The sequence below is a fragment of the Amycolatopsis sp. DSM 110486 genome (assembly GCF_019468465.1).
Classification (GTDB): Bacteria; Actinomycetota; Actinomycetes; order Mycobacteriales; family Pseudonocardiaceae; genus Amycolatopsis.
The window spans coordinates 6,566,839-6,783,374 of record NZ_CP080519.1; the positions used below are offsets into that span (position 1 = coordinate 6,566,839).

General features: G+C 69.1%; 283 protein-coding genes, 1 tRNA gene and 2 pseudogenes (2 of these 286 only partly in view). 173 read left to right on the top strand and 113 right to left on the bottom strand.

Annotation, left to right across the window (positions count from 1 at the left end):
- The 7 genes in view from K1T34_RS31890 to K1T34_RS31920 are tightly spaced (at most 57 nt apart) and all read left to right on the top strand, a layout consistent with a single transcriptional unit that may run on beyond the window.
- Positions 1-99 carry the 3' end of an A24 family peptidase gene (locus tag K1T34_RS31890; protein WP_255637711.1) on the top strand. 732 nt of this gene lie to the left of the window's left edge, so only the last 99 of its 831 coding nucleotides appear in the window; its start codon lies off the left edge, out of view; the stop codon is at positions 97-99.
- Between the two features lie 45 nt (positions 100-144).
- On the top strand, positions 145-1,332 hold the full coding sequence (gene aroC / locus K1T34_RS31895) for a chorismate synthase (RefSeq protein ID WP_220238453.1): 1,188 nt from the start codon (positions 145-147) through the stop codon (positions 1,330-1,332).
- A complete protein-coding gene (locus K1T34_RS31900) occupies positions 1,329-1,853 on the top strand; it encodes a shikimate kinase (protein WP_220238454.1) in 525 nt (174 codons plus the stop codon). The genes aroC and K1T34_RS31900 overlap by 4 nt, the downstream gene beginning before the upstream one ends.
- Before the next feature lie 57 nt (positions 1,854-1,910).
- Positions 1,911-3,020: a 3-dehydroquinate synthase gene (aroB, locus tag K1T34_RS31905; protein ID WP_220238455.1), complete on the top strand. Its 1,110-nt coding sequence runs from the start codon at positions 1,911-1,913 to the stop codon at positions 3,018-3,020.
- Positions 3,017-3,448, top strand: coding sequence for a type II 3-dehydroquinate dehydratase (gene aroQ / locus K1T34_RS31910; protein ID WP_220238456.1), 432 nt, complete (start codon positions 3,017-3,019; stop codon positions 3,446-3,448). The genes aroB and aroQ overlap by 4 nt, the downstream gene beginning before the upstream one ends.
- Positions 3,445-4,368, top strand: coding sequence for a GNAT family N-acetyltransferase (locus tag K1T34_RS31915; RefSeq protein ID WP_255637712.1), 924 nt, complete (start codon positions 3,445-3,447; stop codon positions 4,366-4,368). The genes aroQ and K1T34_RS31915 overlap by 4 nt, the downstream gene beginning before the upstream one ends.
- 21 nt (positions 4,369-4,389) lie before the next feature.
- Positions 4,390-5,919, top strand: a complete 1,530-nt coding sequence (locus K1T34_RS31920; protein WP_255637713.1) for a beta-xylosidase — start codon at positions 4,390-4,392, stop codon at positions 5,917-5,919.
- Here K1T34_RS31920 and K1T34_RS31925 read toward each other — a convergent pair.
- The gene (locus tag K1T34_RS31925; protein WP_220238457.1) at positions 5,843-6,436 is read right to left on the bottom strand and encodes a B-4DMT family transporter; all 594 of its coding nucleotides are present in this window, start codon (positions 6,434-6,436) and stop codon (positions 5,843-5,845) included. The genes K1T34_RS31920 and K1T34_RS31925 overlap by 77 nt on opposite strands.
- Positions 6,437-6,572: 136 nt before the next feature.
- On the opposite strand from K1T34_RS31925, the gene K1T34_RS31930 reads away from it, so the two are divergent.
- The 3 genes from K1T34_RS31930 to nusB are packed head-to-tail and all read left to right on the top strand — an operon-like array spanning position 6,573 to position 8,736.
- A complete protein-coding gene (locus K1T34_RS31930; protein WP_220238458.1) occupies positions 6,573-7,670 on the top strand; it encodes a Xaa-Pro peptidase family protein in 1,098 nt (365 codons plus the stop codon).
- Between the two features lie 44 nt (positions 7,671-7,714).
- The gene (gene efp, locus K1T34_RS31935) at positions 7,715-8,278 is read left to right on the top strand and encodes an elongation factor P (RefSeq protein ID WP_220238459.1); all 564 of its coding nucleotides are present in this window, start codon (positions 7,715-7,717) and stop codon (positions 8,276-8,278) included.
- Positions 8,278-8,736 (top strand): transcription antitermination factor NusB, encoded by a 459-nt coding sequence (nusB, locus tag K1T34_RS31940; protein WP_220238460.1) that lies wholly within the window; start codon positions 8,278-8,280, stop codon positions 8,734-8,736. The genes efp and nusB overlap by 1 nt, the downstream gene beginning before the upstream one ends.
- A 381-nt stretch (positions 8,737-9,117) precedes the next feature.
- Here the strand turns inward: nusB and K1T34_RS31945 are convergent, their stop codons facing one another.
- Positions 9,118-9,606, bottom strand: coding sequence for a transcriptional regulator (locus K1T34_RS31945; RefSeq protein ID WP_003096372.1), 489 nt, complete (start codon positions 9,604-9,606; stop codon positions 9,118-9,120).
- A 261-nt stretch (positions 9,607-9,867) separates the two neighbouring features.
- Between K1T34_RS31945 and pyrR the strand changes: the two genes are divergently transcribed.
- The 14 genes from pyrR (at position 9,868) to K1T34_RS32015 (ending at position 25,735) form a co-directional block, all read left to right on the top strand.
- On the top strand, positions 9,868-10,485 hold the full coding sequence (gene pyrR, locus K1T34_RS31950) for a bifunctional pyr operon transcriptional regulator/uracil phosphoribosyltransferase PyrR (protein WP_220238461.1): 618 nt from the start codon (positions 9,868-9,870) through the stop codon (positions 10,483-10,485).
- Positions 10,482-11,414, top strand: a complete 933-nt coding sequence (locus K1T34_RS31955) for an aspartate carbamoyltransferase catalytic subunit (RefSeq protein WP_220238462.1) — start codon at positions 10,482-10,484, stop codon at positions 11,412-11,414. The genes pyrR and K1T34_RS31955 overlap by 4 nt, the downstream gene beginning before the upstream one ends.
- Positions 11,411-12,697 carry a dihydroorotase gene (locus tag K1T34_RS31960; RefSeq protein WP_220238463.1) on the top strand — a complete coding sequence of 429 codons (1,287 nt, stop codon included), beginning with the start codon at positions 11,411-11,413 and terminating at the stop codon, positions 12,695-12,697. The genes K1T34_RS31955 and K1T34_RS31960 overlap by 4 nt, the downstream gene beginning before the upstream one ends.
- On the top strand, positions 12,697-13,212 hold the full coding sequence (locus K1T34_RS31965) for a transporter (RefSeq protein WP_220238464.1): 516 nt from the start codon (positions 12,697-12,699) through the stop codon (positions 13,210-13,212). Before K1T34_RS31960 ends, K1T34_RS31965 begins: the two co-directional genes overlap by 1 nt.
- A complete protein-coding gene (gene carA, locus K1T34_RS31970) occupies positions 13,209-14,342 on the top strand; it encodes a glutamine-hydrolyzing carbamoyl-phosphate synthase small subunit (RefSeq protein WP_220238465.1) in 1,134 nt (377 codons plus the stop codon). Before K1T34_RS31965 ends, carA begins: the two co-directional genes overlap by 4 nt.
- Complete coding sequence (carB, locus tag K1T34_RS31975) at positions 14,342-17,656, top strand: carbamoyl-phosphate synthase large subunit (protein WP_220238466.1); 3,315 nt, start codon at positions 14,342-14,344, stop codon at positions 17,654-17,656. The genes carA and carB overlap by 1 nt, the downstream gene beginning before the upstream one ends.
- Complete coding sequence (pyrF, locus tag K1T34_RS31980; RefSeq protein ID WP_220238467.1) at positions 17,653-18,498, top strand: orotidine-5'-phosphate decarboxylase; 846 nt, start codon at positions 17,653-17,655, stop codon at positions 18,496-18,498. The genes carB and pyrF overlap by 4 nt, the downstream gene beginning before the upstream one ends.
- A 107-nt stretch (positions 18,499-18,605) precedes the next feature.
- Positions 18,606-18,923, top strand: a complete 318-nt coding sequence (gene mihF, locus K1T34_RS31985; RefSeq protein ID WP_003096398.1) for an integration host factor, actinobacterial type — start codon at positions 18,606-18,608, stop codon at positions 18,921-18,923.
- Positions 18,920-19,582: a guanylate kinase gene (gene gmk, locus K1T34_RS31990; protein WP_220238468.1), complete on the top strand. Its 663-nt coding sequence runs from the start codon at positions 18,920-18,922 to the stop codon at positions 19,580-19,582. The genes mihF (K1T34_RS31985) and gmk overlap by 4 nt, the downstream gene beginning before the upstream one ends.
- A gap of 23 nt (positions 19,583-19,605) precedes the next feature.
- Positions 19,606-19,857 (top strand): DNA-directed RNA polymerase subunit omega, encoded by a 252-nt coding sequence (gene rpoZ / locus K1T34_RS31995; protein ID WP_220247522.1) that lies wholly within the window; start codon positions 19,606-19,608, stop codon positions 19,855-19,857.
- Positions 19,850-21,088 (top strand): bifunctional phosphopantothenoylcysteine decarboxylase/phosphopantothenate--cysteine ligase CoaBC, encoded by a 1,239-nt coding sequence (gene coaBC, locus K1T34_RS32000; protein WP_220238469.1) that lies wholly within the window; start codon positions 19,850-19,852, stop codon positions 21,086-21,088. The genes rpoZ and coaBC overlap by 8 nt, the downstream gene beginning before the upstream one ends.
- Positions 21,089-21,169: 81 nt before the next feature.
- Positions 21,170-22,372 carry a methionine adenosyltransferase gene (gene metK, locus K1T34_RS32005; RefSeq protein WP_220238470.1) on the top strand — a complete coding sequence of 401 codons (1,203 nt, stop codon included), beginning with the start codon at positions 21,170-21,172 and terminating at the stop codon, positions 22,370-22,372.
- Positions 22,373-22,574: 202 nt separating this feature from the next.
- Positions 22,575-24,737: a primosomal protein N' gene (locus K1T34_RS32010; protein ID WP_220238471.1), complete on the top strand. Its 2,163-nt coding sequence runs from the start codon at positions 22,575-22,577 to the stop codon at positions 24,735-24,737.
- Between the two features lie 443 nt (positions 24,738-25,180).
- Positions 25,181-25,735: a GNAT family N-acetyltransferase gene (locus K1T34_RS32015; RefSeq protein ID WP_220238472.1), complete on the top strand. Its 555-nt coding sequence runs from the start codon at positions 25,181-25,183 to the stop codon at positions 25,733-25,735.
- A gap of 1 nt (position 25,736) precedes the next feature.
- Here K1T34_RS32015 and K1T34_RS32020 read toward each other — a convergent pair whose 3' ends face one another.
- Together K1T34_RS32020 and K1T34_RS32025 are read right to left on the bottom strand one after the other, a co-directional pair.
- Complete coding sequence (locus tag K1T34_RS32020; protein ID WP_220238473.1) at positions 25,737-26,864, bottom strand: hypothetical protein; 1,128 nt, start codon at positions 26,862-26,864, stop codon at positions 25,737-25,739.
- A 1-nt stretch (position 26,865) separates the two neighbouring features.
- Positions 26,866-27,930 carry a helix-turn-helix domain-containing protein gene (locus K1T34_RS32025; RefSeq protein WP_220238474.1) on the bottom strand — a complete coding sequence of 355 codons (1,065 nt, stop codon included), beginning with the start codon at positions 27,928-27,930 and terminating at the stop codon, positions 26,866-26,868.
- Positions 27,931-28,181: 251 nt separating this feature from the next.
- Between K1T34_RS32025 and K1T34_RS32030 the strand changes: the two genes are divergently transcribed.
- The 4 genes from K1T34_RS32030 (at position 28,182) to K1T34_RS32045 (ending at position 30,126) form a co-directional block, all read left to right on the top strand.
- Complete coding sequence (locus K1T34_RS32030; RefSeq protein WP_220238475.1) at positions 28,182-28,811, top strand: hypothetical protein; 630 nt, start codon at positions 28,182-28,184, stop codon at positions 28,809-28,811.
- Positions 28,812-28,831: 20 nt separating this feature from the next.
- The gene (locus K1T34_RS32035; RefSeq protein WP_220238476.1) at positions 28,832-29,494 is read left to right on the top strand and encodes a Crp/Fnr family transcriptional regulator; all 663 of its coding nucleotides are present in this window, start codon (positions 28,832-28,834) and stop codon (positions 29,492-29,494) included.
- 84 nt (positions 29,495-29,578) lie between these two features.
- Complete coding sequence (locus tag K1T34_RS32040; protein WP_255637717.1) at positions 29,579-29,908, top strand: hypothetical protein; 330 nt, start codon at positions 29,579-29,581, stop codon at positions 29,906-29,908.
- A complete protein-coding gene (locus K1T34_RS32045) occupies positions 29,905-30,126 on the top strand; it encodes a hypothetical protein (RefSeq protein WP_220238477.1) in 222 nt (73 codons plus the stop codon). Before K1T34_RS32040 ends, K1T34_RS32045 begins: the two co-directional genes overlap by 4 nt.
- Positions 30,127-30,274: 148 nt before the next feature.
- Here the strand turns inward: K1T34_RS32045 and K1T34_RS32050 are convergent, their stop codons facing one another.
- Complete coding sequence (locus tag K1T34_RS32050) at positions 30,275-30,730, bottom strand: GatB/YqeY domain-containing protein (protein WP_220238478.1); 456 nt, start codon at positions 30,728-30,730, stop codon at positions 30,275-30,277.
- A 95-nt stretch (positions 30,731-30,825) separates the two neighbouring features.
- On the opposite strand from K1T34_RS32050, the gene fmt reads away from it, so the two are divergent.
- From fmt to K1T34_RS32065, 3 genes are read left to right on the top strand one after another with little or no spacing between them, the layout of a single operon-like run.
- Positions 30,826-31,752 (top strand): methionyl-tRNA formyltransferase, encoded by a 927-nt coding sequence (gene fmt, locus K1T34_RS32055; RefSeq protein WP_220238479.1) that lies wholly within the window; start codon positions 30,826-30,828, stop codon positions 31,750-31,752.
- Entirely contained in the window at positions 31,749-33,173 is a 1,425-nt protein-coding gene (locus K1T34_RS32060; protein WP_220238480.1) for an RsmB/NOP family class I SAM-dependent RNA methyltransferase, read from the top strand. Before fmt ends, K1T34_RS32060 begins: the two co-directional genes overlap by 4 nt.
- Complete coding sequence (locus K1T34_RS32065) at positions 33,170-33,673, top strand: flavoprotein (RefSeq protein WP_220238481.1); 504 nt, start codon at positions 33,170-33,172, stop codon at positions 33,671-33,673. The genes K1T34_RS32060 and K1T34_RS32065 overlap by 4 nt, the downstream gene beginning before the upstream one ends.
- 54 nt (positions 33,674-33,727) lie before the next feature.
- Here K1T34_RS32065 and phoA read toward each other — a convergent pair whose 3' ends face one another.
- Positions 33,728-35,113 carry an alkaline phosphatase gene (gene phoA / locus K1T34_RS32070; RefSeq protein WP_220238482.1) on the bottom strand — a complete coding sequence of 462 codons (1,386 nt, stop codon included), beginning with the start codon at positions 35,111-35,113 and terminating at the stop codon, positions 33,728-33,730.
- A gap of 170 nt (positions 35,114-35,283) precedes the next feature.
- Between phoA and rpe the strand changes: the two genes are divergently transcribed.
- The 5 genes from rpe to K1T34_RS32095 all read left to right on the top strand — a co-directional run bounded on the left by rpe (position 35,284) and on the right by K1T34_RS32095 (position 38,990).
- A complete protein-coding gene (rpe, locus tag K1T34_RS32075) occupies positions 35,284-35,970 on the top strand; it encodes a ribulose-phosphate 3-epimerase (RefSeq protein ID WP_220238483.1) in 687 nt (228 codons plus the stop codon).
- A gap of 92 nt (positions 35,971-36,062) precedes the next feature.
- A complete protein-coding gene (locus K1T34_RS32080; protein ID WP_220247523.1) occupies positions 36,063-36,668 on the top strand; it encodes a riboflavin synthase in 606 nt (201 codons plus the stop codon).
- Positions 36,669-36,758: 90 nt separating this feature from the next.
- Positions 36,759-38,036, top strand: a complete 1,278-nt coding sequence (locus tag K1T34_RS32085; protein ID WP_220247524.1) for a bifunctional 3,4-dihydroxy-2-butanone-4-phosphate synthase/GTP cyclohydrolase II — start codon at positions 36,759-36,761, stop codon at positions 38,034-38,036.
- The gene (ribH, locus tag K1T34_RS32090) at positions 38,026-38,532 is read left to right on the top strand and encodes a 6,7-dimethyl-8-ribityllumazine synthase (protein ID WP_220238484.1); all 507 of its coding nucleotides are present in this window, start codon (positions 38,026-38,028) and stop codon (positions 38,530-38,532) included. The genes K1T34_RS32085 and ribH overlap by 11 nt, the downstream gene beginning before the upstream one ends.
- 62 nt (positions 38,533-38,594) lie before the next feature.
- Positions 38,595-38,990: a PH domain-containing protein gene (locus K1T34_RS32095; RefSeq protein ID WP_220247525.1), complete on the top strand. Its 396-nt coding sequence runs from the start codon at positions 38,595-38,597 to the stop codon at positions 38,988-38,990.
- Positions 38,991-38,998: 8 nt separating this feature from the next.
- On the opposite strand, the gene K1T34_RS32100 is transcribed toward K1T34_RS32095, so the two are convergent.
- Together K1T34_RS32100 and K1T34_RS32105 are read right to left on the bottom strand one after the other, a co-directional pair.
- Positions 38,999-39,775: an exodeoxyribonuclease III gene (locus K1T34_RS32100; protein ID WP_220238485.1), complete on the bottom strand. Its 777-nt coding sequence runs from the start codon at positions 39,773-39,775 to the stop codon at positions 38,999-39,001.
- Between the two features lie 77 nt (positions 39,776-39,852).
- Complete coding sequence (locus K1T34_RS32105; RefSeq protein ID WP_370643423.1) at positions 39,853-40,530, bottom strand: trypsin-like serine protease; 678 nt, start codon at positions 40,528-40,530, stop codon at positions 39,853-39,855.
- Positions 40,531-40,877: 347 nt separating this feature from the next.
- Here K1T34_RS32105 and uvrC point away from each other — a divergent pair, with 347 nt between their 5' ends.
- Genes uvrC through whiA form a run of 4 tightly spaced genes read left to right on the top strand, consistent with a single transcriptional unit; the run spans position 40,878 to position 45,839 of the window.
- Positions 40,878-42,929, top strand: a complete 2,052-nt coding sequence (uvrC, locus tag K1T34_RS32110) for an excinuclease ABC subunit UvrC (protein ID WP_220238487.1) — start codon at positions 40,878-40,880, stop codon at positions 42,927-42,929.
- 50 nt (positions 42,930-42,979) lie between these two features.
- Positions 42,980-43,837, top strand: a complete 858-nt coding sequence (gene rapZ, locus K1T34_RS32115) for an RNase adapter RapZ (RefSeq protein ID WP_220247526.1) — start codon at positions 42,980-42,982, stop codon at positions 43,835-43,837.
- Positions 43,824-44,810: a uridine diphosphate-N-acetylglucosamine-binding protein YvcK gene (yvcK, locus tag K1T34_RS32120; RefSeq protein WP_220238488.1), complete on the top strand. Its 987-nt coding sequence runs from the start codon at positions 43,824-43,826 to the stop codon at positions 44,808-44,810. Before rapZ ends, yvcK begins: the two co-directional genes overlap by 14 nt.
- 36 nt (positions 44,811-44,846) lie before the next feature.
- Positions 44,847-45,839, top strand: a complete 993-nt coding sequence (whiA, locus tag K1T34_RS32125) for a DNA-binding protein WhiA (protein ID WP_220238489.1) — start codon at positions 44,847-44,849, stop codon at positions 45,837-45,839.
- On the opposite strand, the gene K1T34_RS32130 is transcribed toward whiA, so the two are convergent.
- Positions 45,836-46,723: a hypothetical protein gene (locus K1T34_RS32130; RefSeq protein ID WP_220238490.1), complete on the bottom strand. Its 888-nt coding sequence runs from the start codon at positions 46,721-46,723 to the stop codon at positions 45,836-45,838. The genes whiA and K1T34_RS32130 overlap by 4 nt on opposite strands.
- An 85-nt stretch (positions 46,724-46,808) precedes the next feature.
- Between K1T34_RS32130 and K1T34_RS32135 the strand changes: the two genes are divergently transcribed.
- Both K1T34_RS32135 and K1T34_RS53600 read left to right on the top strand, forming a co-directional pair.
- Complete coding sequence (locus tag K1T34_RS32135; protein WP_220238491.1) at positions 46,809-47,435, top strand: hypothetical protein; 627 nt, start codon at positions 46,809-46,811, stop codon at positions 47,433-47,435.
- A gap of 226 nt (positions 47,436-47,661) precedes the next feature.
- A pseudogene (locus K1T34_RS53600) lies at positions 47,662-47,829 on the top strand (hypothetical protein); the annotation flags it as partial.
- A gap of 54 nt (positions 47,830-47,883) precedes the next feature.
- Here the strand turns inward: K1T34_RS53600 and K1T34_RS32145 are convergent.
- A complete protein-coding gene (locus K1T34_RS32145; protein WP_255637719.1) occupies positions 47,884-48,846 on the bottom strand; it encodes a sterol desaturase family protein in 963 nt (320 codons plus the stop codon).
- Between the two features lie 71 nt (positions 48,847-48,917).
- On the opposite strand from K1T34_RS32145, the gene K1T34_RS32150 reads away from it, so the two are divergent.
- Both K1T34_RS32150 and K1T34_RS32155 read left to right on the top strand, forming a co-directional pair.
- Positions 48,918-49,526, top strand: coding sequence for a TetR/AcrR family transcriptional regulator (locus K1T34_RS32150; protein ID WP_255637720.1), 609 nt, complete (start codon positions 48,918-48,920; stop codon positions 49,524-49,526).
- Positions 49,527-49,855: 329 nt separating this feature from the next.
- Positions 49,856-50,140: a hypothetical protein gene (locus tag K1T34_RS32155; protein WP_220238493.1), complete on the top strand. Its 285-nt coding sequence runs from the start codon at positions 49,856-49,858 to the stop codon at positions 50,138-50,140.
- A gap of 83 nt (positions 50,141-50,223) precedes the next feature.
- Here K1T34_RS32155 and K1T34_RS32160 read toward each other — a convergent pair whose 3' ends face one another.
- Entirely contained in the window at positions 50,224-50,406 is a 183-nt protein-coding gene (locus tag K1T34_RS32160; RefSeq protein ID WP_220238494.1) for a hypothetical protein, read from the bottom strand.
- A 1,101-nt stretch (positions 50,407-51,507) separates the two neighbouring features.
- Here K1T34_RS32160 and K1T34_RS32165 point away from each other — a divergent pair.
- The 22 genes from K1T34_RS32165 (at position 51,508) to K1T34_RS32265 (ending at position 64,082) form a co-directional block, all read left to right on the top strand.
- The gene (locus tag K1T34_RS32165) at positions 51,508-51,765 is read left to right on the top strand and encodes a hypothetical protein (RefSeq protein ID WP_220238495.1); all 258 of its coding nucleotides are present in this window, start codon (positions 51,508-51,510) and stop codon (positions 51,763-51,765) included.
- Complete coding sequence (locus tag K1T34_RS32170) at positions 51,762-52,790, top strand: YqaJ viral recombinase family protein (RefSeq protein WP_220238496.1); 1,029 nt, start codon at positions 51,762-51,764, stop codon at positions 52,788-52,790. Before K1T34_RS32165 ends, K1T34_RS32170 begins: the two co-directional genes overlap by 4 nt.
- On the top strand, positions 52,787-53,662 hold the full coding sequence (locus K1T34_RS32175; RefSeq protein WP_220238497.1) for a recombinase RecT: 876 nt from the start codon (positions 52,787-52,789) through the stop codon (positions 53,660-53,662). The genes K1T34_RS32170 and K1T34_RS32175 overlap by 4 nt, the downstream gene beginning before the upstream one ends.
- Before the next feature lie 72 nt (positions 53,663-53,734).
- Complete coding sequence (locus K1T34_RS32180) at positions 53,735-54,226, top strand: hypothetical protein (protein WP_220238498.1); 492 nt, start codon at positions 53,735-53,737, stop codon at positions 54,224-54,226.
- Positions 54,207-54,341 (top strand): hypothetical protein, encoded by a 135-nt coding sequence (locus tag K1T34_RS53605; protein ID WP_255637721.1) that lies wholly within the window; start codon positions 54,207-54,209, stop codon positions 54,339-54,341. Before K1T34_RS32180 ends, K1T34_RS53605 begins: the two co-directional genes overlap by 20 nt.
- A 208-nt stretch (positions 54,342-54,549) precedes the next feature.
- Entirely contained in the window at positions 54,550-54,744 is a 195-nt protein-coding gene (locus K1T34_RS32185) for a hypothetical protein (protein WP_220238499.1), read from the top strand.
- Between the two features lie 247 nt (positions 54,745-54,991).
- Complete coding sequence (locus K1T34_RS32190) at positions 54,992-55,489, top strand: hypothetical protein (RefSeq protein ID WP_220238500.1); 498 nt, start codon at positions 54,992-54,994, stop codon at positions 55,487-55,489.
- Positions 55,486-55,905: an ASCH domain-containing protein gene (locus tag K1T34_RS32195; protein ID WP_220238501.1), complete on the top strand. Its 420-nt coding sequence runs from the start codon at positions 55,486-55,488 to the stop codon at positions 55,903-55,905. Before K1T34_RS32190 ends, K1T34_RS32195 begins: the two co-directional genes overlap by 4 nt.
- A complete protein-coding gene (locus K1T34_RS32200; RefSeq protein WP_220238502.1) occupies positions 55,902-56,378 on the top strand; it encodes a hypothetical protein in 477 nt (158 codons plus the stop codon). Before K1T34_RS32195 ends, K1T34_RS32200 begins: the two co-directional genes overlap by 4 nt.
- A gap of 334 nt (positions 56,379-56,712) precedes the next feature.
- Entirely contained in the window at positions 56,713-57,078 is a 366-nt protein-coding gene (locus K1T34_RS32205) for an HNH endonuclease (protein WP_220238503.1), read from the top strand.
- Positions 57,075-57,503: an SsgA family sporulation/cell division regulator gene (locus tag K1T34_RS32210; RefSeq protein WP_220238504.1), complete on the top strand. Its 429-nt coding sequence runs from the start codon at positions 57,075-57,077 to the stop codon at positions 57,501-57,503. The genes K1T34_RS32205 and K1T34_RS32210 overlap by 4 nt, the downstream gene beginning before the upstream one ends.
- Positions 57,503-57,919 carry a hypothetical protein gene (locus K1T34_RS32215; protein WP_220238505.1) on the top strand — a complete coding sequence of 139 codons (417 nt, stop codon included), beginning with the start codon at positions 57,503-57,505 and terminating at the stop codon, positions 57,917-57,919. The genes K1T34_RS32210 and K1T34_RS32215 overlap by 1 nt, the downstream gene beginning before the upstream one ends.
- Complete coding sequence (locus K1T34_RS32220) at positions 57,916-58,380, top strand: hypothetical protein (protein WP_220238506.1); 465 nt, start codon at positions 57,916-57,918, stop codon at positions 58,378-58,380. The genes K1T34_RS32215 and K1T34_RS32220 overlap by 4 nt, the downstream gene beginning before the upstream one ends.
- Complete coding sequence (locus tag K1T34_RS32225) at positions 58,380-59,117, top strand: exonuclease domain-containing protein (protein WP_220238507.1); 738 nt, start codon at positions 58,380-58,382, stop codon at positions 59,115-59,117. The genes K1T34_RS32220 and K1T34_RS32225 overlap by 1 nt, the downstream gene beginning before the upstream one ends.
- Positions 59,118-59,170: 53 nt before the next feature.
- A complete protein-coding gene (locus K1T34_RS32230; protein ID WP_220238508.1) occupies positions 59,171-59,431 on the top strand; it encodes a hypothetical protein in 261 nt (86 codons plus the stop codon).
- A 37-nt stretch (positions 59,432-59,468) separates the two neighbouring features.
- Positions 59,469-59,876 carry a hypothetical protein gene (locus K1T34_RS32235; protein WP_220238509.1) on the top strand — a complete coding sequence of 136 codons (408 nt, stop codon included), beginning with the start codon at positions 59,469-59,471 and terminating at the stop codon, positions 59,874-59,876.
- A gap of 190 nt (positions 59,877-60,066) precedes the next feature.
- Positions 60,067-60,663, top strand: a complete 597-nt coding sequence (locus tag K1T34_RS32240; protein WP_220238510.1) for a TlpA disulfide reductase family protein — start codon at positions 60,067-60,069, stop codon at positions 60,661-60,663.
- Between the two features lie 808 nt (positions 60,664-61,471).
- Positions 61,472-62,920: a peroxidase family protein gene (locus tag K1T34_RS32245; protein ID WP_220238511.1), complete on the top strand. Its 1,449-nt coding sequence runs from the start codon at positions 61,472-61,474 to the stop codon at positions 62,918-62,920.
- A complete protein-coding gene (locus tag K1T34_RS32250; protein ID WP_220238512.1) occupies positions 62,917-63,201 on the top strand; it encodes a hypothetical protein in 285 nt (94 codons plus the stop codon). The genes K1T34_RS32245 and K1T34_RS32250 overlap by 4 nt, the downstream gene beginning before the upstream one ends.
- Positions 63,198-63,578: an HIT family protein gene (locus tag K1T34_RS32255; protein WP_220238513.1), complete on the top strand. Its 381-nt coding sequence runs from the start codon at positions 63,198-63,200 to the stop codon at positions 63,576-63,578. Before K1T34_RS32250 ends, K1T34_RS32255 begins: the two co-directional genes overlap by 4 nt.
- The gene (locus tag K1T34_RS32260) at positions 63,575-63,886 is read left to right on the top strand and encodes a hypothetical protein (RefSeq protein WP_220238514.1); all 312 of its coding nucleotides are present in this window, start codon (positions 63,575-63,577) and stop codon (positions 63,884-63,886) included. Before K1T34_RS32255 ends, K1T34_RS32260 begins: the two co-directional genes overlap by 4 nt.
- Positions 63,887-63,899: 13 nt before the next feature.
- Positions 63,900-64,082 (top strand): hypothetical protein, encoded by a 183-nt coding sequence (locus K1T34_RS32265; RefSeq protein WP_220238515.1) that lies wholly within the window; start codon positions 63,900-63,902, stop codon positions 64,080-64,082.
- Between the two features lie 108 nt (positions 64,083-64,190).
- On the opposite strand, the gene K1T34_RS32270 is transcribed toward K1T34_RS32265, so the two are convergent.
- Entirely contained in the window at positions 64,191-64,709 is a 519-nt protein-coding gene (locus K1T34_RS32270) for a hypothetical protein (protein ID WP_220238516.1), read from the bottom strand.
- A 15-nt stretch (positions 64,710-64,724) separates the two neighbouring features.
- Positions 64,725-64,895, bottom strand: a complete 171-nt coding sequence (locus K1T34_RS32275) for a hypothetical protein (protein ID WP_220238517.1) — start codon at positions 64,893-64,895, stop codon at positions 64,725-64,727.
- Positions 64,896-65,024: 129 nt separating this feature from the next.
- Here K1T34_RS32275 and K1T34_RS32280 point away from each other — a divergent pair, with 129 nt between their 5' ends.
- From K1T34_RS32280 to K1T34_RS32325, 10 genes are all read left to right on the top strand, one after another.
- Positions 65,025-65,237, top strand: a complete 213-nt coding sequence (locus K1T34_RS32280; protein WP_220238518.1) for a helix-turn-helix domain-containing protein — start codon at positions 65,025-65,027, stop codon at positions 65,235-65,237.
- A 77-nt stretch (positions 65,238-65,314) separates the two neighbouring features.
- On the top strand, positions 65,315-66,421 hold the full coding sequence (locus K1T34_RS32285) for a hypothetical protein (RefSeq protein ID WP_220238519.1): 1,107 nt from the start codon (positions 65,315-65,317) through the stop codon (positions 66,419-66,421).
- On the top strand, positions 66,421-66,804 hold the full coding sequence (locus K1T34_RS32290; protein WP_220238520.1) for a hypothetical protein: 384 nt from the start codon (positions 66,421-66,423) through the stop codon (positions 66,802-66,804). The genes K1T34_RS32285 and K1T34_RS32290 overlap by 1 nt, the downstream gene beginning before the upstream one ends.
- 142 nt (positions 66,805-66,946) lie before the next feature.
- Entirely contained in the window at positions 66,947-68,296 is a 1,350-nt protein-coding gene (locus K1T34_RS32295; RefSeq protein ID WP_220238521.1) for a DnaB-like helicase C-terminal domain-containing protein, read from the top strand.
- A 208-nt stretch (positions 68,297-68,504) separates the two neighbouring features.
- On the top strand, positions 68,505-69,404 hold the full coding sequence (locus K1T34_RS32300) for a hypothetical protein (RefSeq protein ID WP_220238522.1): 900 nt from the start codon (positions 68,505-68,507) through the stop codon (positions 69,402-69,404).
- Positions 69,405-69,492: 88 nt separating this feature from the next.
- Positions 69,493-70,677, top strand: a complete 1,185-nt coding sequence (locus tag K1T34_RS32305; RefSeq protein ID WP_255637722.1) for a S8 family serine peptidase — start codon at positions 69,493-69,495, stop codon at positions 70,675-70,677.
- Between the two features lie 345 nt (positions 70,678-71,022).
- A complete protein-coding gene (locus K1T34_RS32310; protein ID WP_220238523.1) occupies positions 71,023-71,925 on the top strand; it encodes a hypothetical protein in 903 nt (300 codons plus the stop codon).
- Between the two features lie 181 nt (positions 71,926-72,106).
- Positions 72,107-72,424, top strand: coding sequence for a hypothetical protein (locus tag K1T34_RS32315; RefSeq protein ID WP_220238524.1), 318 nt, complete (start codon positions 72,107-72,109; stop codon positions 72,422-72,424).
- A gap of 33 nt (positions 72,425-72,457) precedes the next feature.
- Positions 72,458-74,089: a hypothetical protein gene (locus K1T34_RS32320; RefSeq protein ID WP_220238525.1), complete on the top strand. Its 1,632-nt coding sequence runs from the start codon at positions 72,458-72,460 to the stop codon at positions 74,087-74,089.
- A gap of 167 nt (positions 74,090-74,256) precedes the next feature.
- A complete protein-coding gene (locus K1T34_RS32325) occupies positions 74,257-74,748 on the top strand; it encodes a hypothetical protein (protein ID WP_220238526.1) in 492 nt (163 codons plus the stop codon).
- A gap of 82 nt (positions 74,749-74,830) precedes the next feature.
- Here K1T34_RS32325 and K1T34_RS32330 read toward each other — a convergent pair whose 3' ends face one another.
- The 5 genes and pseudogenes from K1T34_RS32330 to K1T34_RS32350 all read right to left on the bottom strand — a co-directional run bounded on the left by K1T34_RS32330 (position 74,831) and on the right by K1T34_RS32350 (position 77,252).
- On the bottom strand, positions 74,831-75,325 hold the full coding sequence (locus K1T34_RS32330) for a hypothetical protein (protein WP_220238527.1): 495 nt from the start codon (positions 75,323-75,325) through the stop codon (positions 74,831-74,833).
- Positions 75,326-75,365: 40 nt separating this feature from the next.
- A pseudogene (locus K1T34_RS54760) lies at positions 75,366-76,498 on the bottom strand (methyltransferase domain-containing protein).
- A gap of 165 nt (positions 76,499-76,663) precedes the next feature.
- Positions 76,664-76,870, bottom strand: a complete 207-nt coding sequence (locus tag K1T34_RS32340) for a hypothetical protein (RefSeq protein WP_220238528.1) — start codon at positions 76,868-76,870, stop codon at positions 76,664-76,666.
- Positions 76,863-77,042 (bottom strand): hypothetical protein, encoded by a 180-nt coding sequence (locus K1T34_RS32345; RefSeq protein ID WP_220238529.1) that lies wholly within the window; start codon positions 77,040-77,042, stop codon positions 76,863-76,865. Before K1T34_RS32345 ends, K1T34_RS32340 begins: the two co-directional genes overlap by 8 nt.
- A 15-nt stretch (positions 77,043-77,057) precedes the next feature.
- Positions 77,058-77,252 carry a zinc finger protein gene (locus K1T34_RS32350; protein WP_220238530.1) on the bottom strand — a complete coding sequence of 65 codons (195 nt, stop codon included), beginning with the start codon at positions 77,250-77,252 and terminating at the stop codon, positions 77,058-77,060.
- A gap of 127 nt (positions 77,253-77,379) precedes the next feature.
- On the opposite strand from K1T34_RS32350, the gene K1T34_RS32355 reads away from it, so the two are divergent.
- A complete protein-coding gene (locus K1T34_RS32355; RefSeq protein WP_220238531.1) occupies positions 77,380-78,219 on the top strand; it encodes a helix-turn-helix transcriptional regulator in 840 nt (279 codons plus the stop codon).
- Entirely contained in the window at positions 78,219-78,386 is a 168-nt protein-coding gene (locus K1T34_RS32360; RefSeq protein ID WP_220238532.1) for a DUF397 domain-containing protein, read from the top strand. The genes K1T34_RS32355 and K1T34_RS32360 overlap by 1 nt, the downstream gene beginning before the upstream one ends.
- 62 nt (positions 78,387-78,448) lie before the next feature.
- Here K1T34_RS32360 and K1T34_RS32365 read toward each other — a convergent pair whose 3' ends face one another.
- From K1T34_RS32365 to K1T34_RS32540, 36 genes are all read right to left on the bottom strand, one after another.
- The gene (locus tag K1T34_RS32365; protein ID WP_220238533.1) at positions 78,449-78,697 is read right to left on the bottom strand and encodes a hypothetical protein; all 249 of its coding nucleotides are present in this window, start codon (positions 78,695-78,697) and stop codon (positions 78,449-78,451) included.
- Between the two features lie 76 nt (positions 78,698-78,773).
- Positions 78,774-79,172: a hypothetical protein gene (locus K1T34_RS32370; RefSeq protein ID WP_220238534.1), complete on the bottom strand. Its 399-nt coding sequence runs from the start codon at positions 79,170-79,172 to the stop codon at positions 78,774-78,776.
- A gap of 49 nt (positions 79,173-79,221) precedes the next feature.
- Positions 79,222-79,461, bottom strand: a complete 240-nt coding sequence (locus tag K1T34_RS32375; protein WP_220238535.1) for a hypothetical protein — start codon at positions 79,459-79,461, stop codon at positions 79,222-79,224.
- 167 nt (positions 79,462-79,628) lie between these two features.
- Entirely contained in the window at positions 79,629-79,835 is a 207-nt protein-coding gene (locus tag K1T34_RS32380; protein WP_220238536.1) for a hypothetical protein, read from the bottom strand.
- A 50-nt stretch (positions 79,836-79,885) separates the two neighbouring features.
- Positions 79,886-80,149, bottom strand: coding sequence for a hypothetical protein (locus tag K1T34_RS32385; RefSeq protein WP_220238537.1), 264 nt, complete (start codon positions 80,147-80,149; stop codon positions 79,886-79,888).
- Positions 80,150-80,205: 56 nt separating this feature from the next.
- Positions 80,206-80,718, bottom strand: a complete 513-nt coding sequence (locus tag K1T34_RS32390; RefSeq protein ID WP_220238538.1) for a hypothetical protein — start codon at positions 80,716-80,718, stop codon at positions 80,206-80,208.
- An 89-nt stretch (positions 80,719-80,807) separates the two neighbouring features.
- Positions 80,808-81,017, bottom strand: a complete 210-nt coding sequence (locus K1T34_RS32395; RefSeq protein ID WP_220238539.1) for a hypothetical protein — start codon at positions 81,015-81,017, stop codon at positions 80,808-80,810.
- Between the two features lie 75 nt (positions 81,018-81,092).
- Positions 81,093-81,344, bottom strand: coding sequence for a hypothetical protein (locus tag K1T34_RS32400; protein ID WP_220238540.1), 252 nt, complete (start codon positions 81,342-81,344; stop codon positions 81,093-81,095).
- 128 nt (positions 81,345-81,472) lie between these two features.
- A complete protein-coding gene (locus K1T34_RS32405) occupies positions 81,473-82,012 on the bottom strand; it encodes a zinc-ribbon domain-containing protein (protein ID WP_220238541.1) in 540 nt (179 codons plus the stop codon).
- Positions 82,013-82,089: 77 nt separating this feature from the next.
- Positions 82,090-82,365 carry a hypothetical protein gene (locus K1T34_RS32410; RefSeq protein ID WP_220238542.1) on the bottom strand — a complete coding sequence of 92 codons (276 nt, stop codon included), beginning with the start codon at positions 82,363-82,365 and terminating at the stop codon, positions 82,090-82,092.
- Between the two features lie 47 nt (positions 82,366-82,412).
- Positions 82,413-82,799 (bottom strand): hypothetical protein, encoded by a 387-nt coding sequence (locus K1T34_RS32415; RefSeq protein ID WP_220238543.1) that lies wholly within the window; start codon positions 82,797-82,799, stop codon positions 82,413-82,415.
- A 45-nt stretch (positions 82,800-82,844) separates the two neighbouring features.
- Positions 82,845-83,030, bottom strand: a complete 186-nt coding sequence (locus tag K1T34_RS32420) for a hypothetical protein (protein WP_220238544.1) — start codon at positions 83,028-83,030, stop codon at positions 82,845-82,847.
- A 56-nt stretch (positions 83,031-83,086) separates the two neighbouring features.
- Positions 83,087-83,449, bottom strand: a complete 363-nt coding sequence (locus K1T34_RS32425; protein ID WP_220238545.1) for a hypothetical protein — start codon at positions 83,447-83,449, stop codon at positions 83,087-83,089.
- Positions 83,450-83,687: 238 nt separating this feature from the next.
- The gene (locus K1T34_RS32430) at positions 83,688-83,861 is read right to left on the bottom strand and encodes a hypothetical protein (RefSeq protein ID WP_220238546.1); all 174 of its coding nucleotides are present in this window, start codon (positions 83,859-83,861) and stop codon (positions 83,688-83,690) included.
- A complete protein-coding gene (locus K1T34_RS32435) occupies positions 83,858-84,142 on the bottom strand; it encodes a hypothetical protein (protein ID WP_220238547.1) in 285 nt (94 codons plus the stop codon). Before K1T34_RS32435 ends, K1T34_RS32430 begins: the two co-directional genes overlap by 4 nt.
- 58 nt (positions 84,143-84,200) lie before the next feature.
- Complete coding sequence (locus K1T34_RS32440; RefSeq protein WP_220238548.1) at positions 84,201-84,632, bottom strand: hypothetical protein; 432 nt, start codon at positions 84,630-84,632, stop codon at positions 84,201-84,203.
- Between the two features lie 22 nt (positions 84,633-84,654).
- Positions 84,655-84,858, bottom strand: a complete 204-nt coding sequence (locus K1T34_RS32445) for a hypothetical protein (protein ID WP_220238549.1) — start codon at positions 84,856-84,858, stop codon at positions 84,655-84,657.
- A 209-nt stretch (positions 84,859-85,067) separates the two neighbouring features.
- Positions 85,068-85,304 (bottom strand): hypothetical protein, encoded by a 237-nt coding sequence (locus tag K1T34_RS32450; protein WP_220238550.1) that lies wholly within the window; start codon positions 85,302-85,304, stop codon positions 85,068-85,070.
- A gap of 62 nt (positions 85,305-85,366) precedes the next feature.
- Positions 85,367-85,546, bottom strand: a complete 180-nt coding sequence (locus tag K1T34_RS32455) for a hypothetical protein (protein WP_220238551.1) — start codon at positions 85,544-85,546, stop codon at positions 85,367-85,369.
- Positions 85,543-85,923, bottom strand: a complete 381-nt coding sequence (locus K1T34_RS32460; protein WP_220238552.1) for a hypothetical protein — start codon at positions 85,921-85,923, stop codon at positions 85,543-85,545. Before K1T34_RS32460 ends, K1T34_RS32455 begins: the two co-directional genes overlap by 4 nt.
- A 30-nt stretch (positions 85,924-85,953) precedes the next feature.
- Entirely contained in the window at positions 85,954-86,208 is a 255-nt protein-coding gene (locus K1T34_RS32465) for a hypothetical protein (RefSeq protein ID WP_220238553.1), read from the bottom strand.
- Positions 86,209-86,443: 235 nt separating this feature from the next.
- Positions 86,444-86,701: a hypothetical protein gene (locus tag K1T34_RS32470; protein WP_220238554.1), complete on the bottom strand. Its 258-nt coding sequence runs from the start codon at positions 86,699-86,701 to the stop codon at positions 86,444-86,446.
- The gene (locus tag K1T34_RS32475; RefSeq protein WP_220238555.1) at positions 86,698-86,958 is read right to left on the bottom strand and encodes a hypothetical protein; all 261 of its coding nucleotides are present in this window, start codon (positions 86,956-86,958) and stop codon (positions 86,698-86,700) included. Before K1T34_RS32475 ends, K1T34_RS32470 begins: the two co-directional genes overlap by 4 nt.
- Positions 86,958-87,338 (bottom strand): hypothetical protein, encoded by a 381-nt coding sequence (locus K1T34_RS32480; protein WP_220238556.1) that lies wholly within the window; start codon positions 87,336-87,338, stop codon positions 86,958-86,960. Before K1T34_RS32480 ends, K1T34_RS32475 begins: the two co-directional genes overlap by 1 nt.
- Complete coding sequence (locus tag K1T34_RS32485) at positions 87,335-87,610, bottom strand: hypothetical protein (RefSeq protein WP_220238557.1); 276 nt, start codon at positions 87,608-87,610, stop codon at positions 87,335-87,337. The genes K1T34_RS32480 and K1T34_RS32485 overlap by 4 nt, the downstream gene beginning before the upstream one ends.
- Positions 87,611-87,626: 16 nt before the next feature.
- The gene (locus K1T34_RS32490) at positions 87,627-87,881 is read right to left on the bottom strand and encodes a hypothetical protein (RefSeq protein WP_220238558.1); all 255 of its coding nucleotides are present in this window, start codon (positions 87,879-87,881) and stop codon (positions 87,627-87,629) included.
- Between the two features lie 67 nt (positions 87,882-87,948).
- Positions 87,949-88,251, bottom strand: coding sequence for a hypothetical protein (locus K1T34_RS32495; RefSeq protein WP_220238559.1), 303 nt, complete (start codon positions 88,249-88,251; stop codon positions 87,949-87,951).
- 136 nt (positions 88,252-88,387) lie between these two features.
- The gene (locus tag K1T34_RS32500) at positions 88,388-88,876 is read right to left on the bottom strand and encodes a M50 family metallopeptidase (protein WP_220238560.1); all 489 of its coding nucleotides are present in this window, start codon (positions 88,874-88,876) and stop codon (positions 88,388-88,390) included.
- Positions 88,873-89,133, bottom strand: coding sequence for a hypothetical protein (locus K1T34_RS32505; RefSeq protein ID WP_220238561.1), 261 nt, complete (start codon positions 89,131-89,133; stop codon positions 88,873-88,875). Before K1T34_RS32505 ends, K1T34_RS32500 begins: the two co-directional genes overlap by 4 nt.
- Positions 89,133-89,516 (bottom strand): hypothetical protein, encoded by a 384-nt coding sequence (locus K1T34_RS32510; RefSeq protein ID WP_220238562.1) that lies wholly within the window; start codon positions 89,514-89,516, stop codon positions 89,133-89,135. Before K1T34_RS32510 ends, K1T34_RS32505 begins: the two co-directional genes overlap by 1 nt.
- The gene (locus K1T34_RS32515) at positions 89,513-89,698 is read right to left on the bottom strand and encodes a hypothetical protein (protein WP_220238563.1); all 186 of its coding nucleotides are present in this window, start codon (positions 89,696-89,698) and stop codon (positions 89,513-89,515) included. Before K1T34_RS32515 ends, K1T34_RS32510 begins: the two co-directional genes overlap by 4 nt.
- Positions 89,695-89,943 (bottom strand): hypothetical protein, encoded by a 249-nt coding sequence (locus K1T34_RS32520; RefSeq protein ID WP_220238564.1) that lies wholly within the window; start codon positions 89,941-89,943, stop codon positions 89,695-89,697. Before K1T34_RS32520 ends, K1T34_RS32515 begins: the two co-directional genes overlap by 4 nt.
- Entirely contained in the window at positions 89,940-90,518 is a 579-nt protein-coding gene (locus K1T34_RS32525; protein ID WP_220238565.1) for a hypothetical protein, read from the bottom strand. Before K1T34_RS32525 ends, K1T34_RS32520 begins: the two co-directional genes overlap by 4 nt.
- A gap of 21 nt (positions 90,519-90,539) precedes the next feature.
- Entirely contained in the window at positions 90,540-90,860 is a 321-nt protein-coding gene (locus K1T34_RS32530) for a hypothetical protein (protein ID WP_220238566.1), read from the bottom strand.
- A complete protein-coding gene (locus tag K1T34_RS32535; RefSeq protein WP_220238567.1) occupies positions 90,857-91,048 on the bottom strand; it encodes a hypothetical protein in 192 nt (63 codons plus the stop codon). Before K1T34_RS32535 ends, K1T34_RS32530 begins: the two co-directional genes overlap by 4 nt.
- Positions 91,049-91,065: 17 nt before the next feature.
- The gene (locus K1T34_RS32540; RefSeq protein ID WP_220238568.1) at positions 91,066-91,323 is read right to left on the bottom strand and encodes a hypothetical protein; all 258 of its coding nucleotides are present in this window, start codon (positions 91,321-91,323) and stop codon (positions 91,066-91,068) included.
- Positions 91,324-91,457: 134 nt separating this feature from the next.
- Here K1T34_RS32540 and K1T34_RS32545 point away from each other — a divergent pair, with 134 nt between their 5' ends.
- From K1T34_RS32545 to K1T34_RS32590, 10 genes are all read left to right on the top strand, one after another.
- Positions 91,458-91,721 carry a hypothetical protein gene (locus tag K1T34_RS32545; protein WP_220238569.1) on the top strand — a complete coding sequence of 88 codons (264 nt, stop codon included), beginning with the start codon at positions 91,458-91,460 and terminating at the stop codon, positions 91,719-91,721.
- Between the two features lie 58 nt (positions 91,722-91,779).
- Positions 91,780-92,142, top strand: a complete 363-nt coding sequence (locus K1T34_RS32550) for a hypothetical protein (RefSeq protein WP_220238570.1) — start codon at positions 91,780-91,782, stop codon at positions 92,140-92,142.
- A 9-nt stretch (positions 92,143-92,151) separates the two neighbouring features.
- Positions 92,152-93,147, top strand: a complete 996-nt coding sequence (locus K1T34_RS32555) for a DUF3560 domain-containing protein (RefSeq protein WP_220238571.1) — start codon at positions 92,152-92,154, stop codon at positions 93,145-93,147.
- On the top strand, positions 93,134-93,553 hold the full coding sequence (locus K1T34_RS32560) for a hypothetical protein (RefSeq protein ID WP_220238572.1): 420 nt from the start codon (positions 93,134-93,136) through the stop codon (positions 93,551-93,553). Before K1T34_RS32555 ends, K1T34_RS32560 begins: the two co-directional genes overlap by 14 nt.
- A gap of 116 nt (positions 93,554-93,669) precedes the next feature.
- Positions 93,670-94,194, top strand: coding sequence for a hypothetical protein (locus K1T34_RS32565; protein WP_220238573.1), 525 nt, complete (start codon positions 93,670-93,672; stop codon positions 94,192-94,194).
- 55 nt (positions 94,195-94,249) lie between these two features.
- On the top strand, positions 94,250-94,450 hold the full coding sequence (locus tag K1T34_RS32570; protein ID WP_220238574.1) for a hypothetical protein: 201 nt from the start codon (positions 94,250-94,252) through the stop codon (positions 94,448-94,450).
- 41 nt (positions 94,451-94,491) lie between these two features.
- Positions 94,492-94,950 (top strand): hypothetical protein, encoded by a 459-nt coding sequence (locus K1T34_RS32575; protein WP_220238575.1) that lies wholly within the window; start codon positions 94,492-94,494, stop codon positions 94,948-94,950.
- A 68-nt stretch (positions 94,951-95,018) separates the two neighbouring features.
- Complete coding sequence (locus K1T34_RS32580; RefSeq protein ID WP_220238576.1) at positions 95,019-95,333, top strand: hypothetical protein; 315 nt, start codon at positions 95,019-95,021, stop codon at positions 95,331-95,333.
- Positions 95,334-95,459: 126 nt separating this feature from the next.
- Entirely contained in the window at positions 95,460-95,702 is a 243-nt protein-coding gene (locus tag K1T34_RS32585) for a hypothetical protein (protein WP_220238578.1), read from the top strand.
- A gap of 39 nt (positions 95,703-95,741) precedes the next feature.
- Positions 95,742-95,918, top strand: a complete 177-nt coding sequence (locus K1T34_RS32590) for a hypothetical protein (RefSeq protein ID WP_220238580.1) — start codon at positions 95,742-95,744, stop codon at positions 95,916-95,918.
- 62 nt (positions 95,919-95,980) lie between these two features.
- On the opposite strand, the gene K1T34_RS32595 is transcribed toward K1T34_RS32590, so the two are convergent.
- Positions 95,981-96,292, bottom strand: coding sequence for a hypothetical protein (locus K1T34_RS32595; protein ID WP_255637726.1), 312 nt, complete (start codon positions 96,290-96,292; stop codon positions 95,981-95,983).
- A gap of 126 nt (positions 96,293-96,418) precedes the next feature.
- Between K1T34_RS32595 and K1T34_RS32600 the strand changes: the two genes are divergently transcribed.
- From K1T34_RS32600 to K1T34_RS32615, 4 genes are all read left to right on the top strand, one after another.
- Complete coding sequence (locus K1T34_RS32600; RefSeq protein WP_220238581.1) at positions 96,419-96,754, top strand: hypothetical protein; 336 nt, start codon at positions 96,419-96,421, stop codon at positions 96,752-96,754.
- 63 nt (positions 96,755-96,817) lie between these two features.
- The gene (locus K1T34_RS32605; RefSeq protein WP_220238582.1) at positions 96,818-97,396 is read left to right on the top strand and encodes a hypothetical protein; all 579 of its coding nucleotides are present in this window, start codon (positions 96,818-96,820) and stop codon (positions 97,394-97,396) included.
- Positions 97,397-97,544: 148 nt separating this feature from the next.
- The gene (locus K1T34_RS32610; RefSeq protein ID WP_220238583.1) at positions 97,545-97,955 is read left to right on the top strand and encodes a hypothetical protein; all 411 of its coding nucleotides are present in this window, start codon (positions 97,545-97,547) and stop codon (positions 97,953-97,955) included.
- A 346-nt stretch (positions 97,956-98,301) separates the two neighbouring features.
- A complete protein-coding gene (locus K1T34_RS32615; protein WP_220238584.1) occupies positions 98,302-98,835 on the top strand; it encodes a hypothetical protein in 534 nt (177 codons plus the stop codon).
- Between the two features lie 166 nt (positions 98,836-99,001).
- Here the strand turns inward: K1T34_RS32615 and K1T34_RS32620 are convergent, their stop codons facing one another.
- The 23 genes from K1T34_RS32620 to K1T34_RS32730 all read right to left on the bottom strand — a co-directional run bounded on the left by K1T34_RS32620 (position 99,002) and on the right by K1T34_RS32730 (position 109,256).
- Complete coding sequence (locus tag K1T34_RS32620) at positions 99,002-99,880, bottom strand: hypothetical protein (RefSeq protein WP_220238585.1); 879 nt, start codon at positions 99,878-99,880, stop codon at positions 99,002-99,004.
- Positions 99,881-99,989: 109 nt separating this feature from the next.
- Positions 99,990-100,472: a hypothetical protein gene (locus tag K1T34_RS32625; protein ID WP_220238586.1), complete on the bottom strand. Its 483-nt coding sequence runs from the start codon at positions 100,470-100,472 to the stop codon at positions 99,990-99,992.
- A 17-nt stretch (positions 100,473-100,489) separates the two neighbouring features.
- Positions 100,490-100,978: a hypothetical protein gene (locus K1T34_RS32630; protein WP_220238587.1), complete on the bottom strand. Its 489-nt coding sequence runs from the start codon at positions 100,976-100,978 to the stop codon at positions 100,490-100,492.
- Between the two features lie 73 nt (positions 100,979-101,051).
- A complete protein-coding gene (locus K1T34_RS32635; protein WP_220238588.1) occupies positions 101,052-101,513 on the bottom strand; it encodes a hypothetical protein in 462 nt (153 codons plus the stop codon).
- 94 nt (positions 101,514-101,607) lie between these two features.
- Positions 101,608-102,501, bottom strand: a complete 894-nt coding sequence (locus tag K1T34_RS32640; RefSeq protein ID WP_220238589.1) for a hypothetical protein — start codon at positions 102,499-102,501, stop codon at positions 101,608-101,610.
- A 148-nt stretch (positions 102,502-102,649) separates the two neighbouring features.
- Entirely contained in the window at positions 102,650-103,030 is a 381-nt protein-coding gene (locus tag K1T34_RS32645; protein WP_220238590.1) for a hypothetical protein, read from the bottom strand.
- Entirely contained in the window at positions 103,027-103,344 is a 318-nt protein-coding gene (locus tag K1T34_RS32650; protein ID WP_220238591.1) for a hypothetical protein, read from the bottom strand. The genes K1T34_RS32645 and K1T34_RS32650 overlap by 4 nt, the downstream gene beginning before the upstream one ends.
- 462 nt (positions 103,345-103,806) lie before the next feature.
- Positions 103,807-104,031 (bottom strand): hypothetical protein, encoded by a 225-nt coding sequence (locus K1T34_RS32655; protein ID WP_220238592.1) that lies wholly within the window; start codon positions 104,029-104,031, stop codon positions 103,807-103,809.
- A 35-nt stretch (positions 104,032-104,066) separates the two neighbouring features.
- Positions 104,067-104,396: a hypothetical protein gene (locus K1T34_RS32660; protein WP_220238593.1), complete on the bottom strand. Its 330-nt coding sequence runs from the start codon at positions 104,394-104,396 to the stop codon at positions 104,067-104,069.
- Positions 104,389-104,586: a hypothetical protein gene (locus K1T34_RS32665; protein ID WP_220238594.1), complete on the bottom strand. Its 198-nt coding sequence runs from the start codon at positions 104,584-104,586 to the stop codon at positions 104,389-104,391. Before K1T34_RS32665 ends, K1T34_RS32660 begins: the two co-directional genes overlap by 8 nt.
- Positions 104,583-104,846, bottom strand: a complete 264-nt coding sequence (locus K1T34_RS32670; RefSeq protein WP_220238595.1) for a hypothetical protein — start codon at positions 104,844-104,846, stop codon at positions 104,583-104,585. The genes K1T34_RS32665 and K1T34_RS32670 overlap by 4 nt, the downstream gene beginning before the upstream one ends.
- The gene (locus tag K1T34_RS32675) at positions 104,843-105,148 is read right to left on the bottom strand and encodes a hypothetical protein (protein ID WP_220238596.1); all 306 of its coding nucleotides are present in this window, start codon (positions 105,146-105,148) and stop codon (positions 104,843-104,845) included. Before K1T34_RS32675 ends, K1T34_RS32670 begins: the two co-directional genes overlap by 4 nt.
- An 80-nt stretch (positions 105,149-105,228) precedes the next feature.
- Positions 105,229-105,453, bottom strand: coding sequence for a hypothetical protein (locus K1T34_RS32680; protein ID WP_220238597.1), 225 nt, complete (start codon positions 105,451-105,453; stop codon positions 105,229-105,231).
- A 187-nt stretch (positions 105,454-105,640) separates the two neighbouring features.
- On the bottom strand, positions 105,641-106,210 hold the full coding sequence (locus K1T34_RS32685; protein ID WP_220238598.1) for a hypothetical protein: 570 nt from the start codon (positions 106,208-106,210) through the stop codon (positions 105,641-105,643).
- Positions 106,207-106,425, bottom strand: a complete 219-nt coding sequence (locus K1T34_RS32690) for a hypothetical protein (protein WP_220238599.1) — start codon at positions 106,423-106,425, stop codon at positions 106,207-106,209. Before K1T34_RS32690 ends, K1T34_RS32685 begins: the two co-directional genes overlap by 4 nt.
- A complete protein-coding gene (locus K1T34_RS32695; protein WP_220238600.1) occupies positions 106,422-106,913 on the bottom strand; it encodes a hypothetical protein in 492 nt (163 codons plus the stop codon). Before K1T34_RS32695 ends, K1T34_RS32690 begins: the two co-directional genes overlap by 4 nt.
- A 105-nt stretch (positions 106,914-107,018) precedes the next feature.
- Positions 107,019-107,591 carry a hypothetical protein gene (locus K1T34_RS32700; protein WP_220238601.1) on the bottom strand — a complete coding sequence of 191 codons (573 nt, stop codon included), beginning with the start codon at positions 107,589-107,591 and terminating at the stop codon, positions 107,019-107,021.
- Positions 107,588-108,070, bottom strand: a complete 483-nt coding sequence (locus tag K1T34_RS32705; RefSeq protein WP_220238602.1) for a hypothetical protein — start codon at positions 108,068-108,070, stop codon at positions 107,588-107,590. Before K1T34_RS32705 ends, K1T34_RS32700 begins: the two co-directional genes overlap by 4 nt.
- 23 nt (positions 108,071-108,093) lie before the next feature.
- Positions 108,094-108,324, bottom strand: coding sequence for a hypothetical protein (locus tag K1T34_RS32710; protein WP_220238603.1), 231 nt, complete (start codon positions 108,322-108,324; stop codon positions 108,094-108,096).
- Entirely contained in the window at positions 108,321-108,518 is a 198-nt protein-coding gene (locus tag K1T34_RS32715; RefSeq protein WP_220238604.1) for a hypothetical protein, read from the bottom strand. Before K1T34_RS32715 ends, K1T34_RS32710 begins: the two co-directional genes overlap by 4 nt.
- Positions 108,518-108,691, bottom strand: coding sequence for a hypothetical protein (locus K1T34_RS32720; RefSeq protein WP_220238605.1), 174 nt, complete (start codon positions 108,689-108,691; stop codon positions 108,518-108,520). The genes K1T34_RS32715 and K1T34_RS32720 overlap by 1 nt, the downstream gene beginning before the upstream one ends.
- A gap of 211 nt (positions 108,692-108,902) precedes the next feature.
- Positions 108,903-109,070, bottom strand: a complete 168-nt coding sequence (locus K1T34_RS32725; protein ID WP_220238606.1) for a hypothetical protein — start codon at positions 109,068-109,070, stop codon at positions 108,903-108,905.
- Positions 109,071-109,100: 30 nt separating this feature from the next.
- Positions 109,101-109,256: a hypothetical protein gene (locus K1T34_RS32730; protein ID WP_220238607.1), complete on the bottom strand. Its 156-nt coding sequence runs from the start codon at positions 109,254-109,256 to the stop codon at positions 109,101-109,103.
- A gap of 181 nt (positions 109,257-109,437) precedes the next feature.
- On the opposite strand from K1T34_RS32730, the gene K1T34_RS32735 reads away from it, so the two are divergent.
- The 11 genes from K1T34_RS32735 to K1T34_RS32785 all read left to right on the top strand — a co-directional run bounded on the left by K1T34_RS32735 (position 109,438) and on the right by K1T34_RS32785 (position 114,151).
- Positions 109,438-109,665 carry a hypothetical protein gene (locus K1T34_RS32735; protein ID WP_220238608.1) on the top strand — a complete coding sequence of 76 codons (228 nt, stop codon included), beginning with the start codon at positions 109,438-109,440 and terminating at the stop codon, positions 109,663-109,665.
- A gap of 55 nt (positions 109,666-109,720) precedes the next feature.
- Entirely contained in the window at positions 109,721-109,966 is a 246-nt protein-coding gene (locus K1T34_RS32740; RefSeq protein WP_220238609.1) for a hypothetical protein, read from the top strand.
- 103 nt (positions 109,967-110,069) lie between these two features.
- A complete protein-coding gene (locus K1T34_RS32745; RefSeq protein WP_220238610.1) occupies positions 110,070-110,495 on the top strand; it encodes a hypothetical protein in 426 nt (141 codons plus the stop codon).
- 13 nt (positions 110,496-110,508) lie between these two features.
- A complete protein-coding gene (locus tag K1T34_RS32750) occupies positions 110,509-111,180 on the top strand; it encodes an HNH endonuclease family protein (RefSeq protein WP_255637728.1) in 672 nt (223 codons plus the stop codon).
- 29 nt (positions 111,181-111,209) lie between these two features.
- Positions 111,210-111,653, top strand: coding sequence for an NUDIX domain-containing protein (locus K1T34_RS32755; RefSeq protein ID WP_220238612.1), 444 nt, complete (start codon positions 111,210-111,212; stop codon positions 111,651-111,653).
- Positions 111,650-111,847: a hypothetical protein gene (locus K1T34_RS32760; protein ID WP_220238613.1), complete on the top strand. Its 198-nt coding sequence runs from the start codon at positions 111,650-111,652 to the stop codon at positions 111,845-111,847. Before K1T34_RS32755 ends, K1T34_RS32760 begins: the two co-directional genes overlap by 4 nt.
- 54 nt (positions 111,848-111,901) lie before the next feature.
- Positions 111,902-112,108: a hypothetical protein gene (locus K1T34_RS32765; protein WP_220238614.1), complete on the top strand. Its 207-nt coding sequence runs from the start codon at positions 111,902-111,904 to the stop codon at positions 112,106-112,108.
- A 105-nt stretch (positions 112,109-112,213) separates the two neighbouring features.
- Entirely contained in the window at positions 112,214-112,417 is a 204-nt protein-coding gene (locus K1T34_RS32770) for a hypothetical protein (protein ID WP_220238615.1), read from the top strand.
- A gap of 4 nt (positions 112,418-112,421) precedes the next feature.
- Positions 112,422-113,183 carry a metal-dependent hydrolase gene (locus K1T34_RS32775; RefSeq protein ID WP_220238616.1) on the top strand — a complete coding sequence of 254 codons (762 nt, stop codon included), beginning with the start codon at positions 112,422-112,424 and terminating at the stop codon, positions 113,181-113,183.
- Positions 113,184-113,419: 236 nt separating this feature from the next.
- On the top strand, positions 113,420-113,764 hold the full coding sequence (locus K1T34_RS32780; RefSeq protein ID WP_220238617.1) for a hydrophobin family protein: 345 nt from the start codon (positions 113,420-113,422) through the stop codon (positions 113,762-113,764).
- 156 nt (positions 113,765-113,920) lie between these two features.
- Positions 113,921-114,151 carry a hypothetical protein gene (locus K1T34_RS32785; protein WP_220238618.1) on the top strand — a complete coding sequence of 77 codons (231 nt, stop codon included), beginning with the start codon at positions 113,921-113,923 and terminating at the stop codon, positions 114,149-114,151.
- Positions 114,152-114,610: 459 nt separating this feature from the next.
- Here K1T34_RS32785 and K1T34_RS32790 read toward each other — a convergent pair whose 3' ends face one another.
- Positions 114,611-116,698, bottom strand: a complete 2,088-nt coding sequence (locus tag K1T34_RS32790; protein ID WP_220238619.1) for a hypothetical protein — start codon at positions 116,696-116,698, stop codon at positions 114,611-114,613.
- Here K1T34_RS32790 and K1T34_RS32795 point away from each other — a divergent pair.
- The 11 genes from K1T34_RS32795 to K1T34_RS32845 all read left to right on the top strand — a co-directional run bounded on the left by K1T34_RS32795 (position 116,688) and on the right by K1T34_RS32845 (position 123,055).
- Positions 116,688-116,987: a hypothetical protein gene (locus tag K1T34_RS32795; RefSeq protein ID WP_220238620.1), complete on the top strand. Its 300-nt coding sequence runs from the start codon at positions 116,688-116,690 to the stop codon at positions 116,985-116,987. The genes K1T34_RS32790 and K1T34_RS32795 overlap by 11 nt on opposite strands.
- Positions 116,984-119,590: a hypothetical protein gene (locus K1T34_RS32800; RefSeq protein WP_220238621.1), complete on the top strand. Its 2,607-nt coding sequence runs from the start codon at positions 116,984-116,986 to the stop codon at positions 119,588-119,590. Before K1T34_RS32795 ends, K1T34_RS32800 begins: the two co-directional genes overlap by 4 nt.
- A gap of 127 nt (positions 119,591-119,717) precedes the next feature.
- The gene (locus K1T34_RS32805) at positions 119,718-120,089 is read left to right on the top strand and encodes a hypothetical protein (RefSeq protein WP_220238622.1); all 372 of its coding nucleotides are present in this window, start codon (positions 119,718-119,720) and stop codon (positions 120,087-120,089) included.
- 138 nt (positions 120,090-120,227) lie between these two features.
- Positions 120,228-120,452 (top strand): WhiB family transcriptional regulator, encoded by a 225-nt coding sequence (locus K1T34_RS32810; protein ID WP_220238623.1) that lies wholly within the window; start codon positions 120,228-120,230, stop codon positions 120,450-120,452.
- Positions 120,453-120,482: 30 nt separating this feature from the next.
- Positions 120,483-120,582, top strand: a tRNA-OTHER gene (locus tag K1T34_RS32815).
- Positions 120,583-120,628: 46 nt separating this feature from the next.
- Positions 120,629-120,979, top strand: a complete 351-nt coding sequence (locus K1T34_RS32820; protein ID WP_220238624.1) for a hypothetical protein — start codon at positions 120,629-120,631, stop codon at positions 120,977-120,979.
- A gap of 72 nt (positions 120,980-121,051) precedes the next feature.
- Positions 121,052-121,360 carry a hypothetical protein gene (locus tag K1T34_RS32825; RefSeq protein ID WP_220238625.1) on the top strand — a complete coding sequence of 103 codons (309 nt, stop codon included), beginning with the start codon at positions 121,052-121,054 and terminating at the stop codon, positions 121,358-121,360.
- A complete protein-coding gene (locus K1T34_RS32830) occupies positions 121,357-121,497 on the top strand; it encodes a hypothetical protein (protein WP_220238626.1) in 141 nt (46 codons plus the stop codon). Before K1T34_RS32825 ends, K1T34_RS32830 begins: the two co-directional genes overlap by 4 nt.
- The gene (locus K1T34_RS54765; protein ID WP_220238627.1) at positions 121,497-121,868 is read left to right on the top strand and encodes a WhiB family transcriptional regulator; all 372 of its coding nucleotides are present in this window, start codon (positions 121,497-121,499) and stop codon (positions 121,866-121,868) included. The genes K1T34_RS32830 and K1T34_RS54765 overlap by 1 nt, the downstream gene beginning before the upstream one ends.
- Positions 121,865-122,035, top strand: a complete 171-nt coding sequence (locus K1T34_RS32840) for a hypothetical protein (protein WP_220238628.1) — start codon at positions 121,865-121,867, stop codon at positions 122,033-122,035. Before K1T34_RS54765 ends, K1T34_RS32840 begins: the two co-directional genes overlap by 4 nt.
- A 177-nt stretch (positions 122,036-122,212) precedes the next feature.
- Positions 122,213-123,055, top strand: coding sequence for a hypothetical protein (locus tag K1T34_RS32845; protein ID WP_220238629.1), 843 nt, complete (start codon positions 122,213-122,215; stop codon positions 123,053-123,055).
- Here K1T34_RS32845 and mihF (K1T34_RS32850) read toward each other — a convergent pair.
- On the bottom strand, positions 123,048-123,425 hold the full coding sequence (mihF, locus tag K1T34_RS32850; protein ID WP_220238630.1) for an integration host factor, actinobacterial type: 378 nt from the start codon (positions 123,423-123,425) through the stop codon (positions 123,048-123,050). The genes K1T34_RS32845 and mihF (K1T34_RS32850) overlap by 8 nt on opposite strands.
- A gap of 313 nt (positions 123,426-123,738) precedes the next feature.
- On the opposite strand from mihF (K1T34_RS32850), the gene K1T34_RS32855 reads away from it, so the two are divergent.
- Complete coding sequence (locus K1T34_RS32855) at positions 123,739-124,134, top strand: hypothetical protein (RefSeq protein ID WP_220238631.1); 396 nt, start codon at positions 123,739-123,741, stop codon at positions 124,132-124,134.
- A gap of 63 nt (positions 124,135-124,197) precedes the next feature.
- On the top strand, positions 124,198-124,380 hold the full coding sequence (locus K1T34_RS32860; protein WP_220238632.1) for a hypothetical protein: 183 nt from the start codon (positions 124,198-124,200) through the stop codon (positions 124,378-124,380).
- Positions 124,381-124,431: 51 nt separating this feature from the next.
- Here the strand turns inward: K1T34_RS32860 and K1T34_RS32865 are convergent, their stop codons facing one another.
- Entirely contained in the window at positions 124,432-125,451 is a 1,020-nt protein-coding gene (locus K1T34_RS32865) for a D-alanine--D-alanine ligase family protein (protein ID WP_220238633.1), read from the bottom strand.
- 222 nt (positions 125,452-125,673) lie between these two features.
- Here K1T34_RS32865 and K1T34_RS32870 point away from each other — a divergent pair, with 222 nt between their 5' ends.
- Positions 125,674-126,735 (top strand): cobalamin-independent methionine synthase II family protein, encoded by a 1,062-nt coding sequence (locus tag K1T34_RS32870; protein WP_255637729.1) that lies wholly within the window; start codon positions 125,674-125,676, stop codon positions 126,733-126,735.
- 143 nt (positions 126,736-126,878) lie between these two features.
- Here K1T34_RS32870 and K1T34_RS32875 read toward each other — a convergent pair whose 3' ends face one another.
- The 10 genes from K1T34_RS32875 to K1T34_RS32920 form a co-directional block, all read right to left on the bottom strand.
- Complete coding sequence (locus K1T34_RS32875; protein WP_220238635.1) at positions 126,879-129,050, bottom strand: TerD family protein; 2,172 nt, start codon at positions 129,048-129,050, stop codon at positions 126,879-126,881.
- Between the two features lie 64 nt (positions 129,051-129,114).
- Positions 129,115-129,744, bottom strand: coding sequence for a hypothetical protein (locus K1T34_RS32880; RefSeq protein WP_220238636.1), 630 nt, complete (start codon positions 129,742-129,744; stop codon positions 129,115-129,117).
- An 8-nt stretch (positions 129,745-129,752) separates the two neighbouring features.
- Positions 129,753-130,247 (bottom strand): hypothetical protein, encoded by a 495-nt coding sequence (locus K1T34_RS32885; protein WP_220238637.1) that lies wholly within the window; start codon positions 130,245-130,247, stop codon positions 129,753-129,755.
- Between the two features lie 51 nt (positions 130,248-130,298).
- Positions 130,299-130,610 (bottom strand): hypothetical protein, encoded by a 312-nt coding sequence (locus tag K1T34_RS32890; RefSeq protein WP_220238638.1) that lies wholly within the window; start codon positions 130,608-130,610, stop codon positions 130,299-130,301.
- 87 nt (positions 130,611-130,697) lie between these two features.
- On the bottom strand, positions 130,698-130,937 hold the full coding sequence (locus tag K1T34_RS32895) for a hypothetical protein (protein WP_220238639.1): 240 nt from the start codon (positions 130,935-130,937) through the stop codon (positions 130,698-130,700).
- 95 nt (positions 130,938-131,032) lie between these two features.
- Entirely contained in the window at positions 131,033-131,287 is a 255-nt protein-coding gene (locus tag K1T34_RS32900; RefSeq protein WP_220238640.1) for a hypothetical protein, read from the bottom strand.
- An 18-nt stretch (positions 131,288-131,305) separates the two neighbouring features.
- Positions 131,306-131,566 carry a hypothetical protein gene (locus K1T34_RS32905; RefSeq protein ID WP_220238641.1) on the bottom strand — a complete coding sequence of 87 codons (261 nt, stop codon included), beginning with the start codon at positions 131,564-131,566 and terminating at the stop codon, positions 131,306-131,308.
- 39 nt (positions 131,567-131,605) lie between these two features.
- Entirely contained in the window at positions 131,606-131,866 is a 261-nt protein-coding gene (locus tag K1T34_RS32910) for a hypothetical protein (protein WP_220238642.1), read from the bottom strand.
- A 71-nt stretch (positions 131,867-131,937) separates the two neighbouring features.
- A complete protein-coding gene (locus tag K1T34_RS32915; protein ID WP_220238643.1) occupies positions 131,938-132,846 on the bottom strand; it encodes a hypothetical protein in 909 nt (302 codons plus the stop codon).
- Positions 132,847-133,013: 167 nt separating this feature from the next.
- Positions 133,014-133,226: a hypothetical protein gene (locus K1T34_RS32920; RefSeq protein WP_220238644.1), complete on the bottom strand. Its 213-nt coding sequence runs from the start codon at positions 133,224-133,226 to the stop codon at positions 133,014-133,016.
- Positions 133,227-133,403: 177 nt separating this feature from the next.
- On the opposite strand from K1T34_RS32920, the gene K1T34_RS32925 reads away from it, so the two are divergent.
- The 36 genes from K1T34_RS32925 (at position 133,404) to K1T34_RS33100 (ending at position 168,664) form a co-directional block, all read left to right on the top strand.
- Positions 133,404-133,967 carry a hypothetical protein gene (locus K1T34_RS32925; RefSeq protein ID WP_220238645.1) on the top strand — a complete coding sequence of 188 codons (564 nt, stop codon included), beginning with the start codon at positions 133,404-133,406 and terminating at the stop codon, positions 133,965-133,967.
- Positions 133,968-134,045: 78 nt separating this feature from the next.
- Positions 134,046-135,065 carry a hypothetical protein gene (locus tag K1T34_RS32930; protein WP_220247879.1) on the top strand — a complete coding sequence of 340 codons (1,020 nt, stop codon included), beginning with the start codon at positions 134,046-134,048 and terminating at the stop codon, positions 135,063-135,065.
- 43 nt (positions 135,066-135,108) lie between these two features.
- Positions 135,109-135,861 carry a hypothetical protein gene (locus K1T34_RS32935; RefSeq protein ID WP_220238646.1) on the top strand — a complete coding sequence of 251 codons (753 nt, stop codon included), beginning with the start codon at positions 135,109-135,111 and terminating at the stop codon, positions 135,859-135,861.
- Positions 135,862-135,870: 9 nt separating this feature from the next.
- Positions 135,871-136,974 carry a GNAT family N-acetyltransferase gene (locus K1T34_RS32940; RefSeq protein ID WP_220238647.1) on the top strand — a complete coding sequence of 368 codons (1,104 nt, stop codon included), beginning with the start codon at positions 135,871-135,873 and terminating at the stop codon, positions 136,972-136,974.
- Positions 136,974-137,543 carry a hypothetical protein gene (locus K1T34_RS32945; protein ID WP_220238648.1) on the top strand — a complete coding sequence of 190 codons (570 nt, stop codon included), beginning with the start codon at positions 136,974-136,976 and terminating at the stop codon, positions 137,541-137,543. Before K1T34_RS32940 ends, K1T34_RS32945 begins: the two co-directional genes overlap by 1 nt.
- The gene (locus K1T34_RS32950; RefSeq protein ID WP_220238649.1) at positions 137,540-139,123 is read left to right on the top strand and encodes a terminase large subunit domain-containing protein; all 1,584 of its coding nucleotides are present in this window, start codon (positions 137,540-137,542) and stop codon (positions 139,121-139,123) included. Before K1T34_RS32945 ends, K1T34_RS32950 begins: the two co-directional genes overlap by 4 nt.
- A gap of 58 nt (positions 139,124-139,181) precedes the next feature.
- Positions 139,182-139,517 (top strand): DUF1360 domain-containing protein, encoded by a 336-nt coding sequence (locus K1T34_RS32955; protein ID WP_220238650.1) that lies wholly within the window; start codon positions 139,182-139,184, stop codon positions 139,515-139,517.
- Between the two features lie 24 nt (positions 139,518-139,541).
- The gene (locus K1T34_RS32960) at positions 139,542-141,578 is read left to right on the top strand and encodes a hypothetical protein (protein WP_220238651.1); all 2,037 of its coding nucleotides are present in this window, start codon (positions 139,542-139,544) and stop codon (positions 141,576-141,578) included.
- Positions 141,571-144,822, top strand: coding sequence for a 2'-5' RNA ligase family protein (locus K1T34_RS32965; RefSeq protein ID WP_220238652.1), 3,252 nt, complete (start codon positions 141,571-141,573; stop codon positions 144,820-144,822). The genes K1T34_RS32960 and K1T34_RS32965 overlap by 8 nt, the downstream gene beginning before the upstream one ends.
- A 55-nt stretch (positions 144,823-144,877) precedes the next feature.
- A complete protein-coding gene (locus tag K1T34_RS32970) occupies positions 144,878-145,141 on the top strand; it encodes a hypothetical protein (protein WP_220238653.1) in 264 nt (87 codons plus the stop codon).
- 3 nt (positions 145,142-145,144) lie between these two features.
- A complete protein-coding gene (locus tag K1T34_RS32975) occupies positions 145,145-145,363 on the top strand; it encodes a hypothetical protein (protein ID WP_220238654.1) in 219 nt (72 codons plus the stop codon).
- A gap of 224 nt (positions 145,364-145,587) precedes the next feature.
- Positions 145,588-150,204 carry a major capsid protein gene (locus K1T34_RS32980; protein ID WP_220238655.1) on the top strand — a complete coding sequence of 1,539 codons (4,617 nt, stop codon included), beginning with the start codon at positions 145,588-145,590 and terminating at the stop codon, positions 150,202-150,204.
- 99 nt (positions 150,205-150,303) lie between these two features.
- Positions 150,304-151,122 carry a hypothetical protein gene (locus K1T34_RS32985; protein WP_220238656.1) on the top strand — a complete coding sequence of 273 codons (819 nt, stop codon included), beginning with the start codon at positions 150,304-150,306 and terminating at the stop codon, positions 151,120-151,122.
- A gap of 45 nt (positions 151,123-151,167) precedes the next feature.
- Positions 151,168-151,911 carry a hypothetical protein gene (locus tag K1T34_RS32990; RefSeq protein ID WP_220238657.1) on the top strand — a complete coding sequence of 248 codons (744 nt, stop codon included), beginning with the start codon at positions 151,168-151,170 and terminating at the stop codon, positions 151,909-151,911.
- A gap of 153 nt (positions 151,912-152,064) precedes the next feature.
- On the top strand, positions 152,065-152,694 hold the full coding sequence (locus K1T34_RS32995; RefSeq protein WP_220238658.1) for a hypothetical protein: 630 nt from the start codon (positions 152,065-152,067) through the stop codon (positions 152,692-152,694).
- 68 nt (positions 152,695-152,762) lie between these two features.
- Complete coding sequence (locus tag K1T34_RS33000; protein WP_220238659.1) at positions 152,763-153,539, top strand: hypothetical protein; 777 nt, start codon at positions 152,763-152,765, stop codon at positions 153,537-153,539.
- A gap of 22 nt (positions 153,540-153,561) precedes the next feature.
- On the top strand, positions 153,562-154,338 hold the full coding sequence (locus tag K1T34_RS33005; protein ID WP_220238660.1) for a RimK family alpha-L-glutamate ligase: 777 nt from the start codon (positions 153,562-153,564) through the stop codon (positions 154,336-154,338).
- Positions 154,335-154,574 carry a hypothetical protein gene (locus K1T34_RS33010; protein WP_220238661.1) on the top strand — a complete coding sequence of 80 codons (240 nt, stop codon included), beginning with the start codon at positions 154,335-154,337 and terminating at the stop codon, positions 154,572-154,574. Before K1T34_RS33005 ends, K1T34_RS33010 begins: the two co-directional genes overlap by 4 nt.
- A 9-nt stretch (positions 154,575-154,583) precedes the next feature.
- Complete coding sequence (locus tag K1T34_RS33015) at positions 154,584-154,826, top strand: hypothetical protein (RefSeq protein WP_220238662.1); 243 nt, start codon at positions 154,584-154,586, stop codon at positions 154,824-154,826.
- Between the two features lie 257 nt (positions 154,827-155,083).
- A complete protein-coding gene (locus tag K1T34_RS33020) occupies positions 155,084-155,653 on the top strand; it encodes a hypothetical protein (RefSeq protein WP_220238663.1) in 570 nt (189 codons plus the stop codon).
- A gap of 13 nt (positions 155,654-155,666) precedes the next feature.
- Entirely contained in the window at positions 155,667-156,212 is a 546-nt protein-coding gene (locus K1T34_RS33025) for a hypothetical protein (protein WP_220238664.1), read from the top strand.
- A complete protein-coding gene (locus K1T34_RS33030) occupies positions 156,205-156,621 on the top strand; it encodes a hypothetical protein (protein WP_220238665.1) in 417 nt (138 codons plus the stop codon). The genes K1T34_RS33025 and K1T34_RS33030 overlap by 8 nt, the downstream gene beginning before the upstream one ends.
- 13 nt (positions 156,622-156,634) lie before the next feature.
- Entirely contained in the window at positions 156,635-156,994 is a 360-nt protein-coding gene (locus K1T34_RS33035; protein WP_220238666.1) for a hypothetical protein, read from the top strand.
- A 47-nt stretch (positions 156,995-157,041) separates the two neighbouring features.
- Positions 157,042-157,278 (top strand): hypothetical protein, encoded by a 237-nt coding sequence (locus K1T34_RS33040; protein ID WP_220238667.1) that lies wholly within the window; start codon positions 157,042-157,044, stop codon positions 157,276-157,278.
- A gap of 107 nt (positions 157,279-157,385) precedes the next feature.
- Positions 157,386-160,061, top strand: a complete 2,676-nt coding sequence (locus tag K1T34_RS33045; RefSeq protein ID WP_220238668.1) for a hypothetical protein — start codon at positions 157,386-157,388, stop codon at positions 160,059-160,061.
- 4 nt (positions 160,062-160,065) lie between these two features.
- Complete coding sequence (locus tag K1T34_RS33050; protein WP_220238669.1) at positions 160,066-161,439, top strand: hypothetical protein; 1,374 nt, start codon at positions 160,066-160,068, stop codon at positions 161,437-161,439.
- Positions 161,439-162,506, top strand: coding sequence for a hypothetical protein (locus K1T34_RS33055; RefSeq protein ID WP_220238670.1), 1,068 nt, complete (start codon positions 161,439-161,441; stop codon positions 162,504-162,506). The genes K1T34_RS33050 and K1T34_RS33055 overlap by 1 nt, the downstream gene beginning before the upstream one ends.
- Positions 162,507-162,717: 211 nt before the next feature.
- Complete coding sequence (locus tag K1T34_RS33060; RefSeq protein WP_220238671.1) at positions 162,718-162,933, top strand: hypothetical protein; 216 nt, start codon at positions 162,718-162,720, stop codon at positions 162,931-162,933.
- 83 nt (positions 162,934-163,016) lie between these two features.
- On the top strand, positions 163,017-164,753 hold the full coding sequence (locus K1T34_RS33065) for a hypothetical protein (protein WP_220238672.1): 1,737 nt from the start codon (positions 163,017-163,019) through the stop codon (positions 164,751-164,753).
- Complete coding sequence (locus K1T34_RS33070) at positions 164,753-165,145, top strand: hypothetical protein (protein WP_220238673.1); 393 nt, start codon at positions 164,753-164,755, stop codon at positions 165,143-165,145. The genes K1T34_RS33065 and K1T34_RS33070 overlap by 1 nt, the downstream gene beginning before the upstream one ends.
- 122 nt (positions 165,146-165,267) lie before the next feature.
- Positions 165,268-165,936, top strand: coding sequence for a hypothetical protein (locus tag K1T34_RS33075; RefSeq protein WP_220238674.1), 669 nt, complete (start codon positions 165,268-165,270; stop codon positions 165,934-165,936).
- 19 nt (positions 165,937-165,955) lie between these two features.
- On the top strand, positions 165,956-166,288 hold the full coding sequence (locus tag K1T34_RS33080; RefSeq protein WP_220238675.1) for a hypothetical protein: 333 nt from the start codon (positions 165,956-165,958) through the stop codon (positions 166,286-166,288).
- A complete protein-coding gene (locus tag K1T34_RS33085; RefSeq protein WP_220238676.1) occupies positions 166,288-166,851 on the top strand; it encodes a hypothetical protein in 564 nt (187 codons plus the stop codon). The genes K1T34_RS33080 and K1T34_RS33085 overlap by 1 nt, the downstream gene beginning before the upstream one ends.
- Positions 166,852-166,864: 13 nt before the next feature.
- Positions 166,865-167,194, top strand: a complete 330-nt coding sequence (locus K1T34_RS33090) for a hypothetical protein (protein ID WP_220238677.1) — start codon at positions 166,865-166,867, stop codon at positions 167,192-167,194.
- Positions 167,194-168,084 (top strand): peptidoglycan-binding protein, encoded by an 891-nt coding sequence (locus K1T34_RS33095; protein ID WP_220238678.1) that lies wholly within the window; start codon positions 167,194-167,196, stop codon positions 168,082-168,084. The genes K1T34_RS33090 and K1T34_RS33095 overlap by 1 nt, the downstream gene beginning before the upstream one ends.
- Before the next feature lie 4 nt (positions 168,085-168,088).
- A complete protein-coding gene (locus tag K1T34_RS33100) occupies positions 168,089-168,664 on the top strand; it encodes a hypothetical protein (protein WP_220238679.1) in 576 nt (191 codons plus the stop codon).
- Between the two features lie 151 nt (positions 168,665-168,815).
- Here the strand turns inward: K1T34_RS33100 and K1T34_RS33105 are convergent, their stop codons facing one another.
- Together K1T34_RS33105 and K1T34_RS33110 are read right to left on the bottom strand one after the other, a co-directional pair.
- Positions 168,816-169,700 carry a hypothetical protein gene (locus K1T34_RS33105; protein ID WP_220238680.1) on the bottom strand — a complete coding sequence of 295 codons (885 nt, stop codon included), beginning with the start codon at positions 169,698-169,700 and terminating at the stop codon, positions 168,816-168,818.
- Between the two features lie 47 nt (positions 169,701-169,747).
- A complete protein-coding gene (locus tag K1T34_RS33110) occupies positions 169,748-170,251 on the bottom strand; it encodes a DUF2505 domain-containing protein (RefSeq protein ID WP_220238681.1) in 504 nt (167 codons plus the stop codon).
- Positions 170,252-170,385: 134 nt separating this feature from the next.
- Here K1T34_RS33110 and K1T34_RS33115 point away from each other — a divergent pair, with 134 nt between their 5' ends.
- Positions 170,386-170,532: a hypothetical protein gene (locus tag K1T34_RS33115; protein WP_220238682.1), complete on the top strand. Its 147-nt coding sequence runs from the start codon at positions 170,386-170,388 to the stop codon at positions 170,530-170,532.
- A 73-nt stretch (positions 170,533-170,605) separates the two neighbouring features.
- On the top strand, positions 170,606-171,811 hold the full coding sequence (locus K1T34_RS33120) for a cupin domain-containing protein (RefSeq protein WP_255637733.1): 1,206 nt from the start codon (positions 170,606-170,608) through the stop codon (positions 171,809-171,811).
- 10 nt (positions 171,812-171,821) lie between these two features.
- Here the strand turns inward: K1T34_RS33120 and K1T34_RS33125 are convergent, their stop codons facing one another.
- From K1T34_RS33125 to K1T34_RS33140, 4 genes are all read right to left on the bottom strand, one after another.
- Positions 171,822-172,667 carry a hypothetical protein gene (locus tag K1T34_RS33125; protein WP_255637734.1) on the bottom strand — a complete coding sequence of 282 codons (846 nt, stop codon included), beginning with the start codon at positions 172,665-172,667 and terminating at the stop codon, positions 171,822-171,824.
- 45 nt (positions 172,668-172,712) lie between these two features.
- Positions 172,713-173,417 (bottom strand): GNAT family N-acetyltransferase, encoded by a 705-nt coding sequence (locus K1T34_RS33130; RefSeq protein ID WP_220238683.1) that lies wholly within the window; start codon positions 173,415-173,417, stop codon positions 172,713-172,715.
- Between the two features lie 27 nt (positions 173,418-173,444).
- A complete protein-coding gene (ligD, locus tag K1T34_RS33135) occupies positions 173,445-174,389 on the bottom strand; it encodes a non-homologous end-joining DNA ligase (RefSeq protein WP_220238684.1) in 945 nt (314 codons plus the stop codon).
- 99 nt (positions 174,390-174,488) lie between these two features.
- Positions 174,489-174,935: a hypothetical protein gene (locus tag K1T34_RS33140; RefSeq protein ID WP_220238685.1), complete on the bottom strand. Its 447-nt coding sequence runs from the start codon at positions 174,933-174,935 to the stop codon at positions 174,489-174,491.
- Positions 174,936-175,057: 122 nt separating this feature from the next.
- Between K1T34_RS33140 and K1T34_RS33145 the strand changes: the two genes are divergently transcribed.
- Together K1T34_RS33145 and K1T34_RS33150 are read left to right on the top strand one after the other, a co-directional pair.
- Positions 175,058-175,852: a GntR family transcriptional regulator gene (locus tag K1T34_RS33145; RefSeq protein ID WP_220238686.1), complete on the top strand. Its 795-nt coding sequence runs from the start codon at positions 175,058-175,060 to the stop codon at positions 175,850-175,852.
- Complete coding sequence (locus K1T34_RS33150; RefSeq protein WP_220238687.1) at positions 175,849-176,406, top strand: GNAT family N-acetyltransferase; 558 nt, start codon at positions 175,849-175,851, stop codon at positions 176,404-176,406. The genes K1T34_RS33145 and K1T34_RS33150 overlap by 4 nt, the downstream gene beginning before the upstream one ends.
- Before the next feature lie 290 nt (positions 176,407-176,696).
- On the opposite strand, the gene K1T34_RS33155 is transcribed toward K1T34_RS33150, so the two are convergent.
- Positions 176,697-177,920, bottom strand: coding sequence for a site-specific integrase (locus tag K1T34_RS33155; protein ID WP_220238688.1), 1,224 nt, complete (start codon positions 177,918-177,920; stop codon positions 176,697-176,699).
- Positions 177,921-178,652: 732 nt separating this feature from the next.
- Positions 178,653-179,090: a PPOX class F420-dependent oxidoreductase gene (locus tag K1T34_RS33160; RefSeq protein WP_220238689.1), complete on the bottom strand. Its 438-nt coding sequence runs from the start codon at positions 179,088-179,090 to the stop codon at positions 178,653-178,655.
- Between the two features lie 77 nt (positions 179,091-179,167).
- On the opposite strand from K1T34_RS33160, the gene K1T34_RS33165 reads away from it, so the two are divergent.
- From K1T34_RS33165 to K1T34_RS33180, 4 genes are read left to right on the top strand one after another with little or no spacing between them, the layout of a single operon-like run.
- A complete protein-coding gene (locus K1T34_RS33165; protein ID WP_220247532.1) occupies positions 179,168-180,640 on the top strand; it encodes a hypothetical protein in 1,473 nt (490 codons plus the stop codon).
- Positions 180,640-181,443 carry a hypothetical protein gene (locus K1T34_RS33170; RefSeq protein WP_220238690.1) on the top strand — a complete coding sequence of 268 codons (804 nt, stop codon included), beginning with the start codon at positions 180,640-180,642 and terminating at the stop codon, positions 181,441-181,443. The genes K1T34_RS33165 and K1T34_RS33170 overlap by 1 nt, the downstream gene beginning before the upstream one ends.
- A 10-nt stretch (positions 181,444-181,453) precedes the next feature.
- On the top strand, positions 181,454-185,932 hold the full coding sequence (locus tag K1T34_RS33175) for a hypothetical protein (RefSeq protein ID WP_220238691.1): 4,479 nt from the start codon (positions 181,454-181,456) through the stop codon (positions 185,930-185,932).
- A gap of 38 nt (positions 185,933-185,970) precedes the next feature.
- On the top strand, positions 185,971-186,780 hold the full coding sequence (locus tag K1T34_RS33180; protein ID WP_220238692.1) for a TIGR03620 family F420-dependent LLM class oxidoreductase: 810 nt from the start codon (positions 185,971-185,973) through the stop codon (positions 186,778-186,780).
- Here K1T34_RS33180 and K1T34_RS33185 read toward each other — a convergent pair.
- Entirely contained in the window at positions 186,777-187,421 is a 645-nt protein-coding gene (locus tag K1T34_RS33185; protein ID WP_220238693.1) for a LysE family translocator, read from the bottom strand. The genes K1T34_RS33180 and K1T34_RS33185 overlap by 4 nt on opposite strands.
- A 72-nt stretch (positions 187,422-187,493) precedes the next feature.
- On the opposite strand from K1T34_RS33185, the gene K1T34_RS33190 reads away from it, so the two are divergent.
- The 6 genes from K1T34_RS33190 (at position 187,494) to K1T34_RS33215 (ending at position 193,114) form a co-directional block, all read left to right on the top strand.
- Complete coding sequence (locus K1T34_RS33190) at positions 187,494-188,669, top strand: winged helix DNA-binding domain-containing protein (protein ID WP_220238694.1); 1,176 nt, start codon at positions 187,494-187,496, stop codon at positions 188,667-188,669.
- Between the two features lie 613 nt (positions 188,670-189,282).
- Complete coding sequence (gene gap / locus K1T34_RS33195; protein WP_220238695.1) at positions 189,283-190,287, top strand: type I glyceraldehyde-3-phosphate dehydrogenase; 1,005 nt, start codon at positions 189,283-189,285, stop codon at positions 190,285-190,287.
- Between the two features lie 5 nt (positions 190,288-190,292).
- Entirely contained in the window at positions 190,293-191,540 is a 1,248-nt protein-coding gene (gene pgk, locus K1T34_RS33200) for a phosphoglycerate kinase (RefSeq protein WP_220238696.1), read from the top strand.
- Positions 191,540-192,325 (top strand): triose-phosphate isomerase, encoded by a 786-nt coding sequence (gene tpiA, locus K1T34_RS33205; RefSeq protein WP_220238697.1) that lies wholly within the window; start codon positions 191,540-191,542, stop codon positions 192,323-192,325. Before pgk ends, tpiA begins: the two co-directional genes overlap by 1 nt.
- Before the next feature lie 118 nt (positions 192,326-192,443).
- The gene (gene secG, locus K1T34_RS33210; protein ID WP_220238698.1) at positions 192,444-192,674 is read left to right on the top strand and encodes a preprotein translocase subunit SecG; all 231 of its coding nucleotides are present in this window, start codon (positions 192,444-192,446) and stop codon (positions 192,672-192,674) included.
- A 95-nt stretch (positions 192,675-192,769) separates the two neighbouring features.
- The gene (locus tag K1T34_RS33215; protein WP_220238699.1) at positions 192,770-193,114 is read left to right on the top strand and encodes an RNA polymerase-binding protein RbpA; all 345 of its coding nucleotides are present in this window, start codon (positions 192,770-192,772) and stop codon (positions 193,112-193,114) included.
- 335 nt (positions 193,115-193,449) lie between these two features.
- Here K1T34_RS33215 and K1T34_RS33220 read toward each other — a convergent pair whose 3' ends face one another.
- From K1T34_RS33220 to tkt, 7 genes are all read right to left on the bottom strand, one after another.
- Positions 193,450-194,652 carry a sensor histidine kinase gene (locus K1T34_RS33220; RefSeq protein ID WP_220238700.1) on the bottom strand — a complete coding sequence of 401 codons (1,203 nt, stop codon included), beginning with the start codon at positions 194,650-194,652 and terminating at the stop codon, positions 193,450-193,452.
- A 439-nt stretch (positions 194,653-195,091) separates the two neighbouring features.
- Entirely contained in the window at positions 195,092-195,868 is a 777-nt protein-coding gene (gene pgl, locus K1T34_RS33225) for a 6-phosphogluconolactonase (RefSeq protein ID WP_220238701.1), read from the bottom strand.
- The gene (gene opcA / locus K1T34_RS33230) at positions 195,865-196,890 is read right to left on the bottom strand and encodes a glucose-6-phosphate dehydrogenase assembly protein OpcA (protein ID WP_220238702.1); all 1,026 of its coding nucleotides are present in this window, start codon (positions 196,888-196,890) and stop codon (positions 195,865-195,867) included. Before opcA ends, pgl begins: the two co-directional genes overlap by 4 nt.
- Complete coding sequence (gene zwf, locus K1T34_RS33235) at positions 196,887-198,413, bottom strand: glucose-6-phosphate dehydrogenase (protein ID WP_220238703.1); 1,527 nt, start codon at positions 198,411-198,413, stop codon at positions 196,887-196,889. Before zwf ends, opcA begins: the two co-directional genes overlap by 4 nt.
- Positions 198,410-200,044, bottom strand: coding sequence for a glucose-6-phosphate isomerase (locus K1T34_RS33240; protein ID WP_220238704.1), 1,635 nt, complete (start codon positions 200,042-200,044; stop codon positions 198,410-198,412). Before K1T34_RS33240 ends, zwf begins: the two co-directional genes overlap by 4 nt.
- Positions 200,045-200,053: 9 nt before the next feature.
- Entirely contained in the window at positions 200,054-201,169 is a 1,116-nt protein-coding gene (tal, locus tag K1T34_RS33245; protein WP_220238705.1) for a transaldolase, read from the bottom strand.
- Between the two features lie 29 nt (positions 201,170-201,198).
- Positions 201,199-203,301 (bottom strand): transketolase, encoded by a 2,103-nt coding sequence (gene tkt / locus K1T34_RS33250; protein ID WP_220238706.1) that lies wholly within the window; start codon positions 203,299-203,301, stop codon positions 201,199-201,201.
- A 523-nt stretch (positions 203,302-203,824) separates the two neighbouring features.
- On the opposite strand from tkt, the gene K1T34_RS33255 reads away from it, so the two are divergent.
- From K1T34_RS33255 to K1T34_RS33265, 3 genes are all read left to right on the top strand, one after another.
- Positions 203,825-204,805, top strand: a complete 981-nt coding sequence (locus K1T34_RS33255) for a heme o synthase (protein WP_220238707.1) — start codon at positions 203,825-203,827, stop codon at positions 204,803-204,805.
- Positions 204,806-205,225: 420 nt separating this feature from the next.
- Positions 205,226-207,496: an ATP-binding domain-containing protein gene (locus tag K1T34_RS33260; protein WP_370643849.1), complete on the top strand. Its 2,271-nt coding sequence runs from the start codon at positions 205,226-205,228 to the stop codon at positions 207,494-207,496.
- 10 nt (positions 207,497-207,506) lie between these two features.
- Entirely contained in the window at positions 207,507-208,094 is a 588-nt protein-coding gene (locus tag K1T34_RS33265; RefSeq protein ID WP_220238709.1) for an FKBP-type peptidyl-prolyl cis-trans isomerase, read from the top strand.
- Positions 208,095-208,243: 149 nt separating this feature from the next.
- Here the strand turns inward: K1T34_RS33265 and K1T34_RS33270 are convergent, their stop codons facing one another.
- The gene (locus K1T34_RS33270; RefSeq protein WP_220238710.1) at positions 208,244-209,215 is read right to left on the bottom strand and encodes a quinone oxidoreductase; all 972 of its coding nucleotides are present in this window, start codon (positions 209,213-209,215) and stop codon (positions 208,244-208,246) included.
- Positions 209,216-209,315: 100 nt separating this feature from the next.
- On the opposite strand from K1T34_RS33270, the gene K1T34_RS33275 reads away from it, so the two are divergent.
- Entirely contained in the window at positions 209,316-209,633 is a 318-nt protein-coding gene (locus tag K1T34_RS33275; protein ID WP_220238711.1) for a hypothetical protein, read from the top strand.
- A complete protein-coding gene (locus K1T34_RS33280; protein ID WP_220238712.1) occupies positions 209,630-210,496 on the top strand; it encodes a RimK family alpha-L-glutamate ligase in 867 nt (288 codons plus the stop codon). Before K1T34_RS33275 ends, K1T34_RS33280 begins: the two co-directional genes overlap by 4 nt.
- A gap of 15 nt (positions 210,497-210,511) precedes the next feature.
- Here K1T34_RS33280 and K1T34_RS33285 read toward each other — a convergent pair whose 3' ends face one another.
- From K1T34_RS33285 to K1T34_RS33305, 5 genes are all read right to left on the bottom strand, one after another.
- Entirely contained in the window at positions 210,512-211,342 is an 831-nt protein-coding gene (locus K1T34_RS33285; RefSeq protein ID WP_220238713.1) for a carbohydrate ABC transporter permease, read from the bottom strand.
- The gene (locus K1T34_RS33290) at positions 211,335-212,279 is read right to left on the bottom strand and encodes a carbohydrate ABC transporter permease (protein ID WP_220238714.1); all 945 of its coding nucleotides are present in this window, start codon (positions 212,277-212,279) and stop codon (positions 211,335-211,337) included. Before K1T34_RS33290 ends, K1T34_RS33285 begins: the two co-directional genes overlap by 8 nt.
- Before the next feature lie 5 nt (positions 212,280-212,284).
- The gene (locus K1T34_RS33295; protein WP_220238715.1) at positions 212,285-213,592 is read right to left on the bottom strand and encodes a sugar ABC transporter substrate-binding protein; all 1,308 of its coding nucleotides are present in this window, start codon (positions 213,590-213,592) and stop codon (positions 212,285-212,287) included.
- 37 nt (positions 213,593-213,629) lie between these two features.
- Positions 213,630-214,808, bottom strand: coding sequence for a Gfo/Idh/MocA family protein (locus K1T34_RS33300; protein WP_220238716.1), 1,179 nt, complete (start codon positions 214,806-214,808; stop codon positions 213,630-213,632).
- A 128-nt stretch (positions 214,809-214,936) separates the two neighbouring features.
- Positions 214,937-215,725, bottom strand: coding sequence for a DeoR/GlpR family DNA-binding transcription regulator (locus K1T34_RS33305; protein ID WP_220238717.1), 789 nt, complete (start codon positions 215,723-215,725; stop codon positions 214,937-214,939).
- A 165-nt stretch (positions 215,726-215,890) separates the two neighbouring features.
- Here K1T34_RS33305 and K1T34_RS33310 point away from each other — a divergent pair, with 165 nt between their 5' ends.
- On the top strand, positions 215,891-216,536 hold the 5' portion of the coding sequence (locus tag K1T34_RS33310; RefSeq protein ID WP_220238718.1) for an SIS domain-containing protein. The gene runs 233 nt beyond the window's last position; only the first 646 of its 879 coding nucleotides appear in the window; the start codon lies at positions 215,891-215,893; the stop codon falls past the right edge of the window.

Consider the following 216,536-nt stretch of genomic DNA (forward strand, 5'->3'; position numbering starts at 1 on the left):
GCGATTCGGTGTGGTGTGCCCCACGGGCCGGCGTTGGTGGTCGCGGCCTGGACGTGCGCCGTGTTCCCCGGGTTGGGTTCGGGGGTGGTGCCGAGCTGAGGGGCTGCTGGTCAGGCGCCCCGCGAGCCGTGACAGGATTGCCAGGTGTTGCGCTGGATCACCGCAGGAGAATCGCACGGACCCGCCCTCGCCGCTGTGCTCGAGGGCCTGCCCGCTGGTGTGGAGGTGACCACCGGAGACCTCACCGCGCAGCTCGCGCGGCGACGCCTCGGGTTCGGTCGCAGCCCGCGCATGGGGTTCGAGACCGACCACGTGCAGTTCCTGGGCGGCGTCCGCCACGGGATCTCGCAGGGCGGCCCCATCGCGGTGCAGATCGAGAACGCCGAGTGGCCAAAGTGGGAGCAGGTCATGGCGGCCGACCCCGTGGACCCCGAGGTGCTCGCCGGCCTGGCGCGCAACGAGCCGCTCACGCGGCCGCGCCCCGGCCACGCCGATCTGCCCGGCATGCAGAAGTACGGCTTCGACGAGGCCCGTCCCGTGCTGGAGCGCGCGAGCGCCCGCGAGACGGCGTCACGCACGGCGCTGGGCACGGTGGCGCGCAACTTCCTGCGCCAGCTGCTGGGTGTGGAGGTGCTGAGCCACGTCGTGTCGATCGGAGGTGCCGACGCGCCCGAGGGGCCGCTGCCGCAGCCGGGTGACCTGGCCGCGATCGACGAGAGCCCCGTGCGGGCGTTCTCGGCCGAGGGCACCGAGGCGATGGTCGCCGAGGTCGACGCCGTGCGTAAGGCGGGCGACACCGTCGGCGGCGTGATCGAGGTGCTCGCCTACGGGCTGCCGCCGGGCCTCGGCTCCCACGTGCACTGGGACCGCCGCCTCGACGCACGCCTCGCGGGCGCGCTCATGGGCGTGCAGGCCATGAAGGGCGTGGAGGTCGGCGACGGCTTCACCACCGCTCGGCGCTGGGGCAGCCAGGCCCACGACGAGATCGACCGCGGCACCGGCCCGGTCGGCGTCACGCGCCGCTCCAACCGCGCGGGCGGCCTCGAAGGCGGCATCACCAACGGCGAGCCCCTGCGCGTGCGCGTGGCGATGAAGCCGATCTCGACCGTGCCGAAGGCGCTGTCCACGGTGGACGTGCGCACGGGCGAGCCGGCCGTCGCGATCCACCAGCGCTCGGACGTGTGCGCCGTGCCGCGGGCGGGCGTTGTGCTCGAATCCGTGGTGGCGCTGGTGCTGGCCGACGCCGCGCTGGAGAAGTTCGGCGGCGACTCGCTGGCCGAGAGCAAGCGCAACGCCGAGGGCTACCTGAAGGCGCTCGAGGAGCGCTGGTGAGCCCCCGCGCCGTGGTCGTGGGACCGCCGGGCTCGGGCAAGAGCACGGTGGGCCCGCTGCTCGCCGAGGCGCTCGGGGTGGCGTTCCGCGACACCGACGACGACATTGTCGAGCGCACCGGCCGCGGGATCTCCGACATCTTCGCCGAGGACGGCGAGCCGGCGTTCCGCGCGCTCGAAGCGCAGGCCGTCGCCACCGCCCTCGACGAGCACGACGGTGTCCTCTCCCTCGGCGGCGGCGCTCCGCTGACCCTGGAGACGCGGGCGCTGCTGGCGAAGCACACCGTGGTGTTCCTGAGCGTCGGCCTCGCCGCCGGCGTGCAGCGCACCGGCCTGTCGAGCGCGCGTCCGCTGCTCGCGGGCGTGAACCCGCGCGCCACGTTCAAGTCCCTGCTCGACGCGCGCCTGCCGGTGTACCGGGAGGTGGCGACCGTCGAGATCGAGACCGACCAGCGCACGCCCGCCGAGGTGGTGGCCACCGCGGTCGCCGCGATCGAACCGGCCGAAGTCCGCAAGCAGTAGGACGCTGAGCAACACAGACCCGGAGTGCCACAACTCCAGGAGTAGTGAGGAAAACCCGTGTCCCAACCCGTCCGGATCCGCGTCGCGACCGCGCACCCGTACGACGTGCTCGTGGGCCGTGGCCTGCTCGCCGAGCTCACCGCGCAGCTCGCCGACGCGTCGAAGATCGCGCTGATCCACCCGCCCACGCTCACCGCCACGGCCGAGGCCGTGCGCGAGGAGCTCGCCGAAGCGGGCCTCGACGCGCACCGCGTGGAGATCCCGGACGCCGAGGACGGCAAGGCCTTCTCCGTCGCCAGCTTCTGCTGGGAGGTCCTCGGCCGGATCGGGCTCGACCGCCGCGGCGTGGTGGTGGGCCTCGGCGGCGGCGCCGTGACGGACCTGGCCGGCTTCGTCGCCGCCACCTGGATGCGCGGCGTGCGCCTGGTCAACGTGCCGACCACGCTGCTCGGCATGGTCGACGCGGCCGTCGGCGGCAAGACGGGCATCAACACCGAGGCCGGCAAGAACCTCGTGGGCGTGTTCCACGAGCCGAGTGCCGTTCTCGTCGACCTCGCGACGCTGGAAACCTTGCCCCGCAACGAACTCGTGGCCGGCATGGCCGAGGTCGTGAAGACCGGCTTCATCGCCGACCCGCGCATCCTGGAGCTGATCGAACAGGATCCCGAAGCCGCCCTCGACCCGACCGGAGACGTGCTGGCCGAGCTGGTCCGCCGCTCGATCCAGGTGAAGGCCGACGTCGTCGCCGCCGACCTGCGCGAGTCCGACCTGCGCGAGATCCTCAACTACGGCCACACCCTCGGCCACGCCATCGAGCGCCGCGAGCGCTACCGCTGGCGCCACGGCGCGGCCGTGAGCGTGGGCCTGGTGTTCGCCGCCGAGCTCGCCCGCCTCGCCGGGCGCCTCGACGACGAGACCGCCGCGCGCCACGCGTCCGTGCTGAAGCTGATCGGCCTGCCGACCACCTACGACGCCGACGCACTGGGCCAGCTCATGGAAAGCATGAAGGGCGACAAGAAGACCCGCTCCGGCGTGCTGCGGTTCGTGGTCCTCGACGCGCTCGCCAAGCCCGGCCGCCTCGAAGGCCCGGACCCGGCGCTGCTGGCCGCCGCGTACTCCGCGGTCGCGGCCGACGCCCCCAAGAGCGGCGGGAGCGTGCTGCTGTGAAGGTCTTCGTCTTCAACGGCCCCAACCTCGGCCGCCTCGGCAAGCGCGAGCCCGCCGTCTACGGCTCGACGACCCACGACGACCTCGCCGCCCTCTGCGTGAAGACGGGCACCGAGCTCGGCCTCGACGTCGAGGTGCGCCAGACCGACCACGAGGGCGAGCTCGTCGGCTGGCTCCACGAGGCCGCCGACGGCGGTCACCCGGTCGTGCTCAACGCCGGCGCCTGGACGCACTACTCGATCGCTGTGCGCGACGCCGCCGCGCAGCTGTCCGCGTCGCTGATCGAGCTGCACATCAGCAACGTCCACAAGCGGGAGCAGTTCCGCCACCACAGCGTGCTCTCCGACGTCGCCACCGGCGTGATCGTGGGTCTCGGCGTCGACGGCTATGGCCTCGCGCTGCGCTGGGTCGCAGCGAACGTGAAGTGACCCAGGAGCTCATCACCGACCGGCTCCGGCTGCGGGCCCTGACCGAGGCCGACACCGACGCCGTGGTGGCGGTGTTCACCGACCCGGAGATGAGCCGGTTCTTCGCCGCCGACTTCTCCGACCCCGACCACGCCCGCGCCATGGTGGCCCGCCGCCTCGCCTACGACGGGCCCGAAGGCCAGGGCCACTGGGTGGTCGAGCACGAGAGCGAAGTCGTCGGCGTCGCTCACCTGCGCCCGTCGTCCGAGCTGCCTGGCGACGGCGCCGAGGTGGGGTACTTCGTCGCCGCGAAGCACGCGGGGAAGGGCTTCGCCACCGAAGCCGCCCGCGCGCTCGTGGACCATGGCCTCACCACTCTCGGCCTGCCCGCCGTATGGGCGCTCGTCCACGAGGACAACGCGGCCAGCCTCGCGATCACCCGCCGGCTCGGCTTCCTCGACGTCGGCTCCGGCGTGCACTACGGCGACGTGCACCGCGTGCTCGTTGCGCTGCCCACCGCGCACGGCCGGCCCCACCACCTCGAGCTTTGGGTCCCCGACCTCGCGCGCGCCGAACGCAGCTGGGGTTGGCTGCTGGGCCGGCTGGGCTGGCGCGAGTACCAGCGCTGGCCCGACGGCGTCAGTTGGCGCCTCGGCCCCACGTACCTCGTGGTGGAGGCCTCGCCCGCCATGGCCGCCGGACCGCACGAACGCCTTCGCCCCGGCCTCAACCACCTCGCCCTGCACGTCGCCACCCGCGCCGAGGTCGACGAGCTCGCGGCCGGCGGGCCCGGCTGGCGGCCCCTGTTCGCGGACCGTTTTCCCTACGCGGGCGGGAAACCGCACTACGCGGCCTACCTCGAGAACGACGACGGCTTCGAGGTCGAGCTTGTTGCCCTCGAACACCCGCGAGACGGGGACGCGTTCACCCAACCGGGTTAGGACTGGTTAGACTCGACCATCATGCACCCGTTTCGTGGCGGGGTTCGGCGACCCGCGCGAGCCCTGTTCGCCCTGGCGTTGTCGGGGGTCGTCGTGGCGGGCTGCAGCGACAGCTACGCGCAGACCCAGGCCGACGGACCCGACCACGGCGGCATCGCGGGCGGCAAGCCGGCTCCGGCGAAGCCCCCGCGCGTGGCGAACGTCCCCCTGGAGACCGCGAAAGCCCGCCAGAGCAACGGAGTGGTCGCCGCCGGAGCCGCCGACGCGGTCTACAACTACGGCCCCACGGCGATGGTCGAAAACGGCAAGACCCGCCTGTGGTGGTGCAGCCAGTACGGCAGCGCGGCCCCGCCCGGCGACGACATTCTCTACGCCGAGGCGCCCTCCGCCGACGGTCCCTTCACCGGACCCGGTGGCGGCGCGCCGATCGCGGTCCTGTCCGGTTCGCCCGGTGCGTTCGACGGCGTGCACACGTGCGACCCGTCCGTGCTGCGCGTCGGCGGCACCTACTACCTGTACTACACCGGCGCGGCGGGCGACCACGCGCTCGGCAACGCCGTCGGCCTCGCGACGAGCCCCGACGGCGTCCACTGGACCCGCGCGGCGGGCGGGCGCCCGATCCTCGGGCCTTCGCACGACGTGCACCGCGACAACGTCTACGGCGCCGGCCAGCCCTCGGTCGTGTTCCTCGACGGCTGGTACTACCTCATGTTCACCGACACCACCGGCCGCGCCGCCGGCTGGAACGGTGCCGGCCAGTTCGTGATCCGCTCCCACGACCCGGCGTTCGGCAGCGGCGTGGAAGCGTTGGGGGACAAGGGTTTCGGGCCCGTATCGAGCACCTCGGCACCACGTGAGCGCTCGGTGGTCGACGGGTTCAGCGCCGACCTCGAATGGGTCGGCGCGCTCGACGCGTTCGTGATCGCCCACGAGACCGCGGACGGCACCACGCTCACCTTCTGGGACAAGGACTTCACCCTCCAGCCCTACACGCCGCTGGTGATCCCCGGCGCGTGGAAGGAAGGACCCGGCCTCATTCGCCGCCCGGACGGCCACGCTCCGACGTCGGTCACCGACCCGTGCGACACCGTCTCGTTCGACGTCGTGCGCGCGACCGCGATCGGTTCCGCGGGTGCGCCGACGGGCCTGAAGCACTTCGGGCTCGACGTGCAGGGCGCCGGCGGCTGCTCGAGCCCCGACCGCGTGACCACGACGTTCGACGGCGTCGCGATGCCGTCACCGGACCGCCGGATGGACCTGTTCCGCCGCGGCGTGCGCATCCGCGTCGACCGCCGCTCCGTCGCGACCGCGCTGGCCGGGGAAGTGGTGGACCGGCCGCTCACGCCGGTCGCCGGGCTGCCCGTGAAGACGACGCTGAAGTCCGGCATGAACGTGGTGCACTCGTACGGCCACGGGTACGGCGTGGTGCTCGGCAACGAGCTCTACGGCCTGCCCGACACCACGATCGTGGACCTCAACGGGGCCGAGGTGACGGAGATCGACCCGCGACAGTGGGACGCCTACGCGCCCGGGCTCCCGCTGGGCGGCTGACGGGCGACGGCTTCGGCCGCGGCGCGCCGGCCGGCTCGGCCTCCGGCAGCTCCAGCTGACCCGACTGGCTGCCTGACCCGTCGTCCTCGTCGTCCTCGGGTTCCGGCTCCTCGTCCTCCGGCGCGGGCCGCCGCACGCGCGAGCCGACGAACAGCCCCAGCCCGGCCGGCACCAGCACCAGCAGCGCCGAGAACGCGGCACCCCCGGTGAGCGCCGCGCCCAGCTCCGACGTCCCGGTCTGGTCGACGAACACCGCACGCCCGATCACATACAGGATGCCGGAGACGACGCCGGCCACCAGCGACGCGATGAACCAGGCCCGGCCGCGGTCCGGTTTGCCGCGCCAGCCGTCGACCGCGCTCCACAGCGCCGCGACGCCCACCAGCACGGCGAGGGTGACGGACGTGATCACAGTCTGGTCGGTCGGGTGGAACACGGACCACTTGGCGAGCAGCGTCATGGCGGCGGCGTGGACGACGGCCATGACCAGCCCGCGAGTCAACCAGGCACCCAGCATGGACGGAGTGTAGGTGCCACCGGGTGAACGCCGTGTGGTCCACCCGGAGCAGCGGCTCCGGGTGCCCGGCCGCTTGCGGACGGTGACCGCCGCGAGCGTCCCCGAACCGGGCGATCCGCGTGGCTAAGCTGGCCGGGTGCCTGAAACCCACGCTCACCGTCGCGGCGCGCTGCGGTCCCTGATCACCGATTCCGGGGTCGACGCGCTGCTGGTCACCGACCTGCTCAACATCCGCTACCTCACCGGGTTCACCGGGTCGAACGCCGCGCTGCTCGTGCACGCCGGCGGCGAGGCGCAGACCGTGTTCTGCACCGACGGCCGCTACACGACCCAGTCGGCGTCCGAGGTGCCCGATCTCGAACGCGTGATGGGCCGCGCCAGCGACCGTGTGCTCGCCGACTTCGCGGCCCGCGCCCACGCGACCTACGGGCGTACCGGGTTCGAGAGCCAGCACGTGAGCGTGGAAGACCACGAGGCGCTCAAGGTGCGCTTCGACAAGGTGGCGCTGGTCCGGACGCCCGGGCTGATCGAGCAGCTGCGCGCCGTGAAGGACGAGGTCGAGGTCGCGGCCCTGCGCTCGGCCTGCGCGGCGGCCGACCGCGCGCTCGCCGACCTGCTGGCGTCCGGCGGCCTGCGCGCCGGGCGCACCGAGCTGGAAGTGGCACGCGACCTGGAGAACCGCATGCTGGAGCACGGTTCGTCGGAGCCGTCGTTCGCCACGATCGTGGCCGCCGGGCCCAACTCGGCGATCCCGCACCACCAGCCCACCGGCGCACAGCTGCGCGAAGGTGACTTCGTGAAGCTCGACTTCGGCGCGACCGTCGACGGCTACCACTCCGACATGACCCGCACGTTCGTGCTCGGCAAGGCCGCCGACTGGCAGCGCGAGCTCTACGACCTGGTCCACCGCGCCCAGGCGGCCGGTACCGCGGCCGTGTTCCCGGGCGCCGACGTGTCCGAAGTGGACGCCGCGGCCCGCTCCGTGATCGCCGCCGCGGGCCGCGCGGACGAGTTCGCGCACGGCCTCGGCCACGGCGTCGGGCTCGAGGTGCACGAGGCGCCCAGCCTCGCTACCACGGGCGTCGGTACACTGTCCGCCGGTATGGCGGTCACCGTCGAGCCCGGCGTCTACCTCGCGGGGCGCGGTGGCGTGCGCATCGAGGACACGCTCGTCGTGCGGGACTCCGGGCCCGAACTCCTCACCCTGAGCACCAAGGACCTCGTGGCCGTCTGAGACGGGCCGCGGACGAAGAGATCGACACAGGAGACCGAAAGCTCGTGGCCACCACCAACGACCTGAAGAACGGGCTCGTCCTCAACCTCGAGGGCCAGCTCTGGACCGTCACCGCGTTCCAGCACGTCAAGCCGGGCAAGGGCGGTGCGTTCGTGCGCACCACGCTCAAGCACGTGCTGACGGGGAAGGTCGTCGACAAGACCTTCAACGCCGGCACGAAGGTCGAAACGGCCACCGTGGACCGCCGGAACATGACCTACCTGTACAAGGACGGTCAGGACTTCGTGTTCATGGACGGCGACACCTACGACCAGATCACGGTTCCGGCCGAGGTCGTGTCGGACAACGCCAACTACATGCTCGAGAACACCGAGGTCCAGGTCGCGGTGCACGAGAACGAGGCGCTCTACATCGAGCTCCCGACCTCGGTCGAGATCGTCATCCAGCACACCGACCCGGGCCTGCAGGGCGACCGCTCCACCGGCGGCACCAAGCCGGCGACGCTCGAGACCGGCGCGGAGATCCAGGTCCCGCTGTTCGTCTCGACCGGCGAGAAGATCAAGGTCGACACGCGTGACGGCCGGTACCTCGGCCGCGTCTCCAGCTGATGGCGGACAAACAGAAGCCGCACCCGAACCGCGGCGGCGCGATCAGCAGGCGGCAGGCCCGCCGGCGTGCCGTCGAGATGCTGTACGAAGCTTCGCAACGCGGCACCGACCCGGTCACGCTGCTGGCCGACCGGGTCGGGTCCACCGACGTCGACCCGGTCGCCGACTACACGATCACCGTCGTGGAGGGCGTCACGACCCACCGCGAGCAGGTCGACGAGCTGCTGGCCGAGCACTCGCAGGGCTGGACACTGGACCGCATGCCGCCGGTCGACCTGGCGGTGCTGCGCGTGGGCGTCTACGAGATGCTCTGGTCCTCCGACGTGCCCGACCCCGTCGCGATCGACGAGGCCGTGGGCCTGGCGAAGGAGCTCTCGACCGACGACTCGCCGCGCTTCGTCAACGGCGTGCTCGGGCGCATCGGGACGATCGCCGACCGCCTGCGGGCCGTGCTCTGACCCGCTGACTTCGTAGTCGAAAACAGCCGAAGGCCGCGAGCTCCGTACTGGAGCCGCGGCCTTCGGCGTTGTGCTGGTGTCCCCAGGAAGCCTCACGAGTGGGGTCCGGAAGAGGTCTTCGTCACACCGAGCGTGTCAGAGCCGGCTCCGGGCCGTGCTCGAGCCCGCCCGGGCGTCGCTCGGTGAACCGGGTTCACCGTCACAGCAACCCGGAAGCGCTAGCCCGAACGGGTCACGCGCCGGAACGGCAGACGCGGGTGCGAGGGGACGGCCGGGGTGGTGTTGATCACCGTCCGCAGCCGGTCCGGCGGTGTCCGAAGCTCGGTGGGTGTTTCCGGTGCCCCGCCGAAAACACCCACCGCGTCGGGCAACCGCCGCCCATCAGTCTTCTTTGGACGGACGGGCCTCGGGCGGCAGGACGCCCCAGTCGATGAGCTGTTCGGTGAGCTCACCGGGGGTCATGTCGTAGATGATCGCAAGCGAGCGCAGGTCCTCGGTGCGGATGGAGAGTACCTTGCCGTTGTAGTCGCCGCGCTGGCTCTGGATCGTGGCCGCGTACCGCGCGAGCGGGCCGACCTTCTCCGCAGGCAACTGCTGGAGCCGCTCGAGGTTGATCACGATCTTCGTGGCGGGCTCGGCACCCGAGGGCACACGGCCCTCCGGCAGCAGTTCGACCACCGGTACACCGTAGAAGTCGGCCAGTTCGGCGAGCTTTTGGACGGTGACGGCGCGGTCGCCACGCTCGTACGAGCCGACGACGACGGCCTTCCAGCGGCCGCCCGACTTCTGCTCGACGCCGTGCAGGGACAGGCCCTGTTGCTGACGGATCCCGCGGAGCTTGGCCCCGAGCGCCTTGGCGTAATCGCCCATCTGGTGGTTCTCCGTTTCCTCACCCCCACGCCGGTCGTGGTGACCGGTCAGGGGACTCCTCGAGTCGAATACTCAGAGTAATGGTTACGCATAGTTGTCACCAGGTCAAGCAGAAGGTCTCCGTACCTGGTCGCGGACGTGGGCACACCACCCGGAAGGATGATTGACCTCGCCTGCTACTGTCGGTGCGATTTCCCGGCACGAGCTGGGAGTCGACGTCCTTTAAGGACCCGTCCAGAGAGGCGGGGAAGGAGGTCCGCCTTGTCGTCACGTCCGCGTGGCGCGGCGGAACCGGTCGGGGAGCGCGAGCTTCTTTCGGCCGGCGATGTCGCGCGCACCATCGCCCGGATGGCCCATCAGGTCATCGAGAAGACCGCACTCGGTGCGAGTACTTCGGGCGATGCCTCATCCGCACCACTCGCCCCACCCGTGTTGCTGGGGATCCCCACCCGCGGTACTCCGCTGGCGACCCGGCTCGCCGGGAAGATCGGCGAGTTCTCCGGCGTCGTCCCCCCGACGGGGGCCCTCGACGTCACCCTGTACCGCGACGACCTGCGTCGCCGTCCACCGCGCGCGCTCGAGCAGACGCAGCTGCCGCCCGGCGGCATCGACGACCGGGTGGTGATCCTGGTCGACGACGTGCTGTTCTCCGGCCGCACCATCCGCGCCGCCCTCGACGCCCTGCGCGACCACGGCCGCCCGCGCGCCGTGCAGCTGGCCGTGCTCGTCGACCGCGGCCACCGCGAGCTGCCGATCCGCGCCGACTACGTCGGCAAGAACGTGCCCACCGCGCGGGCCGAGGGCGTGTCCGTGCTGCTGTCCGAAACGGATGGGCGCGACGCGGTCCTGCTCCGCGCACCGGAAGGAGAGTCCCGGTGAAGCACCTGCTCGCCACCGACGGTCTGGACGCCGACACCGCCACGGCCGTCCTCGACACCGCAGACGAGCTGAAGCACACGCTGCTCGGCCGGGAGGTCCGCAAGCTGCCGACGCTGCGCGGCCGCACGGTGATCACCCTGTTCTACGAGAACTCGACCCGCACGCGCGTGTCGTTCGAGATCGCCGGGAAGTGGATGAGCGCCGACGTGATCAACGTCTCGGCGTCGAGCTCCTCGGTGAACAAGGGCGAGTCGCTGCGGGACACCGCGCTCACGCTCGCCGCCGCGGGCGCCGACTGCGTGATCGTCCGGCACCCCGCCTCGGGCGCCGCGCACCGGCTGTCGGGCTGGCTCGCCGAGGCCGGCACCGCTGTGGTCAACGCGGGCGACGGCACCCACGAGCACCCCACGCAGGCGCTGCTCGACGCCGCGACCCTGCGCGAACGGCTCGGCTCGCTGAAGGACCGCCGGGTGGCGATCGTCGGCGACGTGCTGCACAGCCGCGTCGCCCGGTCGAACATCCACCTGCTGAGCACCCTCGGCGCGGAGGTGGTGCTCGTCGCGCCGCCGACGCTGCTGCCGGTCGGGGTGGAGACACTGCCGGTCACGGTCTCCCACGACCTCGACGCCGAACTGCCGGCCGTCGACGCCGTGATGATGCTGCGAGTGCAGGCCGAACGTATGCACGGGGGCTTCTTCCCGTCTTCGCGCGAGTACTCGATCTCCTACGGCCTGTCCGAGCGGCGCCAGCGGCTGCTGCCGGACCACGCCGTGGTGCTGCACCCCGGCCCGATGCTGCGCGGGATGGAGATCGCCTCGGCGGTCGCCGACTCCCCGGCCTCGGCCATCACCGAACAGGTCCGCAACGGCGTCCACGTGCGCATGGCGGTCCTCTACCACCTCTTGGCCAGTGAAGGAGCCGCAGCGTGAGCTTGGTGATCAAGGGCGCCCGCCCCTACGGGGAGGGCGAACCGGTCGACGTCCTGATCGAGGACGGCGTGATCACGGCCATCGGTGCCGTCGAGGTCCCCGAAGACGCCGAGGTGGTCGAAGCCGAGGGCCAGGTGCTGCTGCCCGGGTTCGTCGACCTGCACACCCACCTGCGCGAGCCCGGCCGGGAGGACATCGAGACCATCGAGACCGGCTCGGCCGCCGCGGCACTGGGCGGCTACACGGCCGTGTTCGCCATGGCCAACACCGACCCGGTGGCCGACAACGCGCTCGTGACCGACCACGTGTGGCGCCGCGGGCAGGAGGCCGGCCTGGTCGACGTGCACCCGGTCGGCGCCGTCACGGTGGGGCTCAAGGGCGAGAAGCTCGCCGAGCTCGGCACGATGGCCAAGGGCACCGCCGCCGTGCGCGTGTTCTCCGACGACGGCGTCTGCGTGGCCGACCCGCTGCTGATGCGCCGCGCGCTGGAGTACTCGACCGCACTCGACGTCGTGATCGCGCAGCACGCCGAGGAGCCGCGGCTTACGGTCGGCGCGCAGGCCAACGAGGGCGAGAACTCCGCCCGCCTGGGCTACCCGGGCTGGCCGGCTTCGGCCGAGGAGTCGATCGTCGCGCGCGACTGCCTGCTCGCGTTGCACGCCAAGGCGCGCCTGCACGTCTGCCACGTGTCCACCTCGGGCACGGTCGACGTCCTGCGCTGGGCAAAGGACCGCGGGACCAAGGTGTCGGCCGAGGTCACGCCGCACCACCTGCTGCTCACCGACGAGCGCCTGGCCACCTACGACCCGGTGAACAAGGTGAACCCGCCGCTGCGCACGGGCGGCGACGTCGAGAAGCTGCGCACCGCGCTGGCCGAGGGCGTGATCGACTGCGTCGCCACCGACCACGCGCCCCACGCCGTGCAAGACAAGGACACCGAGTGGAGCGCCGCGCGCCCGGGAATGCTGGGCCTGCAGACCGCGCTCTCGGTCGTCGTCCGCGCGATGGTGGAGCCGGGCCTGCTCGACTGGCGCGGCGTCGCCCGCGTGATGAGCGAGCGGCCCGCCGCGATCGGCAACCTGCCCGACCACGGCCGCCCGCTCGAGGTCGGCGAGCCCGCCAACCTGACCCTCGTGGACTCCGGTGCGGAGTGGACGGTGCGCGGGGCTGAGCTCGCGAGCATCTCCGCGAACACCCCGTACGAGGGAATGCGGCTGCCCGCCGTGGTGACGGCCACCGTGCTGCGCGGGCGGATCACCGCGCGCGAAGGGAAGATCTGCTGATGGACCGGTTCCTCCTCGTTCTGGGGATCGTCGCCTTCTTCCTCCTGTGCCTGTGGGGCATGTGGGTGGGCTGGCGGCGCAAGTCGCGCTCGCAGAGCGCGCAGGTGCCGCCGTTCCCGGGAATTCCCGGGGATCCCGGTGAGATCCTGCTGGAGTCGACCGGGCTCTACGTCAGCACCACCACCGCCGGCCACTGGCAGGACCGCGTCGTGACGCGGGGCGCGGGATTGCGCACCGGCGCGGTCTGGCGCCTGTACCCGGGCGGCATCGCGGTGGAACGCGGCGGCGCGCCCGACTTCTGGATCCCGCGCGAGGCGGTCACCGGGATCCGCCGCGACTCGAAGATCGCCGGGAAGGTGATGGGCACCGACGCGCTGCTCGTCATCACCTGGCGCCTGGGAGACGCCGACCTCGACACCGGCTTCCGCGGTGACGAGCTCGACGACTATCCACAGTGGATCGAACAGCTTTCCCCCGACAACTCGGATCACGACATCAAGGGAGGTGCCCAGTGAGCACCGCGAACGGCACTCGCGTCCCCGCCGCCCTGGTTCTGGAGGACGGCCGGGTCTTCCGCGGCGCGGCCTACGGCGCGCGCGGGCGGACGCTCGGCGAGGCGGTGTTCTGCACCGGCATGACCGGCTACCAGGAGACGCTGACCGACCCGTCCTACCACCGGCAGATCGTGGTGCAGACCGCGCCGCAGATCGGCAACACCGGCTGGAACGACGAGGACGACGAGTCGGCCCGCATCTGGGTCTCGGGCTACGTGGTGCGCGACCCGGCCCGCACGCCGTCCAACTGGCGCAGCAAGCGCGGCCTCGACGAGGAGCTGGTCCGCCAGGGCATCGTCGGTATCTCCGAGGTCGACACGCGCACGCTCACCCGCCACCTGCGCGAGCAGGGCGCGATGCGCGCGGGCGTGTTCTCCGGCGACGCGCTGGGCAGCGAAGAGCAGATGGTGGCCGAGGTCCTGGCGAGCCCGCAGATGAAGGGCGCCGACCTCGCGGGCGAGGTCTCCACGGACAAGCCCTACGTCGTCGAGGCGCAAGGCGAACGGCGCTTCCGCGTCGCCGCGCTCGACCTGGGCATCAAGTCCAACACCCCGCGCCTGATGACGCAGCGCGGCATCGAGGTCCACGTGCTGCCGTCCGCGACCACAGTCGAGGAGCTGCTCGCGGTCGAGGCTGACGGCGTCTTCCTCTCCAACGGCCCCGGCGACCCCGCGACCACCACGCACGCCACCGCGCTGACGAAAGCCGTGCTGGAGCACGAGATCCCGCTGTTCGGCATCTGCTTCGGCAACCAGATCCTCGGCCGCGCGCTGGGGCTGGGCACGTACAAGATGCGCTACGGCCACCGCGGCATCAACATCCCGGTGATCGACGTGGCCACCGGCCGCGTCGCGATCACGGCGCAGAACCACGGCTTCGCGCTCGAAGGCGAACCGGGCCAGCGGTTCGAGTCGCCCTACGGCGCCGCGCAGATCAGCCACTACTGCCCGAACGACGACACCGTCGAGGGTGTGCGCGCCTTCGACGTGCCGGCGTTCTCGGTGCAGTACCACCCCGAAGCCGCGGCCGGTCCGCACGACGCGGCGCCCCTGTTCGACGAATTCGTGACCCTGATGGAGAAGAAGGCCTGATGCCGAAGAGGACGGACATCCAGCACGTGCTGGTGATCGGCTCCGGGCCGATCGTGATCGGGCAGGCCGCCGAGTTCGACTACTCGGGCACGCAGGCCTGCCGGGTGCTGCGGGCCGAGGGCCTGCGCGTGAGCCTGGTGAACTCGAACCCGGCCACCATCATGACCGACCCCGAGTTCGCCGACGCCACCTACATCGAGCCGGTGACGCCGGACTTCGTGGAGAAGGTCATCGCGCAGGAGCGGCCCGACGCCATCCTCGCGACGCTGGGCGGGCAGACGGCGCTCAACTGCGCGGTCGCGCTGCACGAGCGCGGCGTGCTCGAGAAGTACGGCGTGGAGCTGATCGGCGCCGACATCGACGCCATCCAGCGCGGCGAGGACCGGCAGAAGTTCAAGGACATCGTGCGCACGATCGGCGCCGAGGTCCCGCGCAGCCGCGTCTGCAACACCATGGAGGACGTGCGCGCCACCGTCGCCGAGCTCGGCCTGCCGGTCGTGATCCGGCCGTCGTTCACCATGGGCGGCCTGGGTTCCGGCCTGGCCTACACGCCCGAGGAGCTGGAGCGCCTGGCGTCCACCGGCCTGAGCGAGTCGCCGGTCACCGAGGTGCTCATCGAGGAGAGCGTGCTCGGCTGGAAGGAGTACGAGCTCGAGCTGATGCGCGACAAGAGCGACAACGTCGTGGTCGTCTGCTCGATCGAGAACGTCGACGCGATGGGCGTCCACACGGGCGACTCCGTCACCGTCGCGCCCACGATGACGCTCACCGACCGCGAGTACCAGGTGATGCGCGACGTCGGCATCGCCGTGCTGCGCGAGGTCGGCGTGGACACCGGCGGCTGCAACATCCAGTTCGCGATCAACCCGGACGACGGGCGCATGGTCGTGATCGAGATGAACCCGCGTGTGTCCCGTTCGTCGGCGCTCGCGTCGAAGGCCACCGGCTTCCCGATCGCCAAGATCGCCGCGAAGCTCGCCATCGGCTACACGCTCGACGAGATCCAGAACGACATCACCGGCGAGACCCCGGCGGCCTTCGAGCCGACGCTCGACTACGTCGTGGTGAAGATCCCGCGCTTCGCCTTCGAGAAGTTCCCGGGCGCCGACCCGACGCTCACGACCACCATGAAGAGCGTCGGCGAGGCGATGTCCTTCGGCCGCAGCTTCCCCGAGGCGCTCGGCAAGGCCATGCGGTCGATCGAGACCAAGGCCACCGGCTTCTGGACGCTGCCGGATCCCGAGGGCGTGACCATGGAGTCCACTTTGGACTCGCTGCGCGTGCCGCACGAGGGCCGGCTGTACGAGGTGGAGCGGGCGCTGCGCCTGGGCGCCACCGTCGAGCAGGTGCACGAGGCCAGCGGCATCGACCCGTGGTTCGTGGACCAGATCGCGCTGATCGGCGAGGTCGGCTCCGAGGTGCGCGATGCGCCGGTGCTCGACGGCGAGCTGCTGCGCCGCGCCAAGCGCACGGGCCTGTCCGACCGCCAGGTCGCCGCGCTGCGCCCGGAGCTGGCGGGGGAGGACGGCGTGCGCACGCTGCGCCACCGTCTCGGTGTGCGGCCGGTGTTCAAGACCGTGGACACGTGCGCGGCCGAGTTCAAGGCGGACACGCCCTACCACTACTCGGCCTACGAGACCGACCCGGCGGCGCAGTCGGAGGTCGTGGCGCAGGGTGACAAGCCGAAGGTGCTCATCCTCGGCTCCGGTCCGAACCGGATCGGGCAGGGCATCGAGTTCGACTACTCCTGCGTGCACGCCGCGATCGCGCTGCGCGAGGCCGGGTTCGAGGCCGTCATGGTCAACTGCAACCCCGAGACCGTCTCCACCGATTACGACACCTCCGACCGCCTGTACTTCGAGCCGCTGTCCTTCGAAGACGTGCTCGAGGTCGTGCACGCGGAGCAGCAGTCGGGCACCGTCGCGGGCGTGATCGTGCAGCTCGGCGGCCAGACCCCGCTGGGGCTCGCGAAGCGCCTGGCCGACGCCGGTGTGCCGGTGGTCGGCACGCCGCCGGAGGCCATCAACCTGGCCGAGGACCGCGGCGCGTTCGGCGAGGTGCTCGGCGATGCCGGGCTGCCGGCGCCGAAGTACGGCACGGCGACGTCGTTCGAGGGCGCCAAGCGGATCGCCGACGAGATCGGCTACCCGGTGCTCGTGCGCCCGTCCTACGTGCTCGGCGGGCGCGGCATGGAGATCGTCTACGACGAGGAGACCCTCGCCGGCTACATCCGCCGCGCCACCGAGGTCACGCCCGAGCACCCGGTGCTCGTGGACCGCTTCCTCGACGACGCGATCGAGATCGACGTCGACGCGCTGTTCGACGGCGAGGAGCTTTACCTCGGCGGCGTGATGGAGCACATCGAGGAGGCCGGCATCCACTCCGGTGACTCCTCGTGCGCGCTGCCGCCGATCACGCTCGGTGCCACCGACCTCGAAGAGGTGCGCCGCTCCACGGAGGCGATCGCCCGCGGCGTGGGTGTGCGCGGCCTGCTGAACGTGCAGTACGCGCTCAAGGACGACGTGCTGTACGTGCTGGAGGCCAACCCGCGCGCCTCGCGCACGGTGCCGTTCGTCTCGAAGGCCACCGCGGTGCCGCTCGCGAAGGCGGCGGCGCTGGTGATGACCGGCTCGACGATCAAGGACCTGCGCGCTTCGGGTGTGCTGCCTGCTGAGGGCGACGGCGGCCGGATGCCGGCCGACTCGCCGGTGGCGGTCAAGGAGGCCGTGCTGCCGTTCCACCGGTTCCGCACGCCGGAGGGCCACGGCGTGGATTCCTTGCTGGGCCCGGAGATGAAGTCCACGGGCGAGGTGATGGGTGTGGACGTGTCCTTCGGGAAGGCGTTCGCGAAGTCCCAGAGCGGCGCGTACGGCTCGCTGCCGACGTCCGGGCGCGTGTTCGTCTCGGTGGCCAACCGCGACAAGCGCTCGATGGTCTTCCCGGTGAAGCGGCTGGCGGACCTCGGGTTCGAGATCCTGGCGACGTCCGGCACCGCCGAAGTGTTGCGGCGCAACGGAGTCGACTGCACGGTGGTGCGCAAGCACTACGAAGGTTCCACCGAAGCCGAGCCGAACATCGTCGACGTGATCCTCGCGGGTGGCGTCGAGATGGTCATCAACACGCCGTACGGGAACAGCGGCCCGCGCATCGACGGCTACGAGATCCGCACCGCGGCGGTGTCGCGCGACATCCCCTGCATCACCACCGTGCAGGGCGCGGCGGCGGCCGTGCACGGCATCGAAGCGCTCATCCGGGGTGACATCGGGGTGCGCAGCCTCCAGAGTCTCCAGGCGGCGCTGAAGGCCACGAAGTGAGCGGGCAGCGGTTCGGGGCCCGGCTGGCGAAGGCGGTCGCGGAACGCGGGCCGCTGTGCGCCGGCATCGACCCGCATCCGGGCCTGATCGAGTCCTGGGGCCTGCCCCTGGACGTCAGTGGTCTGGAACGGTTCGCGCTGGGCGCCACGGAGGTCCTGGCGGCCGCCACGGCGATCGTGAAGCCGCAGTCGGCGTTCTTCGAGGCGTTCGGCCCGCCCGGCGTGGCGGTGCTCGAACGCGTCGTGGACGCGGCCCACGACGCCGGTGCCCTCGTGCTGCTCGACGTCAAGCGCGGCGACATCGGCTCCACGATGGCGGCCTACACGGCCGCCTACGTGGCCGAGGGGGCAGCGTTCAAGGCCGACGCGGCCACCGTTTCGCCCTACCTCGGGTTCGGCGCGCTGGATCCAGCCGTGGCGGCCGCCACGGCGGCGGGCAACGGCCTGTTCGTGCTCGCGCGCACGTCGAACCCGGAGGCCCACGCGCTGCAGAGCGCGCGGCTGGCGGACGGCCGCACGGTGGCCCAGAGCATCGTCGACGCGGCCGCGGACCACAACGCCGGTGCCGAGCCCCTCGGCGACGTCGGCGTGGTCGTGGGCGCCACGATCAGCCCCGGTGAGCTGGACCTTTCCCGGCTCGCCGGGCCCGTGCTCGCGCCCGGGTTCGGCGCCCAGGGGGCAACTGTGGCGGACTTAAGGGCAGTCTTCGGGCCCGATCTGCCGGGGGTGCTGCCGGCGTCTTCGCGCGACCTGCTGCGCCACGGTCCGGACCCCGAGGCCATGCGCCGCGAGGTCGTCCGGGTCACGGCGCTGCTGGGCCACACAGCCGAAAAAGACCAATAGCAGGCCCCGGAATCGGCCTCCACCAGCCACCCCCGCATTGTGGCGCCTGCTCAAGGGTGGGTACCGTCGCGTCACCCACCCAGATTTGAGAACTACCGGAGGAAAACGTGGCACTTCCCCAGCTGACAGAGGAACAGCGTGCTGCGGCGCTGGAGAAGGCCGCCGCCGCCCGCCGCATCCGTGCTGAGCTGAAGGAGCGGCTGAAGCGGGGCGGTACCACTCTGGTCGACGTGCTGAAGCAGGCCGAGGAGAACGAAGTCCTCGGCAAGATGAAGGTTTCGGCCCTGCTCGAGGCTCTCCCCGGCGTCGGCAAGGTTCGTGCCCAGCAGACCATGGAACGACTGGAGATCGCGCCCAGCCGCAGGCTCCGCGGACTCGGCGACCGGCAGCGCAAGGCGCTGCTGGCCGAGTTCAGCGGAGAGTGAGCGGCGTCGGTCAGGACTACCCGGTGATCCGGGGCACCGACCGCGACGGTGAGCCGGTGGCGGGGGATACCTCCCGACACCGGCTCACCGTCGTCTCGGGGCCTTCCGGGGTCGGGAAGTCGAGCGTGGTGGGGGAGCTGCGCAAGCTCGAACCGGACATCTACTTCAGCGTCTCGGTCACGACGCGGAAGCCGAGGCCCGGAGAAGTCGACGGAAGCCACTACCACTTCGTGGAGCGGGCCGAGTTCGACCGGATGGTCGCAGACGGGCAGCTGCTGGAGTGGGCGGAGTTCGCGGGCAACCGCTACGGCACGCCGCGCGAGCCCGTGGAGCGGGCCCTGGCGGCCGGCCGGCCCGCCGTGCTGGAGATCGAGCTGCAGGGCGCGCGGCAGGTCCGGGCGGCCATGCCGGAGGCCCGGCTCGTGATGCTGATGCCGCCGTCGTGGGACGAGCTGGTCGGCAGGCTCACCGGGCGCGGCACCGAATCCGAGGCGGCGGTCGCCGCCCGGCTCGCCGAGGCGGAACGCGAACTGGCGGCCGCGGGCGAGTTCGACGTCCGGCTCGTGAACGCCGACGTGAGGACCGCCGCGGCGCGGTTGCTAGACTTGATTACCGGTGGCGATTCCTCTGCCGCCGATATCCTGGACGATACGGAGTAGCACGAGTGGCTGTTCAACAGGCGATGCTGGAAGAGCTCGAGGGCATCACCAACCCGCCGATCGACGACCTGCTCGAAAAGGTCTCCTCGAAGTACGCGCTGGTGATCTACTCGGCCAAGCGCGCGCGTCAGATCAACGACTACTACGCCCAGCTGGGCGAGGGTCTGCTGGAGTACGTCGGCCCCCTCGTGGAGCCGGGCCCCCGCGAGAAGCCGCTGTCGATCGCGCTGCGCGAGATCCACGGTGGCCTGCTCGAGCACACCGAGGGTGAGTGACACCAAGCCCAGGATCGTCCTGGGCGTAGGCGGCGGCATCGCCGCCTACAAGGCCTGTGAGGTCCTGCGAGGCCTCACCGAGTCCGGGCACGACGTTCGCGTGGTGCCCACCGAGGCCGCGCTGAACTTCATCGGCGCGGCCACCTTCGAGGCCCTCTCGGGACACCCGGTGCACACCGGGGTGTTCACAGAGGTGCCCGAGGTGCAGCACGTGCGCGTCGGCAAGGAAGCCGACCTCGTGCTGATCGTCCCGGCGACCGCCAACCTGCTGGCCAAGGCCGCGCACGGCATCGCCGACGACCTCCTCACCACGACCCTGCTCACCGCCCGGTGCCCGGTCGCCTTCTTCCCGGCGATGCACACGGAGATGTGGGAGCACCAGGCCACGCAGGACAACGTGGCGCTGCTGCGGTCGCGCGGCATGGTCGTGACCGAGCCCGCAGCCGGACGCCTCACGGGCGTCGACACCGGCAAGGGCCGGCTGGCCGACCCTGCCGAGATCGTGGACCTGGCCCGCCTGCTGCTCGACGAGCCCCGCGCGTTGCCGCGCGACCTCGAGGGCCTGCGCGTGGTCGTCTCCGCGGGCGGCACGCGCGAGCCGCTGGACCCGGTCCGCTACCTGGGCAACCGTTCGTCGGGCAAGCAGGGTTTCGCGCTCGCTCGCGTCGCCGCCCAGCGCGGTGCCGACGTGACGTTGATCGCCGCCCACACCGTCGAGTTGCCCCAGCCCGCCGGTGCGCACCTGGAGCGCGTGTCGAGCGCGGAGGAGCTGCGCAAGGCCGTGCACGCGGCCGCCGCCGACGCCGACGTGGTCGTGATGGCCGCCGCCGTCGCCGACTTCCGGCCGGCCATGCGGGCCGAATACAAGATCAAGAAGTCCGACGACTCGCCCGACCCCGTGATCACCCTCGACCGCAACGCCGACATCCTCGCCGAGCTGGTCCAGGGCCGTCGCGAGGGCCAGACGGTGGTCGGGTTCGCCGCCGAGACGGGCGACGAGCACGGCAGCGTGCTCGACCACGCGCGCACGAAGCTGCGGCGCAAGGGCGCCGACCTGCTGGTGGTCAACGCGGTGGGCGACGGCAAGGCGTTCGGCACGGAGGACAACTCCGGCTGGCTGCTGGCCGCCGACGGCACCGAGCAGGCGATCCCGCTCGGCGCGAAGGCGCGGCTCGCGGCCACAGTGTGGGACGCTGTAACAAGCTTGCGCGAACGTCGACTCCAGCACTAGGCCTTCTGGGTAATGTAGGGCTGTCTAAGGGGTACCTAAGTTCACGGGTACCGAGCCGAAATCGAGGGAAGTGACGAGGTCGTGACTGCGTCCACCAAAAGGCTGTTCACGTCGGAATCGGTGACCGAGGGCCATCCCGACAAGATCTGTGACGCCATCAGCGACTCGATCCTCGACGGCCTGCTCACCAAGGACCCGCGCAGCCGGGTCGCCGTGGAGACGCTCATCACCACGGGCCAGGTGCACGTGGCCGGCGAGGTGACCACCGAGGCCTACGCCGACATCCCGACCATCGTGCGGGACGTGATCCTGCGGATCGGCTACGACTCGTCGGCCAAGGGCTTCGACGGCAACTCGTGCGGCGTGAACGTGGCGATCGGCTCCCAGTCGCCGGACATCGCGCAGGGCGTCGACACCGCGTACGAGTCGCGGGTGGAAAGCGACGAGGACGAGATCAACCGTCAGGGCGCGGGCGACCAGGGCCTGATGTTCGGCTACGCCTGCTCGGACACCCCCGAGCTGATGCCGCTGCCGATCGCGCTGGCCCACCGGCTGTCGCGCCGGCTGACCGCGGTTCGCAAGGACGGCGTGCTGCCGTACCTGCGCCCGGACGGCAAGACCCAGGTCACCATCGAGTACGCGGGTGAGCAGCCCGTGCGCCTCGACACGGTGGTCGTGTCCACGCAGCACGCCGACGGAATCGACCTGGAGCAGATGCTCGGCGTCGACGTCAAGCAGCACGTGGTCGAGCCGGAGCTGGCCGAGCTGGGTCTCGACACGGCCGGCACCCGCCTGCTGGTCAACCCGACCGGCCGCTTCGTGATCGGCGGCCCGATGGGCGACGCCGGCCTGACCGGCCGCAAGATCATCGTCGACACCTACGGCGGCATGGCCCGCCACGGCGGTGGTGCCTTCTCGGGCAAGGACCCGTCCAAGGTCGACCGCTCCGCGGCGTACGCGATGCGCTGGGTGGCGAAGAACGTGGTCGCCGCCGGGCTGGCCGGGCGCGTCGAGGTGCAGGTGGCCTACGCGATCGGCAAGGCCGCTCCGGTGGGCCTGTTCGTGGAGACGTTCGGCACCGAGACGGTGGACCCGACGAAGATCCAGGACGCGATCAGCGAGGTCTTCGACCTCCGTCCGGCCGCGATCATCCGCGACCTCGACCTGCTGCGCCCGATCTACGCGCCGACCGCCGCGTACGGCCACTTCGGCCGCACGGATCTCGACCTGCCGTGGGAGAGCACCGCGCGGGCCGACGCGCTGCGTTCGCTCGCGGGCGCCTGAGTTTCTCGGTAGCTCTGACTGCCGGTGAAGGGCTCCTTGGGGAATTCCCTCAAGGAGCCCTTCACTGCTTTCCGGCGGCGGCACGCTCGAACCACCTGCCCACCGCACCCCGATGCAGCATGGGGTGCGGTGAGCGCACCGAACGCCGCGTTGGGGCGTTCTGGCGGTGGGACCGTCGGTGGGGTCTGGTAGAGATCTCGGGGTGAGCAGCTCCGAACCCGCCCCGCTGTGGGACCTCCCGGAGCCTTCGCGCTCCGCCTCGGAGCCGAAGGCTTCTTCGTCGCGTGCCGGTGCGGCCAAAGCTGCTGTGCCGAAGTCTGGTGCTGCGTCCGGTGCTGCGGCGAAGAAGGCCGCCGCGAAGAAGGCTCCGTCGCGCAAGGGGGCGCAGCAGCCGGCGCCCGAGCTGCCCGTCGCGAAGATCGTGGTGGACATCCCGCTGGCGCACCTGGACCGGACGTTCGACTACCAGGTGCCCGACAAGCTGCATGACGCCGCGGTGCCGGGTTGCCGCGTGCGGGTGCGGTTCGCGGGGCAGCTCGTGGACGGCTACCTCGTGGAGCGCACGGACACCACGGAGTACGAGCGGAAGCTGGCGTACCTGGAGCGCGTCACGTCGAGTGAGCCGGTGTTGCCGCCTTCGCTGCACGCCGTGTGCCGGTCGGTGGCCGACCGCTACGGCGGCACCCTGTCCGACGTGCTGCGGCTGGCTTTGCCGCCGCGGCACGCCAAAGCCGAGGCCGAGCCCGCTTCGGAACCGGCGCCGTCGCCGGACGTGCCGGACGTGTCGGCGTGGTCGCGGTACCAGTGGGGTCCGGCGTTCCTGGACGCCGTGGCCGACGGCAAGCCGGCCAACGCGGTGTGGCAGGCCCTGCCGGGCGAAGACTGGCCGCGCCGGCTCGCGGAGGCCGCGGCGGTGGCGGCGTCGTGCGGCCGGGGCGCGGTGCTCGTCGTGCCGGACCATCGGGACCTCACGCGGGTGCACGAGGCGTGCGCGGCGCTGATGGGCGAGGACGCCGTGGTGGCGCTGATCGCCGGGCTCGGGCCCGCGGAGCGGTACCGGCGCTGGCTCGCCGTGCTGCGCGGCGGCGTCCGGGTCGTGGTGGGCACGCGCGCGGCGATGTTCGCACCGGTGGCCGACCCGGGCCTGTTCGTCGTGTGGGACGACGGCGACGACTTGCACCTCGACCCGCACGCGCCTTACCCGCACGTGCGCGACGTGCTCATGGACCGCGCGCACGCCACGAAGTCGTCGCTGCTGGTCGGCGGTTTCGCGCGCACGGCGGAGGCGCAGCTGCTCGTGGAGTCGGGCTGGGCGCAGGCCGTGCTGGCCGACCGCGCCGAGCTGCGCGCGGCCGCCCCGCGGGTGACGCCGGTGGGGGAGGACTTCGACGTCGCCCGCGACGAGGCCGCGCGCGTCGCCCGCCTGCCCGCGGTGGCCTTCGAGGCGGCGCGCCAGGCGTTCGCCGCCGGGCTCCCGGCGCTGATCCAGGTGCCCCGGCGCGGCTACGTCCCGGGCCTGGCCTGTGGCAACTGCCGCACGCCCGCGCACTGCCGCCGTTGCGCCGGTCCGCTGGCGCTGCCCGGCGGCTCGGTGGACGGCGCGCCGAAGCCGCCCGCGTGCCGCTGGTGCGGCGTGCCGGAGACCGCGTTCCATTGCCAGGCTTGCGGTTCCGTGCGGCTGCGCGCGGTGATCGTGGGCGCGAAGCGCACCGCGGAGGAATTGGGCCGGGCCTTCCCGGGCGTTCCCGTGCGTACTTCCGGCGCGGCCGAGGTGCTGGCAACGGTGCCGGGAGGCCCCGCGCTGGTGGTCTGCACCCCCGGCGCCGAACCGGTCGCCGAGGGCGGCTACGGCGCCGCCCTGCTCCTCGACGGCTGGGCCCTGCTCGGCCGCCAGGACCTGCGTGCCGCCGAGGAAACCCTGCGCCGCTGGATGGCCGCGGGCGCCTTGGTGCGCCCGGCCGCTTCGGGCGGCCGGATCGTGGTGGGCGCCGAGGCCGGCCTGTCCGTGGTCCAGGCCCTGGTCCGCTGGGACCCGGCCTGGCACGCCGCCTTGGAGCTCGGCCAGCGCCGCGAACTGGGCTTCCCGCCCGCCATGCGCATGGCCAGCGTCGAAGGCACGCCCGACGCCGTCGCCTCCGTCCTCGACGACCTGCCCCTGCCCGACACCGGCGAAGTCCTCGGCCCCGTCCCCCTGGGCGACTTCGACGCCGACGGCAACGCCTCCCGCGAACGCGCTCTGGTCCGTGTGGCGCGTCCGGAGGGCAAAACGCTGGCCGCTCTGCTCCACGACGCCGCGGCCCGCCGCGACGCCCGAAAGGCGGCCGAGCCGGTGCGGATTCAGCTGGATCCGCTGGAGCTGATCTAGCACCGTTTCAGCCGACGGGCAGGTAGTTCCGCCCAGTCTCTTGGCTGCGCGGTCCGGCGGGTGTGGCGCGCCGGAGGGCTAACCGGGGTCTGCCGGGCTACGAGACGCCGCGGCCCGCTGGGACGCTCGCAAGGCGGCCGAGCCGGCGCGGATTCAGCTGGATCCGCCAGCACCTTCCGAGCCGGCCGTGGTGGTGCAGTCCTCTCCCACACCCCCGGGCGAGGGGCGCCGGACGACGGTCGAAAGGTCGGGTTCGCGAACGTTGTCCGGACCACTGTCCGGCCCACCCCGTTTCGTTTCGGCCTTGATCGGGCATGTGGAAGGCGGTCGGGGGAGGGCCCGGCGGGATGAAGCACGCCCGCGGCGCTGCTCCGTGCGCGCGCCGGGACTGCTCCTTTCGCTGGCTGCGCGCTTTCACCGGGTCCCCCTACGCTGGAGGCGCGATGTTCAGGACCGATCCGCGCGACGCCGACGGCTGCCCGTCCGGCGAAGGGGAGCCCGCGGCCGAGGCGACGATCCGGGCCGCCGAACCGACCGACGTCACCGCGCTGAGCACCGCGCTCGGCGCGGAAGAGTACTTCGCCGACCGGCTCGGGAGGCAGGCCGAGGGGCTGGGCGTCCTGCTCACCGCGTGGTGGGCGGATCGGCCGGTCGGGGCCTTGTACCTGTGGCTCGAGGACGCCGAGGAGCCGCCCATCCGCAGCCGGCTGCCGGGCGTCCCGCTGCTGACGCACGTGGAAGTCCTGCCGGCCACGCGCAATCGCGGCGTCGGCCGGGCGCTGGTCGACGCGGCCGAGGGGCGGCTGGCGAGTCTCGGGCACCGGCGCGCCGCGCTGGCCGTGCGCACGGACAACGCGGACGCGGCCCGGCTGTACCGGAGGCTCGGTTACCGGGACTGGGGGCACGGCACGGTTGTCTGCTACGCCGAGCACTTCCTCCCGGACGGCCGCACCGTGTCCGAAGCCGAGCTGTGCCACGTGCTGGTGAAGACCCTCTGAGTCAGCTCCGCAGCACCAGCTCGGCGATGCCGAGGGTCTGGAAAGCGGCATCCACGCCGCCGGTCACGTGCTGGTCGTGCAGGCCGGCCACGTGCGCGCACCACGTCACCCGGTCTTCCTGCCACGCTCGCAGGAAATCCGCGCACAGCTTCGGCGTGATCATTTCCTCGTTGCGGTGCAAGGCGGTGCGCAGCGCCTCGACCATGTTGTCGCGACGGTCGGGATCCAGCCCGGCCGCGACCTGAACCTGGAGCATGGCGGCGCGGATGAAGTTCCGGCGGACCTCAAGGAAGCTCGTCCAATACCCCTCCGTCGCGGCTTCGAGGCCGAGGCCCTGGTCGAGCAGGCCGTAGACGCCCTCGGCGAGCGTGTCGCCCAGTTCCTCGGACTCGGCCCGGATCTGGTTGTACGGGTCGTACTCCGCCTGGTGCGCGGTCCCGGTGAGCGCGGTCGGCCGCAACCTTCTGTCGCCCAGCAGGAAGAACCAGTCCTCGTTGTAGAGGTCCGGGAAGAACGAGTCGAAACACCGCTCGCCCACGACCAGCGCACCGCCGCCGACGAACGTGTCCTGCCGCCCGCCCGACTCGCGGTAGGCGTGGCACACCACGGAGTTGTCGGGCATGCCGGTGTTCGTCAGGCCGACGGCCGCGTGGGCACCGAGCAGACCCGAGGCCTCGCGCAGGTCGGCCGGGCGGGGCAGCGTGATGTCGTCGTCGAGGAACAGCACGCGCTGCCAGTTCGCGAGGCCGGCGACGAGCAGGCCCAGGTTGCGTTTGAGGCTGGTGTCGGCGCCGCGGAGCAGCTCGTGCTCCCACAACAGCTGAGACGCGGCGAAGCGGGGCATGACGCCCGGCGGGAGACCGTCGGTGTCGATCGCGAAGGCCCGCACCCCGGCCTTCTTCGCCGCCAGCGCGACCCGGTCGGCGCTCGCCTTCTGGCTGCAGAGCAGCAGCACCGGCGCGTCGAGCTCCCGGGCGATGGTCCAGGTGTGGTCCAGAGCGTGCTCGTCGCGGCCGTTGGGCACGACGATCGCGTCCAGCTCGGCCTCGGGAGTCCTCCCGGCGCCGACCTCGGCCAACAGGCGCCGGTGGGTGGTGTGCTGCGCCGGCGCTCCGACGGCAGTGGTCATCTCAGCTCGTTTCTGGCCATTCGTGCAGCCGGTGCTCCGCCAGCGTCCAGTCGGGCGTGAGCCCCTGGTTGTTGAAGATCGGCACGCGGCTGATGATGCTGAAGGAGTCCGCGTGGGCGAATCGGGCGTCCAGGTGGGCCTGGTTGCGATCGCGGAAACGCGGGTCGGTCAGCGCTCGCACGGCTCCGAGGGTTCCCCGGCCGTACATCCCGTTGCACACGGTGACGGTGCGTTTGCGGTTGAGCGGGTTGACTCCGTGGTAGAAGAGCGCGACATCGGCGACGAGGGTGTCGGCGTCTGACGTCTGGGCTTTGAAGCGTTCGGTCGTGCCGTCCGTGCGGGTCACCTCGAAGCTGCCCGGCACGTCCTGGCCAGGGCCCCCGCGGCCGATCTGCCGCACCGGCGCGTCGATCAGGTTGAGCAGCTCGCGGGTCTGCGGGTTGAAGTCGACGCCGCCAAGTAGCACGAGGTGCGCCGTGTAGTCCTTGGGGCGCAGGGGGACCCGGGGGTTCGCGGTGCGGAAGGAGACGTTGCTGGTGGGGTTGCAGGCCCGGATGTGGCCGTACAGCTCGATCAGCGCGTCCGGGTCGGCATAGCTGAAGAGCCGGGAGTAGTCGGGACTGGCCGGATCCGCGTAGCCGATCCGCATGTCTTCGGGCAGCTGCGCGTCGACGATCACGACGTCTTCGTTCGGCGGGAACCGCCAGACGTTGCCCGGCGCGAAATCGGCCGAGCCCGTCGCCTCGTGGGAGCCGCCGCGCAGCTCGGTCAGCTCGGCGAGCAGGTCCTCGCGCCCGCGCTGCTCCTGCTCGGTGAGCTGCTCGGCCGCCAGCAGGCGGAACGACTGCCCCTCGATCGACCGCCGGGTGGCGAAGAACGTGGCGTACGCGTCGAGCCGGAGCATGGGGGGCGACACCGGGTTGCTGGTGTTCTCCCACGACGAGAGCAGGGTGTTGCTCACCCCGAACACGTCGGCGAGCTGGCGTTGGGTGATCTGCACCCCGGACCAGGTCTCCTTCCGCAGCGCGCGGAGGCGTCCGGCGAGGGCGGGGCTCGGCTGGGACACGACTTCAGACCTTTCAGTGAAGTCCACTGGAACGCGAGTGACGAAGATTGTACACGGAGAGTACGGGGTCGGCTTGAGAGGCTCGCCGGGAGGGTCAGGCAGGAGATTGAGGGGTTGTTCAGTCCGTCTGTCGGCAAAACTCTTAGGGAGAACTTAAGTCTAAGGCTCTGTTCAGGTTCAGTCGCAGCCTTTATAGTTCGATCTATGGAAGTCTACTGGATTTCAGGAACCACCTGAACAGGGGGTCGGCCATGGACACCAGCGTTCTGCACGTGCCACTGCATCGAGCGATCGTGGTGGTCGACATCGAGGGGTCGACCACCCGCACCAACCCCGCTCGGGCCCGGCTGCGCGCGATTCTGTTCGACCTGCTCGACGAGGCGTTCCGCGCCGGGGGGATCGCGGAGGGGTTCCGGGACCCCTTCGTGGACCGCGGCGATGGCGCGTTGTGCCTGGTCCGGCCGGTCGACGAGGCGCCGAAGACGGTCCTGCTCGCCGAGGTGGTGCCCGCCCTGGCGGAGCTGCTCGCGCGGCACAACGCCGAGAGACCCGACGAGGCCTTCCGGCTCCGGGTGGCGATCCACGCCGGCGAGGTGCACTACGACCTCCACGGCCCCTACGGCGAGGACGTCGACCTCGCCTGCCGGCTGCTCGACGCCACCGAGCTGCGGCGCCGGCTGCGCACCGCCGACGGGCCGCTCGCGCTGGCCGTCTCCGAGGCCATCCACTGGTCGGTGGTCCGCCACGACTACGACGGGATAGACCGCACCGCGTTCACCGACGCATTCCACGTGCGGGTGGGCGGGAGACGGATGCGGGGCTGGCTCCGCACCGCCGACTGGGCCGGGGCCGGCAGCCCCAGGACGGGGCTCACCGCCTGACGAGCCGGGAGGTGACCGGCGTGGAGACGACCGGATTCTGGCCGGCGCTGGGCGAGGCCGACCGCGGCAAGGTGGCGGAGCTGGCGGTCCGCCGCACCTACCGCCGGGGCGACGTGGTGTGCCGCGAAGGCGACCGCGCCGCGGTGGTGGTGCTCCTGCTGTCGGGCCACGTCCGGATCACCAACGCGACTTCCGACGGCCGCGAGGTCGTGATCGCCGTGCGCGGCGCGGGCGACGTGGTCGGCGAGCTCGGCGCCATCGACGGCGGCCCGCGCTCGGCGACCGTGTCGGCGCTGGACGACCTCGACGCGCTCGTCGTTCCCGCCGCCCGCTTCGCCGCGCTGTGCCGGCGCGAAGCGGCGATCTCCTGGGCGTTGCTGCTGGTCCTGGCCGACCGCATGCGCGACATCGGCCGGCAGCGGCTCGACGTCGGCGGCGGCACGATCACCCGGCGCGTCGCGGCGCAGCTTATGCAGCTGGCCGTGCAGCACGGGGTGCGCCGGGGCGACGACATCGTCATCGCGATCCCCGGCACCCAGGCCGAACTCGCGACCACCGCGGCGGTTTCGCGCGAATCGTGGGCCCGGGTGACGCGGGAACTGCGCCGGCTCGGCGTGCTCAGCACCGCGCGCGGGCAGGTCGTGATCCACCGGCTCGCGGAACTGGGCCGGCTCGCTCGCTGAACTTTGCCCGAACGTGTCTGCAGACACAGATTTCCCTGCGCCACAGGGGAATCCTGGTAGCACACACTCACGACGGAGGCAGCCATGGACCCGTTTCTTCCCGCCCCGCAACCGATTCGATGGCGCCGAGGGGTCTACGCGGCGGCGCTGGTGATCCCGTTCACCGTGATGCAGCTGTGGGCGCTGCTGGTGCTCCTGAGTCTCGCCGACTTCAGCGGCCTTGTCGTACAAGCGGTTCTGGTGCTCGTGCTCGGCTCGGCGGTCTCGCTCGCCGTCGGCTGGCGGTGGGCCTGGCGCCTGGGTTCCGAACGCCGGCGCGCTCTCGAAACCCGCCGCGAGTTCGAGGCCTGGCGTGATGCCGCACGCGAAACCCCGCCGGCCGAACGGATCGGCGCCGGGCGAGGCCGTCGATGAGCGCGCTGGCGGCCGCCGCCACCGAGAGCGGCCCCGACACGTCGACGGTCGTGCTGGTTGTCGCTCTCGTCGCGTTCATCGTCGCGGTCCGGATCGTGCGGCGGATCGTCGGCTTCGTCGTGAAGACCGCCGCGTCGGCCGCCGCGCTCGCCGGCGTCGTCATGGCGGTCGGCGGACTCGGCGGACTGACGACGCTGGCCGTGCTCGCCCTTCAGTAGGCCGCCCTCGTTCTCCTTGCCACGCCACGATTCCCGGGCGGCCGGGAACCCGGTCCCGCACGCGGCGGGCACCGGGTTTTCTCTTTTTGGCGAAGGAATCTGCTCGACCAGCTCGCCGACGCACGAACCTTTCGCCGATGGCAGCCGCTCAGCCGGCCAGCTGCCGCTTCACCTCCGCCGCGACCCGGCCGCCCTCCGCGCGCCCCGCGATCTTCGGCTGTACCGCCTTCATCACCGCGCCCATCCCCGCCATCCCGGACGCGCCGGTGCTCGCCACGGCGTCCGTCACCAAGGCCGTCAGCTCCTCGTCCGAAAGCTGCGCCGGCAGGTAGCTCGTGAGGACCTCCGCTTCGGCGCGTTCGCGGTCGGCAGATTCGGCGCGGCCGGCGCCCGCGAAGGCCTCGGCGGCATCGCGGCGTTTTTTCACCTCGCGGGTGATGATCTTCTGAACCTCGTCGTCGGAGAGCTCGCGGTGGGTGTCGCCCGCGGTTTCCTCGTAGCCGATGGCCGAGAGCGTGAGCCGCAGCGTCGCGGAGCGAAGCTGGTCGCGCGCCTTGATGGCGGTGGTGAGGTCGTCGTGGAGGGTCTGCTTGAGCGTGGTCATCCCCCGATCCTGGCACCACCGCCGCGGCGACGCGCGGGTCTTCTAGACTCGACCGTGATGTCCAACCAGTACGAATCGCTTCCGGAGGTGCGGTGATGAGGCTCGTTTTCGCCGGTACCCCCGAACCCGCGGTGCCCTCGCTGCGCGCTCTGCTCGAATCCGGCCGCCACGAGGTCGTCGCGGTGGTGACGCGCCCCGACGCCCAGGCCGGTCGCGGCCGCCGCGTCGTGCGCTCGCCCGTCGGGGCGCTCGCCGACGAGCACGGCATCGAGGTGCTCACGCCCGCGCGCGCCGGGGACCCCGCGTTCCTCGCGCGCCTCACGGAGCTGGCGCCCGACGCGTGCCCCGTCGTCGCGTACGGGGCGCTGTTGCCGCAGTCCGCGCTCGACATCCCGGTCCACGGCTGGGTGAACCTGCACTTCTCGCTGCTGCCCGCGTGGCGCGGCGCCGCGCCGGTGCAGTCGGCGATCCGCGCGGGTGACGAGATCACCGGCGCCAGCACGTTCCGCATCGTCAAGGAGCTCGACGCCGGGCCCGTCTTCGGCGTCGTCACCGAGAAGATCGGCCCGGCGGACACCTCGGGTGTGCTGCTGGGCCGGCTCGCCGAGTCGGGCGCGCACCTGCTGCTGTCCACCATGGACGGCATCGAGGACGGCACGCTGCGGGCCGTCGAGCAGTCCGCCGACGGCATGACCTACGCGCCGAAGGTGACGGTCGAAGACGCTCGCGTATCGTTCGCTGACCCGGCCGCGGCGGTCGACCGGCAGATCCGCGCGGTGACGCCGGAGCCGGGCGCGTGGGCGGAGTTCCGCGGCGAGCGCTTCAAGCTGGGGCCCGTCACGGTGGTCGACGAACCGGGCCCGGCGCCGGGCGAGCTCGTGGTCGAGCGCAAGCGCGTGCTCGTGGGCACGGCGACGAAACCGGTGCGGCTGGGCGAGGTCCAGGCATCGGGCAAGAAACGGATGGCGGCCACCGACTGGGCGCGCGGTACACGGATCGAAGAGGGAGAGCGCCTGCGGTGAACGAGCGTGGGGAACGGCGGCCGTCCAGGCCGCAGCGGGGCCGGCCGGCTCCGCGCAAAGAGGGACCGCGCCGTCCGCCGGAGGTCGATCCGGCCCGCCAGGCCGCGTTCGACGTGCTGCGCGCGGTGCGCGAGAAGGACGCGTACGCGAACCTCGTGCTGCCGCAGCTGCTTCGCGAACGTCGCATCACCGGCCGCGACGCGGCGCTGGCCACCGAGCTCACGTACGGCGCTTCACGCGCCCAGGGCCTGCTCGACGCCGTGATCGGCGCTTGCGCCGAGCGGCCGATCGAGAAGACGGACCCGATGGTGCTCGACGCGCTGCGCCTCGGCGTCTACCAGCTGCTGCGCACGCGCATCCCGGAGCATGCGGCCGTCGGGTCCACTGTAGACCTCGTGCGCGCCGAAGCCGGTTCGTGGGCAACGGGGTTCGCCAACGCGATCCTGCGCTCGGTGTCCGCAAAGGACGAACAGGCCTGGCTCGACGAGCTGGCACCCGACGAGTCGGCCGACCCGATCGGCTCGTACGCACTGCGCACGGCGCACCCGCGCTGGGTCGCGCGCTCCTTCGCGGAAGCGCTGGGCGACAAGGGTGCGGAGCTGAAGGCGGCGCTCGAAGCCGACGACGCCCGCCCCGAGGTGCACCTGGTCGCGCGCCCCGGCGAGATCAGCGCCGACGAGCTGGCCGCGATCACGGGCGGCGACGTCGCCCCGTACTCGCCCTACGGCGTGCGCCTGCCCGCCGGCGCCGGTGACCCGGCCGACGTCGAGCCGGTGCGCGAACGCCTCGCCGCCGTGCAGGACGAGGGCAGCCAGCTGTGCGCGATCGCCGCCACGAAGGTGCCGCTCGAAGGTTCCGACGAACGCTGGCTCGACCTGTGCGCCGGCCCCGGTGGCAAGGCCGCGCTGCTCGGCGCGCTCGCGGCGATCAGCGGCGCCCGCGTGGATGCCGTCGAGAAGGCCCCGCACCGCGCCAAGCTCGTGGAGAACGCCACCCGCGGCCTGCCGGTCAAGGTGCACGTCGCCGACGGCCGCGAGTCCGGCCTCGAACCGGGCTACGACCGCGTGCTCGTCGACGCGCCGTGCAGCGGCCTCGGCGCCCTGCGGCGGCGGCCGGAAGCCCGCTGGCGCCGCAAGCCCAGCGACGTCTCCGACCTGACGAAGCTGCAGGCCGAGCTGCTCACGGCCGCGCTGGACCTGGTCCGGCCGGGCGGTGTGGTCACCTACGTCGTGTGTTCGCCGCACCTCGCCGAGACCGAGGGCGTCGTCGGCGAGATCGCTCGCCGCACCAAGTCGGAGGTCCTCGACGCACGCGAGTTCTTCCCGGGCGTGCCGCAGCTTGGCGACGGCCCGTACGTGCAGCTGTGGCCCCACCGCCACGGCACCGACGCGATGTTCTGCGCCACCCTGCGCAAACCGTGAGAGACCTCGGCCTGGTCGCGAGCTCGTGCGGTGGGCTGGACACCCGGTTCACCGCCGAGCTGGCCCGCCCCGCCGCCACGCGCGGCTGGCGCCTCGCGGTCACGCTGACGCCCGTCGCCCACCGCTGGCTGGAGGCGACGGGCGGGCTGACCGAGCTGGCCGCCACCACCGACCTGCCGGTCCGCAGCGTCTCGCGCCTGCCCGGCGAGCCGCGCCCGCACCCGGACCCGTCGGTGTTCCTCTTCGCCCCCGCGTCGGCCAACTCCCTGGCCAAGCTCGCCCTGGGCATCGCCGACAACCAGGCGCTGACCCTGCTCGGCGACGTCCTCGGGGCGCCCGGGATCACGATCGTGGTGGCCTATCAGATCCAGGACACGCGGGTGCACCACCCGGCCTGGCAGCGTCACCTGGACACGCTGAAGTCGGCGGGTGTCCGCCTTCACCGCCTCGACCCCCGGCGGCCGTGGTCGGAAGTCCTCGACCTCCTGCCTGGCGCGTAAGAACGAAAAACGGGTGTGTCCCCGGAAACCGAGGACACACCCGTCAGCAGAACGTCAGCGCAGGTGCAGCGCACGCTTCAGCGTCGAGAACACGTCGGTCTGGTTGGTCAACCCGACGATGTTCGCGGCCTGCGGCCCGTAGCCCGCGATGCGGACCTGGGTGCCGGTGTGCGACTGCGAGCCGCCCGTCTCGGCGGTGCCGTAGGCGATCGTCATGTTCGAGCCCTCGTTGGTGACCAGCGTGGCGGTGAGGCCCGGGGTGGCGGTGGGCTCCACGATCTGGCTGCTGTGGCCGTGGTCGGCCGTCACGAGCACGAGGGTGTCGCGGTGGCTGCGGGCGTACGCCAGGCCCGCGGCGATCGCGGAGTCGAAGTCGACCGTCTCGCCGATCTGGCCGCACGGGTCGGCCGCGTGGTCCTGCTTGTCGATGCTGGCGCCCTCGACCTGCAGGAAGAAGCCCTTGTCGCTGTGGCGGTCGTCGAGCAGCTCGATCGCCTTGCGGGTCTGGTCGGCCAGCTTCGGCTGGGTCTTCGGCAGCGCCGGGTTCGGGGTGCAGCGGGCCGGCTGGGTGCCACCGTGGACCGCGGCCGGGCCGGTCCAGTTCACCGGCATGTTGTTCGCGGCGAACAGGCCGAGAACCGGCTTGTCCTTCTTCGCCTTCGCCAGGTCGGCGGCGGTATTGACGACGTTGTAGCCGGCCGCCTTCGCCTGGTCCAGCACGGTCTTGCCCTTGAACTTGCCGGCCGTCACCTTCTGGTCGAAGAAGGCCGCGCCGCCGCCGAGCAGGACGTCGGGGCGGGTCTGCACCAGCTGCTCGGAGATCGAGCCGGCACCACCGTTCTCCTTGGCGTTCTGCGCGCACTTGGCGGTCGTCTCGACCGGGCCCTTGCAGTCGCGGCTGACGACGTGCGAGCCGAGCACGGCCGGGGTCGCGTCCTGGACCTCGGCGGTCGTGACGTCACCGGTGCGCAGGCCGCCGCGCTTGGCCAGCTCGAGGATCGTCGGCACGGGGTTGCCGTACGCGTCGACCGAGATCGCGCCGTTGTAGGTCTTGGTGCCGGTGGCCCAGCCGGTGCCGGACGCGGCCGAGTCGGTCACGTAGTTCGGCTTGCCGGGGTTGTTCTGCTCCACGGCGTACGTGGTGTAGTCGCCGGTCAGCGGGAGCTCGTCCATCGCGAGCCGCCCGGCCGCGCCGCGCTCGTAGTTGCGCGCCGCCGTGATCTCCGACTGGCCCATGCCGTCGCCGATGAACAGGATCACGTTGCGCGCGGTGCCGCCCTGGATCGCGTTGCGGACGTCCTGCGTGCGGTCACCCGCGGAGGCCGTGCGCGACGTCGCGGTGTCCGAAGTCGCCAGGGCGACCGGGGCCGCGGCGATCAGCGCGGCGCCGAGCGCGCCCGCGGTCAGCCACTTGCGGCGGCCGGCGAAGAGCGTTCTCATGCAGTTTCTCCTCGGATGGGGATTAATCCGGAAACTCCGGCTCGGGCTATTAGTCCGCGTGCATGTGTTCCGCGCGCATCATCCGGATGATCGTTGGATGTCCGAAAAGAGAACAGCGGGCCGCCGCAGCCGGTTCACGACGGTTAACAGGCCCGACCTAGACTCGGGGCGTGGCCGATCGACCCCTCATCGCACCCAGCATCCTGTCCGCGGACTTCGCCCGGCTCGGCGAGGAGATCGCGGCGATCGCGCACCCCGGGGAGACCCGCGCCGACTGGGTCCACGTGGACGTGATGGACGCGCACTTCGTGCCCAACCTGACGCTCGGGCTGCCCGTGGTCGAGGCGCTGCTGAAGTCCACCGACGTGCCGATCGACTGCCACCTGATGATCGACGACCCGGACCGCTGGGCGATCGGGTACGCCGAGGCCGGCGCCTACAACGTCACGGTCCACGTGGAAGCCGCGAACGACCCGGTCAAGCTCGCGAAGGACCTGCGCGCGGCCGGGGCGAAGGCAGGCCTGTCGGTGAAGCCCGGCACCCCGATCGAGCCCTACCTCGAGACCCTCAAGCACTACGACACGCTGCTCGTGATGTCCGTGGAGCCCGGGTTCGGCGGCCAGTCGTTCATCCCCGACGTGCTGGAGAAGGTGCGCACCGCGCGCCGCCTCGTCGACACCGGCCACCTCAAGCTCGTGGTCGAGATCGACGGCGGGATCAACGCCGAGACCATCGAGCAGGCCGCCGAAGCCGGCGTCGACTGCTTCGTCGCCGGGTCCGCCGTCTACGGAGCGGACAACCCGGGCCTGGCGGTCGCGGCGCTGCGTGAACAGGCCGCGCGCCACCGCGCGAACTGACCCCGCGCCCGGGGAAGCACCGGGGTACGGGCGGGTGTTGGATGGAGGGATCACCGGGTTCGGACGGTGACGGCGGCGAGGAGGCAGCAGCAGTGTTCACCGGGATAGTCGAGGAGATCGGCGAAGTCACCGCGGTCGAGCAGGACACCAACATGGCGCGGCTCACGGTGCGTGGCCCCTTGGTCACGTCCGACGCGAACCACGGCGACTCGATCGCCGTCAGCGGGGTGTGCCTGACGGTCGTGGCCGTCTCGGAGGGTGGGTTCACCGTCGATGTGGTGAACGAGACACTCGCGCGCTCCAGCCTCGCCAAGGTGGCCGTGGGCGACGCCGTGAACCTCGAGCGCGCCACCCCCGCGGGCGGCCGCCTCGGAGGGCACATCATGCAGGGTCACGTCGACGGCACGGGCGTCTTCCTGTCCCGCGACGACACGGGCGTGACCACGTTCGCCCTGCCCACGGGCCTGGGGAAGTACGTCGTCGAGAAGGGCTCGATCGCCGTCGACGGTGTGTCGCTGACTGTGGCTTCGATCACCGACGAGCAGTTCTCCGTGGCGCTGATCCCCACCACGCTCGAGGCCACGACGCTCGGCCGGCGTGAGGCGGGCGACCTCGTGAACCTCGAAGTGGACGTCGTCGCGAAGTACGTCGAGAAGCTCGCGATCCCACATCTGGCCGCGAGCGCGCACAATGTCTGACGTTCGGTCCGACGGTACGAAGGAGCAGCCGTGAGCGAGACGAAGGCGGCCGAGCCGCGGACGGGCTGGACGCCCTGCGGTGCCGGCGCGGTGTTCGACGCGGACGCCATCGAGGCGGCGGTCGCGGACATCGCGGCGGGCAAAGCCGTGGTGGTGGTCGATGACGAGGATCGTGAGAACGAGGGCGATCTGATCTTCGCGGCGGAGAAGGCGACGCCGGAGTTGCTGGCGTTCATGGTCCGCTACACCTCAGGCTATGTGTGTGTCGCGTTGACGGAGGCCGAGGCCGACCGGCTGGATCTGCCGCCGATGTATCACACGAACCAGGATGTGCGCGGCACCGCGTACAGCGTCACGGTGGACGCGGCGGAGGGCATCACGACGGGCATTTCGGCGGCGGATCGTGCGCACACGATGCGGTTGCTGGCTGACCCGGCCGCGTCGGCGAAGGACTTCCGCCGCCCGGGGCATGTGGTGCCGTTGCGTGCGAAGGAGGGTGGCGTGCTGCGCCGCCCGGGTCACACCGAGGCCGCGGTCGACCTGGCCCGCATGGCCGGGCTCAACCCGGCCGGTGTGCTGTGTGAGATCGTGTCGCAGAAGGACGAGGGCGACATGGCTCGCCGCGACGAGCTTGAGGTTTTCGCCGCGGATCATGACCTTCGGGTGATCACGATCGCTGACCTGATCGCTTACCGCCGTCGGACCGAGAAGCAGGTGGAGCGGGTCGCCGAGGCCCGGATCCCGCTGGCGGCGGGCACGTTCCGCGCGGTGGGGTATGACAGTCTGCTGGACGGGATCGAGCACATCGCGTTCGTCTACGGCGAGATCGGCGATGGCGAGGACATCCTCGTGCGGGTGCACTCCGAATGCCTGACCGGTGACGTCTTCGGCTCCCTGCGCTGCGACTGCGGTCCCCAGCTCGAAGCCGCGCTGCAGGCCGTGGCCGACGAAGGCCGCGGCGTCGTGCTCTACATCCGCGGCCACGAGGGCCGCGGGATCGGGCTGCTGCACAAGCTGCAGGCCTACCAGCTGCAGGACGCCGGCGCCGACACCGTCGACGCGAACCTCGCGCTCGGCGTCCCGGCCGACGCCCGCGACTACGGCACCGGCGCGCAGATCCTGTGCGACCTGGGCGTGCGGTCGATGCGGCTGCTCACGAACAACCCGGCCAAGCGCGTCGGTCTCGAGGGGTACGGCCTGCGGGTCACCGGCCGTGTGCCGCTGCCCATCTCGCCCAACCCCGAGAACCTGCGGTACCTGCGCACCAAGCGCGACCGCATGGGGCACGACCTCGCGCAGCTGGAGCACTACGAACAGGTGGGTGCCGCCGACCAGGCGGAGAAGGGGACAGCACCCGATGAGCGGTGAGGGACGGCCCGAGTTCGAGCTCGACCTGAGCGACTGCAAGGCGCTGAAGCTCGGCATCGTGGCCACGCGGTGGAACGCGAACATCACCGAAAAGCTCCTGGAGCGGGCGCTGGCGGCCGCGAAGGCGGCGGAGCTCGAAGAGGAGCCGACCGTCGTGCACGTCGCCGGCGCCGTCGAGCTGCCGGTGGTCGCGCAGGCGCTGGCCCGCCACCACGACGCGGTCGTGGCGCTCGGCGTGGTGATCCGCGGCGAGACCCCGCACTTCGACTACGTGTGCGACTCGGTCACGGCCGGCCTCACGCGCGTGGCGCTCGACGAGAGCACTCCCGTCGGCAACGGCGTGCTGACGGTCAACGACGAGCAGCAGGCGCTCGACCGCTCCGGCCTGCCGGGCTCGAAGGAAGACAAGGGCTACGAGGCCACGGTCGCGGCGCTCGACTCCGCCCACGTGCTGCGCGGCCTGCGCCAGCCGTGGACCGAGCGGGGATTCGTGTGAGCCCCGCCGTGAGCGAGCAGCAGGAGACGACCTTGGTGATCCGCCCCCGGCGGGCGCTGGTGATGTGCAGCGTGCTGGCCGTGCTGCTGCTCGCCGTGTTCATCGTCGTGGCGATCCTGCTGCGCAACTCCCACACCGGCGTCGTGTTCGAGAAGTCGGACCAGGCCGCGATGATCGGCATCGGCGTGCTGCTGGCGCTGGGCACGATGCTGTTCGCCAACGCCCGCGTGCGCGCGGACGCGACCGGCATCGAGGTCCGCAACGTGATCACGACCCGCCGGTTCCTGTGGAGCGACGTCCTGTCGGTCAGCTTCCCCGACGGTGCTTCGTGGGCCCGGCTGGAGCTGCCCGACGACGAGTACTTCTCCGTGATGGCCGTGCAGGCCGTCGACCGTGATCGCGCGGTCGCCGCCGTGCGTGCGCTGCGCAAGCTGCACAAGGCGGCCACGGGTTCCTGACCGGCGGACTACGGCTCCAGGTCGACGACGATCGGAGCGTGGTCCGACGGGCCCTTGCCCTTGCGGGCTTCACGGTCCACATAGGAATCGTGTACGGCCTTGGTGAACGGCTCGTTGCCGTACACGAGGTCGATGCGCATGCCGCGGTTGTTGGGGAAGTTCCCGGCGCGGTAGTCCCAGTACGTGAACGGGTGGTCGTACTTCAGCGGGCGCGGGAACACGTCCGCCAGCCCGAGGTCGCGCAGGCGGGCCAGCGCCGCGCGTTCGGGTTCGGTCACGTGGGTGGAGCCGTCGAACAGCGACCGGTCCCACACGTCGGAGTCGGTGGGGGCGACGTTGAAGTCGCCGAGCACGGCGAACGGTGTCTCCGACAGCTCTGCCGCGACGGTCGTACGCAAGGCTTCGAGCCATTCGAGTTTGTACGCGTAATGCGGGTTGTCGGGCTCCCGGCCGTTGGGCACATACACCGACCACACCCGCACGCCGCCGCAGGTGGCGCCGACGGCGCGGGCTTCCGAGGCGCCTTCGAACCGCGGTTCGCCCGTGAGGCCGCGGACCACGTCGTCGAGGCCCACGCGCGAGACGATCGCGACGCCGTTCCACCGGCCGAGTCCGTAGGCGGCGACGTCGTAGCCGAGCGCCTTCACCTCGTCGGCCGGGAACGCTTCGGTGGTGTTCTTGAGCTCCTGCAAGCAGAGCACGTCGGGTGCCGAGTGCTCGAGCCAGTCGAGCACGCGGGGCAGCCGCGGCACGATCGAGTTGACGTTCCAGGTCGCGATCCTCACGACCGCCAGGATAGGGGTGCGTGGCCCGGGGCACCCGGCCACGCACCCCCGCTCGGGGTGTCTCGAACAAGCCCGGCTCAAACTCCCGCGGTGGTGCGGATCCACGAGCGGCTGGTGGCGACGCTCGCGTAGTTGTTGGTGCCGCGGGTGTTCGTGCCGCTCTGGTTCTGCACGGTCGACGCGACGCCGACCTGTACGCCGTTCGAGACCTCGGGGCCGCCCGAGTCGCCCTTCCACGCGGCGCCGTTGATCCCGACGCTCTGGATCGCGCGGCCGCCGTACGCGTCGGTGGAGCGGCCGGTGACCTGCACGTTGGTGACCTTCAGCGCCGACGCAGGCGGGCCGGTCGGGGTCGTGCGGCCCCAGCCGTAGAGCTGGTTGGTGCTGCCGGTGGCCGGGTCGGCGCTGCCGAGGGTGATCGGCTTGGCCGTGGTGGCCTGCGCGAGGTGCAGGAGGGCGATGTCGCCGTTGGGTGACTCTTCCTCGCGGTCGACGGCGATCTTGGTGCCGCCGAAGAGCGTGTTGGTGCCCACGCGCACGTACATGCCGCTGCCGTCTTCGTCGAGGCAGTGCACGGCCGTCATCACCCAGCGCGACGCGACGACCGTGCCAGAGCAGTTGAAGCCCTGGAAGTCGCGGCCCGGGGTGTTGACGTAGACCTGGGCGCCCCAGCTGACGGCGGGCGCGGTGCCGCCGCCCACGATGTTCGTCTGCGCGGTGGCGGCGGTGCCGCCGGCCAAGGTCAACGCGGCCACTGCGGCTGTAACCGCGCCGGCGAAACGGATGCTTCTCAAGGGAGGATCCTTTCGGTGGGGACCGGAAGAGCCGGGTCTCGGCTGGGACGGACCGTAATCAGCGCGTCACCCGGCGGGGAACCGACGAAGGTCGCGCGTGTCCGAATCACCCGACTTCCGTCGGGCCGGGGGAGCGCGGTGGGCCCGGGATCGGGCATCGGGCGGGCAAGGGTTGCGCCCTAGCCGTGCACTGGATGGCTCCCGTGTACCGGGGCCTCGCAAATCTGTCGGGGCCGCGCCATAGTCCATCCATGCCCCCGCCTCCACCCTCAACGGAGGCGCTACGCGCCACTGCGTAGATTTGGGAGGTGGCTGACCCGACCACCTACCGTCCCTCGCCGGGGAGCATCCCGGACGCCCCTGGCGTGTACAAGTTCCGCGACGCCGCCAAGCGGGTCATCTACGTCGGCAAGGCCAAGAGCCTGCGCAGCAGGCTGAACTCCTACTTCGCCGACCTCATGGGCCTGCACCCGCGCACGCGCCAGATGGTCACCACGGCCGCGAGCGTCGAGTGGACCGTGGTCACCACCGAGGTCGAGGCACTGCAGCTCGAGTACAACTGGATCAAGGAGTTCGACCCGCGGTTCAACGTCCGCTACCGCGACGACAAGAGCTATCCGGTGCTCGCGGTGACGTTGAACGAGGAGTACCCGCGCCTGCACGTCTACCGCGGGGCGCGCAAGAAGGGCGTGCGCTACTTCGGGCCGTACTCCCACGCGTGGGCCATCCGCGAGACGCTCGACCTGCTGCTGCGCGTGTTCCCGGCGCGCACGTGCTCGGCCGGCGTGTTCCGCCGCCACGGCCAGATCGGGCGGCCGTGCCTGCTCGGCTACATCGACAAGTGCTCGGCGCCGTGCGTCGGGCGGGTCAGCGCCGACGAACACCGCGGGATCGTCGAGGACTTCTGCGACTTCCTCGCCGGCCGCACCGACGCGATGATCCGCCGCCTGGAGCAGGAGATGTCCGCGGCGTCCGACGAGCTCGAGTTCGAACGCGCCGCGCGGCTGCGCGACGACCTCGGCGCCCTGCGCCGTGCGATGGAGAAGCAGGCGGTCGTGTTCGGCGACGGCACCGACGCCGACGTGGTCGCCTTCGCCCACGACGAGCTGGAAGCGGCCGTGCAGGTGTTCCACGTGCGCGGCGGACGCGTGCGCGGGCAGCGCGGGTGGGTCATCGACAAGGCCGAGGAAATGGGCGTCCCGGACCTGGTCGACCACTTCATCACGCAGTTCTACGGCGAGGAGTCCGAGCGGGCCGCGCGCGATGGCGTCGACACCGGTCCCGTCGTGCCGCGCGAAGTGATCGTGCCGGAGCTGCCCGCCGACGCCGAAGCGCTGGGGGAGTGGCTCTCGGGGATGCGCGGCTCGCGGGTGCGCGTACGCGTCGCCCAGCGCGGCGACAAGAAGGCGCTCGCCGAGACGGTGGAGCGCAACGCGGCCGAAGCGTTCACCCAGCACAAGCTGCGCCGCGCCGGCGACCTCACCGCGCGCTCGGCGGCGCTGCAGGAGCTGCAGGACTTCCTCGCGCTCGACAGCGCGCCGCTGCGCATCGAGTGCATCGACATCAGCCACATCCAGGGCAGTGACGTAGTCGCGTCGCTCGTGGTCTTCGAAGACGGTCTCGCACGCAAGTCCGAGTACCGCCGTTTCGCGTTGCGCGAGGCCGCGGAAGAGGGCGACGTCGCGTCGATCGCGGAGGTCGTGCGCCGCCGGTTCCACCGCTACCTCAAGGAAACCGCCGAGGACAGCCCGGCCGAGACCGGCGAAATCAGTACCGAAATCATTCCCGAAATCAGTGGCGAAACGAACGGCGACAGTGCCGTTGACGGCGAGGCGATCGAACCCGCCCGTCCGGGCATCGACCCGGACACGGGCCGCCCGCGCAAGTTCGCCTACCCGCCCAACCTGCTCGTGGTCGACGGCGCGGGCCCGCAGGCCACGGCGGCGGCCGACGTGCTGGCGGAGCTGGGGATCACCGACATCGCGGTGGTGGGGCTCGCGAAGCGGCTGGAGGAAGTCTGGCTGCCCGCGGACCCCGACCCGGTGATCCTGCCGCGCACGTCCGAAGGGCTGTACCTGTTGCAGCGCCTGCGTGACGAGGCCCACCGGTTCGCCATCCGCTACCACCGCGAGAAGCGGTCCAAGCGGCTGTCGGCGTCCGAATTGGACAGTGTGCCCGGGCTGGGGCAGGCTCGGCGCACCGCGCTGATCAAGCACTTCGGCTCGGTGAAGAAGCTCAAGCAAGCCAGGGTCGAGGAGATCGAGGCGGTGCCCGGCTTCGGCAGGCGCACCGCGGAGGCCGTGGTGGCGGCATTGGCCGGGGAGACCGGTGCCGGCTCGGGAGGGGACAAGGGGTCGTGATCGGGGAAGGAACCATCGTGAGTGCGCAAGAGGACAACCGGGGAACCGGGATGGAGGTCGCCGTCGTCAGCGGCCTCTCGGGAGCGGGCCGCTCCACCGCGGCGAAGTGCCTGGAGGACCTGGGCTGGTTCGTCGTGGACAACCTGCCGCCGGAGCTGATCGCCACCATGGTCGAGCTCGGCGCGCAGGCGCGCGGCGCGATCACCAAGGTGGCCGTCGTGATGGACGTGCGTTCGCGCGCGTTCACCGACGACCTGGCCTCGGTGATCAAGGACCTCGACGCGCGCGGGTACAAGCCGCGTGTGCTGTTCCTGGAGGCCACCGACGCGGTGCTGGTGCGCCGCTTCGAGGCCGTCCGCCGCGGCCACCCGATGCAGGGCGACGGCCGGCTCGCCGACGGCATCACCGCCGAGCGCAGGCTGCTCGCGCCGCTGCGCGAGGAAGCGGACCTGGTGCTCGACACCTCCGCGCTGTCGGTGCACGACCTGCGGGCGAAAATAGAGGACGCCTTCGGCTCCGAGGCGAGCACGCAGACGCGCGTGACCGTGCTGTCGTTCGGTTACAAGTACGGCCTGCCGATGGACTCCGACCTGGTGATGGACGTGCGGTTCCTGCCGAACCCGTTCTGGATTCCGGAGCTGCGCGAGCACACCGGGCTCGACGGCGAGGTCCGCAACTACGTGCTGTCGCAGGAAGGCGCGGAGGAGTTCCTCGACCGCTACCACCAGCTGCTGCGCCTGATCGGCGCCGGCTACAAGCGCGAGGGCAAGCGGTACCTCACGCTCGCCGTCGGCTGCACGGGCGGGAAGCACCGCAGCGTCGCGATCTCGGAAGAGCTCGCGCACCGACTGTCCAAGGAGGACGGAATGGCCGTGAAGGTGGTGCACCGCGACCTTGGCCGTGAGTGACGTACGCGCGGTCGCGCTCGGCGGCGGACACGGCCTGCACGCGACGCTCACCGCGTTGCGGCGGGTCACCCGGGAAGTCACGGCGGTGGTCACCGTCGCCGACGACGGGGGCTCGTCCGGGCGCCTGCGGCGTGAGCTGGGCCTCCTGCCGCCGGGCGACCTGCGGCAGGCCTTCGCGGCGTTCGCGGCCGAAGACGGCGGCACGCTGTGGGCCGAGGTGTTCCAGCACCGCTTCGGCGGCGACGGCGCGCTGGCCGGCCACGCGGTGGGCAACCTGCTGCTGGCCGGCCTGTTCGAGGTGCTCGGCGATCCCGTGGCGGCGCTCGACGAAGCGAGCCGCCTGACGGGGATTTCCGGACGGGTGCTGCCGATGTCGCCGGAGCCGCTGGAGATCGAGGCCGAGGTGAGCGGCCTCGACAGCGAGGACCCGGGGGCCGTCCGCCGGATCCGCGGGCAGGTCGCGGTGGCGAGCACACCCGGGCAGGTGCACCGCATCAGCCTGCACCCGGTCGGGCGCCAGGCGCGGCCGCCGCAGGGCTGCCCGCAAGCGATCGAGGCCGTACTCGGCGCCGACGTGGTGTTCCTCGGGCCGGGCTCGTGGTTCACCAGCGTCTTGCCGCACGTGCTCGTGCCGGATCTGTACGACGCGCTCGTGCGCACGAGGGCCACCAAGGTCGTGGTCCTCAACCTTGTCCCCCAGCCGGGGGAAACTGCCGGGTTCTCACCGGAGCGGCATCTCGACGTACTCTTCGAACACGCCCCCGCGCTGCGGGTCGACGCCGTGATCGCGGACCGCGATTCGGTGCCGGACCCGGCAAGTCTGCGCCGGGCGGCGCAGCGGCTGGGTGGTCGCGCCCATTTGGGGGCGGTGGCCGACCCGGTCGTGGAGGGACGGCATGATCCTGATGCGCTCGCCCGGTGCATGCGAGAGGCTCTCGGCCTCGATGGGGGACACAGCGGGCACCGTGGCTGACGGCGGGCGCGCAGCGGAAGGCAGGAGGGGCAGTACATGGCGATGACCGCCGCGGTGAAGGACGAACTGAGCAGGCTCGAGATCACGAAGATCGGGCCACGCCGGGCGGAGGTCGCGTCGCTGCTTCGCTTCGCTGGCGGGCTGCACATCGTGGCCGGCCGCGTGGTGGTGGAGGCCGAGCTCGACACGGGTTCCGTGGCCCGGCGGCTGCGCAAGGAGATCCACGAGCTCTACGGCCACCAGTCCGACGTGCACGTGATCACCGCCAGCGGTGGCCTGCGCAAGGGCACGCGGTACGTCGTGCGCGTCGTGAAGGACGGCGAAGGCCTCGCCCGCCAGACCGGGCTGATCGACCAGCGCGGGCGGCCGGTGCGCGGCCTGCCCGCAGCCGTGGTGTCCGGCGGAGTCGCCGACGCGGAAGCCGCGTGGCGCGGCGCGTTCCTCGCACACGGTTCGCTTACGGAACCGGGCCGCTCGTCGTCGCTGGAGGTCACGTGCCCGGGCCCGGAAGCGGCGCTGGCTCTGGTCGGCGCGGCCCGGCGCATGGGCATCCAGGCGAAGTCGCGTGAGGTCCGCGGCGCCGACCGGGTCGTGGTGCGCGACGGGGACGCCATCGGCGCGCTGCTGACGCGCCTCGGCGCCCACTCGAGCGTGCTGCAGTGGGAGGAACGGCGGATGCGCCGTGAGGTGCGCGCCACCGCCAACCGCCTCGCCAACTTCGACGACGCCAACCTCCGCCGCTCGGCCCGCGCGGCCGTCGCGGCGGCCGCCCGCGTCGAACGCGCCCTGGACATCCTCGGCGACACCGCCCCCGACCACCTCCTGGCGGCCGGCAAGCTGCGGCTGTCCAACCGGCAGGCGTCGCTGGAGGAGCTCGGCCAGCTGTCCGACCCGCAGATGACGAAGGACGCGGTCGCCGGCCGGATCCGGCGCTTGCTCGCGATGGCGGACAAGCGGGCGAAGGACCTGAACATCCCGGACACGGAGTCCGCGGTGACGCCGGAGATGCTGGAGGACGAGGAAGCCTAGGTCGTTCCCGGCGGCGGTGGGGTTCGGAGTCGGGGCCGGGGCAGCTTGAGTTCGGTCACCAGCGCGCGCAGCCACGGCTGCGCGATCGCCGGTTCCTTCACGATCTCGCGCACCATCCGGTCCCGCACCTCGGCCGTCCGTCCCGCCGCGACGACCGCCAGCGCTTCGGCAAGGGCTTCGCGCGCTTTGTCGTCGTGCTGCGGCGCGCGGGCGTCCTCGGCGCCCCAGCGCTCGCGCGTGAACGAGCGCGTGAGTTTCGGTTGCCAGTTGCCGAAGTAGCTCCAGACGTTGGCGTCGAGGGAGACGTTGCTGACGGCGCCGGCGGGCAGGCCGGCGGTCCAGCCCGCGTGCTGGTGCCAGCGCCAGGTTTTGGGACTCGTCGCGCGGCGCAACGTGATGCCGAGGAACCGCAGGCGCCGCCGGACTTCCGGCCACGCGGCTCCGTCGTCTTCCGCCCACTGCCGAAGGATGCCGGTCAAACACCCGAACGTGCCACCGGACGAGACGAGGTCCGTGAGCACCACCGGCGGCCCACCACCCGCGAGCGCCGCGGGGGAGAGCCCGGCTTCGGTGAGGTTGGCGCGCAGCTGGGCCGTTTCACCGCGCCGCATCGGTCCGAGCAAGGGATTGTCGATTATCCCCAACGACAACGGCAGCAGGTGCAGCCGGCTCCGGTCGGTGAGGGCGCCGCTCAACAGGTCGTACACGCTGTCCCCGGACCGCCCGACGAAGTACAGATCCCCGTCCTCGCTGCGCGCCAGCACCTTCGCCGCACACGCCGTGAGCTCGTCCAGGAACCACAACACGGGCGCCCCGGCGGGCAGGCTCCCGAGCTGGTCCGGGCGCACGAGATCCCAGCGATGCGGGCGATTCGGTTCGGTCACCCCTCCAGAACACCATGCGGCGCAACCGAATTCGCCCGCGAAAACCGGTTGCGAGTCGACAGTGGACTGCGAGATCCTTACACCTGTGTCGCTGTACGACTACTATCCGGCCGGCTTGACCTGGGCCGAGGTCGACCCCGCCAAGCACGCGTTCGACGCCGAAGCGGCGGCCGGGATCATCGCGTCGGTTCCGTGGGCGGAGGGCGACGACTGGACCGAAGGCGTGCTGGCCGCCCTCGACCGGCAGCTCGGCTCGTGGACCCGCGGCTGGGCGTGGGCCCGCGACGAAGGGGATTTCGGCGGCGGGCCGGTCGCTTCGTGGTGCTGTGGCGCGCATTCCGTGACCACGCCGGCCGAAACGTCCGCGCGAGCTCTCGCCGCGCTGCGCGAATGGCGCGGCTGGCTGGAGCGGCTCGCCGAGCTGTTCGCCACGCACGCACTCCCGGCCGGTTCCCCCGAAGCGCGGCTGGCCGCGTGGGAGCGGGCCGTGCCGGTGCTCGTGGAAGAAGTCGTGGACCGGACCGGCGCGGGTGACGCGTGGTACCGGCACTGTGCGCAGGTGCTGGAGTGGTTCCTGGCCTACCACGGGATCGCCGACGCGCGGCTCGTCGAAGAAGCCGTCGGCGGCCGGTTCCAGTCCTGGACTGCGCCCGAGGATTCCGAGGTCGCCGACCTCGCGCGGCGGATCGCGGCCGCCGACCCGGGTGCGTGACGATCTGCGGGCCTGGCTCACGGTCCGCTCCGGCGTCGCCTGGGACGAGGTCCCCGAAGTCACGCCGCGGACCGGGACGGTTGACGGCGTGGTCGCGTTCGTCGACACGATCGTTCGCCGTCGCGACAAGCAGCGGGCCGAGCGGCTGCTGGCCGCGCTCACCCAGGTGCGGGCCGACACCGGCCGCCCCCTCACGTTCGAACTCCTCGCCGGCTGGCAGGAGCTCGTGCTCGGTGAGCCGGCCGCGTTCCGCACCACCGCCGCGTTCGCCAAGGGCGGCCGGGAACGCTACGGCCCCACCACCCCCGCGGAGTTCGGCGCGCACCTCGCCGACGCCCACGGCACGGCTCCGTTGCCGGCGCGCGTGGCGCTGGCGTACCTCGACGTCTGCTTCTTCCACCCGTTTCCCGACGGCAATGGCCGAGCGGCGATGCTCGCCGCGTACCACCTACTGACGAGCGACGGCGTGACCCTCGACCGGGCCGGTCCGCTGTTCGTGATCAGCCGCCGCGCGGACGACGCGGCCGCGGCGGCCGGGCTCGCCCGGCTCGTCGGCAAGCTCGTGGCGAGGTGACCAGCCCGGCGGGCCGACCACGTACCCCACCCGGTCCCGCCAACCCTGCGCACCACGAAGGTCGCGCAGGATCGAGCCGTACTCGTGGAACCCGACCTTCAGCAGGTTGTGCGTGTCGATGTTCGTGGTCAGCCCGTAGGTCGGCCGCTTGCCTTCGGGGACGAAGCTGCGGAACAGCCGGTCCCAGACGATCAGGATCCCGCCGTAGTTCGCGTCGAGGTACTCGGCGTCGCTGCCGTGGTGGACGCGGTGGTGCGACGGGGTGTTGAAGACGTACTCGAACCAGCGCGGCAGCTTCCGCACCTTCTCCGTGTGCACGAAGAACTGGTACACGAGGTCGATCGACAGGCCGGTGAGGATCATCCACGGCGGAATCCCGCACAGCGCCAGCACGGACCAGAACGGCAGCTGGAAGTACGGGGTCCACTTCTGCCGCAGCGCCGTCGAGAAGTTGTAGTGCTCGCTGGAATGGTGGACCTGGTGCCCGGCCCACAGCAGCCGCACGCGGTGGCTCGCGCGGTGGTAGGCGTAGAACACAAGCTCCTGGCCCAGCAGCATGAGCGCCCACGTCCACCAGTCGCGCGGGTCGAACTTCACCGGCGCCAGCTCGAAGAGCACGGCGAAGACCACCAGCATCACGAGCCGGAACAGCGCGTTCACGCCGAGCGCGACCGCGCCCATCAGCATGCTCGTGCGAGTGTCGGCGGGGCGGTAGCCGACCACGTCGTCGTCGTGGCCGAGCACGTGCACCGCGACGATCTCGACGGCCACGAACAGCAGGAACACCGGGATCGCGTACAGCACCGGGTCACGCAGGTGCGCCAGGAAGTCGGCCACGTCGTCTCCTCCCGAACTGAACTAACTCCGAGGTAACTTACCTGAGGGTCACTTACGGTAGGCTCAACCCTGTGACAGGGTCAAGGGCCGTCGGGACGAAGGGTGTGCCGCGCGGCGAGCGCGAGTCGCAGATCCTCGTGGCGGGCACCGAGGAGTTCGGCCGGGCGGGGTACGCGGGCGCGTCGATGGTGGAGATCGCGCGCCGCGTGGGTGTCACGAAACCCTTGCTGTACCAGTACTTCGGCTCGAAGGACGGGCTGTACCTCGCGTGCCTGCACCGTGCGGGGGACCGGCTGACGGACGGCGTGGCCGAGACCATGGCGGCCGGCAGCGACCCGGAGCGCATGCCGCTCGCGGTGCTGGCGGCGATCTTCGCGACGTTCGACCACGACCGCTACGCGTGGAAGCTCCTGCGCGACCCGACGGTGCCGGCGACGGGTGACATCGCCGCCACGGCCGGCGACTACCGCGAACGCCTCGACGCGTTCGCCCTCGTCGGCGCCGGTCAGCTGCTGGGTTCGCGCGGGCCGTCGGACGCGCTGGACGTCGAGGCTCTCGCCCACGTCTGGACCGGTGTCGTGGACTCGCTGATCAGCTGGTGGATCGACCGGCCCGGCGAAACCGCCGCGGCGATGACCGACCGCTGCGCCCGCGTGATGGCCGCGCTCTTCGGCTGGTGACCAGTCCGCTGTGGACACCAGCGGACACCGGCGCGACCGGGACGACCGGCGCCGCTTCGGCCACCCACGCCAGGTGGATGGGGTGTTCTCGCTGGTGACCCGTTCAGACCCGTTCGTTCCGATCCCGTCCAGAGCGGTCCGAAACAGCGTCAGATCCCCCGGGGGGACAGCTCCGGGGGACGCCATTCGGCCAGATCGAGCCTGCCGATTCCGGGTTGGCGGGCGGTCGCCGTGACGTCCCCCCGAGGGGATTGGCACCTGGCGAACGGTTCTGAAGACGTTCTGCGCTGTTATGGAGAGTTGCGCACGGGTTTGCTAGAGTTGCGCCCGTGACCGCAACCGAGCTGATGCCCCTCACCGCGTACACGCCGAAGGAAGTGGCCGGCATGTTCGGCATGGCGTCGGATCGCTGGCTGCGTGATGGCGTCCGTGCCGGGAAGTACCCTTGTCTGCGGATGGCCAAGAACGCGATCCGATTTACCGCTGAGCACGTGCAAGAGATCAGGAAGATGCATGAGGAAATGCAACGGCAGAAGCCCGCGCTGAAGCATGACCCCTACGATCTTTTCGGCGCCGTGAAGTCCAAGACGGGAAATCGGACAAAGAAATCCTGAATTCTCGCCAGGCAACTTTCTGCGGGCAAGAAAAACCCCCGACAGCCGCGGTCCAGGGCTGCCGGGGGTTTTGTTTACGCTGTTCAGGAGGCTGTGGCGTAGCTCAATCTCTCCTCGCGCATCGCTTCCATGTCCTTCCGTAATCTGCGCACTGTGACAGCCTCGGCCTTACTGTCCAGTAGGGCGCCAATTCGGCGGTCGATGATGTAGATCGCAGCAGCAACAGCCAGGGTCGATGCGGCGAGAAGAGTGCCGACTGTGCGCACCCCTGCTCCCCTCGAAGGTGGGTTCGATTTCTTTAGCCGCCGAAACAATACGACCACATCTGGTAATCGAACAGGCCAACTTGCACCACTGCGCGTACTAGCGAGTAGTGAAACTACCCTGGGTGGAGCTAGCTGTCGTCGCCGTCGGACTGTAGGTCTCCGTTTGAGTGAAGATGGCCGCTGGCGTGTGTTGATTGCCCCCGAGCTTCGAAGATGTCAGTGATCAACTGACCGAGGTCGGCGTGGGTAAACGTTTGGCCTACCCGGCTTGACCAGTACTTAATCTTCGAGAGCTCAAGATCACCCTCGGGCGCGCTAGCCCGGCTGGGTGATCTTGGCGCGGAGCTTGCCGGCGGGGGAGTAGGCGGGGCCGCTGTTGAGACGGACTGTGATTGAGACTGAGCCTCCACGGGAGTTGGCTCTCCGCCGCCGAGGACCGCTTGGACGCTGCCCTTCCGCCACTTCAGCGCTTGCTCGAACCCGCGCGCGGTCGGTGGTGTGACGCCTTGCGCTTGGCCGGACATGATGCGACGTCGGAGGGTGCCGGAGATGCCGGCTGCCTTCTCGACGTCTTTCCACTGCAAATCAAGATCCACACGGCGTTCGCCCATGTGGTGAGAGAGGTTCTCCCAGTCAAGTTCGCCCATGCGGGCGTAGCGTACTCAAGGTAACAGGGTGCGGCACACCGACAGTTCATCTTTCACGATTCAGAACCCGGTTGGGTGTGCGGTTGTTGCGGGCAAACCGCGCAAAATTAGCACGTTTAGTAATCGGCCGTTAGGTCGTCGAGTTGTGGCCAGTTGCGGCGTGTAGCGCAACTTTGGCAGAGTTTCGCGCGACCACGTCCGCGCCCATTGAGCGCCGGCTGGCCGCAACGCGAACGCGTGTTCCGCACGGCGTGGACTGTGTTTCCGCAGGTGAAGTTGGTTTCCGTCATGCGGTTGGCCTCGCTGTGCGGACGAGGTTGCAGTGGCAGGCGCCCGGTTCGCGTGATGGCGCTGACCTGATTGTGTGTGGACTGGTTGCGCAACTAGTGTTGCCTTGTTGCGATGGCGAGCTGTATAGTCGACTACAACAGCGAGCGACAACAAGGAGCACACCGTGAACCACACAGTCACCTTCATCCAGAAGCCCTCCGACCAGCACGGCGAGCCCTGCACCTGGTGCAACCTGGACTACACGGACTGCTCCACCAACATCTACGTCGACGACTACGACGGCAACGAGTACGTCGTCCACAGCTGCCTTCCCTGCATCAAGGACGTCATCAAGGACGCCCACTTCGGCGACCGTGACGCCATCGTCGAGATCAGCCTCTTCCCCCGCTACCAGACCGAGAACGACAAGGTCGCAGCGTGACCCCGTACCAAGTCGACCCCGACATCGCGCGGGTCGTGCTTCCCGCCGGTGCCCCTGAGGACGTTTGGCTCGCCGAACGCCTCAAGGGCATCGGCGGGTCGGACATCGCCCAGGCGGCCGGGATCGCGAAGTACGGCTCCCCGTTCCAGCTCTGGATGGTCAAGACCGGTCGGATCGACCCCGAAGACCTACTCACCGACGAGGACCGGGAGCGGTTCTACTGGGGTCACGCCCTGGAGCCCGTTGTAGTGGCCCGGTTCGCCAAGAACCACCCCGAGTACGACGTAACCCCCGGTGCAGGCACCTACGCCCGCGTTGAGGCCGAATGGCAGCGCGTCAACGTCGACTCCCTCGCCTGGAACCCCGATGGCTCGCTCGCTGCCGTCATCGAGGCCAAAACCGGCAACCACCGCGTCCTGGCCGACTGGAACGGCGAGGAAATCCCCCTCTCCTACTACTACCAATGCCAGTGGGCCATGTGGATCACCGGCGCACCGCTCACGTTCATCTGCGCCCTGATCGACACCCACAACTACATCGAGAAGGTCATCGAGCGCGACGACGAGATGATCGCCGACCTCGTCGATTTCGGCGCCGAGTTCTGGCGGCAGGTTGTCGACGACGTCATGCCCGAGGTCGACGGGCACGACGACACCAGCTCGATGCTCGCGACCACCCACTACGAACCGGGCTCCATGGTGGAACTCGACCTCGGATGGCTGAAGGACCTCACCCTCCGCGGCGAGCTGGTCCAGCAGATCAAGGACCTCACGGAGAAGAAGACCCAGATCGACAACCGGATGCGCGTCGCGATCGGCGACGCAGAGACCGCGTGGGTGGGTGACGACAAGGTCGCGACGTTCAAGGCCTCGTCCAAGCCGACCCGCAAGGTCGATCCGGAGCTGCTCGACATCCTCGGCGAGGACTTCCCCGAGGTCTACGCCGCAGTCGTCACCGAGAAACCCGCCTCGCGTCGCCTGACCTACGCGAACCACACCACCACCCCTGAAAGGAACCACGAGTGAGCAACGAATCCGCACGCAACGCCATCGCCCAGCGAAAGGAGGCGAACAACGGCGGGGGACAGGTCGTCAAGGCGAAGGACCCGTGGCGCGACCTGATCGACAAGCAGAAGACCGAGATCGGGCGCGCACTGACCGGCACCGCGCTCGACCCGGAGCGGTTCACCCGGGTTGCGCTGACCGTCATCAAGAAGACGCCGAAGCTGATGCTGTGCGACGCGGTGTCGGTCCTGGGCGCCCTGATGACCTCGGCGCAGCTCGGGCTGGAGCCCGGTCCACTGGGTGAGGCGTACCTGGTGCCTTACGGCAAAAGCTGCCAGTTCATCGTTGGCTACCAGGGCTATATCAAGCTCGCCTGGAACTCCGGGCAGATCAGGCACATCGACGCCGATGTAGTGCGGGAGAACGACTACTTCCTGTACGAGAAGGGCGCCGAGCCGAAGTTGGTGCACCGGCCCGCGCGGAAGAACCGTGGCGACGCCGTCTGCTACTACGCGGTGGCGTCGTTCAAGAGCGGCGGTCACGTTGCCGTCGTCCTGTCGCCGGAGGACGTCAATCAGTACCGCGCCCGCTCGGCGTCGGTGAAGTCCTCCAAGGAGTCGCCGTGGGACACCGACTATGACGCGATGGCGAAGAAGACCTGCCTTCGGCGCCTGTCGACGTTCCTGCCGAAGTCGACCGGGTTGGCGCGTGCGCTCAGCGCTGACGAGTCGGTGCGCAGTGACCTTGGGGCGAGTATCGACGAGATCACCAGCGACGTGATCGACGCCGAGTTGGTCGAAGAGCCCAGCGGGCAGGACGAGGCGCCGGCCACGGCCGGTGCGCCGGCCGAGGGCCCGTGGGGTTCGGCCTACGAGGACGGCGAAGGCGAATAGCGGTTTCGGTGGGCCCGGTGCGTGGCTGGGCCCACCTCTCGTTTTGGTTCAGCACTAGCAGAGGGAGTCATCGTGAATGCACCGAACCTGAAGGGTCCGGCCGAGGCTTTCATGATCGCAGCGTCCAAATTGCAGGACATCAGCGACGGCGAGTTGCGCGCGTTCGGGGAGGACGTGGTGTGGCTGATGTCGCAGTACTTCGAGGAAATGGAGCGTCGAAAGTACCTGTCGATGTCGGATCGGCCGATCACGGCGCTGGACAAGCAGGACACGATCTTCGGCGACATCATCGCCGAGTTCGGAGTGGCGCCGGACTGGTGGTATGAGCCGCCGGCCTACGTCACGGACCAGTTCGGCGATGGGGAAGGAGAGGGCGACGGTGAGGATGACGATGAGGTTGTTCCGGAGGCGCCGGTGGTGCCGGTTGTCGTTGGTGAGGCAACCGTTCAGGCTCCGCCGCTGTTCGTTCCTGGTCCGGAGGACACGCAGCTGATGCCGCGGATCATCGACGTCTCCGGCGGCGTGGAGATGGAAGGGGACGCTGGTGAAGGCCCGGCCGCGTGACCTCGGTGATGTCCTGGTGGACGTCGCCGAGTGGGCCACCACGGTGGGCGTGATCCTGATCGTCGCGTTCGTGATCGGTTCGGTGGCCGAGGGTCTCGTTTCTCTCGTGTGGTGAGGGGTCCGGCGGGCCGGTAGGTGCGGCTGGTCCGCCGGATTTAAATGGGGTTGAACCCTGAGGGTTCAACGAGGGGGCTTCTACTGTGCGGCGCCGTATTGCCGTGTTTCTTGATCGCGTTGAGGTTTTCTCGCGCCGTTTTTTCATCGAATGCGTCGTCGGCGCGTTCGTATTGGTAGCCATCCAATTCATCGTGAGGTGATTCGTCATGCCTATCAACACATCTTCCAAGTTGTCGATCGAAGTGCGTCCAAGCCGGGCCGGGTTCCAGGTCATTCTCTGCCGTGGCGGTAAGGCAATGGAGATGCTCGACGTCGACGCGGTGCAGTCCCGCGCGGCCGAGCTGGCGCAGAAGTGGGCCGAGAAGTTCGGCTGCTCCTTATCGCACGGCGGTACCGCGTGAGCACGCCGCGCGGGGTCGACAAGGAGTATCAGCCGCTGGTCGCAGCCGCTATGAGGGAGGGCTGGGAGCTGAAGAGGGGCACCAAGCACTGGAAGCTGCTGTCCCCGAACGGGTCGGACATGGTCGTGTTCCCGATGTCCCCGAGTGAACCGCGCGGGGTGGCGAACATGCGGTCTCTGCTGCGCCAGAAGGGCGTTAACGTGTGACTCTGTTGCGCTGAGTTGCGCAACGTATGTATAGTCAATGGATGGAGGTGATCGCGCGCCACAGACACCCAGCCAACCACGTGGACGCACCCAACACCGTGACCACCCGAACCCAGAGCAGGACGCCTGACCAGGCACGGGGCGGCAGCAACACCGCTGCCGCCCCGTCCGAGGACCACCCCCGCGACCCCGACCAGATCGACATGTTCCCGGCCCTCACGCCGGTCGAACCCGAACCCCTCACCCCGGGTGCCAAGCGAACCCAGCGCAACTCTCAGCTGGCCGCCGCGTTCCTGCACCCGCTCACCGTCATCCTGCGCGGCGCGCTGAAGTTGCACGCCGACGCTGCACCCCACGACGACCGTGACGCCCCGGGCCTTCGCTGCGGCACCTGCCGCTTCCGGCGCCCTGTCCACGGCGGCGCCCGCAACTACCCGAAGTGCACGCGAACCCGTCTGCTCATGACCCACTCCGACGCGTCCGACTGCCGCGCCTTCTGGCCCGCCTGCACCTTCCACGAGCAGGAGGCCAACGCGTGAGGGCGCTCTCGATCCGTCAGCCGTGGGCGTCGCTGATCCTCGCCGGCATCAAGACCGTCGAGAACCGGTCGTGGCCCACGAAGTACCTCGGGTCGCTGGTGATCCACGCCAGCCGCAAGATCGACCGCCACGCGCTCCAGCTGGCCCGGATGCACGGCATCCACGAGTTCCCCACCGGCGGCTACCTCGGCGCCGTCGACCTCACCGGATGCCACCACGACGAGGACTGCCGCGGCTGCACCGACTTCAGCGAGCACAACCAATTCCACTGGGACATGCAGCGCCCGCGTTCCCTGCCCGACCTCATCCCCGGTCACGGGCAGCTCCAGTTCTGGACCCCACCGCCCGAGGTGCTCGACGCCGTCGCCCGGCTCGACGCCGCCCGCCTCATCGAACAGCACGGAGGAACCGAATGACCGTGGACGACACGGCCACCCTGGCGACGTTCGCGGCGAGCGGGTTTGTCCTGCTCGTCGTGCACAACCTCGCCGACCACGTCACCGGCCAAACCGACTGGCAGGCCGACAACAAGGCCGCCCCCAAGCCCGACGAGGTCGCGGCCGGCGCGAACCCCCACCAGGGGTGGTCGGCGATCCTGGCCCACGTCGCCATGTACCACCTGACCATGGTCGTGCTGGGCCTGCTCGCGTGGCTCGTGCTCCCGTTGCACTGGTCCGTGCTGGGCGTGGTCCTCGCGCTCGTCTGGTCGGCCGCAACCCACGCCCTGCTCGACCGGCGCTGGCCGGTGCGGTGCCTGCTCGAGAAGACACGTTCGCCCAAGTTCGCGAAGCTCAACGCCGGCGGCCTCAACGGCATGTACGCCGCCGATCAGGCCCTGCACTGGCTGGCGCTCGCCGTCTCGGCGGTCCTGCTGGCGGTGGTTCAGTGACCACCACAGTGAAGGCCCTCACCGCCCGCCTTCCGCACTTGTGCGACAGCTGCCACTGGACTTCGCGCCGTGGGACACCGTCAATTGCCCCTGGTCATCGTTACCTGCGGCACGTGGCGTTCCCCGGTGATGAGGTCAACCAGACGGACCGTCCCTTCAGCAACGTCGAGTGCGTGGCGTGTGCCTGCGAGCACGACCCGTCGGCCGGTCTGCTGATCGCGGGTGCCTGCTCAACCTTCTGCTGTGGCGATGTGCCCTGTGCACGACCGGTCCAGCACGACGGCGACCACTCATGTCACCGCTGCATGGCCGCCGTGTCGCTGGCGGTGGTTCGGTGACCGCCACCCAGATCACCGACGCGACCCGCCGCCTACTCGCTCAGCGTTCCCAGGGCAAGTGCGAGCGGTGCAACGAGGCCGACGCCGTCCAGGCCCACCACCGCAAGCCCCGCGGCATGGGCGGAACCATGCTCAAGACCTCCCACCTGCTCTCGTGCCTCCTGCACGTGTGCGTGCCCTGCCATCTGGCGATCGAAGGCAACCGCGCTCGCGCCATCGTTCATGGATGGCTGGTCGAGCACCCGGGCGAGCCGACCGACGTGCCGGTGCTGATGCACAACGTCAACTACGTCGGCCCCGGTAAGTACCTGTTGCGCGACGACGGCGGCGTCACCCGCGTCTGGGATGAGGAGGCGGCGTGACCCCGCGCGGCGCGTTCGTGAGCTTCCGAGGACACGAACACCACCACACACTTGGGCGACGCTTCGAGTGCATGGGCGGCTGCTCGATCGACCTGAGCTACCTCGCGTCGAGCCCGTACATCGTGGAGCTGGAAGTCATCCGCGACGGCACCTACCGCCGATGGGAGATCTCGCGGGAACTGCTGGTCGAGGGCATGACCGAACCGGCCGGGCCCGGAAAGATGCACGTGTGCCCGACCGGCGGAATGCCGGGACGGGTCTCGGTGATCAAGCGGGTCGGCCTCGCCACGAACGACGAGCTGATCCTCCCGCGCCGCCGGCTTCAAGAGCTGCTCGACCAGTCACACGACATCGTCCCCACCGGAACGGAGTCCGACCACTACGGGTGGGACGCGGTGTTCGCCGCGCTGGGCGGTGGCTGCTGATGGCGTCGAAGGTCGTGTACGCGCAGGGCCGCAAACCCGCCGCGCCCGCGAAGACCGGGAAGAAACCGCGCAACCGGATCGCGCCCCTTACCGAGGACCAGTTCCAGACCAGGGTGATGCAGACCGCGAAGGCGTACGGCTGGATGGTGGTGCACTTCCGCAAGGCCATGCGTCAGTCCGGCAAGTACTCCACGCCCGTGCAGGGCGACAACGGCTCACCAGACCTGCTCCTCGCCCGGGGCGGGGTCGTCTTGTGGGCGGAGTTGAAGTCCGACACGGGGAGGCTGAGCCCAGAACAGAAGGAGTGGCGGGACGCGATCGGCGACGGCTGCTGGCGGCTTTGGCGCCCGCGCGACTGGGACACGCTCGTGCTGCCCGAGCTGGCCGGCGGCCGGGTGCGGGCGGTGGTCTCGTGACTCGCCGCTGGGGAAAGGCCGGTGTGCCGCTCACCGACGCCGAGACGCGCCGGAACGACGCCCGCCGCAACAAGACAGCAGCGGAGCGCGTGCTTGCCGATCAACGGACGTACCGAGAGTGGCGGGCCGGGAAGGTCGTTCCGTGGCGAATCACGCTCGCGCTCGACTCACACGCCCTCTACGGGCCCGAGGTCGACGAGGCGTGCGGCGCCGCAGAGCCAGACGTGGACATGTGGGAAGCGGGCACCCGATACCCGACGTGGGAGCAGCTGAAGAAGCTCGCGAAGTTGACCATGGTCACCCCCGGGTTCTTCATGATCCGCCCCGCTGAGCTGTTGCCGGCGCAGACGTCGATGCAGTTCCACCGGATCGGCGGCGAACGCGCGGAGTGGCGCCAGCCGCCGCCGGTCCTGCTGTTCACCCCCGAAGCCATCGCCGAGACCGTGAGGGGCGCCGACTGATGTCCTGGCACACGGGCCCGTTGGCGGCGTTCGACCTGGAGACAACCGGCCCCAAGCCGACGGACGACCTGATCGTGACCGGCACCGTCTGGCGGTACAGCCCAGGGGAGCAGGCCAGCGACACGACGTTGCTGATGGACCCGGGCGTGCCGATCCCCGAGCAGGCCACGAACATCCACGGCATCACCACCGAACACGCGCAGCGGGACGGGATCCCCGCCGGCGAGGCAGTGCCGGTGCTCGCTGCATTGCTGGCCGACCACGTCGCCGACGGCGCCCCGATCGTCATCTACAACGCACCGTTCGACCTGACAATGCTCGAGCGCGAGTGCCGCCGCCACGGGGTGCCGACCCTGTTCGACCTGTGCGCCCGCGACCAGCTGACGCCCTACTTCATCGACCCGCTCGTTCTCGACCGGCTGATCGACCCCCGCCGCACCGGATCGCGCAAGCTCGCGGCGGTGTGCGCGCACTACGGCGTCGACCTGTCGGACGAGGACGCGCACACCAGCAACGGCGATTGCCTCGCCGCCGCGCGGCTCGCCTATCGGATGGCGTCCCGCTTCCCGAAGCTCGCCGCGATGCCGCTGCCGGAGCTCCAAGCACGCCAGACCGCCGCGTACCGGGAGCAGGCGCACCAGTTCGCCGCCCGCGCGCAGGGGATGGGCATCGTCCGCGACGTCCCCACCGAATGGCCGTACGTGCCGGCCCGGCCCGTGCAGGAATCCCTCATCTAGCCCCCACACGAGGGCTGTTGCAACAGAACACACAACCCACGAAAGGAACCACAATGCCCGGAGTTGAAGAGGTCCGCGCTGGTATCGCTCTCGCGAACGAGAAGGCGTCCACGAGCATCGCCTCCTTGCAGCAGGCCGCGATGGCCCTCGAAGAAGCCCAGCTGGCGCTGTCGCAGGCGACGCAGGGCAGCCAGCAGCACGAGATCAACCAGGCCCACGGCTTGCTCGCGGAAGCGCTGAACGGAATCACCGGGATGCAGAGCACCATCCAGGCCAGCATCTCGTCCGCCGACGGCTACTCGGCACGGCTCTGACCGTCGACACGCGACCCAGAGAAAGGAACCCAACACCTTGACCATCCGCATCGACACCACCAGCGACGAGACCCAGCTGACGGCCGCCATCGACAAGGCCAACCTCGGGCCCGCCCGTGTCACCATGCTCTCGCCGGGCAGCGACCGCGAGACGGCGCTGGTTGTGCTCGAACCGACCTCGCCGGCGAAGGCGCAGACCCTTTTGCGGTGGCTCGACGTCATCGACCTGATCGACGCCACATCCGGCAAGTGGAAGAAGCGCGACCCGCGTGTGCGGCTCAACCTCCGCGGCCGGTTCCCCAGCGGCATGTACCTCATCGTCGCCTGCGAGTTCGACGAGCGCACCGAGGCTGCGCAGACCGACTTGATTAGCGAGCTGATCGAGCCGCAGCAGATCGTGAAGCTTGTCCGCGCGCTCGCCGACATGGAATATCGGGCCAAGTAGCCCCCGCGCCTGCCTGGACCAGGCGACTCAGGTCCAGGCAGGCGCACCGGGGCAGGACGCTCGCGTGTGAGGATCCCGCGCCAATCATCCTTGGACAGCGCAAAGTCGTCGCTGGCATGCCACCAGATCACCCATTCCGGCTACCGTACTAAGCTCCCTCTCGCGAAGGGTTACCACACCGGAGGTGAGTGTGAGCACTATCACCAAAGTAGCACTCACGGTAGGGCTATTAGTCATCGCGACCATCATCGCAGTGTTGCCACGGAAGGCGAGCACAGATGAAGGTGCCGGCTCCACGGAGAATCTATCCGCCTTGCGTGCGGCGACCTCGCTTGCAGCATGCCCTTCGGGCGACGGGCAGGACGTTCACACACTTGAGGGTGTGCTCACTACCTGTCTCGGCGACGGCAGTCGCGTTGAACTAGGCCAGGCGATCGCGGGGCGCGACACCCTCATCAACGTTTGGGCGCCGTGGTGCCAACCATGCAAGACGGAGTTGCCCGTCCTAGCAAAATACGCAACCGAGCAACACTCTGTGCAAGTACTGCTGGTGGAGGTGGCCGGCTCGGAAGCTGACGGCCTTGCTCTCCTCCAGAGCCTGGGAGTGCATTTGCCGTCTGTGTTCGACGGCGAAGGTGCGACCGGCCCGGTTCGAGAGAAGCTCACTGTGGCTCTCTTACCTTCGTCCTACTTGATTACCGCCGACGGCCGAGTCCGTTATATACACAATCCGCCCGTTTTTACGAATTCGGACGCTATTCGGGCAGCTATCGACCACGTTCGGTAAGAGACAAGTACTCTACGCGTCGCCCTGTTGGCGGTAAATCACGCCTCGGATTACTGACATGATCTTCCCTCGAAGGGTGATTCCGATTTCAGTAGGTCGAGGAGATGTACGTGAAAAGATCCATTGCGACCATTGCCTGCGCATTGACCCTGGCGGCAGGATGTTCCTTCGCTATACAAGAGTCAGCTTCAGCGTCGCCAAACGCAAACTGCGCAGTTGGCCGGGACGCCAATCTCGCGGGCGGCTTTTCCCAATGCTGGGAAACGAGTGGAACCCAGCAGGTAGTGCTGACTTGCAGCAATGGTGCGTTGGTTTTCGGCCCGATGGTATCCGCGGTAGGAGGGGTAGTGTCTCACGCGGTTTGCCCCAGCGGTTCCTTGGTGAGCACAGTGGGCTTTCGCTTCGACGTGTTACGTTAGCCGTAAATCAATCCGGACATTGAATAGTCCAAAAGAAGCGTAAGTCTTTCCTTGTGTCGTGATTCTTCTTTTGCTACTTGCCTGCTCTTGAAAGCGGGCCTGCGCGAGTCGACCTGGCTGCGTCTGCAAAAAAGAAGCAGAAGTGGTCAGGTCGATTCCGGCACCGTCTTCCCAATGATCAGCAGTTGGTCCCAACTCACCCGAGCCAGGCGACAGTCAGGAGCCGGGCTTTGTCGTGTAACCGGGCTAGCCTCCTTCGGCCGCAGGCAGTCATGGGGTCACCCGGATCGGGTACACAAACCACTCCGTTGGCATCGCTGCGAAACTCGTACTCACTCACCGCATACAGTTGCGGTGCGTTTCGTTACGAGTTTCGAGGGGTTTTCGGGATGACTGCTGTATCGGTGGCTGCCGGGGTCAGCCAGTTCAACGACCAGCCGGCCGCGATGTACAACCGCATGTTCCCCCGGCTCACCCCGGCAACACCGCGCGGCGTCCGCGAAGCCGAAAAGCTCGGACTACCTGGCGGCCGGATGGACGGCGGCCCCACCACCGACAAGCAGGACAACAAAAACGTCCCAGCCGGGTTCGCCGTCTTCGGACAGTTCGTCACCCACGACGTCGCCGCGGACATGACCCCGATGCCGGACCACGCGATCCTCCCGGAGGGGCTCACGTCGTTCCGGTCGCCGCGGTTCGACCTGGACAACGTCTACGGCGGCGGCCCCGGGGTGATGCCGGCCCTGTACGCCAAGGCCGATCACCGCACCAAGTTCCTGATCCCCGACGGCGGGCACGACATGCCCCGTGGTCTCGACGGCGCCATCGTCGCCCCGGACGCGCGCGACGACAACAACATGCCGCTGGCGCAACTGCATCTGGCATTCATGCGGTTCCACAACGCCGTCGTGGACGCCCTGACCGCTGGGGAGATCACCACCAGCGCCGGCGACGGGCTCGCCGCGTTCCCAGGGAACGACGGCGCCACCGCGGACCCCAACGCCTCGCTCGGCGGGCTCCTGCGCACCGACGCCTACTGGAACCGGCTGTTCGAGCAGGCACAGCGGATCGTGGTGTGGCACTACCAGTGGATCGTCCTGCACGAATACCTGCCGCTCGTGTGCGGTCAGGACCTCGTCGACGACGTGCTCACCAACGGGCCCCGCCACTACAAGCCCGGCCGGCACCCCTACATCCCCGTCGAGTTCGCTACCGGCGCGTTCCGCTATGCGCACGCGGTGATCCGCAGCGAGTACCAGGTCAACGACGGCCACACGTTCCCGATGTTCAGCACCGCCCCGGACGTGCCCGGCATGGAACGCGTGGACCTGCGCGGCGGGCCGGTGAAACCGGAGCACGCGATCGACTGGCGGTACTTCTTCCACGTCGACCGCGATCACAAGCCGCAGTACGAACGGCTCATCGGCACGACGATGTCCGGTCCGATCCTCGAGCTCCCGGTGTCGTCGGTCCCGGGCGCGAAGGCCGACGCGCTGTCCAAGCCGATGTCGTCGATGGCAATGCGGGACCTGTGCCGCTCGGAGGTGCACCAGCTCCCCAGCGGGCAGGACATCGCCCGCGCGATGGCGGTCGAGCCGCTCACCGACGAGCAGCTCGGGTTCGACGGTCCGTGCCCGCTGTTGTGGTACGTCCTGCGGGAGGCGGAAGTCCTCGCTGACGGCCACCACCTCGGGCCCGTGGGCGGCCGGATCGTCGCCGAGACGATCATCGGTCTGCTGCGCGCTGACCCGTTCTCGATCCGGCCGAGCTGGAAACCGACGCTGGCCGGCGACGACGGCGACTTCACCATGGCGCACCTGCTCAGATTCGCCGCATGAACGGGCTACCGCAGGCCGCGCGCAATGTCATCGAGGATCGGGCCGAAAGTGGTTCGCAGCGTGCGCACCGGATGGCGCACCAGGTCGACGCACGCGCGCCCAAGTTCGGTGTCGGCTACGGCTCGCGCGATCTCGACGTTGGCCCGGACCGGGTGGCGCACAAGGTGGCGGAGTTCCTCGAACAGGTCATCATCCATGCTCGTCATCCTGTCAGTGCGGCCGTGGATCAGCGTGAACCGCGATCAGCTCTCGCGGCCGCCCTCGTGAGGTTCGCGGCGTGACCGCGGGGGCCGTGGCGTTTGAACACGGCATGACCGAGTGCGTGTTCTGCTCCCGCATCGAGCACGGCCTGTTCGGACGCCACGACAAGTGGGCGGTGGCGTTCGAGCCGCTGAAGCCCGTCATCCGCGGCCGGCACATCCTGGTCGTCCCGCGCCGGCACGCCCCGCACGCGGGTGCCGACCCCGACGGCGCTGCCGTGGCCATGCGGTTCGCCGCCACGCTGGCGGCCGAGATGGGCATGGACTTCAACATCATCACCAGCGCGGGCCCGGCCGCGACCCAGACCATCGAGCACACCCATCTGCACGTGCTGCTGAGGGAACCCGGCGACGGAATCACGCTGCCGTGGACAGTCCAGGATCGGAGCGACCCATGAGCGACACGTACACCCTGCTGTGCCAAGGAGTGGGCGCCAACCCGAGGATTCCCGTCGCGGCGCGGCCGTGCGCCAGCTGCGGAACTGGCCTGTGGGTCAGCAGCTCGATGGTGGCGCGCGTTGACGCCGGCGAGATCAAGACGTCGTGCTTCAACTGTACTCCCGGCCGGCTGTCCGAGGACGCCGTCGCGACGATCCACCCCGACCAGGTCAATGAACTCCGCGGTGCCGGCGTGCTCGACGCGGCTCGCGACCTGCTGATCGCGCTGAACACCGGCTACGAGCGGCCCGGCACACGGCCGCGTTGAGAAACGAGGGCACATGTACGAATACGGTCTCGCCCCGGCAAGCACGAAGCGGTTCAACGACCACTCGCCGTGGGCGTCGTTCGGTTCCGGCGATGAGGGCCGCGCAGCCGCGTTGCGCCATCTCGAGCACGACCCTGCGAACCGCCTGGTGCGGAAGGCCAGTGAGGGCACCACGTGGGAAGAGTGCGACCGCTGAGCACCAGCACCAGGTGCAGGACAATCGCTGCGTGAGCAGCCATATCGCCGCGATGGCGCCACGACCCCGGGTTCCCGCTGGGTCGTGGCGCCATCGTTCTTGTTGGTGCTAGGCGATGACGAGCGACGCCGCGCCCATCGCGCGCGTCAAGCCACTGGGGGAGTTGCACTCCCGAGCGTCGTACGGGGCGAAGTTCAGCGTCAGCGAGTAGGAGTGTCCGGCGAACCGGCCGTCGAGGACGATGCCGGTCTCGACCGCGACGCCACCGATACCGCGGGCGGTCGCAGCCCCAGGCGTTTCAAGCTCGCTGGTGGTCTCGTCACCCCACACGACCCAGTAACGCGCGCCAGTGACGGCACCAGGGTCCAGACAGGACGTGTTCTCGGCGGTGGTGGACACCGTCGACACTGAGTAGGCGCCCGGGTCGGCCGCGTTGCACGACAGGTCGGTCTCGACGCGCGTGGTCGTGTCGCCCGCCCAGTCGTGGATGCCGGGGGAGTAGTCGACGGTCGTGAGGCCGTTGCACGTCGCGGACGCGGCCGTGGTCGTGGTGGCGGCGCTGGCGGCCGGCTCGGCACACGCGAGGCACGCGGCGACGACGGTGAGGGCGAAAGCGGTACGGCGCAAGGGTTGACTCCCTGGTCAGTTCGCGGTCTTGAGATGGCTGTAGACCCACAACGCCAGGCGCGCGATCGAGACATCCAGCTCTGACGCGATCCGCACGATGGCTTCCAGCTCGGTGCGGTACTGGTGCCTGCGCTCGACGTAGGCGGCGACGGCGTAGGCGCGGATCCGGCCCGGGGAGGGTGTCACGTTGTGCTCCGTTGCGGTGGCGTTGCGGTCACATTGGGCGACAACGTAGCAGGTCAAGGCCACTTTCGCGCTTGGGACAGTTGCGGTGGGTTTTGCCAGTTGCGCAACAGTGTGTGTATAGTCAGTTTCATGAACACGCGAACCGCCACCAACGACACCCCCAACGACCCCCTGCTGACACCCGCACAGGTCGCCAAGATCTGCGGCGTCAGCCACACCACCGTGCAGAACTGGATCAACAAAGGCCAGCTGGCGTTCGTCCCCATGCCCAGCGGACGCAAGAAAGTCCGCCGCAGCGACCTCCCCAAGGCCCAGTACGCCGACGGCCGCACCACCGACTGACCACACCACCAGAAACGCTGAGGGGAAATCAGCACCATGAACAGCAACAACGCGGCCGTACCTGGGGAGGCGGCCCGATGAGCTTCCAATCAGTGCAGTGGGCGCTGGAGTTCTCTCCGGTCGCCGACACCTACGAGCGGCTGATCCTCGCCGCCATGGCCACGGCATCCGACGACCTGGGCTGCGGCACCTGGCTGGGCTGGAAGAAGCTGTCCACGGCCGCCATGTGCGACCGGACCACCCTCTACAAGCGCTTGAAGGCGATGGAAGAGCGCGGCGTGATCGCGCGCGGAGACCAGCGTCTCGCCGAGTACATCAACGCAGCCACGCGGCCTGTCGTGTGGGACATCATGATCCCTCGTTCGTGGTACTCGGACGCCCAGTGGGCGGAGTTCCAGCGGACCCGGACCGGGCGCGGCCTGGCGCCGGTCGACCCGGAAACCCGACCGGACATCGCCGCGCCGGAACAGGTTGGCCGACGCAAGCGCAGCGATGCCGGCAAGAGCCGGGAGAACCGCGAGGACGTTGCTACTAGCAACGGGGTTGCTAACAGCAACGGGTCACCCGAGGCGCCTGAAGGCGTTGCTAACAGCAACGGGGTTGCTAGTAGTGACCCGGAGACGTTGCTAATAGCGACAGAGGACGTCGCTAGTAGCAACCCGAATAAGTCATTTAAACCAATCATGTTTAACCAGTTAGAGAAAGAAGACTCGCGCCTCGGCGCGAGCGCGTCGACGACGCCTGTCGTTCGGGACTTGAACGAGGGCAGGGACGACGTCGAGCGCCTGTGCGAGCACCTGGCCAAGCGGATCGAGGAGCACGGCTCGAAGCGGCCGACGATCACGAAGGCGTGGCGTGACGCCGCCCGGCTGCTGCTGGATGCGGACGGCCGCACTGAGGAGCAGGTGCACACGGCGATCGACTGGTGCCAGGACGACGAGTTCTGGCGGGCGAACATCCTGTCGCTGCCGAAGCTGCGCACCCGCTACGACCAGTTGCGGCTCCAGGCGCAGCGGTCCGGGTTGCGGGTCGTCAACGGCGGTAAGCCATCGACGGACGACAAGGTGGGCGGTCTGCTGGCCCGTGCCGGTATGGATCTCGGGGCGCTCATGTCGGGCGACTCGACGGCTCGTGTCATCCCGGGCGGCGAGCCGAGGCAGATTGCGGGAGGTGATATGCGGTGATGACCAAGGAGGAGACGGCCGCGCTGCTGGCGATCGTGACGTCGTTCGACCACCGCAATGCGGGCGAGAGCGACATCTGGGCCTGGACCAAGGCCGCCGAGGTCGCTGGTTGGTCGTTCGAGGAGGCGGCGGCCGTAGTGGTCGAACACCTCTCGGTCGGCACGCCGGGCAAGTTCCTGGAGCCTCGGTACGTCACCCAGCTCATTCGGGAGCGCCGAACGAAGCGGCTGCTTCCGGGGTGGTGTGGCGAGTGCGGGTCGGAGTTCCCGGACGAGCGAGCGAAGAAGAACCCGCGGTTTCGCTATCACACGAACCCGAAGACCGAGGAGCGTGTGATGTGCGCCTGCCACCCGAACCACCCGCAGCAGAAGCGTTTGCCCTGATACGAAAAGCGCCCCCGCCTAACTGGTCAGAGCTAGGCGGGGGCAGCGAACACACGCGATCCCACGGAAAGGAACCATTCAAACCGTGACACCGGAAGAGAGCATCGCACAGGACGGGTCGAGTGTCGACCCGGAGGGGTGGATGCCGAACGAAGCTGAGCGCGAGGCCGAGCAGATGGTGCTCGGCGCGATGATGAGCGCGTGGAGCCGCAAGACCAGCGACGGTGATTCGGTGCCGATGAACTCGGCCGCGATCTCCGAAGTCCAGCGGATCATCACAGCGGAGCAGATGTTCTCCGGCGCACATCAGGCGATCTTCACCGCCGTTGTGCGACTGGAGCAGGCCGGGGAGACCGGCATCGACCCGGTGATGGTTATGGGCGAGCTCCAGCGGGTCGGGTTGCTCGGCAAGATCGAAGGCGCCTACCTGCACACGCTGTTCGCGCGGGTGACGACGGCGACGAACGCGACCTACTACGCCGAGAAGGTCAAGGGCGCCGCGGACCGGCGGGCGGCGTTCCAGTTCGCCGAGCGGGTGCGGCAGTTCGCGATCGGTGACCCGGAGCGGCTGCAACAGGCGACCGATACCGCGTACACGGCGTTCATGCAGGAGATCGCAGGCTCGGCTGCGGATTCGTTGAAGTCAGTATCGGACGACTCGTGGCTGCTCACGGACATCCTCGACACGTGGGGCCAGCAATCGCCGTCGGCCATGACCACGGGCCTGATCGACGTCGACGACCTGCTGAACGTCAACGTCGGTGGCCTGGTCGTCGTCGGTGCCCGCTCGGGTGTCGGCAAGAGCGTGTTCGCCGCGCAGCTCGCCCGGCACTACGTCTTCGACAAGGCGTTGCCGGCCGTGTTCTTCTCGCTCGAGATGACCCGTCGCCAGCTCTACGAGCGTGACCTTGCGGCGCTGGCCGGGGTGCCGCTCGGCTCGGCCGAGGGCAAGGTGTCATTGGACGACTTCCAACGCCACAAGCTCGTCAAGGCCGCCGCCAAGTACGAGGCGGAGGGGGCGCTGCTGTTCTACGACGACACCCCGCACATCAGCCTGGCGCACATCCGCTCGACGCTGTCGCAGATGCGCCACCAGTGGGGGAACCCTGGTCTGGTTGTCGTCGACTACATCCAACTGATGGACCTGCCGCGCCGCGATCGTGAGGACCAGGCCATCGGCGAGGTCACCACAGCGCTGAAGGAGATGGCGAACGAGTTCCAGTGCATCATCATCGCCGTCGCCCAGCTCAACCGTAAGGCTGAGGAACGCCCCGGCGGCGTGCCGCAGTCGTCCGACCTGCGCGGCTCCGGCCAGATCGAGCAGGACGCCGACGTCATCTTCCTGCTGCACGACGCCGGGAAGTACGACGAGGCGCGCACGGGCGAGGTGGACATCTGGCTGGCCAAACAGCGTAAGGGCCAATCCGGTGTTCCGGTGACGGTGGCGGACTACCGCAACCAGGCGCAGTTCAAGAGCATGGCGAAGGAATGACCGGCGAGCAGTGGGTTCATCCGCCTCGTGCCCACATGGACCCGGAGGACGCCATCGCCGAATACTTGGCGTCCTCCGCGGTTCCCCGCCCGCGGCCGGCCGGTGACGACAAGTTGCGTTCCGCAACATCCGGTTTCACCCAGTGGCGCAACCGGGCGCCCCGCACGGCGGCTGAAACCGCAACCGGGTTGTGGAACCTTCGGACCACGTGACCGAAACCCTGACTGCCGAGGCAGCCACTTTTCCCCGTATCTGTGTCCGCAAGCCCTACTACGCGTTGCGTGATCTCCGGATCGACGAACCCGGCACCGCGACCTGTGAGCTCCCGGTTGAGCAGCCGGTGACTGGTGTGGTGTCGCCGATCGGGTTGGGCGAGGCCGGGCGGCACATGGCCATTCTCGGGCTGTGTGCCGCCGCGTCCCTCGCACCGGACGACGCCCGCCGCTACTACCTCGCCCGCCGCGCCGAGATCACGTGGCTGCACCCCAAGCCGGCCGCCGCGGGCGGAGCGCTCACCGGCCGCCTCACCGCCGCCCTGCCCACGTCCAGGAAAGCGACCGCCGCAGGCCTCCTGCGCGCCGGCAGCGTCGCGCTCGCCGCGTTCTCCCTCTCCTACGACGTGCTCAAGGCGCCGGTGTTCGAGCGGATGTTCTCCCACATGCACCACCCCGACACCGGGACTGAAACCGGGACTGAAACTGGTTCTAGTCCCTACGCGCGCGGACTGGAGCTGACCAGCGTGAACATCGGCGCCCAGTCGATCACCGCGACCGTCACCGCCAGCCCCGCGGACTGTGCCGGGCACTTCCCCGGCTACCCCGCGCTGCCAGTCGCCGTACTCGGCACCGCAATGGTCGACGCCACGAGCCGCCTGATCGAGGCCACCACGCACCGGCCGATGATGCGGTGGGTCCCGAAGGGCCGGCTGGTGTTCGAGGCCCACCGCCTCATCCAGGCCGGCACACCGGTCGAGATCGACGCGCGGATCGTGTCGAGCAATGGACCGCGGCGGACCATCCTCGTCACCGCATCCACCGGCGAGGAGACGGCCGCGTCGCTGTCGGTCAACGTCGTCACCGTCCACCCTGAGATGCTCCGCACCCCCTGACGCTGTGTGCGCGCCCGCCTGCGGGGCGCAACTGAGCGCAACCGATACTGACCCGGTGAGTCGTGAGGGGAAAACACCTGCTCCTGCCGTGCCAGCCCGGCATCTGGTGCTGATGCACCCGTTCGCCGGGGTCGACGGGGTCCGGGAGCTGAACCAGCGGGCCGGGATCCGCGTCGGCAACGACGCCGACGTGTCCGGCCCGATCACCGCCCGCCGCTCCTACCGGGCGTCACGCGGGTTCTACCTGTCCGATCTGGACGTCGCCGTCGTCAACGCCGACCCGGACCAGGCCGCCGCGCTCGCCCGCGGCGCCCGGGAACCCGGGCCGATCGCGTTCATCGAGCCGGAACGCACCCTGCGCGTGCGCCCGGTCACGCCGCCAGCCACGGGGGCGGGGGAGGACAGCGGAGAGTTCCAGGTGCCGCACCTGCCCTTCACGTGGGGGTTGCAGGCCGTCGGCGCCGCCGCGACGCGCGCGACCGGCAAGGGCGTGCGGCTGGCCGTGCTGGACACCGGCATCGACATGGAGCACCCGGATTTCGTGCACAAGCTCGGGATCGCGCAGTCGTTCGTGGCGGACGAGACCACGCAGGACGTCATCGGCCACGGCACTCACTGTGCCGGCATCGCGACCGGCCCCCGGACGCTCGAGGTTTTCCCCGGCTACGGGGTCGCGCCGGAGGCCAACCTGTACGTCGCGAAGACCGTCGACAAGGCAGGGGAGGGGCAGGACGGTGCGGTGCTGTCGGCGATCGCGTGGGCGGTGCGGCACAAGTGCGCCGTGGTGTCGATCTCCCTCGGGTCGCCTGTGCGGCCGGACGAGTTCTACTCCGTGGTGTTCGAGCAAGTCGCCGCGCGCGCCTTGCGGGCCGGAACGCTGATCGTCGCCGCGGCGGGGAACGACTCGGACCGGGTGAAGAACCTCGCCGCGCCGGTCGACCATCCGGCGAACTGCCCCAGCGTGCTCGCCGTCGGCGCGATCGGCCAAGACGACACGGTGGCGCCGTTCAGCAACATGACGGTGAACCTGTCCGGCGGCGCCGTGGACGTCGCCGCGCCCGGTGTAGACGTGTTCTCGGCCTGGATCGGCGGGTACCGGACGCTGTCGGGCACGTCGATGGCGACACCGCACGTCGCCGGGGTCGCGGCACTGCTGTCGCAGGCGACCGGCGCACGGGGTTGGGAGCTGTGGGCGCGGCTGCAAGGGTTCGCGCGCCGGCTGGAGGCGCCGTCTCGCGACGTCGGCGCCGGCCTGGTCCAGGCGCCCCGGTGACCGCAACCTGGACGCCCTCGGCCGGGTGAGGCGGTTGCGGCGCGCACGGTAGAGTTGCGGTGCGTTCCAGTGAGCGCGGACGTGAGGTGTTTCGGGTTCGTCCGTGTGGGGACAGCTATAGCTGGTGGAGCTGTGAAGTGGGCCCGCATCCCTGGTGGGGGGTGTGGGCCTTTCCCATGCGTGCAGTGTCGATGAGCTGCACGTAGTAGGCGGCGATCCAGATGGTCACGGTGATGATGGTGTTGGCGACGGTTCACATGGGTTCCCCTCAATCGTTGCAACAAAACGCAACACGTGCGTATAGTCAGATGTCGCGAGGTGAACACCGCCACCGAAAGGACCCCCATGCCCACCACACACCACCTGGCGTCCAACGCCGCACCCGTCCGCTTCGAGCTCGACTCCGGCACTGCCGAAGTCCAGATCATCACTTCGGATGCCCTCGACATCGCCGCCATCCGCATCGAGGCCGAGGGCCCGCAGGCCGAAGCCGCCGCGAAGAACGCCACCCTCATCGAGATCGGCGGCACCGTCCGTCTCCAGATCCCCGCTATGTCCGTAGTGACCTCGGGGAACAGCACCACCGTGATGTCCGGGAACGGCAATATCTACGTCAGGCAGACCGCCGATGTCGTCGACGGCGAGCTGACCGGCGTCACCATCGATGGCGACGGCAACGTGGCGATCGGCGGCATGGTTGGCGGCGGCGCGTCGAACCGCATGCGCATCTCCGTCGCGCTGCCCAAGAACGCCGACGGCATCGGTCCCGTGGTGGGCGTCAAGTCCGCTACCGGCCCCGTGGCCATTTTTGGCGAGTACGCCCACGTCGTCGTGGAATCCCGCACCGGCAGTGTGTTCGTCGAGTCATCGGAACACGTCGAGATCACCACGCAGACCGGCAGTGCCGAGATCGACAACGCGGGCTTCGCGAAGGTCGAAACCCGCACCGGCCGCGTGTCGCTCGGGACGGTGACTGGCAAGGCCGTCGTGCGCACACAGGTCGGAGCAGTGCGCGTGCGCTTGGCCGCTGACGCGCGCATCGAAACCAGGACCGGGCCGATCGACGTCGACATGGTCACCGTGGCCGGCAGCCTGGAAACCCAGACCGGTTCGATCCATGCCTGCACCTCCACGGCGAAGCTCTCGGCGAAGTCGCGGACGGGGCGGATCAGCGTGATCGCCGACGCGGGCGTGGACAAGTCCCTCATCGTCGCGTCCTCGCGCACGGGCGGCGTCACCGTCCAGTAGTCGAGTTGCGCTGTGTTGCGCGTAGTTCGCGTGACTGTGTATAGTCATGAACAGTGCCGCTGAAAGCCCCCCGACAGCGACACCCACCACCAACACACGCGAGAGGAGAGCACCAGCGGGGCGGGCACCAACGCCCGCCCCGCCGCTCACCTCTCCACACCGCGAAGGAACCAGCAACCCCATGACCCAGCCCAAGGAAATGACCCCGCACGAGGCACTCGCCGCGTGGGTCAAGTTCGCCGACCTCTTCGACCAACTGGTCAACAACCTCGACGGGTACCTCCCCGCGATCGACGGCAAGCCCGCCATCGACAACGGCACCGGCGACGACGGCGAAGACGACAACGACCGCAAGACCGTGCTCGCCGCCATGAAGGACGCCCGCGCCGCCGCCGACTTCGTCGCCGGCCGCTACGCGCGCTACGCCTTCAACTCCCAGCCCCAGCCCGCTCAGCAGCCCGTCCACCAGCCCGCCCAGTACACCTACCCGCAGCAGTAACCCAGGAGCACCACCACGCCCCCAAGGAACCCGATGTCCGACACCGCCAAGACCGGCGCCAACAGCAAGAACACCAAGCCCGAACCGAAGATCCCCACCCCGGACCAGCCCACCACCCCGGCCAAGCCGAAGATCTGGAAGTCCCCGCGCGCGCTCGCCGTCGCCGTCCCCGCCACCGTCGCCGGGGGCGCCACCATCGGCACCCAGTTCGGCCCCACCGGGCTCCTCGCGGCCGGAGCCATCACCGCCGGAACCGTCGGCGGCACCTACGCCGTCAAGAAGTTCGGCCCCGGCATCTCCGCCCGCCTCGGCCTCCGCCGGGCCGCCAACGCGCTCGGCAAGGCCGCCGACCGCTCCAAGGGCGGACGCGAACGCGACAAGATCCTCGGCTCGCGCCCCGGCAGCTCCCGCACCACCACCCGCCGCACCACCAGCAGCGGCGGAGGCGGGGGCGCGCGTCGCGGGGGACTGTCCGGCCTCGTCGGCAAGGGCAAGGGCGGCGGCATCGGCGGATCACGCGGACGCGCTGGAGGCTCCCTGTCCCGCATGCTCGGCGGCGGCCGTGGTGGCGGCAAGAAGACCGGCCTCGGCACTCGCCGTGCCGCAGCAGCCGCGATGCAGCGCTCCCGTGGCGGCGGCATCGCCTCCCAGCTCCGCTCCAAGCGCTCCGCCAACCCCCGCACGGCCGGAAGCACCAAGAGCAGCTCCCGCCCCGGCAGCGGCGCACCCAAGGGCCGCACCACCGGCAGCAAGAACAGCAAGAGCCGAAGCGGCGGCCTCGCCGGGCTCATGGGACGCAGCACGAAAGGCCGCAGCACCGGCAGCGGCGCGGGACGCGGGACCGGACGCACCAACGGCCGCGGCAGCGGCGCCGGCCGCACCGGCGGCAAAGGCCTCCTCGGCGGCCTCGGCCGCAACCGCAACAACGGCACCGGACGCAACACCAAACGACGAGACACCAACACCACCGGCAAGAAGAACCCGAACAGCCAGAACACCAGCCGCAACCTCGGAGACCTCGCCGACAAACTCCGCAACCTCCACAACCCCCGCCAGCCCAAGTGGACAAACGGCGACCCAGCCCGCCAACAGCACCCCAGCGCCAAGGCACTCCGCGACCTCGACAAGCTCGAACAAAACACCGGAAAACATGGACAAACCGACAATGCAACTGAGTCGGACCGTCCTGATATCATGGTCACCAGGCCAAACGACACCAATTCCGCAGGAGCAACAGGAGAAACGACCATGGCCAGCAACTCCGGCAAGCACCGCGCATCCATCGTCCGCGCCAGCGACACCGCCGCCACCGGCACCGCAACCCGAGGCAACCGGTTCAACGGCATCATCGAGGCAACCGGCGCGCCGATGGACCACTTCGAGTCCGCGACCGAGCTGCACGACGGCATGGGTGACGCCGCGGTGGCCGTCGAGAACGTCGGCGGCATGCTCAAGCGGTTCGCCGACGCCGGCAAGGGCTCCGTCCGGCTCGCCCCGGGCATGAGCGACGTCCTCGACGAGTTCAACACCGCCGCGAACGGTGTTGCCGAGTCCCTGCGTGAGGGTCAGACCACGTTCAAGCGGGTCCACGAGCAGGACTTCGAGCGGATCGAGCGTGGCGGCCAGCAGGAATTGGCGTGGGACGTCGGTCGCAACGCTCGGTAGAGGCTCTCCGGTTCTTCCGGGGATCGAGGCCCCCGCACCCCAGTCCACGGGGTGCGGGGGTTTTCGTTTGTCGTGATCTTGGGAAACGTCTGCCCTGCACGGGATCCGGGCTGTGATGTGGTGCTCCGGTGGAGGGTGTCCACTGTGGGCGGTGTTCAATATGGCGCGTGAGGTTCGTTCGTCTGGCCCTGGTTGTCGGGGCGTGTGTCGCGCTCTCCGCGTGTAGCTCGGCGTTGCCGAGCCTGCCGGGGCTGCCGAGTGTCCCGCAGTTGCCTGTCCCGTCGTCGCTGCCCGGTCTGCCTGTGCCGGGCCTGCCGGGTGCTCCTGCCTCCTCGGGCGCACCCGCACCGGCGACGACGAGTGCCGCACCGTCCGCGCCGGCCGCGGGGGATCACCTCGCCGAGCTGAAGACGATGCTGGACAAGGCCGGCTGCAAGACGGCGCCGGCCGCGAAAGACGGAACCGCGGGCGCGGCGCGCTGCCAGGTTGGGGATGGCCTGGTGTACGTCGCGGTGTTCACCGATGCGGCGCAGAGGGACGCGTGGGTGAAGCAGTATCAGGCCGTTGGGCCGACGCGGACGGGGGACGCCCCGGTGTTGTGGGGAGTTGCGGGGCTCGATGAAGGGTCTGTCGACACGTTCGCGAAGGCGCTGGGGTAGACCGGCGGTCACAAAGGAACGGCCCACCATCCAGTCGGATGGTGGGCCGTTGTGTTTGAGGCACGGCAGGAGTCGGCCGGACTCACCGTGTAGGGGTGACCTCCGTGAACGGGCCTTCGGCGTCGAGCAGGAACGGCCAGACCTGGACGCCCGCGTAATCGTGGATGCTGTCCGCGTTCCTGCGGCGATCCTTCGAGCTCATGCGGTAGCACCCGTTCCCGGCCTGCTGGTGCATCCACACATCCCAGTCGAGGTCGGCCATTTTCGCGGGCGGCGGCGTCGGCAGCTCGTCGCCGGGCGCCCAGGTCCGGCGATGCGGTTCCCGTACGCGTCGCAGGATCGCGATCAGCTGCCGCGCCACGATCGGCGGCTGCTCATCCGGCAACGACGTGCTCAGCGCGGACACAGTCGCGCCCCACAGCTGCGCGTCGTTGTCCGCTGGGGTGTTCGCTCGGCCGGCCTGCACCCGCTCGACGAAGTCCGCGGCCTGTTGCTCGGCATCAACCACGCCTGCGGTCCGCAGGTGCTCAAGAGCAAGTTCGCGCAGTCGGTCGTCGTAGGCGTTTGGTGTGGTCAACGTGAGCCTCCCGGGTTGTCCTGAGGAATTCGAGGTGGGTCTACAGTGCCGCGACCGCCGTCGATGGTTCGTCCAGCCACAGGGTGTGCTGTCCGTCGGCGGTGACGGTGAGGCCGTACCGGTCGGGATTGGGGCGGCCGTGCTGGTCCCACTCGGCCACGATGGCGCCCAGCTCGGCGTAGAGCCGACGCGGGCCATGCTCCACGAGTTCCGCGCCACCGTCGGCGCGTCGAGCACGAGCCCAGGAGTCCGTGTTGGGATCGACGAGGAGCAGCTGCTCTCCGTCGGGGGCGTGGAGGGTCACGACCTTCACCGAGGGCATCTGGAGCTTCCGCAGGAACGCCACGGGTTCGGCGGTCGCGTGCTCGTGCCACGGGGCCAGCCACGCCGTCTCCGAGCTGTCGTCGAGGCAGGTGGCGAGGACATCGGCGGTGTTCGCGGCGACGTCGGTCGGGTCGTCGCGCATGGCCATGAACGCGGCGGTCTCCCCGAACTGTCCGGTGGCGGTTCCGTCGTCGGCGACGGTGAGGAGGATCAGCGCGAACGACAGGTTGACCAGGATCTTGCCGCCGGTCTGTACCTGCTGGAGCCACGCGGCGGGGACACGGTCGAGACCGCAGGTCGCGATGATCCGGTCGTACGGTGCTCGAGACGGGTATCCGAGGCGCCCGTCGGCGACGTCCACGTGCGGCCGGTGCCCGGCGGCGTCCAGCGCGGCGCGCGCGGTTGCGATGAGGTCCGGGTGGATGTCGATGCTGGTGACGTTCCCGCGCCGATGAAGTGCGACAGCAGGGCCGCGTTGTAGCCCGTGCCAGTGCCGACCTCCAGCACGGTGTGCCCGCCTTTGAGGTCGAGCTGGTGAAGCATGAGCGCCATCAGCGACGGTGCGGTGGAGGAGCTGGTGGCGGTGCCCCCGGCGTCGACCTGGGTGATGAGCGTGTTGTCGGTGTAGACGGCGGAGAGCGCGGTGCCGGCCTCGGCGGGGTCGGTCAGGTCGTAGTGGTGGAGCTGGCCGCCGCGGTGGGGGACGGTGAACGCTGTCACGAACGCTTCGCGCGGCACGGTGCGGAACGCGTCGAACCAGCGCGGGTTGTCGAGGTAGCCAGCGCGGGCGAGCCGGTCGGCGAACTCGCGCCGGAGGTAGTCGGCCTGGTTGCTGGTGGCTGTGGTCATGCCTGTCCTTCGGTGAGTTCGTCGGCGAGCGCCGTGGATTCCCTTGGTGGGTGTCGCGTTTCTGGAGGTCGCATCAGTCCCGCTCGGGTGATGGGACTGATGCGACCTCGTCCAGCCCCAGGAGGGGGAGAGCGGGGCTGGACCGCCGCGCAGGTCCGGCAGGACTTACGCGGACGCCTTCTTCGCCTCGGCGTGGGCGCTCGTGAGCGCCTTCTTGAGGCGGTCTGTGCGGTTCAGCAGGTCGTCGATGTCGCCCGGGGCGACGCCGCGCTTCGCACGCAGCTCACCGACCAGCTGCGCGACGGCGACGGTGAGGCCGTAGACGATCGCTTCGGCGTCGTCGAGCAGGTCACGCAGCTTCTTGTCAGCCATGGAATGCCTCCAAGTGCGGGGTAGTCGGGACACCCGCACCCGGAGGCAGCTCGGGGCCGGCCTCCGGCCAGAACGAGACGAGCAGCCGCGGGGCTCGGGGGAGCCAGCGCGTGAGCTGGTCGTCGCACGTGTCGCGGGTGGTCTGGTCGGGGACGAGCAGTAATCGGGTCATGAGGTCACCGTGTGGTCAGTCGACGAGGCCGCTGGCCTGGAACCTGGCCATGCGGATGTCGCAGTTCGGGCAGATGCTGCCGGTGGGGACCGAGACCGCGGTGACGCGCCGGCCGCACACGGTGCTGAACGCGGTGCCGGCCGGAAGCGGCTTGGAGTCGCGGCTGGCGCGTCCGTGGCGGCTCGGTTCGGCGTCCTGCCAGACGTACATCCGGAGCCCCCTCGTGAATGCATCAACGCTACGATTTGCGTGCATCACACTTGCCGATGCATGCATTCGGCGCAAGGGGTGCGTGCAGTCGTCACCTGAACGGGCCAAATACTCTAGGATCTGATGCATGTCCAGCACACGGGATACGCCTCGTCTCGTCGAACTCGGCCTGCTGTTGGCGAAGTTGCGGAAAGCCGCAGGTCTCGACCAGCGCGAAGCCGCCGAGCCGCTCGGGCGCGCTTCGTCGCACATCTCCCGATGGGAGAACGCGAAGCTGCGCCCCGAAGAGGAAGAGCTCGCGGACTACCTGCGGATGCTCGGCGCCACGAGCGAACAGACCGTCCTCGCGTTGAAGTTGTGGCGGGACGCAGCGGACCCCAACTTCCTCACACCCGGGATCGGGCGCGAATACGCCGTCGTCACGGAGTACGAACGGCTCGCCGAGCACATCACCAACTTCCAGCCGACGATGATCCCCGGCCCGTTGCAGACATGGGCGTACGCCCGATCCGTCATCGCCGCTGCTGGTGCAACAAGCGAACAGCAGGTCGAGGACTGGACGAACGTGCGAATGAAGCGTCGCGAGGCGGTGTTGGCAGGCCCCGTGCGGTACGAGGCGATCATCGGCGAGCACGCCCTGCGTTACCCCGCCTGCTCACGCGAAATCGCCATCCCGCAGTTGCACGACCTCATGCAGACGGCGGAGTTGCCGCACATGACGATCCGTGTGCTGCGATTCGGGTTCGGCTACGACCCTGGGCGCGAGGGCTCGTTCGTCTTGATTGAGGGCGACGAGTCCAAGCCGGTCGTGCATCTCGAGCAGTACCGGTCAGCCTCCACGCTCACGAACGCGCGAGACGTGAAGGACTACACAGACGCGGCGGAACGACTCCGCCGTGCCTCGATGAGCCCTGTGGCAGCAGTGAAGCTCATCGGGGAGATTGTCGATGAGATGGAGCGTACCTAATGACGGAACCGCAGTGGCGAAAATCGTCCTACAGCGGTGGGCAAGGCGAGTGTGTCGAGGTGAAACCGGACCCCGAACTGGTCGAGGTCCGCGACACGAAGGACCGCGCCGGCGGGACACTCGCAGTAGACGGCGACGCGTGGACGGCGTTCCTCGCCCGCATCTGACGATCGACACAACGGTGCCCCAACACCCGCTCGGGGGTGTTGGGGCACCCGTGTTTCCAGGGTCAGTTCGCGGCCGGCATCGGCCAATCAGCCAGCTCCGTCTTCGTGGCCGGCCGCCACGTCGGGTTCTCGCGCATCGTCTGCGGGTCGCGGATCACCGACGCCGTCGGCTGGTCGTCGCGGCTCTTCTGCCACCACACTCCGGCCTTGTCGGCCGGCACGAGCCACCGCCCACCCGCGACCGGACGCTCAGCGACCTCCACGAACACCGACGCCTTGCTGAAGTCCGGCACTGCCTGTTCCTCGGCCATCGCGCTCCTCCCTCGCTGTTTCGCCTTGTCACGCTGCCACAGTGGGCACGGCCACTCGCCCTCGGGGCACTGCCGATCAGTCGGTGACGGTGACCGACACAAACACCTGCTTCTCCACCCCCCGGTGTCCGCCGTCGACGAGGAAACCCGGGGAGCAGGGGCACATGCCGCACCCGGCGAAGCGCGAGAACGTCCAGCCAAGCTCAGCGCTCCGGCCGCCGGCCTCGACGATCGCCGCGTTCACCTCGGCCTCGATCGCGAGGACGGCGGCACGGGTCGTCGCGTTGGCATCCAAGATGGCGTGCTTGCCGTCCAGGGCGGTGGGCTCGAGGTGGATGCGGTGGCCACAGTGGGTGTAGTACGCGTGCGAAGCCGGGTCGAACTCGTCGTTGACGGCCTTGCGTTCGCGGTACTCGTTGTTGAGCTCGAACCGGTCGAGGTCGAGCGCCTTGACATCGGTGACGGTGAGCTTCATCGGCAGTCGTCCCTTCGCGTGGGTGATGGATGGCAGGGCGGGCTTGCGGTCATTTCCAGTCGGTGATCTCGAACGGGAAGCCGACGACGCCTTTGCACGCTCGACATTCGTAATGGTCGGTCTCGAAGTGGGCGTCTCCGCCGCCCACAGAGATCACGTCACCCTGCTCGTCAACGTGGAGCTCGTTCCAACGGATGGCGGAATCTACTTCGCGGATCTGGTCCACTGCCTGGCATCGCGGACAGACCAACGATCCGTCGCGCATCTGGACGGCGGGCAACTTGGACATGCTGACGGCCTTTCGTCGTGGTCGGTGGGGGGCGGGCTTCTCCGCGCCTGTGCGGCGCTGCGCCAGAGGCATCCGGGATACCGTCCCCGGCCTGCCTACCCGCCTGCTGGTCTCCTACGTGGGCGCCGGGGCCTCGAACCCCGGGTGGCTTCCTGTCGCCCGCCTTGCTACTTGTCGTTCTTGTGCAGCCAGCGTTGGGCCGCGTGCCGCACGTCGATGGGCGCGTGTCCCGCCGCGAGCATGTCCGTGATCGCGGCGACGCTCGCGTTGAGCGGCTTCATTCGGTCGCCGTAGAGGTAGTGGTTGGCGGCGCCGGTGAACAGGTTGTTCAGTTCCCAGGTCTCGGTGTTGACGGGCGGGAAGTCGATCTGCACGGGTTCTCCTTGGTTGATGGGGTTGGGCTTCGACGTGCCGCGAGCCCGGCTCAGCCCAGGGGGACGGTGTCCGGCGCCTGCGCCTCCCGCAAATGCCTCTCCATCCGTTCGAACGCCTCGTCCCAGTCGGCGAACAAACCCGCGATGACCGGGTCGTACTTGCCGTCGGTGTCGCCGTCGAAGTCGTGCACCTCGACCACGATCACCTCACGGGCAGGGGTGTCGAACGCGTAGATGCGGCCAACCAGGTCACCGAGGTCGTTGACGTACTCGCTCACGGAGCCGGAGAAACCTTGGATCTTGTCGAACTTCATGTGCTGCTCCCGGGTTTCGGGCCGGGCCGCCGCGGCTGGCGGCCCGGCCGGTGTGGTCAGCGGGTGACGGTGGCCGCGTGGCCGTTCTCGATGTGCTGGGCGCTCGTGCTGCCCGTCGCCTTGGCCATGCCGTAGGCGGCGCCGATCAGGGCGAGACACTCGGCGCAGTCGTCGTGCTCGGCGGTGTGCGTGACGGGGGCGAAGTAGGGGTTGTAGCCGCGGCGGTCGTCCTTGAGGACCATCGGCTGGCCGTTGAAGGTGACGATGTCGCCCTCGTTGAGCTCGATGACCTTCACCGGCCGCTTCTGCGAGTAAGCCGAGATCACCGGCGGGTGGGAGATGACGGCGACGTAGGGGCCGGGGAGGATGGGGCCACCGGACTCGTGACGGGCTTCGCCGTCGGGGCCGACGTACATCAGGTCGGCGTTGAGGGTGCGGCGTTGGTAGCGGCTGTAGATGCGGTAGGTGACCCAGGTGCCGTCCGCGGCGGGGTTGTACTGACTGGGGGTGTCCCAGTAGTCGGCTTCGTTGTAGTGGCTGGCGACGAGGGTGGCGGTGTGGGTGGTCACTGGGTTCCTCCTGGTGTCCCGTCCTGCTGTTGTTTGTGACTATACACATAGACTGTAACCCGTGGCAACAGCGCGTACGGGGCTTTGCGTCAGTGGAAGGAGTGCACGTAAGCCGTCATCGCGGCCTGCGCGGTGTTGGCCTTGCGCGCCTTGCCGATGGTGAGGTCGATCTCCCAGTCGCCCATCTCGTGGTGGACGTATTCCCAGTTGGCACGGTGGGCGTCGTCGTGGAAGGCCTGCCCGAGGGCGTAGTCACGCACGGCGTCGATCAGCTTCTGGCGGGCGGCGGTGGGCGCCATGGTGGCCTCCGGGGGGTCGAGGGGTTGCGGGCCTTTCTGGCCGCGCCCCGGGGCTTCCGGGGCGCGGCCGGCGGATCACTTGCCGAGTTCGGCGAGGGCGGCCTTCTCGCAGCTCTTGCAGAGCTTCCGTCCGCCGCGCAGGCGGGCGGTCTCGAGGATCTCGGTGAGGTTGTCGCTGGTGGGGCCGATGGCCCAGCGGACGGTGCGGGAGAGGGCCGAGCAGGCGTTGAGGGAGTAGTTGAGGCTGTCGTCCGAGCTGTGGGTCCGGATCTGGAGGCCGTCGATGTGGTTGGTGGTCCGGTTGTACTTGAGGGTGTAGGTGGCCATTTCGGTTCCTCTCTCGCGCTGTTGTTAATGACTATACACAACACCAGCGCAACAGGGCAACGCGGGTGCGCACAGCAAAACGCCCTCGACCCAAACGGGTGAGGGCGTATGTGCGAGAACTCGACCGGCTACCAGACGTTCACACGCAACGGGTACGCACGATCACCCACCCGCCAGCGCACACCACACCGAGGGCAACTCAACCGCGTACGCGGCGCATACCGTGTGCGATCCCACGTCCGCACCGCATGACACTCCGGGCACCGCTGCGGCTTGTCGACGTTCCGCTGCACCCACCGGAACTCACGCCCCACCGCCGGCGCAGCAGGCGCCGGCACGTCACGCACCACGCACGGACCCACCGCATCCACCATCAACGCCACAGCCTCCGCGTGCCCACAGCGCGCCTCGTCCAATGACCCGTACAGCCGCCGATCCAACCCGAAACCCTGGCCGAAGCGGGTCGCCACCGTGTCGAAGATCGTCGGATCGTCGCCGTGGAACGGGTTCGGGTCCGCGCCCAGCCACGACGTCCACACCTCCGCCATGGGCACGTTGCCGGCCACGGGCGTCACCGTCGTGTGCTGCACGATCCGATACGCGTCGTCGTTCTGCAGCTCCAGCCACTCGGTACGGCCGATCGCCCTGCCCTCGCGGTCGTAGTACATGCCACCGTCCCCGTCCGGCGCCGAAACTCGCTGTTGCGGAAAGTGTGCATCACCGGTTGCGGTCGTGCGCGCCGAGCTCATCCGGCCGACGTGTCGTCCTTCGCGTGGGTGTCGAAGTTCCCCGCGGCGCGGATCAGGCCATCCAGCGCCATGCCGGCCAAGCCGTTGTGGACCGCATGCACAACGCGCGCGGCGATCGAGCCGGCGGTAGGAACGCCGGGCGTGCCGATGCGGGCCACCGAGGCGCCGTCGCGTTCGATCTGGTCGGCCAGCTCGCGCAGCTGCGCGGCAGTCCTGTTGATGTTGCGCACGATCTCGTCGCCGAGGGCTTCGCGCATGGTCGGGCGGGGCATGACGGGCTCCTGTTCGGGGTGGTGGGTTCTGCTGGCGGGTGGGAGCGTCAGGGCTGGTCGGGGAGGGCCTGGAGTGCGGCGATCGCCGCGGCGCGGTTGGTGGCGGTCTTCTCGCGCTTCCACAGGTCGACAGCGTGCTCGGCACGGATCACGGCCTTGCGGTATTCGACGCCCGCGAGCGCGGCGCGGCCGGCTTCAGAGTCGAACGGGATGCAGTGGCGCGTCGCGCCCCACCGGCTCTTGCGGTTGGCGTAGATCTGGCCGTCGATCGAGAACCGCGGCTCGTTGGCGCTCTCGACGTTGAACGACTGCTTGTTGACCTTGGTGATGGTCGTGACGACGACGCTGCCGGGTTCGCGGTGTCCGGGGTGGCTGCTGTAGAGGACGACCTTGGTGCCGGGGGTGATCCAGGCCGGGGGGCTGCTCTGGGACATGGTGTTCCTTCCTGGACGGATGATTTCGTGGTGTCGCCCGCCTTGCTACTTGCGGATGGTCTTCAGCCCGTCGGTCAGCGCCTGGATCAGCTTGCGCGTCTGGGCGGGGTCCATCGGCAGCGCCTGGCCGGTGCCAGGGGTGAGAACCGTGACGGTGGCGTTGAGCTTGTCGACGCGGACGTCGATCCATTTGCCGTTGGTGGTCTTGGCGGCGGGGATCAAGTCGGACATGGTCGGGTCCTTTCGTTGTGTCGGACGGGGGGCGCCGGTCTGGCGCCCCCAGGGAGTCAGGCGGCCCGCTTGTGCTTGCGGAGGTTCATGGTCTTGGTCATCGAGACCTTGGTGGCGCCGCAGTCGCGGCAGGTGCCTCGGGGGTAGAGGAGGCGCGGGTTGTAGCTGCCGCGCACCGCGGACTTGTTCTCGCAGTAGACGTTGTCGCTGGCGGCCTTGGCCGACGCCTTGAGCTCCTGGTACGCCTTCATGGCTTCGGGGGTGCAGCACGCTTCACAGGGGGCCCAGTCGTTGACCTCGTTGGCGGGGATCGTGGTGATGTCGCCGGTGAAGATCGAGCGGCGGTAGTTGGCGCAGTGGGGGTTGGCGTGGCGGTGGCTGCCCTTGCCGGTGCGGTAGTAGGTGGTGGTGTCGGTCATCGTGTGCCCCTCCGTCGCTGTTGTAAACGACTATACATCACGCGTCGCAACAGTGGCAACCAGGTCTCTTGCCCCGTCATTTGCACCACCGAGCGACCCGCGCCACAACACCGCCAGCCGCCCGCCCACGACAAGCCCAAACGCCCCCGACCCTCATTTGCACACAAACCCTCACCCCGGACACGAAAAGGCCCCCTGGACGCAACCAGGGGGCCAAACGCACACCTACAGCGGACACTCAGTCGAACGGCCGTCGAAGCATCGCCAACGCGTGCGCGCGGCCAGCCGCAGTCACCTGCTCCCGGGCATCCATCCGCAACGCCCGCAACTCCCAGAACCGATCCGCCGCCGCCTGATCACCCTCGGCCGCGCGACGGAACAGCTCCGTCATCTCCTGGTCCAGCTCGGTCACGCCGCCACCGCCGACATGAAGAAGAACATCTCCTGCGGGTCCGTCATCTGCTCGACGTCGATCGGCATACCGCGCACCCACGTCATCCCGTTCACCTTGGCGATCGTGCGGATCGTGCGCTGCTCGTCCTCGGTGAATGTCACCTCGTAGGCGGGTGCCGTGATCCGGATCGCGCCGTCGAGCGTGCCGCCGAACATGACCCGGCAGTGAGCCTTGATCTTGTGGTGCTTGAGACGGCCACGGAAGTGCTTGGCCATCTCGGTTGGCGTGTTGATCGCCATGGTTGGTTCCTTTCGCGTGTGTGTCAGCAGAACTCGTGGCCCCGCGCCCAGCTCGCTCCTACGCGGCCGACGCCGGCCGCGGGACCTGGAACGCGTCGAACCGCTCGGACGACCCGTGGGACCAGCTGAACCGGTCGGTTACGTCCTCAGGCGAACAATCCGTACGATCCCCAACGTGAAGCTGCTGGTCTGGGAACTTGTTCGGGTCCTCCTCATGCCCCTCCGCGAGCAAACACCGGTACGTCGCCGCCGCAACCTCAGGGCGCTTCGTCCTAGGGTTCGGCCGCACAGCCCAACGGCACCGCGACGCGGCCGGCTCAACCCACTCGCCCGGCTCGTCCTGGAAGTCCGCCGGCCAGAACGCCTCGCACTGCTCGCAGTGCCAGCCGTCCTCCCACACCGTCGTTTCGCCGCACAGCGAGCAGTCGGGCGCGAGCGGTTCCAGCGGCGGGGGAGCCGGCCGCGACGCCGTGGCCTGATTCTCGTTCAACAGGGTTCCTTTCGGTCTGGGGTCACAGGTGGCGGTTCCACGGTGCGTGCGCGATCTGCTCGCCGTTCAGCACCAGCCGGAGCGCGGTAACCGGGATCTCGCCGGGTGCCGAGTAGTACCCGGTCATCCGGGCCAGCTCTGAGCGCAACTGAAGGTGTGCATTGCGTTCGTTGCTCAGCGACTCTTCGAGCGCCGCAACGCGCCGCGCCAACTCGGTTTGGTTCACCCGGGCAAGTTAGCTCAACCACTGCAACCACGCTCGGGTGATGGGTTGCGGTTGCAGGGTGTTACGAGGTTGCGGTCTCGTCGCCGTCCGGGTCCGACTCGGGCGCGTCCTGCCAGTCGCAGAACTCCGGGGCACAGGCGCACTCGTCGGGGCAGCACAACCCCGCGCAGCAGTGTTCGAGACAGCCGCAGTCGGGCACGTCCGCTCCCTCAGTCGTCGGTGCCACAGTTGGGGCAGCCGTCGGTCAGGTTGTAGCCGTGGCCGCAGTCCGTCGTGCTCGCGACGGCCTGGCCGGGCCCGAGGATGAAGTAATCCGGGTAGGCCTGGACGTCGGCGTAGGTGATCGTGCGGGCGAGAACGTCAGCCGGCGGGACGGGGGCGTTTGCGCCGCGGGCGTCGAGGAACTTGCTGAGGCGGCTGGCGCCGTCGCGGAGGTTCTTGTCCATCGTCCTGGGCCTTTCTAGGCGGGGCCGGAGTTGACCGGCCCCGCCCGGTTGGTGTTGGCGGGTCAGATGGCCTCTGCGATCTGTTCCACGCAGCTCGGGCAGAGCCACCGCATGACCGTGGTGTTGTAGACGTCTGCGTCGTAGGGATCTTCGACGAGGTCGACGTCGGTGTTGGTGCAGCTGCTGGTGCCGCCCTCACAGTTCGAGGCGGCGACGAACAGTTCTTTCCCGTGCCCGGTCATCGTGTCTGCGCCCTCAGCGCGCGCAGCTTGTCCTCGGCGTCCAGTGCGCGGGCCTTCCACGCCTCCATGTCGGTGGTGAGCTTGTCGATCTGCGTGGCCGTCTCGAGCAGGTTCGCGAGCGTCATGTTGGCGGCCGAGGGCACGTGCGCCGAGTGAGGGCGACGGCGGTTGTGCTTCATGAGGTGCGGCCGGACGCTGTACTGGTTCGGGCTCGTGTAGTCGCAGTGCTGGCAGCCGTACACGGTGCGGCCGTCCTCCAGCCGCAGCGTGCGGGTCTGTTCCCAGACGACCGTCTTCTTGCCGCTGTTGGTCTTCATCGGGGTCACGGTCGGCTCGTCGCCGACGACGAGTACTCCATCGACGTGGGTCGCGGTCATGGTTCTCCTTGTTTCGTGGGGAAGGGGTGGTCAGGCGGTGGTGGTGGGCTGGGGCAGGAGGTCGGCTTCGTACTTGGCGATGATCAGGGACTGCCATGCCTGGCGGGGGTTGGTGGGGGAGAGCTGGGTGGTGTGATCGGTGTCGAAGATGGCCCAGAGGCTGCGGTTCGGGTTGACCTTGCGGATCTGGCGGCCGTCGAAGTTCTCGTAGACGCCCTTGGCGACGCGGGTCCATTTGCCGGTGGCGTTGTCGAGGGTGTGCTGCTGGTTGGCGAGGACGGTCATGTGGGTCATGGTCTGGCCTGGCTCCCGTGTTCGTCGTTGTTGTTATCGACTATACACGTTGAGCAAAACAGAAGGCAACACGACCTGGGCAACGTTGAGGACGCCACCCCGAAGGGTGAACCCAACCCCACGCCCACCCGCTACAGTCAGCCCACGGGTGACCCGGGACAGAAGACTGGACAACCCAAAAAGACCCCGCAGGCAACCACACCGCCTGCGGGGGTCTTTCACACTCTCAGCAATGCCAGCTAGCCACCGCCACGGCACCGAACGTCCCCGCCGGCACAACCGCGAAGAGGTGCTCCTCGGCCCTCGCGTCGAACTTCGGCACAGACCACCACAGCCGTGGCTCATCCGCGAGATCCGGGCCCCAGTCACCGAAGTCCTCGGCCAGCGCGTACCGCTCGGCCGTATCGCGAGCCCGCGCGACGTCATGCGTCCCGACCACGTACACGTCACCGTCATCGTCCTGGAACACGTCGATGCCGATCACGCCCGCACCTCCAAGCTGTTCGCGAACTCGGCTGCGATCCGCAAGTCAGCCCGCGACGTCTGCTCGTCCCACCACTCCGGCGAACGCGGCCACGGGTTCGACGTCGGGAAGTTCCACATTCGCGCCGCCCAGTAGTGGGCCGGCCGGCGCGACGGCGTAGGACGCGCACATTCGGAGCACAGCACGTCCGTACGCGGCAGCATCGTCACACCCCACGAATGGCCGCACTCGCGGCACTTCTCCCGCATGCCCGCCATCAGCGCTCGTCCGGGTTCGGGGAGTGGTCGCCGCCCCAGATCTCGGCACCATCGATGTGGTACCAGTCCCCTTCGTCGTCGCGTCGCAACGGACGGCCGCACGAACACAACGTGTCGCCCTCGGCCAGCGCATAGCGGATGGTCACGTCCACCCACGACGGCGCGGCCACCGTCACCTCGTCGTCGGTATGGATAGTGACCACCACGGGGACTGGCTTCGATCCAGCTACCTCCGGTGCGCCGAGGTCACGGAGCATGTCCCGGATGGCCTCGGCAGCCGCCGGCGTAACCCACGACAGCCGCTCGAACCGATCCAACCGCTCCAGCGCGGTCCCAAGCCTCTGCGTCGGGCTCGTGTGCTGGATCGTCTCTTCCTTCACTGCTGGTTCTCCTTCGCGTGTTCGGCGATGTGGGCCTCGAAGCGGGCGCGGACGTGGTCGATGAAGCACCGGCGGCACAACCGGTCGGTGGTGGTGAAGCCGGCCTTCTCCAGCGCGGCGAAGAGGTCCGCCTCTGTGTGGCTGTTGACGTCGGCAAGATGGGTGGTGACGCGGGCGCGGGCGCAGTGGGACAAGCCGCTGGGCTCGAAGGCGCTGTGCACCCTCCCCGTGCTGGACGTGCCGATGATGGTCTTGATGCGGAAGTTGGGCACGGAACCCCTCTCGTGGTCAGCGGTTGTAGGTGGCCCGGTAGATGGCCCGCAACCGCGGGTAGAAGCACTTGCCGCACAGTCGGGTCGGTGCGACCTTCGCGGCCAGTAGCGCGGCGATGGTGGTCTCTTGGCCATCGGCGAGGTCCCCGAGCGAGTCGGTGACCACGATCCCGCCGCCGCAGAGCGCGTTGCCGTTGTGGCCCCACGCCATGTGGACCTTGCGGGTGGTGGCGGTGCCGATGACGGTCCACGCGTCGCTGAGGCGTGCCATGGCGGGGCTCCTTGTCGTGGTTGTGGTCGAGGGGTGGACGCGCTCGGTGCGTGTCCACCCCGGCGGGTCAGCTGAAGGTGACGTCGTTGCGGCCGAGCTGGTCGCGGCACCAGTCGCGGATGGCGTTGTGGACGTCGTCGAGGGTGGTCGGGTCGACCACGACGATGCCGACGTTGTCGGTCATGGGCTGGTAGCCGCGGGACACGGCGGGGCTGTCGGGGGTCCAGGTGTCGAGGGGGATGCTGGCGATCTGGCCGTCGCCGTTGTAGGCGCGGAGGTTGCCGTCGTCCCCGCGGTGCGGCTCGAAGACGGTGTGGCGGGTCCAGGTGATGCGGTCGACGGTCTTGAAGGGGGTGAGGTCGAGGGCCATTGTGTTCTCCTGGTGTCGGTCCCGGTGTTCCGTTGTTGCTTACGACTATACACACATGGGTTGCGGTGTGGCAACGGGAGACGACACAAAAACGGGGGCCACCAAACGGCAGCCCCCGAACACCCACCACGGCCCGTCAAACGTCCCGGTCGCCGAGACGTCCACGCTCGTACAGATCGCAAGCCACACGCTCGATACGGCCCCAACTGCGCGACACAACCAGCGCCGCCTCGTCGCGGGCCTCGGCCTCGCTGTACCGGGTAAGCTTCCGCAACTTGCGGAAGTCCGCGCGATCGCGAGTACCGCCCACGCTCGCCCAGCGCCGAGCCTCGCGGCTGCCGTAACCGATGCCAGTCAGGAACCGGTACTGCGCTTCCTCTCCAGCGAGCAGCATGGCCACGAACCCCAGCTCCGACAGGCGTCCACCCGGTGACAGCTCCACGGTGTAGGTCACGCCATGGCCGCGGGCATCGAGAACGACCTTCCGGATCGTGCCCCCCGCGGCCTTGTGGGCGACCGCATGCCCGGCCTCGTGGTGCGCGGACACCGCCCGGGTCAACGCGGTATCCGCCGAGCGCTTCTCCCTCCCGGACAGCTGCCCGGCCGACAACTGGAACCAGCTCACGTCAGGACCTCGACGTCGTCGTCCTCGCCCATCTCCAGCTGCTCAGCCGTCCACTTCAGCGACAACGCCGACCCGTCGGCCGACTTCCAGTCCAGCTCCACGTACGGGCCCACGCACGAGTCCGCCCACTCCAGCGCCTCACTCACCGTGAGGTTCTGTTCTCGCCACACCTTAGGCTCCTCGCCCGGCGTATGCGCGGTGAGCTTCCATTCGGAGTGGATCATGCTTTCCTTGCCCTGCAAGACGTAACGGATCATCAGTCGCTCTCCTTGGGTGTGTGCTGGCGGGTCAACTCGGTGTCGATGTCCTGGCGCAGGTCCAACGGCAGCTGAGGCATCGCGGAGTCGGTGGCCTGGACGCGGAACAACAGCAGCGACATGCGCGCGTGCGCGTCGCTGTCGGGCAGTGCAGGCCGGCTGGTAGCCAGCAGCCCGTGCGCGCGCTTCAACTCGGCGCCGCGGGCCTTCAGCTGCCGGCGCAGATCCTTGTTCTCGGCCGTGAGTTTCCGGCGCTCGGCTAAGACCACGATGAGGCTGCTGAAGCCCCGGCCGAAGAACTCGGCGATGCCCTCACCGAAGAAGAACAGGGCCACGAGCAGCAAGGCCCAGTTCTCGCCCAGGAAGTGCCAGAACTCGTTCACGAGACGCTCCTTGCCGCCCGGCGCGCGAGCATGCGCCGCTTGCGCTGCTCGTTGCTGGGCTCAATCCAGGTGTGCAGGCCGGTCCGCGTCACGCGGGTGAAGTGGGACTGCTGCTCGATGCCGCAGTCGGCGCAGCTGTTCGGCGGGTCGAGGTCCCGGTTGCGCGCAGTCGTGTCGCTCACCAGTCCTTCACCACCGCAGTGCCGGCCTCGGTCAGCTCCACCCGGTGCAACGGCACGCCGTCGGTGTCCGCACCCACCCAGTTCAGCCAGATCAAGCCCTGCTCGTAGAGCTCGTCCAACGCGGACGCATCGAGCATGTCCACCGCGGCGCCCTGGTCGGTCTTCCAGCCCCTCACGTAGCGGCGGCGGCCAGCCGCGACCTCCAGTAGCTGCAAGTTCTGGATCTTCGCCCAATCCACGGTCACCGCTCCTCGTGCTCGACAACCACACCGGTGGCCGCGAACACCGCCAACATCCGCTGCCCCGACTCAAGAAGGCGGGCCACCAGCTCCAGCGCGTGCGCCGGCGATTCGGCGCGTGTGGTCATGTACGTGTAGTTCCCGCCACTGTCGCCGGGCGACAACGTCACCAGGTATTCGCACTCGGGGGCGGGAGCCTCGTCCGGACGTTCGGACGCAACCCCGCCCGTCGTCACGTCGGGTTCGCCGACGCGCAACGTCTCCGGCAGGACCGGGTACGGGCTATCTGGGTCGTTGATGGGCGCCACCCAGTGCTCCCCGTCGCTGTACTCGTACCGGCCGGTCAAAATGCGGCCGGAACCCACATGGCCGGTGATGACCTCGCCGTGCACGATCGGGGCGTCGGCGTAGCGGATCGCCATGAGGTCGGCGAGCGCCTGTTCCCCGCCGCGCGCCTCGACGTCGAGCAGCAGCTCCGACTTGCGGTAGCGGATCACGGGCCCCTGATTCGGGGCACAGCGCTCGAACAGTTGCAGGGCCTCGGCCTCGGTGACCGGGAAGTGCCGTTTGGTTGTCAGCACGATTGGTGTCTCGCTCTCTCGTCAGGCCAGGTCTTCGGCGGGGATGTTCGCGATCAGGACGGCGTCAAAGTCGAAGTCGAACTGTGCGGGGTCCGTGCCGTCCGGCGCCGCCTCGACCGCCGTCTCAAATTCGGCGAAAGCCGTGTCGAGAGCCTCGGACGCCTTGGGGTATCGCTCCTCCAGTGCCTCGCAGACCCAGGCGTGCACCAGCCGCTCCTCAGCACTGAGACTGTCGTCGGGCTTCGTCCTCAGCTCAAGCAGCGTGCCGACGAGGATTCTCGTGGGCTGGGCCGCGATGAGCGCCTTGCCCTTGGCGATCTTCTGCTCGCGGGTGGTGGTCATCGCGGGTCCTCCAGTTTCTTGACGGTGATGCGGAAGGCGTGTCCGTTGCCGTCGTAGTTGCGCAGGGTCAGGGTGTTGTCATCGACGTCCGCGAGGCCGTCGTGGAGGTCCTTCAGGCGCTCGTAGATCAGCCACAAGAGTTCTTCTTCGTGGAGGAACTCGCTGAGGTTGCGGTGTTTGGCCGCCATGGTTTCTCCGTTCGTCGTCAGGCGGCGTCGGCGAGGACGTTCCGGGCGGTGTGGGTCCAGTCCTTGACGGCCCAGTGGGGGCGCATCTCGGTGCGAAGCTTCTTGGCCTCGTCAAGGCGGAAGTCGTCGAGGGCCTCAGCGATCTGGGTCTGGTAGCGGTCGATGTGTGCGGCGGCTTCGGCCCAGATGGCGTCGACGCGGGCAGCGAACGTGGGGAAGACCCCGTGGTGGGCGGCGGTGTAGGTGGCGATGGTGGTTTCGACGGTGTCAGGCATGTGGTGTGTCTCCCTCAGGCGTGTTGTGATCGACTATACGCAACGGAGCGCAACAGAGCAACACACGTTCGGGTCAGCGACTGACTCGCGACCTCTGTGTATAGTCAAATACAACAACGCGAGAGAGGCCCCGCATGAACATCAACGCCCACCTCAAAGGCCAGCGAGTCGCCACCCTGCCCACCGCTCGCGGCCGGCGCCTCGCCAAGGACTTCCCCGGCTGGGGCGCCGACAACGCCACCGACTTCCTCCTCCCGCAGGAACCCGGACTCGAAGGCGAAATCACCTCCGTCACCTCACATGGCAGCCACCCCTACACCCGCTACGTCGTCCGCTTCGACGACGGCAGCCGCAACATCGAAGCCGTCCTCGGCGAGGACATCGAACTCACCTACTGACCACCCGGGGCCTGGCGGAACCCCCGCCGGGTCCCGTCGAAGGGAAGGGCAGCAACCGATGGTCACCGCCGCAACTGTCGCCAACGCGGCCGGAATCGCACCCCGCACCAAGCACTACGTCCTCCGCGACGAGTACGGGATCGCCTACGACGGCAACCGATCCACACACGTTCTCGCAGCCCTCCAGCGCTCCGACCGGACACCCGATCTCGACCACGCCGTCCGTATCGCCGCTATGGGCCTCTACAAGGCGTTCACGACCGGCCGGATGAACATCCACCTCGCCCGCCGCGTCCGCGAGCAGTACAGCCCGTACCAGCTGTGCGCGCTGGTCGCGCGGATCGCGAACGAAGCCGGACCCGACGCCACGATCGGCTACCTCGCCGACCACTGGATCAACCAGCACGCCGACAACCTGTAAGGAACCACCTTGTCCATCGCGATCACCCACACCTACGCCGAAGGCACCCTCCTTGACGGCACCACCCGCGCGGAAGGCGTCAAGGGCACGCCCACGCGCGCCGTGCTCGACCGCTACGGCTGGAAGTGGGGCCGCTCCATCGACTGCTGGTTCCGGCGCAACAGCCGCGACCAGCCGGCCGTGCGCGCCACCATCGACGCCACCGCCGAGGCGCTGCGCGAGCTGGGCCACGACGTCACGGTGAACATCGACAACACCCCGCGCGACATGGCCACCGCCGAGGCTGAACGCGCTGCCCACATGGACGATCGCGTCGAGGCGATCAGCGACAAGGCTCAGCGGCGCGCCCGGGAAGCCGAGGGGCACCAGAAAGCCGCGGACCAGTTCTTCGACAACATTCCGCTTGGGCAGCCTGATCTGGTCGACCACTACTCCTACCCGAAGATCAAGCGCCAGCGCGAGCGTGCGACGGGGCACGACGACAAGGCGCGGGAGCTGCGCAGCGCTGCGGAGTATCACGCCACCCGCGCCGACACTGCCTCGCAGCACATGGACCGCCGCTACGCACCAATCACGGTCGCGAACCGCATCGAGAAGCTGGAGGCCGATCTGCGGCAGCGGTCGCTGGCCCCTGAGTGGCGCGCGAAGTACGAGACCGACCTGACGTACTGGCGTGGTGTTCGTGAGCAGCAGATCGCCGACGGTGTGGCCACGAACTACAGCCGCGACACCATCGGCAAGGGCGACTTCGTGCGGTACGGCGGCACTTGGTACCCGGTGATGCGGGTCAACGACAAGTCGGTGTCGATCCCGTCCATTGTGGGCGGTACGTGGTCGGACACGGCGAAGTATCACGAGCTGCGCGACCACGCGCCGCGCGACACGGAGCGCTGGCGGCAGGCGGTGGCGTTGCTGCGGGTGCAGATGGAGAAGGTGGTGGCGTCGGGGAGGAAGGAGCACCCGGGGATCGTGAAGTTTCTGGAGCTGCACGATGGCACGCCGTAATCCCAAGGATCGTGGCCAGCAGCGCGCGGCGTGGCACGAGCTCGGCCACGCGCTGGTTGACGACGAGCTGGGCCTGCGTGTCGTCAAGATCGTGCTGGAGATCGACTTCGGTTACACCCGCGTACACGCGGATGACCATCAGTGGCGCGAGTATGCGATCGCCTGCATGGCTGGGTGGGAGGCTGAAAAGCTCTGGGAGAAGCACCACAACGGTTGGTTTGGCTGCAAGAGCCCCAGCCAGCGTGACTACGAGCTTTTCCGTGAGGCGGTGCAGGGTCGTCGTTTCTCCGAAGAGCAGGCGCAGGCGGCGGCGCGGAAGATCCTTCGACGGAAGCGTGACGTACTGGAGGAGCTTGCGCCGCGACTGATCGTGGAGGGGGGCCTCATGGGCAGGGATCTGCGGTGAGGTTCCTGGCGGAGGTGGCGTGACGCGACACCCTCGTGTTGCCCTGGGTTGTGGTGATGTGTATAGTCGTAAACAACAGGACGACGAGCCCAACACCACAACCCCAGGAGGACCCCATGGCCACCACGACCACCCACGAGGCCACCACCTTCGTCGTCCGCGACTACTTCAACGAGCGCGACACCAGCACCGGCTTCTCCACCATCCACCACTACAACTGCGACATCCTTTCCACACCGGCACGCACCGCGTCCTACAACCTCGGCAGCTGCTGGTACGTCATGGACACCACCTACCCCCGCTTCCCTGGCACTACCGGAAGCCTCGACCAGATCGAGCGCAACTACCGCGCCCGCTGGACCGTGCCCATCACCATCAACCGCTGCACCTGCCTCGACCACTTCACCGAACCGTTCGTCGTCATCCCGGACGGGGCGACCGTCGAATACCGGGGGAGCCTCGACGCCCTGCACGGCACCTACCGGGTGTTTGAGCAGTGCGAGTGCGAAGGGTGCGACGTCGAAGACGACGAGCGCCGCCGCCTCGGCCTCTACCCGACCACCGCGGACATCCGCTACGTCCTCGTCGGAAACGGCAAGCGCATCCACCACGTGCGGCGCTCCTCCATCATCGCCGCCTGACCCACCACGGCGGGGGCGGCCACCACAGCCGCCCCCGCCAGAAAGGACCACCACTGTGGACTTCCGCCCAGGGATCATCTCCCGCCACCCGGTCATCGCAGCCGCCCAACGCGCCGCCGCAGCAGCCGACGCGGAGGTCTACCAGCTCCGCTGCGCCTGGGCCGACCGCGAATCGATCATGGCCGCCGAAGACCGAGCCGACGTGCTCCGAGCCAAGGCCAACACCCTGCTCTCCACCCCTCGCGCCACCTACTGACGACCGACCCCAACCACCCCAATAACGAAGGGATCCTCGCCATGTGGATCGAGTACAAGTCCGGCGGCCCCAAGGCGAAACCCACCGGCCGCACCCTGCCTGACAGCGGCATTGCCGCCCGCCTGAAGCTCTGGGACGTCGAGCCCGGGAACCTGTGGTACCGGGACCGCGAGACCGGCGACGTCATCTGCATGAGCCGCGACGGCCGTCCCCTCGCCGTGTACCGCCACGACGGCACCAGCGACAGCGACGACAGCTCGGCGGAGATGGCCGGCGGGACCGTCGTCCACGTCCGGGAAGCCCTCGCGCACGTCGAGCAGTGGCAGAACCGCCACCTCAACGTCGCCGACTACAGGGTGACCGGCGCGATGCAGTACCTGCGTGCCGCCGCGCACATGCTCAGCTACCTGACCGGCGAGGAGACCGACCGGGCCTTCGAGAGCGCCATGAAGGCGTTCCGCGAGGCGCACCCCGCCGAGGAGACGGACGCCCGCGCGTGACATCGGCGCGGCACGGTCCCACGGGAGCGTGCCGACGCCGTGACCGCACGGACATGAAAGGACCAGCCATGGACTTCGTTCCCGGCAACGAGCTGTACCCCGGCGTCGTCATCAAGAGCGTCTCGCCGTTGACACCCGACGAGCGGATGGCGCAGTGCTTCACCTGTGACGTGTTCCAGGACAAAGGGGAGATGACCGTTCGGGCGTACGCCGTCGGCGACGACCCGAACTCACTCCAGTACTTCCACCTCCGCTGCGCGGAGTCGGAGGTGGTCCACGTCCAGGGCCGCAAGGTCACGGTGTTCGTGGGCGCCGACGGAAACGTCCGCGTCGAGGCACCCGAGGACGTGACGGTGAACGTGGTCCGCGAGGACCTCGGTTAGCCCGCGTGGTCGCGGTCGTCTCCGCCCCTTGGCTGGACGGCGGCGGCCGGGACCGCGCGGACAACCCGAGCGGCACAAGCACCACCAACCGAGAACAACCCAGCGACACACGCCCGAAAGGAACCCATGCCCGCCCTCACCTACGACGACAAGCTCTTCGCCGAGTTCTACTCCGCCAACCACGACGTCCTGTACGTGACGCGCTCTGGGCGCTACCCCGGGATGCTCGACGCCTTCGCCGACAAGGAGGGGGCTGACAAGGTCGACGCCATCAACGAGAACATCCTTGCCCACCTGGCCCGCAGTCGTGAGGTCAAGGTGTTGCGCCTGGACAACGGCAAGTCGTGGAGCCCCGGGAAGAAGTGCTGAGACCCGTTCGGTAGAGACCTACACCCTGGAAGGAAACTGATGGCAAAGAAGGACCACAAGGTCGCGACCTGGAACATGCTCGGCCAGAAGACCGGCGACAGCTGGGCTACCGCTGAAGAGGCTCGCAAGGCCGAAGACCTGACGTTCGTCGACGACGAAGACGTGCCGTTTGACGACAGGGTGAGCATCACCCGCGTGACTCCGCCTCGTCGGTAAGGAACCGCGGCAAGGTACGAACGAAGCCCCCCAGCCAGCCTGGCTGGGGGGCTTCGTTGTCGTCAGAAGATGAACAGGACCTGCTGGTCGTCGTCGATGTAGGTCAGGCCGCGGGCTCGCCGGCACTTCATGCACGTGACGGGGAAGCGGGTGGGTAGCAGCTCCCCGTGTGCGCCGGTGCCTGAGTAGCCCTGGTGACAGGCGGGGGAGGGGAGTTCCAGGTTGTCGAGCCAGGGAACCCACCCGACCGCGTGGACGACGCCGGAGCGCCCGACGTGCAGGTTGCTGTCGGAGAAGAGGGTGTGTTGCGCCGCGGCGAATCGCGCGGCGTCGATCGTGGGGCCGCGTGGGATGGGGATGGTTGCGGTGGTCACGGAGCCATCGTTCGTCGCTGTTTGCCTGGTGTCAAGTTCTGATTGCCCAGGTCATGCCGCGAGTTGCCAGGCCTCGCGCGTGTTGTGTATAGTCAGAAACAACAGCGACGAGACAGGGGAAACACCATGACCGACCTCAACACCTACCTCCAGGAACTCCAGATCACCGACGACCCCGCCACTGTCCGCAAGGACAAGGTCGGCTCCCTGCTCATCTCCGCCATCTACGAACTGGACAGCCTGCGCAAGTCGATCGACGCCGAAGGCCGAGCCCTCACCGAGGAACTCCAGCGCGTCGACAACGGATTCACCCGCACCGCCCTGCCCGTGCTCAACCACGCCGGCGAACTCCAGGCCAAGGCACACCGCTACGACCTCGCGTGCGCCCGGTTCGCCTCGATGTCCAACCACCTGCGCAACATCGCCGTCGTCTACACCCTCACCCGCACGACCACGGCCTGACCACCCGGTCCCCGGGCGTCACCACGACGCCCGGGGAACCCCACCTCCGAAAGGACGCCGAACATGCTGAATCCGACCAGCACCAAGGATCTGCCGGCCGACGTGCACCGGGCCGTCGCCACGTTCCTCGACGCTCAGCCCAGCGTCCGCATCTGGCAGGCCTTTCCCGACGTCACCGAAGCCGAGTACGACCAGCTCGACAGCTGGGAATGCCTGCACGTGGCAGAGGAGTTCGCCCGCCACCTCGCGGCAGCGGGCGTCTGGCGCGTCGAGCTGGTCAAGGCCGAGCACAGCGAACACCCTCTCGCCGGCTTCCACGCCTGGACCCGCGCCGTCACCGACAACGCCACGCACATCAACATCGACTGGACCGCGCGGCAGTTCTACAACCTGGAGACCCCGACCGCGCCGCGACACCTGGACATCCCTGCCCCGCTGCTGTGGGAGACCGGATACCAGTTCGGGCGCCACGTCCACCCCGTCGCGGGCAGGTTCGGAGAAGTCACCACGCACGCGGCCGTTCCGTGCGCCTACTGCCGGACGCTCATCGTCGAACCCAAAATCCGCCGCCGGGTGTGGCGCTGGCAGGGAAAGGGCATCGTCTCCACCTGCACCAGCTGCGCCCACACGCAAGCCGCCTGACGCCGGCCGGGCCGACACGCTCACGCGACCAGCCAACCACGCACCCAGCGTGACGGCTGGTCGCGCGTTGTGCAGGATGATCTCCGGTTGCGCAACCGAGCCACACACGCGGCTCCGGTCACGACGCGCACCGGAAAGGACTCCACCGATGACCGCGGTCGACCCCAGCCCCATCGCCGACATGCTCACCGAGGCCGAGATCGCCGACGTCGCCGAACTCGCCCACAAGCTCCACCAGTCCGAAGAGACCGCCCGAGTGTGGCGGGCCCGCGGCGACGAAGCCCACGAGGAACACGTCTCGTCCCCGTCTCTGCCGGAGATCCACGGCGAGGACACCGAGATCTACGCCGGTGGCTCCCCGGTCCCGTGGCGCATCAAAGAGCTCGTGCTGGAGACCATGCGGGGCCTGTCGGACGTCTCCTACATCGTCTCCGGCCACTACGCCCGCCAGGCCGAGCACATCGCGGCCCAGATCGCGACCCGCTACGGGCAGCGCTGGCGCGAAGTCATCGAGATCGCCCTCCAGCTGCACGTCCCCCACAACGGCGAAGGCGAATAGCCCCCCGGTCACTGCGGGCCGGCGCAGTTGCGGGTACGTCCCCGCTTGTCGCGCGGTTCCATGTGCCGCTCCGGGCCGTCCACGTACCAGCGCACCCCCTTGCCGCACACGGGACACGGCACCCGATCACCCGCTGTTGCGCTCGCAGTGACCGCGGCGACGTGCCAACCCGCTCGGCGAGACTCCCACCCCCGTGAACCCATGCGGCCGGACGCTACCCAACCGGCCGCGACAAGCCCATACGGCGGACACACGAACCCGCCGGATGGGCCAACCCGATCACACGACCGCCGTACAACCCACCACAACCGGCCGGCGACCGGATCCACCACCGAAAGGGAACCCCGTGACCGAGTCATCGTTCCTGAAAGCCCTCGAAACGGGCCTGAGTTGGCTGTACCGCACCGAACAGCCCCCGGGCGGTGTCATCACCCACCACGGCATCATCACCGGCGCCCTGAACGACCGCCGATACACCTTCGTCCCCTGCGGCCCGAAAGACCTCCCGCTGGTGATCGTGAACGTCGTGCGCCGCGAGTACGACGAGAACGGGTTCCTCCTCTCCGCCCTGGATGAGAACGAGCTGGAGGAGCTGACCGCGATCCTGCGGATGATGGGATCCTTCTACGGCTACCCCGTCGTCGAACGCTGGAACGGGCACCCCTTCGAGACCGGCACCGTGCAGCTCGGCAGCCCCGTCCACCCGACCCTGCTCGCCGCGGTCAACACCTACCGCGCCGGATGCCCCGCCCACCCCGACGCCGGCGTCCTGTGTGCCTGCGGCTGGTACCGCGACGGCTACCAGCGCATGACCATCCCCGACTTCGGCGGCTTCGACTCGGCCAGCACCCACCACCGCGTCCCCGTCGCCGCGCACTGACCCCCTGACACGCGACAGCGGCCCCCACCCCTTCCCGGGTGAGGGCCGCTGTCGTTTCCGCGCCCAGTGAGGTCATTCGGTCGGCAGGACCAGCCACGCGACCCACAACGCGAAGAACACCCCCGCAGACATCGTGCCGACGATCCAACGCGCCAGCGGCACGCCGTCAATCCACCTCATGCAGTGCTCCCACAAGCTCCTCGGCGTCATCGTCGGCCACCTCCTCGCGGGCGGCGAACAACGCCTTCTCGAGCACGGTCACCAGTCCGTCGCCGCGGCGGTCATGCCCGACCACCGTGCCGGTCACCTCGACGCGGTCGCCCGCGCGCAGCAAACACGCTCCGAGCGTCGCCGAGACCGTCGCCACCGTCACCCCGTCATCACGCCCGCTGCCGGCGATCGTGAGCGCCACCTGACGCGGTTTGCCCGCGCGCCCGTACTTCAACGGCTTCGACGACGTCACCACGCCGAGCATCGTCACCGGGAACCCGACGGTGCCCGCGTGCCGGCGCCCGGACATCATCGACCGTTCCTCGTCATGGTCGACCAGCAGCCGCGCCGCTTCGGTGGTCTCGACGTGCGTCAACGCCTGCCCCGCCGCGACCTTCAGCGCGTACCCGTACAGGCGCAGGTTGACGTCGGGATCGACACCGGCGGCGAGGGGGTAGAGCTTGAGGGCAAGGTGCGGGTGCAGCTCGCGCCAGTGCTCGCCGGTGTTGAGGCGAGTGGTCGAGCGGACCGACGCGAGCGCCGCGAGGCGCTGCGACGAGGCCCAGTTCGCGCGCTCCAGCACGATCGCCTTCTCCAAGCGCCCCACGCGGTACCCGAGGCCGGTGCCGGCGCAGCGGTCACAGTCCGGCAGCGTGCGCGACCGTTTCCCACAGCCGGTGCACGGGCGGAACAGGTCATCGTCGGAGAGCTCGTAGAACAGGCGCTCGCGGTCCCCGATGGTGATGGTGACGAGCCGGACAGACCGGCGCGCGTGGTTCACGCCGATGGTCATCCATCCGCGGTCGTCGACGACTGGATCGGGCTGGTTGGGCATAGGCGGGACTCCGTCACGTTCGGGCTGGTTCCTTCCAGCCCGCACGGTACGAACGCCACCACGGTTGCGCAACTCAACGCAACCGCACGTTCGGGTGCAGTGTGGACAGTCACCCACGCGCGGTCGCGCGGTAGAACTCGCCGGCCTCGTCAGCCAGCACCTGCCACCCGAGGAACCGCGGCTCTGCCATCACGAGCGCCAGGCGCGGGAACTCCAGGCGCGCCGGCCGTCCCTGCACATCGCAGTCCACGAGCAGCCGGATCACACGGCCGCTCCACTGCGACATGAGCTCCAGCGCGGCCGGCGGCGCGTTGTCCAGATCGGCGAAAACATCGTTAGCCACCACGGAAAACCGCGTCTCCGGCTCGATGCTCGGCACCTCGGGGAACTCGTGATCGAGCGAAAGCACCGTCCCGCCCGCCTCCTGCCACCCGACCTTCGCCACGCGCGCCGGGTCCGGAGCTGGGCACGCGACGGGAAACCTCGACAGCATCGGATGGCTGAGCAACGGATCGAACACCAGGCCGGTGACAGGCATGACGAAAGGCGGCATGGCCGCCAGCATCCCCCACGGGCCGGCAACGGCTGTCACGACCCGTCGATCTGTCGCTACGCTCCGAGGTCAGCCCTGATCAGGTCGAGGAGCTTCTGGTGGGTCTTGCTGTACTCCTTCACCACCGCAACCAGCGCTGGCTCGTCCCATACCGTGTAGGGATCCAAGCCGGTAGCCAACAATGTGAGCGTGCGCTTGTTTCCGACGTCCGTAATCAGTTCGATGAGCTGGTTGACCGTCCTCTGAACTGCCATGGGCGCTTGAACTTGTAGGTCGAAGTACCAGGGAACAAACGTCTTGTGCCGTCCAAACTTCTCCGGGTCCTTCGCGAAAGCTGACATGGTCGGGCTGCCTGCCTTCTGGGATACATTCAGCTCGTCGAGGTGTTCGAGAAGCGCCGCATACATCTTGGCCTTGGCCTCGTAGTTCCGGGCTGTACGTTCACGCCGGCCGGTCATCCACCCGGTTACCATCGTGCCCAGCAACGTGCCCGTGCCACCGAGCACCGCGCCGATGAAAGCCGCCAACGTCGTGTTCATGTTCATGCCCGCTCACCCCTCCACACACCGCTGATCGTTTCACCAGTTGGCGGGGGAGAGGTAAGCGGACCCCGGGGTTTCAGCTCCCGGCGCTGCCTCCGCTGGACTTGGCGCCGATGCCCGACGTCGACCCGGACTTGATGCCAAACCCACCGCGCTGAACGGTCTTCATCGACTGCCCACCCTTCGGCGGAACGCCCTTCGAGATCGGTGTCCCGGCCGGAACGGTGCGAGTGCCGGCCTTCGTGTCGACGCGCTGCCCCACCGACGGGACCGAATACCGGTCGTTGTCGGTTGGCATCCACATCCAGTACGACCCGACGCCCGAGCCGATGCCGCGGTCGTCGAAGTCGCCGCACCGGTCATCGGGCAGGCGCTGCTGTGTCCGTTGGTCCACGCAGACACCGCCGTAGGTGGCGTCCGGGCTGTCGAACACGTCGCAACCTGCCAACGCGCCGCCGGCGATGAACGCGGCTGCGATCAGCGGCACGTACGTCAGGATCGGCGGGCGCCCGATCTTCGAGCTCGACTCTGTGGTCATCGGTTCTCCTCGGTGGTGTCGTCACGGGTGGGGTGTTCGAAGGCGCGGGCGGTGGTTGGGTGGGGGCGCCCGCTGTGGGCGCCCCCACCCGGGGTCACTTGGCGGGCTCGGTCTCGACCTTGCTGACGGTCACGAACGTGCAGCGCCCGCCGAGCTTGGTCTGGGGGACGTCGTCGCGGGTGTCGTGCTTCTTCACCGCGCCAGTGATGGTCATGACGTCGCCGCGCTGGGCATCAAACGCGGCCTTCGCGGAGGAGCTGACCGTCACGACCACGCCTTCGTCGGCGCCGGTTCCCTCGACGACCAGGAACATGCTGGCGCTGCGGGGGCCGTAGGGGCCGTAGCCGCCTTCGTTGAAGCTGGTGACGACGACCTTGCCGGTCACGGTGACCCTGTCGCCGATCACCCCGGCGTAGCGGCAGGTGGCGGCGTAGGCGGCGTGCGCCTTCTCCTCGTCGATCAGGCGCTGCGCGTAAGCGGCCTGCTTGGCGGTGAGCGGCTGGCGCTGCGACTTGTAGGCCAGTTCGTAGAGGTGCCCGTCCACGGCGGAGGGGTCGTTCTGGGTGGCTTCGACGATGGCGTCCAGCTCGCGGGCGAGCTCCGGGTTGGCGGCCTTCCAGGTGACGAGCTCGGCGGCAGCGGCGGCGGCTTGCTCGGCGACCTTCTGCTCGCGGCGGCGGTCGGCCTTCCAGTTGGTGCGTTCGCGCTTCTTGGCCTGCTCGATACCGTCCTTGAAGGCGAGGCGAACGGCGGTGCCGTGGCAGTAGTAGCAGATGCCGCCGTGGATGCCCATGTACTCCCAGCGGGTGCCGTTCTCGCAGCGGTCACACCCGTCGTAGATGACGCCGTTGCGGCCTTCGAACAGGACGCGCTTGCGGGTGCCGGTGGTGAGGGTGATCGGCCGGGCGGTGCGCTGGCATTCGATGCGGCCGATGGTGGTCCACTCGCCGGTCTCGATGGTCTGGGTGGGGGTGGCGGTGGTGTTCATCGGGCTCCTCCTGCGTCGCTGTTGTAAATGACTATACATACGCGATCGCAACACGGCAACACTGGGCGGAACCCGCCGCAACTCACCCCTGAGTACAACAAAGGCCCCGCCGGTGTCACGCACCGACGGGGCCCCACGGTTGCCCGACCTACAGGTGATTGCTCCCATGGTTTGCCCCACCACACGAGCATTCGCACGACGGGCCCGACGCGGACATGCACACCCCGTTGCACACCCTCTCCGGGTTGAACGTGAACCGGCCGCCGACGAACCACACGATCCGGTCGTGCTCCGGGCACACAAGTCCCGCCGCGCGCATCGCCGTGTTGTGGTCCCGGTCGCCCATCTCGTAGAGCGGCCAGTCTCGCCCGGCCTCGGCCATCAGTACCAGAACCTCGCCGCGCCCAAACCCGTGCGGCACACGCGCAACCTGGGGGTGGCTTCCCTGCTCGACCACGCGCCGGTGCTTGCACCCCTTCGTGGGGCAGCGGCCGAAGTAACGCAGGACCTTCGCCTCAGTGCTCGTCATCGCGCGACGTTCTTGAGCAGGCGCACGATCAGCGCGGCGACCTCGGCGTCCGTGGTTGCGCCCAGTGTGGCGACTGCCTCGCAGTCGGCTCCGCTGGTGGACTCGGGGTAGGCGTAGAAGTCGCCCGGGTTGCCGAACGGCACGTCATCGATCCACTCTCCGGGACCGGCGACGATGGCGTAGTAGCCGTCCTCGTCGACCGGACCGGCGGCGATGATCGGTTCACGCGTGGCGTCGGCCATCTCCGCAGGAAAGCCTTGTTCTCGAACGAGCTCGACGACCTTGATCATGCTGATGGTGTAGGGCTCGGCCATGGTTCCTCCGGGTGTCTCGCGTGCTGTTGTGAACGACTATACGAACCGTCGCGCACGCTGGCAACGGGACCGGTTGCGATGGCTCATGCGACACCCGTCAACCCGATCGCGGCGCGCAGTCGTGCGACCTCGCTCTCCGAGAGGGGCGTTGGGCGCGGTGCCGGGTGGACATCGTCACGATGTGTGCGACGGATCCGGCCCGCTTCGATCCGGTCATCAGATCGCCCCACCTCGCCGCACGTATCGCAGACAACGACGTGCACGGTTACGACTCGCGGCCGGCGGGGCTTCAACGGTGGGAGGGTCCCGTTCGCTCGAGCGTGCTGGCCACACGTGAGGCACATGCCGCGTCCGCCGTGCCGCACGAACCCCTGGTTTCGCAGATGCGGGTGTCGGTCGTAGGCGCCCGAAGTGACCATGCGGCGCTGGCAGTCGCGGCAGGGGCCCCGGTGGTAGGTGACGTCAGTCATCGTGGTGTGCACCGTCCTGTTCCTGACTACGCCGACGGTCGGCCTCGACCAGCACTTCGGGGTGTTCCTCACCGGGATCGATGGACCGGTACAGCAGCTCGGCAACCGAGTAGAGCGACTCGGAGAAGCTGAACTCGCTCCAGTTGAAGCGTTCCCCGTCGGTGTGAATGTCGCCGGGGTGGCCGGCGCTCAAGACGCACAGAGCGTCGGCGTCCACGGAGAAGCCTCCGCAGGTTTTCCTCGGTGGTTCGGTCATGACTGTTGCTCCTTGGGCTCAGCGGTGAACAGGACGCCTTCACGTCCCTTTTCGGGGTCGTTCAGCCACGCCAGGACGCCGGAGCATTCGCCGAAGAGCCACCAACCTCGCTCCGGACGGCGCGCGGCCAGATCGGAACCGAACCAGGCGCAGATCGCCTGGTTCGCAAGGTGCCGGGCCTGCTCTACGTCGTGGGTGCCCATCACGATGGCGCCGCGGCCGGCATCGAGCAGATCTTCGTTGTCCCAACGGCTGGCGATCAACCCGTCGTCTACGTAGGCGGTGTCCGCCGACGGGACGCGTGGCGGTAGTCGCGTCTCAGCCACGGGTCTGCTCCTCGTCCGGGCCCCGCCGCGTCAGGTTCTGTGCGTCGGAGACCCGGTAGTGGCAAACCCAGCCATCCGCGTCCGTGAGGTGACCGAGTGGGTTGAAGTCGAAACGGCCGCCCATTTCCGCCGCCTCGGCGAAGATCTCCGCATCAGTGTCGTCGTCGAACTCGACCACGAACCGCTTCATCGCTGCTCCTTACTGTCCGTCTGGGTGGCCACGGTGTCGAGTTCGTCCGCCATGCGATCCAATGGGATGCCGGCCCAGTGGTTGGCGTTACCGTCCGTTTCGGACGCGTGTCGGGCGGCGTGGAGTTGAGCGAGTCGGAGCGCTACGGGTTCACCGGCGGACCGGGCGAAGCCGAAGACCTTCGCCCACCCGCATTCGCAGGATGCGGACGCGACCCGCGCGGCAGCGTCAGACCCGACCTCGGTGGCGTGCATGGTCATGACCCGCCTTCCGTCTGGGTGGTCACAGGGGCGGTGAGTGCGGCCCTCAGCCGGTCGCGTGCGTAGCCGGGGATCGGGTGTTCACGGATCGATGTCGGCTGCGGGTGGAACAGCTCGACGCCTTCGGGGCCGCACAGTGCGAGTGCCGCGTCGATTCGGGCCTGCTGCTCTTCGCATCGCCTCCACAGGGCGTCGCGCTCGCGCTGCACCTCAGCCGGGAAGTGCGTGAGAACCTTCTCGAACATCGACCAGGACATGCGGAGACGTTCATCGATCTGTCCAAAGACGACGCCGCGGACCACCTCGCGGAACCTTTTCTCAGCGTCCACCGGGAGGTAGTACGCCTGGCCCTCTTCGTGCTGGGTTGTCTGGTCCTGCTCAGTCACAAGATCACGACCTCTCGTGTCATGTCACCGTTGCGCAGCAACACCTCGCTACCGTCGACCTTCACCGCGTGCATCACGACGTCACCGATTCCGATGAGGCGACGTACTGCCTCGGTCACGCTCACCTTGTCGCGGCCAACGGTGCGAAGGATGGCCTCCACGGTCTCGGGGTTCACCGCAACGTTGATCCGTTTGGGCAATGCCGGCTCCTGTCCGGTCACGAGGCCCCCTCCGGCTGGTGCGGTTCAGGCCGGCTCATCACTTGCGACCACACCACCGCGTGACCGGACCGCACCTGACAGAAGCACTCTTCGTCTGCCGACACGTCTTCCGACCGTGCACAGCCGATATCCCACTTCAGGGACACGATCAGCTGCAAGGCGGCGCCTCGTGGACCTTGCGGCATGCTCACGATTCGCTGCCCGGCTGGTGCTCCACGACGCGGCCGTGACGGTGGCGGGTCAAGAACGCGCCAGCGGCGTGCATCGCGTTCGGGTAGTCGATGTCGTCGCGGAAATGGACGTTGCACGTGATGCACAGCGCCCAGGACCGGTTCCCATTGATCTCGAACTCGATGTGCTCGGGCACGGTCCAGCCGAGCAGGGTGCGGGGCGCGGACGTCTCAATCATCCCCCGGGGGTAGTGCTTCGCTCGGCATGAGTCGCACACCGCGTAGCCCTTCGCGCAGTCGCACGGATTCGGCTCCTCGCGGGGTGTTTCCCGTCCCACGATGGCGCGGACCGACTCCACGATGAAGAAGTTCGCGTCGTCGATCGAGCCTTCCCGCTTCGTGGCCAGCACCTCGCGGATCTGGCGCTTCAGCGCGTCCAGCTCGGCGCGTGCGGCGTCGCGTTCACGTCCGCGCCGCTCCACCAGCCTTTGCGCCATGCCGAGGTAGTCGCGAAATTTCTCGACATCGGCACGAGCCTCGTCGAGCTCTTCGCTCGGGACCACGATGCGGGGCGTCTGGTCGCTCACAGGTCGTATCCCTTCGGCTTGGGGATCTCGTGGTTAGTGCCCTTCAGCTCCTCGTAGCACCAGGAGCAGTCCTTGACCTGGTCGACCATGTGCCAGAAGTGAGTGTTGGCTTCGAGGTCCATGTAGCGGCTGTTCAACAGCCAGTCGATGGCGTCGTTCCAACCCTCGCCGTCGCCGGCGTCGCGGGCATCCTGGTGGTGCTTCTCGATGCTCACCAGTCCTCCCCTGCGGATTCGATCAACGAGGCCGGGTCTTCGCCGCCGTCGACGATCGTGCGGATTCGGTCAAGCTGGCCGATGGACTTGTATCGCTCGGCGAGCACCTCGCGGATCCCGTCGAGTTGTCGCACTACACCGAGCCCGGACTTGATTGCTTCGTCGCGCTGTGACTGCATGGCGCGCAGGTTCGCGCGGAGCCGTTCGATCTCGCGCACGTCGTGGAGGTTGTGCGTCATGCCGTGCAGTGGCACGGCGTCGTCGGGCAACTCGTCCTCGTAGAGGTCTTCGCCGTCGGCGCGCTCGAAGGCAGTCCACAGGCCGTTCACGGCGTCGTGGACGTAGGCGCTGTCCGTCGATTCGGCGTACAGGTCGCCGTAGTGGCTGCCATTCGGCCGCTCGTCGGCGGAGAGAGTCGGCAGGTCGGCCGCGGGGGCCCGGTGGTGGTCCATTCCGAGGATGTCCCGGTCAAACTCGGCCAGGTTCATCGCTGCCCCGCCTTGGGCGGTCCGTCGCGGCGGATGAGTTCTTCCAGGATCTCTTCATCAGTTCGGGTGTCGGGGTCGGCCATGATCGGTTCCTTTCTCTGTGGGTCAGGTGTTCCGTTGCTCGGGTGAGTCGTCGGTGTGGTCGTTGTTGCAGCCGACGTCGGCGCAGCCGTAGTCGGGGTGGGCGACGATGTGGCCGACCGAGCAGCAGTCCTCGCAGTGCCCGGGGTCGCCGACGCTCTGGCGTTCGGAGTTGCTGCCGCAGTACGGGTGCGGATGCTGGCGGTAGGGGAACCCGCCGGGGCCGGGCAGTTCCGGCTCCTCGTCAGCGTCCGGCGTATAGCGCGCCGGGCCGCTGGCGTACGGCACCAGCTCCCGAACCCGCCGACACCGGGATCCCTCGTCCTGGCCACCCTCGTAAATCACGGTGCGGACCGCCGCGAGCTTGGCCAGTGCCGCGTCACGCTCGACCGCCAACCGCGCCACGGTCGCGTTGAGCTGCCGTGCCCAATCCGCAGCGTTCGCCCACGGGTTGTTGCCATTGGAGTGCTCGCCTCGCACAAAGGCGGGAGCGATCGCAGCGGCGAGCCGGTCGGACCACGCCTCGGCCTCGTCGCGTTCCTGGATTACGCCGAGTATTTCCTGCTCATGCCTGTCGTAGGGCACTTGCGCAGTCACGGCTGGGCCTCCGTCCACCGGCCATTCGCACGCGTCAGCGCGAGCTTCTCGAATGCTTCGGTGTTGCCCGGCCACCGCGTATCCCGAGGCCGCCCGATCGCGTGGAGGATCGCGCCGTGCAGCGCCTCGATCTGTCGCGTGTTGAAGTCGAGGGTCTGGACTGCCATCTTCTCCATGCCCGCCAGTTCCTTACGCAGGCGCACAACCTCGGCCTCCAGCTCGTTCCGCTCGTCCCGGAGTTCGGGGTCAGCGAGCAGGCCGGCGTCCGTGATGGCTTCAACGGTGGCGCGTACCGAGTTGCGGTCGAGGTCCTTGGCGGCTTCGGACAGCTGGCCGTAGGGGACCATCAGCTCCTCGCCGGTTTCCGAGAAGCGCGAGGCGATGCCCTGGGAACGCTTGGTCTCCATCCAGCGCTCGTGTACCCGGGACGACGCGAGTTCTACAGCCCGCTCAATCAGTTGCTCGTTCTGCTTGGTCATCTCTCGTTTCCTGGTTGGTTGGGTCATGCGGGTGTCAGGGTGTCGAGGTCGAACAGTGCGAGGGGTTCGGGTTCGCGGCGCCCGGGGGTGAGGGGGCCATCGACGCGCAGCAGCTCGGGCCAGTGATAAATAAGGCCTCCGCTGGCGGGGTACCAGAAGTAGCCGTACTGGCTGAGCTTGTAGTGGGTTCCGCTGCGGCCGGTGCATTCGCGGAGCCCCTTTGGTTCAGGCGATCCGCTGCTGTACAGGGTCATCGATCGGTGTCTCCGTCGTCGTGGACCGGGATCACGGTGTTGGTGGGGATGAGGCGTCGCGTCGCGCCGGTCTCCGGGCGTCGGAGGGTGAGCCACTCGCCGTAGTTGCCGTTGAGGCCAACCACGTTCCACACGGCGCCGTGTTCGGTGAGGCGCACGCGGTCGCCGTAGGCAGCCATGTAGTCGTCGCTCATCAGAGGTTCTGGTTGATGACGTTGCCGATGAAGGCGGCGATGGCCTCGGCGCCGTCGCGGAGGAAGTCGATGATGTTGGTGACGAGGTGGGATGCGCCTGCGGGGTTGTCGATGACGTAGATGAGCGCGATGGCGATGGGGGCGAAGACGAAGAAGATGCGGCGCCAGTTCATGGGGTTGCTCCTGGTGGTTGCGTGCGTTGTTTCGGACTATACGGCCGCGATGCAACGAAGCGCAACACCGGGGGTTGGCGTCCACCGGTCGGGTCACGGTTCGCGCAACATCACCACAACCCCGATACGCTGACGTCGGTCCTGGGGATCCGGGATGACGAAGGCCCCGCCGAAGTCGCACACTCCCGGCGGGGCCTTTTTGCGTCCCGGGCTAGCTCATGTTCCGGGCCACGCCCCGGAAGAACAGCATGAGCTGCTCCGCCCACCGTGTCGCCGCCGTGAGCAGGTGCGAGACCGTGTCTGCCGCGCTGTTCGGGCTCTTCACGATGTAGATCAGCAGCGCGAGCAGCACGATGATGGCGATCGCTTTCGCGTTCACGTCACCCCCTCAGGTTGCAGCCCGGCCGGCTCACCGTGCCGGCGGCGGCGCGGTCACCGTCACGGTTGCGGGCGGGTCGTCGTGGAACAGCTTGCCGATCTCGTGTACGCCGCACGCGGCCATGGTCAGGAACAGCAGTACGACGACCAGGACGCCGATACCCAGGATCCGCAGGATTGCGGCCATGTCTTACCCCTCAGCCCCGGTTCCCCCACTCGGCCGCTGTGGTGCCTCGATTATCTCACCCGCGTGAGCGCGGTTCGGGTGCGCGACGCACCGGAACACAACTTCGTGTTGCGCAGTGTTGCGTCAAGTGCGTATAGTCGAGAACAACGGAAGGAACCACAGACCTGAAGGAGCCGCACCGATGGCCATCACCCGGACCGAGAACACCGACGACGCGGACACCGTCGTCACCACCATCGGCCTCGTGACCATCCACCGCACCTACCACCGCAACGGCACCGGCAGCGTCCACGCCTACGACAACACTCCCGGCACCAAGAGCCCGTACATCGCCTTCAAGGGCCTCCAACGGGGCGCCGCCGACCGCAAGTTCCAGCAGCTCGCCGAACGCGCTGCGCACGCCAAATAGCCCCACAACCGGCCGGGGCGGCACACCTCCGCCCCGGCCAGAAAGGACACCAACGATGTCGTCCCTCACCGCATCCGGACGCTACGTCGAAACCCTCGTCGACGCCGGGCGCTGCCTGTTCACCATCCCGTTCCGCGTCGTCCCGAACGCCGCCCCGCGCCGCGTCATCGGCGAGGTCAAGAGCCGCAGCGGCGACTACGACAACCAGTGGAACCTCCTGATCACCCACCCCGACACCAAGCGCCCCGAGTGGGTCAAGGCGTGGGCCGACGAGATGGAACCCGTCGGCCAGCCGAAGTAGCCCACCCCCTGATCTTCCGGGCGGCACGGGATCGAGCCCCGACCTCTCCCGCGCCGCCCGGACACCACCCGCCACCCGCCACGCACAGCCCAGGAGCCCCGGAATGACCAGCAAGCGCACCCCCGTCCGCTACGGCGACACCACCGTCTCCTACAAGATGACCGCCTACGCCCCGAACGACCGCGTCATGGCCGACGGGCAGGCATGGGCCAACGCCGACACCGTCGAAGGCGCCCGCGAGACGGCCAACCGGTGGCTGGCCAAGGGCTACATGGGGCGCCCGGTCGCGTACGTGGAGATCTCCGGCGGCGAATACGTCTTCAAGGGCTCCGGCTGGGCGATGACCCACAACCGCGAGCACAACTTCTTCGAGCGGATCGAGCGCACCACGCCGCTCCCGTTCACCGCCGCCGACCGTGCGAGGACCTGCTACGACACGATGGTCTTCGACGTCTTCGAGACCGTGCACGAGCGCCGTTCCGATGGCTCGTGCCGCTGCGGCAAGCACGCCAGCCGGTTCGGGAACTGACGGGGTGGCCGCCGTGACCACTCGCGTCCACAGGACTGTCCTGGCCGTCGTGCTCGCGCTCGCCGTCGCTGTCGTCGCGACCGCCTGCAACCCGGGCCACGCGACCACAACCGCCACCGACGTCTGGGCGGCCCCGACCTCCGCGAGCACCGCACGCGCCCAGCTCGAGAAGCTCACCGTCGCCGTCGAGGACACCGGCAACCACTACAACCGCGAAGCCGACTGGCCCCACTGGGACACCGCGCGCGACGCCGGCCGCGGCTGCGACATCCGCGACAAGGTCCTCCAGCAGCAGGGCCACAACATCCACACCAGCACCGACGGCAGCTGCACCATCACCGGCACCTGGACCAGCCCCTACGACGGACTCAACGCCACCCGCACCTCGCAGATCCAGATCGACCACATGGTCCCGCTCAAGGAAGCCGCCCAGTCCGGCACCCGCAGCTGGTCGCGCGCCGACCGGGAACGGTTCGCGAACGACACCCGCTTCCTCGTCGCCGCCAGCGTCCACAGCAACGAGCAGAAGTCCGACGGCGACCCGGCCGACTGGCAGCCGCTGCTGCGCACCAGCTGGTGCACCTACGCCGTGCTGTGGATCACCGACAAGACCACCTATCACCTGACTGTCGACCGCGCCGAGAAAAGCGCGCTCGTCTCCATGCTCGCGACCTGCACGCGATGAACCGCCACACCACAACGAAGGAGAACACCATGCCTGAACGGATCACCCTCGCCTCCGACGTCGCCCTGTTCGCACCCAACAAGGCCGGCACCCTCCACGTGCTGCTCGTGCGCCGCGGCTGGGACCCCGACAAGGGGAAGTTCGCGCTGCCCGGCGGGAAGGTGGAACCGGGGGAGTGGAGCCTGGACGCCGCCGTCCGCGAACTCGCCGAAGAGACCACCGTGGAGGTGCCAGCCAAGTCGCTCACCCAGGTCGGCGCGTGGGACAAGCCCGGCCGTGACGCCCGCGGGCGCTTCGTCGCCATCGTCTACACCGCGACGCTGCCGCGCATGGTCCCCGCGACCGCCGCCGACGACGCCGTGGAAGCCGTGTGGGTCCCGGTCAAGGTCGCGATCGGCATGGACCTGGCGTTCGACCACAAGGACATCCTGCTGGCCACCCTCCGCCTGCTCGGCCTCGGAGGCACGCGATGAGCAGCCGCACCACCGGCATCAAGAAGCGCCTGCGCGGCGACTGCCGCTGCCGCGAGTACGCGGGCGGGCGCGCCAAAACCCACCTGTACGGCGTCAGCGGCTGCGTGAACGAGCAGCGCGCCGCGGCGCAGCTGGCCGCCGAGAGCGACGACGTCCCCGTCGGCTACGTGCCGTGGGCGTTCGCCGGCCGCTGACCCAGCCCAGCTCGACGTTCCAACACCACACAACCCGAGGGAGAACACCCGATCATGCACCTCACCCGCGCCGTCAAGATCGTCGCCGACCACACCCGCGAGTGCACCGACCCCAAGATGGACGACCGCGCCGCGATCACCTGCGCTCGTACTCAGATGTCCAGGTCGGACCTCAGCGTCGTCGACAGCCGGCAGGTACGCCAGGCGTACGTGACCGTCCTGGACGCCAGCGACGACGACATCGCCGCCGCCCTGCACTGACCACCACAACCGGCAGCTCCCCGCCACGCACGGCGGGGAGCTGCCGTATCTCGACCGCTCAAACCACCCGACGACAACCCCGTCCACCTCTGAAGGAGACACACGATGTCGAAGTACCTCGCCAAGGCCGCCGAACTGCTGGAGCGCGCCGCCGACAGCAACGAGAAGACGAACCGGGACTACTCCAGCACCCTGTACAACCAGCGGATGGCGATCGCAGACGCGTACGCCAAGCTCGCCGCGGTCGACAAGGGCCTGATGCCCGCCGAGATCGCCGAGCAGGTCTACCGCCAGTTCGGGGGCGAGTAGCCCCATGATGGGACGCACCCACGCACTGTCCGGCTGGTGTATCGGCCTCGCCACCGCGCCGGTTGTCGGGCTGACGTCGATCGGGGACGCCCTGCTGTACGCCACCGTCACGACCGGTGCCGCGCTGCTGCCGGACTTCGACCACCCCAACGCCCGCGCCACGAAGTTCCTCGGCAGGATCACTGGCGCCGTCTCTAAGCGGCTGCGTGGCCTGTCCCGCTTCGCCTACAACCACACCGCGAGCGTCCACGACTCGAACCGGCGCGACGCGCACCGCACCCTCACCCACACGATCGCCTTCGCGATCGTCCTCGGCCTGATCGTCGGCGGGTGCGCGTCGGCGTTCGACTGGCCGGTGACGCTGGGGATCGTCGTCTTCCTCATCGCGCTCGGCAGCGACGCGCTCGGCCGGTGGATGCTGCTCGTCGCCGCGGCCGGCGCGATCGGCTGGGCGATTGGCGACGAGGGGTTGAGCGGGGTGTCGTGGCGCCTCGGTGTCGCGGTCACCATCGGGTGCGTCACGCACATCCTGGGGGACTGGGTGACCGAAGCGCCGGTGCCGATGCTGTGGCCCATCCCCATCAACGGCCGACGCTGGTACCCGACCCACGCGCCGGAGTACCTGCGGTTCCCCGTGGACGGGTGGATCGAGCACAAGATCGTGTGGCGCCTGTTCAAGGTGCTGGCCGTGGCCTTGATCCCCGGTGTGCTGCCGCTGGTGATCGGTGCTGTTGGCGCGCTGTCACAGGTCGGGTCGTCCAGCTGATTTATCGACGCAAGACAGGAGAGGCCCCGTCGGATCGCTCGACGGGGCCTCTCGCACTTTCAGGTGTGCTCTCTGCCGTGTTGCGGCCGGGTGTTTGGCCTGTTGCGGTACGCACCGTCGACACCCCGTCGCCCACACGGGTTGATCAACTGGTCCGGCCGTGTCACGCGCGCTCCATCCCAACCCGCCGCCGATACCGTGTCCTGCGGCACAACCGAACGAAAGGAACCGCAACCATGCGTCGAACAATCGCCGGCATCGCGTCTGCTGCACTCGCCGTGGCTGGCCTCGCCATCGCCGGCACCACGATCACCACTGGCAGCGCGAACGCGGCACCTGGCCAGGCCTCCGGCCAGCCGTACGCGTGTGACGCTGTGGTGGCCACCAACGACCCAAAGGTGGTCCAGATCGCAGAAAAGCTTGGCATCGCGCTGCCCGAGATCGGTCTTGCGGGCCTCAATTGCTCGAACCCGACCGGCGAAGGCGGCGAACATCCCCTCGCGAACGTGCTGTGCACCGGCAATAACAACTTCGGCGGTTTGATCATCCTGGGCTGCGAGCACATCGACCCGGTTGGGTAACAAGCTGTCGTGCCTGACCAGGTATGGAAGGGGCGCTACCGATGCCGGTGGCGCCCCTTCTGCATGTGCTGATCCCGGTTGCGGCTTCAGCGTGACGACGGGTTGCGCCCGGTTACGCTCACCAGGTTTGGCTCGACGACGAGAGGGAGTCTCGACATGGGCTATCTGGTGTTGTTCGGCCTGTTCGCGTTGGCCGGCTACCTCGTCCACTGCGCACGGTTCAAGAAGAAGACGTGCGGACGCTGCAAGGGCACGGGCCAGCGGCCTCGGAAGTTCCGCCGGGGCTCGCTGGTGTGCTCGAAGTGCGGCGGCGAGGGCAACCACGACCGGGCCGGGACCCGGCTGGTCGCGGCCTACCGGGCAGGGCGCGCGCGCCGGCACCCGTGACGTGGGCTCCGATGGGTGTGCAACCTAGTGCAACCTGTGCAACCGCGCGGGTTACATCCGCTGGTGGGAGGGGGTGCCGGGGTGCGACCTGCGGAAACGATCGGCCGGCGGGGTCCGGCATCCCGGGGGTAGCACAGGGTTGCACTGGTAGCACTGCGAGCTGTTTCCGCAGGTGGCGGCTTGCACGGGGGTTGCACGAGGGGTAGCAGAGGGGGTTGCACGGCCGTTTTGGCAGTGCAACCAGGGCCTCTCGAAGCCCCTTTCGGGGTTGCACTGGGGTTGCACGAGGTTGCATTTCCGCAGGTCAGACGTTGCATAGAGGTAGCACTGGCGCACATATCGCCACAATCACCACACGAAGAAGGGGCCCGCCTCGCGACTGCGAGACGGGCCCCTTCGTTTTCGCCCCAACACCGGCCCGGCTACCACACCGGACCCACTCACCTCAGCTCGAGAACCTCACCGACCGGCCGCGTGCGGGTCCGGGTGCTTGCCTTTCTCGCACTCCCTCCATACCCGGCGAACAGTGCCCGGCGCGAGATCCAGATGGCGAGCGACGTCGGCCAGGTTGACGTCTTTGAAGACGATCTCAGGGGTCTTCTTCAGCGCCCAGTAGTGCTCCACGACCCGGTCCGTTTTCGACCGTTCGTCGACACCGTTCGCGGACGCCGTGCGGGTGCTCGCCCGGTGTTCGCTCGACTGTTCGCGCGGGGTGTTCGCTGGGCGCTGGGCGCCCCGCCCGCGAGTGTTCGCCGGACCATTCGCGGCAGTGTTCGCGCGAGCGTTCGCGGGGTGTTCGCCGGACCGTTCGCGAGCGTTCGCGGCCGAGTGTTCGCTGGTGTTCGTCGAGTGTTCGCCCCCAGTGTTCGCGGGGGTGTTCGCACCGTTCGTCGAGTGTTCGTCCGAGTGTTCGCGGGGGTGTTCGCCCCGAGTGTTCGCACCGTTCGCGAGTGTTCGCCCGGGGTGTTCGCCCCCAGTGTTCGCGGTGTTCGCCTCCGGGTGTTCGGAGTGTTCGCCGCTGGTCAGAGGGTGCGAACGGTCCCCGGTGAACGCTTCCTCCATCTGCTTGTTGAGGAGCGCGAACAGTTCGGTGATCTCCGGGTCGAACGCCGGGTCAGGGAACACCGACGAACGCTTCGGCGAACGCTCGGGCGAACGGTCCTGCTCGTCGGGCGAACGCTCCTCGGCGACCTCCGGCGAACGGTCCGAACGGTCCTCCGAACGCTCCTGTGAACGGTCTTCGTCGAGCTCCTGTGAACGCTCGGACGAACGCTCCTCGGAGGCCTCCGGCGAACGCTCCGGACCCTTCGCCTCGGACGCCATCTCGGGGTCGGTGTTCGTCCCGGGAGCGCCGCTCTCGGCGGCGTCGTCTGGACCGTTCGCCGGCGCGCCGCCTTCGTGGGTCGCCCCCTTGCCCGCGGCCTTCTTCTTCGGCTCCTCGTCGGCCCCCTTCGTCGCCTTCTTCTTCGGCTCCTCGTCGGCCCCCTTCGTCGCCTTCTTCTTCGGCTCGTCGGTGGCGTACAGCTTCGCCGTCAGCTTCATCCGCCACCGGCGGGACGCGACGATCCGCGCCTGCCGGTAGGTGGCGCCGGTGAGGCCCTGCCGGATGGACAGGGCGGTGAACGAGATCACCGGGTGGAACACGAACTGGGCGATCACGTCGAGCACGGCCACCGCGGTCGCGCCGAGCGTGCGCCAGCGGACAGCGATCTCCAGGCGCGCTTCGGTGAGCGTCTTGCCGGTGCGGACGTGGCGGACCCACAAGATGAACAGGTGGACCATGAACGGTCCGGCGATGGACAGGCCGCCCTTGACGACGCCGCCGAGGAAGTCGCCGTCGTCCTGGATCGCGTGGAAGGTGTTGACGAACGCGGCGATCCCGGAGAACAGCCACATCGCGCGGGTCCACATCGCCGAGGAGCGGTTGAGCAGGACCAGCACGACGGCCATCAGGGTGCAGGCCCACACGACGCCTTCGGTGGCGATCGGGGTGAACGTCGGCAGGTCAAGCGTCTGCTGGATGCCGAGACCCGAGAAGTCGACGGTGGGGACCTTCATCTGGGCGCGGTAGAACGCGATCTGAGTGCCGATGACGACGGTGGCGATCACGGCGGCGACGCCGAGCACGACGACAGCGGTGAAGCTGATCAGCAGCCGCGTGGCGAGCGGGAGCGCGTCGTCGTCGGTAGTGGCCGGCGTGGGCGGCTCATCCTTCGCGAGGTAGGCGCGCAGCACGTGCCGGTTGCGCTGGGCTTCGGTGTCGAGGTTCATCGCGTGGGCGCCTTCGGCCTTGCGCTGGGCTCGCCGGCTGCGCCACTTCGCAGGGTCTGGGTCGACCTGGGGCGGGTCGGGTGCGTGGTGTTTGGCCATTTCGGGTTCCTGGTTCATGGGGTGGTGGGTCCTCGCCGGTGAGTGTGTCGGGTTGCGGTGGGTTGCGCTAAGCCTAGCGCAACAACGGCGAACATGGTGAAGATATCGCCACCAGTTGCGCAACATGGCTAGCGTGAGTTGCGGTGAGTGTGGCAATATCCTCGCCATGCCGACCATGTACCTCGCGCAATGGGCGAAAGCGCAGAACCCGCCTGTTGCGACCTCCACCGCCTACCGGTGGTTCCGGGAGGGCAAGTTGCCTCCTGGTGTCAACGCACGCAAACAGCAGTCGGGAACCATCGTCGTCGAGCCCGTAGACCCGCTCGCCGAAATCGACCCCGAAGCGCTCGTGCGTCGCCTCGCCGAAGCCGGGTACGTGGTCCTCACCCGAGAGCAAGTAAGGAGCATCGACGAGTCCCTGTGCGTCGATCGCAACGACGCCCACCAGGAGACCCCACCGTCATGAGCGCCCCCACCGAACCCGACATCATCGACGCCGAGATCGTCGACGAACACACCACCGAAGCGTGGAACCCAGACATCCGGTGGTTCCACCCCGCCGTCACCGGCCTGTGCGTGTACGGCATGGGTTTCATCCCCCACTGGATGAACCTCTCCGGCCTCGTCATGCTCCCCACCGGCCTCGCCCTCACCGCCGCCGGCATGGTCGCCACACGGTGGGCCATCGACGAAGGCACCTACGGCGCCCGGCACGAGAAGCACGGCATCTACCTCGCCGCCGCGGCCGGCGCGAGCGCCACCGCGTGGCTCGTGTGGCTCAACGGCGAGAAGCCGTTCACCCCGACCGCCCTGGGCGCCCTCGTCATGTGGATCATGACCTTCGGCGTCCTCTACGCCCTGTTCCGCTCCAAGGAGCCGCAGCGCAAGGCCGCGCGCGCGATGAAGGACGAGGAAACCCGAGTCCAGACAGAGGAGTACATCGCCGAGGTCGCCCGGGAACGGCGCGTCAGCGGCTACCTCGAACTGTGGGAGCCGTGGCTGCGCAAGGCCGGGGTCAAGGGCATCGACGTCGAGGACGGTATCGAGACCAAGGCCGGGTACACGCTCACCCTGGCCGCTGACCTGGTCGAGGACACCAAGGGCAACACCACCATCCCCACGACGGCAACCCTCCTCAACGCCATCGAACCTCTCGCGATCCTTGCGTCGAAGCACTACAAGAAGGAGGGAATCGAGGTCGGTGTGAACCAGCTCCGCCTCGAAGAGACCACGACCGCGCACGAATGGCTGCTGCACGTCTCGACGAAGCAGCCGCTGAAGAAGTCGATCCCGCACCCGGGGCCGCGTGAGCCACGGTCGATCAACGAAGAGGCTGAGCCGGGCATCTTCGAGGACGGTCATCCGATCAAGCTGTCGCTGCTCGGCCGGCACGTGTTCCTGCTCGGCGGGACGGGTTCGGGCAAGTCGGTGTGGGCGCACAACCTGATCGACAACGTCTTGGCGCCTGTCGACAGCTTGGCGTGGTTGTGCGGGGTGAAGAAGATCCTCCCGCTGGTGGGCCCGTGGCTGTACCCGTGGCTGACGGGGCAGACCGACCGGCCGGTGATCGACCGTATCGGCGGCGAGAACGTCGACGAGGTTCTGCTGATGCTGGCGGACTTCTACATGATCTGCTCGTTGCAGAACAAGCGGAACGGGTTCGAGTCGAAACGGAAGGTCGGCCGCGAGGAACCGGCGATCACGCTGTTCATCGACGAGTCGTCGTCGTTGTGCCGCATCAAGGAACCGAAGGTCACGACCTTCGACGGGCAGACGTGGACCGCGTCGGAGCTGATCAACGCGATCTGCGAGGTGGCTCGTTCATCGGGGAACGGGGTGGTGCTGATCAGTCAGCACGGGCTGGTCGACGCGCTGGGCGAGCAGGGCACGAAGATCCTGCGAAACGTGACGATCCGCATCGTGGGCAAGACCAACACGGCCCACGACGGCCAGTACACGCTGAACGGGATCCGGAACGTCGACACCACTCAGCTGTACAACAACACCGCGTACGTGCAGCCCGACCAGGAGAGGCCGCGGGCGATCCCGTCGAAGGCTTTGTACTTGGACGAGCCGGAGCAGATCGCTCCGTTGGCTGTGGCGTACACCGCTCGGCGGCCGTCGATGCCGAAGTGGCTTGTCGAGGAGATGGGCGAGTCGTACACGGGCCGGTGGGACAAGGACCGGCAGCAGGACCTCGCCGACTTCCTGGAATTCAAGGGCCTGTCGTACCCGCACGTGCGTGCGGACGTGTCGGGTGTTGCGCTGCTCGGTGAGGGTGGTTCTGGCGCGGTTGCGGCCAGTGATTCCCCAGGTGAGTTGACCGGTTCCGCTGATCGGGGGACACTGCCGGTTGTGCGAACCAATACGGCCGGGCAGGTCAACCCTCCTGCCGGGGTCGCTCACCAGGAGGTTTCGATGGGTAGCGCCATTGTGCATGGCAACCCCGTGAAGGACAGTCTCGCTCGGTTGAAGGAGAAGGCCGAGGCCGCGCGGGAGCAGCAGCAGCGGTTCTTGGACCTGCGCTCGAAAGTTCTGCACGCCATCACCGCGTCGAACGCGCCCGCGTGGATGCCGGCAGGGATGCTGGCGATCGCGTCGAAGCTCGCGGCTCCGGACGTGTCCGACGAGGAGTTGGATGCTGTCGTGCAGGAACTGGTGGAGTACTACTCCGACGAGGCTTTCGACGCGCCACCGGAGACGCGAGACGGCAAGCTGGGCTGGGACCGTGAGGTGCTGAAGGCGGCGATCCGCCGGCAGCTCGAGGAGGAGCGCGACGGCGTGCCGGAGCAGCGCACCGGCGACGACGTCGAGGCCACGCCGGTGGTCGTCGCTGACGTGCTGGGCGCGATCGGCGAGTACGGCGAGGACGATTGGGTTCTGGTCGGCGAGCTGGGCGGCATGGTCGGCGCGGTGCAGGCCGGGGAGGACCCGCGTCTGGCGGCGGCTCGGTTCGGCCAGTCGCTTCGCGTGGCGCCGTGGGACCTGCCGGAGGAGGCGTTCAAGCGCTCGGCCAACGGCAAGATGGTGTCGGTGCGCGAGCTGCGGAAGGCGGCGCTCACGCGCTGAGGTAGAGCTCGACTGCTTTTCGGAGGCCGTCCCGGTGTTACGCCGGGGCGGCCTCTTGCTGTGTCCGGTTCGGGTACGATTTGCCTGCGCGGTTTGGGGGAACCGGCGTTGTGGAGGAGATTGCCCGGTGGGCATCGCGAAGAAGGTTGCGGCTGTGGCCGCGCTCGGTGCGGCTGCTGTGGTCGTGACCGCGGGTACGGCGTCGGCGGCCGAGGTTGGCCAGTCCGGCAGCTACACCCAGTCAGTCGTCAAGGAGACCAGCTCGTACACCAAGACGGTGGAGCAGGAGACCGCGACGTACACGAAGGTGCTGGTGCGCGAGGGTAAGTGCTACCTGGTGCAGCCGGCTGGTGGTCTGCTCTACGTGGGCGACTTCCAGGATGGCCACATCGTGCACCCGGGCGGCAAGGGCACGCTGCTGGACCTGAACCTGGGTCTGGACCTGCGTGTGCTCCAGCAGCCGAACGGCGACAGTCTGATCAAGGTGGCGACGCACTGATCGGGTAGCGCCTGGATAACCCCCGTCCTTCATGGGCGGGGGTTTTCTTATGCCTTCACGTGTTGCGCTGAGTTGCGCAACTCGCGTATAGTCACATGTGACGAACACGCACGGAACCACTGAAAAGGAGGGAACACCATGACGCACTGGATGGAAAGGACCAACTGCGGGGGCACCGACCCGGAGGTGTTTCACCCGCTGGCCGAGATCGGCACCCGCGCCTACCGCAACCAGGTCGCCAAGGCCAAGAGCATCTGCAAGCCCTGCCCCGTCAAGCCCGAGTGCATCGAGTTCCGGCGCGACGACCCGCACTCCATCGCCGGCGGCCTCACCGCCGAAGAGCGGCGCGCCCACGCCCACTGACCACCCACAACACCAGGAAGGAACCAGGCCGGCGCTGTCGTCCAATCGGCAGGACACCCACTTTGCTCAGGCCACTGTTCGCCCATCGGCCTGGAGTGGGAGATGCAGGGTTCGAATCCCGCCAGCGCCCCGCAGAAGGCCACATGAGCACCCACTCAGCACCCGAAAGGACTCTCATGGTTTCCCTGTATGACCTGATCCTCGGCGAGGCCGAGGTTCCGGCCGACCTGGACAGGACGTTCCTGCTCGACCTGCACACTGCGCTCCTGACCCGCGCCGAAGCGCATTCCGCCTACGACACGGCCAAGCGGGCACTGGACGCCTCCGTCATCATCGCTCGCGCCGAAAGGGCCGCGCGCCGGCAGGACGATCCCGGCGCGATCACGGAACCCCTGCGCATGGCGGTCAAGGCAGTCATCGCAGGCCTGCAAGACGAGTACAAGCCCCAGCAAGAAATCGACCGCGACTTCAAGCGCGCTAACGCCTGGCTCGACAACGCCAACATGCAGCTCAACCACCAGAGCTGACCCGCACACCCCGCTGACTTCCCCTTCCCTTCACGGAACTCGAGAACACACCGCAACCACTGGAGCCACACCGTGAACCACACCACCAGCCCCACCATCGATCACCAGCCCACCGTCACCCGCTGCCGGTTCGACGACCACCCGATCCTCGACAACGAGACCTGCCCGTTCGGGCCGCACGACGCCCATACCGTCACCCTCTCGGCCCGTCGTCTCACCCTGATCGGCGAGGAGATCAACGGCGCCTTGAACATCCTCGACGGCAAAGAGTCCCGCACCTTCGATCTGCCCGACGGCGGCGAGGTCGACCTCCTGATCCTCCAGCTGGAGGCAGCGCAGCACTTGCTCCGCAAGGCCCTGACGGGGCAGGTCGCACAGTGACCACCACCGAACCCACCCTGACCGACATCAACACGATCGTCGTGGCCGACCTGATCAGCCGCTGCAACGCCCACCTCGCGCAGGTCCGCAAGCCCAAGAAGGTCGCCAAGCCCGCCGCCAAGAAGGACGGCAAGTGATGGGCAAACCTGCGTTGTCGCTCGACCGGGATGCCGCGTGCAGCGACGAGGACCCTGAGCTGTTCTTCGCCGGCATCGACTCCGACGCGGAGGCCGAGGCGAAAGCGGTCTGCGCCCGCTGCCCGGTCCAGGACCTCTGCCTTGAGGAGGCGAACAGCCTCGACGTGCCCCCCGGCGTGTGGGGCGGCCTGAACTACCGCGAACGGCGAAACGGTCATGCCCCGTATCAGGCCTCGTGGCCCCTGGTCAACCGCATCGCCCGGCTCACGGCGGCCGGGTGGACGGCCCGGGAGATCGCCCAGGAGGTCGAAGTCGCGGAGCGGACCGTGCAGCGCCACCGCGCGAAGGCCCGTGGAAAGGCTACGGCGTGAGCGCGGCAATCGTGGTCGTCGGTTGGATCTGCATGATCTTCGCCGCGCTGGTCGTGTTCGTTGCGATCGTGGCCGGAGCGCTGTACTTGTCCCTGCGGGGCTGGTATCGGCGGCGCGCGGAGCAGTCGAGGGTCCGGATCCGGGTTCGGTACGGCCGGCACCCCTGACAGTCCAACGACATCGGCGCAACGGCGCTCCAGCGGTCTGCTGGAGCGCCGTTTTCGTGCGCGCGGCCAGGCTCTGTTTCGGCAGGCATCCGCACGTAACGACGTGTGCGCTCGGAACGACATAGGCGTGCCGGCCCGTGACACCGCGGGGATGCCAGAGACGAGGTGCCACCAGCTGTGCTGTTCGATTTTGGGGACTTCACACAAATCTCCGCGGGTCTTGGAACGCTGCTATCTGCCACCGCCGTAGCGGCGTCCACTACTTACCTCGTTCGTTCAAAGAGAACCAGTGACGAGATCAAGTCCGGGACCGCCAACGAGCTTCGCAAGGAAGCCGAGCAAGTCGAAGCCGAGGCGAAGGCCGCGGCCCACCCGGAGCCTCAGGACGAAGGGGACACCGAAGAAGGCGGCCCGAAGGCCGAACGCGACCCCGTCGCTGCGCGTGGCCGGGTCATTGACCTCACTGACGTCCAGAACGTCGCCGAGGACGGGTTGCTCAGTGAGTTGCTTCGCCGGAATGGGCTCGCACGTGCGCGGGAGGCCCGACTTAGCTCGCAGATCTCCGCGTCGCGTGACGCCAAGCTCTATGTGAAGTACGCCGAAGAGGCGATCAAGCGCTCGCAGAGGTCCTTCTACACCGCTGTGGTTCTCGGTGCCGTCGGGTTCGTCGCAGTGATCCTCACGGTGGTGTTTGCAGTCGCCGGCGGTGTCAGCGAAGCCGTCGCGTCGGGGTTTGCCACGATGATCACAGGCTCGGCATCCGGGCTGCTCTACCGCGCATCGGACAGCGCCGATAAGCGCTCCACCCACTGGTTTGGCCAGGCGGCAACGAACCTGGACAAGGCTGACAGCCTAGGACGGGCACTGGACGTGCTCGCGTCAGTGGACGGGAGAGCTGCGCGAGATCGTCTTCGGTCCATCGCCAGCATGAAGCAGCTCTTCCCTGAGGAAGGGATCGAGACGATCGCTCGCGCGCTCGAAGGGAACACCTCGACAGGTGCGGCGGATGCCGTCAGCTGACGCCCGCCGGCACGTCGGTGTCCGGTGAGGTCATCGGTTCTGTCCGGCACACGGATGTTGCGTTGATGAGGGTGCGCCACTGTTTGTAGCCGAGCCCTCGGAGCCGTCGCTGTGGCCGGATGCGCGCGGTCGCGATAATCTCGCGGGCCTTGACCTCGCCAATGCCGGGGAGCGCGGTGAGCAGGTCGATGGGGCGCATGCGCGCGGCGGGGCTGTCGGGGAGGGTCTGGACGACGTCGCGGACGGTGGAGATGGTGGCGGCGCCGCAGCGGAGCTGCCGGCGGAGCTCGGCCCGGTCGACGCGGTACTGCACGGCCTTCTGGATGGCCTCGCGTCGCTGGTCGTTGGTCAGTGCCGGAACGGTACCCATTGAAACCCCCTCAACCCCGAGAACAAGATCATCACTCACTGTTGCGCCATGGTGCCAAACAGTGGCGCAACAGGGCGCAACGCCCATACTGACCGACATGGGTAAACAAGCCGTCGACCAGGGGGAACCTGGCACAACCGTCGGTAGCACCGGTCCTCACCTTGGAGTGCCACCCACTCGGGTGAACCTGCGTAACAGCTTCGTCGCGGGGGTGATTGTGCTCGCCGGCGCGGTCGTCGCGGGCTGCTCCGCTCCAGCGCCCACGATGGGCACTGGCCAGATGGCCGGTACTGGCCCGGGACCATCTCCGCAGGTGGCCGCCAGTACGCCACAACCCAAGAGCTACCAGTGGGGCCAGAAGCACGACGACGCGATCACCACAACCGTCGCCGCGCCGACCGCGTTCACCACGGGCCTGGCGGCGTCGCCGAAGTCGAACGCCGCGGCGTGGAGGACCGAGATCACCTTCACCAACACCACCACACAGCCGTTCCCGCTGGTGGTCCTCCAGATCTCGGCCGCCGTCGACGGGCACTCGGCGGAAGAGGTGTTCGACGACGGGCTCCAGTTCGACCGGCCCACCCTCACGCCCGGCCAGAGCGTCACGATCAGCAGCGGGTGGATCGGCAAGGGTTCCAAGTACGAGGTGACCGTGGCGTCGGCCGACGGGTCGCAGGCGTACACGTGGAGCGGCCAACTGGGCAAATAGCTCGAACACGTGGGCTAGACTGCGGAAACGCTGAGGGGTCGGCACAGGCAAGGAGCGTCGCCGATGTACCCCAACATCCCCATTCAGCGTGGTTCCGAAGACAGTCAGGGCGAGTGCCAGATCTGCGGCGACGTCGAGCCCCTCGTCGAGTGGGACATCTGCGCCAGTTGCGCCAGCGGGGTTTGGGAGGAAGACCCGCCCCAGGCCGCGGCGTTCGACGAGTTCGACTTCACCGACCTCTGCTGAACATCCGGGTGCCGGCCTCCTCGGGGGAAGCCGGCACCCGGATGCGCGTGGTCAGTAGGGCTGCCCGAGTTCTCGGTGGATGAGGATGTCCAGCAGCTTCGGGAACTCCAGGCCGGTCGCGGCCCACATCTGCGGGTACATCGACGCGGCCGACAGGCCAGGCATGGCGTTGATCTCGTTCACCACGGGGTCGCCGTGCTCGCTGACGAAGAAGTCCACGCGGGCCAGGCCCCGGCAGCCCAGCGCGACGAACGCGCCGGCCGCGAACTCCCGCACCAGCCGCACCGTGTCCAGGTCGAGGTGCGCGGGCACCTGCCGCAGCTCGTCGTGGCGGAAGTACTTGCTGTCGAAGTCGTACCAACCACCGTCGCTCGGAGCGCGGATCTCTGCCGGCAGCGACGTCGCGAGGATCCCGTCCGGGTATTCCAGCACCCCGACTTCGATCTCCCGGCCGGTCGCGGCGGTTTCGACGATGACCTTCGGGTCGATCGTGCGGGCGTAGATGATCGCCTCGGGCAGGTTGTCCCAGTCCTCCACGCGGGTGATGCCGATCGACGAGCCGCCGCGTGCTGGCTTGACGAATACCGGGAGCCCGAGCCGGTCCTGATCGCCCGGGGTGAGGGTGTCGACGGTGGGGCCGAGCACGGCGTACGGGACGACGGCGAACCCTTCGGCGGCGAGGAGTTTCTTGCTGTACTCCTTGTCCATCGCCGCGGCGGAGGCGAACACGCCGCACCCGACGTAGGGGACGTTCGCGAGTTCGAGCATCCCTTGGACGGTGCCGTCCTCGCCGTTGACGCCGTGCAGCAGCGGCAGCACCACATCGACGGGTGGCAGCGTGGTGACTCGCTCGCCGGCCTCGACCTCCGGCAGGGAACCGTCGGCGCCCGGCCGCAAATCCTCGAGCGTCGTTGTGCCGGTGGTCCACTGGCCGCGTTTGGTGATCGCGATCGGGACCGCGGTGTAGCGGTCGGGGTCGAGGTTGGCGAGGACGTTCGCGGCCGACATGCACGACACGGCGTGCTCGCTGCTCCTGCCGCCGTAGATCACGGCAACCCGGGTTGTGCTCACGGGCGTAACAGTAGCGTCACCGTGTGTTGCTGGATGTGGGTGCTCGCTGTCGGTGTTAGGCTCGCCCGCACGAACCCCTCTCGGCTGTGGTTCGGACTTGAGAAACGCCCCCGCGAGTGGTTGACCAGCAGCTTTACCCTTTTGGCTCGCGGGGGCACCTCAATCCCTGTTTCCCCCGTTCGGGACGGTTACAGCGGTTGCGCAACCTGGAATGCTGTTGCGGTGATTCCAACCGAACCCATCGGCAGCATCCCCCGACCAACCCACCTTGCGCACGCGGTCGACGAGTTCGAACGCGGCCTGATCGACCGGTCGCAGCTGGCCAACGTGCACAACGAAGCGATCGCCGCGACGATCGCGATGCTGGCCTCCACCGGGTCCCCGGTCCTCACGGACGGGGAGCAGAGCAAGCCCAGTTTCGTCGGCTACCCCTTGGCGGGGCTCGAGAACCTCGATCCCGAAGGTGCGCAGATCCCGTTCGCCGACGGCCACACCCGGCAGCTTCCGGTGCTGACGCACGGCCCGTTCCGCTACGCCACCAACGCCGTCACCTACATGCGCGCCGCCCGCGAGTACACCGCCCGGCCGCTCAAGCAGGCGGTGATCGCACCGTCCGCGTTGTCGCTGATCTACCCGCCGGCGGGGATCCCGGACTACCCGCGTCAGGCGTTCCTGGCGGACCTGCGCAACGAAGCGGAGAACGACATCCGGCTCTGTCTGGACCGCGGCGCGTCGGTCGTGCAGCTCGACTTCACCGAAGCTCGCCTGTCGCTGAAGCTCGACCCCAGCGGCGGCCTCCTGCGGGACATGATCGAGCTCAACAACAGCGTCCTCCTGCGCTTCTCGCCCGAGGAACGGGCACGCATCGGAGTCCACACCTGCCCCGGCGCCGACCAGGGCGCCACGCACAGCGCGGACGTCGACTACACCGAGCTGCTGCCCCTGCTGTTCACGATGCAGGCCGGCAACTTCTACATCCAGCTCGCCAGCGAGCCGGACCGGGCGAAGGTGCTGAACGTGATCCGCGAGCACTCACGCGACGAGCAGCGGATCTTCGTCGGCGTGACCGACCCGAACAGCGAGGAGATCGAGACCGCCGAAGAAGTGCGGGACCGGGTGCTGGAGGCGGCCGAGTACATCCCGGTCGAGCGGTTGGGCACCTGCGACGACTGCGGGTTCTCCCCGTTCGCCGATGATCGCTCGATGGCGCGCGAGGTCGCGTTCGCGAAGATCAAGGCACGCGTGGACGGAACGAGGATGGCTGAGCAGCTGCTCGGCGTCTGACCATACGAAAACGGGCCCGGAAGCAGTGTCTGCTCCGGGCCCGTTTCGGTGTCCTCGTGAGGGAGTGGAAGCCGCTAAATCTCATCCAGTTGAAGTAGAAGGAAGCTGCCTCAATGCCTCACGAGTGAGTCTACACGGGACGATCACTCCGGGACAAGGTTGTTCAGGCTGTTCAGGGTGATCACCTTCGTTTCCTCGGGCAGGTGCTCGGGCGCGTCGAGACCGACGAACGTCACCGGGCCCTCATGCGGTGTCCCGTCGCCGATCGCACCGACCTTCACGCCGTTGCCGGCCATGAGGAACGCCAGGTACTCGACATCGAGGTAGTCACGGCCGACGATCGAGCGCGCGAGCAGCGTTGTCGAGAGCCGGTTGTTCTCGACCTGGTTGAAGCGCAGGAAACCGGCAAGGTTCAGGTTCATCCACTTCGCCCGCCAGCTGCCGTCATCGCGGCGCATGAACACCATCGGCAGCGCCACCCGGCCGGCGCCGTTCAGCGCCGACTTCGCGCGCACCGTACGGGGTTCATACGGCTGGCCCATCTGCGCACGGTCCCGCGTCATGTACCCGAAGAACGCTTCCTTGACCTCGGCGAAGTCCTCGCCGGAGTACACATTCACCTGCGGCACGACGTAGCGGACGTCACTGCTCACCACCTTCAGGTCGAGGTCGATGAACTCGCTCGCGCCATCAGGTGCCTCGGTGATGTCGCCGGAGTGCACCACGCCGCGGTCTCGCAGGTTCGTGTACGACACCTGACCAGCGGGCAGGAAATCCTTGTCGAGGTACAGCACGCTGAGGTCGTAGTCGGTGCGCTGCTGGTCCTGGTGCCAGTGGATGAAGAAGCTCACGACATTCCCGTGAATCTGCTGCACCGACCCGCGCGGCATGACACCCATGCCGGTCGGGGTGGTCTTGCTCGACAGCGGCAGCGCGGTGCGCAGCATCGCCGGGTCGATCAGCAACGTGCCCTCGGTGGGCAGGCGCCGGGCGATGGCGGCGTCGAGCGTCGCCACGGCCCGGCCGGCGACGGCGGTTGACAGCGTCGGGCGCGTGTCCGGGGTGACCCACGCGCGACCCTTGCGGTTGACGAACAGCCGCACCGTGTCGGCGTTCGCCTGGTTGGCCAGGTGCTCGCGCACCGACAGCAGCACGCGCCCGGACACCTTGTCGGCGACGGTGGCCGCCGAGCGCAGAACTTCGGTGGTGTCGGCGATCGTGTCGGCCGCGCGGAGCAACCGGTCCAGGCTTCGCATGAGCCGGCCGGGAGCGTTCTCCAGCAGGCGCGCGGCGCCCACGATGTCCCCGGCGGCGAACGCGGTCTCGAACCGGGCGGTCAGCGGCGTGACGCTCATGTCGCCGCGCGCGACGGCAAACACGTCGCACGCTTTCGGGTACAGGTCGGCGTACTCGTCGGGGTGCAGCGCACCCGCCAGCCGAGTCCAGGCACGGGCGTGCTGCTTGACGTCACCGAGGCTCGTGGAGTTGACGGCCACGACTCCACCGAGCCGCCCAAGCAGTGCGCGCCGCTCACGCCGGGTGAAGTTCCGAAACCGGGTCGGGGTTTCAAGGGTGACGTCACCGTCGGACATGAGGCATGCCAGGCGAAGGACGTCGGTGACGGTGTCGACGATCAGGGGGCGACCGGCGGCGAGGAACACGCGGTTGATCACGGCACGGTTCTCCCGGACCGGGATCTCGTCGGCGCCGATTCCTTCGGTGTTGGCGAGCAATGCCAGATCACCGAGCAGGTCGAGATCGTCAGCGGACAGCGGGATCCGGCTGCTGGCCATGTCCCGGAACAGGAGGTCGATCTCCATCTCCGGCGTGCCGCCCAGGTGCAGCACCGTGACGCGGTCGGTGGTGGCGGGGATCAGGTCGTCGTGTGCGGCGAGCATCTCGGCGTAGGTGTGCTGGTAACGCCCGTAGGCGGGCAGGTCGAGCAGGCTGACGAGGCCCTCGGCGAGGCGGACGCTCGTGGATCGCGTGGCCTCGGGGGTGGCCAGGGCGTCGACGAGGCAGGTCAGCCAGAACTCGACGGTGTCGGGGATGTTGCGCGGGAAGTCCCGGAAGTACACGTTGTGCTGCACGTGGTCGCCAACCAGTTCACGCACCGCGGCGAGGACCCGGACGCCGGTGTCGAGGACCGTGCCCGTGTCGAGCACGGACAGCTGCTCGAGAAGCTCGCCGGAGAGCTTGAACCCGACCTGCATGAGTGCGGCGTCGAGCTGGCGGGCGGCGGCAGCGCCGTCGCCGGCCGGTCCGGTGGGCCGGGGCACGCGGCGGGTCCGCTTGATGATCTGGGCTTCCAGCATCGTTCTTCCTATTCGGTTTCGAGGGGTGGAGCGTACGGCGACTGTGATGGTGTGGGCGCCCTGTTTACCGGCCCATGAGCGCCATGGACGGTCCGCGGCCGGTGATCCGGTAGGCGAGGCCCAAGCACTGCTTGCAGGTCGGCACACGGTCTTCTGGGCCGCCGAAGTGGCGGAGGTTGTGGGCGTTCGACGGGACGAAACACAACGGTTCGTTCGCCGGTCGGTACAGACGCCCGAGACGCAGACTGTCGCGCAGGAGGATGTGGTCCACGCCCTGCACGTAGCCGTCAATGTGACGGTGGCTGGTGTAGTTGTGCTCCACGGTGACGTCCACGGGCAGTTCGTTGCGGAGCGCGACCCACTCGGCGGCGGCAGCCTGGCGGCGCGAGATGATGGCGCGCTCGGCGTCGGTGGGTTGGTAGCCGGGATCCCACGGGGCGGGTTCACGCGGCGGTGTGGGCGGGTTCGGTTCGGCGGTGGCGGCGAGGTCCAGCAGCGTGAGCTCGACGCCGGTCATCGTGCGCACGGTCACCCCGTGCCCGATGATCGCGCGTACCCAGGCGGGTCGACCGGCGATGAACTTCTCGACGCGGGTGAGCTGGCGGGGGTCGACGAACCGGCTGGTCTCGCGCTCGGCCTGCTCGCGGAGCGCGGCGAGCTGCTCGGCGGTGAGGTTGGTGGCGGGTTTGGTCACGATGGCTGCTACTTGCCGAAAATCTTGGGGCGGGCGGCTTTCCAGTCGACCCAGCGCGGCATCGGTTCGTTGCCGATCGTGTGGTGGCGGTCCAGCACCGCGAGGAGCGACATCGGCTTGTCGTTGCGCATCGGTCGGGGACCGTGCTCCCAGGTCCGAACCTTGAGTGCCCACCCGCCGTGCTCGTACTTGCACAGGAACCGGCCGTTCGCGCCGCCGTCGAGGTCGAACGGGGTGCGCTTCCGCATCCGGTTGAACCAGCCGCTGCCTCCGTAGTAGTGCTCCGTGTACTCGTCGTGGAAGCTCGCGACCATGGCGAGCTCGTCATCGGAGGGGGAGACGTAGCACCCGCCGAAGTCGCCGAGTGAGACCACGACTGAGGTGATGTAGTTGAAGCTCGGCCACTCGTTGGACACGATCGGGATGTGCCGGTCGAGCAGGCGCAAGTCCTTGTCGGCGCCGTCTTTGGCGAAGTCGGAGAGATCGTAGGTTCGTTCGCTCATGGCGGGTTCCGTTCGATGTGGTGGGTGGTCCAGGTGGAATGCGCTCACTGCTCAGGAGAAGAACCGGGCCCTGGCGGTTGCGCTCACGCTGGCGTGGCCGAAGACCAGCGTGCCCGCGGCGTCTCCGAGCTTGCGGGCGAACTCGATGCGGCAGTCGACGTCACCAACGATGTCGACTGACTGGCCGGTGCGGACGAGACGACCGATCGTGTCGGCCTGGAACCCTGAGACGATGGGTCCGACCTCGGTGATGGCCACGATCGGGAATCCCGCCTCGTATTTGGCCGCGTAGGCGATGTAGCCAGCTGCGGGGTTCGTTGCGCGCGCCTTGTCGATCGCGCCGGCGGTGATCGTGGTGCTCATGGTGGCTTCGTCCTTCGATGTGAGGGCGGGGCCATCGCACTGACCTGCGATGGCCCCGCTGGGGTGTTGAGGTGGGCCGTTGCCCAGTTACATGCGGGCGGCGGCTTTGGCGACGCAGGCGGGCTTGTTGCAGTAGCTGAACTTCCCGCCGTACGGGTAGGTCGTCAGCTTGCGGTGGGTGCCGCAGCCGATGCACTGGCCGACCGGCGGTGTCGCTGCCGCAACGACCTTGGCTTTCGGGGTGGCCCGCTCGATCATCCGGTCAGTGGCGTCGATGGCCTTCTGGGTGGTCTTGACGGCCTTGCCGATGGACTTGATGACGCTCATGTTCGGGTGGTTCCTTCCGGGTTGCGTGTCGACGATCCAACGTCGTTGTTCTCGACTATACGTACCGTCGAAACAGAACGCAACAGGGGGAAACCCTACCGATCCTCGTCGATGATCTTCTTCAGTGCGGTGACCGTGATCGACTTGCGCGGCTTGGCTTCCAGCTCGCGACGCAGCTCACGCATGCGCTCCGCCTCGTCGCGATCCTCCTCGCCGTACACCTCGGCGACCTCGCCCAAGAACTCGTCCGCCCAGTCGTTCAGCGTGACGTTGCGACCAAGGTCGTCGACGACCCAAGCGCCCAGTCCGTTCGCGCGCATGAAGCTGATCAGCTTGTCGGTGGCGTCCACGATGGACTCCTCTCAGCGCTAGCGGTTCGCGAGGACGTGGAGGGTCCAGTTCAGGTCATCAAGGTCGGCCTGGCTGGTGCCCCAGCCAAACGCGGACCCGTTGTCGGCCCGCTGGCCGGTCATGGTCACCTTCGTGAGTGACCCGGTGGTGGTGAAGCCGACCACGATGACCGCGCCATCCTTGCGGTACACGTTGGCCAGGGCGTCGCCGTGATGGTCGGCGGTCCAACCGTGACGGTCGGCGGCGTTGGTAATCAGTTCTCGGGCGGAGCTACTCATGGGGTTCCTTTCGGGTTGCGGCGTGTGTTACGGCCAGAGCTACTTCTTGGCGAGGGTCGCGAGGGTCTCGTTCAAGTCCTCACGGTCGGCGTGGCTGACTCCCCAGCCGAACGGGGTGCCATGGGGGGCCTTCTGGTCGGTCACGGTCACCTGCGTGAGCGAGCCCGTGAAGCTGAAGCCGACCACGACGATCACGTGACCCTTGCGGTACTCGTTGGTCAGGGAGTGCGACGGGTGCTTGGCGGTCCAGCCGTTACGGCCGGCGGCCTCGGTGATCTGCTGCTGTGCGCTGGTGGCCATGGGGTCCTCTCGGGTTGCGGTTGTTGTGTCTGACTATACGTCACGAACGCAACTTAGGGCAACGGTGAGGATCAAGACGCAAGCGGAACCAAGTCCCCGACGTCGACCGGGCCCCCGTCCCACATCCGGCCCAGAAGGCTGCACACCCAACCGCCGCGCTCGACGTCTTGCTCCAGCAGGATGTTCAGCCGCCCGACCATCAACCGGGCACGGTCGAAGGTCTTCGGCAGCCCCTCCGTCAGCACCCGATACAGCGCCTCCGGGTCCCAGCCAGCAGCCAGCAGGCGATCGACCCGCACGGCCGCGACCTGGGCCGTCTTCGCCGGGAAGCTCGCGAACCACACCTCGCCCACGGAGAACTGCTGCGTCGTCTCGGCATCGACAGGCTTCGTCGATCGACTCGCGCCGGCCTCGCGCCCGCGGCGGGAGGCCAAACCATCTGTGGGCTTCACTGAGGGTTTCTCTAAGGGTTTGCTCGTCAGATTGACGTGTTCATCCGGTCGATCTGACGTGTCCAACACGTCAGATCGACGTGTTCGCTGGTCAGCGCGTTTTTTCGCGCGGTGCCGGGCTGTGCTTCGGCCCTTGACCTGCGGTTTCAGGATCTTCGACAGGTCCTCGCCCTCGAACTCCATCCCCTGGAGGTGCTCGGCCATGAACACCGCGCGCGGCGCGGCACGTTCCTCCTGGTGGGCGGCGAGTTTCGCCACGTTGAGGCGGTACAGGTTCGAGGTCCCGGGGCGGCGCTTCTTGGTGATCCAGCTCTTCTTCGCGAGCAGCGTGGTCGTGCGCACGATGACGGACTCGCTGCCGCCGGTCTCCAGCATCAGCAGCTCGACGCCGGGCCACGCGAGGTCGGCTTCGGCCTCATTTGCGTGGTTGGCGATGGCGTGCAGGACGGCCTTGCAGGCAAGCCATTTGGTCGACTCGATGTCGAACAGGTGCACTCGGTCGACGAGTGACAGGTGGAAGTTGCTCAAGGTGGGTGCCCTCCGCTGTGAGGGGACCCTCTCCGATGCCGGGGGTGCTGTTCGCCCTGTTGGGTGCTAAAATTCCCGTGAGTGATGGAGCCTTGGAGAGGGTTCCCAGAATCGATATCCCCGTCGCGATCCGGCCAGAACGCGGCGGGGTTTTCTTTTGCCCTGGGTCAGGCAGCAGTCGCTTCGAGCTCGCGCATGCGCGTCTTGAGCTCTTCCAGCTCCTGCGCCTTCTGGGTCAATTCGCGCCACAACCGGGGCGGGACGATGAGGGCCCGGACGCGCTTGTCGGTGTTGGAGTCGAACACGGGGCGTGGGGTGTTGTCCGCGTTCACTTCGTTGATGACGTCGCGAAGGTTCGCGCGGAGATACGAGATGTACATGGTGGGTGTCCATTTCGGCTGGCTGTGCGCTGTTGTTGTACAACCATACCTCAGATGTTGCGCTGAGTGTGCCTAAGGTAGCCCTGGGTTGCGCAACCCGATCGAGCGCGGTCCCGTACCATTCGCGGCGGGGGAATCGTGTCGTGTTGCTAGCACACACGAATAGAGGTTGTACCCATGGCGCGTTATCCGACGCCGACCACCAGCCGCGAAACCGGCCACCACGAGACCGTCAACCGTGACGAACTCGAGCGGGTCGTCAACGCCGTCAAGACTCAGCTCGCTGTCGAGAAGGCCGCAGTCACGTCCGTCGTCAACGACATCTCGGCCAAGATCATCGACACCCTGCGGGACAACGAGACCATCCGCAAGGCTGTGACCGACGCCGTGGACTCGGTGACCGAATCCATCGTGACCGAGCTGGCCACCTCGGACGTCATCGTGAAGGCGCTGAAGGAAGCTGCCGCCGAGGCGAAGGCCGACAAGCTCGCCGCCGTCGACCACGTTTCCGAGCTGCTGGAGGACATGCTGCCCTCCGGCGCCGGTGATGTGCAGCCGCGCCCCGACCTCCCGCAGAGCGTCACGCCGCGCCACGAGCCGATCCCGATCCCGCTTCCCGCGCCGATCGAGGACGACGGCGGCGCCGGCGAGGGCGAGAGCCTGGGCGAGGTCGTGCCCGAGAACGAGCCGGCCAGCGTGCGCCGGATGATGCGGGCCCTCACAGGCAACCGCAACAACTGACCAACTGACCGGGGACGCTCCACTGCACGATTCGAGGGGGGCCGTGGAGCGTCCCCACCCTTGGGGGAGTGATCGCCGATGGCGGGTGGACGTTACGACGACGAGCCGCAGCGGTGGGATCCGCGCTCATACCGACCGGACGAGACCGTCGAGATCGACCTGCCGAACGGGTACGTCGCGCGGCTGACCGAAACCGTCGAGACGGTGGAGGTGACTGCGGTCGCGGCAACGGATCCGCAGGACCGGCGAGTCATCGCCGAGCAGGACCTTTCCGAGCTGAACGATCAGACCGGGCCGATCCTCGAGGACACCGACGACGCGGGGACGTTCCGTGGCTCTCTCGGTGCGTCGACGGTTGCGGACGACTGCGAGACCGACACCGGCCACGGGGGCATCGCCGGCCGGGTACCGCCTTCGCCGCCCATCGGCCCTATCGGCGACGTGGACGACGATGACGAGGACGACGACGATGGTTGCCGTCCGGGGTGGCTGGCGCGGAACTGGTTGTGGCTGCTGCTGCTTCTGCTCGCGCTGCTTACCGGAGCATGGTTCGCGCTGTTCGGACCGGGCGGTGCATGCGTGGTCACGGCACCCCCGGCGCCGCCCCAGGACACGGTCATCCTGGTCCCGCCCGACACCGGACAGCCCACCACCACGATCCCGGAAACGTCGTCCACGGCACAGGTTCCTGCCGCGCCGGGTGACGGCACCGAGGACAAGCAGGGCGTGGGCGGCAAGGACTGGCAAGAAGCCGGCGGCGTGGCTGGCGGTGTCTCCGGCGGCCATCACAACGCGGCGCCCGGCAATACGGGTGTGGCGACGCCTGGAACCAAACCCACCGGAGGAGTGACACCCACCCCGCCGGTGCCCGGATCGGGGCCGTCGACCACGAGCGTGCCGCCCAGCACAACCACCGGGAGCGTTCCGCCTGATCGCCCCGCGCCCGGTCCCGGTTGCGGCGCCTGCCACGACACGTGCGTCCCGTGTGGACAGCCCGCGCCGAACGGCGATGACGGCGAAAATCGTTCACTCGCATGGTGGTTGCAGATCCTCGTCGCACTCACTGGCCCGGTTGGTGGGCTCATCAAGATCGGTTAGGCTCCCTGCCGCGCGACTCTCGCGTTACCTCAACTGATGCCCCTTGGTCACCCCCGAGACCAAGGGGCATCGTTGCGTCCGGGTTACGCAGGGTGTGCATAGAATCACCGGAAGTACCGCAACGTGCCGCAACACCACAGGGGGAAACGTGGGGAATCCGACCGTGCCCGACGACTTCGGACAGGGCGAAGGAGCGGACGAGACGGCCGCGCAGATCTACCTCGGCACGCTGAACATCCCGATCGACAAGCTCCGCGGCTACCCCGGGAACCCGCGGCGCGGTGACCTCCCCGCCATCAAAGAGTCCCTGGCGAACAACGACCAGTACCGCTCCATCGTCGTGCAGGCCGATGACCCCGAACACCCTGAAGAGGGTGGGACCGTCTTGGCCGGGAATCACGTGTACCTGGGGGCGAAAGACCTCGGCTGGACCGAGCTGCGCTCCGACATGCTGCACGTCGATGACGAACGCGCGCGCCGCATCGTTGCGGTCGACAACCGTGCTTCTCAGCTCGGGTCGATGGATGAGCGGCTGCTCGCCGAGCTGCTGGGGGAACTGCCGGACCTGACCGGCACCGGCTACGACGAAGCCGAGTTCGACAAGCTCGTTCGGATGCTCGACGAAGACGCCGCCGACACCGGCATGGGGCCGTTGCCAGAACCGGGCGACGCCGACACCGACGAGATGCCGCAGGTGTGGGGTGTGATCGTCACCTGCCGCGACGAGGCCGAGCAGGTCGAGATGCTGCGCAGGTTCGGGGAAGACGGCCTCAATGTCCGCGCGATCGTGTCGTGAGCGTGTGCCGTGAACGTTGATATCGAGCTGGAATCCAGCGTCACCAAGACGCCGCGCGTCATGCAGATGGCGTCGCTGTTCGACGTGCCGATCGAGGAGAAGACCCGATCGTCGTGGAGCCACAACCTGCCGATCGAAGCCAAGCCGTGGAACGTCGGCCTGATCGTCGGCCCATCCGGTGCCGGGAAGTCGGTGCTCGCGAACCGGCTGTGGCCGGAGAGCGTGGTGTCGGACTTCCCCTGGAACCGAGACGGCGCGCTGCTCGACGACTTCCCGGCGGGTGCGTCGATCCGCGACATCACGAACATGCTGACCTCAGTCGGACTCGGGACGGCCCCGACGTGGATGCGGCCGTTCCACACCCTGTCGAACGGTGAGGCGTTCCGCGCGTCGATCGCGCGTGCCCTGCTAGAGACCAAAGAGCTGGTCGTGATCGACGAGTTCACGTCCGTTGTGGACCGACAGGTGGCGCAAGTGGCGTCCCACACCGTGCAGAAGGCCATCCGGCGCGCCGGGCGGCAGATGGTCGCGGTGTCCTGCCACTACGACATCGAAGAGTGGCTCCAGGCCGACTGGGTGTACCACGTTGCCAGCGGCGAGTTCCAGTGGAGGTCGGTTCAACCCCACCCGCCGCTCGAGCTCCGGATCCACCCCATTCCTCGCTCCGCATGGCGAGTGTTTAGCAAGTATCACTATCTGAGCGCGGTGCTCGCGTCGTCGGCGAAGTGCTTCGGCGCCTACATCGGCGATCAGTGCGTCGCGTTCGCCTCCTACCGGCACTTCCCCCACCCGCGTGCGCGCAACATCAAGATGGCGCACCGGGTCGTCGTGCTGCCCGACTACCAGGGTCTGGGGATCGCCGGTCGTCTCAGCGACTGGATGGGGCAGCGCCTGTACCAGCAGGGCTACCGGTTCCGGTACTCCGTGTCGCACCCGGCGATGATCGCGATGTTCACGAAGTCGCCCCGCTGGCGGAACGTCGGCGACAAGAAGACCAGCCTGAGGCTGGCCAGCACGTCGAAGAGCAAGAGCCTGCGCGCGGCCATGCTGAACCCGCGGCAGTTCATCATGCAGTCCTTCGAGTACGCGCCGCCGGCCATCGCGGAGCCCTGATGTCCGAACGCCTCACTGGACCGTACGAGGGTGACCCATGGGAGCGGCAGCCCGGGGAGACGGAGAAGCAGTTCGGCCGCTTCACCGTGTACATCGAGACCCCGGCCGGGCAGCGGTCGTTCGCTGCGATCGCGCGCGCGCATGACGTCGAGCGCTCGACCATCCAGACCGTCGCCGAGGCGTTCCGGTGGCGCGACCGGGCCGCCCTGTACGACAACCATCGCAACAAGGTGCGTCGCGACGCGGTCATGCAGCGGGACATCGCGCTCGCCGAGCGGGTCATGGTCCTGGCCGAGGCCGCCGCTGGGGTGCTGCAACGCACCATCGGCGCCGTGCTGTCCTCGGGGGAGCCGTTGGATCCGAAGCTGGCTCCGGCGTGGGCGAAGATGCTGGAGACGTTCCGCGACATCGCGTTGAACCGGCCGGACCAGATCATCGAAGTCGCCGCAGTGAACGGCGGGGGCGAGATCCGTGAGTTGGAAGGGCTTTCGCCTGAGCAGCGCCGAGACCGGGTGTCGGAGATGGCGCGCTCGGTGTTGCGGGTGATCGAGGGCGGCAAGGCGTCATGACCGCCGTGGCCTATTACTCGCCCGAGGACGAGGCCGCGATCGCCGAAGAGCACGAACGACTGGCAGAGCGGTCGCTGGTCGAGCCGGCGGGCGTGGCGGAGTTCTGTGACCAGCGGTTTGTGCGGCGCCCGCACACGAACCTCATCTCGCGGGAGATGGCGCGCATCGGGTGGGGCGAGTTCAACCGGCTCATCGTGATGGTGCCCCCGCAGACGGGGAAGACGACGCTGGCCGCGGTGTGGGGCAGCTTCTGGTGGCTGGCTCGCAACCCTGCGCATCGCCTGATCATCGGGTCGTACGGCAGCAACTTGGCGACGAGCCGCGGTAAGCAGGTCCGCAAGCTGGTGCACATTCACGGTTGGCGGTACAACCTCGCGGTCGAGTGGGGCTCCGGCACCGTCAACGATTGGCAGTTGGAGACCGGGGGAGGTGTTCGGTCGGTCGGTGTCGGCTCCGGTGTGACCGGTAATCCGGCGGACTGCCTGGTCATCGACGACCCGCACAAATCCCGTGCCGAGGCCGAATCCTCGACCGTGCGCGAGGGTGTGTGGGACTGGTACTCCTCGGACCTTCAGTCCCGGTTGGCGCCGGGCGCTCCGGTCATCCTGATCATGACCCCGTGGCACCACGACGACCTTGCGCACCGGGTGATGAAGCAGGACGGCACCACCGACGAGGGCGGCGCGTGGCGGGTCGTGAAGCTGCCCGCGTTCGCCGGCGGCGGCGATCCGCTCGGCCGCGAGCCCGGCGAGCCGCTGAGCCACCCGAAGATCGCCGAGGATGACACCGAGGCGCTGCGCGCGTTCTGGGAAGGCCGTCGCCGGTCGATCTCGGCGCGTGACTGGGTGAGCCTCTACCTGTGCGACCCGAAGCCCACCACGACTGCGCTGGTATCGGAGACACTGCTTCAGGAGCGCACTCACCGGCCGCCGCCGGCCGCTCCCCGCAAGTCGGCGGTCGCGATTGACCCGTCGGGCGGTGGCCGCGACGTCGCCGGTGTCGTTGGAGGGTTCCTCGGCGACGACGACCGGGTGTACATCACCCACGACGTCAGTTTGGTTGGCCCGTCCGCGCAGTGGGGGAAGGCCGCGGCCTATCTCGCGGCCGAGATCGACGCGGAGTTCATTGTGTTCGAGTCCAATTTCGGCGGGGATCAGGGCGAGGTGGTCATCAAGACGTCGTGGGAGACGGCCCAGCGGACGCATCCGAACGACGAGCGGTTCCAGCGGCTGATGCCTCAGATCAAGTCGGTGCGGGCGAAGAAGGGGAAGCTGTTGCGCGCGGAGCCGATCGCGCAGCAGTTCGTCGACGACCGGTTGCGGCTCGGCGCGCATCTGCCGGAGCTGTTCGACGAGTGGCACACGTGGCGGCCGACGGACATCGAGTCACCGGGCCGGATCGACGCGTCGGTGTACCTCGCCTACGAGCTGCTCGCGATGCGGAATCAGCCGTCGGTCGTGTCACCACATCCGGCGATGGCGAACGCGGCGGACCCCGCTTTGGCTTTGGCAAACAGGTTTTCCCGACCTGGCGGGCCGTTTCCGTTGGGGGGCAATAGGCCGTCGCGCCCGCTGGGGTGAGAAGGCCGCGCGTAAGATCATCGCCAGCCATCTGTATCGATTCATGTGGGGGTTGGCCATGAAGCTCGAAACCGCGATCCGTGCCGCAGGAGCCGCCGCGCGACTGACGCGTCTGGTCGCTTTGGACAGTCTCCTCGACGTCCCTCGCTCCAAGGTCGAGATCTGGGCAAACACCCGCAAGCACGGGGAGAACTACTCCGCCGAGCAGGCCGAGAACGACCCGCACCCGATCGCGAAGCTCATCACCTGCACCTGGTGTTCCGGGTTCTGGGTGTCGGCCGCCGTCGCCGCCTCCGCGCACGCCTTCGGTGACCGTCGCATGTGGAAGGTCGCCGCAGACGCCTTCGGACTTTCGTTCCTGGCATCCGTTCTGGTGAACCGAACCAACGACTGATCCGACCGGGCGAGGGGGTGAAGCGTGGCTCGCCAGAAGCCACCAGAGAACGCGTGGGCCAACGGCGAGCTTGACCGCGCTGCACGGGTAGCGTCCGAGATCAACGCCGACGCCGAGACGCAGGGACGCGTTACCGAGATGTGGCGCGACGCCGCGAACAAGGCGCTGATCTCGACCGCCGCGGCGTACCGCATCGGCGACCCCCCGACTGGACGGCTGATCAGGCCGAACAACGCCGAAGGCTGGGAATCCGAGTGCTGGCAGTACTACGACACCGTCGGTGAGCTGCACTACGTCGCGGGCCAGAACGGGCGCGCGGTCGCGCTCGCCCGCATGTTCATTGCTCAGTACGACGACGAAGGCATCCCCCGCGAAGTTGAGACCGGCAACGCTGCCGCCTTGTCGCGTGACCTCCTCGGCGGCGAGACCATGTCTTCCGAGTTGAAGTTCGCGCTCGGGGTACAGGGCATGATCGCCGGCCAGTCGTTGATCACCGTGTCCGACACCGACGGGTGGGCGGTGTACTCGGACCAGGACTTCAAGATCGACAACGCCGAGCTGCGCCGCGCCGCATCCGGCGGTGGCAAGAAGGGCGTATCGCCGTACCTGGTCGACCGCGGCGGGGCACGCAAGGAACGCTTGCAGAACGGGACCCTGGTCATCCACATGTGGGACCGGCACCCCGGCCGCGCATGGCAAGTCGACTCCTCCACGCGCCCGGCAATGCCCTACCTGCGGGAGCTGTGCCGCCTCGACGAGTACGTCCAGTCCACGCTTCTGTCCCGCATCGCGTCGGCCGGAATCCTCCAGGTCCCGCAGGGAGCTTCAACCGCCGCGCCGCCCGGAATGGACGTCCCGGAGGGCATGGACCCGCTGATGCACGTCCTCGCCACCGTCGGGCAGGCCAACATCACCGACCCCGGCACCGCAGCCGCGGTGCTTCCGGTGCTGCTCACGATGCCGCCCGGGGAGGCGCTGCAACACCTCACGCTGGACTACCCCCTGACCGGGGTGATCAACGAGTTCCGCAACTTGAACCTCAAACGGGTCGCGATGTCGATGGACCTCGCGCCCGAGGTCATGACCGGCTTCTCCGGGGTGAAGTACAGCAACGCCGAGTTCATCCAGGACGAATCGACCCGCACCCACATCGTCCGCCGCGTCGCCGCGATCGCCTCTGCCCTGACCCGCGCCTACGTGGTCCCGGCCCTGGGCGAAGAGTTCCTGGTCCGATGGGACCTGGCGGAGCTCGAAGCCAAGCCGGACCGGTCGGAGAACGCGATCCAGCTCTACGACCGCGGCGAGATCGACGGCGACACCCTTCGCGAGGCGACCGGGCTCCGCGACGGGCAGGCGCCCGAGGGTGACGAGCTGTTGCGCCAGATCGCGTACCGGGCGGTCACGGTCAACCCCGCGCTGCTGCCCGCGATGGCGGAGCTTCTCGGAGTCACGGTGCCCGACTCGGTCACGCAGATCACCGAGCAGCTGACCCACCCTGCCGGCCAGGCCGACGACGCCACGGATTCGCGTGAGCAGCCGGCCGGGACGCACCCGGCCGACACCGGCGGCGCCGAGGCAGCGGCGCAGCGCACCGACAAGCGTCACGCCGACGCCCCACCGGTGCCCGACTTGCAGCCCCGGACGCCAACGGACAACAACGCCAAGACGCTCGCCCCACGCAAGCCACAGCCTCTCGTGTCCGATGCGCTCGTGGCGGCGTGCGACGTCGTGGTGTCCGGCGCGCTCGGCCGCGCGGGCGCGGCGTGGCGCAAACGCAAGCGGTCCCGCGTCAACGCCACCCGCAGCCTGGAGACCCAGGCGATCTACCTCGAACACCCCATCTGCGGCGACCGGAAGCAGCACGAGACGCCGCAGGAACACGCCATCGCCGCGTTCGGGGGGCGGTTCAGCGCCGTTCAGCGCATCGCCGCCCTGCACGACTGCAACCCCGAATGCTTGCAAGCGACGCTGGTCAACTACACGGCCGAGCTGATCGTGGAACGCAAGCCGCACTGCACGAACCGGCTGACCGAAACGCTCGGGGAATGCGTCCATGCCTGACCCCGACGACCTTCAGCGCCTCCACGCCCGCAACGAAGCCGCCATCGCGAAGCTCGAGAAGCAGATCGCCGATGTGGTCCGGCGCGCGGTCACCGCGATGCTCCGCGCAGCCACGGCCGCGGTCAACGGAGCGGCCGGCAACCCGAACGCCGACGATGTCCGGGCCGCGGCGCGCAGCGCATGGGAACGCGCGCTCGCGAAGGTCATCACCTGGTTGACCGGTGCGGTGAAGCGGCTCGCGATCGACCGGCTTGGGAACCTGCCCCGCGAGGACGACAAGCCGCAGTGGCGCACGGTCGCCATGTCCCGGCGCCGCCAGGTGCGGGAGATGGCGCAGGAGTACACCCGCGACGCCTCCAACCGGCTGAAGAACGTGCCGGACAACGTGTGGGACGTCGTGAAGCACGAGCTCGACGCCGGGTACAGGCTGAACGAGTCTCCGGCCGACCTGCGGGACCGGGTCGCCGGCGCGCTCGGGATCGATCGGTGGGCGCCGCGCGCGTCGGTGATCGCCCGGACCGAAACCACCGCGTCGTGGAACGCGGCCCAGGACGCTTCGATCAGCATCGCCGAGCACGAGCTGGGGGAGCCGTTGCAGCGGATGTGGCTGGCCACAATGGACGACCGCACCCGCGAATCCCACCGCGCCGCCCACCGCCAGACCGTCAAATCGGGGGAGCGGTTCACCGTCGGCGGCGCGCATCTGCGCTACCCGGGAGACCCGACTGGTCCCGCAGAAGAGGTCATCTCGTGCCGCTGCACCGTGGTCCCGGTGTTCGCCGACCAGCCCGTGGACATCTCGGATCACCTGATCGAACAGGAGCGTCAAGCGATGGAACGCGAGTTCCGCGGCGACACGCAGACCGCGTCCGCCGACACCACCGACATGGATGCGCTGGTCGCGCTGACGCGGCTCCCTGCCCAGTTGGTGCGCTATTGGACCAAGGGGGAGGGCGCCGCCAAGATCCGCTGGGGCGAGCCCAAGGACTTCTACCGGTGCGAACGCCAGCTCCGGAAGTACGTGAAGAAGCCCAACGAACTCGCCGGGCTGTGCGCGAATCTGCACAAGATCGCTCTCGGCGTGTCTCCAGGGCAGGAGGACAAAGGAAGGACCGCCGACGTGGGATGCCCGTGCGAGACGACCGAGGACGACGCCGCCGAGATCGTTGCGGCGGTCATCGGCGATGATCTGCCGCTCGCTGCCCGAGACCACCCGTGGGACCCGGAGGCCGCGGCGCAGCGTGTGGCCGACTGGGCAGCAGGAGACGCCGAGCAGGAGAACCGGGGCTACTTCAGGCGCGACGGCGACGAGCCGGCCGTCGGATACGCCGACGTCGTCGATGGCGATCTCGTCGCGGTTCCGGAGGCCGTGTTCGCCGCCGCGGACGCCCTGCACGCGGTCGAGGGAGACGACGCCGCGGCTCTGCGGGAACGCCTGACGGCCTGGTACGCGAAGATGGCGCGCGAGTTCGGCGACGACTCCATGGAGCCGCCGTGGAACCGTGCGAGCCACACCGCGGCCTTCAACGTCGGCAGTGACCCGGCCAGCGGTGACCAGCCGGCCCAGACCGACACTGTGGACAGCCCGGACGCGAGCGACGACCCCGCCGGCGACTCGATGAACAAGGCGCGCCAAGGAGCGATGGTCGCGCTCGTGCCCTCGGAGCAGGACGCGGCCCGGCTCGCGGTCGACGGCGGGATCCCCGCCGACGAGCTGCACGTGACGCTGGCGTTTCTGGGCGACGGCGCCGACTGGTCCGACGAGGAACGTCAGGCGGTCGCGCAGATCGTGCAGCAGATCGCATCGCAGGCCCAGCCGGTCGATGCGAACGCGTGGGCGCCGTCGGCGTTCAACCCGACCGGCGACTCCCCGTGCGTCACGTACCTGATCGGCGACAACAGCGGCGGCCTGGTCGACCTCCACGACGCCGTCATGGACGCCCTCGCCGGCGCGAACATGGCCCTGCCTGAGCAGCACTCGCCGTGGATCCCGCACGTGACGGCCGCCTACGACAGCAGCGACACCAGCGCCCTGGACCAGACCGGGCCGATGACGCTCGACCGGCTCCGCGTCTCCTTCACCAGCGACACCGCGGACTACCCCCTTGGCGGGGCCGCAACCGACACGACCGATCCCGCTGAGAACGAGGACAGCACGATGGACGACACCAACACCCCAGTGACCACGGCATCCGCCGACGCCGATGCCGAGGCGGTGACCGCCGCCGTCGCGGTGGCCGAACCAGACACCGACACCGCTGAGAAGCCCGACACCGAGACCGAAAACGACGCCGAGACAGAAGGCAACACCGCGCCGCCCGTGGACCCGGACGTGGCCGCCGAAGCGACCGCCTACCTGCGCGCGAAGGCGACCGACCGAGAAGCCGGCCCGCAGACCACGCTCGCCGCGGCGGCCGAAGCCGCGAACATCATCTCGAGCGCGATCGCCAACGCCCCCGAACGGCCGGACCTGTCGGTGTTCGACAAGCGGAACCTGACCAAGCCGACTCCGATCACCGTCACCCCCGACGGGCAGCTGTACGGCAACATCGCCCTGTGGGCGTCGTGCCACCGGGGCATCGGCGGCGAATGTGTCCGCCCGCCGCGGTCCCGCATCGACTACGCCGCCTTCCACCAGTACGACCACGCGGTTTCGGCAAGCACGGACGGCGCCAACCCGGGCGTCGTGAAGGTCGGATACCTGCTGGCCGGCTGCGACCACGCCCCGATCGACGTCAGCGAGGACCAGGCCCGCGACTACCACGAGAAGGCCTGCACTCGCGTCGCTGCCGTGCGCGCCTACGAGGATGACCACGGCATCCAGGTCGCCGGGCACCTCATGCCGGGTGTCACGGAGCAGCAGGTGGCCGATCTGCGGCACATCTCCGGCGAGTGGCGGACGGTGTCGCTGGAGCTGATGGCCGCGGTCGGCGTCGACGACCCCGGTTACCCCGTCGCCCCGCTCGACGCCACCAACGTCGCCGTGACCGCCTCCGCCGACGTCGAGGTGTACTCCGAGGGCGAGTCACGGGCGCTGGCGCTCGTGGCGCACATCCCGCTGGTCGACGAGAACGGTGCGCGCTCGCTCGACGTCAAGGCCACGGCGAAGGAACTGTTTGCCGAGTTGAAAGCGGAAATGGCGGCGGACAAAAACCGTTCCGACGCGATCGCGGCCGTGACGGCTGCGAAGCGTGACGCATTCGTGCGCAAGGTTCGCCGGTACAAGGAAGTTCGAACCGGATAAATCCGGGGTATCTACCCTGGGGGTGTGGGGGAGCCATGATTTCGAGGGATGAACGATGTTGGATGACCTGATTGAAAAGGCGAAAGACGCCTACAAGAAGGGTCTGCTCTGGCTGGTGAAGAAGACCGCAGGGGACATTCTGCCAGCCAAGCCTGACCTGCCGGACGTGCACGTGCCGAAGCTGCCGCACGTCGAGCCGCCCAAGGTGAACGTGCCGCACCCGCACCTGCCGAAGGCGCCGGACGTGCACCTGCCGCACGTGCCCAGCCCGGGACACGACCGGCACAACCCGTTGCCGGGTAAGGATGAGAGGAACTAAGCAGTGGGATGCAACTGCGGTGGCCGCAAGAAGGCCGCGCCCGCCACGACGGCCGGCGCCGCCGCCGCCAGCACCGGCGCCAGCGATGACCCGTACTTCGAGGTCAAGCGCGGCGGCGTCGTGCGCTACCGCTCCAAGAGCCAGACGGACGCCGACACCAAGGCTCGGCTCATGAAGGCCGAACTGTGGAACGGTGGCCGGGTGGTCTCCAGCTACGCCTGATCGAAAACGCCGCATACAGCCCGGTTGCGCATTCCCGCGCAACCGGGCTGTATGCTTTCCGCAGTCTTCCAGCAACCCTGATGGTCGCAGGTCAAGACAGCGCTGCTGGACTCTCTATGGAGCCGGGCGCACAGCAAGAAGTGTTGTTGTTCTTGCGTGCCCAGGCTCCTATTTGCCCTCGTGAAACTCGGGTTTGGGTACGCGCCCCGACGTGTGAGGGAAAAATGCCCCCCGAGATTCCAGAGAATCTCAGCGCGCTCACACGTGACCAGCTGGTCGCACTCGAAGACCAGCTCCTGTCACGGTTCGAGCAGCTGACGAAGCAAGACCCGACGCCGGAGATCAACGCCGAGATGGCGAAGATCGCCGAGTCGCTCCCGCAGGTTGGCACCATCATCCAGGAAGGCGACGACGCCCAGGCCCAACGTGCCTCGTCGATCAACGCTTTCGAGGATGCCCAGCGGCGCCGCGCCGAAGTGCAGCAGCGGCAGACCGAGCAGGCCCAGCAGGCACCGGTCATCGAGACCGACACCGCCCAGGGCGAACCGCAGGTCGCTGCCGACATCACCACCGCACCCGACGCCTCCGCCGTGGTCGAACCGGCCATGCCTCAGACGCCCGCCGCTCCGGGCCAGGGATTCACACTGACCACGACCACACCCGGCCCGACAAGCGTCACCGTCGCCGCATCGGCTGACCGCCCGTCGGTCGCGCAGATCGCCGCCAACGCCCCGGCCCCGACCGCCCCGGCAGTCGCGCAGCGTGGCGAGTGGTACCGCGTCCTCACCGCTGGCGCGGAGATCTCCGGCCTCTCGGCCGGTGCCCGCTTCGGCTCCGGCTCCGAGGTCGCCGACGCCCTGATCCGCCGCACCGAGTCGATCGCCGTCGTCGAGGGCGAACGGTCCGCGATGGTCGCCCGCGCGCACATCGAGGCATTCGACGCCCCGGTGACCCGTTCCGACTCGTCGGCCGCAGTGACGCGCCGCATGCTGGAGGCGGTCCGCCAGTACCAGGACAACCGCGAGCAGCCGCGCGACGTGCTCACCGCCGCCGGCGGATGGTGCGCCCCGTCGGAGACGATCTACGACCTGTGCGAGCCCGAGGTCGCTGACCAGCTCGTCAGCCTCCCGGAGATCCCGATCACCCGCGGCGGTATCCAGTTCTTCCCGTCGCCGGACATGTCGGCGTTCGACCCGTTCATCTGGGGCTTCTGCGAGCAGGAGCTGATGCGCGGCGTCGACAAGCCGTGCCCGGAAATCCCGTGCCCGGACCCGATCGAGGAACGCGCCTGCGTCGAAGGTGCCTGCATCCAGGCCGGCATCCTCATGGCCAAGGCCTTCCCGGAATGGGTCGAGCGGTTCGTCCGCGGTGTCCTCGTGGCACACGCGGTCCGGATCTCCGCCGTGACCCTGGCCCGCATGGAAGCCGGTTCGACGCCGGTCGTGTACAACCACGACCTGCTGGCCGGCTCCGGCTTCACCGCGGCCCTGCTCAACAGCATCGAGTACCAGGTCGAAGACCTGCGCGGGGACTACTTCCTCGGGCAGAGCGACCGGCTGGTGATCATCCTGCCCCGGTGGGTGCGAGGGATCATCCGCGCCGACCTGGCCAACCGCACCGGTGTCGACCTGCTCAACGTCACCGACCAGTACATCGACGGCCTGTTCGCCGAGCGCGGCATCGCCCAGATCCAGTGGGTCAAGGGCTGGCAGACCGACCACGTCGGCGCCCCCGGCGTCTCCCAGGCATGGCCGTCCGACATCCGGTACCTGCTCTACCGCGATGGCTCGTGGGTCCGGGGTCTCGAGCCGGTCATCGAGCTGGACACCCTCTACGACTCGGTGACGATCAAGCGGAACAAGTTCACGCGCCTGTTCACGGAGCAGGCCATGCTCGTCGCGAACCTGTGCACCAACTCGCGCGTGGTGACGCTGCCGGTGTGCCCGAGCGGTGCGACGCACTGCGGCAACCCGATCGCATGCTTCACCGAGCTGCCTGCGGGAGGCTCAAACCCTCCTAAGCCCTCGCCTCCGGACGGAAACGGGGATGGCGAGGGCGAAGACGGTGGGGACGGCGACGGGCGGATTGACCCGCCGGCTGGTGACCCGAAGCCCGACTGCCCATACGCGCAGATCGCGGCCTTCAACGCGGCCGTGGGGGGTGTCGAGCTGTCGTCTGGCCCGTTCTGGCAGGCGACCGCCGACAACCCCCGCGTATCCGCGGCACACGCCGAAGCGAGCTTCGGCACCGCAGGTTTGGTGACATCGGAGGTTGACGTGACCGCCGGAATGGCGACGGCCGCGTGCAAGGACATGCGGCTGTCGTTCGCGGACGGGTTCTTCACGATCTCGGCCACGAGCATCGACGTCGACTGCACGCAGCAGGAGATGACGACCAGCCTCGTCGATCTCAAGATCGAGGTGGGCTGGCACGAGGTCGAGTTGCCGGCGAACCCGGCACCGAACACCACGGTCGACCTGACCTCGGGTGGGCAGGTCGTCGGGCGGGCGATCCTGAACTATCAGGACGCCATGAAGACCACGGCTGTTGTGGTCGAGTTCGACGACGACGTGGCGGGCTACCCGGTTGCCGGGCGGTTCGAGTTCGTCACCGCGTCGTGCTGCCCGGACAGCCCGCAGGGCCCGCATGACGGCGGTGGTGATGGAGAAGGCGAAGGGGAGTCCCCTGAGCCGGTCCCGCCGCACCCGACTCCGCGCCCTCCGGTTCCTGTGCCGCCCAAGCCGACGCCGCCGCCTCCGCCGGTTCCGGACCCTCCGGCCCCGACTCCGGAGCCGACCCCGGAGCCTCCGAAGCCGCCCAAGCCTGTTCCGCCGAAGCCGAAGCCCCCGAAGCCGAAGCCGCCGAAGCCCACGCCGAAGCCGCCGACCCCGGAGCCTGACCCGGCACCGGTCGACTCGTGCTTGTCCGCGTTTGGCGTCCACGCCCAGATGAAGGTGCTGGGGAAGACGATCAACCTCGGGCCGACGTACGAGGCGACGCCGGACAACCCGCGCCAGGACGGTCCGCACATGGACATCCCGGACATCGGGACCGTGGGCAGCTGGCGCAACGAGGTCGACCCGAAGGCGGGTACGGCCGTCTCGACGTGCGACCTGATCGACTGGAACATCGGCGACGGGTTCATCAAGGTCAAGGCCGACTTCCTGAAGGCTCACTGTGGGCCGGACGGACGTAACGGTGACTTCGGTGGGCTCACGTTCACCGTGGCCGGCAAGGACATCGAGATCCCGGGCAACCCGGACCCGAACACCGAGATCGCCCTGACACTGCCTGGTCCGCTGCCGATCACCATCGGCAAGCTGATCATGAACTACCAGGACGACTCGCATGTTGCGGTGTTCCGGTGGGAGCTGCTGGAAGGTGTTCCGGCGTCGCCGATCTCCGGGTCCTACGAGGCGGTTGCGGTGTCGTGCTGCTCGCCGCGGAACGACACAGGGACCGGCGAAGGCGAGGACGGCGACACGCCGGCCCCGACTCCGCCGCCGAAGCCGACGCCTGAGCCCAAGCCGACGCCGCCCCCGGCACCCAAGCCGGAGCCGAAGCCCGAGCCGAAGCCAGAGCCCAAGCCGGAACCGAAGCCTGAGCCGGAACCCAAGCCTGAGCCCAAGCCTGAGCCGACTCCTCCGCCAGCCCCGAAGCCCGAACCGAAGCCCGAGCCCAAGCCGACACCGGAGCCACCGGCGCCCGGCGGCGACAACTCGTGCTTGTCGGCGTCGATGCTGTCGGCGGACGTCACGATCGGTGGCAAGAAGATCGAGCTGCCGGTGTTGCCGCGCGCCACTGCGGACAACCCGGACGCCAGCGCGATCAACATCAACGTGCCCGGGTTCGGGTCCGTCGGTGAAGAGAAGGCCACTGTGGACGTCAAGGCCGGCACCGCCGAGGCGTCGTGCCTCGACGTGTCGTTCGAGATCGGCGGGCTCAAGCTCTCCGCTGACGTGTGGAAGGCGTCGTGCACGCCCACCGAGAAGAACGCGAGCTTCGGTGGGTTCAAGGCCGAGTTCCTGGGCCAGGCGCTGGAAATCCCGGCCGAGGTCCTGCCCAACACCACGATTCCGCTGATCACGCCGCTCGGGATCATCGGGAAGATGGTGCTGAACTACCAGACCTACGATCGGGTGACCCTCATCCACATCGAGGCTGGTAAGGACCTGCCGATCGAGTCGCCGATTCAGGGCGAGATCGACATCGTCACCGCGGCGTGCTGCGAGAAGAACCGGCCCGACCCGGCTCCGTGCCTGGACCAGAAGAAGCCCATCTCCTATGGCCTCGAAATGGAGATGAAGGTCGGCGGCAAGGACATGCGAATGGACCCGGTGGGGATGTTCGCGGCCCAGCCAACCGAGGACGGGCACCTGGACTTGGTGCGCGGCCCCCGGATGGTGCTGCCTGGCGTCGGTTCGATCGGGACGTTCCGCAACGAGATCGCGCCGCTTCGGCCGTACGCGATCACGACCTGCGACAACATCGACGTCAACATCGGCGACGGCGCCTTCGTGATGAAGCTCGACACCGTCAAGACCGAATGCGGTGTCGACGAGAACGGCAAGGACGTCACCGGCTCCAAGCTCGGTGGCCTCTACGTCAAGATCGCCGGTCACGAGATCGACATCCCGGTCGAGCTGCCCGAGAACACCAAGGTGCCGCTCACGCTGCCGATTCCGGGACCGCTTCCCGACATTGAGCTCGGCTCGATGACGCTCAACTACGTCTCCGAGGACCGCAAGGTCTCGCAGGCGTTCCGCCTGGAGGTCGCGGAGGGAATCCCCGCGTCTCCCGTCAGTGGCCACTTCGCCTTCTCCGGGGCGAACTGCTGCTGACCCACAACGTGACCCGGTGGGGGTCGGCCGCCCGACACGGTTCCCCCACAGACCCCCACCGGGTCACCCCACTTTTCTTACCAGCGAACGGATAGCGACATGGCCAGCGTCACGGTGCCGCCGTTGCCTCGGACACCGCACTTGTTTGGGCTGTTCAGCGTGGCGTCCGTTGTGGACGTGGCTGACCCGCACATGTTCATGGGCGTGCAGTGGCAGCCCTACCCGTGCGACAACCCATCGCTGTGGCGGCACGACTGCCCGCCGCCGGACAAGCCGCGCGAGAAGCGACTCACCGAGCAGCCGGCCACCGTCACCGCCACACCGATCAACGTGTACGGCTCGTTCGACTGCAAGCTCGTCGGCTACAACATGCCCGAGGCGACCGCCCGCGCCCGCGAACACCTGCTGCTGGGGGAGCAGCACGCCGTCGAGTACGGGGTGTGGACCGGGGCCAGCGACAACGTGCCGCGGCTCGCCGACACCAACACGCCAAGCCTCGGGACCGTCCACGACGCGGCATCGCTGCTGTCGGAGCTGTACCAGGCAAGCGATATCCACCTGGCCGGCGATCCGGTGTTGCACATCCCCAGAGCGGCCGCGCCGCACATGCGGCTGCACCTGATGCATGCCCAGGGCGGGCGGGTCGTCACCGCCGAAGGAATCCCCGTCGCGATCGGAACTGGCTACACCGAAGCCAACACCGGCCCCGACGGTTCAAAGGCACCGGCCGGAGCGTTCTGGGTGTACGCAACCGGCCCGGTGACGGTGTGGCGAGGCCCCGTGATGGACGTGCCGGATCCCGCGGAACAGGGCTTCAACACCCGGACAAACGACTATGTGGCGCTCGCTGAGCGGCAATTCCTCGTGGGGTGGGACTGCCTGACGTTGGCTGCGCTTTTCGCGCCCGCACGCGGGTAGAAGGGTACGAGGGGAATGGTTTGCTTCACACCGATCCGCGGCAGGATGATGCGGATCACCAAGGTCAACGAGTGCGGCGCACCCATCTACGGCGACTGCTCGCAGGTCGTCTCGAAGGGGTTCGTGTCCGTGGAGTTCCAGCCGCAGACCGACGACGGTGACGACATCACCGTCCGGAACGCGGCTGGCGACATCTGCGTGTCGGTGCCGTCGTGTAAGCGCGTGACCGGCATCGACGTGACGATCAACTTCTGCTCGGTCGACACCGACATGTTCGCGATGATGACCGGCCGCGACCCGATCACCAACGACCAGGGCGAGAACATCGGCTTCGACATCGGCGACATGCCGTGTGCCGCCGGGTTCGCGCTCGAGCTGTGGACCGGGGTGTTTTCCGAGACCGCGTGCGACGGGACCACGGGTAAGGCCCGGTACGGGTATCTCGTGCTGCCGTGGATCTCCGGTGGCGTGCTCAACGACTTCACGGTGGAGAACGACGCGTTGACGTTCGGCGTGACCGGCACCGCGCGTACCGGCAGCGGGTGGGGTGAGGGCCCGTACGACGTGCAGGACCACGCCGGCGGCGCGGCGCCGCTGCACCCGGGGCTGGACCCGGACATGTTCGGCCGGATGCTGCTGACGACGGTTCCGCCGCCGGAGGACGAGTGCGGTTGCCAGCCGCTCGGCGACCGCCAGCACAGCGGCGGCGAACACGGCGAGGACGACGGCGAGCACCACGGCGCCCCCGGCGGCGGCGAAGGCGAGGACGCACTCCCGATCGCTGCCTGACCTCAACAGACGTGCTCCCCAAGCCCACGAACGAAACGGGCTGGGGAGCACGTCTGTTTGTGACCCAGTTGATCTAGAATGGACGGTGCGTGACAACAGGGTGGGGGCGCGGTTTTCCGCGTTCTGGGGGAGCCCTGGCTGAGGGGAAATACCGTGGCTGAGAAGCCCGCTCTGTTGATGCTGTCTGGCGGCATCGACTCCACTTACGTTGCGTACAAGACCCTTGCTGAGGGTCGGCCGCTGCACATCCACCACATCCACCTGATCAACCGCGAGGGGCGCGTTGAGGCGGAGAAGCGTGCCGTGCAGCGTGTCCTGGCGTGGCTGCGCCGCAACGGCCTGACGAACTTCACCTACACCGAGAACACCTTCGATTACGGGTCGATCCGGTTCCTGGTCAAGGACTACTGGATCTACTCGTTCATCGCCGGTGTGATCCTGTCCGACCCGCGCAACAAGGAGATCGGTTCGATGCTGCACCCGCGGCACTCGGACGCGTTCAACCTGCGCCCGGGGCAGTCGTTCGAGCAGGCCGCGCAGCGTGCGAGCTCGGCGCTGGAGGGTCTTCCGTCGTTGCTGTCGCGGCGTGACATCAAGATCGAGTACCCGATCTTGGAGCTCGACAAGGCCGGCGTGATCGACGCCTGCCCGGGTGAGCTGCTCAAGCTGGCCTGGTACTGCCGCCGTCCGATCCGGATGGGCTCGACGTACCAGACCTGCAACGAGTGCTTCACCTGCCGCCAGGTCTCCGACGGTCTGGCGCGGAAGCGCCGCAACCGCTGAGTGATCCCGGGGTGGCGCGCATCGTTCGTCGGTGCGCGCCGCCCGGGGCGCTCCGGAGGGAGGCAGATTTGTCGATTCGAGACCCGCACACCGAGTTCATCGCCGTCGAGTTCGCTCGCCGCGGCTACCCGGTGACGTGGCTGAACAAGTGGTGCTTCGTCGCCGTGATCGGTTCTCGAGCTGTGCCGTTCTGGGCGACCCGTTCGGTACTCAACACGCAGGTCGCGTCTCATCTGGCCAAACGCAAGGACATGACCGATCGGCTGTTGCGCGTCGCGGGGGTATCGGTACCGGAAGGACGCGTGTACTCGCGTCGACAGGCCGCCGATGCCCTGGTGTACGCGCGCCAGCGCTGGCCAGTCGTGGTGAAGCCGGCCGTGTCGCCGGGACGCATGGCCGGCGCGTCGATCGGCGTGACCGGACCGGGCGAGTTTGCTGCCGCGTTCGAGAAGGCACTGGGGGTGTCTTCTCGGGTGATGGTGCAGCAGACCGCCCGGGGCCACGAACTTCGGATGCTCGCGGTCGGTGGCCGGTGCGTGTCGGTGATGCGGAAGCTTCCCGACCCCGCGACCGGGCTGCCGCTGCCTGGGAGCGGCTACGAGGGCATCACACCGCAGGTGCACCCGTTCTACCTCGCCATGGTCGAACGGGCCGTAGCCGCGTTCCCAGGACTCGGGTTCGCCGGCCTGGACGTGATCGTCCGGGACTGGACCGTGCCCGGCCCGTACGCGGTGCTGGAGGTCAACTCCGCACCCGGCATCCGCGGCCACCACACCGCGCAACTCGGCGAACGAGTCAACGTCGCGAAACACATCGTGGACGAAGTAGAAGCCGTGGTCGCGTGACCACGGCACGAGGGGGTTCGAAGTGACTGCAAGGGATCCGAAGGCGAAACTCATCGCCGACGAGATGGAACGCCGGGGCTACCCGGTCGACTGGCTTTCGTGGGGGTCGTTCACGACCGACGTGAAGGGCCGCAAGGTGATGTTCCGCGGCGTGACGTCGGAGCTGACGACCCAGGTCGCCGCGTCGATCGCGTTCCGCAAGGGGGAGACGAACCGGCTGCTCGCCGCGGCCGGCCTGTCGATCCCCGAGTTCAAGACGTTCACCGCGACCATGGGTGAGCAGGCGATGAAGTACGCCGCCGAGACGATCGGTTGGCCCGTCGTCGTCAAGCCCGACCTGTCCCCGGGCGCTGGGGCGGGGGTGATGGTCAACGTCGGCGAGGGCGAGTTCACCGAGGCATTCCGCGTCGCACTGTCGATGTCGCACCGCGCGCTTGTCCAGGCCATGGTGAGCGGGCAGGAAGCGCGGTTCCTGGTGATCGGCGACAAGTGCGTCTCGGTGCTGCGCAAGACCATCGACCCCGTCACCGGCAAGCCGATCGACGAGTCCCACGAGGGGATCACCTCGCAGGTCCACCCGTTCTACAAGCGCGAGGCGGAGCGCGCGGTCGCGGCGTTCCCGGGCCTCGGCGTTGCGGGGCTCGACATCATCGCCCCGGACTTCACCACCAAGGGCGATTACTGGATCTTGGAGGCCAACTCCACTCCGGACATCATCGCCCACCACGACGCGAAAGACGGCGAACGGTTCGACATGGCTGGTGCCATCGCCGACGCCCTGGAGAAGGAGATCCGATGAAGAACAGCAACCCTCTGGCCGGTTTCAAGCACCGGTCGATCTGGGAGAACACCATCCACGCGCAGGCGGTGATGCTCGACGGGCAGAAGAAGCAGGTCTCGGCCGGCGGGTTCGAGTACATCTGCGACGAGACCCACGGCGACCACGACGGTGAGGCGCCGTCGCCGCTGGCGTACCTCACGGGCGCGGTTGCGTCGTGTGTGCTGACGATGGTCCGCAAGGTGTCGGAGGAGTAGAACGTCACGGTGACCGGTGCTCGCTGCTCGGTCGCGCTCGACGTGCACACCGAGTGGGTGCAGGCCAAGGCGGACGCGATCCGCGTGGACCTCGAAGTGGACTCGCCCATGCCGGCCAGCCGCGTTGCTGGGCTGGTGCGTGAGGCCCTGTCGCGCAGCTACGCTCTCGCTTCGGTGGTGTCGGACGTGCCGGTGGTTGCGGCCGGTTCGGTCAACGGCATGCCTGTTGCGGTCGGTGGCGCAACAGCCTGAATCGGTTCAGCTAGACTCCCGCCATGGGTTGCGGTGAGGGGCAAATTCCCTGCGAGTGGGACGTTTGCGACCCCGCCTGCTGCCCCGCGTGGGACGAAGCGACCGACGAGGAACGCGACCGGGCCAAACGGCTCGCGGTGTTCCTGCTGTGGTCGGCGTCCGGACGCCAGTTCGGGCGCTGCCCACAGATCATCCGCCCCTGCCGCAAATCCTGCGTCTCCACCCAGGTTCGCGGCAGCTGGAGCGGTAACCGGTGGATGCCCATCCTCGACGGCGGCCGGTGGTACAACCTCGACTGCCTCTGCGGCAACACTCACCGCTGCTCGTGCACCGAAGTGTGCGAGATCGAGCTCCCCGGCTGGCTCCCGGAGCCCGTGCGGGTCGAGATCGACGGCCGCGACATCCCGCTCATCGAGTTCCGTGTGGACAATGGCCGGCGCCTCGTATGGGAAGGCGGCGACTGTTTCCCCCTGTGCCAGGACCTCTCGAAGCGGCTGGGGGAGCCCGGGACGTGGGCGGTCGAGTTCAAGAGCGGCCTGCCGGTCCCGGCCGGCGGCGACACCGCGGCCAGTGACCTCGCGTGCGAGCTGCTGAAGGCGTGCAACCCCGCGCACTCCGAGGGCTGCAAGCTGCCCGACAACGTGCGTTCCGTGACGCGCCAGGGCGTGACGATCGACTTCGACACCACCGTGGCCGCATCCGGGAAGTTCAACGTCCCGAGCGTGGACCTATGGGTGCAGGCCGCGAACCCGACCGGACTGTTGCGCCCGGTTGAGGTGTACAGCCCGGACGTGCCGCACCCGGTTGTGACGACGTGGGGCCGGTAGTGGGGGAGCGACGATGACGCAGGTGGCCGACCCGATCGCGTGGCCCATCGTGAATGGGCTCGCCGAGTGCCTGTGCGAGATCCTCGACAAAGAGGCGCCGGTGAAGTGCTGTTGCGTGCAGTACGGGTCCGAGGTGTCGCTCGACGACTGCTCGCGCGAGGGCGACCGCGAGGGCATGGCGTGGGCGCGGCTCGTCTCGGTCTACCCGACGCGCGTGTTTCCCCAGGCGGACGCAACCCGGATCGGGAACTGCGGCGGCGAGAACGGCTGGGCCGTGATGGTCGAGCTCGGCGTCGTGCGCTGCGCCCCGTCGATCGACGAGCGCGGCAACCTCCCGAAGTGCTGGGACATCACCAACGCCGCGGAGAAGGCCGCCAACGATGCGCACGCGATGCGCCGGGCAATCATGTGCTGCGGCTGGGGCCAGAACAACGACCCGCTCGGCGACGATCCCGAGTACGTGATCGGCGCGTGGCACCCGCTCGGCGGCGAGGGCGGCTGCCAGGGCGGCACGATGACCGTCACCGTGCACGCCTGGGGATGCGTGTGCAATGGCTAACTCGGTGAAGGTCGGGCGGTTCAAGGTGAACCGGGCCGGCATGGCACGGCTGGTGAACGACCCGTCGACGACGACGTATCGGCAGATGGCGCGGATCGGCAGCACCGTGCAGAGCGTCGCGGCACAGCTCGCGCCGGTCGACACCGGCCGGCTGCGCCAGTCCGGCAGCGTCGAGATGCGGGGGAGGTATCCGCGCCTCGCCGCGCGGATCCGGTTCAGCGCCCGCTACGCGCGCTGGGTCCATGAGGGCCGCGGCCCCATCGTGCCGCGGCGGAAGAAGTTCCTGGCCTGGAAAGACAAGTCGGGAAAGTGGATCTTCGCCAAGCGTGTCCGGGCGATGAAGGGCCGCCCATTCCTGACGCGCGCTGCGGAGCTGGTCACGGGCAAGAAGCCCTCGGGCGGAAAGTAGAGAAGGGGAACCCATGGCAGTGAAGACGTTCAAGGTCGCCGCAAGGCGCGCCGGGTCGGGCGCGAAGAAGAAGACGAACGAGCCGTTCAAGCTCACCGGCGACACCACCGTCTACCACCTCAACAGCAGCACATCGGAGGATGCGCTCGCGATCCTGTCCGCCGAGTTCGCGCAGGCCGAGGACAGCAAGGACGGCGTCAAGCTCACCGCGACGTTCCTGGAGCTGATTCAGGCGATGTTCACCGAGGACACCTACCGGGCGCTCACGGCGAAGATCCGCGCCGGGCAGCTGACGTTCGACGAGCTCACGCCAGTGATCGAGTGGGGCATCGAGGAGCTGTCGGGCCGCCCTACCACGTCGCAATCCGCCTGATCGCGTGGGTTGCGACGACCTGGGATGAGCTTGACGGAACGCTGCTGTTGCAAGGGATCGACTTCTTCAGCCTGCCCATGGATCGGGCGCTGAACGTCGTCTACTCGGTGCTGATGTCCTCGGCGCACGAGGAGAAGGACCGGTTCCGGATCGAGTCGCAGCTGAACCAGCCGATCCCCGGCCAGGTGGCGCGGGATCGGGATGACTTCTGGTCCACGGCAGAGGAAGACAGCCGCGCGTTCATGGCGGCGATGCAGCAGAAACCGTCGGGTATGTCCAAGTAGGACGATCTTGATCGGTACAGTTGTGGTGGTTGCGCTGGGGGGCGCAACCGACGCAACGCCGGCGAACACTCGCCGGCGCGCTATTGCGGCGGTTGTGAAGGGGTGCAGTGACCACACCAAACCTGGGCAGTGTCCGGGTCGACGTCGAGCTCAACGTCAACGACATCTCCTCACGCCTGCGCAGCGCCATCCGCAAACCTGCCGAGCAGGCCGGCAAGGACCTGGAGAAGGAGTTCGCGAAGAGCGGCGACAACGCGGGCCGTAGCTTCTCCGACCGACTCGGCCGCGCCATCGGCAGCGGCGCCAGCCGCATCACCTCGTTCGCCGCATCGTTCATCAAAACCATCAGCGTCGTCACTGCCCTGACCGGCGCCATCTCGGTGCTCGGCACAGGACTCGGCGCGATCGTCGGGGTGGTCGCGCAAGCGTCCGGGGCGATCGCGCTGCTCCCCGCCGTGCTCGCCGCGGCAGGAGTCGCCGCCGCGACGCTCGCGGTCGGGTTCCACGGCGTGAGTGACGCGCTCAAGGCCGGCATGACCGGCGACGCCGACAAGCTCGCCCAGGCCCTCGCGAAGCTCGCACCGTCCGCGCGCTCGGCGGTGCAGTCGTTCCTCGCGCTGCGACCCGCACTCACGTCGATCCGGACGGCCGTCCAACAGAACCTGTTCGCCGGGATCGACCAGCAGATCATCCGCCTGTCGAAAGTCCTGCTGCCTCAGCTGACGTCCGGGCTCTCGCAGGTGGCCACGAGCCTCAACCGGCAGTTCCAGGCCCTGTTCCAGGGGATCACGCAACAGGCCAACAGCGGCAACTTCGCGACGCTGTTCACCAACATCGCCCAAGCCGCCGACGCGCTCGTGCCCGCCATCGCGCCGGTGATCGCCGCGTTCGGCGACCTCGCCACCGTCGGCTCCAGCTTCCTTCCCGCGCTCGCGGCCGGCCTGGCCGGCGCCGCGCAACGCTTCGGCGCCTTCATCGCAACCGCGCGCGAGACCGGCAGCCTCCAGAACTTCATCGAGGGCGCGCTCGGCGCGTTGCGGCAGCTCGGCGAACTCGCCGTGCAGGTCGGCGGCATCATCGGCGCCGTCTTCAAGGGCGCGTCCGCCAGCGGCGGCGGACTGTTCGGCGGCCTGCTCGACGGGCTGCGACAGGTCAACGCGGCCCTGTCGGGGGTGGCTGGGCAGCAGGCGCTGGGATCGTTCTTCTCCTCGATCCGAGACGCGGCCTCGGCGGCGATGCCCGTCATCCTCGCGATCGCCAAGGCCATCGGCACCGTGCTCGCGCCGGCCGCATCGCAACTGGTGCAAACCCTCGGTCCGGCGCTCGTGCCGGTCGTCGACGCACTCGCGTCCGCGCTCCAGGCCGCCTCACCCGGGATTCAGGCGCTCGGCGCTGGGCTCGCCCTGGCCCTACGGGGGATCACCCCGGCGCTCGGCCCGCTGGGGCAGCTCGTCGGGATCCTCGGCGGCTCCCTGGGGCAGGTGCTGGCCAGCCTGGGCCCGGTGTTGGGTCAGTTCGCGTCCGTGTTCGCCTCGACCCTCGCGCCGATCCTGCCGCAGGTCGCGCAGATCTTGAGCCGGCTCGTGGTCTCGGCCGGGCAGCTGCTCACGGCGGTGACGCCGCTGCTGGGGCCGCTGCTTCAGCTCGGCGTGGACATCCTCCAGCCGCTGACGTCGATCATTCAGGCGCTGGTCCCGCCGCTGGCGCAGGTCGCGCAGCAGCTGCTCCCGCCGCTCCAGCAGGTCACCGCGGCCCTGGCGCCGGTGTGGCAGCAGCTCGGCCAGGCCATCGTCATGGTCCTGAACTCCGTGCTTCCGCTGGTGCCGCCGCTGGCGCAGCTGGCCACGGCAACCCTGCCGCTGCTGGCGAATTTCATCGCCTCCAACGCGATCCCGGTCCTAAAGCTCTTCATGGCAGCCTGGCAGGCGCTGTCGCCGATCATCAACGGCGCCGTCAGCGCGATGTCGGCTGCCGTGACCTTCATCAGCGGCCTGATCACCGGTTTCTCGAACGTGATCGGCGGCTGGAACAGCACCTGGTCGTCGATCGGCGACACCGTCTCGAAAGCCTGGAGCGCGATCTCCGGGTTCGTGACGAACGGAATTTCGCTGGTCCGCGGCCTGATCGATCGTGGCGTCGCCGCGGTGCGTGCTCTCTGGGACTCCGCCTGGAACCTGCTGCCAAATTCCGTACGCAACACACTGTCCACAGTGGCCGGTGTCGTCGCGTCGATCCCCGGCCGGATCCGTTCCGCGCTCGGCAACCTCGGCGCGCTGCTCGTGCAGGCCGGCCGCGACGTGGTCGCCGGCCTCGGACGCGGCATCACCGGCGCGCTCGGCGGCCTGCTCGGGACGGTGCGTTCGATCGGATCGAGCATCATCGGTGCGATCTCCGGCGTGTTGCGGATCAACAGCCCGAGTAAGGAGATGGCGAAGATCGGCCACTCCGTCGGCGAAGGTCTCGTGCTCGGCATGGACCAGCACGCGCGGCACGTCATGGCTGCGTCGAAGAGCCTGGGGCGCACCGCGCTGCGCGGCATGAACGGGCAGATGGCCGGCGGCCTGCCGAAGCCGCAATTCGGCGGCCGTGCCGATGCCGGATCGCTGGTTGCCGGGCTGCCCGGTGTGGGCGGTGGCCCCGGCCGGGTGGGTACGTCGGTGCTCAACAGCCGATCGACCACCTTCGCGCCGGTGTTCCACGTGCAGACCGCGGCGACCGATCCGCACGCGACGGTCGCGTTGATGAAGGCGCGGCTCGACGTCGCAGCCGCAGGGGTGGTGTAGAGCAATGTTGGAGACCTATCTGACCTTCGCTGGCAACGAGATCGCCAACAACACCAGAACGGCGTCCTATCTCGTCGACAGCGGCGCCGGCGGCACCCTCCAAGGTCAGTGCTTCTGCGACACCCTGCCCGACGCGATCGACGATGCCCCGTACACGACACCAGAGCTCGACCCGGCGCCCTGGTACGACGAGAGCGACCCGCGCTCGACACGGTTCGCCGGCCTGTGGATCGAGAAGATCGACGGCCTGAACAACACCCCCATCGAGCGCACCATCACCCAACGCATCGGCGACGGCGCCGTGCGCGGGTGCCTGCGCGCCAAGGACAAGACCCTCACCGTCACCGGCTGGCTGTTCGCGCAGGACGAGTGCGGCGCGGACTACGGGCTGGTGTGGTTGCGCTCGGCGCTGCTCGGCTCGCAGTGCGCCGGCTGCAACGGCGACGACCTGTGCTTCCTCGCGTGCTGTCCCAACCAGATCGGCTGCCGCGGCGACGGCGAAGGCGAACACGAGCACGGTGACGGTGAAGGCGGCGGCGAAGATGACTGCGACCCGGTCTACGACACCGACGTCCAGCTGCGCACGCTGAAGAACTCGGCGCTCGTGTCCGGGCCGGACGTCGTCGCCGTGGCGCCCGGGTTCCACCAGGGCATGTGTCTCGAAGGCGCCCGCCCGGTCTACCAGGTGACGTTCCAGATCTCGACCGACCCGTACATGTGGCGTCAGCCCGTGTCGATGGTCGAAGCCCAGCCGTGGCCACTGCCCACCGAGGACGCGGTCTGCAACATCACCTGGAACGACCTCGACGAGTGCGACCCGGCCAACCCCGACTGCCTGCCCGGCAGCAACGTGCCGCTGCGCGGGTGCATCGCCGACGAGCTGTGCCCGCCGCCTCCGCCACCGCCGCGGTTGCCGGCGGCGTCGGCGGCGTGTGTGTGTCTGCCGCTCACGGTCGTGCGCCAGTGCATCGAGATCCCCTCGAACAAGGTCCCCGCGTGGCTGGACTCCGCGCTGCGGATCGAGGTGTACTCCGGGGAAGCGCCGTTGCGGAACGTGTCGGTTCGGGTGTGGCAGAACCCGCAGGACAAGACCGCCGCCGAGCTGGACGGGTGCGCGGCGCTGGGCACGTACTACATCACCTACGTCCCGGCGAACAGCTACCTCACCATCGACGGCGTCACCGAGAAGTCGACGCTGCGGTGCCCGGGGTTCGTGCAGACCAACGCATCGACCCAGGTGTACGGGTCCGGCGGCGGGCCGCTCGAACACATCACCCTGTCCTGCGGCGTCAAGCACACCATCTGCGCCGACGTCGACACCACCTACATCGACCCGCTGGCGAGCCTGACGATCTCGACCATCACCAGGGAGCTGTGATGGCTGAACTCGGGTGCGGCGAGCACAAAGCCGCGATCTACGACCGCTGCGAGGGACAGAAACTCGTCGACCTCGACGACATCACCGCACTGTCGTGGGGCCGGGCCCTCGACACCTACTCGTCCGCGTCCGTCACCGTCGGCCGCGCCGGCTCGTGCTGCGACCTGCTGACGAACATGCGGTCGTGGCGCCACGAGCTGGTGATCTGGCGCAACAACCGGCAGGTGTGGTCCGGGCCCATCGTGCGCCCGGTGTTCGGCGCGGGCGAGACCACCATTCCCGCGCGCGACCGGTGGGCGTGGTTGGACTTCCGTGCTGTGCGCGCGGACATGACCCTCACCGGCGACCTGACCGACATCGCGGTGCGGCTGATCGAGCACGGCCTCACCCACCCCGATGGCGACTTCGACGACGAAACCTGCATCCTCGCGTTCCTCGAAGCCATCCCCAGCGGCGTGTACGGCTCCCGCGACTTCAAGGCTTTGCAGTCGATGGTCGGTGCCGAGCTGCGCAACCTCACCCGCGGGCCGCTGAACGCGACGTTCCTTGGCCGGCGGCTGGTCCTGTTCGGCCCGAAGCCGCTGAGCCGGACGGCGATGCTGCAAGACAAGGACTTCATGGATGAGCTGACCGTCGTCGAGGACGGGCTGTCCGCCGTGACTCGCGCCTACGTCGCTGGCCAGACCGTGACCGCGACTGCCGGGGGCACAGACCCGTACTACGGGCTGCTGGAGCAGATCTACCAGGACCAGACCGTCACCACGCAGTTCGACGCGCAGACGCTCGCTCAGGCCCAAGTGGACACGAACGGTTGGCCGCCGCTGGTGATCTCCGTGCCGGACGGGGTGCAGCTCGCCCCGGACGCGCCGGTCGACATCGACGAGCTCGTGCCGGGCACGGAGGTACCGGTCTGGTCCAGCCGGACGTGCCGCGAGGTCAACCAGAATCTCGTGCTCACCAAGCTCGACGTGACGGTGAGCCCGGACCAGGGGGAACGGGTCGCGGTCACGTTGGCGCCGGGGACCGCGTTGTCCGAGCAGCTGACGGGGAGTGGTGGCGTTGGGTAGCTCGTTGGGGCGGTCCCCACAGACGTTCGATGCGCTGTTGCAGCGGATGCAGGACCAGATCCGGCGCCTGGAAGCGGCGCGGTCGTACTCGCTCGGCGGTTGGCTGTTGCAGCAGACGCCGGATGGGCGCGTGGTGCTCTCCCACCCGGAGACGGGCACCGAAGTAGAGCTTGCTGGCACACCGCCAGCACAGTAAGAGAGGGGACACAACATGGGTGGCACCGACATCGGGGCGAGCAACCTCGACGTGATCAACAACGCGGTCGACACCGTCATGGTCGCGATCAAGGACCGCGGCCCGGACCCGACGTACCAGAGCCAGCAGATGACCCGGCTCGCGCAGGAGTGGCGTCCGCTGGCCGCCGCGCTCGCGCAGCTGACCGCGGCTCTCGGATATGTCGTCGACTCCGAGTGGCAGGGCCTGTAGCCGGCCACCGGCCAAGTACGATCTACGCATAGTCATGGGCGGCATCGGGTGGGGGAACCCGAACCGAAAGGCTCAAACGTCCCATGGCATACCTGGGCAATAACGGCTGCGGCTGCGGATGCGGCGACAGCAAGCCGGTGAACGTCGAGGGCGGTGAAACGCCGTCCGCGAAGGACATCGTTTCGGCTGGTGGCGTGGTCACCACCGACGTCAAGATCTCCAAGCACCCTGAGAACCTCCTCTCCGTCGCCGGTGACGGTCTCCTCGTCCGCAAGGAAGACTGCCGTTCGGCAGACGGGTCCGAGACCCGCATCGAAGCGGGCGCTGGCGCGGACCTGACCGGTTCGGGCACCTGGGAAGACCCGTACATCGTCAGCTTCGGCGGCGGTGGCGAGTCCGGCGGCGGTGACGCCCCGAAGCTGAAGGGCGGCGAGACCGAGACCGCGGCCGACACCGTCAAGGACGGCGTGGTCACGACCGACGTCAAGCTGTCCGATGAGGACGGCAACGCGCTCGAGGTCCGTGACGGCGGCCTGTACGTGCCCGCTGGTGACGGCGGTGGCGCGGTCGACTGCGACGAGATGCGCAAGTGCGTCTCGGCCGGCGACGGCCTCACCTACGACCCGAAGACCGGTGTCTTCGAGGCGAAGCTGTCCGGCGACGACGGCAACACCATCGCCCTCGGCGACGACGGCGGCCTGTTCGTTCCCGCCGGCACCGGCGGCGGCCCGGCGGCCACCGTCAAGGGCGGCGAGTCGCCCACCGCGGTGAACAAGGTCGACGCCGACGGCTCCACCTTCACCGTCACGCCCGAGGCGAAGGTGTCCAAGAAGGACGGCAACGCCATCACCGCCGAGGCGGACGGCCTGTACGTCCCAGCTGGTGGCGACGGTGGCCCGTCGGACATCGCCGGTGGGGAGACCCAGACGGCGAAGACGACCGTGGACGCCGGCAAGGTCACCGCCGACGTCAAGGTGTCGCCGAAGGAGGGCAACACGCTCTCGGTCGACGGCGACGGCGGCCTGTTCGTGGCCCCCGCGTCCGGCGACGGTGCCCCGGTCACTGGCGGCGAGACGCCGACGATCAAGACCACGGTCGACGGCGGCAAGGTCACTGGCGACACGAAGATCTCCGCGGCCGACGGCAACGTCCTCAAGACCAACGACGACGGCCTGTTCGTCCCCGCCCCGACGGGCGGCGGCGACGGGGGCGCCCCGCTCCAGGGCGGGAAGACCCCGACCGCGACGACGACCGTCAAGGACGGCACCGTCACCGCCGACGTGATCGTGTCGCCCGACAAGGGCAACGCGCTCAAGGCGCAGGACAACGGCCTGTTCGTGCCGGAGAAGTTCTTCCAGACTGCGGAGATCGCCCTCACCTCGATCACCGACGAGGTGGACATCAACACGTTCAACGTCCCGGTCGACGGCACGGGGCACAAGATCGCGGAGGCCCCGCCGCTGGAGTTCGTGAACCCGAGCCCGGTCCTGCCGATGCACGTCGTGGTGGACAACCAGCTGGAGCACGCCCAGTTCCGCATCTTCAACGGCAACGTCAAGGCCGTCATGGGGACTCGCCTGCACATCGAGGGCGACGTCACGATGGACGTCGAGTCGCACCAGCAGTTCGAGGACCACAACGTCGAAAACGGGCCCCGCATGTGGGACTCGATGGGCGCGCACGAGCCCGTCACGTTCACCATCCCGCCCGGCGGCAAGGTCACGATGACCATGGGCGCGTACCTGGCGATCTACCTGTACGACGGGAAGTCGACGCTGTTCCAGGCTCGGCACCGTGTCACCGCCTGGGGAGGCAACTGATGAGTAACCCGATCGAATTCATCGCGAACCTGGTCGACAAGCTCGGCCGGCCGGTGTTCCTGCCCAAGGGCATCAAGGACATCCCGAAGGACATCATCGAGCTTGCCGGGGATGTGTTCGACAAGCTCATGCACGGCACGCCGCGCGTGTTCCAGAACGACAAGGGCCAGACGGTGACGATCTCCACGCCGATCGTGTGGCTGCCGGAGTTCGAGCTCGGCGGCGACTGGAAGGAAGTCACGGACCCGAAGAAGATCGAGGAGCTGTCGAAGATCCCCGACCCGCCCGAGGACAAGCCGGTCAAGCCGCAGAGCGAGACCGACGACTTCGGCGACGGCGAGGGTGAAGGCGGCGGCGAGGACGGCCCGGCTCCGAAGAAGCGGGGGCGGTGACCATGACTGCACCGAGCAACGGCACCGAGATCATCGCCGATGACGGTTTCGGAGAGGGCGAGGGCGAGTAGATGCCTCGCTGCGGCTGCAACAACGGGCAGAACCTTGCCTGCACGTGCGCCGTGACGGCTGGTGAGGGTGTCGTCGTCACTGGCGACGGCACCCCCATCACCAACCCGTACACGGTGAGCCTCGCCCACACCGGCCCCGCTGTCGACGTCAAGGACACCACCACGCTGGACCTGTCCACCGAGGGCCAGGACCCCGCCGTGGTGTCCGGCGACGTGCGCCTGTCCAAGGCCTCCGGCAACGCACTCACGACCCGGGAAGACGGCCTGTTCGTCCAGGACGGCGGCGCCGCGTCCCCGATGTCGTGGCACCTGCTGTACCAGACGAAAGCCCAGGAGATCCCCGACGGGACGCCCACGGCGATCAACTGGGACGCGATCGACGACGGCCCGCTGTTCGGGCCGGGGATCGAGATCCCGTGGGACGGCGCCTACGTGTTCTCGATGCTGGTGCGGGTCGACGTGCCCGCGCCCGTGAAGCGCCTGTTCGCGTGGCTCGGCAAGGCCGGCGACGCATCGGTCGACGGCCGGATCTCGGTCGCCGCGCCGGTCGAGTTCCCGACGGCGAACATCTCGCCCGGGATCACGTGGACCGACTCGCTGGTGCTGAAGAAGGGCGACGTGCTGGCCCTGTTCTTCCAGCAGGAATCCGGCGCGACCCGCACGACCATGCCCGGCCGTACGAACACGCGGTTGTCCGCGCTGTACCTCGGCCCGGCGTAACAACTCCAGGGGGAACCAGATGGCTACGCACTACTACCGCTACACCGAGCAGGACGGCAAGCCGGCCTTCGCGAAGCTCGACCTCCCGGCCGGGCAGGAGCTGATCCTGCCCGTCGGCGCCACGGAGGTCACCCAGCAGGTCTACGACGCCGGGATGGCCGCGGCGCAGAAGGCGCTCGACGCGCTGACCGCAGGTTCGGACGCCGAAGCCCGCAAGGAGCTCGAGAAGCTCGACGCGGCGCGCAAGACGGTGCTCGACGCGCTCACCAAGCTCGGGCTGCCCGCCTCGGCGCTGAACACGCTCCTGCCCGGTCTGAACCTGCCCGACGACGGTGACGGGGAGGGGGAGTAGTGCCCAGCGTCTGCGTGAACGGATGCGGCTTCAAGGTCGACGGCGGCTCACTCGGGATCGACTGGGCCGCCCTCGGCGCCAAGCGTGGCCGGGCCGACTTCGGCGGGTGGACAGTCGCGCCGCCGCTGGGGAAGGTCGCGGACTGGTCGCTGATCATGACCTCGGCCAGCATCGCCTACAAGAACGTGTCGTGCCGGGCGCAGCACATCACGTTCTGGACCGTCGCCCCGGTGATCTACCTGCGGCAGGTCCCCGGCAACGACTGGAACATCGGCGTCACCATGGCCAGCAGCAAGACCGGTGACCCGGCCGCCGCGTTCCCGTCAGATGACCACTCCTACTTCCGGGAGCGGTGGCACCAGTCGTTGCCGGCCGGCACGAACAGCGAGAAGACGACGTCGTTCTGGTCGAAGGTCTACGACGACGTGGTGCAGCCGGGGGAGACGTTCTTCATGCGCAACGCCTTCTGGTTCTCCACCCCGTCGTTCGCGTACAGCACGGTGAACATCTTCAAGATGCCGGTCAACACGCTGCACTACCTCGCGCTGCCGGTCGCGGACTGAGGAGGGGATTCCGTTGACGACTGGTGTGTTCGACATCGCCGTGTACACGTCCTCAGGGCTGCTCGCCGCCGGTGTCGCGTGGAAGACACTCGCCAAGGCCGGCCGGTTCTTCCGCCGCGTCAACACGGTCGTGACCCAGTGGCTCGGGGACAAGGACCTGGAGATCCCCGGGATGCTCGACCGGATGGACGCCCACGAGCGAAGACTTGAGGACATCGAAGACCAGCTGAAACCCAAGGGCGGGAAGACGCTGCGGGAACGTCTCGACATCGTCGAGCGGGACGTGACCCGAATAAAAAAAGCCGTCCGGGCGGACGACAACGAAGGTGAGGGGGCGGACTGATGGCAACGTCGCAAAACGGGTGGCCGGCGACTGAGGATCGCGGCGAGATCGGCATCTGTGCCCTGTCGGTCAACAACGCCCAGTTCCCCGGCGGCGTGAAGGACGGGGACGTGCGCACCGTGCTGGAGTACGTGGCGAACCAGTTCCACGCCCGGGTCGAGCCGCTCGACGCGGATGCCTGCTGGGGCTACTACTACCGGCCGATCCGCGGCTCGCAGACGGTCAGCAACCACGCCTCCGGCACCGCGCTCGACTTCAACGCCCCTCACCACCCGCAGGGCAAGCGGGACACGTTCACCCCCGCGCAGATCGCCGAGATCCGGAAGATCCTCGCCGAGGTCGGCGGGGCCGTCACGTGGGGCGGCGAGTGGGACCCCGCGAGCGTCGACGAGATGCACTTCGAGATCTCCGGCGACGACAAGGCGGTCGCGGAGGCCGCCGCCCGGTTGAAAAGCGGCGGATCTGGACCCCGTCCGACTGTCCAAAATGGCGACAAGGGAGACCAGGTCAAGGCCGTTCAGCGCGCGGTCGGAGTCACCGAAGACGGGGTATTCGGAGGTGAAACCCTGGCCGCTGTCAAGAAGTTCCAGCAGCGCCACGGCCTCGCCGCAGACGGAGTCGTGGGCCCTGCCACTTGGGCTGCCCTTGACGGCGCTGGCGGGCCTGCTGGTGTGGCGCGCGCGACGCTTGACGCTGGTAGCAGCGGAGCAGACGTCACCTACCTCCAGAACCTGCTCAACAAGCTCTACCCGGCGTACTCGAAGCTCGCCGTCGATGGCCAGTACGGGCCGGCGACCGCCGGAGTCGTGCGGGAGTTCCAGAAACGCGCCGGGCTCGCCGTGGACGGCGTGGTGGGGCCGCAGACGTGGGCGAAACTGGCCGGAGGGTGACGACGTGACCGAACGGACGATGCGGGTGCTCGACGCCCAGACGGCCACACAGCACGTCGCGACCGGATCCGCGGCGGCCGGCACGGGGTTCGCCGGCTCGATCTCACTGATCCTCGTGTGGGGCCTCGGGCAGCTCGGCGTGCACCTGCCAGCCGAGGTCGCCGCGGCGATCGTGGCAGTGCTGATGACCGCGGCGGGGGTGTACGCGCCGAAGCTGGCGATCGCGAAGCTCGCGGCCGGCTTCATCGACGTCCCCCACGTCGCAGCGGACGTGGTGAAGGGAACGGTGGACGGTGCGACGAAGCAGGTTGGCGGCGCAGTGGGCGCGGTTGCGGGCGCAGTGGGTAATGCTGTGGGTGACGCTGTCGGCGGTGTTGTGGGGGGTGTTGCTGGCGGTGTTGCCGATGCTGTTCATCCGCAAGCTGCGGGGCCGAGGCGCACGCCACCGGCGCAACCGGGTGTTCGGGTCCCGCCGCGTCGACACCCGGGCCAGCGCAACCCGGCCCGGCAGCAGCCCGGAGGCGGAATGATCGATGTTTCGGCCGGGGTCGTGCCCCACGGCCGGCATCGCGGCAAGTGAACGCAACAAGGCCCCGGCGACTCTGAGGGGGTCCGCCGGGGCCTTGCGTTGCGTTTGTTCGGTTACGCTGAGGGGGAGTTAGCCTGCCGAACAGGTACTACTGTGCACAACGGTATCAACCGAGGTCAATACTCCGTCCGTGCGGAGTGGATCACTTCGCGTTCTTCTGGCTGGTCTGGCCGACCTTCCGCAACACAGGTACGGAAACCGCCACACCGTCCTTCGTCCGCTTGAATGCCTCGTCTGGCAGGTTCCACGGATGCGAGCGCAACAGCCGGCTGAACGCCGCCGCGCGCCGGGCGCCTGCTTCCCGACCCTCCGGGACCAGACCGGCCATGCGCCCCAGCTCGCGAACAAGCACGAAGTCCTGGTCGTAGTCGCGGAGCGCGAGCAGCACATCATTCACGGATGACTCGTCTGCCGTCGGCACCGTCTCGGCGCCGTCCTTCGCCGAGCGGCTCGGGTTCCACTCACGCAAACCGAGCCACACCTCCAGCGTCATCCTGTTTACCTCGAGCAGGTTGACGATCTGCATCTTCTCGACGCCTGCGGCGATGTGCTCGTTGAGGAGGTCCCGGAACGCGGCCATCGTCTCCGCGCTCTCGCGCTCGGCGTCGGCCTTGTCCTGCTGAAGCGCGGCGAATTCTTCCTTCGCCTGCTCAAGCGTCATCTCAGTGGGCTTGACGTTCTTGGCCAGGCGCCAGGCGCTGACCCGGTCGATCCCGAACAGCTCCCCGGCTTCCTTCGTGCCGACGCTGGCCGCGGTCTGCTTTTTGAGTTCGCGGAGGTCGTTGTCGATCAGCTTGAGGCGCCGCTTGGCGGCGTCCACTGGCTTCTTGGCGTGCTGCAACGCCCATTTGAGTACCAGCGTGGGATCGATCTCGCCGAGAGCTCCGGCCACGTCGGAGTAGCTCAGCCCGGCTTCGAATGCCTCGAAGGCCACGGCGCGAGCAACGTCGATGGCGGAATTCTCTTCGGTGTGGGCGCGCTGGATTCCTCTCCCGGCCTCACGCAGCTTGTCGCGGATGTCTGTCATGGTAGTACTAGACTATACGCAGACCGGGAGAGGTTATGCAACCCTGCTCAGGCTGCCTTGTTCAGGAGCAGCTGAAGGTAACCTGCTTCGCTGCCGAGCAAGTCGTGGACCTGGTCGGCGATCAGCTTGGCGACCTTGCCGCCCATGATCCCGTCCACCGACACCGTTCCCTTGACCAGCCAGCTGGTGTGTTCGCCGGCCGCCTGGAGTGACGTGTTCGCCGTGACCGGATCACCATCCTGATCGGAGAGGGCGGCCGACACTGTGCCGGCCGCGGTGTCGGCGCCGGTCTTGACCCACTTCTGTGTCAGGTTGACCACCAGGTCGCCCGGGTGCAGGTGGCGCGCGAGCCACGGCAGGCTGTCGCTCTTGATGGTCACCTCCGCCTTGTAGGTGAGGTTGCTGGCGTCGCCGGCGTAGTCGAGCAGCTTCGCGCCGCCCCCGCCGAACTGGTTCACGACCTGCTGGATGGAGTCCTTCGAGGTCATCGCGGTGTACACGGCGTCGAACGGATGGCTGAAGTCCGCGCCGTACTCAATCGATTCAGACATGAACCCAGGGTAGCCACGCGACTCCTCCGCGTGTTGGCGGCCGGAGCTCCGGAGCAGACGCCCGAATGGATCTTTTCAGTCCTGCTCAAAGTGCGTGAGTCTTGAAAGCCCGGAAACGGAAGGAGGGGAGCGAAATGGAAGAGAAAGATCTGTTTGTCGGCGACCGTGAACTGGCGGGCCCGCGTGACCGAGTCGACCTGTCGCACGGCGACCCGTCCACGTCTGGCGGTGGCGACGGCCACGGCGACGCGGGAGGCGATGGCCTGAACATCCCGGAGTGATCTGACGCACGTGCTCAAGGCGGCAGATCAGCCTCCATGACGCTGGTCTGCCGCCCCATCGAAAGAGGGGGACATGGATCATCACCTGATCACGGCGGTCGAGAAAGCACTTGGCTGGAACGGGCCGCAGAGCCTCGGCCAAGGGTTCGCGCACGGGAGCATGGCCGACCCGGCGCTGTGCCAGCGACTGCTCACGCCCACACGACTGCTCGACACGATCATGCGGCGGTCGCTGTCTTCCCCGCAGTTCCGGTGCTTCCAGAACGGCGAGGAGATACACCCGGACCGCTACCTCGCCGACGTCGCCACACGACGGGGACCAAGCAGAACGATGGCGCGGATGGACCGCTTGGGCCAGCTGATGAAGTCCGGCTGCACGGTCGTGCTCGACACGCTCGACACGTTCGACCCCACGATGGAAATCACCTGCCAGGCGATGCAGTGGTGGTCACGAGAACTCGTGCAGGTCAACGTGTACCTGACGACCAACGACGCCGCCGGATTCAACATGCACTGGGACGACCACGACGTCATCGTGATCCAGCTGGGGGGCGAAAAGTCCTGGGAGGTGCGCGGGACCTCACGCACGGCGCCCATGTACCGCGACACCGAACGGTCCACGGAGCCGCCCGCCGACGTCCTGTGGTCCGGCACCATGAAAACCGGCGACGTCATGCACATCCCACGCGGCTACTGGCACCAAGCAACCCGAACCGCGCGCGGGAACGGCTACAGCCTGCACGCCACCTTCGGCTTCGTGAAGCGGACCGGGGTCGACTGGCTGAGCTGGATGGCAGACCAATCCCGCCACCAGGAGATGTTCCGCCTTGACCTCGGGCGGTGGGCAGCTCCGGAGGACCAAACCACGGAAAGCTGGCGCCTGCTCTCGGCGATACCCGCCCTCACGGTCAGCCGCCCGCCGGCGGAGTACTTGGCCGCCCGCGAGCGCGAACGCCCCTCCCGCCGGCACGTCACCACGTTGGGCGTGTTCGGCCCGGTGACCGACGTGGTGTGCATGACGGACTTCCCACCTCAGTTCGAGCACAAGGCCGACACGATCGAAGTGCTGGCAGCAGGGAAGGTCCTGACCTTCGCAGCCCCGGCCGAACCCGTCCTCCGCCTGCTCCTGTCCGGTCGCCCTGCCAACCTCGACGAGGTCTCCCGTCTCACCGGGCTCGACGCGCACGCGGTTTCAGGACCGCTGCTCGAGATGGGCTTGTGCGCCGAGCTGACCGAAGAACTCGCATCCGGGTTTGCCGGCTTCGTCGACCAGGCCTGACCGCGCCGACCTACGGCCGCAGCTCCTGAAGCAGCACCTCTGCCGCTGCCTTCGCAGGCTCCGACAACGGCGTCGGCCGCCCGCGACGGTTGGCGATGCGGATCGCGTTCGCGCACACGAGCAGCTGCGACAGCTTGCCCGATCGGGTCTGCAAGTCTGCCGAGAACTCACGCTGCACCCGATCGGCCAGGGCGGAGTCCGGCAGGGACGACTGCCACAGAGTCGCAGCGTCGAGTCCGCGCGGTGCCTTCCCCCAGTCCTCCCAGTCGATCAGGTGGCCCTCGATCGACAGGTTGTGCCAGTGGACATCAGCATGAGCGGTCGTCCACTCGTCAACGGCGGTGTCCACGTCGGGGAACACCTCGCTGATCCGCTTGGTGAAGTGCGTTTGCGCCATGCCCACGCGGTCGGTCTGGTGTGTGGCAAGTGCGGCGAACGACTCGCGCGCGGTCGCCCACCACTTGTCCGGCAGGCCGGCCGCGGTTGCGAGGTCACCCACGACGGGCGCGGAGATGAACTCCACCTCGTCGGCACGCCACACGACGTTCCGGACCGCGTCAGCCCACGTCGTAGCCCTGAACCAGTCCGGCTTCTTCACCCCCTGGATCGTGGAGGCTGCCTCCAAGCCGACCCAGGACGCGCTGCTGATTCGCCAGTGCCCGCGGCGCTCGATCCTCGCCCAGGTATCGCGGCTTGTCCGGAATCCCTCCGTCGCACCTGATTCGCCGTAGACCACGGACGCGCGGTCAAGCTGGAGGTCGAACGCGCGCTCGACGAGGCGAAGAACGTCGTCGTGCTCGTGGTCGCGGACGTCGAATACGGGCGCGGGTGAGCTGGCCGTCAGAGCAGTGGACACGGGAAAAGTATTGCACGTGACTCGACACGGCGGGAGGGTGAAGTGTTACCGCTCCGCGTGGTGTTGGCAGTACATCGGCACGCCGACCTGCGGTAATTGCAGCGCATCGGCGAACCCTCGCGCTTCGCCCGTGTCGGCCACCGCGAGCGTCGTCCACGTGTAGCCGGTGCCGCGGCGCATCGCCGCCAGCGCCCGCACGCGCCGGTCACCTCGCACCCAACGCGGGCCTTCGGTGGACCAGTCGTAGCGGCTGAACGCCGCCCACGCGAGGATCCGCCCGTACCCGCGGCGCCGGTTCCTGGGCTCGACGTGTACGTGTTCGAGGACACCGGTTCGGTCGCGGTCGCAGATGGTCATCGTCGCGATGCCGACGACGTGGCCGGTGAGGTGGAGTTCGATCCGGCCGGACGCCGTCGTCGTGGGTGGTGTGGCGACGAGCTCAAGGCCGGCGCCGTCCGCTTCGTCGGGGGTGGCCTGCTCGTACGCGGGATCCTTGACGGCCCACACGTGATCCGGGTGGCCTTCGGTGCGGCAGGTTTCGCAGTGGAGGGAATGCAGCTGGAGTGCGGTGATCCACGAGAATGAGCCGTGTTCGGAGACGAGGTGCCGGCGAGGGCAGCTGTTCGGCGGGTGAATGACGAGACCACCCGTGGGCGTCAGTTCGTGCCACAGCGCAGGGCGGACCGGCAGGTCCTCGGGACCGAATTCGCTGCGCGCGCCTGACCGGCGCGTTCGGCTAGTGTCGAACACGCGTTCGACTCTAGCGCGGACTGGCGATCACCGCTCAACGCCTCGGAATCCACGCCACGCCACATGCCGCATCCGGCCCTCACGTGTCCAAGACCGGAAGGCCACCTCTCCCACGATGAGCGGCTCAACCCACCGTGTCCCGCGCGCATACTCGGCCGGCACAGGATCGGGGAACGGGCTGTCCGGACGACCGATCCGGGAGAGCAGCCGCTCCAGGTCGTCGAGGGTGTGCCGAGTGAAGCCGCTACCGACATCGCCGACGAGCCGCAACCGGCCGCCCTTCTCCCGCGCGCCCAGAACGAGGCTGCCGACCGTGTGCGCGCGGCTGCCGCGGCCGGGCCGCCACCCGCACACGACGACGTCCAGAGTGTTGATCAAGGGCCGCTTGATCCAGTCCCGGGAGCGCCGGCCGGGCAGGTAGCGGGACCCGACCCGCTTGGCGACCAGACCTTCCAGGTGGTGCGCTCGGGCGATCTCGAGCAGCCGCTGCGGATCAACGTCGCGATACGCCGGGGTGATCACCGCGTGCGGGGAGTCGAGCGGCCCCAGGCCCACCAACAACTCGCGCCGCCGCTCATAAGGCTCGTGCAACAGCATCTCCCGGCCGAGCATGAGCAGGTCGAAGGCGTAAAACGCGGCCGGGTGGCTCGCCAGCAACTCGCGCCGGGGTCGGAGCTGGTGGCGCACCTGGAGCAGACCAAAGTCCGGCCGGCCCTCTTCGTTGAGGACCACGATCTCCCCATCGAGCACTCCAACTCGCCCGCCGAGGGCGTCGGCGAACGCGCCCGCGAGATCGGGAAAGGATCGGGTGAGGTCGTTCCCATTCCGGCTCGTGAGCCTGGTGGCGCCGTCCGGGCCGACGCACAGGCAACCCCGGAATCCGTCCCACTTCCATTCCACCGACCAGCCGGAACCCGATCCGGCAGGTAGCTCGCCGTCGACGGCCAGCATCGGCGGGATGGCGTACGGCATCCCGTGAACGTCGACGTCCACCTGTTTCCGCATCGATCACCGCCGTAAAAGCACGAGAGCCCCGCCGGTTGACGGGGCTCAAGGCGCACGGGAGTTTCCTCACCGGGGTTGACTGTACCGCTGCCACAGGTCGGCGAGCAGTCGTGGAATCGCGGGGGAGAACCCGGCCTTGACGCACGCGCGGGCGACGATCGCGTAGGCGCTGGCGACGATCTCGGCTGGAACGTGGCCGGGGTCGGTCAGGGCGTAGAACGCGTCCGTCGTGGCCTCGTCGGATTCGAACAGTGCCGTTGTCAGGTCGTCAACGGGGACGGCAGTGCCGCTCACGCGGGCGGCGGCAAGGTCGGCCAGCAGGTCCGCCAGTCCCGCGTCCTGGTTCGCCGTTCTCGACCAGCTCGGCGAGTGGTCGGCCATCGCGGCGCGGGCGGTGGCGAACACCCACAGGGCGGCGGCGGCTTGGCGCGGGTCGTCGGTGACCAGGAATTCGCGGGCAGTGCCCTCGACCTCGGCGGCGATCTCGTACGGGGTGGTGGCGGTGGCGGTCATGCCGGTTGCCCTCTTTCGCGCCGTGGTTATGTTGGTTATAACCAACATATTTGTGTGATCGACACTACGTTGTCAAGAGGGTTGGATATGCTGGTTATAACCACGCCTCAAGGAGTTGGCCCGTGCACACCTACGAGCTCATCGCCCAGACGCTCGCGACCGAGATCGACAACGGAACCTGGCCAGCAGGCAGCCTGCTCCCCACCCTGGCTGAGCTGGAGAAACGGTTCTCGGCTTCGCGCATCACCGTGCGGGGCGCGCTCGAGCAACTCGACAAGCGGGGGTACGTCTACACCGGCCGGGCGGAGGGGCGACGCGGCACAGTCGTCCGCCACCGGGGGCGCACGTCCATCGTCGCCAACCTCGCGATCCGACCTGACCGGCCGAACAGCGACACCTCCGACGCCTTCATCGAAGCCGCCGAACTCGCCGGCCGGACACCCAGCAAGAGGTTCGAGCGTCGCATCGAGATCCCGCCCAAGGCGATCGCCGACCGGCTGGGCATCGCCCCCGATGAACCCGTCGTGGCCCGCACCCTCACGCAGCTGCTCGACGAGGAACCCTGGAGCATCGAGGTCGGCCACTACCCGATGGACCTCGCGCGCGAAGTCGGACTCGACGTCGAAACCGACATCAAGGGCGGTACCGCCCGTGCCCTCGAAGCCGCGGGCTACAAGGAGATCGCCCACTTCGATGAGGTCACCGACGAAACCGCGGACGCCGATGAGGCGTACCGCCTCGCTGTCCCGATCGGCAGCCCGTTGCTCGTGGTTGTCCGCACCGCGGCGACGGCCGACCGCGTCACCCGCGTCATGCGCTACCTGCGACTCGGCGGCCGTACCCGGCTGATCTGGGAGCAGGGCGCCCGCGAAGGGCTCGACGTCATCGCCGCCGCACGTAACCGGGGGACCGAGTGACCAGCTACGTCATGCGCCGCGCGGCGGCCGAAGACCTGCCGGCCGTCATGTCCCTGCTCGACGCACGAACGCAATGGCTGCGCGCACGCGACACCGATCAGTGGTCGACCCGCGCGTTCCAGCCCGTCATGGAAGGCGCCATCGAGCGCGGCGAAACCTGGCTGCTCTGCGAAGACGGTCAGGCCGTCGCGACGCTGACGATGAACACGACCGCCGACCCCGACTTCTGGACCCACGACGAGCAGACGACTCCGGCGTTCTACCTCTCGAAGCTGGCCACCAGCCTCGACCACAAGGGGCGGGGACTCGGCGCGCTACTGATCGACTGGGCCGCCGGCTACGCCTGCGAGCACGGGATCCTGTGGCTGCGCTGGGACGTGTGGCGCACGAACGTCGAGCTGCAGAACTACTACCGCAGCATCGGCGCGACCCCGCTCCGCGTCGTCAACATCCCGGGCCGGTACTCCGGCGCGCTCTTCGAGCTGAGCGCCACGCCCCGCGCGGACCTGGGGATCACCACGATTGCCCACACCGAGCAGTTGCCGCAGACCTAACTTGCCGGGGCCGGCCGCGGTGCCGTCCTGCGGCCACAGGATTGCTCGGCTCCCCGGCCGGCCTTTTCGGGTTGGTTCAGCCATCCAAACCCCGAGCGCAGCGTCGCACGCGTTCTTCCGCCGTGTCGAGGAACCTGGACATTCCCGTACACCACGAGCCATCGAGCACGCGGGCGTCCGGGTGTCGCACGGAGATGACGGGGATGGGTGGGGCAGGATGGCGTCGCTGCCGGCCGGTGAGCACCCCACCCAGCTTCCCCGGGGTGAGGCGTTCACCGGCCGGCAACGGCTTAGACGATGGTGAACTCCATTGGATCTTCGGCGTTGGGCATCGCGGCAAGCTCCGCCAGGAACGACTTCTCCGCCGCCAGCGCAGCCTTGACGAGCTGGTCCGGCACGAGGTGGCCGTAGCGGTCGACGGTGGTCGTGATCGACTCGTGCCCGAGGCGCCGTTGCACCGTCATCAGGTCGACGCCTTCGGAGATCTGCCACGACGCGTGTGTGTGCCGCAGATCGTGGATGCGGGGCTTCTTGGTGATCCGCTGCTCCGGCGGAATCGGGACGCCGTCTTTGGTGTGGGTGGCAGTCGCGGCTTCGACGGCCGGCTTCCAGACGTACTGCTGGAACTTCGAATGCCAGATCGGCCCGCCCTTCACCCCCGTGAACAGGAGCTCATCAGGGCTGCGCATGGACACCAGCGGCACGAGAATGTCCACGAGCGAAGGCGGCAGCGAGATGGTCCGGCGCGCCCGCGGTGTCTTCGGCGGGCCGATGTACGTTCCGCCCTCCTTGCGTTTCCTGGCCTTGGTGACCCTGATGGAGGGAGTGGCGGCCAGGAGATCGACGTCGCGCACCTGGAGCGCGACAAGCTCGCCGAAGCGCAAACCGGTGCGGGCGAACGTATGGAGGACCGGCTTGAAGTGGTCCCTCACGTGGCTCACGAGGATGTTGAACTCCCCGTAGGTGAGGAACGTGGACTCGAACGCGATCGAGCTGGGCAGGCGAATGCCCTTGCACGGGTTCTCGTCGATCAGCTTGTACTCGTACAGCGCGCTCTTGAAGACCGCGGACAGAAGTCCGTGCACATTCCCGATCGACTTGGACGAGAGATTTCCCTTGTCGTCCAACGTGTTCAGCCACTTCTTGATGTCGGACCGGTCGACCATGTTGATGGGACGGTTGCCGAGGTAGGGGGCGATGTGGAGCTTGGCGTCGCGACGGTAGGTCTGGCGTGTGCGCTCCTGGATGCCGGTGAGCTCCGAAACGTGCCGCTCGATGACTGCCGACAGAGACGGCACACGGGTTTCGACGCTCGCCATGACTTCGGCCGCGCGGTCGAGGCGATGGCCGCACTTCTCGAGCAGGTCCTTGAAGCGGCCGGCTTTCTCTTCGTCGTCGAACTTCATCCGCTCCCGGCTGCGGGTGTGCGGGTCGTACCAGACGACGCGGAAGACGGTCTTGGGGTAGGCGTTGGCGCCGCGGCCGCGTTCGGTCCGTGTTTCGATCGATGCCACCGTTCACCACCTCGCCGTGATGCGAACCGGGCGCAACAGGGTTGCGGGCGTGTGGACGTCGGCGTGGACGCCTGTGTGGGGGTCTCCGACTAGGGTGGGCTGGCCGCGCCGAGCCTCCCCGTGGTGGGTGTGAGTGATCTTCGGGTGGGTCACGAGACAGGGACGCTACCCCTGATCTTGGTTCCCGGGGGATAGAAATCGGTCTCCGGGGGATACGGCTTTCAAAAGTGCCCTCTGACCTGCGTGTGGTGCGCCAGGGGTGACCGGCGCCGCTCCGGTCACCCCTGGCGCAGTCCTGGGGTTCCGGCACGAGTGCGCGCCGCCGAGGGTCGTCGCGCCGAGGGAACCCCTGTGGGACAGGGGGTCCCTCGGCGGCGGTGCGGCCGGGAGGGCGGAGCGGGAGGTGCCGGGGGTGGGGTCGAGGACTGGCCGAGGTTGATAGTTAGGAAACTTTCCTATCTATTGGAAGAAATGACACCATCCCGGAGAGGGTGGTGTCAATACCGGACCGCTCGATCACTGTCCGTCAACCCGACCGCTCGCCAGCACCGACCGGCCCTCATCGGGGATCAGTCGAGCAGCCACGCGAACTCTCGGCGGCGGCCCAGCTCCGCCACCGCCTGCTCGGCGGCGTCCTTCGTCAACGCGGGGAACACGACGAAGTTCTTCTCGAAGAACTCGACGGGCCGGTTCTTCGCCCGGCGTGACCCGCGAGGAAGCGAGACGAGACCTTCAGCCCGCGATGTCCGCCCGCCCGATCACCTTCGTGATCTTCGCCCGAACGAGCGATTCCTCCGGCACGGCGTTGCGCTTGCCGTACGCCTCGGCCTGGTCCGCGCCCATGTAGCGGCCGCCGAGCCGGGTCGCCCATTCGAGCATCTCGTCGAGGTCGTGGTGCAGCGTCGCCTCGGCCGTGAACTGCACGTAGGAATACGGCGGCTTCTGGTCGTCGACGGCCAGCGACAGCCGCGGCTCGCGGCGCAGCGCCTTGCCCTTCAGTGTGTCCGTGCCTGTGGTGAACACGATTTCGTCACCGTCGGGGCCCTCGTTCAGCAGAAACCAGATCGGCGTGACGATCGGGGCCCCGTTGGCGCGAACGATCCCCAGCATCCCCGTCCGCGTGCCTTCGGTCGCGAACGCCCACCACTCGGCCCTGCTCATCTCACGCATGTGGGTCACGCTAGCCGTCCGCGTGTGCGGGCGCCTGAGCAGTCCGACTAGCCTGGCCTGCTGTGCGAGACGACGAGATGGGGTTAGCGGGCCTGGCCGACGAGGGGCTGACCCGCCGGCTGAAGGCGCTCGCGTGCACCGCGCCGTTGCACGACCTCGACGCGCGCAAGGCCAAGCTCGACTGGGCCGACGCGACGATCTACCAGATGGCCGAGATCGCGCTGCACACCATCGACCAGGTCACCATCGCCATGGACTTCGACACGGGCGCGGGCCACGACCAGGTCATCGACCGGTTGCTCACGTTCATCTCGCAGCAGGCGCCTTCGCGCACGCCGTTCGAGCACGTGCGCGTGGCGAAGTGGGTGCTGGACAACCTGATCAACGTCGGCACCACCGACCGCGGCTTCCGGCGCGTCTACGGCTCGATGGGCCCCGGCGGCTACCAGCGCCGCCAGTTCGACTTCAAGCTGCTCGTGGAGCTGGCCGCGCCCGACGGCGAGGTCTACCTGCGCGCCACCGACGAGGCCATCAACGTGCTCGTCGGCGCGCTGGACACCGACGTCGAGTCGGCCCAGATCGCGGCCGAGGTGAAGCTCGAGAACCTGATCAACCGCGGCCGGCTCGCCGACGCGAAGCTCGCGGCCGAGCAGGCGCGCTACCGCACCGTGCAGTACGGCGAGACCCTGCGCGCCAAGCTCGACGCCACGCGTCGCGACGTGCGCGCCGTCGACTGGGAGCTCGAGGTGCCGGACCTGATCGACTCCGCGCTCGGGCACATCGAGTCCCGCTTCCGCGCGGAGAACGCGATCCTCAAGAACATCACCACCGCGCGCGACGAGTCGGAGGAGCTCGACCACAAGCGGCGCGCGGCCGAGCTCGTCGACATCGTCGCCGACTGCATCCGCCGCCACACGCGCCTGCAGTCGCGCCTGGCCGCCGCCGGCGCCGTGTTCCGCGCCGAGCAGGACCGCCAGCAGTTCTCCGGCCCGCCGCAGCGCGCGACGATCGACCTGTTCGGCCAGCTGCTCGTCCCGACGCTCGGCCTGCCGCTGGCCGACGCCCTCGCGCCCGCCGAGCACTTCTTCCACGCGGTCGCGGGCATCACGCCGCCCGCGGTGCCCGCGTTGTCCTCGCTGGTCTCGCTGCTGCTGCGCCCAGCGCCGGAGCGCGACCAGCTCGTCGGCGAGATCCCCGAACCCGAGCTGATGCCGGCCGAGGACACCGACCGCTTCGGCGACGACGTGTGGCGCCTCGCCGACGACCTGCTCGACCTGCCCGACGTGCCGCGCCGCCTGTCGGGCCTGCTGGAGGACGCGCGCCGCACGAAGCAACCCGGTCTGGCGACCCTGGTCGCGCTGCGCGCCCTGCACGCCTACAGTCCCGAGGTCGGCGCCGCGCGCCGCCAGGGGGAACGCCACGTGCTGCTGGCCGTCGACGACGGCACGCTGCTCGTCGACCCCGAGTTCGGCGGCGCCGACCTGCTGCTGTCCACCGCCGAGGTCGAGCGCGCCGAAGAGAACACCGAAGACAGCGAGGAGGTCGCCTGATGCCCGTGACCCACACGAGCGTCGACGCCGAGGCCGCCGCGCGCCTGGTCGCGTTCGGCATGCGCCCGAAGCAGCTGCCCGCCCGCGACGTCGTCTACGGCGAGCTGGTGCGCCGCTACGCAGAGGACAACGCGTTCAAGGCACTCACGCACGCCGTCGCGTCGGGCCTGGGGCTGATGGTGCTGGAGGTCAACCAGCAGGCGGGCGCCGTGCTGGCCGCCGTCGACGAGTCGATCTTCGAGATCAAGATGGACAGCTACGCGCGCCAGGCCAAGATCCGCGAACGCCGCGAGACGGAGAAGGTCATCCACGGCCTCATCCACCTCGCCGCCGCGGCGCTGGCCTACCCGCGGCCCGACGACCTCGCCAACGACACCTACATCGGCCGCGTGAGCGTGGAGCAGGTCGACGCGATGGTCCGCGAGGCCGCGCGCATGCTCGACGAGCGCGCGCAGCAGGCCGAGGCCAACAACGACCCGCTGGCCGACGCGCCGGAGCTGGAGCAGGCGTGGCGCGCCTACGCCCGGCGCCCGGCCGCGGCGGCCACGAAGGACGGCCGCATGGCCGCCGACACCACCCGGGGCATGGTCGCGCGCGCCCTGCGGTTCCTCGCCGACCAGGGCTTCCTGGTGCCGGTGAGCGACGAGCAGGGCGGCACCTACCGCACCACGCCGCGGTATCAGATCCAGGTGCGCGAGCTGGCCGCCGACGCGGCGTTCGACGACCTGCTCGCGCTCGACGTCGTCGCGGTCGCGAGCGCGGGGGGAACGCTGCGCGCAGCCTCTTCGGACACGTTGCAGTAGAGGGGATTCGATGTACGAGCTTTCGCGGGTCCGCCTGCACTCGGTGGGCCCCGCGGGCGCCCGCTACCAGGACGTGGTGCTGGACTTCAGCGGCGTCGGCGCCACCATCACCGCGCCGAAGCAGGACGCGCTGTTCAGCGCCGGCATCCACGCCGGGGGACCGGTGCGCCGGCCCTCGCCCGCGAGCGTGCTGTTCCTCGAGAACGGCGGCGGCAAGTCGGTGCTGATCAAGCTGATCTTCTCCGTGATGCTGCCCGGCCGCCGCCAGGTGGTCGGGACCACGAGCACGAAGGTGCTGGAGAAGTTCGTGGCGGCCAAGGACGTCTCGCACGTGGCGCTGGAGTGGCTGCACGTGGAGACCGGGCACCGCGTGATCACCGGCAAGGTCTCGGAGTGGCGCGGGCACGTGACGTCGGCGGACTCGGAGAACCTCGTGGACTCCTGGTACTGCTTCCGCCCCACGCAGGAACTCGGCCTCGACTCGCTGCCGCTGACCGCGGACGGCCGGCTGCTCACGATGTCCGGCTTCCACGACCGGATCGCCGCGGCGGCCATGGCCGAGCCGGAGCTGGAGCTGTCCTGGACGCGGCGCCACCACGAATGGACCGGCCGGCTCGACTCGCTCGGCCTCGACACCGAGCTGTTCCGCTACCAGCGCGCGATGAACGCGGGCGAGGGCGAGGCGGCCGACGCGTTCCAGTTCTCCACCGACGAGGCGTTCGTGGAGTTCCTGCTGCGTGCCGTGCTGTCGGAGGACGAGCCGAAGGACCTCGCCGAGGTCGTGTCGACGTATGCGCACAACCTCGCGCAGCGCGGCGATCTGCTGGCGGAGAAGGACTTCGTGGAGGGCGCGCTCGAGCTGCTCGGCCCGCTCGCCGACGAGGAAGGTGTGGCCGCCGCGTCGCGCCGGATCGCCGAGTCGGCCCGCGCCGACCTGCGTGAGCTCGCCGGCCGGATCCACGCGCGCAACGAGCTGGAGAACGCGCGGCTGTCCGGGCTCGAAGAACACGTCGACGAGGTGAAGTCGGCGGAGAAGCTGGCCGAGGGCGACCATCGCCGGCTCGCCGCGGGCGTGACCGAGCTGCGCCGGCTCGTCGCCGTGCTGCGGCTGGAGGAAGCGCAGGAAGCGCGCCAGCGCGTGGACGCCGAGCTCGCCGACGCGAAGACGGCGGCCGAGGCGTGGCGCGAGACCGCGACCGTGCTGAACCACCTGAACGCCTCCCGCAAGGCGAAGGACCTGCGTGAGCTCGTCGGCAACCGCGAGGAGAAGGCGAAGCCCGCGCTGGCGGCGCGCAACTCCGCGGCCTCGGCGCTGGCGCGTGGCCTCACGTCGCTGGCCCGCGACGCGCAGCGCCAGGCGGACAAAGCCGAAGCCCGCGCCGGCGCTTTGCGTGCGGAGGCCGAGAAGGCGCAGACCGATCGGGACGAGGCCGCGAACCTGGCCGCGTCTCGGCGAGCCGAGGCGCGCGGGCTGTCGTCGCGGATCGCCGAGTTGCGCGAGGAAATCTCGACGTCGGTCCGAAGTGGACTGTTGACGGCCGGCGCGGACGTCGCGGAAGCTTCGCGCGCGGCGCGCGGGCAAGCCGACGAGTCGGCGGCCGAGCTGGGCCGGCGTGAGCAGGAGCTCGACCGCGCGGCGGAGGATCTGCAGGCGGCGCAACGGGCCGTGAACGAGGCGAACCAGCTCGCCGGGTCCACTCAGGACCGTCTGGTGCGCGCGGCGGAAGACCTGGACCGGGCGCACCGCCGGACGGACGCGCTCGCCGTCGAACCCCGGCTCGTCGAGCTGCTCGGCGCCGACGACGTGCGCCTGGAAAGCGACCTTCCCGTTCTGCTGCAACGGCTTCGGGAAGCGAGCGCGGCCGTCGAGAAGGAGCAGACGGCGCTGCGGATGGAGGAGTCGGCCGACGAGCGTGCGCTGGCCGCGCTCGGCTCCGGCGGGCTGCTCCCGCCGCCGCACGACGTGCAGGCCGCGCTGGACGCCCTGGAAGAAGCCGGGATCACGGCGTGGTCCGGCTGGCGCTACCTGTCCAAACTGGACGCCGGCCGCCGCGCCGACGTGCTGGAGCGCCTGCCGCAGCTCGTCGCGGGCGTGCTGCTGAACGACGCCGCGCAGGTGCCGCGGGCGCGTGAGGTGCTGGCCGCTGGGCGGCTGCTGCCCAGTGCGGTGATCGCGGTGGGCACCACGGAGGCGTTCCAGAGCGACGACGGCGAGGCCGCGGCGGGCGTGGAGTTCCTCGTGCCGCCGAACCCGGCGATGTACGACGAGGAAGCGGCCGACACCGAACGCGAGGCCGTGGCGCTGCGGCACGCCGAACGCCAGCGGCGGCTGGAGCAGCTCGCCGGCGCGCTCGCCACCGACGGCGCGCTCACGTGGAAGCTCACGACCTGGCGCGAGGACTACCCGGCCGGGGCGATCGCCACGCTCGCGGAGCAGGCCGAAAGTGCCCGCGTGGCAAGGGAAACCGGGCAGACCGCGCTCGGGCAGGCGGAGGCGGAGTTCGCGCGGCTGAGCGAAAAGGCGGCGGCGCTGCGCGAGCGCGTGCCGGCTTTGCGGCTGGCTGTGGCCGACGGCGAGGAGAAGGCGCGCCGGCTGGGTGAGCTCACGACCCGGGCCACGCGCGTCGCCGAGTGGACCGAGGAAGTCGAGCGGGCCACGGAGATCGCGGAGCGCGCCGAGGCCACGGCGGCCGACGCGGCGGCTCGCGCGGCGCGGCTGCGCGAGCAGGCGGGGGAGGAGCAGCGGACCGCGGACGGGCACCGCCGCACGGCGACCACCGCGCGGTCGGAGCTGGCCGAGGTCCCGGGGGCAGCCGAGGTGACCGAGGACGCCGAGGCGCCGGCCGAGCCCGTGGACGCGCTGCGGCGGACGTTCGCGTCGGCCTCGGAGGCCTACGCGAAGGTGGAGGTCGGCAGCGACCTGCGCGCGGAGCTGGACCAGGCCGAGTCGGCGGAAGCCGCGGCGGGCTCGGCGCTCGAAGCGCTGGACGAAGCCGTGCGCACGCGGGCGGCGGAGCTGCTGGAGACACCGGACGGCTCGGACGCTTCGGCTCGCGCCGCCGCGTTGGCCCGCGCACGCCGCGTCGTCGACTCCGTCGAGGAGGACCGCACCGAGGCGATCGGGCAGGTGTCCACCCGGCGGGCGGAGCTGGACGTGCTGCCGCTGCAGACGGGCGCGGCCTCGCCCGCCGAGCGGCCCCGCGACATCGAGCACGGCCTGGAGCTGGTCGACGCCGCTTCGCTGGAGGTTTCGGCGGCGGCGCGCACGTGGGAAGAGCTGCAGGAGCGGCGCGCGGCGGCGGAGGCGACGCTGGACGCGGCGAAGGCGTCGGCGTCCGGCTTCGGGCTGCTCGGCGAATCGCTCGCGCATCTGCTGCCGGAGGATCCGGCCGAGGCGTACGACGGTGACGTGGAATCGGCCCGCACCAAGCATTCGCAGCTGAACACGGTGCTGACGACCGCGCAGGAAGCCGCCGACGCGGGCGACCGCCGGGTGCGCGCGGCCACCGACCAGCTGGCGCAGTACGCGACGGAGAAGCGCTTCGAAAAGCTGAGCACGCCCGTGCGCCAGCAGGTGATCGCCGTGAAGCGCGACCAGCTGCCCGGCCACGCGGCCGAATGGGCCGAGGCGCTGCGGCCGCGGCTGCGCACGCTCACCGACGACCTCGCCCAGATCGACCGGCACCGCGGCGGCATCATCACGCGCCTGCAGGGCATGGTCGACGGCGCGCTGCGCACCCTGCGCTCGGCCCAGCGCGTGTCGCGGCTGCCCGACGGCCTCGGCGACTGGTCGGGTCAGGAGTTCCTGCGCATCCGCTTCACGGAGCTCGAGGACAACGTGCTGGCCGAGAAGCTCGGCGAGGTCGTGGACGAGGCCGCGGTGGGCAAGACGGCCGACGGCCGCGACGTGAAGCGCGACGGCCTTTCGCTCGTGCTGCGCGGCGTGCAGGTGGCCGCGCCCAAGGGGTTCCGAGTCGACATGCTCAAGCCGGACTCCGTGCTGCGCACCGAACGCCAGCGTGTGTCCGAGATCCGTGACGTGTTCTCCGGCGGCCAGCAGCTCACCGCGGCGATCATCCTGTACTGCACGCTCGCGTCGCTGCGCGCGAACAACCGCGGCAAGGCCCGCAACCGCCACTCCGGCGTGCTGTTCCTGGACAACCCGATCGGCCGCGCGTCGGCGGGCTACCTGCTGGAGCTGCAGCGCGCCGTCGCGGAGGCACTGGGCGTGCAGCTGATCTACACGACGGGCCTGTTCGACGCCGGCGCGCTCGCGGAGTTCCCGCTGATCGTCCGCCTGCGCAACGACGCCGACCTGCGCGCCGGGCGCAAGTACCTGTCGGTGGACTCGACCGTCCGCAACTCCCTGGAGGACCTCGGCGAGCCGGACGGGGTGGCCCGGCTCTCGGCGACGCGGATGTTCGCGAAGGTGAGTGAGCCGGTCTCCGAGCCGGCCGAGGATTCCGCTGTGGACGAACAACCCGCGTGACGCGGAACAGTGCCGAGGCCGGGGGAGTTGCCCCCGGCATGAGCGAACTGGGCCCACTGGGTGCGGCGATACCGGCGTTCGACACCACGGACTCGGCAGCCGCGATCGCCGCGGCCGTGCGGCTGGAGGAACTCGGCTACTCCACCTTGTGGATGCCGGGCGGCCAAGGCGACAACCTGGCGCTCGTCCCGGACCTCGTCCGCGCGACCCGGCGGATCACCGTGGCCAACGGGATTCTCTCGGTGGACCAGGTCCCGGCCGCGGAGGTGGCGACGGTGTACCGGGCACTGGCGGCCACACACCCCGGCCGCTGGCTGCCCGGCCTCGGCGGCGCCCACGGCCCTCGTCCCCTCGCGACGCTCACGGCGTACCTCGACGAGCTGGACACCGCGGTCCCCGCTTCAGGGCGCGTGCTGTCCGCGCTGGGGCCCCGCATGCTCGAACTGGCCCGCGACCGCGCTTCGGCCGCGTACCCGTTCCTCGTGACGCCCGACTACGTCGCCTCCGCGCGCGAGCTGCTCGGCGCCGGCACGCGCCTGGCGGTGCTGGTCACCGTCGTCGCGGAGCCCGAACCGGCCCGCGCGCGCGACCTCGTACGCGGCGGCTCGCTGCGCTTCCTCGCCGGCGTCCCGGGTTACGCCGCCAACTTCCGCCGCATGGGCTTCACCCCCGCCGACGTCGCCGACCTGTCCGACCGCCTCGTCGACGGGGTCACCGTCCACGGCTCGTTCGACACGGTGGTGGCCCGGCTGCGCGAGTATCGGGCCGCGGGTGCCGACCAGGTGGTGGTGTCACTGGACGGCCTGCCCGAATCGTGGCACGGCGGCCTGGTGGCCGCGCTGGGTTAGTCCTTGCGGCCGGTGAACGCGAGCGTCGTGCCGAGGCCGATCATCACCAGGCCGCCGGTCCCGCCGACGAGTTCGAGGCGGCGGGGCGAGCGGGCGAACCACGTGCGGGCTGTGCCGGCGACCAGGGCCCACGCGGTGTCCGACGCGAGCGCGATCACCGGGAGACAGAGGCCGAGCAGCAGCATCTGCGCGGGCACCGAGCCGGCGGCCGGGTCTACGAACTGGGGCAGCAGCGCGGCCAGGAAGACGATGGACTTGGGGTTCGCGAAGCCGACGATGAAGCCGTCGCGCAGCACGGTCAGCGTGCGGCCCGGGGTGGTGCGCACGGCCGCGGCCATGGCGTCGGCGAGCTTGCGGCGCTTGCGGATCGCCTGCCCGCCCAGGTACACGAGGTAGAGCGCGCCCGCGAGTTTGATCGCGGTGAAGACGGTGGCGGACGTCGTGACGACCGCGCCCAGCCCGAACGCGATGGCCACCACCTGCGTGTAGACGCCGGTGGCGTTGCCCAGCACCGTGAGCAGCGCGTCGCGGCGGCCCACGGTGAGCGCGCGGCTGATGGTGAACAGCACGCTGGGCCCGGGGACGACGACCATGAGGAACGTCAGGGCGGCGAAGGCCGCGAAGTGCGCAGGCGTGACCATCTCCCGAGCGTAGAACGCGCGGCCGGGTCGCGACGAGACGTTTTTGTCGGACCCCGCTGGTACAACGAGCGCGTGAAGATCTCCCTCGCGCAGCGCCGCGCCCGGCTCGGCGTGCGCCACCACCTCGCGGCTCCCGCGGCCACCGTCGAGGAGGCCGCAGGCGGGGTCGTCGCCCTGCACGCGACCGACCCGGCTTCGGTGTTCCTCGCCGCGTGGGCGCGGGCGCCGGAAGTGGGCGTGGCCGATGTCGAGCGCGCGCTGTACGAAGACCGCACGTTGTTGCGGCTCCTCGGTATGCGCCGCACGGTGTTCGTCGCCGAAGTGGCCACGGCCGCGCTCGTCCAGGCCGGCTGCGCGAGCGATATCGCTGTGAAGCAACGGAAACTGCTCGAACAGCACCTCGGCACGGTCGGCCATCCCACCAACGTGGAGGATCCACCGAGCTGGCTCGCCGACGTCGCCGCGAGCGTCGAGAAAGCCTTGCGCGCCAGGGGATCTGCCACCGCGCAGGATCTGGTCGACGACGAACCGCGCCTGCGCCAGCAGCTCCACATGGCCAAGGGCAAGCCGTACGCGGCGATCGGCAACGTCACCAGCCGCGTGCTCTTCCAGCTCGCCGTCGACGGCCGCATCGTGCGCGGGCGCCCGCGCGGCAGCTGGCTCAGCACGCAGTACCACTGGGCCCCGCTCGACGGCTGGCTCCCCGGCGGCCTGCCCCCGGTCCCGCCCGCCGACGCCCGCGCCGAACTCGCACGGCGCTGGCTGCGCGCCTTCGGCCCGGCACCCGTCGCCGACCTGCGCTGGTGGACCGGCTGGACGGCCGGCCAGACCAAACAGGCCCTCGCCGCCGTCGCCCCCACCGAGGTCGACCTCGACGGCGAACCCGGCCTCGTCCTGTCCGACGACCTCGAGCCCGTCCCCGAACCGGCGCCCTGGGTCGCCCTCCTCCCCGCCCTCGACCCGACGCCCATGGGCTGGTCCGCCCGCGACTGGTACCTCGGCCCCCACCGCCCCGCCCTCTTCGACCGCAGCGGCAACATCGGCCCCACGGCCTGGTGCGACGGCCGCGTCGTCGGCGCTTGGGCCCAGCGCCCGACCGGCGAGGTCGTGCTGCGCCTCCTGGAGGACGTCGGTGCCGACCGCGCGGCCGCCCTGGAAGCCGAAGCCGCCCGCCTGACGACGTGGCTGGGGGACACGCGCGTCGTGCCGAAGTTCCGCACCCCTGCCGAACGCGAGCTGTCGACGTGAGCACGCCGACGAGCAGCCCCGGCCGTCCGGGCATCACCGCCGGCTCGACGGGTCACCTCGCGAAGCGCCCGAGAGCTACGGGGCCCGGCCGTCGAAAACGGCTGAGCCGGCCGGCCGCAAGACCCGGTTTCCGCGGCGACCCGCCGCGCTCGTGACCGACGCCCGGCCGGTCCCGACGCCTCGGCGAGACGGCCGCACCCGCGAGACGCGGCCGGGCACCCGCGAGATGCGACCGCGCACCCGCGATGCGCGGCCGCGGCCCGAGGCGGCACCCCGCGCATCCCGCTCACGACGCGCCCGGACCAGCCCACCCCGATCCCGACCTTCCGGACTCCACCACCCGTCAGGCCACCGCGTGAACCGCGGCACCAAGACCGATCAAGCGCGTGGTCCGCACCCCTTCCTGTGACACCGCCGGTTTTCCTGTCGCAAGCTCGTGAGCTGGCTTCTTAATCGATTCTTGACGGTTCGGCGCAGTGGTGGAAGTCTCGTCGGGGCAGTCAGGGTCGGCCGTGCCCGCACGCTAGGGTTGCGCCGAGCCCGGAAGTCTTCCGGGGCGTGGGCCCCGGTTTGAATGCACACAGCAGTGATCACGACAAGAGGAGTGGCAGCAGTGACCGTTCGCGTAGGTGTCAACGGCTTCGGCCGGATCGGCCGCAACTTCTTCCGCGCCGTGAAGGCGAGCGGTCACGACATCGAGGTCGTCGCGTTCAACGACCTCGGCGACGTCGCGACGATGGCCCACCTGCTCAAGTACGACACCATCCTTGGCCGCTTCCCGGGCGAGGTCAGCCTGAGCGACGACGGCATCGTCGTCGACGGCAAGACCATCAAGGCCCTGGCGGAGCGCGACCCGGCGAACCTGCCGTGGGGCGACCTGGGCGTGGACGTCGTCGTCGAGTCGACGGGCTTCTTCACCAACGCCGACGCCGCGAAGGCCCACATCGCCGGCGGCGCCAAGAAGGTCATCATCTCCGCGCCCGCCAAGGGCGAGGACCTGACCATCGTGCTGGGCGTCAACGACGACAAGTACGACGGCTCGCAGGTCATCATCTCCAACGCCTCCTGCACCACCAACTGCCTCGGCCCGCTGGCCAAGGTCCTGCAGGACGCGTTCGGCATCGAGCAGGGCCTGATGACCACCATCCACGCGTACACGCAGGACCAGAACCTGCAGGACGCGCCGCACAAGGACCTGCGCCGCGCCCGCGCCGCCGCGATGAACATCGTGCCGACCTCCACCGGTGCCGCGAAGGCCATCGGCCTGGTGCTGCCGGAGCTGCAGGGCAAGCTCGACGGTTACGCGCTGCGCGTCCCGGTGCCGACCGGCTCGGCCACCGACCTCACCGTCACGCTGACCAAGCCGGCGACGCTCGAAGAGGTCAACGCCGCGTACAAGGCCGCCGCCGAGGGCTCGCTGTCGGGCTACCTGCGCTACAACGAAGACCCGATCGTGTCGGCCGACATCGTCACCGACCCGGCGTCGTGCATCTACGACGCGCCGCTGACCAAGGTCATCGGCAACCAGGTCAAGGTCGTCGGCTGGTACGACAACGAGTGGGGCTACTCCAACCGCCTCGCCGACCTGGTCAAGCTCGTCGGTTCGAAGCTCTCCTGAACCCGATGACGGTCAAGAACCTCGAGAACCTGCTGAGCGAGGGTGTTCAGGGCCGCTACGTACTCGTACGCAGCGACCTGAACGTCCCGCTCGCCAGTGCTGATGGCGCCGGCCCGCAAGCGACCGGCGCGGACCGGATCACCGACGACGGCCGCGTCCGCGCCGCCCTGCCGACGATCGAGAAGCTCGCCGGCGCGGGCGCCAAGGTCGTCGTCACGGCGCACCTGGGTCGCCCCAAGGGCGAGCCCGACTCGAAGTACACGCTCGCGCCCGTCGCGAAGCGGCTGGGCGAGCTGCTCGGCGCCGAGGTCCCGCTCGCCGGTGACCTCGTGGGCGACTCGGCCAAGGCGCTCGTCGGCGGTCTCGCCGACGGCGGCGTCGCGCTGCTGGAGAACGTGCGCTTCGACGCGCGCGAGACCAGCAAGGACGCCGTGGACCGTTCCGAGCTGGCCGCCGAGCTGGCCGCGCTCGTCCCCGGCGGGGCGTTCGTGTCCGACGGGTTCGGCGTGGTGCACCGCAAGCAGGCCTCGGTCTACGAGATCGCCGCGGTGCTGCCGGCGTACGCGGGCGGCCTCGTGCTGGCCGAGCTCGACGTGCTGAAGAAGCTCACCGACGACGTCAAGCGCCCGTACGTGGTGGTGCTCGGCGGCGCGAAGGTGTCGGACAAGCTCGGCGTGATCGCCAACCTGCTGACGAAGGTCGACCGCCTGCTCATCGGCGGCGGCATGGCCTACACCTTCCTCAAGGCCCAGGGCCACGAGGTGGGCCAGTCGCTGCTGCAGGCCGACCAGCTGGACCAGGTGTCGGGTTTCCTCGCCGAGGCGGAGAAGCGCGGTGTGGAGCTCGTGCTGCCGGTCGACGTGCTGGCCGCCACCGAGTTCGCGGCCGACGCCGAGCAGGAGGTCGTGGCCGCCACGGCCATCCCGGCCGACCGCCAGGGCCTCGACATCGGCCCGGAGAGCCGCGAGCTGTTCGCGAGCAAGCTGGCCGACGCGGCCACCGTGTTCTGGAACGGCCCGATGGGCGTGTTCGAGTTCGAGGCGTTCTCGGGCGGCACCCGTGCCGTGGCCGAGGCGCTGGTGAAGAGCGACGCGTTCACCGTGGTCGGCGGCGGTGACTCGGCAGCCGCGGTGCGGCAGCTGGGCCTGCCGGAGGACGGCTTCTCCCACATCTCCACAGGCGGCGGCGCCTCCCTGGAGTACCTGGAGGGCAAGGAACTGCCCGGTGTTTCGGCGTTGGAGGAGAAGCACTAGTGGCACGCAAGCCGTTGATCGTCGGCAACTGGAAGATGAACCTGAACCACCTCGAGGCCATCGCCTTGGTTCAGAAGATCGCCTTCGCGCTGCCGCAGAAGTACTACGCGAAGGTGGACGTGGCGGTGCTGCCGCCGTTCACGGACATCCGCAGCGTGCAGACCCTCACCGACGGCGACAAGCTGTCGCTCACCTACGGCGCGCAGGACGTGTCCCCGCACGACTCCGGTGCCTACACCGGTGACGTGTCGGGCCTGATGCTCGCGAAGCTGGGCTGCACCTACGTCACCATCGGCCACTCGGAGCGGCGCGAGTACCACGCCGAGACCGACGAGCTGGTCAACAAGAAGGTGCGTGCGGCCGTCAAGCACGGGATCACGCCGATCTTGTGCGTCGGCGAGAAGCTCGAGGTCCGCGAGGCCGGCGAGCACCACTCGCACGCGACGACCCAGCTGATCGAGGGCCTCAAGGGGCTCAAGGCCGAGCAGGTCAAGGACGTCGTCGTGGCCTACGAGCCGGTGTGGGCCATCGGCACCGGCAAGGTCGCGACGCCGGCCGACGCCGAGGAGGTCTGCAAGACCATCCGCACGGTGCTGGCGGAGAAGTACGGCGACGAGGTCGCTTCGGCCGTTCGGGTGCTTTACGGCGGTTCGGTGAAGTCGGGCAACGTGGGCGAGCTGGTGGGCTGCGAGAACATCGACGGTGCTCTCGTGGGTGGCGCGAGCCTCGACGGTGACGAGTTCACCAAACTCTGCGCACTCGCGGCGGGTGGCCCCCTGCCCTGATCGAGGCCACTACCGGGTAACCTGTGTATCCGGTCCGTCACACAGCAGTGGACGAGTCCAGGGGTACGGTGATATTCGAGCCGTACCCCTGCATTCTCCGAAGAGCACAGAGGATGACATGAAGCTGTTCCTGCAAATCTTGTTGATCGTCTCCAGCGTGCTGCTGGTCGTGGCCGTGCTGCTCCACCGCGGCCGGGGTGGCGGTCTGTCGTCGCTGTTCGGCGGCGGTATGCAGTCCAGCCTCTCGGGCTCGAGCGTGGCCGAGAAGAACCTCGACCGGATCACCCTGCTGCTGGGTGCCATCTGGCTGATCAGCATCGTGGGCCTCGGCCTGCTGCTCAAGGTCTGACCGGACTCCCCGCTCGGGGCCGGCGAGTCAGGGGCTCCGTGTGCATCGGCGTGCCTATTGGGGGGCGCGCCGCCGATTCCTAGGTGTGAGGATTCATGGTTGGCGGTAACGCGATTCGAGGCACCCGGGTGGGTGCCGGTCCTTCGGGCGAATCGGAGCGGGGTGAGTCGGCGCCGCGGCGCCGCATCTCCTACTGGTGTGCAAACGGCCACGAGGCCCGCCCGTCGTTCGCGATGGAGGCCGAAATCCCCGACGAATGGGACTGCCCGCGCTGCGGTCTGCCCGGCGGACAGGACGAGCAGAACCCGCCCGCCGCGCCCCGCACCGAGCCCTACAAGACGCACCTCGCGTACGTCAAGGAGCGCCGCAGTGACGCCGACGGCGAAGCGATCCTCGCCGAGGCCCTCGAGCGTCTGCGTCAGCGCCGGGAACTGATCTAGGTTTTCCCTGTCGGAAACCACCGACCAGGCCGATTCGATTCGGCTCTGGCCGGTGGTTTCCGCGTTTCCGGGGGTTTGGCGCCGGCTTGAGTGCTGGTGGCGAGGGCTGCTCCCGGTGCGGGCGCTCGTGGCTCGGCTCCGTACGGTGCGGTCGCCTGAGCGCGGGCCAGGGTTGAAACCTCTTCTCCGGCACGCCCTTCGAGGCCGCGAGCGGAGTTGTGCACACCCGAGAAACCCCCGAACGCGGCGAAGGGGTGGCCCCCGGACGCAGCCGGATCGCGGTGCGCACCGGGGCCACCCCTTCGACCTACGGGGGACCGGGGAAGGTCAGAGGGTCAGCGGTCCAGGGGATACCTGGCCCGCACGCGGAAACCGCCGTCTTCGGTGTCCGAGGTTTCGAAGCTGCCGCCCAGGAGGCGGGCGCGTTCGGCGAGGCCGGTGAGGCCGTGGCCGCCCGAGGGGAGGTGCTCGCCGGCGCGTTCGGCGCGTTCGTTGCGGACCTCGATGTTCAGGGCGCCGCTGCCGCCCTGGATGCGGATGGTGGCGGTGGCGCCGGGGGCGTGCTTGTGGACGTTGGTGAGGCACTCCTGCACGGTGCGGTACGCGGCGGCCGACACCTGGCTCGGCACGGTGTCCGGCAGGCGCTCGACGGTCAGGTGGACCGGGACGTCGGCGGTGCGGATCAGGTGGTCCAGCTCGCCGATGCCGGGGCGCGGGCCGTCGTCCTCGGCGCCGGAGCGCAGCACGCTCACCAGCGAACGCAGCTCCTCCAGCGTGCGGGTCGAGAGTTGGCGGATGACCTGCGCGGTCTGCAGCGAGGGGCCATCGGTGGTCTGGGCCTGCAGCGCGCCGGCCTGCATGGCGATGAGGGTGATCTGGTGGGAGACGACGTCGTGCATCTCGCGGGCCAGCCGGGCGCGCTCCTCGGCGCGCACGGCGTCGGCGTGGAAGCGGCGTTCGCGGTCGCGGCTCTTGGCCAGCTCGGCGAGCTTCGCGGAGATCTCCGCTCGGGCGCCGATCAGCAGGCCGATCGCGATGGGCATGCCCGCCACGAGCACGCCGTAGATGCCGTCGAGCACGTGCTCGCGCCAGCTGAGCTGCGCGAAGTCGTCCAGCGGCCACTGCACGAACCGGCAGGTGAACACCAGCCCGGCGCCGACCCACGTCTGCCAGTGGATCTGGCGCTTGGTCGCGAGCGTGCCCAGCGTGATCATCGACGCCAGCTGCGCCCACCCGGCGAGGAAGCCCGGCACCGCGAGCACCACCGCGAGGAACGGGAGCTTCCGCCGCAGCACCACCGCGAGACACGCGGCCGCCGACAGGTAGATCGAGTACGGCGGGGCCTTCGGCGGGATCACCAGCCACACGTCGAGCACGGCCAGCAGCACGGCGACGGCCTCAACTCCGACCGTCGTCGCGATCGGCCGGCGCAGCGAAGCGAACGCACCGCGCAGGCTGAACCGCCGGACCCGATCGGCGGCCCCCGCGCCGGGGCTGCCCATCGAGATTCCTGGAATCGAGAGTCCCTCAGTGCTCATGCGGCGACCCCATTCGTCTTGTGGACTTGATGATGAGATGCGCCGGACACCCGATCGGGACGCGCGGCGGGCAACAAATGTGCGGATGCTAACAAGAAGGCGTGTGACGACGGTAAGTTTCACCCGGACCCACAACTTTGGTCGTCTGATCTCCATCACTACGGCAATCGGGTGGGGCGAAGACGTCTGACGTCACCTCGTGTCGATCACAACACCCTACGTTCACCTTACGGGTGATCCCACATACTGGTGAGCCGCTTGATGGAGTAGTGGTCACTGCTCCGTTCGGCACATGAATGATCTTCACGCTTACGGGTGGCACGCGTCAGCCGGTCGAGCGGGCCCGGAAACCCACGGTCAGGGCCGCGAAGCGGCTGCGCGGAGACAGAAAAAGGCCGCCCCGGGCGAACCCGGGGCGGCCTTCGAGAACCGGCGAGCGTCACGCAGTCGGCGGCTCGTACACCTTCGTCAGCTTCCCGGCCGCGGTGCGGTCCAGGAGCCACAGCGTCCGCCGGTAGCCGCGGGCACCCGACACGGGCACCTGCACCTCCGGCGCACCCGCGAGAGCCAGCGACACGGCCTCGGCCTTCGCTTCACCCGCGGTCATCAGCCACACCTCACGCGCGCGGCGGATGGCCGTGAGCGTGAGCGAGACGCGGGTCGACGGCGGCTTGGGGCAGTCGCGCACCGCCACCACCGAAAGCCGCGTCTCGTGCACAGCGGGCGAGTCCGGGAACACCGAAGCGGTGTGCCCCTCCCCGCCGAGGCCGAGCAGGCAGATGTCGAACGCGGGCACGCCGCCCTCGTCCGGGCCCGCCTGCGAGGCCAGCACCTCCGCGTACGCCGCGGCCGCGGCGTCCGCGTCGTCACCGAACTCGCCGTCCGACGGCGCCATCACGTGCACGCGCTTCGGGTCGAGCGGCACGTGGTCCAGCAGGGCCGCACGCGCGCCCTTCTCGTTGCGTTCGTCGGAGTCGGCCGGGACGAACCGCTCGTCGCCCCAGTAGACGTCCAGGCGCGACCAGTCGATCGCGTCGCGCGCGCTGGAGGAGTTGAGCTCCTCGAGCACCGCGATGCCCGTGCCGCCGCCGGTGAGCACGACCGAAGCCGAGCCCTTGGCCGCCTGCACGTCGACGATCCGGGTGACCAGCCGCGCCGCCGCGGCGGCCGCCAGGAGGCCGGCGTTCTCGTAGACGACGACCTCCGTGCGGCTCACGAACCGCTCTTTTCCGCCTTGGCCTTACCGGCCTTCTTCGCCGGAGCCTTGGCCGCCGCGGCCTTCGGCTTCGCAGCCGCAGAAGCAGCCTTCGCCGTGGTCGTCGGCGCGGAGATCTTGGGCAGCCCGTGCAGCGCCGCCTCGAAGACCTCGTCCGGGTCGAGCCGGCGCAGCTCCTCCACCAGGCACTCCGGGTTGCTCCGCCGCTGCAGCGCGATGCGCCGCGCCGGCTGGCCCGGCTGCGTCAGCGTGCCGACGCGGCCGTCGGGCCGGGTCAGCTCCACCGCACCCGAACGCCGTTCGAGCTCGACGGAGATGATGCCCTGCGCGCTGGAGCTCTTGATCCGCTTCACCGGCACCTTGAGGTACTCGGCGAGCCAGCCCGCCAGCAGCTCCGTGGACGGCGAGTCGGCCTCACCGGTCACGGTCGCGGCCGTGATCTCCTCGTACGGCGGCAGGTCCAGCGCCGACACGAGCTGCGCACGCCAGTGCGTCAGCCGCGTCCACGCCAGGTCCGTGTCGCCCTCCACATAGGCCTTCGCCCGCGTGGTCAGAGCCCTTATGGGGGCCTTCTCCGCGGCCGAGTCGGTGATGCGCCGCTGCGCGATCGCGCCCAGCGGGTCCTCGGCCGGGGCCTTCGGACCGGCGCCCGGCCACCACGTGACGATCGGCGCGTCGGGCAGCAGCAGCGGCACGACCGCGCTCTGGCCCTGCGCGGCGAGCGGCCCGTAGAGGCGAAGCACGATGACCTCGCTCGCGCCGGCGTCGCCGCCCACGCGGATCTGGCCGTCGATGCGCGGAGCCGCCGTGCGGGCGCCCTTCGCGACCACGATCACGCGCGACGGGTGCTCCCGGCTGGCGTGGTTCGCGGCCTCGATGGCCTCCTCGAGCTTGGCGTCGTCGTCCGCCACGATGACCAGGGTCAGCACCCGGCCCAGCGCGACCTGACCGCCCTGGTCGCGGATCTCCACCAGCTTCTTGTTCAGCTGCGAAGTCGTGGTGGATGGCAGGTCGATGATCACGGACGCCTCCAGTTCCGGCCCGTACGCTCCAACATCTCGTCAGCGCTCTGCGGACCCCACGTGCCCGGCGCGTACTGCTCCGGCGCGCCTTCCTTGGCCCAGTGCTCCAGGATCGGGTCGAGGATCTCCCAGGAGAGCTCGACCTCCTCGTTCACCGGGAACAGCGACGGCTCGCCCAGCAGCACGTCGAGGATCAGCCGCTCGTACGCCTCGGGGGAGGACTCGGTGAAGGCGTGGCCGTAACCGAAGTCCATGGTGACGTCGCGGACCTCCATCGTGGTCCCCGGCACCTTCGAGCCGAACCGCAGCGTGATGCCCTCGTCCGGCTGCACGCGGATGACCAGCGCGTTCTGGCCCAGCTCCTCGGTGGAGGTGGAGTCGAACGGCAGGTGCGGCGCGCGCTTGAACACCACGGCGATCTCCGTGACGCGCCGGCCCAGCCGCTTGCCGGTGCGCAGGTAGAACGGCACACCCGCCCAGCGGCGGTTCTGCACCTCCAGCGTCACCGCGGCGTAGGTCTCGGTCTTGGAGTCCTTCGCGAAGCCCGCTTCCTGCAGCAGGCCCGGGACCTTCATGCCGCCCTGCCAGCCGCCGGCGTACTGCCCCCGCGCGGTGGTCTCGTCGAAGGGCCGGATCGGCATGGTCGCCGCCAGCACCTTCGCCTTCTCCGAGCGCAGCGCCTTCGGCTCGAACGACAGCGGCTCGTCCATCGCGGTCAGCGCGAGCAGCTGCAACAGGTGGTTCTGAATGACGTCGCGTGCGGCGCCGATGCCGTCGTAGTACCCCGCGCGGCCGCCGAGGCCGATGTCCTCGGCCATGGTGATCTGCACGTGGTCGATGTAGTTCGCGTTCCAGATCGGCTCGAACATCTGGTTGGCGAAGCGCAGCGCCAGCAGGTTCTGCACCGTCTCCTTGCCGAGGTAGTGGTCGATGCGGAACACCGACTCCTCGGGGAAGACGTCGTTCACGATCCCGTTGAGCTCCTTGGCGCTCTTGAGGTCGTGGCCGAACGGCTTCTCGATGACCACGCGGCGCCAGGTCGTGGCGTCGGTGGCGGCCAGGCCCGAGCGGGCCAGCTGCTTGGTCACCACCGGGAACGCGCCCGGCGGGATCGAGAGGTAGAACGCCGTGTTGCCGCCGGTGCCGCGTTCGGCGTCCAGGTCCTTCACGGTCTGGGCGAGGCGGTCGAAGGCGTCGTCGTCGTCGAACGTGCCCTGCACGAAGCGGATGCCCTCGGCGAGGCGGTTCCAGACCGACTCCTTGAACGGCGTCCGCGCGTGCTCGCGCACCGAGTCGTGCACCAGCTCGCCGAAGTCCTGGTGCTCCCAGTCGCGGCGCGCGAACCCGACCAGCGAGAAGCCGGCGGGCAGCAGGCCGCGGTGGGCCAGGTCGTAGATGGCGGGCATGAGCTTCTTGCGGGCCAGGTCGCCGGTGACCCCGAAGATCACCAGGCTCGACGGGCCCGCGATCCGCGGGAGGCGCTTGTCGCGCGGGTCCCGCAGCGGGTTCTGCCAGGTCGTCACTCGCCGGCCTCCTGTACGGCCCGCACGAGCTCGGCAAGCCCGGCGGCCCGGTCGGTCAGGTGCAGCCGCAGCACGGGACGGCCGTGGTCGGCGAGGACCTGACCGTCGCCGAGAGCCTGCGCGTGCTGAAGCTGTCCCAGGGTGTAGGGGCGGTCCGGCACACCCAGGTCCTCGGCGACCGCGCCGGTGATCTGGAGGAAGCTGCCGTTCTGGTGGCCGCCCTTGTGGTACTGCCCGGTGGAGTGCAGGAACCGCGGACCCCAGCCGAACGTCGTCTGCACGCCGGTGCGCTTGGCGATCTCGCCGCGCAGCAGCGAGGTCGACGCGTCGTCGAGCCGGTCGAGGTAGGCCTGCACGGCGAAGTAGCCGCCGTCGGCGACCGAGCCGAAGAACGCGCGCAGCACGTCCACCAGCTTTCCTTCCGTGGCAACGCCTTCACTGCCGAAGACCTCGACGGAACCGTCCACAGTGGCCGGAGCCTCCTTGCCGGACAGCTTCTCCGGCTCGTCCAGCAACGCGCGCGCGGCCTTCTTCGCGGCCTCGACGTCGGGCTGGTCGAACGGGTTGATCCCGATCAGCCGGCCGGCGAGCGCGGTCGCGAACTCCCACAGCAGGAACTGCGCGCCGAGCGGGCCCGTCACCGAGATCTTCGCGGCGCCTTCCGCGGCACCGACGGCGACCGGGGTCGCGTCGGACTTCGCGTCGGCGAAGCCGGGGGCCTGCGGACCTTCGACGGCCACGGGCAGCAGGCCCGTGCCCAGCTTGCCGGTCGACTCCGCGATCAGCTGCTCGGCCCACTCCGGGAAGCCCTTGACGCCGGAATCGCTGCTTTGAGAAGGCACTGTGGCCAGCACGACCTTCTCCGCGCCGCCCTCGTGGGCGGCGGCCCAGGCGGCCGCCAGCTTGATCGCCGGGTTGTCGGCCGAGTCGGAGCCCAGCACCTCGGCCACCGCGGCGGCCTGGTCCAGCAGACGCGCGATGTCCGCGCCCGCGAGACCGGCCGGCACGAGGCCGAACGCGGTCAGCGCCGAGTAGCGGCCGCCGACGTGCGGGTCGGCCAGGAAGGTCTTGCGGTAACCCTCCTTTTCGGACAGCTCCGCGAACGGCGAGCCCGGGTCGGTCACGACCACGATCCGCCGTGCCGCGTCGATTCCCGCGTCGGTGAAGGCCTTCGCGAAGATGCGCCGGTGGCTGTCGGTCTCCACAGTGCCGCCCGACTTCGACGACACCACGATCACCGTGCGCTCGAGGTCGCCCGCGAGCGCGTCGGCGACCTGGCCCGCGTCGGTCGTGTCGAGCACCGTCAGCGCGACACCCGCGGTGGCGGTGATGACCTCCGGCGCGAGCGACGAGCCGCCCATGCCGGCGAGCACCACGCGGTCCACGCCCTCGGACTGCAGCTCCGCACGCAGCGCCTCGATCTCACCGATCAGCGGCCGCGACGACTTGTGCAGCGACGTCCACGAGAGCCGGATCGACGCCTCGGACTCGGCGTCCGGTCCCCACAGCGTCGCGTCCTGCGCGGCGAGCTTCGACGCGGCCTGGTCGGCGACGAGGCGCTCGACCAGCGGCGCCGCCTTGCCTGCCAGTTCGGCGTCGACGAGCTCGACGCCGGTTTCGTCCCCTGTCATGGTCTGGCTTCAGCCCTTCGCCTTGTTCAGCTGGCCGGTCACCGTCTCGAGCAGCTCCTGCCAGGACTTCTCGAACTTCTCGACGCCCTCGGTCTCGAGGACCACGAACACGTCCGGCACGTCGATGCCGGCGGCGCTCAGCTTGTCGAACACGCCCTGCGCCTCGGCGCCGCGGCCGGACACCGTGTCGCCGGTGAGCTCGGCGTGGTCGGCCACCGCGTCCATGGTCTTCTCCGGCATCGTGTTCACGATGTCGCGGACCAAGAGCTGGTCGACGTAGCGGGTGTCGGAGTACGCCGGGTCCTTGACGCCGGTCGAGGCCCACAGCGGACGCTGCGCGTTGGCGCCGGCGGCGGCCAGCGCCTGCCAGCGGTCGCTCGCGAAGAGCTCCTCGAACTTGGCGTAGGCGAGCCGGGTGTTGGCGATGGCCGCCTCGCCGAGCAGCGCCTTGGCCTCGTCGGTGCCGATCTTGTTCAGGCGCTTGTCGACCTCGGTGTCCACACGGGACACGAAGAACGACGCGACCGAGTGGATGCCCTTGAGGTCGTGGCCGTTGGCCTTCGCCTGCTCCAGGCCCGCGAAGTAGGCGTCGATGACCTGCGCGTAGCGCTCGACGGAGAAGATCAGCGTCACGTTGATGCTGATGCCCTCGGCCAGCGCCGCGGTGATGGCGGGCAGGCCCTCGTCGGTGGCCGGGATCTTGACCATCAGGTTCGGCCGGTCCACGGCCTTCCACAGGTCCTTGGCCTCGGCGATCGTCTTGTCGGTGTCGCGCGCCAGGCGCGGGTCGACCTCGATGGAGACGCGGCCGTCGGTGCCGTTGGTGGCGTTGTAGACATCGCGGAACAGGTCCGCGGCGTTGCGCACGTCGCTGGTCGTCAGCTCGCGGACGGTGCCGTTGAGGTCCGCGCCGCGCTCGGCCAGCTCCTTGACCTGCGCGTCGTAGGCTTCGCCCTTCGACAGCGCGTTGGCGAAGATCGTCGGGTTGGTCGTGACGCCCACGACGTGCTTGTCGCGGATCAGCGCGGCGAGGTTGCCCGAGTTGAGCCGCTCGCGGGAGAGGTCGTCCAGCCAGATGGAGACGCCCGCCTCCGAAAGCTGTGCGAGCCGATCGGTGGTGCTCATACCTTCTTCATCCCCTTCAAGGAAGAAATTCAGTTCTTGGTGTTGGCGATCGAGCGACGGGCGGCCTCGACGACCTTCTCCGGGGTGAACCCGAACTCACGGAACAGTGTGGCGGCGTCGGCCGAAGCACCGAAGTGCTCGATCGAAACGTTCACCCCCGCGTCACCGGTGAAGCGGTGCCACGACTGCGCGATTCCGGCTTCGACGGACACGCGCGCCTTGACGGCCGGCGGCAGCACCGCGTCGCGGTAGGACTGCTCCTGCGCGTCGAACCACTCGACGCACGGCATCGACACGACGCGGGTCGGCACGCCGTCGGCCTCGAGGGTCTTGCGGGCCGCGACGGCCAGCTGGACCTCGGAACCGGTGGCCATCAGCACGACCTCGGGAGTGCCGTTGGAGGCCTCTTCGAGCACGTAGCCGCCGCGCTTCACGCCTTCGGCGCTGGTGCCCTCGAGCACCGGCACGTTCTGGCGGGTGAGCGCGACACCCGACGGGTGGTGCACGTCTTCCAGCACGGCCTTCCACGCGTAGGCGGTCTCGTTGGCGTCCGCCGGGCGGACGACGTTGAGGCCCGGGATCGCGCGCAGCGCGGAGAGCTGCTCGATCGGCTGGTGCGTCGGGCCGTCCTCGCCGAGGCCGATGGAGTCGTGCGTCCACACGTACAGCGTGGGCAGGCCCATCAGCGCCGCGAGCCGGACCGGCGGGCGCATGTAGTCGGAGAAGATGAGGAACGTCGCGCCGTACGGCCGGGTGCCGCCGTGCAGGGCGATGCCGTTGAGGATCGAGCCCATCGCGTGCTCGCGGATGCCGAAGTGCAGCGTGCGGCCGTACGGGTTCGCATTCCACGCCGAGGTGGTGGCCTTCGCCGGGCCGAACGAGTCGGCGCCCTTCATCGTGGTGTTGTTGCTCTCCGCCAGGTCGGCGGAGCCGCCCCACAGCTCGGGCAGCGGGTCGCGCAGCGCGTTGAGGACCTCACCGGAGGCCTTGCGGGTCGCGATGCCCTTGGGGTCCGGGTCCCAGTGCGGCAGGTTGTCGGCGAAGCCCTCGGGCAGCGTGCGGGTCGCGAGCCGGTCGGCCAGCGCCTTGCGCTCCGGGTTCGCCGCGGCCCACGCGTCGTAGCGCTCCTGCCACGCGGCGTGCTCCTGCTTGCCGCGGTCGAGGGCCTTGCGGGTGTGGGTGATGACCTCGTCGTCGACCTGGAAGGTCTGCTCGACGTCGAAGTCGAGGATCTCCTTGACCGACTTGATCTCGTCGGCGCCGAGCGCGGCGCCGTGCGCCTTGCCGGTGTTCATCTTCGTGGGCGCCGGGTAGCCGATGATCGTCCGCAGCGCGATGAACGACGGGCGCTCGGTCTCCGCCTTGGCGGCCTTGATGGCCTCCTCGATCGCGGTGACGTTCTCGCCGCCCTCGACGACCTGCACGTGCCAGCCGTAGGCCTCGTAGCGCTTCGCGGTGTCCTCGGACAGCGCGATGTTCGTGTCGTCCTCGATGGAGATCTTGTTGTCGTCCCAGAAGAGGATGAGGTTGCCCAGCTCCTGGCGGCCCGCGATCGACGAGGCCTCGGAGGTCACACCCTCTTCGATGTCGCCGTCGGAGGCGATCGCGTAGATGTGGTGGTCGTAGATGCTCTCGCCGGGCGCGGCGTCGGGGTCGAGCAGGCCGCGCTCGCGACGGGCGGCCATCGCCATGCCCACCGCGTTGGCCAGGCCCTGGCCCAGCGGGCCGGTCGTGGTCTCGACGCCCTTGGTGTGGCCGAACTCCGGGTGGCCCGGGGTCAGCGAGCCCCACGTGCGCAGCTGCTTGAGGTCCTCGAGCTCGAGGCCGTAGCCGGCGAGGTACAGCTGGATGTAGAGGGTGAGGCTGGAGTGCCCCGCCGAGAGCACGAAGCGGTCGCGGCCGCGCCAGTGCGGGTCGGTCGGGTCGTGGCGCATGGTCCGCTGGAACAGCGTGTAGGCGAGCGGGGCGAGGCTCATCGCGGTGCCCGGGTGACCGCTGCCGACCTTCTCGACGGCGTCCGCGGCGAGGACCCGGACGGTGTCGACGGCGCGGGAGTCGGTCCCGGTCCAGTCGGCGGGCACGTCACGCCGGAGCAAAGGGTTGTTCTCGCTGGTAGAGGCGGTTTCGGACACTGAACTCGAACTCCCCGTCCTGAGGTTGTCGCTTGCTTTCCGTCGTGGTGTAGCCGGTGCGCACTGCCAGTAATCTCAATCGATCCCGAAGGGACGATATTCCTGCTGGGAGCACTGCGCCGGGGTACCACGCGGCCCGTCCGCGACAGCCTAGTGCTTGGGGTGTACTCCGGGCAGCCGCGACAGCCGCGCCCAGCCCTTCCGGCCGGGTGATCCCGCCCATGGGGGTCGCCCGCCGTCCGCCGCTGGTCACGGACCGTGCAAAAGGGACGATCGAGGGGACCGAACGGACCCGCCGGACACCGCGACCGGTCCTTCCGGACACACCGTGCGCCGCCGTTGCCGTCGAGCGTGAACCCCGTGGCGTGACGCAGAAGACAGGCCGCGGCGTGTCGAGGACCCTCGATCACGCAGGCGGATTCGCCACGTCTAACATCGAACGCGGGCCTGGTCCGGGAGCTTCACCAGTTCCATCGCGGTCTTCCGGATCATCGCCCGGCCCCTAACTGACCCAGGGAGTGAAATGTCGTTGGTGAACGCTGCGCACGGACGCAGTGAGAACACCAGCGCCGAACACCCGAACGGTGAACGACCGCGCGGTGCCCGGCGAAGTGTCCGCCAGGTTGTGGGTGCCTACGCCGCGCTCGCGAAGCCGAGGGTGATCGAGCTTCTCCTCGTCACCACGATCCCGGCGATGTTCCTCGCGGGCCGCGAGATCCCTTCGCCGTGGCTCGTGCTCGCCACGCTCGTGGGCGGCACGATGGCCGCCGGCAGCGCCAACGCGCTCAACTGCGTGATCGACGCGGACATCGACAAGGTGATGAACCGCACCAAGAAGCGCCCGCTGGTGAAGGACTCGGTGCCGCGGCGCAACGCGCTGATCTTCGGCCTCGTGCTCGGCGTCGCTTCGTTCGTCGTCCTGTACTTCACCGTGAACCTGCTGTCGGCGATCCTCGCGATCGCGACCATTCTGTTCTACATCTTCGTCTACACCCTGGGCCTCAAGCGGCGCACGTCGCAGAACGTCGTGTGGGGCGGCGCCGCCGGCTGCATGCCGGTGGTCATCGGCTGGGCCGCCGTGTCCGGCACCGTGCAGTGGCCCGCGTTCGTCATGTTCGGCGTCATCTTCTTCTGGACGCCCCCGCACACGTGGGCCCTGGGCATGAAGTACCGCGACGACTACGAGCGCGCGGGCGTCCCGATGCTCCCGGTCGTGGCGACGCCGCAGCACGTGGCCAAGCAGATCGTCATCTACTCGTGGGTGATGGTCGCCTGGACGCTCCTGCTGCTGCCCGTCACCAGCTGGCTCTACGCCACCTTCGCGGTCCTCGCCGGTGCCTGGTTCCTCTTCTACGCCCACCGCCTCCAGGCCGCCGTCCGCCGCGGCGAGGAGACGAAGCCCATGTCGCTGTTCCACCGCTCGAACACGTATCTGATGATCGTGTTCGTCGCGCTGGCCGTGGACTCGGCGATCGGGTTGCCGACGCTCGGCTTGCCGTTCTGATTTTTTGACCAGCAGCGCCGCCGTGGCTTCGGCCCGGCGGCGTTTTGGCGTGTGGACCAGGCCCGGCCCAGTGCCGGCTGCGGGGTCGGTTGTGGGTACGAGTTCGGCCTCGTCGGTTTTCACAGGATTGCGCCCGGTCTGGCCTCCCAGGTCCGGTCACTCCGCGTTCTGCGCAGGGCCGCTCGGTTCGCCCGCGACGTCGCCCTGAACCGGTGCTGCTACGGCAACCCGGGCGACGTCCACAACCTGAGTTCACCCGTGTTGCCACCCCGGAGTCGCGGGAAAGTGAGCGGTTCCGAACGCTCCACGGCCTCCGATCCTCCTGAGCCGCCCTCGGGAATGGCGTAGTCTGGTTGGCCGTTGTGTTCTTCCGGCTCTCCGCCGCCTTTCCCCGATGCGAAAGCAGGATTCACCTTGTCCGTGTCCCCGGACCGGGAAGCAGACCGCGCCCTCGAGGACGGTACGCCCGAGCACGCCGCCGAGCTGGCGCGTGAGCAGGCGTATGTCACGACGCTGTACACGAAGCTCGACGCCGAGCGGGTCGAGGCCCAGCGTCGCCTCGACACCACGCTGCGGCAGACCGGCGGCACCCCGCAGGCACGCACCGAGCGGGACGTCGCCACCACGCTGTACTCCGACCGGCTCGCGCAGCTGGGGTCGGTGGAGCAGGGGCTGTGCTTCGGCCGCCTCGACTTCGTGCCCGAGAGCGCCGAAGAAACCACCTACATCGGCCGCCTCGGGTTGTTCGAGGAGGACGACGACTACCGGCCGCTGCTGGTGGACTGGCGGGCGCCCGTCGCGCGGCCGTTCTACCTCGCCACGGCCGCCTCGCCCGAAGGTGTGCGCCGGCGGCGGCATTTGCGGTCGCTGAGCCGGAAGGTCACGGGGTTCGACGACGAGATCCTCGACCTCTGGGCCGCCGACCAGGGCCAGGACCTCGGGCTGGCGGGCGAGGCCGCGCTGCTGGCCGCCCTGGAACGCCGGCGCACGGGCGAGATGAGCGACATCGTCGCCACCATCCAGGCCGAGCAGGACCGGATCATCCGCGCGCCGCTCGGTGGGGTGATGGTGGTGCAGGGCGCGCCGGGCACGGGCAAGACCGCGGTCGCGCTGCACCGCGCCGCGTACCTGCTGTACACGCACCGCCAGCAGCTCACCACGCGCGGCGTGCTCGTGGTCGGGCCCAACAGCACGTTCCTGCGCTACATCGGCCAGGTCCTCCCGTCGCTGGGTGAGACCGGCGTGCTGCTGGCCACGATCGGGCAGCTCTACCCAGGCCTCGACGCGGAGGGCATCGAGCCGCCCGAGGCCGCGGAGGTCAAGGGGCGCCTGGTGATGACCGACGTGCTCGCCAGCGCCGTGCGCGACCGCCAGCGCGTGCCCGAGCCCGTGGTGGAGATCGAGCACGAGCGGGAGATCCTCAAGCTCGACCGCAAGACCTGCGTCGAGGCCCTCACCCGCGCGCGCCGCTCGCGCCGGCCCCACAACCTCGCGCGGCGTCTGTTCGTGTCCGACGTGCTCGACGCGCTCACCCGCCAGGCCGCCCGCAAGCTGGGGGAGGACCTGCTCGACGCACAGGACGTGCAGGACATCCGCGCCGAGCTCGCCGCCAGCCCCGCCGTGGCCGCCGCCGTGAACGACCTGTGGCCGAAACTGACGCCGGAAGGCCTGCTAGACGACCTGTTCGCCGAGCGCGAACACCTCGATCGCGCCGCCGGCAAGCTGCTGTCCGAGGCCGATCGCGCGCACCTGGAGAGTGGCCGCGACGCGAAGTGGACCCCCGCCGACGTGCCGCTGCTCGACGAGCTGTCCGAGCTGCTCGGCGAGGACGACAGCGAGGAGCGCGCCGAGCGCCGGCGCCGCGAGCGCGTCGAGCGTGCCTACGCCGAGGGCGTGCTGCACGTCCTGGAGCAGGACGAGGAGATCCAGGACGAGGAGATCCTGCGCGTGTCCGACGTGCTCGACGCCGAGCTGTTCGCCGAGCGCCAGCAGGAGCGCAGCGAGCTGACCGCGGCCCAGCGCGCCGCGCAGGACCGCACGTGGACGTTCGGGCACGTGATCGTGGACGAGGCCCAGGAACTGTCCGCCATGGACTGGCGCCTGCTCATGCGCCGGTCGCCCAACCGCTCGATGACGCTCGTGGGCGACGTCGCGCAGACCGGCGCGCCCGGGGGAGCGCGCACGTGGGACGAGGTCCTCTCGCCCTACGTCGCCGACCGCTGGCGCCTCGAGCAGCTCACCGTGAACTACCGCACGCCGGCCGAGATCATGGCCGTGGCCGCGCGCGTGCTGGCGCAGCTCGACGTGGACCTCGTGGCCCCGGCGTCGGTCCGTGAGACGGGCGTGGCGCCGTGGTCGAAGGCGACAAGCGACCTCGACGCAGATCTGGGCGGTCTCGTCGCGCAGGAGCTGTCCGCTGTGGACGGTGGCACCGTGGCCGTGCTCACACCGGCGGCTCGGCTCGCCGCCGTGGAAGCCGCGGTGCCCGCCGACGAACGCGTGAGCGTGCTCACGGTCGAGCGCGCCAAGGGCCTCGAGTTCGACGCCGTTCTGCTGGTCGCGCCGGACGAGATCGTCGCGGCGTCACCGCGCGGGCTCAACGACCTGTACGTGGCCCTCACGCGCGCGACCCAGCGGCTCGGCGTGGTCCAGACCGGTGACGTCGTACCGGCATTGGCAGAGCTTGGCTAGGGTGCCGGGCATGCAGAGAATCGGCAAGATCGCCTCCGTGGGCGCCGTGGCCGTGGCCGCGGCGTTCAGCCTGACCGCGTGCGGCGGCGGCGACACCGCGGCCCAGCCGTCCGGCACCCCGTCGGCCCCGGCCGCCCCGTCGAGTTCGGCCGCTGCGGCCGGCGCCCAGACCAAGGGCCGCGAGTGCACCGCGGACGACATCAAGACCACCGGGACCTTCGGCCAGGCGCCGACCATCACCATCCCGGACGACTGCGATCCGCCGAAGAAGCTGATCACGAAGGACCTGGTCCCGGGCACCGGCAACGGCGCGAAGGCCGGCCAGGAACTGTCGATGAACTACACGCTGGTCACGTGGTCGGACAAGAAGAAGCTCGACAGCTCCTTCGACAGCGGTGAGCCGTTCTCCCTGCCACTGGGCGCGGGCAAAGTCATCCCCGGCTGGGACCAGGGCCTCGTGGGCATCAAGCAGGGCGGGCGCCGGCTGCTGATCATCCCGCCCGACCTCGGCTACGGCCAGGGCGGCAACGGCATCGCGCCGAACGAGACCCTCGTCTTCGTCACCGACGCCGTGACGGTGCCGAACGACAAGAGCTGACCGTGCCCGCCTCCGTCGGTCCTCGCCCCGCTTGAAGCGCCCCAATGTGGCGTTCGGTGCGTTGAGCGCAACGAACGCCGCATTGGGTGCGTTGGGTGCACCGAACGCCACATTGGGGTCGGTAGGGCGAAAGCGTCAGGGATGACGCGTCACGGGATGAGGATCAGCTTCCCGGTCGTCCGGCGGCCCTGCAGGTCTTCGTGGGCCTTGCGGGCGTCGGCCAGCGGGTAGCGCCCGCCGATGCGGATGTTCAGCGAACCGTCGGTCACGGCGGCGAACAGCTCGTCGGCGCGCCAGTCGAGCTCCTCGCGCGTGCGGACGTAGTGAACGGACGTCGGGCGGGTCAGGAACAGCGAGCCGCCCGAGTTGAGGCGCTGCGGGTCGATCGGCGGCACCGGGCCGCTGGCCGCGCCGAACAGCGCGAGCATGCCGCGGATCCTCAGGCTGGACAGGCTGCCGTCGACGGTGTCCTTGCCGACGCCGTCGTAGACCACGTGCACGCCCTCGCCGTCGGTCAGCTCGCGCGTCACCTTGGCGAAGTCCTCCCGGTCGTAGCGGATCACGTGGTCGGCGCCGGCCCCGCGGGCCAGCTCGGCCTTCTCCTCGGTGGACACCGTGCCGATCACGCGCGCGCCCCGCGCCTTCGCCAGCTGCACCAGCAGCAGGCCGACGCCGCCGGCCGCGGCGTGGACCAGCACGTCGTCGCCCGGCTTGACCTCGTAGGTCGAGCGGATGAGGTAGTGGGCCGTGATGCCCTGCAGCATCGTGGCGGCGGCGATCTCGTCGGACACGCCGGCGGGCACCTTCACGGCGCCGGCCGCGGGCAGGAGCTTGCGCGCCGCGTAGCTGCCCAGCGAGCCCTGCCAGGCCACGCGGTCACCCGGGGCGAACGCCGTCACGCCCTCGCCGACCTCGGCCACGGTGCCCGCGCCCTCCAGCCCGAGCACGAACGGCAGGTCGATCGGGTAGATGCCCTGGCGCTGGTAGGTGTCGATGTAGTTGACGCCGGCCGCGGCCACGTCCACCAGCAACTCACCGGCACCGGGCGAGCCGACCTCGACCTCGGTGACCTCCAGTACCTCGGGACCACCGGTCGTCCTGACCTGCACAGCGGACGGCATGTTTCCTCCTCGCGTCGGGTTCGGCTCTCACCAGGTGCCAACTATGGCCGACGCCACGCTTGTTCCGCGCCACCGGGTGAGACCGGTTAAGCTCGCCGACGTGGCTGAGGAGACCGAGCAGACGCCCCCCGCACCGACCGGCCGGCAGCTGGCCGCCGCCCGTGACTTCGTGGCGCGGCACGGGAAACCGTCGCGCGCGGTGGTCGAGAACATCGGCCGCGTGGGCGCTCGCGTGGTGCTCGTGGGAGCCGACGGAGCCCTCGGCGACGTGATCGTGCCGGCCCCGGAGACGGGCACGGCGCTCGTCGAGGCGGTCGAGGACCTCGAACCCGCCGAATGGGACAGCGAGACCGTGAAGGCGACCAAGATCGGCGCGGCCCACCGCCGCAAGATGGCCGGTCCGCGAGCCGGCCGGTGAACCGCGAAGCGATCTTCGTCGCCTGCGCGCAGATGCCGGAAGGCGACGGCGACGACACCGCCGCCGCGGCCGCCCTCGACGACCTGGGCTTCACCGTGCGCTGGGCCGTGTGGGACGACCCGGCCGCCGACTACACGAGCGCCGACCTCGTGGTGCTGCGCGCGACCTGGGACTACCCCGAGCGCCGCGCCGAGTTCCTCGACTGGTGCGAGACCGTGCCGACACTGGCCAACCCCGCCGCGGTCGTGCGCTGGAACACCGACAAGTCCTACCTCGCCGAGCTGATCGAGGCAGGCGTGCCCACGGTGCCGACCACGCTGGTCGAGCCGGGTGAGCAGGCGAAGTGGCCGAAGGTGCCGTTCGTGGTGAAGCCCTCGGTCGGCGCGGGCTCTCGCGGCGCCGCCCGCTTCGGCGCGGACGCCGCCGGTGCGGCCGATCACCTGCGCGAGCTGCATGCCGACGGCCGCACCGCCGTCATCCAGCCGTACCAGTCCAGTGTGGACACCCAGGGCGAGATCGCGCTCGTGTACTTCGGCGGCGTTTACTCGCACGCCTTCACGAAAGCGGCGATGCTCGGCGCCGGCACCGACCCGTCCGGCCTGTTCCTCACGGAGACGCTCGCCCCGGCCGTCCCGGCGTCCGGTGTGCGTGCCGTCGCGGAAGACGCCCTGGACGCGGCGTGCTCCCTGATGGGCATCCTGCGCGCCGAACTGCTCTACGCCCGCGTGGACATCGTGCGCGGCGAAGAGGGACACCCGCTGGTGCTGGAGCTGGAGCTGGCCGAGCCGTCGCTGGGCTTCCGCAACGCCGACGCGGGGGCCCCGTTGAGGTTCGCGTCGGCGGTGCGGCAGCAGCTGGCCTAGTTACTTCAAGCCCGGTTACTTCAAGCCCGACGACGCCAGCCCGTCGATCACCCGGCGTTGCAGCAGGATGAACAGGATCAGGATCGGCGCCATCGCCAGCAGGCTGGCGGCCATCAGCACGGGGTAGTTCACCGTCACGTCGCCGGCCAGGGTGGCCAGCGCGGCCGACAGCGGCATCTGCGTGGCGCGCGTCGACACCACGAGCGGCCACAGCAGCTCGTTCCACGACCACAGCACGGCCGAGATCGCGAGCACGCTGATGCTCGGGCGCACCACCGGCAGGAGCACGCTCCAGAACGTCCGCAACGGCCCGCTGCCGTCGATGCGCGCCGCCTCCTCCAGCTCCGCCGGGAGGTTGAGGAAGGCCGTGCGCATCAGGAAGGTGCCGTACGCGCTGAACAGCCCGGGCGCGACGATGCCGGCCAGGGTGTTGAGCCAGCCGAGGCCCTGCACGATCTGGTACTGCGAGATCAGGTACGCCTGCGAGGGCACCAGCAGGATCGACAGCACGAGACCGAGCAGCACCGCCCGCCCGCGGAAGCGCATGCGGGCGAACGCGTACCCGGCGAGCGTGCACAGCACGATCTGGGCGAGCGTGCGGATCACCGTGATGAGCACCGAGGTCCACAGCTGCGACAGGAACGGCAGCCGCTGGAACACCGCCGCGTAGTTCTGCCACTGCAGGTGCGCCGGCCAGAACGTGGGCGTCACGCTCTGCACCTCGGCGTTGGTGGACAACGACATCACGATCTGCCACAGGAACGGGAAGGCCATGATCAGCCCGCCCACCCCGAGCACGAGGTGGATCAGCGCGTGGGACTGCCGCCGGCGCCGTGTTCTAGGCATTGCCGGTCCACCTCCGTTGCAAGCGGAACTGCACGAGCGTGACGAGACCGATGAGCACGAAGATGACCATCGCGATGGCCGCGGCGAAACCCTTGTCGTTCTGGACGAAACCCGCGTCGTAGAAGTAGTAGACGAGCGACATCGTCTTCGGCAGCACCGCGTTGTGGTTGCCCAGCAACGCATACAGCAGGTCGAAGAGCTGGAAGCTCGCGATGGTGGTCACCACGATCACGAAGAACACGCTGGGCGCCAGCTGCGGCAGCGTGATCGAGCGGAACTGGCGGAAGCGGCTCGCGCCGTCGAGCTCGGCGGCCTCGTACAGCTCCGTCGGGATGTTCTTCAGGCCCGCGCCGAGCACGATCATCGAGAAGCCCAGCGAGGACCACAGGCCCACCACGGCCACCGCGGCGAGCGCGAAGCCCGGTGTATTGACCCACGACGGGCCGGTGATCCCGATCCGCGAGAGCGCCCAGTTGAGGATGCCGTAGTCGCCGTTGAAGATCATGCGCCACACCAGCGCGACGGCCGCGGGCATCGCCACGTACGGCAGGAAGAACAGCACGCGGTAGAACTGCGCGAACCGCAGGCCCGGGGTGTTGAGCAGGCTCGCGAGCCACGCCGCGATCGGCACGCCGAGCAGCACCACGGCCGTGTAGATCAGGGTGTTCAGCAGCGACCGGTACAGCTGCGGGTCGGTGAACAGCCGGCTGTAGTTGTCCAGCCCGGACCACTTGAAGCCACCGAACACGCCCCAGGTGGTGAACGAGTAGAACGCCGTCTGCAGGATCGGCCAGATGTAGAAGACGAGCACCCCGGCCAGCAGCGGCAGCACGAACGCCCAGGGCCACAGGCCGTCCCCGCGCCGGACGCCGCGCCGCTTCCGCCGGGTGGCGGGAGCGGCGGGCGCCGGAGCGGACTCGGAGACGTCGGCGGACACGGCGCTCATTCCTTGGCCAGGTCCGCGTTCATCTGTGAGGTCAGATCCTTCAGCACGGCGTCGACGGGCTTGGTGCCGTCGAAGGCGTCGGGCAGCAGGTTGGTCTCGAGCGTGTTCCACGCGGCCGTGTTCTTCGACACCGGCAGCGGCTTGGCGTTGGAGACCTCGTCGAGGAACAGCTGTAGGTCCACCCCCGGCATGGACTTCGCGAACGCGTCCTGCGTGCCGTTGTAGGCCGGGATCACCGCACCGAGGTCACCTTGCTGCTGCTGGGCTTCCTTGCTCGCGAGGAACACCTGCAGCGCCTGCGCGGCCTGCTTGTTGGCGCTGTTCGTGGCGACCACATTGGACAGACCGTGGATCACGGTCGCCTGCTGGTCGCCCTTCGGCACGGGGAGCACCATGACGTCCTTGGCGATGGGCGCCGCTGCGACCTCGCTGCGGGCCCAGCTGCCACCCTGGTACATCGCCGACTTGCCGGACACGAACCACTGGTCACCGGTGGTGTCGGTGAGTTGCTTCATCGTCGGCATCGCCTTGGACTTCACCAGGTCGGTCCAAAACTGGATGCCCTTCTGCGTCTTCGGGTCGTCGTAGGCGGACGTCTTGCCGTCGGGCGAGATCACCGAGCCGCCGGACTGGAAGATGGTGTTGTAATAGGTGGTCTGGCCGTCCATGCCGGCGGAGATGCCGTAGACGCCCTTGCTGGAGAGCTTCTGCGAGATCTGCGTGGCGGTGGACTGCAGGTCGGCCCACGTCCAGTCCTTGCTCGGGATCGGCACGCCGGCTTCGGCGAACAGTGCCTTGTTGACCCAGACGCCGATGGTGTCGAAGTCCTTCGGTACGCCGTACTGCACACCGTCCAATGTGTACAGCTGGTCGAGCGACTGCGGGTAGTTCTTCGGGTCGATCGCGCCGGCCTTCACCTCGCCGGTGACGGGCTCGATCTTGCCGTTGCTCGCGTAGAGCTGGAAGTTGGGGCCGTTCATCCAGAACAGGTCGGGCAGGCTGTCGCTGGAGGCCTCGGTCTGCAGCTTGGTGAAGTAGTTCGCGTACGGGGTGACGTCCACGTTCACCTTGATGTTCGGATATTTCTTGTTGAATTCGGCCAGGTTGGCGTTGATCGCCTTGACCTGGGTCTGGTCCCAGACCGCGTAGGTCAGGTTCGCCGAGACGCTTGCGTCGGGCGGGCTGTACGGGGTGTCCGAATCGGACGCGGTGGACGCACCCGTGGACGAGCACGCGGCGAGCGTGGCGGCGGCGGCCACCGTGCCGGCCACCGCGGCCAGGGCTCGGCGGGGGAATGAAGCCATCGGGATTCCTTTCAGCGGGCGGGGGAGAGGATCAGGGTCAGCGGGTGCCGGCGGGGAAGTGGGCGCGCACGGCGGCGGGCAGCTCGGGCACGTCGAGGGGGACCGAGCCATTGCGCAGCGACCGGGTGGCCAGCGCGCCGGCGGCCACGGCCTCGCGGGCGGCGACCGGCGAGAGCGTCGGCGTCTCGCCGTCGATCACGTACCGCAGGAACTCGGTCATCGTGAGCAGGTCGGCGTCGGCGTGGCCTTCTTCGACGCCTGAGATCGGGTACTCGCGGTCGCCGTCGGCGGACCAGCCGCGGCGGTGGTTCCACACCTTCACTACGCCGCCGCCGGTGTCGCCGAAGTTCTCGGCGCGGCCTTCGGTGCCGATCACGGTGTAGTTGCGCCAGTAGTCCGGGGTGAAGTGGCACTGCTCGTAGCTGGCGAGTACGCCGTTGTCGAGGGTCATGAGCACCAGGGAGACGTCCTCGACGTCGACCACCTCGTTGAGGCCGGTCTGCGCGGCAGGGGGCCAGTTGTCGAAGGAGAACCAGTCCTGCATCAGCTCGTTCTCGTGGCCGCCGCGGTCGGTGATGCCGCCGTAGACCGAGAGCTGCCCCATGCCGACGACGCGGCGGGTGTAGCCGCCGGCCAGCATGTGGATCACGTCGAGGTCGTGGCTGGCCTTCTGCAGCAGCAGGGAGTTGACCTTGCTGCGGTCGGCGTGCCAGTCCTTGAAGTAGTAGTCGCCGCCGTTGCCCACGAAGTGGCGGCACCACACGGTTTTGACCTCGCCGATCTCGCCGCGGGCGACGACTTCGCGCAGCGCGCGGGCCACGCCCGAGTGCCGGAAGTTGTGTCCGATGTAGAGCGGCGTGTTCGACTCCTGTGCGGCGGCCAGCACGGCGTCGGCGTCTTCGAGCGTGATCGCGAGCGGCTTCTCGAGGTAGACGGCGATGCCCGCGCGCAGCAGGTCGACGGCGATCTCGGCGTGAGTCCAGTCCGGCGCGGTCACGATCGCGGCGTCGACGAGTTTGCGGTCGATCAGATCCGTGTGCTGCTCGACGACGTCGATCTCGCCGAACAGCTCACGGGCCCGGGCGCGGCCGGCCTCGGTCGGGTCGGCCGCGGCCACCACGGTCGCGGCCAGCCCGGACTCCGCGATGTGCCGGGCGATGACGGCGCGCTGGCCGACTCCCACCACACCAACGCGGACAGCTTCGCCGTTTCCCACCTGGTCACCTCACCTCTGCGTGATATTGATCTGTATGATGGCAAACCAATCACTAATGCACAACACGCGATGATGAGTCTGCTCAGACGCGTGCGCGAACCGTTACGTGGGACTCGGCCGGTCCGGGGTCAGCTCGCGACCACGAGCTCGACCGACGCGGCAGCCAGCTCGGCGGCGAACGAAGCGGGCACTTCGGCGTCCGTGACCAGCACGTCGATCTCCGCGAGGCGGCAGATGCGCGCGAAGGTGGACTTCATCAGCTTCGTGGCGTCGGCGACCACGATCACGCGCCGCGCGACCTGGCTGAAATGCCTGCTGACCTCGGCTTCTCCCTCGTGCAGGGTGGTGGCGCCGTACTGCGCGCTCAGTCCGTCGACGCCGAGGATCACGGTGTCGAGGGCGAACGCCGCGAGTGCGTTCGACACCAGTGAGCCGACCAGTTCATAGGACTGGCGCCGGGCCACGCCGCCGGTGACCACGATCTTCACGTGCGCGCGCACTGACAGCTCATAACCGATGTTCAGGGCGTTGGTCACGATGGTCAGGCCGGTTTCGCCGTCGGCGCGGATGAACCGCTCGCTCTTGCCGAGCGCGCGGGCGACCTCGGTGGTCGTGGTGCCGCCGTTGATCCCCACCGTCTCGCCGGGCCTGACCAGCTCGGCGGCGGTGCGGGCGATCGCGGTCTTGGCCTCAGCCTGGCGCGCGATCTTGTACTGGAGCGGCAGCTCGTAGCCGGCGCCGAGGGCCGCGGCGCCGCCGTGCGTGCGGGTGATCAGGCGCTGGTCGGCGAGGATCGAGAGGTCGCGGCGCGCGGTGGCGGGGGAGATGCCGAGCGTTTCGCCGATCTCCGTGATCGTCACGTTCCCTCGTTCGCTCACCAGCTCGAGCAGGGCGTTGAGGCGTTGCTGGGGTGTCATCGGGCGGCTCGCGTTCGAGGTCGAGGGGTAGGACCGACTCATCCTAGAGGTCATCTCCACTGAGCCGGATGATTGAAGATGACGTATATCGCTCACGCCAATCAAGAATGATCGTCTATGCTCACCATGCGATCACGTCGATCGCCCTCGGATCGAAAGGTCTCCATGTCCGACTCCTTCGTGTCCCGTGAGCTGGCGTCCCAACCGCAGATGTGGCGCACGGCGGCAGAGCTGTTCCCCTCCGTCGCGAGCGCGCTGCCGCAGCCGGGGGAACGCGTCGCCGTCGTCGGGTGCGGCACCAGCTGGTTCATCGCCATGAGCTACGCCGTCGCGCGCGAGCAGCGCGGGCACGGCCTGACCGACGCGTTCGCCGGGTCGGAGTACCCGCGTGAGCGCCAGTACGACCGCGTGGTCGCGATCTCGCGCTCCGGCACCACGACCGAGATCGTCGACCTGCTCGGCGCGCTCGACTCGCAGCGCACGGTGCTGATCACGGCCGTGGGCGACGCGCCGGCCGCCGCGGTGGCCGACGAGGTCGTCGAACTTCCCTTCGCCGACGAGGAATCCGTGGTGCAGACGCGGTTCGCGACGACCACGCTCGCGCTGCTGCGCGCGGGGCTCGGCGACGACGTCGAAGCGCTGGCGGCGCAGGCCGAGCAGGCGCTGCAGGTGCCGATCACCGAGCTGCTCGACGCCGAGCAGGTGAGCTTCGTCGGCCGCGACGCCGCCGTGGGCCTCACGTTCGAAGCCGCGTTGAAGACTCGCGAGGCCGCGCAGTTCTGGGCGGAGTCATACCCGGCCATGGACTACC

What these genes read in the sequence shown, in the direction of transcription:
- K1T34_RS32550 (WP_220238570.1), top strand. Translation starts at nt 91,780, where the DNA reads ATGGTCACCGCCGCAACTGTCGCCAACGCGGCCGGAATCGCACCCCGC.
- mihF (WP_220238630.1), bottom strand. Translation starts at nt 123,425, where the DNA reads ATGGGTACCGTTCCGGCACTGACCAACGACCAGCGACGCGAGGCCATC.
- K1T34_RS32665 (WP_220238594.1), bottom strand. Translation starts at nt 104,586, where the DNA reads ATGAAGCGGTTCGTGGTCGAGTTCGACGACGACACTGATGCGGAGATC.
- rpoZ (WP_220247522.1), top strand. Translation starts at nt 19,606, where the DNA reads ATGCTGGAAGAGCTCGAGGGCATCACCAACCCGCCGATCGACGACCTG.
- K1T34_RS32015 (WP_220238472.1), top strand. Translation starts at nt 25,181, where the DNA reads ATGTTCAGGACCGATCCGCGCGACGCCGACGGCTGCCCGTCCGGCGAA.
- K1T34_RS32310 (WP_220238523.1), top strand. Translation starts at nt 71,023, where the DNA reads ATGCCCACCACACACCACCTGGCGTCCAACGCCGCACCCGTCCGCTTC.
- K1T34_RS33185 (WP_220238693.1), bottom strand. Translation starts at nt 187,421, where the DNA reads ATGGTCACGCCTGCGCACTTCGCGGCCTTCGCCGCCCTGACGTTCCTC.
- K1T34_RS32290 (WP_220238520.1), top strand. Translation starts at nt 66,421, where the DNA reads ATGACCAAGGAGGAGACGGCCGCGCTGCTGGCGATCGTGACGTCGTTC.
- K1T34_RS33165 (WP_220247532.1), top strand. Translation starts at nt 179,168, where the DNA reads ATGGGGTTAGCGGGCCTGGCCGACGAGGGGCTGACCCGCCGGCTGAAG.
- K1T34_RS32985 (WP_220238656.1), top strand. Translation starts at nt 150,304, where the DNA reads ATGGCCAGCGTCACGGTGCCGCCGTTGCCTCGGACACCGCACTTGTTT.
- K1T34_RS32990 (WP_220238657.1), top strand. Translation starts at nt 151,168, where the DNA reads ATGATGCGGATCACCAAGGTCAACGAGTGCGGCGCACCCATCTACGGC.
- K1T34_RS32200 (WP_220238502.1), top strand. Translation starts at nt 55,902, where the DNA reads ATGACCGTGGACGACACGGCCACCCTGGCGACGTTCGCGGCGAGCGGG.
- K1T34_RS33180 (WP_220238692.1), top strand. Translation starts at nt 185,971, where the DNA reads ATGAGCGAACTGGGCCCACTGGGTGCGGCGATACCGGCGTTCGACACC.
- carB (WP_220238466.1), top strand. Translation starts at nt 14,342, where the DNA reads ATGCCGAAGAGGACGGACATCCAGCACGTGCTGGTGATCGGCTCCGGG.
- K1T34_RS31920 (WP_255637713.1), top strand. Translation starts at nt 4,390, where the DNA reads ATGCACCCGTTTCGTGGCGGGGTTCGGCGACCCGCGCGAGCCCTGTTC.
- K1T34_RS32810 (WP_220238623.1), top strand. Translation starts at nt 120,228, where the DNA reads ATGACGCACTGGATGGAAAGGACCAACTGCGGGGGCACCGACCCGGAG.
- K1T34_RS32715 (WP_220238604.1), bottom strand. Translation starts at nt 108,518, where the DNA reads ATGAGCGACGACTACATGGCTGCCTACGGCGACCGCGTGCGCCTCACC.
- K1T34_RS33105 (WP_220238680.1), bottom strand. Translation starts at nt 169,700, where the DNA reads ATGACAGACATCCGCGACAAGCTGCGTGAGGCCGGGAGAGGAATCCAG.
- K1T34_RS33030 (WP_220238665.1), top strand. Translation starts at nt 156,205, where the DNA reads ATGGCTAACTCGGTGAAGGTCGGGCGGTTCAAGGTGAACCGGGCCGGC.
- K1T34_RS32215 (WP_220238505.1), top strand. Translation starts at nt 57,503, where the DNA reads ATGGCGTCGAAGGTCGTGTACGCGCAGGGCCGCAAACCCGCCGCGCCC.
- K1T34_RS33170 (WP_220238690.1), top strand. Translation starts at nt 180,640, where the DNA reads ATGCCCGTGACCCACACGAGCGTCGACGCCGAGGCCGCCGCGCGCCTG.
- K1T34_RS32610 (WP_220238583.1), top strand. Translation starts at nt 97,545, where the DNA reads ATGACCGCGGTCGACCCCAGCCCCATCGCCGACATGCTCACCGAGGCC.
- K1T34_RS32770 (WP_220238615.1), top strand. Translation starts at nt 112,214, where the DNA reads ATGTCGAAGTACCTCGCCAAGGCCGCCGAACTGCTGGAGCGCGCCGCC.
- K1T34_RS32970 (WP_220238653.1), top strand. Translation starts at nt 144,878, where the DNA reads ATGTTGGATGACCTGATTGAAAAGGCGAAAGACGCCTACAAGAAGGGT.
- K1T34_RS33080 (WP_220238675.1), top strand. Translation starts at nt 165,956, where the DNA reads ATGGCTACGCACTACTACCGCTACACCGAGCAGGACGGCAAGCCGGCC.
- K1T34_RS31965 (WP_220238464.1), top strand. Translation starts at nt 12,697, where the DNA reads ATGGACCGGTTCCTCCTCGTTCTGGGGATCGTCGCCTTCTTCCTCCTG.
- K1T34_RS33220 (WP_220238700.1), bottom strand. Translation starts at nt 194,652, where the DNA reads ATGAGCACTGAGGGACTCTCGATTCCAGGAATCTCGATGGGCAGCCCC.
- K1T34_RS32540 (WP_220238568.1), bottom strand. Translation starts at nt 91,323, where the DNA reads ATGCCTGACACCGTCGAAACCACCATCGCCACCTACACCGCCGCCCAC.
- K1T34_RS32505 (WP_220238561.1), bottom strand. Translation starts at nt 89,133, where the DNA reads ATGATCCGTTACGTCTTGCAGGGCAAGGAAAGCATGATCCACTCCGAA.
- K1T34_RS32705 (WP_220238602.1), bottom strand. Translation starts at nt 108,070, where the DNA reads ATGACCAAGCAGAACGAGCAACTGATTGAGCGGGCTGTAGAACTCGCG.
- K1T34_RS32190 (WP_220238500.1), top strand. Translation starts at nt 54,992, where the DNA reads ATGGAGGTGATCGCGCGCCACAGACACCCAGCCAACCACGTGGACGCA.
- K1T34_RS32285 (WP_220238519.1), top strand. Translation starts at nt 65,315, where the DNA reads ATGAGCTTCCAATCAGTGCAGTGGGCGCTGGAGTTCTCTCCGGTCGCC.
- K1T34_RS32565 (WP_220238573.1), top strand. Translation starts at nt 93,670, where the DNA reads ATGGCCACCACGACCACCCACGAGGCCACCACCTTCGTCGTCCGCGAC.
- K1T34_RS32730 (WP_220238607.1), bottom strand. Translation starts at nt 109,256, where the DNA reads ATGGCCGCAATCCTGCGGATCCTGGGTATCGGCGTCCTGGTCGTCGTA.
- K1T34_RS32455 (WP_220238551.1), bottom strand. Translation starts at nt 85,546, where the DNA reads ATGACCGGGCACGGGAAAGAACTGTTCGTCGCCGCCTCGAACTGTGAG.
- K1T34_RS32630 (WP_220238587.1), bottom strand. Translation starts at nt 100,978, where the DNA reads ATGAACATGAACACGACGTTGGCGGCTTTCATCGGCGCGGTGCTCGGT.
- K1T34_RS33295 (WP_220238715.1), bottom strand. Translation starts at nt 213,592, where the DNA reads ATGGCTTCATTCCCCCGCCGAGCCCTGGCCGCGGTGGCCGGCACGGTG.
- K1T34_RS32955 (WP_220238650.1), top strand. Translation starts at nt 139,182, where the DNA reads ATGAAGCTCGAAACCGCGATCCGTGCCGCAGGAGCCGCCGCGCGACTG.
- K1T34_RS32575 (WP_220238575.1), top strand. Translation starts at nt 94,492, where the DNA reads ATGTGGATCGAGTACAAGTCCGGCGGCCCCAAGGCGAAACCCACCGGC.
- pgk (WP_220238696.1), top strand. Translation starts at nt 190,293, where the DNA reads ATGACGGTCAAGAACCTCGAGAACCTGCTGAGCGAGGGTGTTCAGGGC.
- K1T34_RS32875 (WP_220238635.1), bottom strand. Translation starts at nt 129,050, where the DNA reads ATGCTGGAAGCCCAGATCATCAAGCGGACCCGCCGCGTGCCCCGGCCC.
- K1T34_RS32395 (WP_220238539.1), bottom strand. Translation starts at nt 81,017, where the DNA reads ATGGCGCCCACCGCCGCCCGCCAGAAGCTGATCGACGCCGTGCGTGAC.
- K1T34_RS33120 (WP_255637733.1), top strand. Translation starts at nt 170,606, where the DNA reads ATGGATCATCACCTGATCACGGCGGTCGAGAAAGCACTTGGCTGGAAC.
- K1T34_RS32930 (WP_220247879.1), top strand. Translation starts at nt 134,046, where the DNA reads ATGGCGGGTGGACGTTACGACGACGAGCCGCAGCGGTGGGATCCGCGC.
- K1T34_RS31925 (WP_220238457.1), bottom strand. Translation starts at nt 6,436, where the DNA reads ATGCTGGGTGCCTGGTTGACTCGCGGGCTGGTCATGGCCGTCGTCCAC.
- K1T34_RS33065 (WP_220238672.1), top strand. Translation starts at nt 163,017, where the DNA reads ATGGCATACCTGGGCAATAACGGCTGCGGCTGCGGATGCGGCGACAGC.
- K1T34_RS32695 (WP_220238600.1), bottom strand. Translation starts at nt 106,913, where the DNA reads ATGAACCTGGCCGAGTTTGACCGGGACATCCTCGGAATGGACCACCAC.
- K1T34_RS32225 (WP_220238507.1), top strand. Translation starts at nt 58,380, where the DNA reads ATGTCCTGGCACACGGGCCCGTTGGCGGCGTTCGACCTGGAGACAACC.
- K1T34_RS33020 (WP_220238663.1), top strand. Translation starts at nt 155,084, where the DNA reads ATGCCCATCCTCGACGGCGGCCGGTGGTACAACCTCGACTGCCTCTGC.
- K1T34_RS32365 (WP_220238533.1), bottom strand. Translation starts at nt 78,697, where the DNA reads ATGGCCGAGGAACAGGCAGTGCCGGACTTCAGCAAGGCGTCGGTGTTC.
- K1T34_RS33160 (WP_220238689.1), bottom strand. Translation starts at nt 179,090, where the DNA reads ATGCGTGAGATGAGCAGGGCCGAGTGGTGGGCGTTCGCGACCGAAGGC.
- K1T34_RS32405 (WP_220238541.1), bottom strand. Translation starts at nt 82,012, where the DNA reads ATGTACTACGACCGCGAGGGCAGGGCGATCGGCCGTACCGAGTGGCTG.
- K1T34_RS32030 (WP_220238475.1), top strand. Translation starts at nt 28,182, where the DNA reads ATGGACACCAGCGTTCTGCACGTGCCACTGCATCGAGCGATCGTGGTG.
- K1T34_RS32920 (WP_220238644.1), bottom strand. Translation starts at nt 133,226, where the DNA reads ATGTACATCTCGTATCTCCGCGCGAACCTTCGCGACGTCATCAACGAA.
- K1T34_RS32650 (WP_220238591.1), bottom strand. Translation starts at nt 103,344, where the DNA reads ATGGCCGAGCCCTACACCATCAGCATGATCAAGGTCGTCGAGCTCGTT.
- K1T34_RS32600 (WP_220238581.1), top strand. Translation starts at nt 96,419, where the DNA reads ATGACCGACCTCAACACCTACCTCCAGGAACTCCAGATCACCGACGAC.
- K1T34_RS33095 (WP_220238678.1), top strand. Translation starts at nt 167,194, where the DNA reads ATGGCAACGTCGCAAAACGGGTGGCCGGCGACTGAGGATCGCGGCGAG.
- K1T34_RS32860 (WP_220238632.1), top strand. Translation starts at nt 124,198, where the DNA reads ATGTACCCCAACATCCCCATTCAGCGTGGTTCCGAAGACAGTCAGGGC.
- K1T34_RS32045 (WP_220238477.1), top strand. Translation starts at nt 29,905, where the DNA reads ATGAGCGCGCTGGCGGCCGCCGCCACCGAGAGCGGCCCCGACACGTCG.
- K1T34_RS32420 (WP_220238544.1), bottom strand. Translation starts at nt 83,030, where the DNA reads ATGTCCGACTTGATCCCCGCCGCCAAGACCACCAACGGCAAATGGATC.
- K1T34_RS33175 (WP_220238691.1), top strand. Translation starts at nt 181,454, where the DNA reads ATGTACGAGCTTTCGCGGGTCCGCCTGCACTCGGTGGGCCCCGCGGGC.
- K1T34_RS32885 (WP_220238637.1), bottom strand. Translation starts at nt 130,247, where the DNA reads ATGAGCGAACGAACCTACGATCTCTCCGACTTCGCCAAAGACGGCGCC.
- K1T34_RS33060 (WP_220238671.1), top strand. Translation starts at nt 162,718, where the DNA reads ATGGGTGGCACCGACATCGGGGCGAGCAACCTCGACGTGATCAACAAC.
- nusB (WP_220238460.1), top strand. Translation starts at nt 8,278, where the DNA reads ATGGCGGACAAACAGAAGCCGCACCCGAACCGCGGCGGCGCGATCAGC.
- K1T34_RS32620 (WP_220238585.1), bottom strand. Translation starts at nt 99,880, where the DNA reads ATGCCCAACCAGCCCGATCCAGTCGTCGACGACCGCGGATGGATGACC.
- K1T34_RS32765 (WP_220238614.1), top strand. Translation starts at nt 111,902, where the DNA reads ATGCACCTCACCCGCGCCGTCAAGATCGTCGCCGACCACACCCGCGAG.
- ribH (WP_220238484.1), top strand. Translation starts at nt 38,026, where the DNA reads ATGAGCGGTGAGGGACGGCCCGAGTTCGAGCTCGACCTGAGCGACTGC.
- K1T34_RS32645 (WP_220238590.1), bottom strand. Translation starts at nt 103,030, where the DNA reads ATGACGAGCACTGAGGCGAAGGTCCTGCGTTACTTCGGCCGCTGCCCC.
- tal (WP_220238705.1), bottom strand. Translation starts at nt 201,169, where the DNA reads ATGAGCACCACCGATCGGCTCGCACAGCTTTCGGAGGCGGGCGTCTCC.
- K1T34_RS32050 (WP_220238478.1), bottom strand. Translation starts at nt 30,730, where the DNA reads ATGACCACGCTCAAGCAGACCCTCCACGACGACCTCACCACCGCCATC.
- K1T34_RS32265 (WP_220238515.1), top strand. Translation starts at nt 63,900, where the DNA reads ATGTACGAATACGGTCTCGCCCCGGCAAGCACGAAGCGGTTCAACGAC.
- K1T34_RS32980 (WP_220238655.1), top strand. Translation starts at nt 145,588, where the DNA reads ATGCCCCCCGAGATTCCAGAGAATCTCAGCGCGCTCACACGTGACCAG.
- K1T34_RS32495 (WP_220238559.1), bottom strand. Translation starts at nt 88,251, where the DNA reads ATGGCCCTCGACCTCACCCCCTTCAAGACCGTCGACCGCATCACCTGG.
- K1T34_RS33240 (WP_220238704.1), bottom strand. Translation starts at nt 200,044, where the DNA reads ATGACAGGGGACGAAACCGGCGTCGAGCTCGTCGACGCCGAACTGGCA.
- K1T34_RS54765 (WP_220238627.1), top strand. Translation starts at nt 121,497, where the DNA reads ATGGGCAAACCTGCGTTGTCGCTCGACCGGGATGCCGCGTGCAGCGAC.
- K1T34_RS32400 (WP_220238540.1), bottom strand. Translation starts at nt 81,344, where the DNA reads ATGGCCACCTACACCCTCAAGTACAACCGGACCACCAACCACATCGAC.
- K1T34_RS32790 (WP_220238619.1), bottom strand. Translation starts at nt 116,698, where the DNA reads ATGGTCGGCATGGCGAGGATATTGCCACACTCACCGCAACTCACGCTA.
- K1T34_RS33305 (WP_220238717.1), bottom strand. Translation starts at nt 215,725, where the DNA reads ATGACACCCCAGCAACGCCTCAACGCCCTGCTCGAGCTGGTGAGCGAA.
- K1T34_RS32545 (WP_220238569.1), top strand. Translation starts at nt 91,458, where the DNA reads ATGAACATCAACGCCCACCTCAAAGGCCAGCGAGTCGCCACCCTGCCC.
- K1T34_RS33115 (WP_220238682.1), top strand. Translation starts at nt 170,386, where the DNA reads ATGGAAGAGAAAGATCTGTTTGTCGGCGACCGTGAACTGGCGGGCCCG.
- K1T34_RS33255 (WP_220238707.1), top strand. Translation starts at nt 203,825, where the DNA reads ATGTCGTTGGTGAACGCTGCGCACGGACGCAGTGAGAACACCAGCGCC.
- K1T34_RS32795 (WP_220238620.1), top strand. Translation starts at nt 116,688, where the DNA reads ATGCCGACCATGTACCTCGCGCAATGGGCGAAAGCGCAGAACCCGCCT.
- K1T34_RS33285 (WP_220238713.1), bottom strand. Translation starts at nt 211,342, where the DNA reads ATGCCTAGAACACGGCGCCGGCGGCAGTCCCACGCGCTGATCCACCTC.
- K1T34_RS32320 (WP_220238525.1), top strand. Translation starts at nt 72,458, where the DNA reads ATGTCCGACACCGCCAAGACCGGCGCCAACAGCAAGAACACCAAGCCC.
- K1T34_RS32490 (WP_220238558.1), bottom strand. Translation starts at nt 87,881, where the DNA reads ATGGCACGCCTCAGCGACGCGTGGACCGTCATCGGCACCGCCACCACC.
- K1T34_RS32950 (WP_220238649.1), top strand. Translation starts at nt 137,540, where the DNA reads ATGACCGCCGTGGCCTATTACTCGCCCGAGGACGAGGCCGCGATCGCC.
- K1T34_RS32530 (WP_220238566.1), bottom strand. Translation starts at nt 90,860, where the DNA reads ATGACCACCACCCGCGAGCAGAAGATCGCCAAGGGCAAGGCGCTCATC.
- K1T34_RS32910 (WP_220238642.1), bottom strand. Translation starts at nt 131,866, where the DNA reads ATGGCCACCAGCGCACAGCAGCAGATCACCGAGGCCGCCGGCCGTAAC.
- K1T34_RS31945 (WP_003096372.1), bottom strand. Translation starts at nt 9,606, where the DNA reads ATGGGCGATTACGCCAAGGCGCTCGGGGCCAAGCTCCGCGGGATCCGT.
- fmt (WP_220238479.1), top strand. Translation starts at nt 30,826, where the DNA reads ATGAGGCTCGTTTTCGCCGGTACCCCCGAACCCGCGGTGCCCTCGCTG.
- K1T34_RS32360 (WP_220238532.1), top strand. Translation starts at nt 78,219, where the DNA reads ATGACGGAACCGCAGTGGCGAAAATCGTCCTACAGCGGTGGGCAAGGC.
- K1T34_RS33265 (WP_220238709.1), top strand. Translation starts at nt 207,507, where the DNA reads ATGCAGAGAATCGGCAAGATCGCCTCCGTGGGCGCCGTGGCCGTGGCC.
- K1T34_RS32740 (WP_220238609.1), top strand. Translation starts at nt 109,721, where the DNA reads ATGTCGTCCCTCACCGCATCCGGACGCTACGTCGAAACCCTCGTCGAC.
- K1T34_RS32580 (WP_220238576.1), top strand. Translation starts at nt 95,019, where the DNA reads ATGGACTTCGTTCCCGGCAACGAGCTGTACCCCGGCGTCGTCATCAAG.
- K1T34_RS32925 (WP_220238645.1), top strand. Translation starts at nt 133,404, where the DNA reads ATGGCGCGTTATCCGACGCCGACCACCAGCCGCGAAACCGGCCACCAC.
- K1T34_RS33010 (WP_220238661.1), top strand. Translation starts at nt 154,335, where the DNA reads ATGAAGAACAGCAACCCTCTGGCCGGTTTCAAGCACCGGTCGATCTGG.
- K1T34_RS32820 (WP_220238624.1), top strand. Translation starts at nt 120,629, where the DNA reads ATGGTTTCCCTGTATGACCTGATCCTCGGCGAGGCCGAGGTTCCGGCC.
- K1T34_RS32590 (WP_220238580.1), top strand. Translation starts at nt 95,742, where the DNA reads ATGGCAAAGAAGGACCACAAGGTCGCGACCTGGAACATGCTCGGCCAG.
- K1T34_RS32315 (WP_220238524.1), top strand. Translation starts at nt 72,107, where the DNA reads ATGACCCAGCCCAAGGAAATGACCCCGCACGAGGCACTCGCCGCGTGG.
- K1T34_RS32280 (WP_220238518.1), top strand. Translation starts at nt 65,025, where the DNA reads ATGAACACGCGAACCGCCACCAACGACACCCCCAACGACCCCCTGCTG.
- K1T34_RS33025 (WP_220238664.1), top strand. Translation starts at nt 155,667, where the DNA reads ATGACGCAGGTGGCCGACCCGATCGCGTGGCCCATCGTGAATGGGCTC.
- K1T34_RS32635 (WP_220238588.1), bottom strand. Translation starts at nt 101,513, where the DNA reads ATGACCACAGAGTCGAGCTCGAAGATCGGGCGCCCGCCGATCCTGACG.
- K1T34_RS32760 (WP_220238613.1), top strand. Translation starts at nt 111,650, where the DNA reads ATGAGCAGCCGCACCACCGGCATCAAGAAGCGCCTGCGCGGCGACTGC.
- K1T34_RS32435 (WP_220238547.1), bottom strand. Translation starts at nt 84,142, where the DNA reads ATGGCGATCAACACGCCAACCGAGATGGCCAAGCACTTCCGTGGCCGT.
- K1T34_RS33050 (WP_220238669.1), top strand. Translation starts at nt 160,066, where the DNA reads ATGTTGGAGACCTATCTGACCTTCGCTGGCAACGAGATCGCCAACAAC.
- K1T34_RS32370 (WP_220238534.1), bottom strand. Translation starts at nt 79,172, where the DNA reads ATGAAGCTCACCGTCACCGATGTCAAGGCGCTCGACCTCGACCGGTTC.
- K1T34_RS32340 (WP_220238528.1), bottom strand. Translation starts at nt 76,870, where the DNA reads ATGGCTGACAAGAAGCTGCGTGACCTGCTCGACGACGCCGAAGCGATC.
- K1T34_RS32410 (WP_220238542.1), bottom strand. Translation starts at nt 82,365, where the DNA reads ATGCCCCGCCCGACCATGCGCGAAGCCCTCGGCGACGAGATCGTGCGC.
- K1T34_RS33270 (WP_220238710.1), bottom strand. Translation starts at nt 209,215, where the DNA reads ATGCCGTCCGCTGTGCAGGTCAGGACGACCGGTGGTCCCGAGGTACTG.
- K1T34_RS32475 (WP_220238555.1), bottom strand. Translation starts at nt 86,958, where the DNA reads ATGGCGGGCATGCGGGAGAAGTGCCGCGAGTGCGGCCATTCGTGGGGT.
- K1T34_RS32965 (WP_220238652.1), top strand. Translation starts at nt 141,571, where the DNA reads ATGCCTGACCCCGACGACCTTCAGCGCCTCCACGCCCGCAACGAAGCC.
- K1T34_RS32800 (WP_220238621.1), top strand. Translation starts at nt 116,984, where the DNA reads ATGAGCGCCCCCACCGAACCCGACATCATCGACGCCGAGATCGTCGAC.
- K1T34_RS32355 (WP_220238531.1), top strand. Translation starts at nt 77,380, where the DNA reads ATGTCCAGCACACGGGATACGCCTCGTCTCGTCGAACTCGGCCTGCTG.
- secG (WP_220238698.1), top strand. Translation starts at nt 192,444, where the DNA reads ATGAAGCTGTTCCTGCAAATCTTGTTGATCGTCTCCAGCGTGCTGCTG.
- K1T34_RS32775 (WP_220238616.1), top strand. Translation starts at nt 112,422, where the DNA reads ATGATGGGACGCACCCACGCACTGTCCGGCTGGTGTATCGGCCTCGCC.
- K1T34_RS32350 (WP_220238530.1), bottom strand. Translation starts at nt 77,252, where the DNA reads ATGTACGTCTGGCAGGACGCCGAACCGAGCCGCCACGGACGCGCCAGC.
- K1T34_RS33035 (WP_220238666.1), top strand. Translation starts at nt 156,635, where the DNA reads ATGGCAGTGAAGACGTTCAAGGTCGCCGCAAGGCGCGCCGGGTCGGGC.
- K1T34_RS32260 (WP_220238514.1), top strand. Translation starts at nt 63,575, where the DNA reads ATGAGCGACACGTACACCCTGCTGTGCCAAGGAGTGGGCGCCAACCCG.
- K1T34_RS32755 (WP_220238612.1), top strand. Translation starts at nt 111,210, where the DNA reads ATGCCTGAACGGATCACCCTCGCCTCCGACGTCGCCCTGTTCGCACCC.
- K1T34_RS32385 (WP_220238537.1), bottom strand. Translation starts at nt 80,149, where the DNA reads ATGAAGTTCGACAAGATCCAAGGTTTCTCCGGCTCCGTGAGCGAGTAC.
- K1T34_RS32895 (WP_220238639.1), bottom strand. Translation starts at nt 130,937, where the DNA reads ATGAGCGTCATCAAGTCCATCGGCAAGGCCGTCAAGACCACCCAGAAG.
- K1T34_RS32465 (WP_220238553.1), bottom strand. Translation starts at nt 86,208, where the DNA reads ATGACCGTCCTCGCCAACCAGCAGCACACCCTCGACAACGCCACCGGC.
- K1T34_RS32585 (WP_220238578.1), top strand. Translation starts at nt 95,460, where the DNA reads ATGCCCGCCCTCACCTACGACGACAAGCTCTTCGCCGAGTTCTACTCC.
- K1T34_RS32020 (WP_220238473.1), bottom strand. Translation starts at nt 26,864, where the DNA reads ATGACCACTGCCGTCGGAGCGCCGGCGCAGCACACCACCCACCGGCGC.
- K1T34_RS32780 (WP_220238617.1), top strand. Translation starts at nt 113,420, where the DNA reads ATGCGTCGAACAATCGCCGGCATCGCGTCTGCTGCACTCGCCGTGGCT.
- K1T34_RS32415 (WP_220238543.1), bottom strand. Translation starts at nt 82,799, where the DNA reads ATGTCCCAGAGCAGCCCCCCGGCCTGGATCACCCCCGGCACCAAGGTC.
- K1T34_RS32095 (WP_220247525.1), top strand. Translation starts at nt 38,595, where the DNA reads ATGTGCAGCGTGCTGGCCGTGCTGCTGCTCGCCGTGTTCATCGTCGTG.
- K1T34_RS33215 (WP_220238699.1), top strand. Translation starts at nt 192,770, where the DNA reads ATGGTTGGCGGTAACGCGATTCGAGGCACCCGGGTGGGTGCCGGTCCT.
- K1T34_RS32460 (WP_220238552.1), bottom strand. Translation starts at nt 85,923, where the DNA reads ATGACCGCGACCCACGTCGATGGAGTACTCGTCGTCGGCGACGAGCCG.
- K1T34_RS33070 (WP_220238673.1), top strand. Translation starts at nt 164,753, where the DNA reads ATGAGTAACCCGATCGAATTCATCGCGAACCTGGTCGACAAGCTCGGC.
- K1T34_RS32185 (WP_220238499.1), top strand. Translation starts at nt 54,550, where the DNA reads ATGCCTATCAACACATCTTCCAAGTTGTCGATCGAAGTGCGTCCAAGC.
- K1T34_RS33055 (WP_220238670.1), top strand. Translation starts at nt 161,439, where the DNA reads ATGGCTGAACTCGGGTGCGGCGAGCACAAAGCCGCGATCTACGACCGC.
- rapZ (WP_220247526.1), top strand. Translation starts at nt 42,980, where the DNA reads ATGGAGGTCGCCGTCGTCAGCGGCCTCTCGGGAGCGGGCCGCTCCACC.
- K1T34_RS32375 (WP_220238535.1), bottom strand. Translation starts at nt 79,461, where the DNA reads ATGTCCAAGTTGCCCGCCGTCCAGATGCGCGACGGATCGTTGGTCTGT.
- K1T34_RS32785 (WP_220238618.1), top strand. Translation starts at nt 113,921, where the DNA reads ATGGGCTATCTGGTGTTGTTCGGCCTGTTCGCGTTGGCCGGCTACCTC.
- K1T34_RS32905 (WP_220238641.1), bottom strand. Translation starts at nt 131,566, where the DNA reads ATGAGTAGCTCCGCCCGAGAACTGATTACCAACGCCGCCGACCGTCAC.
- K1T34_RS32720 (WP_220238605.1), bottom strand. Translation starts at nt 108,691, where the DNA reads ATGAACTGGCGCCGCATCTTCTTCGTCTTCGCCCCCATCGCCATCGCG.
- K1T34_RS32735 (WP_220238608.1), top strand. Translation starts at nt 109,438, where the DNA reads ATGGCCATCACCCGGACCGAGAACACCGACGACGCGGACACCGTCGTC.
- phoA (WP_220238482.1), bottom strand. Translation starts at nt 35,113, where the DNA reads ATGAGAACGCTCTTCGCCGGCCGCCGCAAGTGGCTGACCGCGGGCGCG.
- K1T34_RS32670 (WP_220238595.1), bottom strand. Translation starts at nt 104,846, where the DNA reads ATGACCATGCACGCCACCGAGGTCGGGTCTGACGCTGCCGCGCGGGTC.
- K1T34_RS32425 (WP_220238545.1), bottom strand. Translation starts at nt 83,449, where the DNA reads ATGACCGACACCACCACCTACTACCGCACCGGCAAGGGCAGCCACCGC.
- K1T34_RS32295 (WP_220238521.1), top strand. Translation starts at nt 66,947, where the DNA reads ATGCCGAACGAAGCTGAGCGCGAGGCCGAGCAGATGGTGCTCGGCGCG.
- K1T34_RS33140 (WP_220238685.1), bottom strand. Translation starts at nt 174,935, where the DNA reads ATGACCGCCACCGCCACCACCCCGTACGAGATCGCCGCCGAGGTCGAG.
- K1T34_RS32560 (WP_220238572.1), top strand. Translation starts at nt 93,134, where the DNA reads ATGGCACGCCGTAATCCCAAGGATCGTGGCCAGCAGCGCGCGGCGTGG.
- ligD (WP_220238684.1), bottom strand. Translation starts at nt 174,389, where the DNA reads ATGCCGTACGCCATCCCGCCGATGCTGGCCGTCGACGGCGAGCTACCT.
- K1T34_RS32890 (WP_220238638.1), bottom strand. Translation starts at nt 130,610, where the DNA reads ATGAGCACCACGATCACCGCCGGCGCGATCGACAAGGCGCGCGCAACG.
- K1T34_RS32640 (WP_220238589.1), bottom strand. Translation starts at nt 102,501, where the DNA reads ATGAACACCACCGCCACCCCCACCCAGACCATCGAGACCGGCGAGTGG.
- K1T34_RS32345 (WP_220238529.1), bottom strand. Translation starts at nt 77,042, where the DNA reads ATGACCCGATTACTGCTCGTCCCCGACCAGACCACCCGCGACACGTGC.
- K1T34_RS32230 (WP_220238508.1), top strand. Translation starts at nt 59,171, where the DNA reads ATGCCCGGAGTTGAAGAGGTCCGCGCTGGTATCGCTCTCGCGAACGAG.
- K1T34_RS32710 (WP_220238603.1), bottom strand. Translation starts at nt 108,324, where the DNA reads ATGACCCTGTACAGCAGCGGATCGCCTGAACCAAAGGGGCTCCGCGAA.
- K1T34_RS32245 (WP_220238511.1), top strand. Translation starts at nt 61,472, where the DNA reads ATGACTGCTGTATCGGTGGCTGCCGGGGTCAGCCAGTTCAACGACCAG.
- K1T34_RS32040 (WP_255637717.1), top strand. Translation starts at nt 29,579, where the DNA reads ATGGACCCGTTTCTTCCCGCCCCGCAACCGATTCGATGGCGCCGAGGG.
- K1T34_RS32535 (WP_220238567.1), bottom strand. Translation starts at nt 91,048, where the DNA reads ATGGCGGCCAAACACCGCAACCTCAGCGAGTTCCTCCACGAAGAAGAA.
- K1T34_RS32945 (WP_220238648.1), top strand. Translation starts at nt 136,974, where the DNA reads ATGTCCGAACGCCTCACTGGACCGTACGAGGGTGACCCATGGGAGCGG.
- K1T34_RS32745 (WP_220238610.1), top strand. Translation starts at nt 110,070, where the DNA reads ATGACCAGCAAGCGCACCCCCGTCCGCTACGGCGACACCACCGTCTCC.
- K1T34_RS32250 (WP_220238512.1), top strand. Translation starts at nt 62,917, where the DNA reads ATGAACGGGCTACCGCAGGCCGCGCGCAATGTCATCGAGGATCGGGCC.
- K1T34_RS32450 (WP_220238550.1), bottom strand. Translation starts at nt 85,304, where the DNA reads ATGGACAAGAACCTCCGCGACGGCGCCAGCCGCCTCAGCAAGTTCCTC.
- whiA (WP_220238489.1), top strand. Translation starts at nt 44,847, where the DNA reads ATGGCGATGACCGCCGCGGTGAAGGACGAACTGAGCAGGCTCGAGATC.
- K1T34_RS33110 (WP_220238681.1), bottom strand. Translation starts at nt 170,251, where the DNA reads ATGTCTGAATCGATTGAGTACGGCGCGGACTTCAGCCATCCGTTCGAC.
- K1T34_RS32605 (WP_220238582.1), top strand. Translation starts at nt 96,818, where the DNA reads ATGCTGAATCCGACCAGCACCAAGGATCTGCCGGCCGACGTGCACCGG.